141 protein-coding genes, 6 tRNA genes, 1 rRNA gene, 1 pseudogene and 1 other annotated feature (1 of these 150 cut by a window edge) are annotated in these 170,582 nt (G+C 57.4%); of the genes and pseudogenes, 46 read left to right on the plus strand and 103 right to left on the minus strand.

Annotated elements, in window-relative coordinates; genetic code table 11:
- Both DXX3274_RS20190 and DXX3274_RS20195 read right to left on the minus strand, forming a co-directional pair.
- On the minus strand, positions 1-666 hold the 5' portion of the coding sequence (locus DXX3274_RS20190) for an aspartate aminotransferase family protein (protein ID WP_042861333.1). The gene continues 558 nt to the left of window position 1, outside the view; 666 of the gene's 1,224 nt are visible here — the first part of the coding sequence; its start codon is at positions 664-666; its stop codon lies beyond the left edge, outside the window.
- 185 nt (positions 667-851) lie between these two features.
- Positions 852-1,426 (minus strand): annotated as a pseudogene (locus tag DXX3274_RS20195) (aminodeoxychorismate synthase component II).
- A 379-nt stretch (positions 1,427-1,805) separates the two neighbouring features.
- Between DXX3274_RS20195 and DXX3274_RS20200 the strand changes: the two are divergent.
- The gene (locus DXX3274_RS20200; protein WP_042861334.1) at positions 1,806-2,165 is read left to right on the plus strand and encodes a type II toxin-antitoxin system RelE/ParE family toxin; all 360 of its coding nucleotides are present in this window, start codon (positions 1,806-1,808) and stop codon (positions 2,163-2,165) included.
- Positions 2,149-2,472 carry a DNA-binding transcriptional regulator gene (locus tag DXX3274_RS20205; RefSeq protein WP_042861335.1) on the plus strand — a complete coding sequence of 108 codons (324 nt, stop codon included), beginning with the start codon at positions 2,149-2,151 and terminating at the stop codon, positions 2,470-2,472. The genes DXX3274_RS20200 and DXX3274_RS20205 overlap by 17 nt, the downstream gene beginning before the upstream one ends.
- Positions 2,473-2,639: 167 nt before the next feature.
- Here DXX3274_RS20205 and DXX3274_RS20210 read toward each other — a convergent pair whose 3' ends face one another.
- The 9 genes from DXX3274_RS20210 to DXX3274_RS20245 all read right to left on the minus strand — a co-directional run bounded on the left by DXX3274_RS20210 (position 2,640) and on the right by DXX3274_RS20245 (position 13,260).
- Positions 2,640-3,770 (minus strand): helix-turn-helix domain-containing protein, encoded by a 1,131-nt coding sequence (locus DXX3274_RS20210; protein ID WP_238556063.1) that lies wholly within the window; start codon positions 3,768-3,770, stop codon positions 2,640-2,642.
- A gap of 531 nt (positions 3,771-4,301) precedes the next feature.
- Positions 4,302-4,634, minus strand: coding sequence for a helix-turn-helix transcriptional regulator (locus DXX3274_RS20215; RefSeq protein WP_238556064.1), 333 nt, complete (start codon positions 4,632-4,634; stop codon positions 4,302-4,304).
- 250 nt (positions 4,635-4,884) lie between these two features.
- On the minus strand, positions 4,885-5,034 hold the full coding sequence (locus DXX3274_RS24055; RefSeq protein WP_022635150.1) for a hypothetical protein: 150 nt from the start codon (positions 5,032-5,034) through the stop codon (positions 4,885-4,887).
- 108 nt (positions 5,035-5,142) lie between these two features.
- On the minus strand, positions 5,143-7,107 hold the full coding sequence (locus DXX3274_RS20220; protein ID WP_042861337.1) for a PatA/PatG family cyanobactin maturation protease: 1,965 nt from the start codon (positions 7,105-7,107) through the stop codon (positions 5,143-5,145).
- A gap of 486 nt (positions 7,108-7,593) precedes the next feature.
- Positions 7,594-8,220, minus strand: coding sequence for a glycoside hydrolase family 19 protein (locus tag DXX3274_RS20225; RefSeq protein ID WP_038664968.1), 627 nt, complete (start codon positions 8,218-8,220; stop codon positions 7,594-7,596).
- 211 nt (positions 8,221-8,431) lie between these two features.
- Positions 8,432-9,574, minus strand: coding sequence for an MFS transporter (locus tag DXX3274_RS20230; protein WP_042861338.1), 1,143 nt, complete (start codon positions 9,572-9,574; stop codon positions 8,432-8,434).
- Entirely contained in the window at positions 9,571-10,860 is a 1,290-nt protein-coding gene (locus tag DXX3274_RS20235; RefSeq protein WP_042861339.1) for a PDC sensor domain-containing protein, read from the minus strand. Before DXX3274_RS20235 ends, DXX3274_RS20230 begins: the two co-directional genes overlap by 4 nt.
- Positions 10,857-11,888: a gamma-aminobutyric-acid receptor subunit beta gene (locus DXX3274_RS20240; protein ID WP_042861340.1), complete on the minus strand. Its 1,032-nt coding sequence runs from the start codon at positions 11,886-11,888 to the stop codon at positions 10,857-10,859. The genes DXX3274_RS20235 and DXX3274_RS20240 overlap by 4 nt, the downstream gene beginning before the upstream one ends.
- Before the next feature lies 1 nt (position 11,889).
- Positions 11,890-13,260 (minus strand): pyridoxal-dependent decarboxylase, encoded by a 1,371-nt coding sequence (locus DXX3274_RS20245; protein ID WP_042861341.1) that lies wholly within the window; start codon positions 13,258-13,260, stop codon positions 11,890-11,892.
- Positions 13,261-13,717: 457 nt separating this feature from the next.
- Here DXX3274_RS20245 and pelC point away from each other — a divergent pair, with 457 nt between their 5' ends.
- The 3 genes from pelC to pelZ all read left to right on the plus strand — a co-directional run bounded on the left by pelC (position 13,718) and on the right by pelZ (position 17,981).
- A complete protein-coding gene (gene pelC / locus DXX3274_RS20250) occupies positions 13,718-14,845 on the plus strand; it encodes a pectate lyase PelC (protein ID WP_042861342.1) in 1,128 nt (375 codons plus the stop codon).
- 580 nt (positions 14,846-15,425) lie between these two features.
- Entirely contained in the window at positions 15,426-16,550 is a 1,125-nt protein-coding gene (gene pelB / locus DXX3274_RS20255; RefSeq protein WP_042861343.1) for a pectate lyase PelB, read from the plus strand.
- 168 nt (positions 16,551-16,718) lie between these two features.
- Complete coding sequence (gene pelZ, locus DXX3274_RS20260) at positions 16,719-17,981, plus strand: pectate lyase PelZ (protein ID WP_042861344.1); 1,263 nt, start codon at positions 16,719-16,721, stop codon at positions 17,979-17,981.
- A gap of 250 nt (positions 17,982-18,231) precedes the next feature.
- On the opposite strand, the gene ppiA is transcribed toward pelZ, so the two are convergent.
- From ppiA to pilM, 14 genes are all read right to left on the minus strand, one after another.
- The gene (gene ppiA, locus DXX3274_RS20265; RefSeq protein WP_042861346.1) at positions 18,232-18,804 is read right to left on the minus strand and encodes a peptidylprolyl isomerase A; all 573 of its coding nucleotides are present in this window, start codon (positions 18,802-18,804) and stop codon (positions 18,232-18,234) included.
- Between the two features lie 242 nt (positions 18,805-19,046).
- The gene (locus DXX3274_RS20270) at positions 19,047-20,201 is read right to left on the minus strand and encodes a mandelate racemase family protein (protein ID WP_042861347.1); all 1,155 of its coding nucleotides are present in this window, start codon (positions 20,199-20,201) and stop codon (positions 19,047-19,049) included.
- A gap of 293 nt (positions 20,202-20,494) precedes the next feature.
- A complete protein-coding gene (gene trpS, locus DXX3274_RS20275) occupies positions 20,495-21,499 on the minus strand; it encodes a tryptophan--tRNA ligase (RefSeq protein WP_042861348.1) in 1,005 nt (334 codons plus the stop codon).
- A gap of 1 nt (position 21,500) precedes the next feature.
- Positions 21,501-22,199, minus strand: a complete 699-nt coding sequence (locus DXX3274_RS20280) for a phosphoglycolate phosphatase (protein ID WP_042861349.1) — start codon at positions 22,197-22,199, stop codon at positions 21,501-21,503.
- Complete coding sequence (gene rpe, locus DXX3274_RS20285; RefSeq protein ID WP_042861350.1) at positions 22,192-22,869, minus strand: ribulose-phosphate 3-epimerase; 678 nt, start codon at positions 22,867-22,869, stop codon at positions 22,192-22,194. The genes DXX3274_RS20280 and rpe overlap by 8 nt, the downstream gene beginning before the upstream one ends.
- Before the next feature lie 136 nt (positions 22,870-23,005).
- Positions 23,006-23,833 (minus strand): adenine-specific DNA-methyltransferase, encoded by an 828-nt coding sequence (gene dam / locus DXX3274_RS20290; protein ID WP_038664929.1) that lies wholly within the window; start codon positions 23,831-23,833, stop codon positions 23,006-23,008.
- A 76-nt stretch (positions 23,834-23,909) separates the two neighbouring features.
- Positions 23,910-24,962, minus strand: a complete 1,053-nt coding sequence (locus tag DXX3274_RS20295) for an SPOR domain-containing protein (protein ID WP_042861352.1) — start codon at positions 24,960-24,962, stop codon at positions 23,910-23,912.
- A 134-nt stretch (positions 24,963-25,096) separates the two neighbouring features.
- Positions 25,097-26,182, minus strand: a complete 1,086-nt coding sequence (gene aroB, locus DXX3274_RS20300) for a 3-dehydroquinate synthase (protein ID WP_042861353.1) — start codon at positions 26,180-26,182, stop codon at positions 25,097-25,099.
- Between the two features lie 53 nt (positions 26,183-26,235).
- Positions 26,236-26,757, minus strand: coding sequence for a shikimate kinase AroK (gene aroK / locus DXX3274_RS20305; protein WP_038669202.1), 522 nt, complete (start codon positions 26,755-26,757; stop codon positions 26,236-26,238).
- Between the two features lie 493 nt (positions 26,758-27,250).
- Positions 27,251-28,561: a DNA uptake porin HofQ gene (gene hofQ, locus DXX3274_RS20310; protein ID WP_050569912.1), complete on the minus strand. Its 1,311-nt coding sequence runs from the start codon at positions 28,559-28,561 to the stop codon at positions 27,251-27,253.
- A 3-nt stretch (positions 28,562-28,564) separates the two neighbouring features.
- Positions 28,565-28,921, minus strand: a complete 357-nt coding sequence (locus tag DXX3274_RS20315) for a HofP DNA utilization family protein (RefSeq protein ID WP_042861355.1) — start codon at positions 28,919-28,921, stop codon at positions 28,565-28,567.
- A complete protein-coding gene (locus DXX3274_RS20320) occupies positions 28,918-29,472 on the minus strand; it encodes a hypothetical protein (RefSeq protein WP_238556065.1) in 555 nt (184 codons plus the stop codon). Before DXX3274_RS20320 ends, DXX3274_RS20315 begins: the two co-directional genes overlap by 4 nt.
- On the minus strand, positions 29,469-30,029 hold the full coding sequence (locus DXX3274_RS20325; protein WP_042861356.1) for a PilN domain-containing protein: 561 nt from the start codon (positions 30,027-30,029) through the stop codon (positions 29,469-29,471). Before DXX3274_RS20325 ends, DXX3274_RS20320 begins: the two co-directional genes overlap by 4 nt.
- Positions 30,023-30,916, minus strand: a complete 894-nt coding sequence (gene pilM / locus DXX3274_RS20330) for a type IV pilus biogenesis protein PilM (RefSeq protein ID WP_042861357.1) — start codon at positions 30,914-30,916, stop codon at positions 30,023-30,025. Before pilM ends, DXX3274_RS20325 begins: the two co-directional genes overlap by 7 nt.
- 319 nt (positions 30,917-31,235) lie before the next feature.
- Between pilM and mrcA the strand changes: the two genes are divergently transcribed.
- Positions 31,236-33,794: a peptidoglycan glycosyltransferase/peptidoglycan DD-transpeptidase MrcA gene (gene mrcA / locus DXX3274_RS20335; protein ID WP_042861359.1), complete on the plus strand. Its 2,559-nt coding sequence runs from the start codon at positions 31,236-31,238 to the stop codon at positions 33,792-33,794.
- Positions 33,795-33,907: 113 nt separating this feature from the next.
- Here mrcA and nudE read toward each other — a convergent pair whose 3' ends face one another.
- Complete coding sequence (nudE, locus tag DXX3274_RS20340) at positions 33,908-34,459, minus strand: ADP compounds hydrolase NudE (protein WP_042861360.1); 552 nt, start codon at positions 34,457-34,459, stop codon at positions 33,908-33,910.
- A gap of 423 nt (positions 34,460-34,882) precedes the next feature.
- Between nudE and DXX3274_RS20345 the strand changes: the two genes are divergently transcribed.
- The 5 genes from DXX3274_RS20345 to pckA all read left to right on the plus strand — a co-directional run bounded on the left by DXX3274_RS20345 (position 34,883) and on the right by pckA (position 41,237).
- Complete coding sequence (locus DXX3274_RS20345; protein WP_042861362.1) at positions 34,883-37,012, plus strand: intracellular growth attenuator family protein; 2,130 nt, start codon at positions 34,883-34,885, stop codon at positions 37,010-37,012.
- Positions 37,013-37,190: 178 nt separating this feature from the next.
- On the plus strand, positions 37,191-37,895 hold the full coding sequence (gene yrfG / locus DXX3274_RS20350; protein ID WP_042861363.1) for a GMP/IMP nucleotidase: 705 nt from the start codon (positions 37,191-37,193) through the stop codon (positions 37,893-37,895).
- Entirely contained in the window at positions 37,892-38,305 is a 414-nt protein-coding gene (gene hslR / locus DXX3274_RS20355; RefSeq protein ID WP_042861366.1) for a ribosome-associated heat shock protein Hsp15, read from the plus strand. The genes yrfG and hslR overlap by 4 nt, the downstream gene beginning before the upstream one ends.
- A gap of 173 nt (positions 38,306-38,478) precedes the next feature.
- The gene (gene hslO / locus DXX3274_RS20360) at positions 38,479-39,351 is read left to right on the plus strand and encodes an Hsp33 family molecular chaperone HslO (protein ID WP_042861367.1); all 873 of its coding nucleotides are present in this window, start codon (positions 38,479-38,481) and stop codon (positions 39,349-39,351) included.
- Positions 39,352-39,617: 266 nt separating this feature from the next.
- A complete protein-coding gene (gene pckA, locus DXX3274_RS20365; RefSeq protein ID WP_042861368.1) occupies positions 39,618-41,237 on the plus strand; it encodes a phosphoenolpyruvate carboxykinase (ATP) in 1,620 nt (539 codons plus the stop codon).
- A gap of 132 nt (positions 41,238-41,369) precedes the next feature.
- Here the strand turns inward: pckA and envZ are convergent, their stop codons facing one another.
- Both envZ and ompR read right to left on the minus strand, forming a co-directional pair.
- Entirely contained in the window at positions 41,370-42,749 is a 1,380-nt protein-coding gene (envZ, locus tag DXX3274_RS20370) for a two-component system sensor histidine kinase EnvZ (RefSeq protein WP_042861370.1), read from the minus strand.
- A complete protein-coding gene (gene ompR / locus DXX3274_RS20375) occupies positions 42,746-43,465 on the minus strand; it encodes a two-component system response regulator OmpR (protein WP_005969424.1) in 720 nt (239 codons plus the stop codon). The genes envZ and ompR overlap by 4 nt, the downstream gene beginning before the upstream one ends.
- A gap of 270 nt (positions 43,466-43,735) precedes the next feature.
- On the opposite strand from ompR, the gene greB reads away from it, so the two are divergent.
- The 5 genes from greB (at position 43,736) to DXX3274_RS20400 (ending at position 49,559) form a co-directional block, all read left to right on the plus strand.
- The gene (gene greB / locus DXX3274_RS20380) at positions 43,736-44,218 is read left to right on the plus strand and encodes a transcription elongation factor GreB (RefSeq protein ID WP_038664885.1); all 483 of its coding nucleotides are present in this window, start codon (positions 43,736-43,738) and stop codon (positions 44,216-44,218) included.
- Between the two features lie 217 nt (positions 44,219-44,435).
- Positions 44,436-46,139, plus strand: coding sequence for a lysophospholipid acyltransferase family protein (locus DXX3274_RS20385; protein ID WP_042861372.1), 1,704 nt, complete (start codon positions 44,436-44,438; stop codon positions 46,137-46,139).
- A gap of 136 nt (positions 46,140-46,275) precedes the next feature.
- Entirely contained in the window at positions 46,276-48,615 is a 2,340-nt protein-coding gene (locus DXX3274_RS20390; protein ID WP_042861373.1) for a Tex family protein, read from the plus strand.
- A 157-nt stretch (positions 48,616-48,772) separates the two neighbouring features.
- On the plus strand, positions 48,773-49,234 hold the full coding sequence (locus DXX3274_RS20395; RefSeq protein WP_042861374.1) for an STM2901 family protein: 462 nt from the start codon (positions 48,773-48,775) through the stop codon (positions 49,232-49,234).
- The gene (locus DXX3274_RS20400; protein ID WP_042861376.1) at positions 49,224-49,559 is read left to right on the plus strand and encodes a DUF1493 family protein; all 336 of its coding nucleotides are present in this window, start codon (positions 49,224-49,226) and stop codon (positions 49,557-49,559) included. Before DXX3274_RS20395 ends, DXX3274_RS20400 begins: the two co-directional genes overlap by 11 nt.
- A 92-nt stretch (positions 49,560-49,651) precedes the next feature.
- On the opposite strand, the gene DXX3274_RS23155 is transcribed toward DXX3274_RS20400, so the two are convergent.
- The gene (locus DXX3274_RS23155) at positions 49,652-50,128 is read right to left on the minus strand and encodes an Hcp family type VI secretion system effector (RefSeq protein WP_071603997.1); all 477 of its coding nucleotides are present in this window, start codon (positions 50,126-50,128) and stop codon (positions 49,652-49,654) included.
- Between the two features lie 165 nt (positions 50,129-50,293).
- Positions 50,294-51,067: a pimeloyl-ACP methyl ester esterase BioH gene (bioH, locus tag DXX3274_RS20405; RefSeq protein ID WP_042861377.1), complete on the minus strand. Its 774-nt coding sequence runs from the start codon at positions 51,065-51,067 to the stop codon at positions 50,294-50,296.
- A gap of 78 nt (positions 51,068-51,145) precedes the next feature.
- Between bioH and gntX the strand changes: the two genes are divergently transcribed.
- Both gntX and nfuA read left to right on the plus strand, forming a co-directional pair.
- On the plus strand, positions 51,146-51,850 hold the full coding sequence (gene gntX, locus DXX3274_RS20410; protein WP_042861378.1) for a DNA utilization protein GntX: 705 nt from the start codon (positions 51,146-51,148) through the stop codon (positions 51,848-51,850).
- A gap of 56 nt (positions 51,851-51,906) precedes the next feature.
- Positions 51,907-52,482 (plus strand): Fe-S biogenesis protein NfuA, encoded by a 576-nt coding sequence (nfuA, locus tag DXX3274_RS20415; protein ID WP_042861380.1) that lies wholly within the window; start codon positions 51,907-51,909, stop codon positions 52,480-52,482.
- Positions 52,483-52,646: 164 nt separating this feature from the next.
- Here nfuA and malQ read toward each other — a convergent pair whose 3' ends face one another.
- The 4 genes from malQ to glpG all read right to left on the minus strand — a co-directional run bounded on the left by malQ (position 52,647) and on the right by glpG (position 59,043).
- On the minus strand, positions 52,647-54,842 hold the full coding sequence (gene malQ / locus DXX3274_RS20420; RefSeq protein WP_042861382.1) for a 4-alpha-glucanotransferase: 2,196 nt from the start codon (positions 54,840-54,842) through the stop codon (positions 52,647-52,649).
- A gap of 12 nt (positions 54,843-54,854) precedes the next feature.
- Positions 54,855-57,272, minus strand: coding sequence for a maltodextrin phosphorylase (gene malP / locus DXX3274_RS20425; protein WP_042861384.1), 2,418 nt, complete (start codon positions 57,270-57,272; stop codon positions 54,855-54,857).
- Between the two features lie 44 nt (positions 57,273-57,316).
- Positions 57,317-58,075, minus strand: a complete 759-nt coding sequence (locus DXX3274_RS20430; RefSeq protein ID WP_012768014.1) for a DeoR/GlpR family transcriptional regulator — start codon at positions 58,073-58,075, stop codon at positions 57,317-57,319.
- 143 nt (positions 58,076-58,218) lie between these two features.
- A complete protein-coding gene (glpG, locus tag DXX3274_RS20435) occupies positions 58,219-59,043 on the minus strand; it encodes a rhomboid family intramembrane serine protease GlpG (RefSeq protein WP_039692860.1) in 825 nt (274 codons plus the stop codon).
- Positions 59,044-59,540: 497 nt separating this feature from the next.
- Here glpG and DXX3274_RS20440 point away from each other — a divergent pair, with 497 nt between their 5' ends.
- From DXX3274_RS20440 to DXX3274_RS20450, 3 genes are all read left to right on the plus strand, one after another.
- On the plus strand, positions 59,541-60,242 hold the full coding sequence (locus DXX3274_RS20440; protein WP_238556066.1) for an EAL domain-containing protein: 702 nt from the start codon (positions 59,541-59,543) through the stop codon (positions 60,240-60,242).
- A 33-nt stretch (positions 60,243-60,275) separates the two neighbouring features.
- Complete coding sequence (locus DXX3274_RS20445) at positions 60,276-61,034, plus strand: EAL domain-containing protein (RefSeq protein ID WP_042861389.1); 759 nt, start codon at positions 60,276-60,278, stop codon at positions 61,032-61,034.
- A gap of 97 nt (positions 61,035-61,131) precedes the next feature.
- Positions 61,132-61,407: a hypothetical protein gene (locus DXX3274_RS20450; protein ID WP_042861392.1), complete on the plus strand. Its 276-nt coding sequence runs from the start codon at positions 61,132-61,134 to the stop codon at positions 61,405-61,407.
- 43 nt (positions 61,408-61,450) lie between these two features.
- Here the strand turns inward: DXX3274_RS20450 and glpE are convergent, their stop codons facing one another.
- Positions 61,451-61,771 (minus strand): thiosulfate sulfurtransferase GlpE, encoded by a 321-nt coding sequence (gene glpE / locus DXX3274_RS20455; RefSeq protein WP_038664846.1) that lies wholly within the window; start codon positions 61,769-61,771, stop codon positions 61,451-61,453.
- Between the two features lie 357 nt (positions 61,772-62,128).
- On the opposite strand from glpE, the gene glpD reads away from it, so the two are divergent.
- The gene (gene glpD / locus DXX3274_RS20460; protein WP_042861394.1) at positions 62,129-63,628 is read left to right on the plus strand and encodes a glycerol-3-phosphate dehydrogenase; all 1,500 of its coding nucleotides are present in this window, start codon (positions 62,129-62,131) and stop codon (positions 63,626-63,628) included.
- Positions 63,629-63,686: 58 nt separating this feature from the next.
- Here the strand turns inward: glpD and glgP are convergent, their stop codons facing one another.
- From glgP to glgB, 5 genes are all read right to left on the minus strand, one after another.
- Positions 63,687-66,134 carry a glycogen phosphorylase gene (gene glgP / locus DXX3274_RS20465; protein WP_042861396.1) on the minus strand — a complete coding sequence of 816 codons (2,448 nt, stop codon included), beginning with the start codon at positions 66,132-66,134 and terminating at the stop codon, positions 63,687-63,689.
- Between the two features lie 22 nt (positions 66,135-66,156).
- Complete coding sequence (glgA, locus tag DXX3274_RS20470; RefSeq protein ID WP_042861398.1) at positions 66,157-67,590, minus strand: glycogen synthase GlgA; 1,434 nt, start codon at positions 67,588-67,590, stop codon at positions 66,157-66,159.
- 75 nt (positions 67,591-67,665) lie between these two features.
- Positions 67,666-68,952 carry a glucose-1-phosphate adenylyltransferase gene (glgC, locus tag DXX3274_RS20475; RefSeq protein ID WP_042861400.1) on the minus strand — a complete coding sequence of 429 codons (1,287 nt, stop codon included), beginning with the start codon at positions 68,950-68,952 and terminating at the stop codon, positions 67,666-67,668.
- A 13-nt stretch (positions 68,953-68,965) separates the two neighbouring features.
- On the minus strand, positions 68,966-70,936 hold the full coding sequence (glgX, locus tag DXX3274_RS20480) for a glycogen debranching protein GlgX (RefSeq protein ID WP_042861402.1): 1,971 nt from the start codon (positions 70,934-70,936) through the stop codon (positions 68,966-68,968).
- Positions 70,936-73,119 carry a 1,4-alpha-glucan branching protein GlgB gene (gene glgB / locus DXX3274_RS20485; protein ID WP_042861404.1) on the minus strand — a complete coding sequence of 728 codons (2,184 nt, stop codon included), beginning with the start codon at positions 73,117-73,119 and terminating at the stop codon, positions 70,936-70,938. Before glgB ends, glgX begins: the two co-directional genes overlap by 1 nt.
- Before the next feature lie 381 nt (positions 73,120-73,500).
- On the opposite strand from glgB, the gene DXX3274_RS20490 reads away from it, so the two are divergent.
- On the plus strand, positions 73,501-75,186 hold the full coding sequence (locus tag DXX3274_RS20490; RefSeq protein WP_042861407.1) for a sensor histidine kinase: 1,686 nt from the start codon (positions 73,501-73,503) through the stop codon (positions 75,184-75,186).
- 374 nt (positions 75,187-75,560) lie between these two features.
- Here the strand turns inward: DXX3274_RS20490 and DXX3274_RS20495 are convergent, their stop codons facing one another.
- The 3 genes from DXX3274_RS20495 to asd form a co-directional block, all read right to left on the minus strand.
- On the minus strand, positions 75,561-75,773 hold the full coding sequence (locus tag DXX3274_RS20495; RefSeq protein ID WP_013319797.1) for a cold shock domain-containing protein: 213 nt from the start codon (positions 75,771-75,773) through the stop codon (positions 75,561-75,563).
- A 385-nt stretch (positions 75,774-76,158) separates the two neighbouring features.
- Entirely contained in the window at positions 76,159-76,596 is a 438-nt protein-coding gene (gene nikR / locus DXX3274_RS20500) for a nickel-responsive transcriptional regulator NikR (protein ID WP_042861411.1), read from the minus strand.
- Between the two features lie 199 nt (positions 76,597-76,795).
- Positions 76,796-77,896 (minus strand): aspartate-semialdehyde dehydrogenase, encoded by a 1,101-nt coding sequence (asd, locus tag DXX3274_RS20505; RefSeq protein ID WP_038664817.1) that lies wholly within the window; start codon positions 77,894-77,896, stop codon positions 76,796-76,798.
- Positions 77,897-78,095: 199 nt separating this feature from the next.
- Here asd and DXX3274_RS20510 point away from each other — a divergent pair, with 199 nt between their 5' ends.
- Complete coding sequence (locus DXX3274_RS20510) at positions 78,096-78,689, plus strand: YhgN family NAAT transporter (protein WP_012768001.1); 594 nt, start codon at positions 78,096-78,098, stop codon at positions 78,687-78,689.
- Between the two features lie 70 nt (positions 78,690-78,759).
- On the opposite strand, the gene gntT is transcribed toward DXX3274_RS20510, so the two are convergent.
- Positions 78,760-80,076, minus strand: coding sequence for a gluconate transporter (gntT, locus tag DXX3274_RS20515; RefSeq protein WP_042861413.1), 1,317 nt, complete (start codon positions 80,074-80,076; stop codon positions 78,760-78,762).
- Positions 80,077-80,324: 248 nt separating this feature from the next.
- On the opposite strand from gntT, the gene DXX3274_RS20520 reads away from it, so the two are divergent.
- On the plus strand, positions 80,325-80,843 hold the full coding sequence (locus DXX3274_RS20520; protein WP_033569420.1) for a gluconokinase: 519 nt from the start codon (positions 80,325-80,327) through the stop codon (positions 80,841-80,843).
- Positions 80,844-80,853: 10 nt separating this feature from the next.
- Here DXX3274_RS20520 and gntR read toward each other — a convergent pair whose 3' ends face one another.
- The gene (gntR, locus tag DXX3274_RS20525) at positions 80,854-81,852 is read right to left on the minus strand and encodes a gluconate operon transcriptional repressor GntR (RefSeq protein ID WP_071603999.1); all 999 of its coding nucleotides are present in this window, start codon (positions 81,850-81,852) and stop codon (positions 80,854-80,856) included.
- Between the two features lie 890 nt (positions 81,853-82,742).
- Here gntR and DXX3274_RS20530 point away from each other — a divergent pair.
- Positions 82,743-83,540, plus strand: a complete 798-nt coding sequence (locus DXX3274_RS20530) for a hypothetical protein (protein WP_152495286.1) — start codon at positions 82,743-82,745, stop codon at positions 83,538-83,540.
- Between the two features lie 156 nt (positions 83,541-83,696).
- Here the strand turns inward: DXX3274_RS20530 and DXX3274_RS20535 are convergent, their stop codons facing one another.
- The 4 genes from DXX3274_RS20535 to glpA all read right to left on the minus strand — a co-directional run bounded on the left by DXX3274_RS20535 (position 83,697) and on the right by glpA (position 89,065).
- Positions 83,697-84,395: a pirin family protein gene (locus tag DXX3274_RS20535; protein WP_038664801.1), complete on the minus strand. Its 699-nt coding sequence runs from the start codon at positions 84,393-84,395 to the stop codon at positions 83,697-83,699.
- 587 nt (positions 84,396-84,982) lie between these two features.
- The gene (glpC, locus tag DXX3274_RS20540) at positions 84,983-86,182 is read right to left on the minus strand and encodes an anaerobic glycerol-3-phosphate dehydrogenase subunit GlpC (RefSeq protein WP_042861415.1); all 1,200 of its coding nucleotides are present in this window, start codon (positions 86,180-86,182) and stop codon (positions 84,983-84,985) included.
- Positions 86,182-87,432: a glycerol-3-phosphate dehydrogenase subunit GlpB gene (gene glpB / locus DXX3274_RS20545; protein ID WP_042861416.1), complete on the minus strand. Its 1,251-nt coding sequence runs from the start codon at positions 87,430-87,432 to the stop codon at positions 86,182-86,184. The genes glpC and glpB overlap by 1 nt, the downstream gene beginning before the upstream one ends.
- Positions 87,422-89,065, minus strand: coding sequence for an anaerobic glycerol-3-phosphate dehydrogenase subunit A (gene glpA, locus DXX3274_RS20550; RefSeq protein WP_042861417.1), 1,644 nt, complete (start codon positions 89,063-89,065; stop codon positions 87,422-87,424). The genes glpB and glpA overlap by 11 nt, the downstream gene beginning before the upstream one ends.
- A gap of 300 nt (positions 89,066-89,365) precedes the next feature.
- Between glpA and glpT the strand changes: the two genes are divergently transcribed.
- Complete coding sequence (gene glpT, locus DXX3274_RS20555) at positions 89,366-90,715, plus strand: glycerol-3-phosphate transporter (protein WP_038664786.1); 1,350 nt, start codon at positions 89,366-89,368, stop codon at positions 90,713-90,715.
- 154 nt (positions 90,716-90,869) lie between these two features.
- The gene (gene glpQ / locus DXX3274_RS20560; RefSeq protein ID WP_042861418.1) at positions 90,870-91,952 is read left to right on the plus strand and encodes a glycerophosphodiester phosphodiesterase; all 1,083 of its coding nucleotides are present in this window, start codon (positions 90,870-90,872) and stop codon (positions 91,950-91,952) included.
- On the opposite strand, the gene yigL is transcribed toward glpQ, so the two are convergent.
- Together yigL and pldB are read right to left on the minus strand one after the other, a co-directional pair.
- Positions 91,943-92,740 carry a sugar/pyridoxal phosphate phosphatase YigL gene (gene yigL / locus DXX3274_RS20565; protein ID WP_042861419.1) on the minus strand — a complete coding sequence of 266 codons (798 nt, stop codon included), beginning with the start codon at positions 92,738-92,740 and terminating at the stop codon, positions 91,943-91,945. The genes glpQ and yigL overlap by 10 nt on opposite strands.
- A gap of 52 nt (positions 92,741-92,792) precedes the next feature.
- Entirely contained in the window at positions 92,793-93,785 is a 993-nt protein-coding gene (pldB, locus tag DXX3274_RS20570) for a lysophospholipase L2 (RefSeq protein WP_042861420.1), read from the minus strand.
- A gap of 113 nt (positions 93,786-93,898) precedes the next feature.
- On the opposite strand from pldB, the gene rhtB reads away from it, so the two are divergent.
- Positions 93,899-94,519, plus strand: a complete 621-nt coding sequence (rhtB, locus tag DXX3274_RS20575) for a homoserine/homoserine lactone efflux protein (RefSeq protein ID WP_038664774.1) — start codon at positions 93,899-93,901, stop codon at positions 94,517-94,519.
- 198 nt (positions 94,520-94,717) lie between these two features.
- Here the strand turns inward: rhtB and rhtC are convergent, their stop codons facing one another.
- The 3 genes from rhtC to pldA form a co-directional block, all read right to left on the minus strand.
- Positions 94,718-95,338: a threonine export protein RhtC gene (gene rhtC, locus DXX3274_RS20580; RefSeq protein WP_042861421.1), complete on the minus strand. Its 621-nt coding sequence runs from the start codon at positions 95,336-95,338 to the stop codon at positions 94,718-94,720.
- 61 nt (positions 95,339-95,399) lie between these two features.
- Positions 95,400-97,229 (minus strand): ATP-dependent DNA helicase RecQ, encoded by a 1,830-nt coding sequence (gene recQ, locus DXX3274_RS20585; protein ID WP_038664763.1) that lies wholly within the window; start codon positions 97,227-97,229, stop codon positions 95,400-95,402.
- 151 nt (positions 97,230-97,380) lie between these two features.
- Positions 97,381-98,250, minus strand: coding sequence for a phospholipase A (pldA, locus tag DXX3274_RS20590; RefSeq protein WP_042861424.1), 870 nt, complete (start codon positions 98,248-98,250; stop codon positions 97,381-97,383).
- Positions 98,251-98,473: 223 nt separating this feature from the next.
- On the opposite strand from pldA, the gene DXX3274_RS20595 reads away from it, so the two are divergent.
- Together DXX3274_RS20595 and rarD are read left to right on the plus strand one after the other, a co-directional pair.
- Positions 98,474-98,944: a thioesterase family protein gene (locus DXX3274_RS20595; protein WP_038920481.1), complete on the plus strand. Its 471-nt coding sequence runs from the start codon at positions 98,474-98,476 to the stop codon at positions 98,942-98,944.
- 102 nt (positions 98,945-99,046) lie between these two features.
- Complete coding sequence (rarD, locus tag DXX3274_RS20600; RefSeq protein WP_042861427.1) at positions 99,047-99,967, plus strand: EamA family transporter RarD; 921 nt, start codon at positions 99,047-99,049, stop codon at positions 99,965-99,967.
- Here rarD and DXX3274_RS20605 read toward each other — a convergent pair.
- From DXX3274_RS20605 to DXX3274_RS23170, 8 genes are all read right to left on the minus strand, one after another.
- Positions 99,926-100,984, minus strand: coding sequence for an AbrB family transcriptional regulator (locus DXX3274_RS20605; RefSeq protein WP_042861429.1), 1,059 nt, complete (start codon positions 100,982-100,984; stop codon positions 99,926-99,928). The two genes, rarD and DXX3274_RS20605, sit on opposite strands and share 42 nt — an antisense overlap.
- 175 nt (positions 100,985-101,159) lie before the next feature.
- On the minus strand, positions 101,160-102,110 hold the full coding sequence (corA, locus tag DXX3274_RS20610) for a magnesium/cobalt transporter CorA (protein WP_022635229.1): 951 nt from the start codon (positions 102,108-102,110) through the stop codon (positions 101,160-101,162).
- A gap of 369 nt (positions 102,111-102,479) precedes the next feature.
- Entirely contained in the window at positions 102,480-104,642 is a 2,163-nt protein-coding gene (gene uvrD, locus DXX3274_RS20615) for a DNA helicase II (RefSeq protein ID WP_042861431.1), read from the minus strand.
- A gap of 86 nt (positions 104,643-104,728) precedes the next feature.
- The gene (gene yigB, locus DXX3274_RS20620) at positions 104,729-105,445 is read right to left on the minus strand and encodes a 5-amino-6-(5-phospho-D-ribitylamino)uracil phosphatase YigB (RefSeq protein WP_042861432.1); all 717 of its coding nucleotides are present in this window, start codon (positions 105,443-105,445) and stop codon (positions 104,729-104,731) included.
- Complete coding sequence (xerC, locus tag DXX3274_RS20625; RefSeq protein ID WP_042861434.1) at positions 105,445-106,353, minus strand: tyrosine recombinase XerC; 909 nt, start codon at positions 106,351-106,353, stop codon at positions 105,445-105,447. The genes yigB and xerC overlap by 1 nt, the downstream gene beginning before the upstream one ends.
- Positions 106,350-107,051 carry a DUF484 domain-containing protein gene (locus DXX3274_RS20630; protein ID WP_042861435.1) on the minus strand — a complete coding sequence of 234 codons (702 nt, stop codon included), beginning with the start codon at positions 107,049-107,051 and terminating at the stop codon, positions 106,350-106,352. The genes xerC and DXX3274_RS20630 overlap by 4 nt, the downstream gene beginning before the upstream one ends.
- Positions 107,048-107,872: a diaminopimelate epimerase gene (dapF, locus tag DXX3274_RS20635; protein WP_042861437.1), complete on the minus strand. Its 825-nt coding sequence runs from the start codon at positions 107,870-107,872 to the stop codon at positions 107,048-107,050. The genes DXX3274_RS20630 and dapF overlap by 4 nt, the downstream gene beginning before the upstream one ends.
- A gap of 88 nt (positions 107,873-107,960) precedes the next feature.
- Positions 107,961-108,125, minus strand: coding sequence for a lipoprotein (locus tag DXX3274_RS23170; protein WP_303313299.1), 165 nt, complete (start codon positions 108,123-108,125; stop codon positions 107,961-107,963).
- A 77-nt stretch (positions 108,126-108,202) separates the two neighbouring features.
- On the opposite strand from DXX3274_RS23170, the gene cyaY reads away from it, so the two are divergent.
- Positions 108,203-108,523, plus strand: a complete 321-nt coding sequence (cyaY, locus tag DXX3274_RS20640) for an iron donor protein CyaY (protein ID WP_038664732.1) — start codon at positions 108,203-108,205, stop codon at positions 108,521-108,523.
- A 79-nt stretch (positions 108,524-108,602) separates the two neighbouring features.
- Here the strand turns inward: cyaY and DXX3274_RS20645 are convergent, their stop codons facing one another.
- Entirely contained in the window at positions 108,603-111,161 is a 2,559-nt protein-coding gene (locus DXX3274_RS20645; protein ID WP_042861439.1) for a class I adenylate cyclase, read from the minus strand.
- A gap of 326 nt (positions 111,162-111,487) precedes the next feature.
- Between DXX3274_RS20645 and hemC the strand changes: the two genes are divergently transcribed.
- The 4 genes from hemC (at position 111,488) to hemY (ending at position 115,604) form a co-directional block, all read left to right on the plus strand.
- Positions 111,488-112,429 carry a hydroxymethylbilane synthase gene (hemC, locus tag DXX3274_RS20650; RefSeq protein ID WP_042861441.1) on the plus strand — a complete coding sequence of 314 codons (942 nt, stop codon included), beginning with the start codon at positions 111,488-111,490 and terminating at the stop codon, positions 112,427-112,429.
- The gene (hemD, locus tag DXX3274_RS20655) at positions 112,426-113,166 is read left to right on the plus strand and encodes a uroporphyrinogen-III synthase (RefSeq protein WP_042861442.1); all 741 of its coding nucleotides are present in this window, start codon (positions 112,426-112,428) and stop codon (positions 113,164-113,166) included. The genes hemC and hemD overlap by 4 nt, the downstream gene beginning before the upstream one ends.
- 111 nt (positions 113,167-113,277) lie before the next feature.
- The gene (gene hemX / locus DXX3274_RS20660) at positions 113,278-114,405 is read left to right on the plus strand and encodes a uroporphyrinogen-III C-methyltransferase (RefSeq protein WP_042861444.1); all 1,128 of its coding nucleotides are present in this window, start codon (positions 113,278-113,280) and stop codon (positions 114,403-114,405) included.
- 2 nt (positions 114,406-114,407) lie between these two features.
- Entirely contained in the window at positions 114,408-115,604 is a 1,197-nt protein-coding gene (gene hemY / locus DXX3274_RS20665) for a protoheme IX biogenesis protein HemY (protein ID WP_042861445.1), read from the plus strand.
- Positions 115,605-116,237: 633 nt separating this feature from the next.
- Here the strand turns inward: hemY and DXX3274_RS20670 are convergent.
- From DXX3274_RS20670 to trxA, 24 genes are all read right to left on the minus strand, one after another.
- Positions 116,238-117,398 (minus strand): M20 peptidase aminoacylase family protein, encoded by a 1,161-nt coding sequence (locus DXX3274_RS20670; protein ID WP_042861448.1) that lies wholly within the window; start codon positions 117,396-117,398, stop codon positions 116,238-116,240.
- A gap of 80 nt (positions 117,399-117,478) precedes the next feature.
- Positions 117,479-118,240, minus strand: coding sequence for an amino acid ABC transporter ATP-binding protein (locus DXX3274_RS20675; RefSeq protein ID WP_042861450.1), 762 nt, complete (start codon positions 118,238-118,240; stop codon positions 117,479-117,481).
- Positions 118,241-118,249: 9 nt separating this feature from the next.
- Positions 118,250-118,921 carry an amino acid ABC transporter permease gene (locus tag DXX3274_RS20680; protein ID WP_024107639.1) on the minus strand — a complete coding sequence of 224 codons (672 nt, stop codon included), beginning with the start codon at positions 118,919-118,921 and terminating at the stop codon, positions 118,250-118,252.
- A 72-nt stretch (positions 118,922-118,993) separates the two neighbouring features.
- Entirely contained in the window at positions 118,994-119,773 is a 780-nt protein-coding gene (locus DXX3274_RS20685) for an amino acid ABC transporter substrate-binding protein (RefSeq protein ID WP_042861453.1), read from the minus strand.
- Between the two features lie 13 nt (positions 119,774-119,786).
- Positions 119,787-120,311, minus strand: coding sequence for a GNAT family N-acetyltransferase (locus DXX3274_RS20690; protein WP_042862250.1), 525 nt, complete (start codon positions 120,309-120,311; stop codon positions 119,787-119,789).
- 10 nt (positions 120,312-120,321) lie between these two features.
- Positions 120,322-121,686: an adenylosuccinate lyase gene (gene purB, locus DXX3274_RS20695; protein ID WP_042861454.1), complete on the minus strand. Its 1,365-nt coding sequence runs from the start codon at positions 121,684-121,686 to the stop codon at positions 120,322-120,324.
- Between the two features lie 357 nt (positions 121,687-122,043).
- Positions 122,044-122,379: a nuclear transport factor 2 family protein gene (locus DXX3274_RS20700; protein WP_038920502.1), complete on the minus strand. Its 336-nt coding sequence runs from the start codon at positions 122,377-122,379 to the stop codon at positions 122,044-122,046.
- Between the two features lie 143 nt (positions 122,380-122,522).
- Positions 122,523-122,599, minus strand: a tRNA-Pro gene (locus tag DXX3274_RS20705).
- A 40-nt stretch (positions 122,600-122,639) separates the two neighbouring features.
- Positions 122,640-122,725 (minus strand) — tRNA-Leu (locus DXX3274_RS20710).
- 20 nt (positions 122,726-122,745) lie between these two features.
- Positions 122,746-122,821 (minus strand) — tRNA-His (locus DXX3274_RS20715).
- Positions 122,822-122,903: 82 nt separating this feature from the next.
- A tRNA-Arg gene (locus DXX3274_RS20720) sits at positions 122,904-122,980 on the minus strand.
- Positions 122,981-123,126: 146 nt separating this feature from the next.
- Positions 123,127-124,521 carry an amino acid permease gene (locus DXX3274_RS20725; protein ID WP_042861455.1) on the minus strand — a complete coding sequence of 465 codons (1,395 nt, stop codon included), beginning with the start codon at positions 124,519-124,521 and terminating at the stop codon, positions 123,127-123,129.
- 311 nt (positions 124,522-124,832) lie between these two features.
- Positions 124,833-125,585, minus strand: coding sequence for a lipopolysaccharide N-acetylmannosaminouronosyltransferase (gene wecG / locus DXX3274_RS20730; RefSeq protein WP_042861456.1), 753 nt, complete (start codon positions 125,583-125,585; stop codon positions 124,833-124,835).
- Complete coding sequence (gene wzyE / locus DXX3274_RS20735) at positions 125,582-126,922, minus strand: ECA oligosaccharide polymerase (protein ID WP_042861457.1); 1,341 nt, start codon at positions 126,920-126,922, stop codon at positions 125,582-125,584. The genes wecG and wzyE overlap by 4 nt, the downstream gene beginning before the upstream one ends.
- Complete coding sequence (locus DXX3274_RS20740) at positions 126,915-128,000, minus strand: TDP-N-acetylfucosamine:lipid II N-acetylfucosaminyltransferase (RefSeq protein ID WP_042861458.1); 1,086 nt, start codon at positions 127,998-128,000, stop codon at positions 126,915-126,917. The genes wzyE and DXX3274_RS20740 overlap by 8 nt, the downstream gene beginning before the upstream one ends.
- Positions 127,997-129,247, minus strand: coding sequence for a lipid III flippase WzxE (wzxE, locus tag DXX3274_RS20745; RefSeq protein WP_042861459.1), 1,251 nt, complete (start codon positions 129,245-129,247; stop codon positions 127,997-127,999). The genes DXX3274_RS20740 and wzxE overlap by 4 nt, the downstream gene beginning before the upstream one ends.
- A complete protein-coding gene (gene rffA, locus DXX3274_RS20750) occupies positions 129,247-130,377 on the minus strand; it encodes a dTDP-4-amino-4,6-dideoxygalactose transaminase (RefSeq protein WP_042861460.1) in 1,131 nt (376 codons plus the stop codon). Before rffA ends, wzxE begins: the two co-directional genes overlap by 1 nt.
- Before the next feature lie 34 nt (positions 130,378-130,411).
- A complete protein-coding gene (gene rffC, locus DXX3274_RS20755) occupies positions 130,412-131,116 on the minus strand; it encodes a dTDP-4-amino-4,6-dideoxy-D-galactose acyltransferase (protein WP_042861462.1) in 705 nt (234 codons plus the stop codon).
- 47 nt (positions 131,117-131,163) lie between these two features.
- Positions 131,164-132,429, minus strand: coding sequence for a UDP-N-acetyl-D-mannosamine dehydrogenase (gene wecC / locus DXX3274_RS20760; protein ID WP_042861463.1), 1,266 nt, complete (start codon positions 132,427-132,429; stop codon positions 131,164-131,166).
- Complete coding sequence (gene wecB / locus DXX3274_RS20765) at positions 132,426-133,556, minus strand: non-hydrolyzing UDP-N-acetylglucosamine 2-epimerase (protein WP_042861464.1); 1,131 nt, start codon at positions 133,554-133,556, stop codon at positions 132,426-132,428. The genes wecC and wecB overlap by 4 nt, the downstream gene beginning before the upstream one ends.
- A 98-nt stretch (positions 133,557-133,654) precedes the next feature.
- Positions 133,655-134,686, minus strand: a complete 1,032-nt coding sequence (gene wzzE / locus DXX3274_RS20770; protein ID WP_042861465.1) for an ECA polysaccharide chain length modulation protein — start codon at positions 134,684-134,686, stop codon at positions 133,655-133,657.
- A gap of 84 nt (positions 134,687-134,770) precedes the next feature.
- Positions 134,771-135,844 (minus strand): UDP-N-acetylglucosamine--undecaprenyl-phosphate N-acetylglucosaminephosphotransferase, encoded by a 1,074-nt coding sequence (gene wecA, locus DXX3274_RS20775; RefSeq protein WP_042861466.1) that lies wholly within the window; start codon positions 135,842-135,844, stop codon positions 134,771-134,773.
- Between the two features lie 223 nt (positions 135,845-136,067).
- Positions 136,068-137,327: a transcription termination factor Rho gene (rho, locus tag DXX3274_RS20780; protein WP_012886501.1), complete on the minus strand. Its 1,260-nt coding sequence runs from the start codon at positions 137,325-137,327 to the stop codon at positions 136,068-136,070.
- A 420-nt stretch (positions 137,328-137,747) separates the two neighbouring features.
- Positions 137,748-138,074, minus strand: coding sequence for a thioredoxin TrxA (gene trxA, locus DXX3274_RS20785; RefSeq protein WP_013319859.1), 327 nt, complete (start codon positions 138,072-138,074; stop codon positions 137,748-137,750).
- A gap of 119 nt (positions 138,075-138,193) precedes the next feature.
- On the opposite strand from trxA, the gene rhlB reads away from it, so the two are divergent.
- The 4 genes from rhlB to DXX3274_RS20805 all read left to right on the plus strand — a co-directional run bounded on the left by rhlB (position 138,194) and on the right by DXX3274_RS20805 (position 145,359).
- Complete coding sequence (rhlB, locus tag DXX3274_RS20790) at positions 138,194-139,480, plus strand: ATP-dependent RNA helicase RhlB (protein ID WP_042861468.1); 1,287 nt, start codon at positions 138,194-138,196, stop codon at positions 139,478-139,480.
- Between the two features lie 7 nt (positions 139,481-139,487).
- Complete coding sequence (gppA, locus tag DXX3274_RS20795) at positions 139,488-140,984, plus strand: guanosine-5'-triphosphate,3'-diphosphate diphosphatase (protein WP_042862251.1); 1,497 nt, start codon at positions 139,488-139,490, stop codon at positions 140,982-140,984.
- Positions 140,985-141,362: 378 nt separating this feature from the next.
- Positions 141,363-143,189 carry a glycosyl hydrolase family 28 protein gene (locus DXX3274_RS20800; protein WP_042861469.1) on the plus strand — a complete coding sequence of 609 codons (1,827 nt, stop codon included), beginning with the start codon at positions 141,363-141,365 and terminating at the stop codon, positions 143,187-143,189.
- 361 nt (positions 143,190-143,550) lie between these two features.
- A complete protein-coding gene (locus tag DXX3274_RS20805) occupies positions 143,551-145,359 on the plus strand; it encodes a glycosyl hydrolase family 28 protein (protein WP_042861470.1) in 1,809 nt (602 codons plus the stop codon).
- A gap of 50 nt (positions 145,360-145,409) precedes the next feature.
- On the opposite strand, the gene rep is transcribed toward DXX3274_RS20805, so the two are convergent.
- On the minus strand, positions 145,410-147,434 hold the full coding sequence (rep, locus tag DXX3274_RS20810; RefSeq protein WP_042861472.1) for a DNA helicase Rep: 2,025 nt from the start codon (positions 147,432-147,434) through the stop codon (positions 145,410-145,412).
- A 166-nt stretch (positions 147,435-147,600) separates the two neighbouring features.
- Here rep and ppiC point away from each other — a divergent pair, with 166 nt between their 5' ends.
- Positions 147,601-147,900, plus strand: a complete 300-nt coding sequence (gene ppiC, locus DXX3274_RS20815; protein WP_071604003.1) for a peptidylprolyl isomerase PpiC — start codon at positions 147,601-147,603, stop codon at positions 147,898-147,900.
- Between the two features lie 31 nt (positions 147,901-147,931).
- On the opposite strand, the gene putA is transcribed toward ppiC, so the two are convergent.
- Positions 147,932-151,909 carry a trifunctional transcriptional regulator/proline dehydrogenase/L-glutamate gamma-semialdehyde dehydrogenase gene (putA, locus tag DXX3274_RS20820; RefSeq protein ID WP_042861475.1) on the minus strand — a complete coding sequence of 1,326 codons (3,978 nt, stop codon included), beginning with the start codon at positions 151,907-151,909 and terminating at the stop codon, positions 147,932-147,934.
- A 296-nt stretch (positions 151,910-152,205) separates the two neighbouring features.
- Between putA and putP the strand changes: the two genes are divergently transcribed.
- Complete coding sequence (putP, locus tag DXX3274_RS20825; RefSeq protein ID WP_042861476.1) at positions 152,206-153,705, plus strand: sodium/proline symporter PutP; 1,500 nt, start codon at positions 152,206-152,208, stop codon at positions 153,703-153,705.
- Positions 153,706-153,743: 38 nt separating this feature from the next.
- Here the strand turns inward: putP and DXX3274_RS20830 are convergent, their stop codons facing one another.
- Complete coding sequence (locus DXX3274_RS20830; RefSeq protein WP_238556067.1) at positions 153,744-154,145, minus strand: hypothetical protein; 402 nt, start codon at positions 154,143-154,145, stop codon at positions 153,744-153,746.
- A 103-nt stretch (positions 154,146-154,248) separates the two neighbouring features.
- Positions 154,249-155,727: a ketol-acid reductoisomerase gene (ilvC, locus tag DXX3274_RS20835; protein ID WP_038664620.1), complete on the minus strand. Its 1,479-nt coding sequence runs from the start codon at positions 155,725-155,727 to the stop codon at positions 154,249-154,251.
- 169 nt (positions 155,728-155,896) lie between these two features.
- Between ilvC and ilvY the strand changes: the two genes are divergently transcribed.
- Positions 155,897-156,784, plus strand: a complete 888-nt coding sequence (ilvY, locus tag DXX3274_RS20840; protein ID WP_038920518.1) for an HTH-type transcriptional activator IlvY — start codon at positions 155,897-155,899, stop codon at positions 156,782-156,784.
- Entirely contained in the window at positions 156,784-157,548 is a 765-nt protein-coding gene (locus tag DXX3274_RS20845) for a lysozyme inhibitor LprI family protein (RefSeq protein WP_042861478.1), read from the plus strand. The genes ilvY and DXX3274_RS20845 overlap by 1 nt, the downstream gene beginning before the upstream one ends.
- 3 nt (positions 157,549-157,551) lie before the next feature.
- On the opposite strand, the gene DXX3274_RS20850 is transcribed toward DXX3274_RS20845, so the two are convergent.
- The 8 genes from DXX3274_RS20850 to DXX3274_RS20880 all read right to left on the minus strand — a co-directional run bounded on the left by DXX3274_RS20850 (position 157,552) and on the right by DXX3274_RS20880 (position 166,339).
- Positions 157,552-158,292: a DUF2461 domain-containing protein gene (locus tag DXX3274_RS20850; protein ID WP_042861480.1), complete on the minus strand. Its 741-nt coding sequence runs from the start codon at positions 158,290-158,292 to the stop codon at positions 157,552-157,554.
- A gap of 112 nt (positions 158,293-158,404) precedes the next feature.
- Positions 158,405-159,949 carry a threonine ammonia-lyase, biosynthetic gene (gene ilvA, locus DXX3274_RS20855; RefSeq protein WP_042861481.1) on the minus strand — a complete coding sequence of 515 codons (1,545 nt, stop codon included), beginning with the start codon at positions 159,947-159,949 and terminating at the stop codon, positions 158,405-158,407.
- A 5-nt stretch (positions 159,950-159,954) separates the two neighbouring features.
- Positions 159,955-161,805, minus strand: coding sequence for a dihydroxy-acid dehydratase (ilvD, locus tag DXX3274_RS20860; protein WP_042861483.1), 1,851 nt, complete (start codon positions 161,803-161,805; stop codon positions 159,955-159,957).
- A 69-nt stretch (positions 161,806-161,874) separates the two neighbouring features.
- Positions 161,875-162,801 (minus strand): branched-chain amino acid transaminase, encoded by a 927-nt coding sequence (locus DXX3274_RS20865; protein ID WP_042861484.1) that lies wholly within the window; start codon positions 162,799-162,801, stop codon positions 161,875-161,877.
- A gap of 24 nt (positions 162,802-162,825) precedes the next feature.
- The gene (gene ilvM / locus DXX3274_RS20870) at positions 162,826-163,083 is read right to left on the minus strand and encodes an acetolactate synthase 2 small subunit (protein ID WP_038920524.1); all 258 of its coding nucleotides are present in this window, start codon (positions 163,081-163,083) and stop codon (positions 162,826-162,828) included.
- Positions 163,084-163,100: 17 nt separating this feature from the next.
- Positions 163,101-164,747, minus strand: a complete 1,647-nt coding sequence (gene ilvG, locus DXX3274_RS20875) for an acetolactate synthase 2 catalytic subunit (RefSeq protein ID WP_042861485.1) — start codon at positions 164,745-164,747, stop codon at positions 163,101-163,103.
- Positions 164,748-164,886: 139 nt separating this feature from the next.
- Positions 164,887-164,985, minus strand: coding sequence for an ilv operon leader peptide (gene ilvL, locus DXX3274_RS23175; RefSeq protein ID WP_071526243.1), 99 nt, complete (start codon positions 164,983-164,985; stop codon positions 164,887-164,889).
- 139 nt (positions 164,986-165,124) lie between these two features.
- Positions 165,125-166,339, minus strand: a complete 1,215-nt coding sequence (locus tag DXX3274_RS20880; protein ID WP_042861486.1) for an MFS transporter — start codon at positions 166,337-166,339, stop codon at positions 165,125-165,127.
- Between the two features lie 344 nt (positions 166,340-166,683).
- On the opposite strand from DXX3274_RS20880, the gene DXX3274_RS20885 reads away from it, so the two are divergent.
- Positions 166,684-168,210 carry a YifB family Mg chelatase-like AAA ATPase gene (locus DXX3274_RS20885; RefSeq protein ID WP_042861487.1) on the plus strand — a complete coding sequence of 509 codons (1,527 nt, stop codon included), beginning with the start codon at positions 166,684-166,686 and terminating at the stop codon, positions 168,208-168,210.
- Positions 168,211-168,272: 62 nt separating this feature from the next.
- Here DXX3274_RS20885 and DXX3274_RS20890 read toward each other — a convergent pair whose 3' ends face one another.
- On the minus strand, positions 168,273-168,611 hold the full coding sequence (locus DXX3274_RS20890) for a DUF413 domain-containing protein (RefSeq protein WP_042861488.1): 339 nt from the start codon (positions 168,609-168,611) through the stop codon (positions 168,273-168,275).
- Between the two features lie 119 nt (positions 168,612-168,730).
- Here DXX3274_RS20890 and hdfR point away from each other — a divergent pair, with 119 nt between their 5' ends.
- Complete coding sequence (hdfR, locus tag DXX3274_RS20895; protein WP_042861489.1) at positions 168,731-169,555, plus strand: HTH-type transcriptional regulator HdfR; 825 nt, start codon at positions 168,731-168,733, stop codon at positions 169,553-169,555.
- Between the two features lie 346 nt (positions 169,556-169,901).
- Here the strand turns inward: hdfR and DXX3274_RS20900 are convergent.
- The 3 genes from DXX3274_RS20900 to rrf all read right to left on the minus strand — a co-directional run bounded on the left by DXX3274_RS20900 (position 169,902) and on the right by rrf (position 170,244).
- Positions 169,902-169,977: transfer RNA gene (locus DXX3274_RS20900), tRNA-Trp, on the minus strand.
- Between the two features lie 8 nt (positions 169,978-169,985).
- Positions 169,986-170,062: transfer RNA gene (locus DXX3274_RS20905), tRNA-Asp, on the minus strand.
- A 66-nt stretch (positions 170,063-170,128) separates the two neighbouring features.
- A 5S ribosomal RNA gene (gene rrf, locus DXX3274_RS20910) occupies positions 170,129-170,244 on the minus strand.
- A 129-nt stretch (positions 170,245-170,373) separates the two neighbouring features.
- Positions 170,374-170,582 (minus strand) — a sequence feature (23S ribosomal RNA rRNA prediction is too short).

A 170,582-nucleotide genomic window follows, 5' to 3' on the forward strand; every position in this document is an offset into this window, starting at 1 on the left:
CAGCGCCTGATACTGGTCGCACAGCTCGCGGACCCCTTTGAGGAACGCCGGCGTGGCGGGCGTGATGCCGCCTTCACCCTGAATCGGCTCCAGCACCACCGCGCAGGTGTGGTCATCCATCACCGCTTTTACCGCGTCCAGATCGTTAAACGGCACGTGCACGATGTCCGCCGGTTTCGGGCCGAAACCATCGGCGTATTTCGGCTGGCCGCCGACAGAAACGGTGAACAGCGTACGGCCGTGGAACGACTGATAAAACGAAATGATCTTGGTTTTGTACGGACTGTGGCGGGTAATGGCGTAATGACGAGCCAGCTTGAATGCCGCTTCGTTGGCTTCCGCACCGGAGTTGGCGAAAAAGACGCGGTCGGCAAAGGTCGCATTAATCAGTTTGGTGGCCAAACGCAGCGCTGGCTCGTTGGTGAACACGTTGCTGGTGTGCCACAGGGTTTCGCCCTGCTCCTTCAACGCCGCCACCAGCGCCGGATGGCAGTGCCCCAGCGCCGTTACCGCGATGCCGCCGGAGAAATCGATATATTCCTTGCCCTGCTGATCCCAGACACGGCTCCCTTTGCCTTTTACCGGCACAAACTGCGCGGGTGCATAAACCGGAAGAATTACCTTATCGTAAGTATCCCGTGTTACTGCTGCTTTCTCTGTCGCCATTTGCTGCCCCGTTGTGATATCCGTGGTTTTCAAGTGAAAATATAGTCAGTAAATATGCATAAAAAATCAAAAATACGCAATCATTAATCCGACATACCCTAAATAGGAGGGGCCTGTAATAACGCCGACACACCTGCCACGTGAAGCATGACGGGTATAAAGCCGGATTTGCGCCCGCTATCCATCTATAAATCAAGGAAATTTTTCAGTAGCTGATGCCCCTGCTGGCTGAGAATGCTTTCCGGGTGGAACTGCACGCCTTCCAGCGGCAGCGAGCGGTGGCGCACCCCCATGATCTCGTCCATTCCGGCGTCGCTCTCGGTCCAGGCGGTCACTTCAAAACACTCAGGCAGCGAATCCTTTGCCAGAATCAGCGAGTGATAACGGGTGACGGTCAGCGGGTTTGCCAGCCCGGCGAACACGCCGCGGCCGGTGTGCCGCACCGGCGAGGTTTTGCCATGCATCACCTGACGGGCGCGCACCACTCGCGCGCCAAACGCCTGCCCCAGCGCCTGATGCCCCAGACACACCCCCAGAATCGGCAGCGCGCCGGCAAAATGGCGGATAGCCGCCAGCGAAATCCCGGCGTCATCCGGCGTACAGGGGCCGGGGGAAATCACCAGCCGTTGCGGCGATAACCGCTCGATGTCCGCCAAAGTCAGCGCGTCATTACGTCTGACCAGCACCTCCGCCCCCAATCGCAAAAATACTGGTACAGGTTGTAGGTAAAGGAGTCGTAGTTATCGATAAGTAGCAGCATAATCAAGTTAATCTATTGATACTTAATAATAAGTGATACAGAAACCACCCGTGATACCCGCAATTCTTTCTGATACCGGAGAGATGATTTGGGCCATTGTACTCGTATCTGATGGCAAGCGGGTGATATCAACATTAACGTCAGCCATGATCGGTATTAAGAGAGAATGTTCAGACGGACGCCTGAAACAGCGCGATTGCGGTAAGCACCGCGTCCAGTAGATGCTTGATATTCATCAAACATTGGTGACGGTTATCGACAGTGTGAAGCTGTAGCCAGAATTATGACGGCTTTTGGCTGATTTCAGGCGGTTCAAATATTCAGGGAAAAAGAGTAATCTAGCACCAGGTGCTATAGTTAAGGGCAGGATGCCAGCCTGATGCGAGTATTCAAAACCAAATGGTTCACTAAGGCAGCGAAGTCCCATGCCATCAGAGACAGTGAGTTATGTCAGGCCATTGAGGCGGTGACACAAGGGAAAGCTGACGATCTCGGCGGCGGCGTTTACAAGAAGCGCCTGAACCAAAACCGTGATCGCGCCATCATACTGGCGAAAGGTGGGGAGCATTGGTTTTACACGTTCCTGTATGCCAAGCAGGATATGACGAACATCGATGATCGTGAACTGGCCGGATTCCGCGAGCTGGCGAAGCACTATGCCAATCTTGCCGATGAAAAGATTACGGCACTGATTAAGCGTAAAGAACTGGTGGAGATTTGCCATGACTGCAAAAAGTAAATTCAAGAGTCCTGCACTTGAGGCCATCCACAGCGCGGCTTCTGGATTATTCAGCGTGGATGCTATCCCACAGGAAACCATGCGCAACTTTGACAAAGCGTGCATCAACAGCGTGGAGTCTATTCAACCACTTGAAATTAAAGCACTGCGCGAGAAACTGAACGTCAGCCAACCCGTGTTTGCCCGCTATCTAAACACCAGTGTTTCGACAGTGCAGAAATGGGAAAGCGGCGCAAAACGTCCTAGCGGGTTATCGCTGAAGCTGCTTACCGTGGTGCAAAAGCATGGGTTAAAGGTGTTGATGTAAGCCTTAGCCGAAGCATTTATTGAGCCGCAGTATTCTTATCATCGATTCTAAAAAAATAGATCGCGGGATTAATAACGTTAAAACAGGGTAAGGGACGCCAACACTGGCGGTCGTCGGAAAACCCGGCCATGCCATGACCGGGGACGTTTAAGAAAGGGCGTCGGCTGTCACCCGGTTTCATCACGCAGCACCACCGGGTTGAATTTTTTCCGAAACTCGATGGGCGTAACGCCGGTATAGCGTTTGAACATCTTCTCAAAATGACTCAGGTCGCCATAGCCGCAATCCAGGTAGAGATTGGTGATCCGGCTCATGGGATGGCACTCCAGCCGCTGGCAGGCATAGAAAATGCGGCTCTGATTCAGAATCTGCTTAAACGACAGCCTAAGGCTGTGCTTGAGCAGATAGGAGAGATGCGACGGGCTGATGTGGGAATTTTCCGCCAGCTCAATCAGCGTCACCTCCTGCTGGAAATGCTCGCCCAGATACAGCAGCGCCTTGATCACCGACGGGTGAAACTGTTGCAGGGCGTCCTGATCGCGGCTGAGCACCGCATCGCATAATGAACGGTTAATCCGCTGCCGCTCGCCTGACGGCGACTGCCCCGTTCGGGCCACGATTTGCGGCAGAATGCTGCTGGCCTGCGCCAGGTCGATCTCGGCGTCGTCGCTGAGCATCAACAGCCGGGCGACACTGTGCCACAGTTGTCGCACATTGCCGGGCCAGTCGTAATGATGCAGGTGAAACAGCACCTCAGGATGCAATGTCTGCCGGGCTGACTGACGGTACGCCTGCCAGGCGGCATGAACCAGTTCGGCGATATCCTGCGTTCTGCCTTTCAGGGCCGGTACCGACAGCGACTGACAGCCAAATGCCGACACCAGTTGTGCTGCGGGCTGCGCCGGCGACGCGCAGTGCTCTGCCGGCGTGGCAATCAGCCCGAACACCAGACGTAGCTCGCTCCGCCTGGCATGTTCCACCTGAAGCAACGCCAGAGCCTTCTGCTGCTGCTGTTCGGTCAGCGTATCAAAACCAGGAATGCACAAGGTCAGCCGACGATCGTCGGGAATGGCAGCGAGCGCCTCCTCCAGACGTTGCGTTGGGTTGCCCTCGCCGCTCAGTTCGACATAGCGCCCCTGCAACGCCTGAAGTCTGGCGCGAATATAGCCGGTAATCTCAGACAGGTCTGCGCCCGGCTCGCCAGAAAGCAGAATGGGTCTGCCGGATAACATCAACCGATCGATCCGGTCACGCAGTACCGAAGGCAAAAAGATAAATTCCGGGATATGTCGCCCCACCGAATAGCCCGTGAGGGGTATTTTTTCGGCAGGAATACTTTTTAATTTACCAGGTAGTATATTTTCTGTTTTCACGGGAAAATCCTTTATTCAACTCCTGCCAGTGCACATTTCACAATATCCCCGTCATGCTTCAAGCTGCAGGCGCGTTGGTTTTCCTGCAATCGAATTAGTTGAGGTAATAAAATGCACCCCTTCATAAGAAATGGCGTGATTTCTGCAACACGCCCTTCTCATTCAAACCGCTATTTCGACAATCAAAATGAATCCGTGGATTCTGTCGACAGACTCTCTGGAAAAACCCTGGTAAAAATAATGTAAATCCCTTTACTGATTTTTTACTCATTATCACCGTTGTATTGGGATAAAAATAAATGCATTCCCTGCCGGCATTAAACTCAGCCGAATAAATATTCAACGCGGTTGTATCGCTGAATAGGCCATCATTATTCTTATGCAATCACTTTCATCACAATGATAAAAATAATTTCATTCTTAAAACTATTAAAATATTATTTTCTATATCCACAATCAGATTTTATTCGCATCACGTAAAACCAGCATCTGATATAAATCAGCAAACAAAAATGCGATATATTTATACTCATCAGAATTAGAATCACAGGATGCGTGAACATGTGATTGCAACACGAGATTCTCCTCGGTGACATCAAAGAACTTTGCAAATTTATACAACGTTTGTCTGGAGATAGGCTTGCCTAACTCCGCTCTTTTTATTGTAGAGATAGAGATATAACACTTTGATTCAAGGCTTTGTTCTGACAGTTCCTCCTGACTTAATTTTTTTTTAACCTTGAGGTCTTTGATCACTGCTGTGTTCACCATAAATCCGTTGTTAGACATACATTCCCCTCTGCAATCAAAATCAATACACCTTTTCATGGTTTCATTTCCAAATACCAGACTACACTCTCGGCAGGTTGATATTTATGCACACCAACCACAATAAAGCATACCAATTAGTTATGATGTAAATTCACCTAACCTAATATCCCCTGATTTTGACAACACAATTAACACCAGACTACATTTAATTATTTATTTTTATTATAAATAAATGGTGCATGACCATTTGGTCATGCACCATGACTGATTAGCTCAGTACGCCGGACAGCGCGCCCTGGCCTGCTTTTTTCAGCAGATTCAGCGCCTGGCCCCAGAAGGCCGGGTTAACGCCGGACGCTTTGGCTTCGGCAACACGGTTAGCGCGATTAACATTCTGTGCTTGGGTTGGAAGTTTCATGGTTATTTCTCCTTGAGTGTATTTGCATTACGTTTTTGGGGATATCCCCAGGTTAATGCCACCGACTGGCGGCAAAGCTGAAAAACGGTATGGTTCGGCAGACCGACATTAATAGGCATGCCAGCTGCGCAGCGTGCCGATGGTGACCGGCATGACATCGCTGACGTCAATGGTGTAGCGATACAGTTTGCGTGCGGCGGTGAGGCGTTCTTTCGGGTTGAAGAATTCCAGCACCACGTCCCAGCAATCGGATTCCGGGCGGCTGACCGGGCTGCGTTCCGCGCCGATCTTGTTCAGGAATAACCCTTCGGCGAAAGCGTCGTCGAAGATTTCCTTCATCTGATAAGCGTTGGTGGCCGCATAGTTAATGGCGCGCTCATTCGACTCGTAACCCCGGTTACGCAGTTCGTAATAAATGCGGTTGATGAAGTTGACCAGTTCCTTGGATTTCGGCGTGCCGACGGCGCTTTCCCCCATCAGCATCTTGGAAATATCCTGGGATTCCCAGTTGAACATGCCGCGCAATACCGGGCTGATGGTGGGGATCACCTGGCCGTTGAACAAGCGGGTTTCGCCGCTGATAATCCCGGCGATGGAAACGCGCTCCACGCCTTTGGTTTCCTGTTCGTACAGGAACTCGACCAAACGGGCATATTCCAGCACCGCGAACTGTGCATCCGGTTTAATGGCATAAACCGGAATGCCGTCAATTTTCAGCGTCCAGATGAGCGCGTTGGATTGTTCCGCATTATCACCGGTATTCAAGTGCTCAGCCATTTGCACCGGGTCAAACGGATAGCCGCTCTTATTTCCCATCACCTGGGTAAAATAATCCAGCCGCGCTTCGGTACCGAAGTCATAGCCGACCTGGCCGATGACAAAGATCTTTTCCTGATCGCGGACCGTGCGCGCATCCAGCAGCGAGGATTGCGGCATAACCCGCCGGGCCGGCGCATGGACATAGTGATTGGCTGCCGGATCGCTGATTTTCGATAACGACAGGCCGGCGGCGCGCGACGGGGCGCTCGCTTCCGGGCTCAGGCTGGAAGGCGCCAGCACCTCATCGTCATCCAGCTCGACATCCTGAATGTCCTGTTGGGCGTCGATAATCGAGGGAACCAGCAGCTCCACGGCGGCGGGTTCAACCATTTTCTCTTCAGTTGACATGGTGGTGATCCTTTTTGGTGGTTGGTGATAGAATTCCTGTGCTATTTGCCGGAATAATTTCTGAATATTTAATCGGTATACAACAGACTCCCGATTACCTGCCGTTGACAACACGAGTGGGGTGGCCGTATTAAACAGCACGTCCCGAATCATTTTTGACGCACGACGATCGTTTGCTACATTCATCGCCCTCATGATTAATGCCGAGACCGCCGACACCACCGGGGCAGAAAAACTGCTACCAGATACAACAGACAGATCATAATTCGGCGTAGCAACAGGGATTGATACACCAGATGCCAGCAACATTTTCTTTCTCAGCTTCACCCCGTAATTATTAAATGAGGCGGGCAATCCCTCTTTATCACAAGCGCCGACGGCCAGAACAAAATCCATCGACGCCGGTAATGATTCACTATTACGGCCTTCATTACCGACAGCTGCGATAACCAATACGCCTTCTTTTTCACAATCGCCGACGGCTTTACGTAATTCATCCGTTCCCTGGCCATTAACCGATAATGACGCGCCGCTGACGTTGATAATATGGCACCCTTTTAAACGAGCATCACGAATGGCTTTTGCCAGCGTACGCTCAGAGCAGCCATGAATATTTCCCCACTCGTCTTCATGAAAGACGGGAATACTCAAAATGGTTGCCGCCGGTGCGATGCCAACGCCCTTTCCACCGATAATACTGCCCACAGCCGTACCGTGTGAGGTACTTTTATTTTCCTGCGTAGAAAGGCATTCAATATTTAAATGATTTAATATCGGATGCTGGCAATCAATGGCGCCATCAATAATACCGATTTTTATTCCTTCTCCATTTATCCCCAATTGCTGTAAATCAGAAAGTGGGTTATTCAATAATGCATTATGAGTGTTCGACGGGTGCATCATCATTCTCTTTCCTGAATATGGAATTTAAAATCCCCGGTGTTTGTATACCATTCCGTTTGCAAGAGAATAACAACCGTGATTATCGCACAAGTTATCAGCAATCATTCCGGTTATATTTTCTTTCACTCTGGAACTGGCGCAGAACATTCACACAGCAAATACGGCATTTCTCAATAAATGCTCGTCATCGTCTTATTGTTTAAAAACGTCCTGACAAGTTGATCATTTATCTTAGGCTAATAAATTCATAGTAGCCTTACTTAAAAAATATTTTGGTATCACTTTAGTATCAGTTTTATCAGTTCTATGTGGCTCAATAGGTTACATAGAACTGATAAATAAAATACTGAACGTTTATTGAATGACCCTCTCCTTTTTAAAACGGATAATTATTCGTCCCGGCGCGGCGAATACCTGTTCCTGATAAAACCGGAGCTGCCTGCAACCCCGGTATTTCCCGCTTATCAGGCTGGAACCGCCTGCCGCTTCTCAGCCAAAAGCGCGTTTGGCTTTCGCCAGATAGTCCTTACGGTCCGCCAGACCATTAAGGCCGCCATTAATCCGACGGGTAATGCCATTGACGTCATCCTGATCGGCCAGCGCGTTCAGCCCGTTCTTTTTCCAGAACCAGATCGCCGCCGCCACCGACACCGACGGGTTCTGACTGATCAAATCCGGGTTGGTCACCAAATCCTGGCCGATGGCGCTCCCGCAGGTGCGGTAATTGTCACGCCCCGTCAGCTGAATCAGCCCCCGGCCGCGGTACTTCCAGCCGTCTCCCGTTTCCGTCGCGCCATTGCCCAGCCGGTTGGCGTAAACAATGTTGGCGATCGACTCCGGTTTGCGTTCACACTGCGCGGCCATCTCATCGGTGGTGAAATAACGCCCAAACACCGAACGCAGCCCTTTGGCGCTGTAGTTCAGATTCTCCACCCGCGCACGCAGTTCATTACTTTCATGCGCGATCTGGGCGACAAAGTGCGCGAAACGTAGCGGGGTGTTGATCTCCGCCGCATTGCATTCCTGCTGCAACGCAGGCTGGAACAGCGCGAGGTCGTCCGCGCTGGCCGCCGTCATTACCTTTTTTAATTTTTCCTGGCTGATTTCGAGAGTCATCGGGTTTCCTCCTCAATTGCTTGACGCAGTCAGTTTGCAGAGGAAACACGCTCCCTCTCTTGGGCAAACATCGGCAAAAAACAGGGGAACATGCAGCAAACCCGGAGAAAATAAGGACATGATGAGCCAGCCCCCGGCAATACGCCGGGGACCGGGAAGAGAAACACCGCGGGTCATGCCCGTGCGGTGCAGGTACATTGAGAAGAAATGTTTATTGAAAAGGCGTCTGGTGTTCGACCAGTTCCCACACCAGATAGCAGAGAAACGCACAGCCTACCACTACCAGCACCATCGTCATGCCTTCCGGCCCCATACGGTCCATCATGAAGCCGATGCCAATCAGACCGACGATGCCGCCAAGGGAATCCATCATGGTGTAGCTCATGTTGGCGGACATCTGCTGCTGTGGGTGAAAACGATCGCCGATCAGCGACAGGCCGATGCTGTAAACGCCGCCCATACTACCGCCCCAGATATACAGCAGCACCAGCGTGGCGCCGTAATCGGCATATACCGCCAGCGCCAGAAATACCGCGCAAACCACCGAGCAGAAAATGCAGAACACCACGATCCACTGCCGGTTCACCCAGTCCGACAGCAGGCTGACCAGCATCCCGAGCGTGACGCTGCCCAGCATGAACATGGTCATCAGCAACGAGGCCCGCTCCTCCGTCAGCCCGTCGCTGATGCCATATAGCGTCAGGAAGTTGGGCAGGCCGTAGAAGCTGACGCCGCCGACCAGCGCGGACACCAGAATGGCGCGGGCATGACGGCAGACAAAGCGAAAACGCACCGCGGACACCGTCCCCGACAGTGGATTGATGTGGGCGATCCACACCAGCAGCAGCGCGCTCAGGCTAAGCAGCGCGGTCAGCCAGAACCGCTGCGACATGGAGACCTGCGTCAGTTGCAGCAATACCGGTCCCAGCGCCACCCCCAGCGACAGCGCGGCGGAAAACAATCCCATGATGATGCCGCGCCGTCGCAACGGCAGTTGATTCAGCCAGGTTTGCAACAGGATCAGCTGCATCCCGGTGCACAGACCGTATCCCAGAATGCTGACCAGCCAACCGGGGTAGAATTGCTGCCACGCCATACTGACGCACAGGCTGGCGCGCAATAGCACCAGCAGCAGCGTTGACCACATCAACCCCATCCGCTGGATGATGCGGCTTAAGCGCTGGTGGAACAGCAACACGCCGATGATTTCGCAGGCCATCGCCACGCCGATCCACAGATTATTATGGCCCTGCAGGTTCATCAGCACCGGAATGGTGACGTAATTGATGCCGGAAACCAGTTGGATCAGGAAGGTCTGCATGATTAACAGTATCGGTAGTAAACGCGACATCATAGCGCCTCCGGATATTTAGGCACCCGCCAGCTCAGCAACAACTGGCCGCGAGTCACCTGACGGATCGTCACCTGCGCGGATTCCGCCTCCGCCTGCCAGCGTAGAAAGCGCCGCCACCAGTCCGGCTCCTCAGCCCCAGCGCCGTCCGGCTCGCCGCATCGCGTCAGCCGGATATCCAGCACCCAATGCAGCAACGCCTCTTCCCTCTGGCTGACCTCGATCGTCAGCGGCTGCTGCGCCAGCTGCCGCCACAGTTGAAAGCTCTGCAGCCAGAAACGGTGGCAATAGTCTGGCGAAAAATGCGCCTCCAGCGCGTCGGTCGGCGCAATCGCCAACACCGAATCCGGGCAGGGAAGCAGCGACGGCGCCGCGTTTCGCCACCACTCGCTCAGGCTTGCCTGCTGTGCCTGATCGCCTCCCGATAGCCAAGGATCGGCAGCCGTTGCCGCCAGATACGCCGGCGGCCGATCATGGTCGCCGCCGCGCAGGAACAGCAACGGCAGCGGCCAGTCATACAACCGTTCCAGTTGCGAAGGCGACGTGGCGTGCAGCAGCGCGTTATAAGCCTGGTCGCGGCTTGCCAGTTGCACCCGTACCTGCTGGCTGCTGCGCCGCATCCACCACACCGCCAGCCCGCCGACCAGCCCGAGAAACAGAATGGTGCTGATCGCCTTGCGAAATACCTGATTGAGCGCCTCCAGCCGCTGATAAAAACTCGATAGCTCCAGATCCATCGCCAGTACGCCGCGAAACTCGCCTTGCTGATCATAAAAAGGCGCGTAGGCGCTGATGAATGAGCCCCACTCGTCCCGATACGGCTGGTCCGACACCGCGGCTTTGTGCTGCCGCAATGCGTCCACCAGTTCCGACGGCGCATTGTCATACACCTGCATCAACGCCGGAGGCAGGTCCGGCAGGCCGTCGCCATCGTTGTCATTCTGCGGGCTGGGGTTTACCACAAACCGCACCTTGTCCTGATCCAGCACCGTGGTATAGATGTAGCGCACATCCTGCGATGCCTGACGAATGCGTTCCAGTTGCACCGCCAGTTGCTGATAAACCGGATCATCGCGCCCGGTGCGCGCGGTAATGTCCTGATGCCGATCGCCGGACAGGGTGGAAGCCGCCGCCCGCACGTTCGACATCAACCCGATCTTGATCTCCTGTTCCAGCGCACTGATCGACTTGTGGTAGACCATGTAGGTAGAAAACCCCAGTAGTCCGATAAAGATCAGGCTGGCGAACAGCGCTTCCGCCAGCGCCGCCCGTGAAGGTGAAGCGCTCATAGCGTAATCCCCCGTATAATCAGCACGCCGCCAATCGCCAGGAACCCAAGAGGAAAGGCCAGGCGGCAGCGGTGTATCAACAGATCGTCCTCCACGCCGTTCGCCTGACGGTGGTGGGCGAAAATAATCAGCAGGATCGCCGCGAAAATGCTGCCATACCCGGCGATGATCATCTGATCGATGACCGTGGTGTAAGGCAGGCGCGGCAGAATATTGCTGGTGTAAAACGCATAGGCCACTACCGTCAGCATCAGGGTGAACGAGGTTTGCAGTCGCTCGGAGAAAGACTCCAGCCAGAACACGCTCCAGGACGCCGCAATAATCAGCCCCAGCGGCAGAATAAAACTCCACAGGTAGTACGATGGGTTGCGAACGGCGTCTATCTGTACCGTAATGCGGGAGAACTCGTTCTGATTGGGCTGTACGCTGCTCAGGTGGTCGTAACGAATATCGCTGATGTGGGTAGAGGCTTTGCCCCGGATCCACCATTCATCGATCTCTTCGTTATCAATATTTTCGGTGTAGACCTGTATATCGCTAAACCGCAGTTGCTGGTTGTTATAGGAAAAAGGCTCCAGCTCCAGCACGAACTGTTGACGATCAAACGGAAACAGCCGGAAGTCCATGTCATTGCTGAACGAGCCCAGAAAGCGGGCGTTATAAATAACCCGCCCGTCGGGAAACAGCATCAGGCGTTTATTGCCGGTGTCCGGGCTGCCTACCACGTTGATGAATTCCAGCGCCGGCACCCATAATCCGTTATTGATCCACCGCTCAATCTGGTTATTTTCGACAATCAATGGCTTATCGCCCGGCGTTTTGCGCGGTTTGCCGGTCCATTGCGCCACGATGTAGCCATCGACCTTGTAGGTCTGCTCCAGCGTGTTCACGCCATAGATCTTGTTGATAAAAATGCTCACACTCACATCCACCGGGCGGGCATCCGCCGCGCTATCCGCCGGCGCGGACCACGCCGGGCCCCCCAGCAGCAACAAAACAAGCCCGCAGCATGACCACAGAATCCGCATCTCACACCTCCCCGACCGACGGAAAAGCGCCTGACTGACCAAGCGCCCACAACAGGTTGTCCACCAGCGCCCGATGGCAATGCGGCAGCAGCACCAGATGGCAGAAGAGCGCAGGCTTTCCCTGTACTATCAGTTGTTCGCTGGACAACGAAAAACGCTCGATGATGGACGGACTGGGCGCGCTGAACTGCACCATCAGCGAGCCGCTGAGTAACGGTTGCAGAAACAATCGTTCCCGGCCCGGATCGAGCCGTTCAAATAGGTACCGGAGTTGCTGGTGAGCGTAGCGCTGTATGTCGTGACAGCGGCGGATCATCTCCCGCTGCCCCTGTTCGCCGAGGCGACACAGTTGATTCCACAACACCACCGCGGACAGGCCGGGGCGCGAACCGGATAAGGTCGAGTCTCCGCTGCCGATATAGTTCGGGCGACTGAGCGCCACCGCGCGATACGGCGCCGACAGCATCACGACGCCGCACGGCCACGGCATGCTCAGCCATTTGTACGGGCTGGCGCAGATGGAGTGCAGCGACGCCGCCTGCGCATCAATCGCCAGTTGGCGCCCTTCCGGTTCCGGCCAAAACGGCAGATAACTGGACGACAGCGCGCCATCCACATGTACCCAGTAACTGCGCTGCTGCGGCGTATTGGGCGGTAGCCGCTGGCGTAGTTGCGCCGTAATCTGCGGCCAGTCGTCGCAGGAACCGCTGAAGGTGGTGCCGCTGGTCAGGCAGACAATCACCGGCCGCCGGTAGCGATGAAAAAACATCACCAGTTGCAGCAGACTCTCCACATCGATTCGCCCGGCGTCGTCGCACGGCACCGCTCGCGGCCACACGCCGGCGTTGATTGGGCAACGCCCCAGCGGCGGCCCGGCTTCAGCGGGCGTCGCCAGTTGCAACACCCGGCAGGCTTTAGCCAACGAATAGTGGCTGCGTTCGGAATACAGCACCACCGGCGCGTAACGCGCATGCGTCATGGCCGGCCAGTGCGTGGTGGCCGCGCCACACAGAAAATCGCGCGCATTCCACAGCGCGAACAGGTTGCCTTCGGTCGACCCCATCGCGGTCAGATATCCCCAGTACGGCGACGGCAGGTTCCACAGCCGGGCGTAATAATCCAGCACCGCCCGTTCAAAACGCTTGCTGTTAACCTGATAGGCGCCGGGCTCCATGCTGTCTCCCAGATTCAGCAGATTCATGTCCAGCAACGGGCGCAATCCGGCGTCGAACTCTCCCTGTTGGTTAGTCTGAAACCCGGCGAAATGTCGCCGCTGCTCCTCCATGCGCGCGGTGTAGGTCCGCAAAATTCGCCTTCGCACCACATCGTGCATCCCTTCGGCCAAAATCGTTAATTCATCAATCGGTTGCATATCCTCTCCGTCTGCTCATTTCAGCGATAAAAGCAGGGTAAGGAATCGCCCGGTTAGCGAGCGCGGCTGTTCAGCGTGGAAATACGGCGAAATGCGGGAGAGAAGAAGCGGGCGTCAGCAACAAGGTCAACCGGCGAGCCATCCAGAGCGCCAGTGACCGATTTCACAGTTCACTCCAAACCAAAATCATGAGCATGGCTAAACAGTCATTCCCCCTTCCGTTATGAGAACACGTTAGCGTGAGCCTGCTCAAAACTATTAAAAGATCTCTTCGATCCAGATAATGAAATGGCATTTCAATTATTGAATTGTGCGATTTTTACACTAAAAATGAGTCTGGCGGCCGTCATACTTTGATTTTTCTTACCAGTGTATGCCGACTCCACCCTCAATACGGGCGAAGGGAATAACACATGCCCACAACATATTTATGGTTTAGAGAAAAGGAACACACGCTATGAAATCACTCATTACCCCGATTACCGCTGGACTGCTGCTGGCACTCAGTCAACCATTGCTGGCCGCCACCGACACCGGCGGTTACGCCGTTACAGCAGGCGGCAACACGACAGGCGCCGTCAGCAAAACGGCGACGTCGATGCAGGATATCGTCGATATCATCGCCGCGGCCCGTCTGGATGCTAACGGCAAAAAGGTGAAAGGCGGCGCGTACCCGCTGGTCATCACTTATACCGGTAACGAAGATTCGCTGATCAACGCCGCTGCCGCCAATATCTGCGGCCAGTGGAGCAAAGACGCCCGCGGTGTGGAAATCAAGGAGTTCACCAAAGGCATCACTATCATCGGCGCCAACGGCTCTTCCGCCAACTTCGGTATCTGGATTAAGAAATCCTCCGACGTGGTGGTGCAAAACATGCGTATCGGCTACCTGCCGGGCGGGGCCAAAGATGGCGACATGATCCGCGTTGACGATTCGCCGAACGTCTGGGTTGACCACAACGAGCTGTTCGCCGCCAACCATGAATGCGACGGCACGCCGGACGGCGACACCACCTTTGAGTCTGCGGTAGATATCAAGGGAGCGTCGGATTATGTCACCGTGTCCTACAACTACATCCACGGCGTGAAGAAAGTCGGTCTGGACGGTTCCAGCAGCAGCGACACCGGCCGCAACATCACCTATCACCATAACCGCTACAACGACGTCAACGCCCGCCTGCCGTTGCAGCGCGGCGGCCTGGTACACGCTTACAACAACCTGTACAGCAACGTAACCAGTTCCGGCCTGAACGTGCGCCAGAACGGTCAGGCGCTGATCGAAAGCAACTGGTTCGAAAACGCGGTGAACCCGGTGACGTCCCGTTATGACGGTAAGAACTTCGGCACCTGGGTGTTGAAAAACAACAACATCACCAAACCGGCCGACTTCGCTACCTACAGCATCACCTGGACGGCAGACACCAAGGCTTACGTCAACGCGGATAGCTGGACCTCCACCGGTACGTTCCCGACGGTGACCTACAGCTACAGCCCGGTCAGCGCACAGTGCGTGAAGGACAAACTGGCTAACTACGCCGGCGTGAGCAAAAACCTGGCGACGCTGACCAGCGCAGCCTGTAAATAATCCGACCGCGAAGGCCGGGCATGAAAAACGCCCGGCTGACGCCCATCACCGAGCGGGCCACACGCCCGCTCTTTTTCTTCTTCTTCGACTCGCAGACAGGCCGCTATCACACCTCGTCACCATGACTCCGATGCGGAATGCTACCGGCTATGCGAGTTGCCTTATGCCGCTTTTCACGCTAATTTGATAATTAACCATCTTTTAATTATCAAACGTTATAACTAAGTGGTCAGAACTCCGTCCGCCAAAAGTGACGCCTGTCAAAGTTTGCAAAAACATAATCACCACTAATAATGAACCGCTGTTCCAACTATTGAAATGTCCCCCTTTTGAGCTAAAACTGAGCACGGGTTGATTCGTGCGATTCGGTTTACTTATCTATCTCCTAAATAATTCGGGTTGCAGGCAGACGGCAACCGGCGAATCCCAGCGACAGAAACAAATGACTGGGGTGAGCGAGGGTCGTCAGCGCGTTCGTAACCTGAAACATGACCGGGATACCCCTGCCGCACCAACCCATAAAGGGCATGTGGAACGATAAATGCCCATCTCACATTTTTCAAAAACAGGAATACTACTCATGAAATCATTCATTGCCCCGATTGCCGCCGGTCTGCTGCTGGCCTTCAGTCAATCCAGTCTGGCTGCGACGGGCGGTTACGCCACCACTTCCGGGGGCGACGTGACAGGGGCTGTCAGCAAAACGGCAGCATCCATGCAGGACATCATCGATATCATCGATGCCGCCAAAGTCGATTCCAAAGGCAAAAAGGTGAAAGGCGGCGCGTACCCGCTGGTCATCACCTATACCGGTAACGAAGATTCGCTGATCAACGCCGCTGCCGCCAATATCTGCGGCCAGTGGAGCAAAGACGCCCGCGGCGTGGAAATCAAAGACTTCACCAAAGGCATCACCATCATCGGCGCCAACGGCTCTTCCGCCAACTTCGGTTTCTGGATCGTGAACTCCTCCGACGTAGTCGTACGCAACATGCGTATCGGCTACCTGCCGGGCGGCGCTCAGGACGGCGATATGTTCCGTATCGACAACTCGCCGAACGTCTGGCTGGACCACAACGAACTGTTTGCCGCCAACCACGAGTGTGATGGCACCAAAGACGGCGACACCACGTTCGAATCCGCCTTCGACATCAAGAAGGGCGCTACTTACGTCACCATTTCCTACAACTACATCCACGGCGTGAAGAAAGTGGGTCTGGCAGGGTTCAGCGCCTCTGACAGCGCCGAACGCAACATCACTTACCACCACAACATCTACAATGACGTCAACGCTCGTCTGCCGTTGCAGCGCGGCGGCAACGTACACGCCTACAACAACCTGTACACCAACATCACCAGCTCCGGTCTGAACGTACGTCAGAACGGCAAGGCGCTGATCGAAAGCAACTGGTTCGAAAACGCGGTGAACCCGGTGACCTCTCGTTACGACGGCAGCAATTTCGGCACCTGGGTGCTGAAAAACAACAACATCGCCAAACCAGCTGATTTCGCTACCTACAACATCACCTGGACCGCAGATACCAAAGCTTATAAAAACGCAGACAGCTGGACCTCCACCGGCACTTACCCGACTGTGACCTACAGCTACAGCCCGGTCAGCGCACAGTGCGTGAAGGACAAACTGGCTAACTACGCTGGTGTCGGTAAAAACCTGGCCGAGCTGACCAGCTCAGCCTGTAAATAATCGGTTCCCATCAGCCACGCTGATGCACGGAACCCCATCCGCCCGGCAAGCCCGGGCGGATAGCGGAGCCACTATGGAGCGGGGGAGCGACATTCGCTCGCCCGCTTTTTTTATCTAGCCGTGTCCCCCATCAGACAGGACACGGCCTGGCATACGGAGCAAGCCATTATGAAACATACCCTTCTGTTTGCTTTACTGTTCAGCACCAGCGTCCTGACCGTTCAGGCCGCCAGCACCGCCGCCCCCGACCTGAAAGGATTCGGAACCGAGACGGTAGCCGGCAGCGGCGGCAAAATCATCCGCGTGACTACGCTGGCCTCCGGCGGCGCCGGCTCGCTGCGCGAAGCGCTGGCCACCAAAGGCCCGCGCATTATCGTGTTTGAAGTGGGCGGCGTGATCGATCTGGACGAAAAAGACATCCGGCTCGCCGAGCCCTACGTCACCATTGCCGGCCAGACCGCACCGTCACCGGGCATCACGCTGGTCAAGGGCGGCATGATGATCACCACCCATGACGTACTGGTGCAACATATCCGTTTCCGCATCGGCGATAACGGCCACGCCAAGAAGAGCGGCTTTGAAAAAGATGTATCACTCTACGGGCCGAACGCCTACAACGTGGTGGTGGACCACTGTAGCTTTGCCTGGGGCACAGACGAAAACCTGTCGGTTTCCGGGCCGCGTTACGACGGCCAGTCCGGCACGGCTCATAACGTCACCTTCTCCAATAACATCATTGCGGAAGGCCTGTACGACTCCAGCCACTCCAAAGGCATTCACTCGATGGGCACGCTGGTGCACGATAACGTGACCAACGCGGCGATCATCGGCAACCTGTACGCCCACAACAACGAGCGTAACCCCTGGTTCAAGGGCGCGACTACCGGCGTGGTGGTCAACAACCTGATCTACAACCCTGGCATCTGGGGTATTCGTGTCGGTGCGGTGCAGAGCGAATGGGAAGGCCGCTCCCTGCCGGTGAACGCCAAAGTGGCGATCGCCGGTAACGTGATGTATCACGGCGCCAACACCAAGTCCGGTCTGTCGCTGGTCGGCAGCAACACCACCGGCGGCGATGTCTGGATGAGCGACAACCTGGCCTTCGACAAATCAGGCAAGGCCGTGGCGCAAACCTCCGGCACCGGCATCAACCTGTTGAAATCGGCGCCGGTATGGCCCACCGGGCTGACCGCGAGCAGTTCCTCGTCGGTGGTCAATCAGGTGACGCAGCACGCCGGCGCTCGCCCGAAAGATCGCGACGCGGTGGATAAACGCATCGTCAGCGATTTCCAGAAACGCAGCGGCACCTTCGTCAACAGCCAGAGCGAAGTGGGCGGCTACCCGACCGCAGCGGCGACCCAACGTACTCTGACAGTCCCGAGTAGCGGTGTGGACGCCTGGCTGCAGCAAATGGCCAAAGAGCTGGAATAACGCCGGCTTTTATCCGTTCATTGAAATAAAACCTTACCGACGAATGCCAGTCACGCTAAGTGGCTGGCATTTAACATTTTATTGATGGGGCAGCGTTGTCTGATAGCCAAAGAAGTCTCTTTATCAGCCTGCACTGATTAAAGACAGGAAGCGGGCGCTTAGCGCCGGTTGAAATAAAAAATCCCCTTACCGTTCAACGGCAAGGGGACAGCGTTAACCTCTCATCAGGACATGTCAGGTCAGTAAGTGATTATTTCTTAATGATTTTCGCTGACTGAATCACAATCGGTTTGGAAGGCACGTTCTGGTACGGCCCCACATTTTCTGTCTGGACCTGAGAAATCTTGTCAGCCACTTCCATGCCTTTCACTACTTTACCGAATACGGCGTAGCCAAAATCACGCTGGCCGTGATCCAGAAAAGCGTTGTCAGCGACGTTGATGAAAAACTGGCTGGTGGCGCTGTCTTTTTCGCTGGTGCGCGCCATAGAAATGGTGCCGCGCAGGTTACGCAGGCCATTGTCCGCTTCATTCTTGATCGGCGGATTGGTGGATTTCTGCTTCATATCGCTGCCGAAACCGCCGCCCTGCACCATGAATCCCGGAATTACCCGGTGGAAAATGGTGCCGTTGTAAAACCCGCTGTTGACATAATCAACAAAGTTTTTCACGGAAACCGGCGCTTTTTGGTCATCCAGAGCCAGTTCAATGTTACCCGCAGAGGTTGTCAGCAACACATGGGTAGAGGTGGTAGCGGCAAAAGCCGGTGAAAAAGCGGTCAGGGAGAGTACAGTGACTACCGCTGCCAATATACGTTTTGACATGAAGAATTCCTTTTGAGGATCAACGACAGAAAGCGTACCGATTTTAAATAGCCACACCTTTCTGCGCTACCCATTTACCTTTTTTTACGCGATCCCAGCCACCCATTGGCGATAAAAAGAGCACTATTTGTGCTCTTAAACCCCCACATGACACGCGATGGCGACAATCGCGCTCCCCCGGCGCCGGATTCCCGCTGCCGGGGGAGGTAAAAACCGTCAAAAGGAAGACGTGAAACGTCTTATCAGTGCTTGCTCAACGTATGGGCATCAATCCAGTCAAAATTAATGTCCTCGCCCAAACCGGGACGCTGCGACAAATGGACATACCCTTCTTCGTCCATCGGGTCGACCAGCGTATTCAGGTAGGCCGCCGGCTCATCGTAGTTCAGGAACGGATGCAGCAGGCCGCGTTCGTACCAGCGGCAGTTTTTAATCGCCCCCACCACCGCCAGATTCGGCGCGCCGTTGCCGTGAATTTCGCAATCCATGCCGAAGGCTTCCGCCAGATGCGCCACCTTAAGGCACGGCGAAATCCCGCCCACGCCCTGCACCCCGGCGCGCAGAATGTCGCAGGCGCCTTCTTTTACCCAGTCGGCGCGGCTGAAGTGTTTTCCGCCCAGGCTTTCCGGCCCGATGACGTCAATGTCCAGATTCTTGTTCAGCCAGCTGTAGGACGCCATGCTCTGCTCTTCCATCGGCTCTTCGAACCAGGTGAAGTTCAGTTTTTGCAGTTCACGGCCGATATACAGCGCCTCGCTGCGGCTGTACCAGTGGTAGCCGTCCAGCATCAGGCAGATATCCGGCCCCACCGCCTCGCGCACCGCCGCGCAGGCTTTGACGTCCATTTGCGGACTGGGCGCGAACGACACCGGCGGCATCCAGGTATGCAGCTTGATGGCTTTGTAACCGCGCTTCACCAGCTTTTCAGCGAACTGGCCGTACTCTTCCGGCGTGGACAGGCCGCCTGTCAGCTCGTCGCCGCACATGGTGCTGCCGTAGGCCGGCACTTTATCGCGGTAGCCGCCCAGCAGTTTGTACACCGGCAGGTTCAGCGCGCGCCCGGCCAGATCCCACAGCGCCTGCTCGGCGATCGCCAGCGCCCGGTCGGTCAGTTGGTTGGCGCTGCCGCGTTGCCAGTGCACCAGATCCTGCCACAGCCGCTCGCGATCAAACGGATCCTGCCCAATCAACACCTTGCGGAAAAAGCTGTTCACCACATACGGGCGGATCACTTCCGGCGGCGCAAACGCATAGCCTTTGTGGCCGCTGTCGGCGGTGATGGTCAGCATCGCCATACTGGCCTGATGCTCATCGCCCGGATGGGAATGTCCGGCGCTGTCGGAGACGCGACGAGTGGGATAAGTGAAGACGGTGACGTCGATCGATTCAATTTTCACGTTGATTACCTGCCTGAAGGTGAAGCGCCTGCCAGCACGGGCTCTTATAATCATAAGAAGAATGGAGAGAGAATAAAAACACAGTGCTGATTTAATAAAATTGCGTTTTATTTTTATCGATTATTGAGGAAGTCTGCCGTGAGGTCATTAGGCAATTTATAACATTTGTGAAAATTATCCACCCGATGATTATGCAATTGCCCTATTTACAAGTGTCTGTCCATCAGGGCATAAAAAAAGCGCCGTTCCTGATGGGAAACGGCGCTGTCTGAAGCGGTCTGGTGAAAATCAGATTACGGGCGAGCCACGAATCCAACCACGTCATACACCTTGCGCAGCGTTTCCTGCGCGCGGGCGCTGGCTTTCTGCGCGCCGTCACGCATCACCTGCTGCAGGAAGGCTTCATCATCGCGGAAGCGGTGATAACGCTCCTGCAACTCGATCAGCATGCCGGAGACGGCGTCCGCCACCGCGCCTTTCAGGTGACCATACATCTGGCCGTCAAACTCCTGCTCCAGTTCGGGAATGGATTTTCCCGTCACCCCGGAAAGGATATCCAGCAGGTTGGATACGCCGGCCTTGTTTTGCAGGTCGTAGCGCACCACCGGCGGCTCGTCGGAATCCGTTACCGCGCGTTTAATCTTCTTCACTACCGATTTCGGGTCTTCCAGCAGGCCGATGACGTTATTGCGGTTGTCATCCGACTTGGACATTTTCCTGGTCGGCTCCAGCAGCGACATCACTCGCGCGCCGGATTTAGGAATGAACGGCTCCGGAATACGGAACGTTTCGCCGTAAATAGTGTTGAAACGCTGAGCGATATCACGGCTCAGTTCCAGATGCTGTTTCTGGTCTTCCCCGACCGGCACCTGATTAGTCTGGTACAGCAGGATATCGGCCGCCATCAGCACCGGATAATCGAACAGACCCGCGTTGATGTTTTCTTCATAACGGGCGGACTTGTCCTTGAACTGGGTCATGCGGCTCAGTTCGCCGAAATAGGTGTAGCAGTTCAGCAGCCAGCCCAGTTGTGCGTGCTCCGGCACATGCGACTGAACGAAAATCGTGCTCTTCTGCGGGTCGATGCCGCAGGCCAGATAGAGCGCCAGCGTGTCCAGCGTCGCTTTACGCAATTGCTGCGGATCCTGGCGTACGGTGATCGCATGCTGATCCACGATGCAATAGACGCAGTCAAAATCATCCTGCATATTGACCCACTGACGTAACGCACCCATGTAGTTACCAATGGTCAACTCGCCTGACGGCTGTGCGCCGCTAAATACAATGGGCTTACTCATGTCATGCTTCCTGATCGTTTGAAAGGGGTAACCCGGCAAGGGTCAATAAATCTGCAAAGCGATCCAGCACCACGTCAGGGTGGCTCAGGGCGATCGCCTCGCCATAGTTATAACCGTACGTCATGCCGACGCACGGGCATCCGGCGGCCCGCGCCGCCTGTATATCATTGCGCGAATCGCCGACGAACAGCAACTCGTTCGCCCGCAGACCGAGCTTGCCCAGCACCATATACAGCGGTGCCGGATGCGGTTTCTTCTCGGTCACGTCATCGCCGCCCAGAATCAGCGAGAAATCGTTGCCGATCCCCAGCATCTCCAGCAACGGCGCGACAAACGGCGTCGGTTTATTGGTGACTACCGCCATGCGAAAACCGCGGGCGGCCAACTGCGCCAGCGTTTCCTGCACGCCCGGAAACAGCAGGCTACCGCTGTCCACCGTGCGGGCATAATACTTGTCGAACAGCGAACGGGCGTCATGAATCTGCCGTGCCGTCGGTTCCATACCAGCCCAGCGCAATGCGCGCTCTACCAGCACATCGGCGCCGTTGCCAATCCAGGTGGACACCAGCGCTTCGCCCGCGCGAGGCAGCGACAACGCACCCAGTGTCATATCGACCGCTTCGGCCAGCCCCGGCGCACTGTTGATCAGCGTGCCGTCAAGGTCGAACGCCAGCCCGCGAATCGCAGAGAAATCAGTCATGACGTGCCGTCTCCAGTTCCTGTCGCATACGCTCAATCACCGCCCGGTAATCCGGCTGGCCGAAAATCGCCGAACCGGCGACAAACATGTCCGCCCCGGCCGCCGCAATCTGCGCGATGTTCTCGACTTTAACGCCGCCATCCACTTCCAGGCGAATATCGTAGCCGCTTTCATCAATCCGCTTACGTACCTGACGCAGCTTATCCAGCGTGGACGGAATGAAAGACTGACCGCCAAAGCCCGGATTGACGGACATCAGCAGAATGATGTCCAGCTTATCCATCACGTAATCGAGATAACTCAGCGAAGTGGCGGGGTTAAACACCAGACCGGCCTTACAGCCGTGATCCTTGATCAATTGCAGGGTGCGGTCGACATGTTCGGACGCTTCAGGATGAAACGTGATGAAACTGGCGCCGGCTTCGGCAAAATCGGGGATCAGCCGATCCACCGGTTTTACCATCAGATGCACATCCACCGGTGCGGTGATGCCATAGTTGCGCAGAGATTTCAGCACCAGCGGACCGATAGTCAGATTGGGAACATAGTGATTGTCCATCACGTCAAAGTGGACCACATCCGCCCCGGCCGCCAGGGCTTGCGCCGTGTCCTCGCCAAGACGGGCAAAGTCAGCCGACAAAATAGACGGGGCGATTAAAAACGGTTTCATGCGTTTCTCCAAACCATCAAGTCTGCATTTCGCTGCCGGGCGCTATGGATTAATCTCACACCTGCGCAGCCACTCTGTAGGGGAACAACCCTTTACTTCCTCACATCGCCCATCCGCCCGCAGCGCGCTATCACGCTCAGAACGCCGCCTGACAATACAACGCCAGCAACTCATTGACCTTACTGCGGCCCGAAATATTGCGGCTGATGGTGCGACGCGCCTTGACCACATACAACGACGAAGCGTCACGGTACCATTCACGAGTCAGTACCGTATCGTGATTGGAAATCAGTACCGGGATCTGGCTTTGCGACGACAACTGCTGCGCCAGCTGCGCCAGATTCTGTTGGTCCCGATTATTAAAGTTGTTGGTGTGGTACGCCGTAAAATTGGCCGTAGCCGACAGCGGCGCGTAAGGCGGGTCGCAATACACCACCGAGCCTGGGGAGGCGTTAGTCAGCGTCTGCTGATAATGCTCGCACACGAACGTAGCGTTCTGCGCCTTTTCCGCAAACCAGTAAAGCTCTTCTTCCGGAAAATAGGGTTTCTTATAGCGCCCGAACGGCACATTGAACTCGCCACGCATGTTATAGCGGCACAGGCCGTTATAACAATGACGGTTCAGATACAGAAACAGCAGCGCCCGACGATAATCATCGGTACAGAGATTGAACTCCTCTCTCAACCGGTAAAAAACATCCGAGGTATTCACTTCATCGATAAACAGCTCGCGGGCATCACGGATGAAAGCATCGGTTTCGGTTTTGACAATTTTATAGAGATTAATCAGATCGCTGTTGATATCCGCCAGAATATAGCTGTCGTAGTCAGTATTGAGAAATACGGAACCCGCGCCCACGAAAGGCTCGATTAATCGCTCTCCCGCTGGCAGATATCGGCGAATCTCTTCCACCAGCGGATACTTCCCACCGGCCCATTTTAAGAACGCGCGGTTTTTCTTCATGCCGTCGTTAATTACTCACACAGTTCAGAGCCACGGATTGTACTCTGTTTAGACAGCACATCAGGGCCAATTGGTCTTACTTGGTCAAGTCCTGCTTCACCTGACGGATCGGCCTGACCCATGGTTTTTTCGCCTGAACATCAGCAGGCAAGGACGCAATGGCGCGTTTGGCATCCTCCGGCGAGGCGTAAACACCATTCACCAGAACATACCAGGGCCGCCCGTCACGTTTCGTTTCATATACCCAGTAATTCGCCAGCCGCTGTTCCCGGGCATACGCTTTGAGGGAATCCTCGCGGGAGGCGCTACTGAGTTGCAAAGTAAAGTGGCCGGCCGGGGCACTCTGGATAGACGTACCGCTCTGGCTTCCGGCTGACGTCGCCGGTTTGGCCGCCGCTGCCGGTTTGCTGGCCGGTGCGGGCGTCAAGGCCGTCGTGGGTGCCCGATGCGCATTCGCAGCAGGTTTGGCGCTCTCTTTCGCCTCAGCGGCGGTTTTATGAGATGCCGACGAGGGCTGTTTTTCCGCCTGAACATGGGAAGGCGATTTCTCCACAGGCTGAACACGTCCGCCTTTGGTTGTCGGCGCCAACACGGTCGCCGGTTCGGTCGGCAGCCCGGAAGACAGCGCGTTCACCCGGTCCTGTTGCTGGGGCTGAGACAGCGCATCGGTAATATTGCCAGGCAATTCAATACGCTGCTGGTTGCTATTCTGCGAAGGCAACGGCGCCTGCGTGGGCGTACCGGAAACAGGTTGACCGCTCAACGTCTGCGCAGAACCTGCGCCCGCACTCTGGGCGGCGACCGGTGCCGGAGAAGATAGTTGAGATGCCACCGGTGGCGTCGTTCCCGATTCCTGACTGGAAGACATGGACGATGACAGATCGATATTCCTGTCAGAGCCTGCTGGTTGCGACGGAGCCGAAGACTTATTCTGGCTGGGAGATTGCAGAGCAGAACCAATGCCGATGATCAGCAGCACCAGTACCACAATACCGATACCAATCATGGTGTGTTGTCTGGATAGCGAGACACTGGGGGCAGAGAAGCCTTTGCTTCGTCTCTGCTGGCGCGCAGGGCGTCGATCGCTGGTATCCGGCTTCAATTCTTCTTCCGGATTGAACTCATCCATTTATACCCTCCAACTGAAAGGCTAGCTTCCGCGGACATCTGACACTGCGAAAGTCTAAATCATAAGGCATTGTATTTTAAACGTAAACTACCGCGACTCCAGCTGCTGGCTATTCAGCCAGTCAGAGGATGCGTTCAGGGAAGGCAATCGGCAATGGATGCCAGCACCAGTTCGTGCGATACGCCAGCCCGGACTTCCGACTGACCTATCGCCGTGGGCAGAACCAGACGCAGTTCCCCCGCCAGAACCTTCTTGTCCCGCATCATGTGCGGCAGATACGCTTGCGGAGCCATTTCACGCGGCCCGGTGACAGGCAATCCGGCCCGCAGCAACAGCGCCCTGATGCGCTCGACATCGTCAGCGCTAAACTGCCCGAGACGGCGTGCGGCCTCGGCCGCCATGACCATGCCCGCCGCTACGGCTTCGCCATGCAGCCAGTTGCCGTAACCCATTTCCGCTTCAATGGCATGTCCATAAGTGTGGCCCAAATTCAGCAAGGCGCGCAGTCCGGATTCACGTTCATCCGCCGCTACCACTTCCGCCTTCAGTTCGCAACAACGGCGGATACAGTAAGCCAGCGGTTCATCCTGCAGGCTGCGCACAGCGTCAATATGCTCTTCCAGCCATTCGAAAAACGCGCGATCAAGGATGATGCCATACTTGATCACTTCGGCCAGACCGGAAGAGAGCTCACGTGCGGGCAGCGTTTTAAGGCAATCCAGATCGACCACCACCGAAGCAGGCTGGTAGAACGCGCCAATCATATTTTTGCCTAGCGGATGGTTGACGGCGGTTTTCCCGCCGACGGAAGAATCAACCTGCGCCAGCAGCGTAGTCGGAACCTGAATGAAGCGAACGCCGCGCTGATAACAGGCGGCGGCAAAGCCGGTCAGGTCGCCGATAACGCCGCCCCCCAACGCGACCAGCGTGGTGTCGCGCCCATGCGGCCGAGCCAGCAAGGCGGAAAACACCTGTTCCAGCACAGCTAAAGACTTGAACTGTTCGCCATCAGGCAGAATCACCTGATCAACCCGCACGCCGCTTTTCTCCAACAGATCACGCAACGCATCCAGATAAAGCGGCGCCAACGTCTCATTGGTCACCAGCATGACCTGATCGCCAGCCTTCAGCGGCATAAAAGAAGCCGCATCGTTGAAAAGACCGGCGGCGATCGTAATGGGGTAACTGCGTTCCCCGAGGGTTACGGTGACTCTTTCCATGCGCGTTCCATTGATCTGTCAGAAGCCTGCGGTGTGCAGGAGATTACACAAAATCAGTTGCTTTCCAGCATGCTGATGATCTGGTTGGCAACGACCTTGGCGCTTTGTTCATCAGTGCGAATCGTGACATCGGCGATTTCTTCATACAGCGGATTACGCTCTTTCGCCAATGCCTCCAGCACTTCGCGTGGTGGGGTTTCAACCTGAAGCAACGGACGTTTTTTATCTCGCTGAGTACGGGCCAACTGTTTTTCAATGGTGGTTTCCAGATACACCACCACGCCACGTGCGGACAGACGATTGCGGGTTTCGCGTGATTTCACCGAACCGCCGCCTGTTGCCAGTACAATGCCCTGCTTTTCCGTCAATTCATTAATGACTTTCTCTTCGCGATCGCGGAAGCCTTCCTCGCCTTCCACATCAAATACCCAGCCCACATCAGCCCCGGTACGTCGCTCAATTTCTTGATCGGAGTCGAAGAATTCCATATTGAGCTGCTGAGCTAACTGACGGCCAATAGTGCTTTTGCCGGCACCCATAGGCCCAACCAGAAAGATATTGCGTTTCTCTGCCATTTTTTTGGTATTACTAAGAAATTCGTTAATGATAACCCGCCCCGCCATGTAACCTGCGGCGGAACCTAAACTGAAACCTCATGAGCGATAGTGCGAGAATCAGACAAAAAATTATCTCAATACTCAGGGTAGTTTGGCAACCGAATAAAATGCCACACGAATCAGGCAGCGATAAACCGTGCGTTTTATCTATACCCGTCATACTTCAAGTTGCAGGTGCGTTGGCGTTATTACCCGGACATTCATGGGCCGCGCCCTTCCGGGCCGCAGCACGCCGCGTTAAACGCTACTCCCGGCAGCGCTGTTTAAAACGCGAGCGTTTTGCCCTGCAACTTGAATTATTTGGGGTGTGCGCCGCTGATGTAACACCACTTCCGTGCTCAAGCCGCTATCCTTGTATGCTAAAACGCGGGTATCGTCAAACGATGAAAGGCACTATTTTAACAAAGCGGACCCACAAGACAGGCGGCTCTGCTCGTCCGCCTGCCCGCCTTCAGGCCGCCGGAGTGCGTCTGGCCGACTGAATCAGCGTCGGGGTAATAAAGATGACCAGCTCGCGGCGCGTGTGCTGCTGATTACCGCTGCGGAACCATTGCCCTATACCCGGCAACGCGCCCAGCCCCGGAACCTGCCGCTCGCCCTGATTCTTCTGCTGCTGGAAAATGCCGCCCAGCACAATGGTTTCACCATCCTGAACCGTCACCTGTGTCTGGATTTCCTGTTTATCGATCGCCAGTATCTCTCCTCCCTCTCCCTGTTTGATGGCGCGTCCCGGCATATTCTGGCTAATCAACAGATTGAGCGTAATCTGCCCGCCATGCAGAATCCTGGGCGTGACTTCCATTCCCAGCACCGCTTCTTTGAACTCAATCGACGTTGAGCCACTGGCGCCGCTGGACACCTGATACGGAATCTCCGTGCCCTGCTTGATGCTGGCCGTCTGCTGATGTGCGGTAAACAGGCGCGGACTGGCGATGATCTCCACTTCATTTTCCTGTTCCAGCGCCATCAATTCCAGATCCAGCAGCCGCCCGTTCAGCTTCGCCAGATGAAACCCGGCGTTGACGGCGGGCGACTCCACCGGCAGGCTGACGCTGAAATTGTTCATTTGCAGCGCCTGCCCCGTCGTCGCGGCATCGCCCAGCCCCCAGTTGACGCCCAGCGCCTTAAGATGCTCGCTGCTGATGGTCACGATATGCGCCGCCAGTTGCACCTGCGCCAGCGGCTTGTCCAGTTCCCCAATCCAGGGGCGAATTTGCTCCAGCGCTGAAACTACATCCCTCACCAGCAGCGTATTGGTGCGCTTGTCCACCGTTACGCTGCCACGCTCGGTCAGTAAGGTGCCGCGCTGACTCTGCAGACTCGCTACCACGTCGGCGGCTTCCGCGTACTGCAAGGTGACGGACAGATTCTGCAACGGCAGTTGCTGGCGTTGTTTGGCCGCCAGCTCCTCCTGCTGCCGCTGCCGGTCTTTCATATAGGTATCGGGGTAGACCATCATGACGCTGTCCTGCCGCTCAATCGTCAACTGCCCCATGCGCAGAATGATATCAAGCGCCTGCTGCCAGGGAACCTGCTGCAAATTCAGGCTGACGTTGCCCGTCACACCCGGCGCCACCACCAGATTCAGCTGCTGGTGATCGGCCAGCGCCTGCAAGACGCGCTGAACCGGCACGTCATCGAACGCCAGCGAAACCGGCTCGTCGCCGCGGGCTTCGGCTAACACACAGCTAAACAACATCATCAGCCAGATCAGCCAGCCATACCGGGGTAACCGTCCGCCGGGAAAACATCCTGTCTTCATGCGTCATTCCTTTTTGTGATGAAAGGGCGAGCCCAGATGAACCTCCGCCACCCCACAGCGCGCCGTCTCGTCTGCCGGGCGCAACGTGGCGCCAGTGCGATCCAGCCGCGTAATCCGCCAGTCGCCGGGCGGGATAACGTCACCATCGCGGACTCGCAGCCAGCCGCTTGACGTCTGCGCCAGCCATCCGACCCATTGCGATGACGACCCCACCATTCCTTTCAGCCGCCATTCATCCGGTAACGTTCGGTTCCCGCACGATACGTCCAGCCGCGGTTGAAACGGATCGCGCATCGTCTCCGCCCCCGCCATTCCCGGCAGCCAAACGAGCCACAGTACGATGCTTCGCCATTCGCTCATCGCGCCGTCTCCACTGGCTGCGGCAACGACAGCCGCAGTTCGATGCGCAGCCCGGCCGGCGTTTTTCGGATCGTCAGATGATCAATGCGCAGCACCACCGGGAGCGTCCTGAAACGCGTCAGAAAATTCAGGGTCGCGGCATACTCCGCGCTGAAAACCAGCAGCCAGGCAGGCGATGTCGTGCTTATGTCTTCCGTCTGCACCGGACGCCACGTCACCAGATGTACGCCGCTATCTCGTAGCGGCGCTTCCAGCCACGATGCCACGCGATTCGACGACCAGTCCGCCGCCAAGGGCGGCTGGTCAGCCAGCCAGCGCTGAAGCGGGTGCAAGGCTGGCATCCGGGTAATTTTCTCCCGCCACTGCGCCATGACCAGTGCACTGTCCCGATGCTGCTGCTCAAGTTGCAACAGCAACTGCCGTTCTGCCGAAATCCATACCCCGCCGACAATAAGCGCCACCAGTATCACCAGCGCTGATGGCGCCAGTAACAACAGCCACAACGGCGTCGCCAGCCAGCGGGCAGTCATGGGGTAAAGCCACGCCATCATCCGTTGTCTCCCGTCTCAGCCAACGCCTGCCAATACAGGCGCAACGAGAAACTCAGCCTCGTACTATCCTGCGTGTCGCGCTGCGTCTGTTGTACGCTGGCGTGTTCTATCTGCGGTAACGTCGACATCGCCTTCGCCAGAGTAACGATAGCCGAATAGTGATTACCCACTCCGGATATCTGGAGATGCGCGCCGTTATCGCCGATTTCCGTCAGCCAGAGCGAATCGGGCACCAGCGTCGGCAGCTGTTCAAGCAGCGCCTGATAGCGCAGATTCTGCTGCCGTCCTCGTTCCTGCGCCGCCTGCTGCGCCAGTCGCGCTTTCCGCGCCTGCCAGGCATCCCGCGTCTGGCGGTAGAGCTGTTCATACTGCGATTGTTGCGACTGCGTTTGATCAAGGCGCAGCCGCAGTTCCGCCAGTTGTTGCTGCCAGTACCCGCCGACCACGGCCGCCGCGCAACCGATGCCAGACAGCGAGAAACCCAGCGCCAGCAGGCTCAACCGCATACGCCGATATAACAGGCGCTGGCGCCACGCCAGAAGATTAACCGTCAACATGGTGTATCCTCCGGGCGCATCGCCAGACCGCCGGCAATGGCAAAGGCGGCGGGAAACGCCGGCAACGGAGGTTGCTGCCGCTCAAACGCGCTCAGGGGGGACCAGGGGATCAACGTAGCGGGAAGCTGTTGCAGATACTCCGGCGCGGATGCGCTGAGATAGGCCTGAGGAGAAGCGTTATTTTGATAGCAAGTACTTACATACTTCAGTACATCAGCCGGCTTCGCAACGCTATCCGAACGGCTCGACATGTCATCTGAATGAATGTCGTCGGGATAAAAAGTACCGAATGCCAGCGGTTCCCTCAGCGGCGCAGCCCACAGCCAGTGATCGTCAAAGCGGTGCAGCAACAGGCGATCGGTCGCCAGCCCGGCCTGAGCGGCCATGCAACGCAAAGCGCAGGGCGTAATATCCACAGCGTCGGGCTGCAGGCCGGCATCGCGCAGGCAATGCAGCCAGATGTTCAATTCGGTTTGTCGCGCCGCGGTGACCAGCAGCGTATTCGGCGTTTGCGGGTCGGGACGATAATCCAGCGCCAGATCGTCGCCGCTGACCGGCAACGCCTTTGCCGCCATCTTTCCGATATATTCGCCGCGCCGCGGCTCACGCAAACGACGGTCAGGCAGCGCCAGCCGTTGCTGCAGTACCCGCGAGGCGGGAAATCCCAACCGCAATGAAACAAATCGTGGCAATTCCTGCCGCCATTGACGAAGAACCGTACAAAGCGCGGTGGGATGATGTAGACTACCGCCGCTTAATGTTCCGCCCGGCAACGGCAACTGCCACCAGTGGCGCAATTGCCAGCCATGCCTGCGGCGTTGTACGGCCAGAGCACGCATAAAACCGTCCTGGATATCCAGTCCAACCTGCCAGATGGGATAAGCCATGAGTGTTCGATCTCCTTATCGTTTCATAACAGAACAGATACCCGATGGATGTCGAGGTGCAGATAAGGCGGCCACCGACCGGGTGAATCCCCAGGAACTGAACCCGGTAGCGGCAGGGTGACCAATCTGCCGGGCTGATTCGGCCCCGGTTTACAGCGCCCCCAGGCGGGGCGAGGTCCAGAGAAGGGCCGGGTACAGAGGGCGGCCAACGCGTCTGTAACCTGAAAGATGACGGGTATATCCACCTTGCTGGCTTCCCTTTATACTAGCGCCCGTCTGTTTATAAACTATTCAATTGCTACTGAATGGAAAATCTCCGGTGAAGTTCGTAAAGTACCTATTCATCCTTGCAGTGAGTTGCATTCTGCTGGGAGCCGCTTCGCTCTATGGCCTCTATCGCTATATCGAGCCGCAGTTACCCGATGTCGCCACGCTGAAAGACGTTCGCCTGCAGACTCCGATGCAGGTTTACAGCGCCGACGGCGAACTGATCGCCCAGTTTGGCGAAAAGCGTCGTATCCCGCTGAAGCTGGATCAGATTCCCCCCACGCTGGTGAACGCGTTTATCGCCACGGAAGACAGCCGTTTCTTCGAACATCATGGCGTTGACCCGCAGGGGATTATCCGTGCGGCGGTGATCGCTCTGACGTCCGGCCACGCCTCGCAAGGGGCGAGTACCATCACCCAGCAGCTGGCGCGAAACTTCTTTCTGAGCCCCGAGCGCACGCTGTTGCGTAAAATCAAGGAAGTGTTTCTGGCGATTCGCATCGAGCAAACGCTGACCAAAGAAGAAATTCTTGAGCTGTACCTGAACAAGATCTATCTGGGTTACCGCGCCTATGGCGTCGGTGCGGCGGCGCAGGTCTATTTCGGCCGTCCGGTGGACCAGTTGACGCTGGCGCAGATGGCGATGATCGCCGGTCTGCCGAAAGCGCCGTCCACCTTCAACCCGCTCTACTCCTACGATCGCGCCGTCGCTCGCCGCAATGTGGTGCTGTCCCGTATGCTGGACGAAAACTACATTACGCAGACGCAATACGAGCAGGCCCGCAATGAAAAGCTGGTGGCGGATTATCACGCGCCGGAAATCGCCTTCTCCGCGCCTTATCTGGCCGAAATGGTTCGTCAGGAAATGGTGAAGCGTTATGGCGAAGATGCGTATAACGACGGTTATCAGGTCTACACCACCATCACCCGCAAGTTGCAGTTGGCGGCGGAAGACGCGGTGCATAACAACGTCATCGCTTATGACATGCGTCACGGCTACCGTGGGCCGGAGCAGGTGCTGTGGAAAGTCGGCACCCCGGCCCTGACGCAGGATAAAATCGTCGAGGCATTGAAAAAGCTGCCGGTTTACGGGCCACTGTTCCCGGCGGTGGTGATTGACGCCGGCGCCGACAAAGCCCATGCCATGATGGCCAACGGCGACAAAATCGAACTGCCGCTGGCAGGGGTGCGCTGGGCGCGCGCCTACCGTTCGGATGACCAGCAGGGCCCCACGCCGAAACGTGTGACGGACGTGCTGGAGGCCGGCCAGCAAATCTGGGTGCGTAAAGTCGATAACGACTGGTGGCTGGCGCAAGTGCCGGACGTCAACTCCGCGCTGGTGTCGCTCAATCCGAAAGACGGCGCCGTACTGGCGCTGGTAGGGGGTTTCGACTTCAACCAGAGCAAATTCAACCGCGCCACGCAGGCGCTGCGTCAGGTCGGCTCGAACATCAAACCGTTCCTGTATACCGCGGCGATGGACAAAGGGTTGACTCTGGCCACCATTCTCAACGACGCCCCGATTACGCGCTGGGATCCGGGTGCCGGTTCCGACTGGAGCCCGAAAAACTCGCCTCCGGTGTATGACGGCCCGATCCGTCTGCGTCAGGGGTTGGGGCAGTCGAAAAACGTGGTGATGGTACGCGCGATGCGCGCGATGGGCGTGGATTACGCCGCCGATTATCTGGAGCGCTTCGGCTTCCCGGAACAGAACATCGTGCATACCGAATCGCTGGCGCTGGGCTCGGCGTCCTTTACGCCGCTGCAGGTGGTGCGCGGTTACGCGGTGATGACCAACGGCGGTTATCTGGTCGACCCTTACTTCATCACCAAAATCGACAACGCCAGCGGTAGCACCGTATTCACCGCCACCCCGAAAGTGGTGTGCGATACCTGCAATCTGCCGGTGATCTACGGGGATACCCAACGTTCCGCCGTTCTGTCGGACGACAGCATGGAGAACGTGGCGACCTCGCAGGAAAACCCGGTGCAAGCCGCCCCGCAGGCTGACCCGGCCACGCCGTCGGAAGTCGCCAGACAAGCGGCGACGCAGCCTTATGCGCCGCATGTCATCAGCACGCCGCTGTCTTTCCTGATCAAGGATGCGCTGAACAGTAATGTGTTCGGCGAACCGGGCTGGATGGGAACGGGTTGGCGCGCGGGCAAGGTGTTGCAACGCCGCGATATCGGCGGTAAAACCGGTACCACCAACAACTCGAAAGATGCCTGGTTCTCGGGTTATGGCCCCAATATCGTCGCTTCCGTGTGGATTGGTTTTGACGATCACCGCCGTGACCTTGGCCGGTCATCGGCATCCGGCGTGATTCGCGACCAGATTTCCGGTTACGAAGGCGGCGCGAAGACTGCAGAACCTGCCTGGGATGACTTCATGAAGGTGGCGCTGGCGGGCGTACCGGAACAGAAAACCCCGCCGCCGCCAGGCATCGTGACCGTAACCATCGATCGCAGCAGCGGCAAGCTGTCGGATGGCGGCGCGAACAGCCGTCAGGAATACTTCATTGATGGCACGCAGCCGACCGAACGGGCAGTGCATGACGCCGGCACCACGCTGTTCAATACCAGCAGCGGTCAGGCGGAAGAGCTGTTCTGATCCCGGCGGCGATAGGTTTCTGATTGAGATAGTTTTCTAATTAAAATAGTAAAAAGGCGCGAATATCGCGCCTTTTTCTTTGGTTATCGGTCGTTCTGACAGGTCGCTGTCGGTTATTGCCGGCCCAGCCACTGTTGCGCCAGAAACAGCGCGCTGACGTTGCGCGCTTCGCGAAAATCCGGCTCTTTCAGCAGCGACATCATGTCCGCCAGCGGCCAGCGCACCAGTTGCAGCGGTTCCGGTTCGTCGCCCTGCAGGCGTTGCGGGTACAAGCCGTTCGCCACCACCACATTCATACTGCTGGAAAAATAGGACGGCGCCATCGTCAGGGTGGATAACAATTCAAACTGCTCCGCGCCAAACCCGGCCTCTTCCATCAGTTCACGGTTAGCCGCTTCAAACACCGTCTCACCCGGGTCTATCAGCCCCTTGGGAAACCCCAGTTCATACTGCTCAATCCCTACCGCGTACTCACGAATCAACAGCAACTCGTCGCCGCTCACCGGTACAATCATCACCGCTTCGCGGCCCGATGGACGCATACGCTCGTAAACGCGGCGCTCGCCGTTGCTAAATTCCAAATCAACGGATTCCACATTGAACAGACGTGAACGGGCTACGGTCTCAACCTTGAGGATTTTGGGTTTTTGCAGGTTATTATTCATCGTGGCCTCTATAAGGAAACATCAACAGGCTTTCCCTGTTCAGGCCAATGGTCGGCACGGAACAAAAAACCGGTAGAGCCACAGTTTCCTACAGAATATTCAGTGAGTCACATTGTGCGTTAACATTAACAGTTGCTGCAACTCTATCATGGCGACTTTACATATTAGCAACACCGCATACACATTAATTTTTTTTATACAAAAATCATGGCGTGCGCATGGCCGGTTATTGATGACTCATCAGAAAAAATTCAGACTTTCCTCATTTCGGCATTATCTCCCGCTTGCTAACATACGCTGTTAAACAACTAATAGTCGGTTAATTCAGTCATTAACCATGCGACGTGGGTTAACATTGTTCGTGTAGTTTTGTTACTATCCGGAAATAACAGAGGGAACCTTACGCTGTTGGCTGGAGATAATATGCGCACAATACTCATCATATTGGCTGTATTGTTTGCCTGTCTGATTGCGGTAGGGGGGATCATTGGCTATCTCATGTATCGTCGTCTTCTATTCGCCAAACGTTTGCCAGTTACACCGTCGGGACATCGTCAGCTGACGGCGTCGGAACGTATTGCCATCGAACGCTATCTGGCCATGTCCCATCTGGACGGCCCGGTTTCGTCGTCCGTTTCGGTCGCGTCGCCGCGTCTGCCTCGTCTGCTGCCGGGCAACCGGGTGTATCCCATTACTCATAGCATCACCCGCTATGGGCTGAGTACCGATGCGCCCAACAAATGGCGCTACTACATCGACACTCAGGAGATTCACCTGCCCGCGCGCTGGGAGCAATACATCACCCAGAACAATGAGATCGAGCTGATCAAAACCCGTTCGATTCCGCTGGTGGTCTCACTCAACGGTCATTCGCTGACGGAATTCGTCAATGAGATGGATTCCAGCACCGGCGCCGATATCTCCGGCGAACAGGCGTCGATTCGACCGGAAGTCCATGAACACACCGAGCTGGTGGCGATTCGCCGGGAAACACTGGAAGAGCACGCCGTGCACCGCTCACGCGGCCTGCGCGAAACCGGGGTGCTGAGCCTGGCGTTTTTGCTGCTGGTGTTCAGCCTGACCAGCCCGCTGGCGCTGTTGCCCTGGCTGGCCGGCGCCGCCTGCCTCATGGCCGCCTGGGGATGCTGGCAGTTGTTCCGCCCGCCCTCGCAGAAAGAGCTCCGCGAGGTGCATTGCCTGCACGGCACGCCACAATGCATGGGGCTGTTCAGCGACGCCAGTCAAAGCCAGATCGGCAATGTCTCTCTCGGCAATATTGATCTCATCTATCCCCCTCACTGGCAGCCTTATATCGGCTACGATCTCGGCAGAAAAACCGATGTGGATATCTACCTGACCCGTCAGGTGGTGCGTCAGGGTCACTACCTGTCATTACACAACGAAGTCAAATTTTTCCCGCTACAGCAATGGGGCAAAAACGCCGTACTGGCGGTTGGCGCGCTGTTAAGTCTGATCCTGCTGTTGACCTCGGTGCCGCTTGATCTGCCGTTGAAACTCAGTCTGGCCTGGATGCAGGGCGCAAGCAGCATCAAGGTGACTCAGGTAGAAGAACTGGAGCGCATGCCGCTGCACATCGGCGACAAACTGCAGATCCGCGGGACCGGCATGTGCTATGTGCCGCCGATCAACCTTAACCCGACTTCCTCGCGAGCCTCCGCTTTTGCGCCATTTGATTGCGCGGCCATTTACTGGAACAAGGCCGCGCCTTTGCCGTTGCCCGAGTCGGACACCATTGAGAAAACCGCCGCGCTGCAAAAGACGGTCAACGAGCAGTTGCACCCGGCCGCCAGCGACAATCAGGTCAGTTCGCAGTTGGCGGACGCCATCCAGAAATCCGGCATGATTCTGCTGAATAATTTCTCGGATATCGTGCTGAAAACCGATGCGCTGTGTGAAAAAGAAGAAGATTGCACCCGGCTCAAAAACGCGCTGATCAATCTGGGCAACGCCAAGAACTGGGATCTGCTGGTTAAGCGGGCGCGTTCCGGCGCACTGAAGGGCATGAGCGTGGTGCTGCGCCCGGTGAGCGCCGAGTCGCTGGATTCGCTGGTGAAAAACGCCACCGACGAGTTCTATAGCCGCGAAATCATCACGGCGTCCAATTCGCTGAACAGTCCGCCGCCGGGCGGTTTTCTGATTCGCAGCGACGAAGGCCGCCAGTTCGTCAATCATCAGATGCCCGCCACGCCGCTGCGCGATTTCCCGCCGCAGGAGCAATGGCAGGAACTGCAACGTTTGTCATCCCTGCTGCTGCACACGCCGTTTGAGTCCAACGGCGTGATTACTCAACTGAGCATCGATGCCAACGGCACCCGTCATATTTCGCTGCACAGCGAACCTGACGCGGTCACCATGTGGCGTTCGCTGGGCGCCTGCCTGCTGTTGCTGGCCTTCAGCGTCATTCTGATTCTGAATCTGGTGTTGCTGCTGGTGAAGCGTCGCCGCAGTCAGCAGCGTATCGCCAACATTCAGCAATACTACGCTCGCCATCTGGTGCCGGAAGCGCCCGCCGCTACCGCCATGTACGGATAATGCACTTCGCTTCCAGTTCAACGGACTCCCCCCAGATAAGGTAACCGGCCGGCACAATCGGCCGGTTACTGCAATCGACGAGTGCGATCGGCCGCGTTTAGCGGTTATGCTACGCTGATAACATCGACCGCCCCGCCTCCAGCCCAACCGGAAACGGGGCGTATGTCCCGGAGTATGCATGAATCCCGAACTGAACTGGAATGAGATCGATACCGTCCTGCTGGATATGGACGGCACGCTGCTCGACCTGGCGTTTGACAGCTATTTTTGGCTGCAACTGGTGCCGGAATCCCTGAGCCGCCAGCGCAATATCAGCCTGGATCAGGCTCAGCAATTGATCACGGCGGAATATCAGGCGGTGCGCCATACCCTGAACTGGTACTGCTTTGATTACTGGAGCGACCGGCTGGGGCTGGATATCTACCAGATGACCAGCGATATCGGCCACCGCGCCCGCCTGCGCGACGATACCACGCCGTTTCTGCATGCGCTGCGCGAAAGCGGCCGCCGGACTATTTTGCTGACCAACGCCCATCCGCACAGCCTGTCGGTCAAGATAGCCCACACCGGGCTCGATCGGCACCTTGATTTATTACTTTCCACCCATACTTATGGGTATCCCAAAGAGGATCAACGGTTATGGCGAGCCGTTCAGGCGGAAACCGGGTTTAATCCGGCGCGCACGCTGTTTGTGGATGACAGCGAACCCATACTGGATGCCGCCAGAACGTTTGGCATCCGTTATTGTCTGGGCGTCAGTAATCCTGACTCGACTTGCCGGCAGGAAAACCGCTTTCGGCAGCATCCGTCGATGAATGACTATCTGGCGTTGCTCCCGGGCATCCACCAGTCGGTTTCCGTCGGCAATCAGGAGTGTTCATGAGCAAAGACAGCCAGCATGACGATGACAATGCGGTCCGGTTGGACAAGTGGCTGTGGGCGGCGCGTTTTTACAAAACCCGCTCACTGGCGCGCGAGATGATCGACGGCGGCAAAGTGCACTATAACGGCCAGCGCAGCAAACCCGGCAAGCTGGTGGAACTGGATGCCGAAATCACGCTGCGTCAGGGCAACGACGCGCGCACGGTGATTGTCCGCGCCATCAGCGCTCAACGGCGCCCGGCGGCGCAAGCGCAGGTGCTGTATGAAGAAACGCCGCAGAGCATTGAAAAGCGGGAAAAACTGGCGCAGGCCAGAAAGCTCAACGCCCTGTCGATGCCGCATCCGGACCGGCGGCCGGATAAAAAAGAGCGCCGGGATTTAATCAAATTCAAATACAGTGACGCGGAATAAGAGCCTGGCCCATCAGGCGTTATTGGCGCAGCCAGTTTGGACACGGACAGCGCGGAAAAACCGGAGCGTACACCTAGTACGTGAGGATTTCGAGCACTGCCCAGGGCCAAAATGACAAGTAAAATAGCCCTGGTGGGCCAGGCTCTAAGCCGTCATCACCACGAGAGAACATTATGGCCAATCATGACCAATTGCATCGTTATCTGTTCGAAAATCATGCCGTTCGCGGCGAACTGGTAACAGTAAGCGACACCTTCCAGCAGATGCTGGCCAATCACGACTACCCCACGCCGGTAAAAAATCTGCTGGGTGAAATGCTGGTCGCCACCAGCCTGCTGACCGCTACGCTGAAATTCAGCGGCGATATCACCGTGCAGTTGCAGGGCGACGGCCCGCTGAAACTGGCGGTGATCAACGGCAACCACCAGCAGCAGATGCGCGGCGTCGCCCGCCTGCAAGGCGACATCGCCGCCGACAGCTCGCTGCACGACATGGTGGGCAACGGCTATCTGGTGATCACCATTACCCCGACCGAGGGCGAGCGCTATCAGGGCGTAGTGGGGCTGGACGGCGACAACGTGGCCGCCTGTCTGGAAAACTACTTCCAGCAGTCCGAGCAGTTGCCGACGCGCCTGTTCATCCGCACCGGCGAACATGATGGCCGCCAGTGCGCCGCCGGGATGCTGCTGCAGGTTCTGCCCGCACAGCACGGCAACCGCGAAGACTTCGACCACCTGACCCAGTTGACCGCCACCGTCAAGAGCGAAGAGCTGTTCGGTCTGCCAGCCGAAGAGGTGCTTTATCGTCTGTACCATCAGGAAAACGTCACGCTGTATGAACCGCAGCCGGTGGCGTTCCACTGCCACTGTTCGCGGGAACGCTGCGCTGACGCGCTGATGACCCTGTCGGCGGACGAGGTCAACGACATTCTGGCGCAGGACGGACAGATCGATATGCACTGCGACTACTGCGGCAGCCATTATCTGTTCAGCCCGCAGGATATTGCCGACCTCCGTCAGTCCGGCGCCGAGCCGACCCTGCACTGATTCCTCGTTTTAGCGGCCCGCCTGCGGGCCGTTTCTCCCGTTTCACAACCACCAAACCACTTTTACAGCGTTCGGACTACAAAAAACCGCCCGCGCTCTCACCCGGTTATTTCGCTTACACAACAACCCCTTGCTTACTTTTCATTCACATGTATAAGCAAAGTTATTAATGAATTTATTTAATTTTTTGATTGTTATCGCGGTTAAAATAAGCTCGCCTTCTAGACTTACTAACAGTACGACTATAACGATCTAGGAGTAGCAACATGCAGATAAAAGGCATTACGCCAGAAGCACTGACGGCTTATGGCATTCATGATGTCCGCGAAATTGTCTACAACCCAAGCTACGATTTACTTTTTACTGAAGAAACATCCCCTACCCTACAAGGCTATGAACGCGGTATCGAAACCCAGTTGGGCGCCGTTGCCGTTGATACCGGCATTTTCACCGGCCGCTCCCCGAAGGATAAGTACATCGTCCGCGACGATGTGACCCGCGACACCGTCTGGTGGTCCGATCAGGGCAAAGGCAAAAACGACAACCATCCGCTCAGCCAGGAAAACTGGCAACACCTGAAACAGCTGGTCACCAGCCAGTTATCAGGCAAACGCGTGTTTGTCGTTGATGCTTTCTGCGGCGCCAACGCCGACACGCGCCTTAAAGTTCGTTTCATCACCGAAGTCGCCTGGCAGGCTCACTTCGTGAAAAACATGTTTATCCGCCCCAGCGATGAGGAGTTGCAGGGTTTCGAGCCGGATTTCATCGTGATGAACGGCGCGAAATGCACCAACCCGCAGTGGCAGGAACAAGGGCTGAACTCGGAAAACTTCGTGGCCTTCAACCTGACTGAGCGCATCCAGCTCATCGGCGGCACCTGGTACGGCGGCGAAATGAAGAAAGGTCTGTTCTCCATCATGAACTACCTGTTGCCGCTCAAAGGCATCGCCTCCATGCACTGTTCGGCCAACGTGGGCGAAAAAGGTGATGTGGCGGTGTTCTTCGGCCTGTCCGGCACCGGCAAAACCACGCTGTCCACCGACCCGAAACGGCAGTTGATCGGCGATGACGAGCACGGCTGGGACGACGACGGCGTGTTCAACTTTGAAGGCGGTTGCTACGCGAAAACCATCAATCTGTCCGCTGCAGCGGAGCCGGATATTTATCACGCCATCCGCCGCGACGCGCTGTTGGAAAACGTGACCGTGCTGGCGGACGGCAGCGTGGATTTTAGCGACGGCTCAAAAACCGAAAACACCCGCGTGTCCTACCCGATCTATCACATCGATAACATCGTCAAGCCGGTATCCAAAGCCGGGCACGCCACCAAGGTGATTTTCCTGACCGCCGATGCCTTCGGCGTACTGCCGCCGGTTTCCCGCCTGACCGCGGACCAGACCCAGTACCACTTCCTGTCCGGCTTTACCGCCAAACTGGCAGGCACCGAGCGCGGCGTGACTGAACCGACGCCCACCTTCTCCGCCTGCTTTGGCGCGGCGTTCCTGGCGCTGCACCCGACGCAGTACGCCGAAGTGCTGGTGAAACGCATGCAGGCGGCGGGCGCCAAAGCCTATCTGGTGAACACCGGCTGGAACGGCACCGGCAAGCGAATCTCCATCAAGGACACCCGCGGCATTATCGACGCGATCCTCAATGGCAGCATCGACGACGCCGAAACCCAGACGCTGCCGATCTTCGATCTGTCGATCCCGACCGCGCTGCCGGGCGTGGATCCGGCGATTCTGGATCCGCGCGACACCTACGCCTCCCCGGCGCAGTGGGAGGAGAAGGCGCACGATCTGGCGCAGCGCTTTATCACCAATTTCGACAAGTACACCGACACCCCTGCCGGTGCGGCGCTGGTTTCCGCCGGGCCGAAGCAATAACGACGGTAACGCGCAGCCGTTACCCGGCAGCCACCGACAGCAAAAAGGCGCGTTCATCGCGCCTTTTTCTTTACCGTTTTCGTCGTTTTTCTGGCAGCGTACGCCGCTGCTTGTTCTATTTCTTTCTGCCGCTTACAGGGGCCGATGCCGCCGGTTGCCATCACGCGCCGGCGTGCCGCCGGATTGATTCGGGAAGGTTAACGGCAGATAGGCTCTCACCCGCAGTCCGCCGCGCTCACTGACGCCGACATCCAGCGATCCGTTGTGCGCATCAATGATACGCTGCACAATCGCCAACCCCAGACCAGTGCCGCTGGTGCTGCGGGCGCTATCGCCACGCACAAACGGCTGGAACAGGTGCGCAAGCTGCGACGGTTCGATGCCGGGGCCGTCGTCTTCCACCTGGAACCAGGCGCGCTGCAACTCACGGCCGCTGCTGACGCGAATCCAGCCGTTGCCGTAACGGGCCGCGTTCACCACCAGATTCGCCACCGCCCGCTTGATGGACAACGGGCTAACCTTCATTTGCAACTCGCCCAGAGCAAGTTCGCTGTCGATCTCGCGCTCGTAACCGCTTTCCGACGCCACCACTTCCCCCAGAATCGCGTTGAGGTCGGCCACCTCCATCTGCATTTCCTGACCGGTGCGCAGATAGTCGATGAACTGCTCAATGATGGCGTTGCACTCTTCGATATCCTTATTAATCGACTCCGCCAGATATTCATCTTCCTGGCCCATCATCTCCGTCGCCAGACGAATACGGGTCAGCGGCGTGCGCAGGTCGTGGCTGACGCCGGCCATCAGCAGCGTGCGGTCATCCGCCAGCAGCTTGACCCCGGACGCCATCTGATTGAAAGCGCGCGTCACCGAACGGACTTCCGACGCGCCGTACTCGCGCAGCGGCGGCGGAATAATGCCTTTCCCCACCTGAATGGCGGCGTGCTCCAGCTCCACTAGCGGTCGGTTCTGCACCCGGATAAATAGCCAGGCGCCGCCGATCACCAGCAGCATAATCGCCAGGGTATAACGGAACAGCGGCGAGAAATCGCCCTGATGGATTTCCGTCAGCGGCACCCGCACCCAGATATCCGGCGACAACCAGGTTTTCAGCCACACCACCGGGGTATTCTTGCTCACTTCCACCCGCACTTCGGTCGGCCCGCCCAGTTGCTGCGCCATCTGCTGACTCAGAAACTTGTAGTGTTGCGCCCAGCGCAGCCCGCTCTCCTCCGCCGCGGCGTTGGTGTAGAGCGAGATGCCCAGTTCGCGGTAAATCTCACGCCGGAACGCGGGGGGCACGTCCAGCGTGGAACCGTCTTCCAGTTGCAGCTTGTCGGTCATCAACATTCTGACCTCGTAGGCCAGAACCTTGTTGAACTGCTGCAGGCTGGGCAGAATCGCGAAGTTAAGCACCACCAGATAGGTGGTGACCAGACTGACGAACAGCAGAGTAACAATCAGCAACAGCGTACGGGCGAAGGCGCTGCGCGGAGAGAAGCGCCATCGAATCATGCTTTACTGCCGTCCGGCACAAACACGTAACCCAGCCCCCACACGGTCTGGATGTAACGCGGATGTGCCGGGTCTTCCTCTACCATGCGGCGCAGACGGGAAATCTGCACATCAATCGAGCGTTCCATGGCGCTGTACTCACGGCCGCGAGCCAGGTTCATCAGTTTATCGCGGGACAACGGCTCGCGCGGATGGCTGACCAGCGCCTTGAGTACGGCGAACTCGCCGCTGGTCAGCGGCATCGGCTCGTCGTCGCGGAACATTTCGCGCGTGCCCAGATTCAGTTTGAACTTGCCGAACGCGATAATCGCCTCTTCCTGCGACGGCGCGCCCGGCAATTCGTTGGCCTGACGGCGCAAAACCGCACGGATACGGGCCAGCAGTTCGCGCGGGTTAAACGGTTTGGGAATGTAGTCGTCCGCACCGATTTCCAGCCCCACGATCCGGTCCACTTCTTCGCCTTTCGCCGTCACCATAATGATCGGCATCGGGTTACTTTGGCTGCGCAGACGGCGACAGATGGACAGACCATCTTCCCCCGGCAACATCAGGTCCAGCACCATCAGATGGAAGGATTCGCGCGTCAGCAGGCGATCCATCTGTTCGGCGTTAGCGACGCTACGGACCTGAAAACCCTGTTCGGTCAGATAGCGTTCCAGCAACGCACGCAGGCGCATATCGTCATCCACAACCAGAATTTTATAATTCTCTTGCATCTCTCTTCTCCAAAGACGTGATAGCCGCCAGCGCTTGGCTTTATTACGAAACACCATCTGATATTGTTCAGAAACCGGCAATGAACTGACAGTCGTTTCTGGTATATATTCTAGGCAAAATTGTTACAAAGGGTATAAAAATACGTTGTAATCAAGCCGTTCCCATCACCGGGCACTGCAAATCACGCCACAAATGACGATTTATCCGCTATGTTATCTCACAGCCAACGATTATAACGATTTTATGATCCTCACATTTCAGAAAAGCGTATGAAAACCGATCTGATCACGCGCGAAGGCTATGAAGCCCTGCATCAGGAACTCAACTATCTGTGGAAGGAACGCCGCCCGGAAATCACGGAGAAGGTAGCCTGGGCCGCCAGCCTGGGCGATCGCAGCGAAAACGCCGATTACCTCTACAACAAACGCCTGTTGCGTGAAATCGACCGCCGGGTGCGCTATCTGCGCAAACGCCTGCAGGTCGTGCGCGTGGTGGATTACTCCCCCCAGCAAGACGGCAAGGTGTTTTTCGGCGCCTGGGTCGAGGTGGAAAACGAAGACGGCGACGTGAAACGCTTTCGGATCGTCGGGCCGGATGAAATTTACGGCCGCAAGGATTACATCTCAATTGACGCCCCAATGGCGCGCGCGCTGCTGAAAAAAGCGGTGGATGAAGAAGCGGTGGTTAATACGCCAACCGGCCCAAAGGTCTGGTACGTCAATAAAATCGACTATCGCAACCCTATCGACTGACCTGCCCGAACCCCGTCATTCCGGCGGGCGTTTTTCCGGCAGCGCCCGCCTTGTCCGCTGTTCCGGCACACAAATATCAAAATGCGTTGCTATTAGTCATTCTTATTCTTTTTTTTAGACATATTAAATCTTACCTTCACATATTTGTTCTCACTTTGACATAAAGATGTCATTTCCCTCCCTTACCGTGGCAACGGTGATTATGGAGGGCCCGTTTATGTTTAGCCTGGATAACCTATTACAAGAACTTGCTCCGCATCGTTCCACTCCAACCTGGCAGCGTTCACTGCTGCGTAGTCTGTTGTTCGAGAATGAATTCCAGCAATTTTCCCGGCGTTACCCCCACCTCAAAGGACTGGATTTGGTGGAACAGGTTCTGGATTACTTCAGCCTCAATTGTGAAATGGTGGAAGGCGATCTGGAAAACATCCCTAGTCATGGACCGGTGGTACTGGTCGCCAACCACCCGATCGGTTCGCTGGACGGCCTGGCGTTGCTACGTACCGTCGCCAGCGTGCGCCCGGATGTGCGTATCGTCGCCAGCCAATTACTTTCCTATATCGAACCCCTGAAAAACCTGTTTTTTTCGGTGGACAACTTTAGCAACCGCACCCGGCGCCACCAGCTCGCCGCCATCCAGGAACATCTGGCCGGCGATGGCGCGATCATTATATTCCCCGCCGGCGAAGTCTCCCGCATGAGCCTGAAAGGCATCCGGGACGGCCACTGGCATAGCGGCTTTATCCGCATGGCGGCCAAAGCGCGCGCGCCGATTGTGCCGATTCATATCAGCGGACGTAACAGCAATCTGTTCTACCTGTCGTCGCTGATTTATCGCCCGCTGTCCACCCTGTTGCTGGTGCGGGAAATGTTCCGCCAGCATGGCAACCGGCTGCGCTTTCGTATCGGCGCGCAGATCCCTCACTCAACCTGGAGTCAGGGCGAATGGCAGCCCAACGATCTGGCCGCCCGCTTCCGCCGCCATGTCTACCGGCTGGGGCAAGGCAAACCCGGCTGTTTTAACGGCGACAAGCCGATTGCGCTGCCGGAAGAACGCGCGTTGCTGAAACGGGCGCTGGAAACCTGCGAAGCACTCGGTACCACGCCGGACGGCAAAAAAATCTATCTCTATCGTCGCGGCAGCGAAGATTACGTGCCGATCCTGCGCGAGCTGGGCCGCCTACGCGAAATCGCCTTTCGCGCCGTCGGTTCCGGCACAGGTAAACGCCGGGATCTGGACCGCTTTGATGACGACTACCAACACCTGATTTTGTGGGATGACCGCGAGCTGGAAATTGTGGGAGCCTATCGTTTCATTCCCACCGCAGAACTCGTAGCGGAAAAAGGTCTTTCCGCCTTATTCAGCCACAGCCTTTTTCAGTATGGCGAAGAGATGAACCCAATTTTATCTCAGGGAATCGAGTTGGGCCGCAGCTTTATCCAGCCTAAATACTGGGGTAAGCGTGGTCTGGACTACCTGTGGCTTGGAATCGGCGCTTATCAGGCGCGTTATCCACACTGCCGTTACCTGTTCGGTATCGTCTCTTTCGGTACTATGCCTCTGACGGCGAAAGACTTGATGGTGGCATTCTACCGGCTGTATTTTTCGGCCCGACATCCCTTCGCTCACTCCCGACGACCTTATCCTACTTCCTTACCGGACGCGCTACGACAGTTTGACGGCAATGACTATCAGCAAGATCTGACCCGGCTAAAAAGTATGCTGGGCAACATGGGATGTTCCATTCCAACACTCTACAAGCAGTATTCTGAGCTATGCGAACCTGGCGGCGTGCAATTCATGGATTTCGGCATCGACCCGGATTTTGGCAACAGTGTAGACGGGCTGATACTGGTAGATATTCAACAGATGAAAGCCTCCCGCTATCAACGTTACTTTGCGCCCTTTCGCCAGAACTGACCAAGGCGGCTTGCCGCCAAAACCCTCCGTTTGTCTGACTGGCATTTTGCGCCGTCAATCCGTATAACTGTCCCCCAGTCGTTTATCCTTTCAACGTTCATTATCTCGCTAATAAAACTATCTTACTGATAACACTATGACGAATGCATTAAGCCAGATTATTGCCAGCGAACTGCAGGCACGAACCGAACAGGTCAGTGCGGCCATTCAACTGCTGGATGAAGGCAACACGGTTCCTTTTATCGCCCGTTACCGTAAAGAAGTCACCGGCGGGCTGGATGACACCCAACTGCGTCAGTTGGAAAGCCGCCTGTCTTACCTGCGCGAGCTGGAAGAACGCCGCCAGACCATCCTCAAATCCATTGAGGAACAAGGCAAGCTGACCGACGCGCTGGCGACGTCGATCAACACCACGCTCAGCAAGACCGAGCTGGAAGACCTCTACCTGCCTTACAAGCCCAAACGCCGCACGCGCGGGCAAATCGCCATCGAAGCCGGACTAGAGCCGCTGGCGGACAACCTGTGGAACGACCCGAGCCAGACGCCGGAACACGTGGCCGACGCTTACGTCAATGCCGATAACGGCGTGGCCGACGTCAAGGCCGCGCTGGACGGCGCGCGCTATATTCTGATGGAGCGTTTCGCCGAAGACGCCGCACTGCTGGCTAAGGTGCGTGATTACCTGTGGAAAAACGCCCATCTGGTGTCCCGCGTGGTGGAAGGCAAAGAGGAAGACGGCGCGAAATTCCGCGACTACTTCGACCATCACGAACCGCTGTCGCAGGTGCCGTCGCACCGGGCGCTGGCGATGTTCCGCGGCCGTAACGAAGGTGTGCTGCAACTGGCGCTTAACGCCGATCCGCAGTTTGACGAACCGCCGAAAGAGAGCCACTGCGAGCAAATCATCGTCGACCATCTGGGATTGCGTCTCGGCAACGCGCCGGCGGACGGCTGGCGGCGCGCGGTGGTGAACTGGACCTGGCGCATCAAGGTACTGCTGCACCTGGAAACCGAGCTGATGGGCAGCGTGCGTGAAAAAGCCGAAGACGAAGCCATCAACGTGTTTGCCCGCAACCTGCACGACCTGCTGATGGCGGCGCCCGCCGGCATGCGCGCGACGATGGGGCTGGACCCGGGCCTGCGCACCGGCGTGAAAGTGGCGGTGGTGGACGCCACCGGCAAACTGGTGGCGACCGACACCATCTATCCGCACACCGGTCAGGCCGCCAAAGCGGCTACCGTGGTAGCGGCGCTGTGCATCAAGCATCAGGTGGAGCTGGTCGCCATCGGCAACGGTACCGCCTCGCGCGAAACCGAGCGTTTCTTCCTCGATACCCAGAAACAGTTCCCGGACATCCGAGCTCAGAAGGTGATCGTCAGCGAAGCGGGCGCGTCGGTGTATTCCGCCTCCGAACTGGCGGCGCTGGAGTTCCCGGATCTGGACGTGTCGCTGCGCGGCGCGGTGTCCATCGCCCGCCGCCTGCAGGACCCGCTGTCCGAATTGGTCAAGATCGACCCCAAATCCATCGGCGTCGGCCAGTACCAGCATGACGTCAGCCAGACGCAACTGGCGAAGAAACTGGACGCGGTGGTGGAAGACTGTGTGAACGCCGTCGGCGTCGACCTCAACACCGCCTCGGTGCCGCTGCTGACCCGCGTGGCCGGCCTCACCCGGCTGATGGCGCAGAACATCGTCAGTTGGCGCGACGAAAACGGGCGCTTCAACAACCGCGACCAACTGCTGAAAGTCAGCCGTCTCGGTCCGAAAGCCTTTGAGCAGTGCGCCGGCTTCCTGCGTATCAACCACGGCGACAACCCGCTTGACGCCTCCACCGTCCACCCGGAAGCCTACCCGGTGGTGGAGCGTATTCTGGCCGCCACCGAGCAGAAACTGCAGGACCTGATGGGCAATTCCAGTGCGCTGCGCACCCTGAAACCGGCCAGCTTTACCGATGATCGCTTCGGGGTGCCTACCGTCACCGACATCATCAAAGAGCTGGAAAAACCGGGGCGCGATCCGCGGCCTGAATTCAAGACCGCCAGCTTTGCCGACGGGGTGGAAACCCTCAACGATCTGATGCCGGGCATGATTCTGGAAGGCGCCGTCACCAACGTCACCAACTTCGGCGCGTTTGTGGATATCGGCGTACACCAGGACGGGCTGGTGCACATCTCCTCACTGTCGGATCGCTTCGTGGAAGACCCGCATCAGGTGGTGAAAGCCGGCGACATCGTCAAGGTGAAGGTGCTGGAAGTGGACCTGCAACGCAAACGCATCGCGCTGACCATGCGGCTGGACGAACAGCCGGGCGAGGGCAACAGCCGTCGCGGCGGCGGCGGACGCGAGCGCGACAACGGCAATAATGCGCCGCGCCCGTCGCAAGCAGGGAACAAGGCCCGTCCGCGCCAGAGCAGCACGCCGGCAGGCAACAGCGCCATGAGCGACGCGCTGGCGGCAGCGTTTAAGAAACGGTGATATCTCTGCCAGGGTTCAGGCTATCGAGCCTGAACCCTTTATTCAGGAGCGGTGACGGGCGTATCATGCCCGAATGATATGCATATGCAAAAGACAACAATCCTCATCAGATTAACTACATAAAAATTATTTCAAGTGCCTCAAAAGGAAATTACACATGGATACAGTGGAAGAAATAGGTGGAACATACTTTTATAATGGGATGATAAATTTAAGCGCAGGTGAATTATTCTTCTGGGTTATGGTTGATGAAACCATGAAACACTTTGGCATTGATGATGCACTCGCGATGAGCATGATTCTTTTAGGGAGAAATGATCAAGACACAAGAAGAAAACCGTCCGGTGCAATAAAAGGAACGTCATTATCTAGCATATACTCAAGACGAATATTCAAAAAAACAAAAATCCCGCTGGGAATATCATTACCAACGATTATTGGCGGTCCAATCCAAGGATTAAAGATAAGGTTTGTCAGGAACCTAGGGACATTCGTTGGCAGAACAATACCTGTTTTAGGTTGGGCCATATTAATTTGCGATGTAAGCACCATATCCTATAATACTGTACGACACTACAATCAGATAGCCAGAGGAGAGGATAAATTATATGGAAATTAATAAGAAGAAAGTAATAGATCTGGTAGAGAGACACGCTGGAATTTCAATAACTCCATATCAAAAAGAAATAACAGAGGAAACTATAATAAACTCAGACTTTGATTTTGATGATGATGAAATACAGGCATTGATGTCTGATTTCTTTAAAGAACTAAATGTCACCCCAGATGGTTTTAATATAAAAAATTATTATTATGATTATTCAGAACATAGTTTTCTCTCTCTTTTAAACCCTTTTAAAAAGATAGAAAAACCAGAATTAAAAATATTATCTGTAGCGATGCTTATAGAATCTGCAAGATTAGGACGTTGGCTTTACGACTGACCTCCGAAGTGCATACTATACCCGTCACACATCAAATCTTAGTTTAGGGTATATACTTCGGAGGTTATTAAAAATAATAATTAATCTCTTCGTTATACTCCATCATGCCAGATACTATAACCAGAAGTGCCGGCAGCTTTATGCGACCAAGATATGCTTTTATATTTAAGCATAATCTCTTCATAAGGGATTGACTCTATATTATTTATAGAGTGCGGATACGATGAAGATACAGATACTACTCTGGCATCAGCCAATGTTAATTCATAAAAAACTTCCAACTTCCCAGCTGAATTCGTTCTATAGAAGAAAAAATTTGCCGTTAACTTTTCATTTGAAGTAATGGATACGCCTAACAGCGGAGAAGATTTATCGATAGGCTTTACTAACTGTATCGGATGATGAGCCACATTATCATCTCGTGTTATCGTATGGTTCAATCCTAATACCTGTATCTGATCTTCATGTCCAGACTGATAACGATTACCGATAGAATCTATAGTAGAACAGCCAGAAGAAATTAATCCCTGCTGATCGCCTTCCAAAGTTAGATAAATAAGATATGACATTTTTACATCCTTTTTTCTATTCAGTCATCCACGTGTGATACTTTCTTTTAAAACTGGCATTACAAAAATTACATCGAGCTGATTTAAATACAGCAACCGAATCGCAGAGATCCTTGTATCACAATCCTCGTATTTCGATAAACCATTCCCATTAATCTACTGCACCTATAGATTTTCCCCCACAAACCCCACCACATGCTCCACAAACGCTTCCGGATGGGAAATAAACGGCGCGTGGGCGGCTTTCGGCATCACTACGGAGGTGGAGTGCGGGTACTGTGCGTCCATCAGCGCGGCGACTTTGCGCGGCACCAACCCGTCCAGCGCGCCGTACAGACGCAGGAACGGCACGGTCAGTGTGGTCAGCGGTTCACGCAGATCGGCGTGGCGCAGGATCTCCAACCCGGCGTTCAGCACTTCGGTAGTAGGCGTCGGTTGACCGGACAGCGCCACTTTCAGCAAGCGGGCGTCTTTTCTGGCGCTTTCGGTACCCAGCGTCTGCAACGCCAGAAAGCGCTCGATGGTGCCGAAGAAATCTTCACTCAGCATTTGCTGGAAACCGGACAACACCTGTGGGCGGATGCCCGGCCAGTCGCCGCGCGCTTCAAAGCACGGGGACGACGCCAGCGTAATCAGCGCATTGACCCGTTCCGGCGCGCTCAGCGCCGCCTGACTGGCTACCAGCCCGCCCAGCGACCAGCCCAGCCATACCGCCCGCTCCGGCGCCTGCGCCAGCACCTGCTGCGCCATGTCGGCAAGCGACATCACCCCGAATCCCTGACTCTGACCATAACCCGGCAGGTCCACCCGATGCAGCCTGAAATGCGGGGCCAGTCGCATGACGATGTTGTTCCATACCTGCGAATTCATTCCCCAGCCATGCAGCATCACAAGTTCGCATGTTCCTTCCCCTTCCGTTTGCCAGTGCAGTGCTCCCATGGGTTATGTTGTCCTCCGTCAGAAATGGAATAATTCAGGCCACGCCGCCCGGCATGCCTGATGACTCAGGGAAATGCGATGTTGACGATCATGGCACAGTGCTGGCTCTGCCAGCAGCCGCTCTATCATAGTCATCACGGGATTTGCAGTCACTGTCGCCGTCATCTGCCGCTGCCGGTCACCAGCTGTCCGCGCTGCGGCCTGCCTTCGGCGTCCGACACGCTGCCGTGCGGACGGTGCCTGCAACAGCCGCCGCCGTGGCAGTCGTTGCTGTTTGTCAGCGATTATCGGCCGCCGCTGAGCACGCTGCTCAAACGCGTCAAATTTCAGGGGCGCACCGAGCTGGCGCCGGCGTTGGCGCGGCTGATGCTGCTGCAATGGTTGGCGCGCCGCCAGGACACCGCCCTGAGCCTGCCCGCCGCGTATCCGCGGCCTGACGCCATCGTCACCGTTCCTCTGCACCGACGGCGTCACTGGCGGCGCGGCTTCAACCAGACCGACCTGCTCGCGCGTCTGCTGGCGCGCTGGCTGGGCTGCGCGTATCACCCCGCCGCGCTGATCCGTGTGCGTTCTACCGTTCCCCAGCAGACGCTGGGCGCGCATTCCCGTCGCCGCAACCTGCGCGGCGCGTTCGAGTGTCGGCATGACGTCGACGGTAAACGGTTAGTGCTGCTGGACGATGTGGTGACCACCGGCAGCACCGCGGCGGAAGTCAGCCGGGTATTGCGCCATGCCGGCGCGCGGCAGGTTCAGGTGTGGTGTCTATGCCGCACCTTGTCGTAACCGCCGGGATGGGCGTATTATAACCAACTGGCGTAGTCAACTATTGAGTTAACATTATGATTCGTATTACCGACGCTGCTCAGGAGCACTTTGCCAAGCTGCTGGCCAAACAGGAGGAAGGCACCCAGATCCGTGTCTTCGTCATCAATCCCGGTACCCCGAACGCCGAGTGCGGGGTGTCCTACTGCCCGCCCGATGCCGTCGAGCCGAACGATACCGAGCTGAAATTTGAGAAACTGTCCGCCTACGTGGATGAACTCAGCACGCCGTATCTGGAAGACGCCGAAATCGACTTCGTGACCGACCAGTTAGGTTCCCAGCTGACGTTAAAAGCGCCGAACGCCAAGATGCGCAAAGTCGGCGACGATGCTCCGCTGATGGAGCGCGTGGAGTATGTGCTGCAATCCCAGATCAACCCGCAGTTGGCCGGTCACGGCGGCCGCGTCACGCTGATGGAAATTACTGGGGAAGGTTACGCCATTCTGCAGTTCGGCGGCGGCTGCAACGGCTGTTCCATGGTGGATTACACCCTGAAGGAAGGCATCGAAAAAGAGCTGTTGCAGAAATTCCCGGAACTGAAAGGGGTGCGTGACCTCACCGAGCATCAGCGCGGCGAACACTCCTACTATTGATAGGATGTCATTCTGACAGGATGTCGCTTGGGATAGTCATTCTTATCAGATGGATACGATGCAGTGCTGATCGGATGCGATGCTGACGACCGGCCCCATCGAGCCGGTTTTGATTATCACGGGCGGCCAGTCACCTGGCCGCCCGTCGTTTTTCCCGGCGCCGCTTACTCGCCGCCGCTCAGGCTTTTTTCGTTCTTTCTTTTTCGTTTCTTTCTTTTTTGTCTCTCCTTTTTTGTTTCTTCCTGCTGCTCGTTACCTGCCGGCTTCGCCGTCTTTCTGGTCCGCGACGGTACCGGTCCGCCACGACGCAAATCGATATCCCGAATCAACCGTTCCAGATAGCGGTCGGTAAAAATGGAATCCAGCGAACGGCTCAGCTTGCGCCGCCAGTTGGGGTATTCCTGATGGGTGCCCGGCACATTCACCGGCGTCGCCATATCCAACCAGTCTTCAAGCTGCAATCCCAGCAGCGCGCTGGCGCTGTCGGCCAGATAACGCTGCACTCCGCGGTTAAGCTGGGCGCTCATGGTCGTGAGCGATGCATTACGCCCAACCCGCTGCGGCAGCAGTCCCTGTTCATGCAGGGCGTCAAGCAGCCCCTGCTTGGCGCTTTCCCGCGCGTCGTGCTGCTGTTGCAGCAATGCGTCGGTGGGATACAGCCCGAGATCCTTGCCCAGCGTCAGATCGACGCCCTGCCAGTAGCCACGCAGCGTCGCCAGGTCGTGGGTGGTGATCGTGGCCATTGAGCGAGGCGGATACTCGTCCGGCGCGCGAAAACGATCGTGCTGATCCTTTTCAAAAAACAGTACCTTATAGGAATAGATGCTGTTGTCGCGCAGTTTGTTGACGATCTCATCCGGCACCGTCCCCAGATCTTCGCCGATCACCAGACAGCGATGACGATGGCTTTCCAGCGCCAGAATCCCCAGCAGATCATCCACCGGATAAAGCACATAAGCGCCGTGGGTTGCGGTGCTACCGCTCAGAATCCACCACAGCCGCAGCAGCCCCATCACATGGTCGATACGCAGCGCGCCGCTGTGCGCCATGTTGCTGCGCAACAAATCGATAAACGGCTGATAGCCGCGCTGGCGCAGCAGAATCGGGTGCATCGGCGTCAGGTTCCAGTTCTGTCCGCCCGGCCCCAGCGGATCCGGCGGCGCGCCAAGCGTCACCGACATGCAGTGCAATTGCTGATCGCCCCAGGTATCCACGCCGCCCTGCGCCACCCCCACCGCCAGATCGCGATACAGACCGATCGGCATGCCCAGTTGTTTGCTGTGGGAAAAACAGGTCGCCAGCTGTTCATGCGCCAGCCACTGCAGCCAGCAATAAAACTGCACATCATCGGCGTGTTCCTGTCGGAATCGCAGCGAGGCGTCGCTACGCGCGTCATGGTATTCCCGCGGCCACTGTAACCAATCGGCGGCCGGTTCGTCCTGCTTCTTCAGCCACGCCTGCAACGCGTCATAAGTCGCCTGCTGCAACAGGCTTTCATCGTGGGTTTTCAGAAATTGCTGGAAGGCGGTTTTGCGCGGGTCCAGCGCGTTGCGGCGATTGAAATGGTTGAACGCCAGCCGCAGCGCCGTCAGTTTCAGGCTGGTGACCGCGGCGTAATCCACCCATCGGCTGGCGCGGGCGGCCGTCAGCCGTCGCTGGACGTCATCCTGCTTCCACCACTCGCAGGCGGCGTCGCTCTGATGAAAATCATCCACCTGATTCACATCGATATAGATAATATTCAGCCAGTTGCGCGATGACGGGCTGTACGGGCTGGCGGCTTCCGGTTCGGCCGGATAAAGCGCGTGCAACGGATTAAGGCCGACAAAAGCGCCGCCCCGGCGCGCTACCTGCTCCACCAGCGTTTTCAGGTCGCCGAAATCGCCGATCCCCCAGTTATCCGACGAACGCAGGGTATAAAGCTGCACCGTGACGCCCCACCAGCGTTTTCCCTGCGTCAGCGCTTCCGGCTCATAACACCGCGCCGGCGCCACTATCACCCGGCATGACCACTGCTGCTCGCCCTGCGTCAGAATGAGTTGGTGGTAGCCGAGCGGCAGGTTGTCCGGCAACGCCAGCGCCGCCTGCCCGGCCGAACGCCCTTCGATAATGCCGCCTTTCTCATAGGTGAGCGTCCAGCCATACTCGCCTTCATCGCGCAGCGGCAACCTATGCTGTTGCCCCTGCCGGAATACGCACACCGAAGGCAACGGCGCTATCGTCGGAGCCGCCACATCAAGCAGTTGCAGCAGTTTCGCGCGGGTTTCCTGGTCTATCGCCTGTTCATTACCGTAAGCATCTTTATAGGTATCAGCGATCCCCGGATGTTGGGGTACAGATTTTTTTGCTTTCAACGCCATGGTATTGATTCCTTAATCACGCATCGTCCAGATGCGTTTCTGATAATCATGAATTGCCCGATCGGCACTGAACATCCCCATACGGGCGGTATTCAGAATGCAGCGACGCGTCCATTCATCAGGTTCACGATACAGCTCATCCACACGCTGTTGAGCCTGGCAGTAAGGTGCGAAATCGGCCAGCACCAGATAGGGGTCCCCCAGCTTCAGCAGGCTATCCAGCAGAGGGGCGAACGCCGTTTTATCCCCGTGACTGAAGGTTCCATCGGCCAGTTCGGCGAGGATTTCCTTGAGCAATGGATTCGCGGCAATGTAGCGAGCGGGTTTATAGCCGTCGGCGGTCAGCGCTTTCACCTGTTCGACGGTATGCCCAAAGATGAACAGATTCTCCGCGCCCACTTCCTGCGCCATCTCCACATTGGCGCCGTCCAGGGTGCCCACCGTCAGCGCGCCGTTCAACGCCAGCTTCATGTTGCCGGTGCCGGACGCCTCCTTGCCCGCCGTGGAAATCTGCTCCGATACGTCAGCGGCCGGGATAATCCGCTCCGCCAGCGAAACACGGTAATCCGGCAAAAAGACCACTTTCAGGCGATCATTCACCCGCTTGTCCCGGTTAATGTGCTCCGCCACGCAGTTGATGGCGTAAATAATGTTTTTTGCCAGCACGTACCCCGGCGCAGCCTTGGCGCCAAACAGAAAAAGGCGCGGCACGATATCCAATCCGGGGTCGGCAAGCAATCGCTTATACAGCGATAAAATGTGCAGCAGATTCAGATGCTGCCGTTTGTATTCGTGCAACCGTTTGATTTGCACATCAAACAACGAGGCCGGATCGATACGAATGCCGTATTCGCGCTGCAAAAATTGCGTCAGTTGCGTTTTGTTGTCCTGCTTGATGCGCCGGTAGCGCGCCCGGAACGCGCTGTCCTGCGCATAGGGCGCCAACCCGTCCAGCAGCGTCAGCCGGTTGCCCCATTCGGTACGCAGGGTATCGTCAATCAGCGAAGAGAGCGCCGGGTTGCACTGTTTCAGCCAGCGGCGCGGCGTAATGCCGTTGGTGACATTGTGAAACTTCGTCGGCCACAGCTGGTGATATTCCGGAAACAGGTCGCGCACCACCAGATCAGAGTGCATCTGCGCCACCCCATTGACCGCAAAGCAGGCCACTACGCACAGATTCGCCATTCTCACCTGACGGCGATGCACCACCGCCAGCCGCGCCCAGACGTGCCTGTCGCCCGGCCAGCGCGCCTCCACCTGCTGGCGCAGGCGCTCATTAATCGTTTTGATAATCGACAGATGACGCGGCAGCAGCCGGCCGAACAGCCGTTCGTCCCAGCACTCCAGCGCCTCCGGCATCAGGGTATGATTGGTGTAGGCAAACAGGCGCCCGGTAAGCTGCCAGGCCTGTTCCCACGGCATTTCGTGCTCGTCCAGCAACAGACGCAGGGTTTCGGGGATCGCCAGCGTCGGATGGGTATCGTTCAACTGCACCACTTCATAGTCGGGCAACGTCTCCAGAGACCTTCCTACGCGCTCATGCCGCCGGAAGATGTCCGCCACGGCGCAGGCGCACTGAAAATACTGCTGCATCAGGCGCAGTTTTTTACCTGCCGCGTGATTATCGTTCGGGTAAAGCACCTTGGTCAGACTGGCGGCGGCGATGCCCTGCTGCTCGGCTTTCAGGTAATGACCGGCGTTGAACTGCTCAAGATCAAACGGGTCGCTGTGAGTGGCCTGCCACAACCGCAGCGGTTGTACCCTGCCGTTGCGATAGCCGATAACCGGGATATCGGTGGCCTCGCCGACGATAACCTGCTCCGGTATCCAACGCTCGCTGCCATCCGCCTGTATCGCCAGTTCGCCGCCGAAGCCGACCTCCACCGCCAACTCCGGACGCGGACGCGCCCAGGGGTAGCTGTCGCGCAGCCAGTCGTCCGGCGTTTCCCGCTGAAAGCCCGCGTCAAAATGCTGGCGAAACAAACCGTACTGATAATGCAGACCATAGCCTGTCGCCGGCTGGCCGACCGTTGCCATCGCGTCCAGATAACAGGACGCCAGCCGTCCCAGCCCACCGTTGCCGAGCGCCGGGTCGGTTTCCTGTTCCAGCACATCGCTCAGCGCCAGCCCTTGTTGCGCCAGCACCTCCGCCACCGCGTCATACCAGCCCAGATTGAGCAGGTTGTTGCCGGTCAGGCGGCCGGGCAGGAACTCCATCGACAGGTAATTGACATGCCGCGCCGCCGCAGACGCGGCGTCGGGCGGGAGCAAGTCGGCAGACGTCAACACATCCAGTTGCTCCGTCAGCGCAGCGCTCACCAGTTGCCAGCACTGACGCAACGACAGCGCCTGCAAGGACGGTTGAGCGCACGCCTGCAACTGACGCTGCAGGGCGGCGGCGAACCGGGAAGGATTGAATGATGGTGACATCGTGCCTCTCTCCTCTATCAGTGATGGAAAAAGGCACGTCGGGATCAGCACAACTCCAACTGTACCTTATGTTGTTCGATGATTTTCAGCACACTGGGCGGTGGTAACTGATCGGTAAAAAGATAGTCGATCAAATCCATGTTACCCAAATTGACCATAGCGTTACGGCCGAACTTCGAATGGTCCGTCACCAGCATCACGCAGCGGGAGTTTTCGATAATCGCCCGCTTGGTGCGTACCTCGTGGTAATCAAACTCCAGCAACGAGCCGTCCATATCAATACCGCTGATTCCCAAAATGCCGAAATCGAGCCTGAATTGAGAGATGAAATCCAGCGTGGCCTCGCCGATGATGCCGCCGTCCCGGCTACGCACCTCGCCGCCCGCCAGAATCAGGCGGAAATCTTCTTTGGCGGTCAGCAGCGTTGCCACATTCAGGTTGTTGGTGACCACCCGCAAATCTTTATGGTTCATCAGCGCGTGGGCCACCGCTTCCGGCGTGGTACCGATATCAATAAAAAGCGTAGCACCATCCGGAATCTGGCTGGCGACCTGCCTCGCAATCCTGGCTTTTTCATCAGACCACATCATTTTGCGATCGTGATAGGCGGTATTGACCGAACTGGAGGGCAACGCCGCTCCGCCATGATGACGATGGATCTTGTTCTGTTCCGCCAGATCGTTCAGATCGCGGCGAATGGTCTGCGGGCTGACCGCAAAATGCTCCACCAGCTCCTCGGTACTGACGTATCCCTGCCGACGCACCAGGTCGATAATGGCGTCGTGCCGCTGTGTTTGCTTCACATTGATCCCCTCAAACACCGGCATGCCGTCATGCCGGCCAATTAACAAACCGCGCCTCGCAGGCAAAACAACGCACGGCCATGCAGTAGCCACTGCGTGCCTTTCTGCCACTCATTCGGATTTCGGTAAACGGTATGATGGCATTAGCGGTGTCTGTTGCGTGTATCCCACCATGCCATCAGCAAGCCGATGACCAGCCCCGCGACATGCGCCGCATTGGCGATCGACATGCCCAAAATATCGAAATAGCCCGCCACCAGCCACACCAGCGCAAACGCCATCAAACCACGCTGAAGATGCAGCGAGCCATCCGGCTCACGCTCGCCGCGCAGCCAGACGTACCCCATCAGGGCATACACCACGCCGGACAGGCCGCCGAAATAGACACCGCTGAACCAGGACTGCACCCAACCGCTGAGCGCGGATGACAATAACAGAATGACGCACAACCGCCGGGTGCCGAGCACGCGCTCCACCGGGCCGCCGAGATACCACCACCACATCAGGTTGAACAGGAGATGCAACAGCGAGAAATGCAGCAGCGCGTGACTGAACCAGCGCCAGAGCTGCAGGGTCTGCGTGCTGTCCGGAAAGGCTAACAGCACCATCATGCGCTCGACGCCGTAGGCCTGCATCAGCAGGTAGACGGCGATGGCGACCACCAGCACGGCCAGCGTCAACGGCCCCGCACGCTGGCGCAGCGTCTGCAGGTAGGAAAACGACGGATAACGCAGCCCGCTGTCGGTGGTGCCGTTCTGCCAGCTGGCCGCCTGATAGCGCTCATGCCAGGGCTCCTGCAGAAAGCGCGCCAGTTCCTGCTTCACCCGCTCCTGCTGGCTTTCATCCGGCAGCCAGATATCCACCTCGCTGCCGTTGATGCGGACAACCAGTCGCACCTGGTGCGTGTGCATATAGTCGACAAACGCCTGCGCCAGACGCGGATTGGATAACGCAACAATTCGGATCATGACAATAGCCCAACGCTTCCCGCCAATGAATTTATGTCTTCGATTCTAAAACATTTACTGCCCGGAGCGCAGCGCAATAACCGTTCATAACCCCTGCTATTTCCGTTTGGATGTGATGGCTTTCACATCTATGGACTGAGGGATATCTCCGCCAACGATTGTTGGTGGCGGCGACCAACCTCTTCTGCTGTACATCTTCTGCTGTACATCCCCCACGCGACGCCAGTTAGCTATGTTTTCGTGAAAGCGGGAAGCGGGACAAACATCAACCAATTGATTATTATTGAAATTATATTTACCACTATCGTATTGATGGCCGTGTAATTCATGTGGGTACATATTTTATATCACTTAAACAGATCAATTTTATTAAAATGATAGATTTTATAAATTGAAAGGTAGTGACCGATCGTTTTAAACGATTTTCATATTGGATGCACAGGCGTTAAATTAATCTGTAGAAAATAACAGCACTGATAGCGGTGATTATTCATGCGATGAATGAATTATTCGTGATACGCCTGATTCCGGTATTGACGAGAGAAAAAAGAATTTTTGCTTTTGACCTTTTATTAAACCAGGAAATACCTGTCAGCCCCGGCGCCAGGGGACACGCGAAAAACGCATCATGGCTGATGGATAAATTTCAGCTTTTTTCCATGAAACTGAATTATATTCGTACGGCTTCTTTATTTTCATCGTCGCCGGACCAAAAAATAACCATTGAACTGGACAGAGAACTGCTGGCTTTTATTTTAAACAACAAAGAAATAAAAGACACTATCGCCTTTATTAAAAACGTGCGGTTTATTGTTGATGCTAATATGGACATCATCAACAACCATGAAGATTATCGTTCATTAAAAGAGCTATCGGCAATATCGAAAATATGGATCAATAACTTCGGCACCGGTAATACCAGTTTAACGTCGTTAAAGAAAATGCCGTTTGAGCACATTAAAATCAACAAAGATTTTATGTTGCGATACGGAAACATGAACTTCTTTCGTAAAGTGCTGGATGATGTCAATACATGGAGCGATGGCGCAATACTCACCGGAATCGATAATTACGAGCTTCACAGTAAATTTTCAGCCGACATGTTTTACGGTATGCAGGGCGAATTGTGGAACACCATTATTCTGACCACGGACGATCATGCGCTGCGTCCTCCACGACCCGGCCTGACCCGTCCATGACCACGCCACAATCAGGGAGCATTCGCAGGCCACATGACTATCACCGCTGCCGAACTCGACGCGGCCATCAGGGAAAATAATGGGCTATCGCTCTGCTACCAGCCCATCCTCAACGTCAGGACAGGGCGAATAGACGGTGCCGAAGCCCTGCTGCGCTGGCATCATCGGGACTTCGGCCCGCTTTCCCCAACCCGTATTATTCCGCTGGCCGAGCAAGCCGGCCTGATCAATAAGCTGGGAATCTGGGTGCTCAGCGAAGTCTGTCGTCAGCATAAAGCAAACCCGGATTGCACCTTCTCAGTCAATATTTCCCCCCTGCAACTGGAGCAGGAAGGATTTGCTGACAGCGTGATAACCACGCTGAATAACGCCGGCTGCGACAGCGAAAAAATTGAAATCGAAATAACGGAAAATCATCGACTGAAGAATACCACTCACGCCAGAAAACATATTTATCAATTACGCGAACAGGGCATCACGGTGTCGTTGGATGACTTTGGGGCGGGCTACGCCGATATTCATTACCTTTACCAGTATGAATTCGATAAGGTGAAAATCGATAAAAGCCTTATTACACAGATTTGCACCAATAAGAAAAATGGCCTGCTGGTTGAGTCGTTAATTCGAACGATGCACGAAATGACTCTCTCCGTCACGGTGGAAGGGGTCGAAACCGAACAGCAACTTCGCACCCTGACGGCCTTGCAGTGCGACAGAATACAGGGGTTTCTGATTTCCAGACCGATTACGGCCGATCAATTGACCGCATTTATTCATACTTATCGACGGTAATATCGCCGCCAGCGCGACCACCGCATTCTAAAAATATCTTATCCACCATGCTGATGATTCAGCATGGCGCTATTTTATTTATCACACCGGGGAAAACATGCATACACCTGCGGATATGACACCGAAAGACGCCATCGATTTATTGCTGAGCGAAACGAATATCATCAACTACCTTCATCTGGTCGCCAGCATGAATCACTATCTGTATCAACAGAAGATACAGGCGTTAAGCTCACAGGAATTCGGTTTTTTAGCAACCCGGTTGAAGCGCATAAAAATCGACGTTAACCAACTGGCCGAACTGAGCGATCGCGACAAAACGCGCCTCCGGGAGGCCTGCCATGACATTATTCAGTTTATCGAAAACCGCTAACTGACCGTCGGTATGGCGCCTGACGCGCCATACCGGTTCACCGTCATTGCGCCGCCACATCCTGCGGAAAGCGCGTTTGCCAGGCGTCGAAACCGCCATCCACGCTATATACGGCCTCAAAACCGAGGCTGATCAGGTAATTCGCCGCGTTACGGCTGCTGATGCCGTGATAGCACATCACCATCACCGGCTGTTCGAAATCGGCGCCGCGCACAAAATCCGACAGGGTTTCGTTGGTCAGGTGGGTTGAGCCAGGCACGTGTGCGGCGCCAAAGCTCTGCGGATCGCGAATATCCACCAGCACATTGCCTTGCTGCCAGCGCTGATGCGCCTGCTCAATATCGATTGCCTCAAACTGCTCCATTGCCTGCCTCATGTTGCCTGATAAAGGGGGATGGTTACCAAATGGTATGCCTTGCATTGCGCGCATTGTAACCCACTCATCGCGCCGATAGACCGGACAAACTACAGGGATATCGTGAACAGTCGGGCGTGCGCTACGGGGAAAACACCCGGCTCACCCAGGCTGAACAGGTTATCTTTAATTAAATCAGGCGCGAAACTGTTAGCTACATCACGCGTAAATGTTTTTAATTGGTTAACGCTTGGCTAACATGTTTGTTTTCGATTAATATCGTGAGCGAAAACGAACATTGTTACTTTTAACGACATTATAGCTTTTAACGAATATGACGGCTTTTGACGTGGCGGAGGAGAAAACGTGGAAACCAAAGATCTGATCGTGATCGGCGGAGGCATTAACGGTACCGGCATCGCGGCGGATGCCGCCGGGCGCGGACTGTCCGTTCTGTTGCTGGAAGCGCAGGATCTGGCCTGCGCCACCTCTTCCGCCAGCTCAAAGCTGATTCATGGCGGCCTGCGCTATCTGGAACACTATGAGTTCCGGCTGGTGGGGGAAGCGCTGTCGGAACGCGAAGTGCTGCTGAAAATGGCGCCGCACATCATTTTCCCGATGCGTTTTCGCCTGCCGCACCAGCCGCACCTGCGTCCGGCCTGGATGATTCGCGCCGGTCTGTTCATGTACGACCATCTGGGCAAGCGCGTCAGCCTGCCGTCCAGCCACGGGCTGCGATTCGGCCGTGAATCGGTGCTGAAACCGGAACTGACGCGCGGTTTCGAATATTCCGACTGCTGGGTGGACGACGCCCGTCTGGTGGTGCTGAACGCGCAGGAAGTGGTACGTCGCGGCGGCGAGGTGAAAACGCGCATGACCGTCACCCGCGCCCGCCGCGAAAACGGCCTGTGGGTGGTGGAAGCCGAAGACGCGCTAAGCGGCGAGACGCATCGCTGGCAGGCGAAAGGCCTGGTCAATGCAACCGGCCCGTGGGTACGCCAGTTCTTTGACGATGGTCTGGCGCTGCCGTCGCCGTACGGCATCCGTCTGATTAAAGGCAGCCATATCGTCGTTCCGCGCGTGCATCAGGAAGAGCAGGCCTACATTCTGCAGAATAAAGACCACCGCATCGTGTTTGTGATCCCGTGGCAGGATGAGTTTTCCATCATCGGCACTACCGATGTGGAATACCACGGCGATCCGCATCAGGTGAAGATTGACGACAACGAAATTCGTTACCTGCTGGATGTATACAACGACCACTTCAAAAAACAGCTGACGCGCGACGACATCGTCTGGAGCTACTCGGGCGTGCGTCCGTTGTGCGACGACGAATCGGATTCTCCGCAGGCCATCACCCGCGATTACACGCTGTCAGTGGCGGATGAAAGCGGTAAGGCGCCGCTGCTGTCGGTGTTCGGCGGCAAGCTGACCACCTACCGGAAACTGGCGGAACACGCAATGGACAAGCTGGCGAAATACTACCCGCAGGCGGGCCAGGCGTGGACTAATCGCGCCATTCTGCCCGGCGGCGATATCAGCGGCAGCCGCGAAGACTACGCCGCCCTGCTGCGCCGCCGCTACAATCTGCCGGAAGCGCTGGCGCGTCGCTACAGCCGCACCTACGGCACCCAGAGCGAGAAAATACTCGGCAACGCGCAGGCGCTGAGCGATCTGGGTGAACATTTCGGCCATACCTTGTACGAAGCCGAGCTGCGTTATCTGGTGGAGCACGAATGGGTGGTGTCGCTGGAAGACGCCATCTGGCGCCGTACCAAACTGGGCATGTGGCTGGATGACGCCCAACAGCAGCGTATTAGTGAATGGCTGGCGGACTACCGCAGTCAGTTAGCGAAAGCAGGTTAACCGCGCATAAAAAACGGCTTCCGCCAGGGAAGCCGTTTACCCCTCTCAGAAAACCTACCTACAACCGTATCGGCTTGATATGCCAGATGTCGTCGGCGTATTCCTGAATGGTGCGATCGGCGGAGAAATAGCCCATATTGGCGATGTTGTGCAGGGTACGCCGCGTCCATTCGTCCTCGTCGCGGTACACATCGTCCACCTTGTCGTGGCTATCCACATAACTGCGGTAATCCGCCAGCAACTGGTAGTGATCGCCGAAATTGACCAACGAATCGAACAGGTCGGCATAGCGGCTCGGTTCATCCGGGCTGAACACGCCGGTGGCGATCTGCGTCAGCACCCGGTGCAACTCCTCGTCCTGATTGTAGAATTCACGCGGGTTGTAACCGTTGCGCCGCAGTTCTTCCACCTGTTCCGTGGTGTTGCCGAAAATGAAGATATTCTCGTCCCCCACCCGCTCACGCATTTCGACGTTGGCGCCGTCCAGCGTGCCGATGGTCAGCGCGCCGTTCAGGGCAAACTTCATGTTGCTGGTGCCGGAAGCCTCGGTGCCCGCCAGCGAAATCTGTTCCGACAGGTCGGCCGCCGGAATGATGATTTGCGCCAGGCTGACGCCGTAGTTGGGGATGAAAACGATCTTCAGTTTGTCTTTCACCTCCGGGTCGTTGTTCACCACGCTGGCCACATCGTTGATCAGGTGAATGATGTGTTTAGCCATGTAGTAGGCGGATGCCGCCTTGCCGGCAAAGATGGCGACGCGCGGTACGCGATCCAGATTCGGGTCATCCTTGATGCGGTTATAAAGCGTAATCAGGTGCAACACGTTGAGCAGCTGACGTTTGTACTCATGAATGCGCTTGATCTGCACATCAAACAACGCGCTGGGATCCACCACCACGTCCAGGTGCTGGGCGATGTAGATCGCCAGCCGCTTTTTGTTTTCCTGTTTGGCCTTGCGCACTTTCTGCAGGAAGGCCGGAAAATCAATGTGCGGCTTCAGATCCGCCAGTTGGCTCAGGTCGGTGCGCCAGGTTTTGCCGATGGTGTCATCCAGCACTTTCGATAGCGACGGGTTCGCCAACGCCAGCCAGCGGCGGGGAGTGACACCGTTGGTTTTATTACAGAAACGGTCCGGATAGAGCCGGGCGAAGTCGGCGAACAGCGACTGCACCATCAGGTCGGTATGCAGTTGGGACACCCCGTTCACCTGATGACTGCAGATCACCGCCAGCCATGCCATGCGCACTTTGCGTCCGTGGGTTTCATCCACGATCGACACCCGCGTCAGCAAATCGTTGTCGTTCGGGAAACGTTCCTGCACGTCGTCCAGAAAACGGTCGTTGATTTCGAAAATCAGTTGCAGATGGCGCGGCAGAATTTTGCCCATCATGTCGACCGGCCAGGTCTCCAGCGCCTCACCCATCAGGGTGTGGTTGGTGTAGGAGAATACCTTGGTGACCACTTCCCAGGCGGCGTCCCACTTGAACTTATGCTCGTCGATCAACAGGCGCATCAGTTCCGGAATCGCCAGCACCGGGTGGGTGTCGTTGAGGTGGATAGCGAATTTTTCCGCCAGATTGGCGTAGGTTTTGTGCATCATCCAGTGGCGGCTGAGGATATCCTGCACCGTGGCGGAGACCAGAAAGTACTCCTGACGTAAACGCAGCTCGCGGCCGGAATAGGTGGAATCGTCGGGATACAGCACGCGCGACACGTTTTCGGAGTGGTTTTTATCCTCCACCGCCGCGAAATAGTCGCCCTGATTGAATTTACCGAGGTTGATTTCGTTACTGGCCTGCGCCGCCCACAGCCGCAGGGTGTTGGTGGCGTCGGTATCAAAGCCGGGGATGATTTGATCATAGGCGCAAGCGATGATCTCCTCGGTTTCCAGCCAGCGGGTTTTATTGCCCTCATGCTGGATACGACCGCCGAAACGCACTTTGTAACGGGTGCTGTGGCGGACGAATTCCCACGGGTTGCCGTATTCCAGCCAGTAATCCGGCGACTCCGCCTGCCTGCCGTCGACGATGTTCTGCCGGAACATACCGTACTCGTAACGGATGCCATAACCGCGCCCCGGCAGCGCCATAGTGGCGAGCGAGTCGAGGAAGCAGGCCGCCAGCCGTCCGAGGCCGCCGTTGCCCAGCGCCGGATCGTCCTCTTCTTCCAGCAGTTCGTTCAGATCCAGGCCCATCGCTTCCAGCGCGTCCCTCAGATCGTCAAACATGCCCATCGCCAGCAGCGCGTTGGACAGCGTACGTCCCAGCAGGAATTCCATCGACAGGTAGTAAACCTGCCGGACATCCTGCGATAACTGCGCGCGATTGGAACGCAGCCAGCGCTCTACCATGCGATCCCGCACGGCCAACACCGCGGCATTTAGCCAGTCATGTTTACTGGCGATGCTGGGATCCTTGCCTACGGTAAACATCAACTTGTAAGCGATGGAGTGTTTCAGCGCGTCTACGCTAAGCGTAGGTGAGTTGTAGATAAACGGAGAGTTCATATGTCATTCCCACTGATGCGTACTACCACAGACGTTGATAAAGCGCACGATAGGCCTGGGCAGCAACCTGCCAACTAAAATCCATCGCCATTGCCTGACGCTGTACATAACGCCAGAGCGAAGGGCGTGACCACAACACAAAGACCCGACGAATCGCCCGCGACAGCGACGCTGTATTGCAATCGCTGAACACAAAACCGCTCGCCAGGCCATCGGCCAGATTTTCCAGCGAGCAATCTGCCACTGTATCCGCCAGCCCGCCGGTGCGCCTGACCAGCGGTAACGTGCCGTATTTCAGGCCGTACAGCTGAGTCAAACCACAGGGTTCGAACCGACTAGGAACCATAATCACATCCGCCCCGCCAATAATGCGGTGCGAGAACGCTTCGTGATAACCGATCTGCACGCCGACACGGCCGTGATACTCCGCCGCCGCCGCCAAAAAACCTTCCTGCAGGGTGGCGTCGCCCGCCCCCAGCACCACCAGTTGCCCGCCTTGCTCCAGCAAACCCGGCACGGCCTGCAACGCGATATCCAACCCCTTCTGGCTGGTAAGGCGGCTGACGATGGCGAACACCGGCACCCGGTCATCCACCTTCAACCCCATCGCCGTTTGCAGATGCCGTTTGTTGTCCGCCTTGCGCGCCAGCTCATCGCGGCTATAGGTGGCGGTCAGCAGCGAATCGTGCGCCGGGTTCCAGATCTCGTCATCCACGCCGTTGAGGATGCCGGACAGACGGCCGGCGTCCTCCCGCGACTTCAGCAACCCTTCCAGCCCGTAGCCGTATTCCGGCTGAGTGATCTCATGCGCATAGGTCGGGCTGACGGTGGTGATGTGATCCGCATAGTACAGCCCGGCCTTGAGGTACGAGATCTGACCGTAGAACTCCAGCCCGTACATGCTGAAGTACTCCGGCGGCAACCGCAGCTCCGACATGTGACGAGCATCAAATAATCCCTGATAAGCCAGATTATGGACGGTAAATACCGATTTTGCCGGTCGACCTTTCGCCGCCAGGTAAGCGCAGGCCAGCCCGGCGTGCCAGTCGTGGGCGTGCACGATGTCCGGCTGCCAGAACGGATCGACGCCGCTGGCCATTTCCGCCCCCATCCAGCCCAGCAGACCGAAGCGTAGAAAATTATCCGAATAGGCAAACAAAGAGGTGTCGTGATACGGGCTGCCCGCCCGCTCATACAGGTGGGGAACATCGATCAGGTAGATGCCCACGCCGTTGTAATGACCGTAGCGCAGCGTGACACGACCGCCAAACGTATCCAGCTCCCGCACCACCTGCGCATCCGGGATGCCTTTTTTCAGGTCGGGGAACGCCGGCAGCAGCACCCGCACATCCATCCCCGCGGCGATCTGCGCGCTGGGCAATGCCCCCACCACATCCGCCAGTCCCCCGGTTTTCAGCAGGGGGAACAGCTCTGAACACACATGTAATACCCGCATCTTGTCTCCCGTTCAGCCGCCTCGTCTCAGGCATGGCGGCATCAATCCCCCGGCGCCCTCGGCCGGGTATCACGGCTAAGGTTTGAGTTTGGCCAGCATGGCGCGCGTCACCAGCACAATCCCTTCTTCGGAACGATAAAAGCGACGGTTGTCATCCTCGGCGTTCTCGCCGATCACCATGCCTTCCGGAATTTCGCAGGCGCGATCGACAATGCAGCGATGCAGACGGCATGAGCGCCCCACTTTGACATCCGGCAGCAGCACCGACGAATCGATGCTGCAGAAGGAGTTGATGCGCACCCGCGGAAACAGCACCGAGTGCGTTACCACCGAGCCGGAGACGATGCACCCGCCGGAAACCAGCGAATTCATGGTCAGCCCGTGGCTGCCGGAGCGGTCCTGCACGAATTTGGCGGGCGGCAATGCCGCCATCGCCGAGCGAATCGGCCAGTTATGGTCGTACATGTCCAGCTCCGGCATGACCGAAGCCAGATCGAGGTTGGCGCGCCAGTAAGCCTCCAACGTTCCCACGTCCCGCCAGTAAGGCGGCGCGTTGTCCGAAGAGGTGACACAGGAGAGTGTGAAGGGGTGCGCCCAGGCATGTCCTTGCGCTACGATTTTCGGGATCAGGTCCTTGCCGAAATCGTGGCTGGAGTCCGAGGTGCACACGTCTTCTTCCAGCCGCCGGTAGAGATAGTCGGCGTTGAACACGTAGATCCCCATGCTGGCCAGCGCCATGTCCGGGTTATCCGGCATCGGCGTCGGTTTGGCGGGTTTTTCGTCAAAACTGATAATGCGGTTGTCTTTATCCACGCTCATCACGCCAAACGCGTGCGCTTCCCCGATGGGAACCGGAATACAGGCCACCGAGCACTCGGCGCCGTTCTCCACGTGGTCCAGCAGCATACGGGAATAATCCATCTTGTAGATGTGGTCGCCGGCCAGAATCACCACGTATTCCGCCCGATAGCGCCGGATAATATCCAGGTTATGGCACACGGCGTCGGCGGTGCCGCGATACCAGTGGTCGTTTTCATCGTGTCGTTGCTGCGCCGGCAGCAAATCGACAAATTCGTTCATTTCGGTATTCAGGAACGACCAGCCGCGCTGGATGTGCTGCACCAGCGTGTGCGACTGATACTGGGTGATAACGCCAATCCGGCGGATACCGGAATTCAGGCAGTTGGAAAGAGCAAAATCGATAATCCGGTACTTACCGCCAAAGTGTACGGCCGGCTTGGCGCGGTATGCGGTCAAATCTTTCAGTCGGGTACCTCGCCCGCCCGCCAGAATCAGCGCAACGGATTTCAGGGGCAATTGTCTGGCCAGCATCAGAGGATCGTGTTTGTCAGTACTCACCATGTCAGGCTCCTTATTATTGTTTTACCAGTACACACACTGCATTCGCCTGCCCGCGCCAGGCCCGCCCGTCGAGTGGATGGTCGGCCGCGCTAAACGGCGGCTCAACCCGCCATTCCCCTTCCGGCAGGGAGAAATCACATTCCTGCGGCGTGGCATTGATCAACAGTAGCCAGCGTTCGGAAAGCTGGATTTGCAACTGGTGTGCTCCCTGTTCCCATTCGTACGGCGTTAATGCCTCTCCCTGCGCATTCAGCCACCGCACGTCGTCCTCGCCGTCGCGCCACCAGCGCCCCCGCTGCAACGCAGGGATAGACCGGCGCAGACGGATCAGCCCGGAAGTAAAAGCGAGCAACGCGTCATCCGCCTGATCCCAATGCAGCCAGGCCAGCGCGTTGTCCTGACAGTAGGCGTTGTTGTTGCCCTGCTGGCTGTTGCCGAATTCATCGCCCGCCAGCAGCATCGGCGTGCCCAGCGACAGCAGCAGCGTGGTCAGCAACGCCTGCTGACTGACGCGCCGCCGCGCCTGCGTCGCCTCATCCGCCTCCAGCCCCTCGGTCCCGTGGTTGAAACTGAAATTGCTGTTGGTGCCGTCCCGGTTTTGCTCCCCGTTGGCGTCGTTGTGCTTGTGGTTGAAACACACCAGATCGCGCAGGGTGAAACCGTCATGAGAGGTCAGCATGTTGACCGACGCCCACGGCTGCCGGCTGCCGCGCTCAAACACCTCGCTGGAGGCGGCGAAACGGCGGGCCAGCACCCCGACGGGGAGATCGCCATGCAGCCAGAAACGGCGCATATCGTCGCGGAAACGGTCGTTCCATTCCGCGAACGGCGCCGGGAATTGCCCCAGTTGGTAACCGCCGGGGCCGATGTCCCAGGGTTCGGCAATCAGTTTGCAGTCGCGCAGCGAGCGGTGATTGCGCAGCGCCGTAAAGAACGGGGCGGTAGAGGAAAAATCCGGCAGGCGTCCCAGAATCGTCGCCAGATCAAAACGAAAACCATCCACATGGCAGACCTCGTGCCAGAACGTCAGGCACTCAATCACCCAATGCAGCACCGCCGGGTGCTCAAGCCGCAGCACGTTGCCGCACCCCGCCCAGTTGTGATAATCGCCACGCTCCGTCAGCCAGTAGTAGCTGACGTTATCAATACCGCGCAGCGTCAGGGTCGGGCCGTCCACATCCAGCTCCGCGCTATGGTTGAACACCACATCCAGAATCACCTCGATGCCGGCCTGATGCAACGCACGCACCGCGTCGCGGAACTCGTTGAGCGGGTCGTCGCTCGCCGCCAGGCTGCTGTCCACCGCAAACGGCAACAGCGTGTTGTAGCCCCAGTAATTACGCAGTCCCATTGATTGCAGACGCGGCTCGTCGGCATGCTGCTGGATAGGCATCAGCTCCAGCGCGGTCACGCCCAGTTGCGTCAGATAATCCAGCATCACCGGGTGAGCCAGCGCGGCATAGGTGCCGCGTATCGCCGCCGGAATGCCGGGGTGTCGCCGGGTCAAGCCGCGCACGTGGGCTTCGTACAGCACCGTTTGCCCCCAGGGGATGCGCGGCAACCGGTCGCCCTGCCAGTCGTAATCTTCGTCCACCACCACGCTGCGCGGCATCACCTCGGCGGTGTCGGAAAGGTCGGGCTGGTCGTAGCCGCCGTGCAACCGCTCGTCATCCACCACCCAGCCGTCCATCTGCCGGGCGCAAGGGTCAAGCAACAGCTTATTGGCGTTGAAACGCAGCCCGCGCTGAGGCTCGAACGCGCCATCGACGCGATAGCCGTAGCACAAGCCCGGCTGGGCGTCCGGCAGATAACCGTGCCAGATATCGCCAGTGCGGGCCGTCAGCGGCAAACGCTGCTCCCGCAGGCCGTCAAAAATACACAATTCCACCCGCGACGCCCCGGATGAGAACAAAGCGAAATTCACGCCTTCGCCATCGAAATGAGAGCCTAATGGTCGCGGGCGGCCCGCCAGCAGTTCAGCCATTACGCCTCCTTCACCAGATATAAGGTGGAGAGCGGCGGCAGCGTCAGCACCAGCGACTGCGGCCGGGAATGGCTACCCACCGTTTCGCTGCACACCAGTCCCTGATTGCCAAGGTTACTGCCGTGGTAATGCCAGGAGTCGGTATTAAGCACCTCGCGCCAGGACCCCGGCTGATTGATGCCGACGCGATATCCGTCCCGAGGCACCGGCGTAAAGTTGCTGATAATCAGCATTTCGTTGCCGTCGGCATCACGCCGGATAAAGGCGAACACCGAGTTTTCCCGGTCGTCCACCACCACCCATTCGAAGCCCTGATGCAGGTAGTCGCACTGATAGAGCGGCGGATGCTGGCGGTAACAGTGGTTGAGGTCGCGCACCAGTTGCTGCACCCCGGCGTGCCAGCCTTCCGTCTCATCCAGCAGATGCCAGTCCAGACTGGTGTCATGGTTCCACTCCCGCCCCTGCGCAAATTCACTGCCCATGAACAGCAGTTTCTTGCCGGGGTACGCCCACATGAAACCGTAGTAGGCGCGCAGGTTGGCGAACTTCTGCCAGGCGTCGCCGGGCATCCGGTCCAGCAGCGAACGCTTGCCGTGCACGACCTCGTCATGCGACAGCGGCAGCACGAAGTTTTCGCTATAGGCGTACAACATGCCGAAGGTCAACAGGTCGTGGTGGTATTTGCGGTGTACCGGGTCCAGTTGCATGTAGGCCAGCGAGTCATGCATCCAGCCCATGTTCCACTTGTAATGGAAACCCAGCCCGCCATGCTCCGGCGGCAGCGTCACCCCGGCGTAATCGGTGGATTCTTCGGCGATGGTGACCGCGCCGGCATGATGCTGCCCCAGCATCTGATTGGTGTAGCGCAGGAAGCCGATCGCCTCCAGATTCTCCTTGCCGCCGAAGTAGTTCGGCACCCATTCCCCGTCGCGGCGGCTGTAATCGCGGTAAATCATCGAGGCCACCGCGTCTACCCGCAGCCCGTCGACGCCAAAGCGTTCCGTCCAGTACAGCGCGTTGCCCGCCAGATAGTTGCGAACTTCGTGGCGATCAAAGTTATAAATCAGCGTGTTCCAGTCCTGGTGGTAGCCTTCTTTCGGGTCGGCGTATTCGTACAGCGCGGTGCCGTCAAAACGCGCCAGGCCGTAGCTGTCCGCCGGGAAATGGCCGGATACCCAGTCCAACAGCACATTGATGCCCGCCTCATGAAAGGCCGACACCAGATAACGGAAGTCGTCCGGCGAACCGAAACGACGGGTGGGCGCGTATAGCCCCAGCGGCTGGTAGCCCCAGCTGCCGTCAAACGGGTGCTCATGCACCGGCATCAGTTCAACGTGGGTAAATCCCATTTCTTTCACGTACGGCACCAGTTGGTCCGCCAGTTCGCGGTAGCTGAGCCAGAAATTATTGTCGGTGTGCCGCCGCCATGACCCTAAATGCACCTCGTAAATGGAAATCGGCGATTGCAGATCGTTGGCGTGTTGCCGCGCTTCATCCACCGGCAACGTGGGCGGCAGACGGCTGACCACCGACGCGGTATCCGGGCGCATCTGAGACTCGAACGCATAGGGGTCGGATTTCACCAGCACGTTGCCGTAACAGTCGATAATCTCGAACTTGTACAGCTGACCCGGCCCAACGCCCGGCACAAACAGCTCCCACACGCCGTTTTCACGCCGCAGACGCATCGGATGGCGGCGGCCGTCCCAGAAATTGAAATCGCCCACCACCGACACCCGCTGGGCATTCGGCGCCCAGACGGCAAAACAGGTGCCATCGACGCCATCCAGCGTAGCCGGATGCGCGCCCAGCGTTTCAAACGGCCGCAAATGGCGCCCTTCCGCCAGCAGCCAGATATCCAGCTCCTGCAACAGCGTGCCAAAACGATAAGGGTCATCGATAACCTGCGTATCCTGCTGCCAGGTCACCGCCAGCCGATAGCTGAACGGCTTTTTGCGGCGGGGCAGCACCGACGAGAAAAAACCGCGCGGGTCCCGGCATTGCAGGTCCGCCACTTTACGTCCGCTGTGTGCGTCCACCACGTGCACATCGCTGGCATCGGGAAGCAGCGCGCGCACTTCCAGCCCCGAGGCGGTGTCGTGCATACCCAATACCGCAAAAGGATCGGCGTAATGGCCGGAAAAAAGGAGATTAATAATGTTCTGATCAGAAAACCCTGACATGGCATCCATCCTCTGAATTAACCATCTGAATAAGTTAAGCATGTTAAAGAGACAGATCATTTCTTCGGCATTCTTGCGGATAAGGAAATGCCCTGCGTCAATAACAGAAAAGGAACCAGCCTGACCCCATAAAAAAGAAAACTCACCTGAACAGAAAATACCTCGCGGCACTCGCTGAGCCTGCGAAGCATTTTTCAGACAAACCTAAGATTCAGCTTAGTCAAGAAAAGAGAAAACATTTGAGATTATGGATAAATTTTTGCGCCAAAGACTTATAAGAAAAAATAATTAATCATAGTGTTAGCGAATGTTGATCCTGTCCGGAGATTGTTCGACCGCGACGGGTAAAATCGGATGCATCAACAGGGAGGTGTACTGCTTATGATAAGCCAAATCGATCTGATTCTGTCATTGCTGCAACAAACATGCGTCTATCTGGTCATTGCCTATCTATTGAGCAAAACTCCGCTGTTTATTCCGCTGACGCAGGTCACCATCCGCCTGCCGCATAAACTGATCTGCTACCTGACCTTCTCGATGTTCTGCATCCTCGGCACCTATTTTGGCCTGCATATCGACGACTCCATCGCCAATACCCGCGCCATCGGCGCGCTGCTGGGCGGCGTACTGGGCGGGCCGTCGGTGGGCGTGCTGGTCGGGTTGACCGGCGGTTTGCATCGCTATTCCCTCGGCGGCATGACCGCGCTGGCCTGTATGGTTTCCACCATCGCGGAAGGGCTGGCCGGCGGCCTGCTGCACCGCTACCTGACCCGCCGCCATCGCGTCGATCTGCTGTTCCAGCCGCTGGTCATCGCCGCCGTCACCCTGCTGGTGGAAGTGTTGCAGATGAGCATCATCCTGCTGTTGTCGCGGCCATTTGGCGACGCGCTGACGTTGGTCAAAAGCATCGCGCTGCCGATGATCATCACCAACAGCGTCGGAGCGGCGATGTTCATGCGCATTCTGCTGGACCGACGGGCAATGTTCGAGAAATACACGTCGGCGTTTTCCGCCCGAGCGTTGCAGATTGCCGCCCGCGCCGAAGGGGCGCTGCGGGAAGGGTTTAATCCGAGAACCAGCATGCGGGTGGCGCGCATACTGTATGAAGAGTTGGGCGTCGGCGCGGTCGCCATCACCGATCGGGAAAAATTGCTGGCGTTCGTCGGTACCGGCGACGATCACCACACGGCCGGTTCGCTGATCACCTCGCCGTTCACCCATCAGGCCATCGACCACAATCAGGTGGTGTACGCCGACGGCAACGAAGCGCCCTTCAACTGTTCCATCTCGCCGCACTGTAAGCTTGGGTCCACGCTGGTGATCCCGCTGCGCGGCGAAGAGCAGCGGGTGATCGGCACCATCAAGCTGTATGAACCGAAAAACAAGCTGTTCTCCAGCATCAACCGGACGCTGGGAGAAGGCATCGGTCACCTGCTGTCGGCCCAGATTTTTGCCGGCCGCTTCGAGCAACAGAAACAACTGCTCGCGCAGTCCGAAATCAAGCTGCTGCACGCGCAGGTCAACCCGCACTTCCTGTTCAACGCCCTTAATACCCTGTCGGCGATTATTCGCCGCAACCCGGATCAGGCGCGTCAGTTGGTGCTATCGCTATCCACCTTCTTTCGCAAAAACCTCAAGCGCAGCAGCGACGAAGTGGCTCTCAGCGATGAGCTGGAGCATGTCGGCGCCTACCTTGAAATCGAAAAGGCGCGTTTCGCCAACCTGCTGACGGTGGACATCGCCATTCCGCCGTCGCTCAGGGCCGCCAGGCTACCGGCCTTTTCCCTGCAACCATTGGTGGAAAACGCCATCAAGCATGGCATTTCCCAAATGCTGGACAACGGCCATCTGCGCATTAACGCTCGCACCCACGCCAACATGCTGGAGCTGACGGTGGAGGATAACGCCGGCACCTATCACCCGCGCAACGGCGGCGACGGTCTGGGTATGAATCTGGTGGATCGGCGCATCAAAGCGCGTTACGGCCATCACTACGGCATCACCGTCACCAGCGAGCCGGAACGCTTTACCCGCGTGCGGGTACGAGTGCCGCTGCGGGTGGGATAAATTCGCGACGAGTCGGGTTGTGGTCGCTATAGCGTAGCGGTTTATACCCTAAATAATTCGAGTTGCAGGAAGGCGGCAACCGAGTGAATCCCCAGGAGCTTACATAAGTAAGTGACAGGGGTGAGTGACAAATTGGCAAAGCCAATTTGAACGCTGCGAGCAGCGGCCCCGAAGGGGCGAGGTCCATGAATTGGCGAGGCCGATGTAATGCGCGCCAACGCACCTGCAACTTGAAGTATGACGGGTATAGGTGCCAATAAAAAACGGCTTCCCTTGTGGGGGAAGCCGCTCTCAGGCAAACCTGGGTATCACATCAACTTAACTGCTCCGGCTAACGCCATCCTCGCTATCGTAAGCGATGATTACCCGGGGAATTACAGCCCTACAACGTTTTCAGCGGAAGGACCTTTCGGGCCGTTGCCGATAACGAATTCAACTTTCTGGCCTTCGTACAGAGTCTTGAAGCTATCGCTCTGAATGGCGGAGAAGTGAACGAACACGTCTTTGCTGCCGTCAGCCGGAGTGATGAAGCCAAAACCTTTAGTTTCGTTAAACCATTTTACTGAACCAGTCATTTTATTAGACATTATATTACCTCGTAATTTTTTCCAGCCCGTTAGAGGGCAATATAGGTCTGCATTGCAGGAAATACTTATGAGCAAGAAAAAAAGAGATTCAGGGGAAGTGATATCGAGGATAACGCTTGGACTGAGGACTGCTTTAGTAAAATGCTTTGCATAAATAGGTCTGACTAACAAACCGTGGCGTCATTAACGCATTCATCCGGAACGAATGCAAGCGTTATGTATTATCGCGAGATGTAAATATTTTATATTTATTATAATTCATGAAGTTAATGAATCCCGATAGGTTATTTCTTCAGCGCCGCCGGCTTCAAGGCAGAAGCTAAAGCGCAGGATGTTCTGCCAACGCCACGCCACAACCTGCGGCTAAACCCCACCAGATCGCTGATTATTTGTGCTTTGCCGGTTCCGCCCCATTGGCGGCATTATCCATCGGAATCAGGTTCAATCGGCCGTGACGCACGCCGGTCTGGGCGATGACCGACGCGGCGAACTGTTCCACCCGCTCGGTCGGCCCGCGCAGAATCACGGTTTCCACGCACTCGTCATGGCTCAGGTGGGTATGCATGGTGGATACGGTGAGGTGATGATGTTCATGCTGCATGCCGGCCAGCCGGCTCGACAGTTGACGCTCATGATGGTCGTACACATAGCTCAGCACCGCCACACACTCCGCGTTTTTATCCTGCGCCACCGTCATTTCGCCCAGCTCACGCCGCAGCATGTCACGAAACGCTTCCGACCGGTTGGCATAGCCTTTACGCAGCATCAGCGCATCCAGCGCTTCGGCCAGCGGGTCATCCAGAGAAATCGTCAGTCGTTGCATGTCGGCCTCACAGAAAAGCGAAAAAAATCCCCGGCGACGGTGCCGCGCGGGTCGCCCTCATTATGCCGCGCGCCGCAACGGTGATCGTGACGCAGCGCAATATGGCGCATGAATCTACAGAGCGCAACGGGCGAGATGGTGGAGAAAAGCAGACGCCAAGGCGAGGCGCGCCGTGCTGGCGCGCCTCGTATGGCAATGATTACAGCAGGATGCGCAGCATGCGGCGCAGCGGTTCGGCAGCGCCCCACAACAGTTGGTCGCCGACGGTAAAGGCGGACAGGTACTGCGGGCCCATGTTCAGTTTGCGCAGACGGCCCACCGGCGTGGACAGCGTACCGGTCACGGCGGCCGGGGTCAGCTCGCGCATGGTGATCTCGCGGTCGTTCGGCACCACTTTCACCCAGTCATTGTGGGTTGCCAGCATCTGCTCGATTTCCGGAATCGACACATCTTTCTTCAGTTTCAGCGTGAAAGCCTGGCTGTGGCAGCGCAACGCGCCGATACGCACGCACAGACCGTCCACCGGAATAGTGCTGGCGGTGTTCAGAATCTTGTTGGTTTCCGCCTGACCTTTCCACTCTTCGCGGCTTTGGCCGTTTTCCAGCTGTTTGTCGATCCACGGAATCAGGCTGCCGGCCAGCGGCACGCCGAAGTTTTCCACATCCAGACCGCCGCGCGACAGCGCCGTCACTTTGCGCTCGATATCCAGAATGGCGGAAGCCGGGTCGCGCAGTTCAGCAGCCACTTCGGCGTTCAGTTGGCCCATCTGCACCAGCAGTTCGCGCATGTTGCGCGCGCCCGCGCCGGATGCCGCCTGATAAGTGGCGACAGACGCCCACTCCACCAGATCGTTGGCGAACAGGCCGCCCAGCGACATCAGCATCAGGCTGACGGTACAGTTGCCGCCGACGAAGGTTTTGATGCCTTTATCCAGACCGGACTTGATCACGCCGTGGTTGACCGGGTCCAGGATAATAATCGCGTCATCTTTCATTCGCAGAGACGATGCTGCGTCGATCCAGTATCCTTGCCAGCCACTTTCACGCAGCTTTGGATAGATTTCGTTGGTATAATCGCCGCCCTGACAGGTGATGATGATATCCAGCGCGCGCAGCGCTTCCAGATTGTAGGCATCCTGCAGGACACCCTGCTGGCCGCCCAGCGCCGGCGCCGGTTGGCCGTGCTGAGAGGTAGAGAAGAATACCGGGCGGATTAAATCAAAGTCGCGTTCTTCCACCATGCGCTGCATGAGTACCGAACCGACCATACCGCGCCAGCCAATAAAACCAACATTTTTCATGGTAACCGTCCTGCCTGGGGGTGACAAAAAGCAATCCGACTGCCGTTCAGGCAGGGAGCATAAGTTTAAAGTGATGACTGTCAACCTTACAAAATGTATCAGAAGTCGCAAGTGAATTTATTCGATGACTCAGGCGTTTTCAGCAACACGCCTAATGTGTCTGACAGAAGGCTGGGGATGAGAGGAGCTTACCGCCACCATGACTGAAATGATCTCGGCAACCGTACTGTTGCTGTTAATTATGGATCCGCTCGGCAATCTGCCGGTGTTCATGTCCGTATTGAAGCACCTGGATCCCAAACGGCGGCGCGTGGTGCTGATTAGGGAAATGATCATCGCGCTGGGGGTGATGCTGGTATTCCTGTTCGCCGGCGAGAAGATTCTGGCGATATTGAACCTGCGCACGGAAACCGTCTCCATTTCCGGCGGTATCGTGCTGTTTTTGATCGCCATCCGCATGATTTTCCCGACGCAGGAAGGCTTTACCAGCGGTCTGCCCGCCGGCGACGAGCCGTTTCTGGTGCCGCTGGCTATCCCGATGGTGGCCGGGCCGTCGATTCTGGCCGCGCTGATGCTGCTCTCGCACCAGTACCCGAATCAAATGCCGCACCTGACGCTGGCGCTGTTCATCGCCTGGGGTATCACGGTGGTCGTGCTGCTGCTGTCGAACCTGTTCCTGCGCCTGTTGGGCGACAAGGGCGTCAACGCGCTGGAACGGTTGATGGGATTGGTGCTGGTCATGCTTTCCACCCAAATGTTCCTTGATGGCATTCGGGCCTATCTGAAACTGTAACCGCAGATTCTCTCAGTCTCCCTGCCGAAGCGGAGACTGAGAGCAAACCGCTACATCCAACCTACGTTCATCACACCACGTAACTCAGCAACAGAGTGCCTACCAAACCGCACACCGCGATAATGGTTTCCAGCGCCGACCACGACTTGAGCGTTTCCGGAATGCTCAGGTTGAAATACTCTTTGAACAGCCAGAAACCGGGGTCGTTAACGTGGGAGAAAATCACGCTGCCGGAACCGACCGCGATCACCATCAGTTCCGGGCTGACGCCGCTGGTGGCAATAATCGGCGCCACAATCCCGCCCGCGGTCAGCGCGGCCACCGTAGCGGACCCCAGCGCCAGGCGCAGCACGGCGGCGATAAGCCAACCCAGCAGCAGCGGCGACACGCTGCTACCGTGCATCATCCCGGCGATGTATTTGTCTACGCCGCTGTCGACCAGCACCTGTTTAAACGCGCCGCCGCCGCCGAGGATCAGCAACATCATGGCGATGATTTTAATCGAGTCGGTAATGGTGCCCATCACCTCATCCATGCTGCGGCCACGGTTCAGGCCGAAGGTGAAAATAGCGATCAGCACCGCAATCAGGGTCGCCATCACCGGATCGCCGAAGAACTCGGCATACGGCAACAACGCGTGTCCCTTCGGTAATACCATTTCCGCCACGGCGCGCAGCGCCATCAGAATCACCGGCACCAGCGCGGTCATCACGCTGACGACAAAGCTCGGCATCTCCTGCTCGGTGAACTGCTTCGGGTTATACAGCCCTTCCGGAATCGGCTTGTCGATTTTCTTCAGGAAACGGGCGTAAACCGGACCGGCCAGAATCACCGTCGGGATCCCCAGCAGTGTGCCGTACAGCAGGGTTTTGCCCATGTCGGCGTGGAACAGCGAAGCAATCGCGGTCGGCCCCGGATGCGGCGGCAGGAAGCCGTGGGTGACGGACAACGCCGCCGCCATCGGCACGCCGGCATACAGCAGCGGAATACGGGCCGACGCCACGATGCTGAACACCAGCGGCAACAGCAGCACGAAACCCACTTCGTAGAACAGCGCGAAACCGACGGTAAAGCCGGTCAGCACAATCGCCCACTGGATATGCTTGCGACCGAAGCGATTAATCAGCGTGGTGGCGATACGCTGCGCGCCGCCGCAGTCCGCCAGCAGTTTCCCCAGCATAGCGCCAAAGCCCATGATCAAGGCCAGCGTGCCCAGCGTGCCGCCCACCCCGTTCTTGATGGACGTCATCACCTTCTGCACCGGCATTCCCTGCATGATGCCCACGGCCAGGGCAACCAGAATCAGTGCAATAAAGCCGTTCAGTTTAAAGCGGATCATCAGCACCAACAGCAGTGCGACACCCACAGCGACAATCACGAGTGGCATAACGATCTCCGGCAACCCCTGCCTGCGCGAGTCGGGCAACGACAGGGGGGATTTTCTTGTGTTTTGCGAATTCTCCCGGTGTTTCGGGCGTGCCTTCGCTACAGTAGAGTCAGGCGTTCGGGTAGCGCTTAACCCGTGTGATATACATCACAACGCACGATGTTACCGGTATCATGATACCGGTAACATGTTAAAGTCTGAAACCGGTACGAAGCATTTAATTTACAGTTTGGGATAGAGATCAAATTATGTCAGGACAAAGTATTATTCTGATGGGGGTTTCCGGCAGCGGGAAATCCAGCGTGGGCGCCCGGCTGGCACGGGAAATCAACGCCAAATTCATCGACGGCGACGATCTGCATCCCAGAGCCAACATCCAGAAAATGGCCAGCGGTCAGCCGCTCAACGACGACGACCGCGCCCCCTGGCTGGAGCGCCTGAACGACGCCGCCTACAGCCTGCTGCATAAAAATGAAACCGGCATTATCGTCTGTTCCGCGCTGAAAAAGCGCTACCGTGATCGGCTGCGCGAAGGCAACGACGGCATGGTGTTCCTGTATCTGAAAGGCAGTTTCGAGGTGATTCTGCAGCGTCATCAGGCGCGCGCCGGGCATTTTATGCCGACCGGATTGCTGCAAAGCCAGTTTGATGCGCTGGAAGAACCGGGCGAGACGGAAACCGATGTCATCACCGTCGATATCAACGGCCCGATGGATCAGGTCGTGGAGCGGTGCGCCGCGGCGTTACGCGCGCACCCATCACGCTGAAAGCACCGGCCTAGACGCTCTCTCCCACCTGCAGGGTAAAGCCGACGTCCACGCTGGCCGTCGGCAACGTTTCCCCATGCAGACGCGCCAGCAGCTGCGCGGCGCCGACTTCGCCAATGCGCTTACGCGGCGTCAGTACGCTGGTCAGCCGCGGCACCGTGGTCTGGCCGATATCGTGACCGTGGAAACCGGCGATGCCCATCTGTTCGGGAACGCGCACCCCTTGCCGCTGGCACTCGAACATGGCGCCGATAGCCAGGTCATCGTTGGTGCAGAACAGGCTGTCCACCTGCGGGTATTCCGCCTGCGCCCGGCGCAACAGCTCTCCGCCCAGCGTATAGGACGACGGGCTTTCGCTCATCACGCTGTAGCTGGCAAGGCCGGCTTCGGCCATCGCCTGCGCGTAACCTTGCTGTTTCATCAGCGTGCGCTCGTCCTGACGCGCGCCGAGATACACCACGTGGCGGCGGCCGCGCGCGATCATGTAGCGCGTCATCTGGCGCGCGGCGTCCACGTTATCGAACCCCACCGCCATATCGAGACAGGGCGACACGGAATCCATCAACTCCACTACCGGGATCCCGGCCACGGCGATCATCTGACGGGTCCGAGCGGTATGATTGCGCTCGGCAAGGATCAGCCCGTCAATGTTGTAGGCCAGCAGCGACATCAAACGTCGCTCTTCCATTTCCGGCTGATAGCCGTAATGCGCCAGCATGGTTTGATATCCTTGCGCTTCCGCCACTTTTTCGATGCCGCGCAACACCTCGGCGAACACCTGGTTGGTAAGCGACGGCAACAGCACGCCGATCGCCCGGCTGGTGGAATTGGCGAGAATGTGCGGCGTTCGGTTGGGAATGTACCCCAGTTCATCCAGTACGGCGGCGATTTTGCCTCTCAGCGCCGCGGACACCTGCTCGGGGTTGCGCAAATAGCGGCTGACCGTCATTTTGGTCACCCCGACCCGGTCGGCGACATCCTGAAGTACCGGCCTTTTTTTCTTTATCATCCGTTGACATCCCCGTGGCTGAAAACGCCGATTGTACTAAAGAAATGGTTAGCAGAATATGTACTTGAACACAGGTTATAAAATCGGGCACGGTGCGATCGCGTAAATAACACCCATCATATTATTTTGATTTTTATTGTTTGTTGGTTATTAATTACAAATAACAATGAATATATATACCCAAAACAGAGACCCATGAAATGGGCCGAGTAACGCAGCCAACGCACCTGCAACTTGAAGTATGATGGGTATATCGCTAATAAATGACGACTTCTATATTAATAAAAAACCGGCAATAAATGATTTTTTATTATAAATAGCCTCGCACATTAATGTTACATTCTTGTCCACGTCATAAAAGCAAGCTGGAAATGTTCCATAATTTCATGCAGAGACGGGCTATTTCAGAACCGTGCCTTCGGGACGGCGGGCTGAAAAGAGCGCAACACTCGTCTTCTGCGATAAAAGGTCTACCGTATTATTTCATTTATGGGTATATACCCTAAATAATTCGAGTTGCAGAAAGGCGGCAACCGAGTGAATCCCCAGGAGCTTACTCAAGCAAGTGACTGGGGTGAACGACAACTCTGCCGGGAGCAGAGTTGAACGCTGCTGGCAGCGGCCCCGAAGGGGCGAGGCCCAAGGATGGGCCGAGTAACGCAGCCAACGCACCGGCAACTTGAAGTATGACGGGTATAAAGAGAGAATTATCGGGCGGCACCGGCTCCTGATGCTTCACCTTCACATAGTAGTCAGCACTGTTTTTGAATTAGCGTCTTCAATTAATTAAACGTTCTACAAACCAAATACCTGTATATACCCAAAATAATTCGAGTTACAGGCAGACGTTGTTGCACAGCGCAAACGCCTGACGCACAGGAGCAAAGAGTATGAATAATATTCCTACAATTGGATCGTACACGGTGGCAGATCCACAATCAGGACAGAGTTGGCGGGTGACGCACAGCACGGCGGAACAACAGGTCGATAATAGCGGGGCTGTCGCGGACGAAGTAAAAATTGAACGTCAGGATGTCAATATCAGCGCAGAAGCCCTCAGTAAATATCAGGCATATATTGACGCGCGAAAATCGGGTGACGCGACGTCTAATCAGGTGACTATCTCGGAAGGAATCGCGCTTCAGGTGCCTGATGCGCTCAGCGAGGAAGAATATACCAAGTTGATGACGCCGACGGATACCTGGGCCGAGCGGATGAAAATAGTGGACCAGGCGACGCTCAACCTGCGTTCGGCGGCTGCTCAGATTGAGCCGACGTATATGTCTTTTCTGGAACAACTCGGCAAAGATAACCCGGATTTAAAGGGAGCCACTTTCGGTTTCAGCGTGAGTAAGTACAACAGGATCGTAGTGACCGGCGCACAAGGGCTGAACCAGGAACAGATTCAGCGGTTGGAACAGGCGCTTAATTCATCCCGTGAGCTGGTGGATCAGGCGAATAAACTGGCCGATGCCCAAATCGCGCTCTTCGAGGCTGAAAGTCCTAACGCCGTGATCTCCTTTAACCGGGACAACTACGCCCAAACCATCGATATCGGCGCAGAACTCCTGAGCAGAAATCGTGCCCGTTACGCCCCTCGTGACGGCTCGGCGAATGATGTCCATCAGAAAAACTGGGACAACAACTGGCGGCAACAGCTGGCGCGTAAGGGAACACCGATTAATTAACTATCAGGAGCATAAGGCCATCAGCAGATCGGGCTGCCTCAACCACAGGCGGTTTGGTCGCGGAGGCTGGGCCTCCGTTGTACTATGCGAGCTGGGGCGAATTGTGGCAAACCAAGGCGATCCGGCATGGGATCGCCTTGGTAAACGCCGCCGCCGTCATTTTACCGGCGGCAGGTCAAACAGCAGGATTTCGCTATCTTCGCTGGCGCGCACGGTGATGGAATCCTCATCCCAGATAGCCAGCGCGTCGCTGGCGTTGGCCAGTTGACCGTTGATCTCAATGGCGCCGCGCACTACCTGAATCCACAGGTGGCGCCCCTGCTGGGCCTGATAGCTCGACGCTTCCTGCGACTTCAGCGCCCAGCGCCACAGCGTCATGTCCTGAAACACCTTCAGCGACCCGTCGCGGGCATCCGGCGACAACACCAATTGGCGGCCCTGCGGCGCATCAAAACGGCGCTGCTCGTAACGCGGCGTCAGGCCGGTTTTTTCCGGGATCACCCAGATCTGGTACAGGTGCAGCAATTTGTCCTGACTGGCGTTGTACTCCGAGTGACGGATCCCGGTGCCGGCGCTCATGATCTGGAACTCGCCCGCCGGGATCTGCTCTTTGTTGCCCATGCTGTCCTGATGTTCCACCGTACCTTCCAGCACATAGGTGAGAATTTCCATATCCCGGTGCGGGTGGGTTCCAAAACCCTGGCCGCCCTCAATACGGTCTTCATTGATCACCCGCAGCGCGGAGAAGCCCATGAAATCAGGGTCGTAGTAATCAGCGAATGAAAAAGTATGCCAGCTGTCGAGCCAGCCGTGGTTAGCATGACCGCGATCTTGTGCTTTGCGTAAATAAATCATGTGACGTTCCTCCAACGTTTTTTTTCAGTCTAGCGGCCGCCGGAGAATAAGAAAGCCGAAAAAACTCACCGCTCTGTTCAAAAAATTTCCGGGAGAAATTTTTAACGTCGTGCAACGACGGCCCGAAGGGTGGCGGCCAGGGATGGCCCGCCATAAAAAATTTCCGGGAGAAATTTCAACGTCGCACAACGACAAAAAAATTGGAAACCAGGCTCCTAAAAATTCAGGATAAAAAAAAGCCAGCACCCGAGCTGGCTAAGTAATACTGGAAGCAATGTGAGCAATGTCGTGCCTTCACAGCAAAACCGCGATGAGTCACAAGGATGGATTCATTAGGCTTTCCCGGAACGCATGGCAATAATAATCATTATCATTTGCATCTGTAAAGCGTTTTTTTGTTCAACTCAAAGAAAAATCATGCCTGAGAAGGCCAGCCCGCCTGACATTCCGTGCATTTCACCACAGGCATACAAGATTATTTTTTCAGAATCAAATGGTTAACATTTAACCATGTGTAATGCGCGGGAATAGAAAAACGGCCGCCCTCTCCCGGAAAAAAACAGAGAGGGCGGACCCACTAGAACCATTTACGCCGGCAGCGCTTTAGCCAGTAAGCTGAAGGGATGTTCGCAGGGTTTGCCGGTGGACATTTCAATCTGCCATTTGCAGGTTTCGCAATCCGTGATCACCAGATCGGCGCCGCTCGCGTCAATCTGCCGGAACAACGGCGCGCCAATCCCCTGCGCGGTATCGTAGTTTTCCTTCTTGAAACCATAGGTCCCGGCGATGCCGCAACACTGGGAATCCAGCACCTGCAACTCCAGCCCTGGAATCCGCCGCAGCAGTTCGAGGGTATACGCGGTCCACCCCATACGCTCCAGATGGCAAGGGGTGTGATACACCACCCGCAGCGGCAAAGGCTGCAACGGCAGCGTCCGACCCTGCTCCAGCAAGCGATAAAGGTGACGGGTCGCCAGTTCGATGCCGTCGCGCACATGGTGATTGTCCAGCCCCAGCAGATGGGGATATTCATCGCGCAGCGTAAAAGTGCAACTGGACGAGGTGGCGATGACCGGCAGCCCCCGGCTGTTGATGGCGTCATCCAGCGAAGCCAGGTTGAAACGCGCCTGCTTGCGCGCCTTGTCGAGAAAACGGTTGGCGATCAGCGCCACGCCGCAGCACTTCTCTTTGGTCAGCAACTGCACCCCGACCCCCATCGCGTTAAACACACGAATCAGATCGCGCCCCAGCTGCGGGTGGTTGTAGTTGACGTAGCAGCCGTGGAAATAGGCTACCTGTTCGGCAAATTGCAACTGATGCGCCGCCTGCTGGCGATACCAGCGACGAAAAGTGCCGTGGGAATAGCGCGGCAACTGGCGGCGATGGTCGATTTTCAACGCCTTATCCAGCAGTTGGCGCATCGGTTTTAACCCGGTGAGGGTGTTCACCAGCGGTGCAAACGGCGTGGCGACGGAGCCCATCAGATCCGTGTGGCTGAGAATGGCGTCGCGCAGCGTCGGGCGATGCTGGCTATGGCTGGCTTTGGCGCGCTGGATGATGTCGCCGATGTGAACATCCGACGGGCAGGCCACCTCGCACCGCTTGCAGTTGGTGCAATACTTCAGCGCTTCATCAAACAACGCCGGGTCTTTACGCCGCAGCCGTTCGCCATCCGGTCCTGCCTGTTTCGGCCCCGGATAGAGCGGATTGACGCGCGCCACCGGGCAGGCGGTGGTGCAGACGGTGCATTTGATGCAGTTTTCGAAACTGGTGTCAGACCGGCTCATCACGAATTCTCCCTTACGATCATCTCGGCGGCGTACAACGCGGTCAGCAGCGACACCCCGCCGCCGCACCCCTGACGCAACGGGTCATACCCGCGTAATACCGAACCAATCGCGTACAAACGGGGCTGGACACGGCCGCTGATAGCCGGGTGCAGGCATTCATCCACGATTACCCCGAATTGCAGGTACGGCTGAGCGGCGAACAGATTCGGCCGGCTCCAGTCCTCATGCGCGGGCAGGAAATCCACGTCCAGCCCGAACACCGGTTCCACCACCCGATCGCGCTCGGCCACCAGACCGTTACTGAAAAAACTGCCGCTTGCCAGCACCACGTGACCGGCACGCAGCGGTATCTCGCCGTGGCTGCGGGTATACAGCGCCACGCCGTCTTCTTGCGGCTGTGCTGACAACACCCGGTCCCCCGGCATCACGGTGCCGCCGGTCTGACGAAAGCGGCCCAACAGCGCCTGATGCAACTGCATGCCCGGCAACGACGGCGGCAACGTCGCCAGCAGTCCCACCGGTTTACCCAGCGCGGCATTTAGCCGCGCCTGCGCGTCCGGCCCGATACAAGCGGGTAGTATCACCGCGTCATTACCGTTCGATCGCGTCAGCAGCTCTTCCGCCAGCGCCGCCACGCCCGCCGGGGTATCCAGCACCCGGGCAAGATTCAGCGAGCGAAACTCGCTGGGGTTTTGCCGCAACGTATCCAGCAACGGCAAGTGCAGATCGTCGGCGCGGGCGGCAATCCCCTGCGCTTGCAGTTCCCCGGCCACCAGCCGGGATTGAAAATCCATAAAACCGTCGATACCGGCGACCAGCGGCTGACGCCACGCCGGCGACCCCGGCAAGCCGCGCGTCACGCTATCCGACGGGCTCAGCCAGCATGGGTGCCATTTGCCCAACGGCGTAAGACGCTGATGATTGCCCTCACTTCCTCCCCGCAGCCACAGCCCGCAGCGCGCCAGCAGCGCTTCGGCGTCCGGCGCCAGCTGGCTTACGCGCGCCTTACCCATCAGGGTATAAGGATGATGCGGCGCCTGCGCCGCCAGCGCATCCAGCGCCGCCAACGGCTGGTCGACCGCCGTGCCGTCCGGCAGCGTCGCCAGCAGATCCAGCGCGCCGGACGCAAAGGTCAGCGCGCTTTGCCCGACGCTGACCACGGCGCAGCGTTTACCCTGCTCCTGCAGGCGAATGCCGCAGGCTAACCCGGCCAGCCCGCCGCCAATTATCACCACGTCATAACGCATCGCTATTCTCCTGCTCCCGGCTTTCGGTCAGCCCGCACAGCCCCTGATAAATCCAGCTGGTAAATTCGCTTTCCCGCAGCGTGTGCCCCCACGCGATGGGGCGCATGCCTTTCCAGCGCTCGTTGAGAAACTGGCTCAGTTGCGACACCGCCTGATGCGGCGTGGACTGTCCCAGCCGGCACAACAGACCGGCCGCGCGACAGGCGCACAGTTCCCCCTGACAGGTGCCCATGCCGACGCGGGTACGGCGGCGCAGGTCAGTCAGGTTGTTGACCTGCAGCGACTCCACCGCATAACGCACCTCGCCCGCCGTCACCGCTTCGCATTCGCACACCAGACTGCTGTCCACCCGCTGGCCGGACACCAGCGGCGCGGCGCGATGCCCGTGGCGATAAATCGCAGAACCGCGCAACGGCGCCGACAGCGTCGATGCGGCCTGCGGCGTGTCCGGATTCGGCGTTTCCGACCCCGGCAACGGCCGTGACGCGGTGGCGCATTCGGCCCGGTGGCCGAGCTTTTCGCATACTTTGTCCGTCACCCATTCCGCCATAAGCCGGTAGGTCATCAGCTTGCCGCCGGTGATGGTGACAAACCCTTCCAGCCCGTCCCGACTGGCGTGGTCCAGCAGCACAATGCCGCGGCTGACGCTGCGCCCGGACGGGTCGTTGTCGCTCGCCACCAGCGGCCGCACCCCGGCGTAGGCACGCAGAATGCGGGTTTGCGCCAGTTGCGGCGCCAGCAGGCTGCCTTCGCGGATCAGGGTATCGACTTCCGCCGGGGTAACGGTCATGTGGTCTATTTGGTCATAGTCGATGCGGGTCGAGGTGGTGCCAATCAGCGAAATGGTGTCGCCCGGCACCAGAATGTCGGCATCCGCCGGTTTACGGCAGCGGTTGATCACCCGGTTGTTGATACGGTGCCCCAGAATCAGCAGCGCACCCTTGGCTGGAAACATGCGCACAGTCAGATCGGCGTACTCAGCGATGCGCTGCCCCCAGATGCCGCCCGCGTTCACCACCACCTGCGCATAAATTTCGCTGGCGACATGGCGTTTGTGGTCGAAAACGCGCACGCCGGTGACACGATCGCCCTGGCGAATCAACCCGATCACTTCGTGGTAGGTCAGCACTTCCGCGCCATGTTCGCAGGCGTCGATCATATTGGCGGCGGTCAGCCGGAACGGATCCACGGTACCGTCCGGCACCTTGACTGCGCCGATCAAGGCCGGATTGGCGGCCGGCTCCAGCCGCAGCGCCTCCTGCGGATCGATCGCCTGCGCCGGGATCCCCGCCTGCCGGCAGGCGGCGACAAACCGCGCCTGATAGTCGAGGTCATCCTGCGGTAACGTCAGAAACAGGCCGTCGGTCGGCTCAATGCAGTGGCGGGCGATGCGTCGCAATATCTGGTTTTCTTCAATGCATTCACGAGCGGACTCCGCATCGGTGACCGCATAGCGCGCCCCGCTGTGCAACAACCCATGATTACGACCGGTGGCGCCGGTGGCGATGTCGTGCCGTTCCAGCAGCAGGCACCGCAAGCCGCGCAGCGCGCAGTCGCGGGCGGTCCCCGCGCCGGTGGCGCCGCCGCCGATAATCACCACATCCGTTTCACGCCGCAAACCGTTGTTTGCCATTACCGTCCCACCTCAATCCGGATCATGTCTGTGTGTAGTGGGACATAAACCGTCGCTGCAATGATTGATAAAGAACAAAAACACTCAAAAAACGAAAATTAATCACCGGTGAGACAGCGAATATGTGATTCAAATCACTCAGAAATGAAAAATGGTTATTTCATTTGTGTTACTCACCGCTCAAAATGACCCACCTCGTCATAAAAGTGTAACAATTGCGCGTTTACTCACACTGAACGCCACGCGCATTCGCTACGCTGGCGAGCGTTATAGAACATAACTATCGGGGATCGTTTATTTATGCTGAGTATTTTCAAGCCTGCGGCACATCGTCCGCGCGTAGAGGAACATCTGGTGGATCCGCTCTACCGCCGTCTGCGCTGGCAAATTTTTCTGGGGATCTTTTTCGGCTACGCCGCCTACTATCTGGTCAGAAAGAACTTCGCGCTGGCGATGCCTTATCTGGTCGAGCAGGGGTTCTCAAAGGGTGATCTGGGTTTCGCGCTATCCGGCATTTCCATCGCCTACGGGTTTTCCAAATTCATCATGGGTTCGGTGTCCGACCGTTCCAACCCGCGCGTCTTCCTGCCCGCCGGCCTGATTCTGGCGGCGGCGGTGATGCTGTTTATGGGCTTCGTGCCGTGGGCGACTTCCAGCATCATGGTGATGTTCGTGTTGCTGTTCATCTGCGGCTGGTTCCAGGGCATGGGCTGGCCGCCGTGCGGCCGTACCATGGTGCACTGGTGGTCGCAGAAAGAACGCGGCGGCATCGTCTCTGTCTGGAACTGTGCCCACAACGTGGGCGGCGGCATTCCGCCGCTGCTGTTCCTGCTGGGGATGGCCTGGTTCCATGACTGGAAAGCCGCTCTCTACATGCCGGCGTTCGCCGCCATTCTGGTGGCGCTGTTCGCCTTCGCCATGATGCGCGACACGCCGCAGTCCTGCGGTCTGCCGCCGATCGAAGAATACAAAAACGATTATCCGGTGGACTACAGCGATAAAGACGAACAGGAACTGACCGCCAAAGAAATCTTCATGCAGTACGTGTTCCCCAACAAACTGTTGTGGTACATCGCCTTTGCCAACGTGTTCGTTTACCTGCTGCGTTACGGAATTCTCGACTGGTCGCCGACCTATCTCAAAGAAGTGAAGCACTTTGCGCTGGATAAATCTTCGCTGGCCTATTTCCTGTATGAATACGCCGGTATTCCAGGCACGCTGCTGTGCGGCTGGATGTCCGACAAGGTGTTCAAAGGCAACCGCGGCGCCACCGGCGTGTTCTTCATGAGTCTGGTGACCATCGCCACTATCGTGTACTGGCTGAACCCGGCGGGCAACCCCGGCGTGGACATGCTCTGCATGATCGTCATCGGCTTTTTGATCTACGGCCCGGTGATGTTGATCGGCCTGCATGCGCTGGAACTGGCGCCGAAGAAAGCCGCCGGCACCGCCGCTGGCTTCACCGGCCTGTTCGGTTATCTGGGCGGCTCGGTGGCAGCCAGCGCCATCGTCGGCTACACCGTAGACTTCTTCGGCTGGAACGGCGGCTTCCTGGTGATGATCGGCGGTAGCGTACTGGCGGTACTGTTGCTGATCCTGACCATGATCAACGAGAAGAAACACAAGCAAGAACTGGCGCAACGCGCCTGATTCCGTCATCCAGCCGTGGTTTACTGACGACGAAACCATGCGCTTTATCCCCGCCGGACCGTGCCGGGCCGGCGGGGAGTTATCAACGTTACTGCCATTTTCAACGCATCGACTTACACAGCTTTTCTTTCTCCCACTGAAAAAGGACGCTGACATGAATCCTCTGTTCAAGCCTTTACTGGCCGGCATGACGCTGGCGATGTCCCTCTCCGTGCTGGCGCAGACCGGCGATAAAATCGTGATTGCCCACCGGGGCGCCAGCGGCTACCTGCCGGAACATACCCTGCCCGCCAAAGCGATGGCGTACGCGCAGGGCGCGGACTATCTGGAGCAGGATCTGGTCATGACCAAAGACAACGCACTGGTGGTGCTGCACGATCACTACCTTGACCGCGTCACCGACGTCGCCGAGCGTTTCCCCGGCCGGGCGCGGGCTGACGGCCGTTACTACGCCATCGACTTTACGCTTTCGGAAATCCGCTCGCTTAAATTCACCGAAGGGTTTGACCTGAAGGACGGCAAGCCGGTGCAGAGCTACCCGAATCGCTTCCCGATGGGCAAATCGGACTTTCGCATTCACACCTTTCAGGATGAAATCGAATTCATTCAGGGGCTGAACCACTCGACCGGCAAAAACATCGGCATTTACCCGGAAATCAAGGCGCCGTGGTTCCACCGTCAGGAGGGCAAAGATATTTCCCGCGCGGTGCTGGAGGTACTCAAACAGTACGGCTACAGCCAAAAAAGCGACCGCGTCTACCTGCAGTGCTTTGACGCCAACGAGCTACAACGCATCAAAACCGAACTGGAGCCGGCGCTGGGGATGAACCTGAAACTGGTGCAACTGATCGCCGAAACCCACTGGCAGGAAACCCAGCAGCAACAACCCGACGGCCGCTGGGTCAACTATGATTACGACTGGATGCTCAAACCGGGCGCGATGCAGAAAATCGCCCGCTACGCCGACGGCGTCGGCCCCGACTATCACATGCTGCTCAACGGCGAAGCGGGCAAGGTCGCCGTCAGTCCGCTGGTGAAAGAGGCGCACGCCAGCGGCATGGTGGTGCACCCCTACACGGTGCGGGCTGACCGGTTGCCGAAGTACGCCGCCGACGTGAACGCGCTCTATGCGCTGCTCTACCGTCAGGCCGATGTCGACGGCCTGTTCACCGACTTCCCCGACAAAGCCGTGACGTTCCTGCATTCACCGCAGGATTCCCGGCCGTCTCAGAGATAAAGACGACGCAGGTATTTTGGCACCGCCTGATCGATGTTGGTGCCAATCACCTCGTTGTCCGGCAGCATATCCTTCAGTCGCTGGTGGGCATTGCTCATGATGCAGCCTTTGCCCGCCATCGACAGCATTTCATAGTCGTTCATGCCGTCGCCGAAGGCGATGCAGTCTTTGATGGTATGACCGAGGATTTTGGCGACCTGCTCCAGCGCGTGGCCTTTGGATACGCCGCCCGCCATCACTTCCAGACAGCTCAGGGTGGAGAAACTGACGTTCACCCGGTCGCCCCAGCGCGCGTTGAGCGCGTCTTCCAGCGGCAGCAGCTTGTCGTGATCTTCACAGGTGAAAAACACTTTGCCGACGCCGTCCGTACCCAGCGTTTCCGGGTCGAACAGTTTGTAGCGGAACACCGTCTCGGTAAAAAAGCGCTCTTCCTCGGGGCGGGAGCGGCACAGGAACCACTCGTCGCCGCGATAAACGTGGGTCATGATTTCCGGGTGGTGATACACCATGCCGAACAGATCGTGGGCGATGTCACGGTCCAGATTGTGACTGAAAATCAGCTCGCCGTCGGTGTTATGCACCCGCGCGCCGTTAGACGTAATCATGTAGGCGCTGATCGCCAGATTATCGCGGATCTGCGCCACATCCATATGGTGACGCCCGGTGGCGAACACAAAATGGACGCCCTGTTCCGTCATCAGACGCAGGGTTTCTTTGGCATAGGGTGACAGGGTGTGATCGGGTGACAGCAGGGTGCCATCCAAATCGGAAGCAACAATCGGGTACATACGTTGAAATCCAACCTCCGCTGGTGCCGGGCGGCCTGGCCGCACAGACGTATTAATGATAATCGTTGAAGTGTCGCAAAATCCGCCCGAAGGCTTCGGCCCGCATCGCATCCTTTTCCGACAGAATGTCGTGGCGGGCGCCGCGAATGACGTAAGGACGACCATCCGCACACGGGTGACCGGCTGCCGCCAGCGCCTGACAAAAAGCGTCCTGACAGCCATTGTCCACCACCCGCTCCTCTTCCGCCTGCAGCAGCAGCAGCGGCGTCGTGATCGCCGGCGCCTGTTGCAGCAGTTGTGTTTCCACCTGTAGCGCCTCCCGCACCCAGTGATAGGTCGGGCCGCCGATGCGCAAATCCGGGTCGTCGGCATAAAAACGCACGTGGCGACGATAACGCGCATGGCTGTGGGTCAGCACATTGACCATAAACGGCAACGGACGCCACTGGCTGGTGCCGATGGCGTAATAGTCCCGTATCGCCGGGTAACGTTCGGCCCAGTCCAGAATACGCCAGGCCAGCCAGCGCGGCATCGGCAGCAGAATGCCGCACATCGGCGCACAGAGCGCGACCGCATCGAACGTCTGCGGCTGACGCGCCAGAAACTGCGCCATAATCGCGCCGCCCATCGAATGGGCCAGCGCGAACCGTTTGGTATAGTGTCCCGCCGCCGCCTGCTGTTGCCATAGCGTCGCCACGTCGTCCACATAATCGCCAAAGCGCTTAACATGCCCCCGATGGCTGTCTTTCAGCAATCGGCCGGAGCGCCCTTGCCCACGGTGGTCCATCATCAGCACATCGTAACCGCACTGAAACAGGTCGTAGGCCGCCTCGGCATATTTTACGTAACTGTCGGTGCGGCCGGGCAGCACCACCACCAGATGCGAGTGCGACGGTGAGGTAAAACGCACGAAACGAATCGGCACGTCGTCCACGCCGATGAACATCCCTTCCTGACGCTGTCGCCAGAAATCCAACAACGGCCCGGTAGCGAATGCGGCGTACTGCCATTCCCTTGTCAGCAGGCACTCCGGATACGGATTCATCAGGCTCTCCCGAGGTAAATCATGCCGAACGGATTGATTTTTGTGAGCTATGGCACAAAGACGGGCATTGGCGTATTGTGGCATAAAAAACCGCAATCAGGGAGCATTCAGCCATGACCCAGGACTGGTGGTTAACCTACCTCGTCACCACATTAATTCTAAGCCTGTCGCCCGGCTCCGGCGCCATCAACACCATGAGTACCAGCATCAGCCACGGTTACCGCGGCGCAATAGCCTCCATCGCCGGACTGCAACTGGGCCTGGCTATTCATATCGTACTGGTGGGGATCGGTCTGGGGGCGTTGTTATCTCAGTCGGTGCTGGCGTTTGATTTGCTGAAATGGTTCGGCGCCGCTTACCTGATCTGGCTTGGCATCCAGCAGTGGCGCAGCGCCGGTTCGCTGGATCTGCAAACGCTGGCGAACAGTATGCCGCGTCGCCGTTTGTTCAAACGGGCGATTCTGGTCAACCTGACCAACCCGAAAAGCATCGTGTTTCTGGCCGCGCTGTTCCCGCAGTTTATTATCCCGCATCAGCCCCAGGCGATGCAGTATCTGGTGCTGGGCGTCACCACCGTCGTGGTCGACATCATCGTGATGATTGGCTACGCCACGCTGGCGCGGCGCATCGCGCTGTGGCTGAAAGGTCCGCGCCAGCTCAAACAGCTGAACCGGACCTTCGGTTCGCTGTTCATGCTGGTCGGCGCGCTGCTGGCAACGGCCCGCAAAGCCTGAATTTGAGGATGTTACTGCTCGCGGCGGCACGGCGAGCGGTACCGATGGTTTTTTTCGACCGCAGTCTTACCACCTCCCCGCCGGAATATCTCACCGCACTGACTTCCCGCCGACCACTGACCGAATGCGGCCTGAACCCGGCAAGCTGACAAGCCGCCTGTGCGCGTGCCGTTTGCGCACAGGCGGGGTACCGTTCCGTTAACGCGAGATAATCAGGTGGATGCCGAACCCGGTGAACAACACGCCTGCCAGGCCGTCCACCCATTTTGCCAGCCGCTGATAACCGCGACGCATCACCGGCAACGCGAACACCAGCGCCACCAGGCTGAACCACAGCAACGTTTCCAGCGAAATCAGGGCAAACAGTCCCCAGCGCGCCGCCGCGCCCACATCGTCACCGACAAACAGCGAGAACACGCTGCCGAAATAGATCAACGCCTTGGGGTTCGACAGGTTAGTCAGAAAACCACGCATGAAGGTTTTGCCTCGCTGCGGCAACGCCACCGTCACGTCGCCTTCCTGCTGTTCACGCTTACGCAAAGCCGAACGCAGCATCTGCCAGCCCATCCAGCACAGATACAGACCGCCGCCGATCATAACCAGACGGTGCAGCCACGCCATGCGTTCCAGCAGCAGATGCAGCCCCATCAGCGCGATAGCGGCCCATACCAGCACGCCCAGCGTGATCCCCAGGACGCCCATCAGCGCTTCACGACGGGAACGGCTGGCCGCCGTCTGGGAGACGAAAAAGAAATCCGGCCCCGGACTCATCAGCGCAATCAGGTGTACCAGCGCTACCGTGAGAAACAACATCAACATATTCATTCCTTATTTTTACGTGCCAGAACAGGCGAAGACCCGGCCAGCAGACTAAGCCGTCTCAGTCGTCACCATTATCCAAATGATCGCGGATCAACGTCATAAAGGGGGCGCCAAATCGCTCCAGTTTCCGCTGGCCGACGCCATTGACCGCCAGCAACTCGCTGGCGGTGACCGGCAACAGTTCGGCCATTTCCAGCAGCGTGGCGTCGCTGAACACCACGTACGGCGGAATATTGTCTTCGTCAGCGATGGATTTACGCAGTTTGCGCAGTTTGGCGAACAGTTTACGGTCGTAATTGCCGCCGTAGGTTTTCTGGCTGGCGCGCGGCTTGCTCAGGCTGATGACGCGCGGCACCGCCAGTTGCAACGGCACTTCGCCGCGCAGCACCGGCCGTGCCGACTCGGTCAGTTGCAACGCGGAATGGTGGGCGATGTTCTGCGCCAGCAGCCCCAGGTGGATCAACTGACGCAGGATGCTGACCCACTGCTCCTGCGTTTTATCCTTACCCAGGCCGTATACCGGCAGTTTGTCGTGACCGAATTCGCGAATGCGCTGGTTATTGGCGCCGCGCAGCACTTCGGCGATGTAACCGATGCCGAACCGCTGCCCGACGCGGTAGACGCAGGACAGCGCTTTCTGCGCGTCCACCAGCCCATCGTAGCGTCGGGGCGGATCGAGGCAAACATCACAGTTGCCGCACGCTTGCTGACGGTTTTCGCCAAAGTAGTTGAGCAACACCAGACGGCGGCAGGTCTGCGCTTCGGCAAACGCCCCCATCGCATTCAGTTTGTGCCGCTCGATATCCAACTGCATACCGGCCGGTTTTTCTTCCAGACAGCGGCGCAGCCAGGCCATATCCGCCGGGTCGTAGAACAGCGCCGCTTCGGCGGGAAGGCCGTCGCGCCCGGCGCGGCCGGTTTCCTGATAGTAGGATTCGATGTTACGCGGAATGTCGAAATGCACCACAAAGCGCACGTTCGGTTTGTTGATGCCCATGCCGAACGCCACCGTGGCGACCACCACCTGCAGGTCGTCGCGCAGAAACGCCTCCTGCACCTGAGCGCGACGGTCGTTTTCCAGCCCGGCGTGATAAGCGCCGACGCTCAGCCCGCGGTTCTGCAACCGGGCGCACAGGTCTTCCACCTTGGCCCGGCTGTTGCAGTACACGATGCCGCTCTTGCCGCGCTGTCCTTGCACAAACAGCCACAGTTGATCGAGCGGTTTGAATTTTTCCACCAGCGTGTAGCGGATGTTGGGGCGGTCAAAACTGCTGATATTGATCAGCGGGTCGCGCAAATCCAGCAGACGGGCGATATCCTGACGAGTGGTTTCATCGGCGGTGGCGGTTAGCGCCACAATCGGCAGAGCGGGAAATTGCTGTTTGATCTGCCCCAGCGCGCGGTATTCCGGGCGAAAATCGTGCCCCCACTGGGAAATGCAGTGCGCTTCGTCGATGGCGATAAGCGTCGTATTCCAGTGCGTCAGTTGCTCCAGAAACCCGTCGGTGGTGAGGCGTTCCGGCGCGATGTACAGCAGCTTCAGTTCGCCGCGGCGGCAGGCGCTGAACACCTCCTGCTGCTGCTCACGGGTCTGGGTGGAATTGAGGCAGGCCGCCGCCACGCCATAAGCCTGCAACTGATCGACCTGATCCTTCATCAGGGAGATGAGCGGCGACACTACCAGCGTCAGCCCTTCCAGCACCAGCGCCGGGATCTGATAACACAGGGATTTGCCCCCGCCGGTCGGCATGATCACCAGGCAGTCGCGCCCGCTAATGACGGCATTGATAATTGCCTGCTGACCCGGCCGGAATTGCTGGTAACCGAAGGTTTCACGCAGCACCTGCATCGCCAGCGTTTCTTTATTCAATACTTCTGCCGTAGACACGCCTTCACCGATTTCACGTTATTCACTGCCCTGAAAAAGTTATTCACCGCTTTCGAAAAAAGCAAACAGCCGCTATTTTCAGCGCCGCCCGCCAAAACTGCAACGTCTGTCGCCGGGTTTTCTGCGACGGCCCGCAGTCCTGCGGCCAGTGCTAGAACATATCGTTAAGCGTCACGCCAATGCCGTAGCGGGTCTGGCGGTGATTGTAGTCAATCAGCGACTCGCCGTAACCGCTGAATACCTTGGTGTAAAAACGGACATGATCGCTGATCGGGTAACTCCATCCCAGCTCGCCGCCGCCGTAACCGGAATTCCAGTTATAACGTCCTTCGGCGCTGAAAATGCTGTCTCCCCAGTGGTAGCCGACCCGCACCCGATAGTGCCCCATATACCGGGTAATATCCGGATTGTCGTCATCGCTGTCGCTCAAACGAACCCAGGGTTTCACTTCTACCTGCCAGTTGCCGTTCTGCGCCATCAGACGGGCATAGACCCGGTTCCAGCTGCGCGAGGTCGGATCGGCGCGCCCGTTAGACTGATGATTGAATCCCATCTCCACATCGCGCAACGTCCAGCCGGCAAAACGGTAATCCGTCGCCCAGCCAAGAAAGAGCTGCGGTTCGTAGTTGGTTTCACGAAACGGAGTAGACTCGCTCTTGTTGGACATCTGCCACCAGGAGCGCTGGGTATAAGACGCGCCCAACAGCGAATTTTCCCCGGCAATGCCGCGCCACAGCGGAAAACCGAGGCTGATCTGGAAGTTCACTTCATCTTTGCGGGCATGTTCGGACCAGCTATAACTATCAATCGCCTGTTTATTGATATTGCTGCTGTAGGTGTAAAGCAGGTAATTGCTTTCATAGGGGTAGAGTATGAACGGCGTGTCATGTTTCTGCAGCAGCCCGGCGATAATACTGCCCGGTACGGCCGGAGCGTCATGGATTTCCTGAACGCGGGCTTCCTGCGCCTGGGCGGTCGCCGCCAGCATCAGCGCAACAACCATCCCACCTGATTTATACATGTGCGAATTCTCCCAAAGGGTCAAGATAGTTATGTGTATTGGATAACGAACTGAAATAATGGCGGATAGTGTACACAGGTCACCCGCTTCGCGCAGTTTTCCTGTTGTTATATCGACCAGCGGTAGCAAGAAAGCATAACGGCGCCTAAAATAACAACTCATTAACCTATAAACACATAAAAATTAACCACCTCCCCCTACAGGCGCGAAAAGAGGCTCACACATGCTTACGACACCGCTCACTCAGGACACGCTGCGTCAGCGCGTCAGCGATATTTTCATTTATCAGATGCCATTCAATCAGGAACTGGGACTCACGCTGGAGGCGTTCTCGCCGGATGCGGTCACGCTGAGTTTCCACCACCAGAACAAGCTGGTGGGCAATGCGTTGCAACAGATCCTGCACGGCGGCGTGATCGCCGCCGGTCTGGACGTGGCTGCCGGGCTGGTGTGCGTGGGCAGCGCGCTGCTGCGTCATGACACATTGAGCGAGCAGGAGCTTCACCAGCGGCTGTCGCGTATGGGCACCATCGACCTGCGGGTGGATTATCTGCGCCCCGGCCGCGGCGAACGCTTTATCCTGACCAGCCAACTGCTGCGCGGCGGCAATAAAATCGCCGTGGCGCGGGCCGAATTACACAACGAAAAACAGTCGCATATCGCCAGCGCCATCGCTACCTACATCGTCGGCTAAAGGGAACATCGAACGGGGATTTCTCGACACGCAGCGTCAAGACACCCGCGCCGTGGTCCGGTACACTGGATGCTCATCTGCGGTTTATCTGGTTTATTATCAATGAGTATGCCACAACACCGCCAGGGGGTACTGTTCGCCCTCGGCGCTTATATCATCTGGGGGATTGCCCCGGTTTATTTCAAACAACTCGTGCAGGTGCCGGCTGATGAAATTCTCAGCCACCGTATCATCTGGTCGTTCTTTTTCATGCTATTGCTGCTGAGCCTCAGCCGTAAATGGGGAGTGGTGCGCAACGCCTGCCGCCAGCCGCGCCAGCTATTGCTGCTGGCGATCACCGCCACGCTGGTGGCCTGTAACTGGCTGATTTACATCTGGGCGGTCAACCATAACCATATGCTGGAAGCCAGCCTGGGTTACTTCATCAACCCGCTGGTCAGCGTGCTGCTGGGGATGCTGTTTCTCGGGGAACGGTTCCGCCCGACGCAATGGCTGGCGATGCTGCTGGCGGTGTGCGGCGTACTGGTGCAGTTGTGGACGCTCGGCTCGTTGCCGGTCATCGCGCTCACGCTGGCCTTCAGTTTCGGATTTTACGGTCTGCTGCGTAAAAAGATCGCTATCGACGGCCAGACCGGCATGCTGTTCGAAACCCTGTGGCTGCTGCCCGCCGCGCTGGTCTATCTGGAATGGCTGGCCGATTCGCCCACCAGCCACCTCAGCCAAAACGCGATGTCGCTGAATGTGCTGCTGATGGCGGCAGGCATCGTCACCACGGTGCCGCTGCTGTTGTTTACCTCGGCCGCCATGCGTCTGCGGTTGTCTACGCTGGGCTTCTTTCAGTATCTGGCGCCGACGCTGACTTTCCTGCTGGCGGTGCTGGTGTACGGCGAAACCATCACGTCGGACCGATTAGTCACCTTCGCCTTCATCTGGCTGGCGCTGGCGGTGTTCACGCTCGACGCGCTCTATACCCAGCGACGGCTACGCCGCGCCAGCCACAGCGCGGCGCGAGATGTAACGTGACAAAATCGGGCTGAAAATCAGGGTGGAGAACAGGCGCAACGTCTGCATGGCGATGACGAACGCGATATCCACCCGACTACCAGCGGCGATAATAGCGATGGAGTCCAGCCCGCCGGGGCTGGTCGCCAGATAGGCGGTCAGGATATCCACCGACAGTAGATGCGTCAGCATTAGCGCCATTCCGCCGCACAGCAACATCAGCGTGACAATCGACATCATCATTTTCGGCAGGGTGCGCAGCGCCAGCAGAAAAACGGGGCGGGTAAACGACAGGCCGACGCTCCAGCCAATCAAGGCATAGGCCAGCGCCAGCAGCCATTCCGGCGTCTGTAATGCCAGCGTGCCGGTGGAATGAAGCATGGAACCGATGATCATCGGCCCCAGCAGTTGGCCGGAAGGAATGCGCAGCCGTCGTCCAATCCAGGCGCCGCTAAACGCCACCGCCAGCGTGGCCGGAAAACGCCAGTCCAGCGAGGGGAACCAGACCAGCAGCGCGCTATTGGCTTCCGCGCCTTGCCCGAGACTGGCACGCGCCACAAACGCCGCCGCCGCGGTCACCATCAGCACCCGCAGGTACTGCATGAACGCCACCAGTCGCACATCGGCGCCAAAATCCCCCGCCATCGCCACCATCGCCGACGCGCCGCCCGGAGACGCGCCCCAGGTGCCGGTCGTGCCCGGCAGCTCGCTGTAGCGCATCAGCAACCAGCCCGACAGCCCGCTGGCAACCAGCGTCGACAACAGGATAAACAGTACCAGCGGCCACTCTTTCACCAGCGGCGTCAGGATGGACAGGGAGAGACTTTGCGCCACCAGACAGCCCAGCACGGCATTACTGGCGAAAAACAGCGGACGGGGAATACGGATAGTGGCGCCGTTCAGGCCCATCACCACCCCTACCAACATCGGCCCCAGCAGCAGCGCCGCCGGAACATGGTAAATCTGCAGACCAAAACCCAACACCAACGAAACCGCCAGCAGCATGAACCATTGTGTCGACGCGGGAAACTTCTCCATGCACAGCACCTGTTACAACATCAAAGCAGAGAGGCGATTCTACCCCGGAAGCCCGTCAGACGGACATCTATCCGTGCGAAGTCTGTCCGTTATCAAAAATTGTCGGAGGAAATCGGGCAGGGACTCGTTGGCCTTACGGGCAACGAGTCGCCTGTCAGAGAGAAGGGCGCTGGCGTTACAGCCAGTTGCGGCGTTTGAAATACAGGTACGGGGCCAGACCGGCCAGCAGCATCAACAGCATCGCGCCCGGATAGCCGTAGGCCCATTTCAGTTCCGGCATGAATTCGAAGTTCATGCCATAGCTGGACGCCACCAGCGTCGGCGGCAGGAACACCACCGATACCACCGAGAAAATTTTGATAATGCGGTTCTGTTCGATGTTGATGAAACCCATCGCCGCCTGCATCAGGAAGTTAACCTTCTGGAACAGCGATTCGTTGTGCGGCAACAGGGATTCGATGTCGCGCAGGATCTCGCGCGCCTGTTCCAGTTGACTGCTCGGCAACCGGGCGCGACGCACCAGGAAGTTAAGCGCGCGCTGGGTATCCATCAGACACAGCCGCACTTTCCAGCCGATATCTTCCTGCTCCGCCAGCGTCGATAGCGCGTCGTCATATTCGTCGCCCTGACGGCCGTCCATGATCACCCGGCTTAAGGATTCCAGATCGCTATAGATGTTTTCGATTTCGTCCGCCAGTTGCTCGATTTTGGTTTCAAACAGATCGAGCAGCAGTTCGTAGGCGTTGCCGTCCACCAGCGTCTGAGCGCGGGCACGCATGCGGTAGAGACGGAAAGCCGGCAGTTCGCGCTCGCGCAACGTATACAAGCGGCCATCGCGAATGGTGAACGCCACCGTGGAGTTGCCGGCGTGGTCGTCCGCGTCTTCATAAAAGAAAAAGGAGTGAATGTGCAGGCCGTCTTCATCTTCGAAAAAACGGGCCGATGCCTCAATGTCTTCCAGTTCCGGTCGGGTCGCCAGGCTTTGCCCCAGCTGATTCTGCACCAAATCTCGCTCTTCGACGTCCGGCTCGACCAAATCCACCCATAGCGAGGTGGTCAGGTCGTTGCTTTCATCCAGTTCCAGGCGAGTTAAACGGCAGTTATCGAGTTTGAATGCGCTCAGCATAGGCCATGCTCCCAAAATGTAACAAAGAGGGACAAAACGCGATTGAAACACAGAAACAGGGTGGAAAAGTCACCATCAGGTTTCAGGCCGTGAGACGGTGCTGACTCGATGCGACAAACAATATCGCTGACAACCTCGAAGGCTATCAGCACAGGGAAGATAGCCTTAGAAGTGGTACCTAATCAGTAGGTTATTGAGCCAGTATCGACTGGGTGTGTCCAAGGCGTGGGTCCTCCGGGAATAATGATGCGCGCATGTTACGCCGAGATGAAAAAGGCTGTCAACAGACAAACAGATGATTAGTCTGTGTCCAACCGTAACATCCAGTGAACTCAGACTGAACACCGCTCCCATCACGGCATAATCGCGCTATACCGTATCCAGACGGGCATAAGCGGCCACCAGCCATTTGATGCCCTGACCGGCAAACGCCACCTGGATCCGACAGTGATCGCCGCTGCCTTCCACATTAACAATGGTGCCTTCGCCGAATTTGGCGTGGCGCACCCGTTGCCCCAGCTTATAACCGGTATCGCTCTGGCTTATTGGCGTACCCAGTCGCTGATGATTGACCGGGCGTGAGACGCTGGCGCGCAGCCGCACCTCTTCCACGCACTCCGGCGGTAGTTCGCCGATAAAACGCGACGGGCGGTGATAGGTTTCCTTACCGTACAGACGGCGGCTTTCGGCATAAGTCAGCGTCAGTTTCTGCATAGCGCGCGTCACGCCAACGTAGGCCAGCCGGCGTTCTTCTTCCAGACGGCCGCCTTCATCCAGCGACATCTGACTGGGGAACATCCCCTCTTCCATGCCGACGACGAATACCTGCGGGAACTCCAGCCCTTTGGCGGAGTGCAGTGTCATCAGTTGCACCGCGTCCTGATAGGCGTCCGCCTGCCCGTCGCCGGCTTCCAGCGCGGCATGAGACAAAAACGCCTGCAACGGCAGCAAGTCCTGATCTTCGTCCTGATAGCTGAACTGGCGGGTCGCCGTCACCAGTTCTTCCAGGTTTTCCACCCGCGCCTGACCCTTCTCGCCTTTTTCCTGCTCGTACATGCTCCACAATCCGGAATCGCGAATCACCCGGTCGGTCTGCACATGCAGCGGTAAATCGGCAGTATCGCTGGCGAGCGCATCCACCAGTTCCAGAAAACGTTGCAGCGCGGCGGCGGCGCGCCCAGCCAGTACTTTTTCCTGCAACAACGCGCGCGTGGCCTGCCACAGCGTCAACTGGCGGTCGCGCGCCGTCTGGCGCACCACATCCAGCGTGCGATCGCCGATGCCGCGCGTCGGCGTGTTGACCACACGCTCAAAAGCGGCGTCATCGTTGCGGTTGGCCATCAACCGCAGATAAGACAGCGCATCCTTGATTTCCTGCCGTTCGAAGAAGCGCATGCCGCCATAAATCCGGTACGGCAGGCTTTGCTGCAACAACGCCTCTTCCAGTACGCGCGACTGGGCGTTGCTGCGATAAAGAATGGCGCATTCGCTGAGCGCGCCGCCCGCTTCCTGCCACACCTTGATGCGGCTAACCACAAAGCGCGCTTCGTCCAGTTCGTTAAAGGCGCAATACAGCGAAATCGGTTCGCCCTCGATGCCGTCGGTCCACAGGTTTTTGCCCAGCCGATCGCCGTTGTGGGCAATCAGCGCGTTGGCGGCATTGAGGATATTGGCGGTGGAGCGGTAATTCTGCTCCAGACGGATGGTGGCTACATCGCTGAAATCGCGCAGGAAGTGCTGGATGTTCTCCACCTGCGCGCCACGCCAGCCGTAGATCGACTGGTCATCGTCGCCTACGATCATCACTTTGGCGCTGTCGCCGGCCAGCAGGCGAATCCAGGCGTACTGGATGCGGTTGGTATCCTGAAACTCGTCCACCAGAATGTTGTTAAAACGGTCGCGGTAATGCTGCAGGATATGCGGTTTGTTGAGCCACAATTCGTGGGCGCGCAGCAGCAGCTCGGCGAAATCCACCAGCCCGGCGCGATCGCACGCTTCCTGATAAGCCTGATAGATGCGCAGCCAGGTCTGCTCCACCGGGTTGCCGTAGCTGTCGATGTGCTGCGGCCGCAGCCCTTCGTCTTTCTTGCCGTTGATGTACCACATCGCCTGACGGGGCGGCCACTGCTTCTCATCCAGATTCAGCGCCTTGATCAGACGTTTGAGCAGCCGCAACTGATCTTCGCTGTCCAGAATCTGGAAATCCTGCGGCAAGCCGGCATCCAGATGGTGCGCGCGCAGCAGGCGATGCGCCAACCCGTGGAACGTGCCGATCCACATCCCGCCCTGACTGGTGCCGAGCAGTTGATCGATACGGTGGCGCATTTCCGCCGCCGCCTTGTTGGTGAAGGTCACCGCCATGATTGAATAAGGCGAACAGTTTTCCACCGTCAGCAACCAGGCGATGCGATGAACCAGCACGCGGGTTTTGCCGCTGCCTGCGCCAGCCAGTACCAGCATGTTGCTGCGCGCCGCCGCCACGGCGTCACGCTGTTTATCATTCAGACTGTCGAGCAGGTCAGATACGTCCATAGGCGTCGGTTATCCGTCAAAGAGGAACCCGGCCTCCGGATCGGAGACAAATTCCACTGGTTATCTATACAGTAAAAATAGCAGAATTATAGCAACGTGGTGAGCGATGCCAAGCTGAAAATTTCCACATGCGGCAGCAGCCGGGAATCGTGAATCTGCATCAGGTTGCCGTCACGCAGATTAATCCAGCAGGATTGTACGCCGCTGCGAATGGCGCCGGCCACGTCGGTGGTCAGATCATCCCCCACATGCAGCAGGTTGTGCAACGGTAAATTCAGCCGTTCGGCGGCCAGTTGATACATATCATGCCAGGGCTTTGAGCGGCCATCCGGGCCGGCGCGCAAAATAAACCGGAAATAATCGCCGAGGCCGCAGGCGTGCGGATCGGCGTTGCCGTTGGTGATCGCCACCAGCGGCCAGCGTTGCCCCAGCGCGCGCAATGTGTCGTGAGTTTCCTGCGGTATGGTGATGCGGCTACGCCAGCGGGCGAATTCCGCCATCACCGCATCCGCGCCGGCGGCTGCGTCGTCCGGCAACATCCCCACCCGAGTCATCGCCAGATGTACGGAACGCCAACGCCAGTGCGTGACGTCGTGATAAATCTCCGGCTCTTGCGTCAGCAGTTCCTGTCGTAGCTGGCGCAAACCTTCGCTGGTGAACGCCCGCAATCCAGGGTGATAGTTCTGTAAAAACCGCAACGACTCCAGCTCCGTTCGCCGGATAACCTCATAGTTGTCGTACAGGGTATCGTCCAAATCGAACGTGATGGCCTCAATCCGACCGAGCGGGCGATAAAAATACATCAGGATTTACCTCGTCTGGCGCGTGGGTGCGCGGCATCGTACACCGATGCCAGATGTTGAAAGTCCAGATGGGTATAGATCTGGGTGGTGGAGAGGTTAGCATGGCCCAGCAGTTCCTGCACCGCGCGCAGGTCGCCGCTGGACTCCAGCATGTGGGTGGCAAACGAGTGCCGCAACTTGTGCGGATGAACATGGCTGTTCACGCCCTGTTTGACGCCCCATTCGGCAAAGCGCTTCTGTACGTTGCGCATTGAAATGCGCTTGCCGAGGCTGGAGATGAATATCGCGTCGTCTTCCGGCGCGTAAATATCCCGCACCGCCAGCCAGTGCCGCAGCCAGGTAACGGCGGTCGCGCCGATCGGCAGCTTGCGCTCTTTACTGCCTTTCCCCATCACCCAGACTTCGCCGCTGTCCAGATCGACGTGACCGCAGTCCAGCCCGACCAGTTCCGCCAGACGCAGCCCGGCGCCGTACATCACTTCCAGCATGGCGCGATCGCGCACCGCCAGCGGATCGCCGAGGTCGATATCCAGCAGGCGGCTCATTTCATCCACATCCATGTTTTTGGGCAGATGTCGACCCGCTTTCGGCGCCGGCACGCCGCGGGCAGGGTTGGCCTTGAGCTCGCCACGGCCAACCAGCCAGTCAAGAAAGCTGCGTAACGCCGACAGACGCTGCGCCAGACTGGCGGCGTTCAACCCGTCGCGCTTGCTGCGCGCCACCACCGCTCGCACGCCGGCAGCATCCAGCGCCTGCCAGTCGGCAATGCCGGACGCCGACAACATGTCGATAATCACCTGTAACTGATGGGCATAGCTGCTTTGCGTCAGCGGACTCAGTTGCCGCTCAACCCGCAGGTAACGCAGAAAGGCTTCGGCCGGCGCCGACAGGGGGGAATCGGGGTTCATAGGCGTTCAATCCATCGCTCCAGCAATACCGGAATAATCGTCGCCAGATGTTGCAACAGATCGGTGCCCATGCCGTCCTGATAGTGGTGGCTGTCGCGGCTGCTGAAAATCAGCAATCCCAGATCGCCGTTTTTTCCCATCAGCGACAACGCCACCGAGCCGACATGGCGCGCCTGCGGCAACAATAGCAACAGTTCGGGGCCGTTCAGCGTCCCAAGATAATGATGCCGTTCGCCCAGCCGCTGGATACGCAGCGGCTCAAACACCGTACGGTTAAGCGCCAGATGGGTAAAATCGGAAGGCGCGCCGATGCGCCAGCGATCGGTAAACAGGCGGATAGCCGCGCCCGACAGCCCCAGTTTGCGCGCCCAGCGGTGCAGCCTGTCGAGCAGTTCCTGCAACGACGAGGCGGTAGAGAGCGCCATTTGCAATTGCAATAGCTGGCTGAACAGTTCCTCATTGCGGGTAGCCTGTTCCGTCAGCAAGGCGATCTCTTCTTCCAGATACTGAATGCGGTTGCGCTGGCGAGCGAGTTGCCACTCCACCAGCGACACGCTGCCACGCACCGGATGCGGAATACGCATGGTTTCGGTCTGGTGGGAATGGCGAATGAAAAAGTCAGGGTGCTGGCGCAGGTACTGCAACACCAGATCGTCAGTCAGCGCCTGACGTTCAGCCTGCTCTTCCACGTTCTTCATAGATGCATAAACCCATCATAAACATGCGTAGCCGGGCCGGTCATAAACAGCGGGTGACCGGGACCGTCCCAGTGAATCTCAAGTTCGCCGCCCGGCAGTTGTACTTTGACATCCGCCGCCAGCAGCCCCTGCTGAATCCCCACCGCCACCGCGCCGCAGGCGCCGCTGCCGCAGGCCTGGGTTTCACCCGCGCCGCGCTCGAACACCCGCAACCGGATCAGGCCGGAGTTAACCACCTGCATAAAACCGACATTGGCGCGTTCCGGAAAACGTTCGTGGCTTTCCAGCAGCGGCCCGAGCGTCTCTACCGGCGCAGTATCCACATCGTCCACCTGAATCACGCAATGCGGGTTGCCCATCGACACCACGCCGCACAGCACCGTGTGTTCGTCGGCACGAAAGATATAGGTTTTTTCCGGCTTAGTGGCGCGGAACGGCACCTGCTGCGGTTCGAAGTTAGGTTCGCCCATATTCACCCGCACCAGCTCGTCTTCCGTCACCGACAGCACCATACGGCCGTTATGGGTGCTGACGTTGATCTCACGCTTGTTGGTCAACCCTTTCAGGCGTACGAAACGGGCAAAGCAGCGAGCGCCATTACCACACTGTGCCACTTCGCTGCCGTCCGCATTGAAAATTCGGTAATGAAAATCCAGTTCGGGATCGTAGGGCGGTTCAACGATCAATAACTGATCGAACCCCACCCCGCAATGCCGGTCCGACAGGCGACGGATCAGCTCCGGTGAAAAGTAGACATTCTGCGTCACGGCATCGACAACCATGAAATCATTGCCCAGACCGTGCATTTTGGAGAACTGCATTTCCTGACCCCGCTGCGTTAAACGGGTGCGGCAGAGATCCTGTCGCGACCCGCGAGATTACCCTCAATCACCCTGCGTACCGCGGCGGCTACTGCCGGGCGGACGATGCTTGCGGAGCCTGGGTATTTTGCTGCTGCGTTTTTTTAACCGGAGCCGGTTGCTCTGGCGGAAAATAAAGCGGGCCTTTCAAACCACAACCAGCCAGTGACATCACCAGCAATGCCAGCGCGCCCTGACGAAAAAGTGTTTTCATTTCGTTAAAACCTGTCATTCAGATACCTATGCTCTCTATAATCGCAGGTGGATCATGAAAATCAATAGGAATCGAATATGAACGATAGCGAGTTTCATCAATTGGCCGACGCGCTGATGCTGAAGGTGGAAGAAACGCTGGATCGATTTGATGGCGATGCGGATATCGATTACGAAACCAATGGCGGCGTAATGACGCTGAGTTTTGAGAACGGCAGCAAGATCGTGATTAACCGGCAGGAGCCGATGCATCAGGTGTGGCTGGCGACTAAAGGCGGCGGCTATCACTTCGACTATCAGAATGGCCGCTGGATTTGCGACCGCAGCGGCAGCGATTTCATGGCGCTGTTGGCGCAGGCCTGCTCGGAACAGAGCGGCGAAGACGTTTATTTCGATTAAAACAGACTGGCATTTCGAATAAAGCAGATTGGGGCCGTTAGCCCCAACTGTCATTCATCCTGGATTTCCCGCTCTGGAATCAGAGCATCTGCAAGCGCTGGCTCAGCACCAGATTTTTCTTGTCTTCAGACGATGGCGTGACGCACAGATGAGACAGCGCGCTGCTGCGGAACGGGATTACCTGCGTGCGGCCGTCCAACTGAACAATCTGATAGAACTGCGGCAGATTGAAATTGATGAAGCTGGAGCCGTAGGTAAAGCGGTCGTGCGACGAGGAATAGAAGCGGCTGACGTCGCGCACCAGCTCTTCCTTGCTGCCTTCGCAATGGTGATAGACTTCCACCCGGTTCGACTCGTCCAGAATATAGATATTGAACCCCTGATTATCCTGTTGATCCTCAAAGAAGAACTGGATAATTCCCTCGCTGGCGACGCCGTCCACCACCGGAGGCAGATGGATATGGTTGGTTTCCACCTGAACCGGCAGCCCCTGCAGCTTGTTGTTGGAAATCGCGCCGTAGAACTCCACCGCATTTTCCAGTTTCTGGGCCGACACGCTCAGGCGTTCGAAGAATAATCCCCAGGTCTCGCCCGCGACTTTCACCGCCTTGAAGCGGCCGGGTTCCTGACGGGTGCTGGACAGACGCAGTTCAATACATTCGGATACCAGTTGCTGCACCCGGGTCCGGATCAACCCGCGCAGATGTTGGCTGTAGCAGAACACTTCCAGCGACTCCGGCAACGCGGCGTCCTGATGCATTTTGCCAAGAATGGTTTTCAGCGCTTCCAGCATCGCCTGCTCGCCGCTGAAATGCAGGGTACGCACTTCATTCCAGGAATTGCGGTACAACAAATCGATACTGCCGACCAGACACTGCTGCTGCTGGCCGAAGCTAAAGACGTCCAACTGACGGAAGTCAAAGTGCACAACCTGATTGCGGAACGTCGCCGTCGGGTCATGCTCCAGATTGACGATAATCGCCAGATGACGAATCTCGCACGGGCTATACAGCGCTTTCGGCGTCGGAGCCACCACCCGCAACGGGAAGTGGCTGGACACATCCGACACCAGTTCCTGCAGCCGGGCGATATCGCACAACTCATGCCCTTTGATATGCAGGCGGGTGGACGACGTCAGCAGGCCGTTGAAATAGGCCCAGGCCACCAGCTTGTTGAGATAGCGGTTATATTCCAGCGGTTGATGGCTGATGATGGCGTCCATCGACGGCGCCTGATTGTACAGATACCAGCCGGATCGATTAGCGCGTCCAGCCGGCACATAAATAAAGGTCAGATTAGTTTCTGACAGATCGGGCGAAATCTGCGGGTTAACCAACGTAACCTTGCCCGGCAACGCCTCGAAAGCGGCATACAGTTTGCGGGTCAGCACCCCGATATCCTGCGGGCTGGCGCTGACGCTCAGATTGTTGCGGCGAGCGAAACGGATCAGGTTGCGATAGCTCTGCATCATCGCATCCAGCAGCTCGTTATGCGCTTCGCGCACCTGCCCAATTTTCCAGTTGGCGCGGTTGTCCAGCATCACCAGCCGTTCATCGCTCCATCCCCACGACTGCACCAGCTGCGTCAGGATTTGGCGGCGCCAGGCGGTACAGGCGCGCTCGCGGGAGAGTTTTTCACACACTTTGAGGTAGAAACAGCGACGCACCAGATCCAGCCGGGTCTGGTCATTGATCGCGTTCAGATACTGGGTCACGCGCTCCAGCATCATGCAATAAGGGTCCAACCCGAAGGACACGATCTCGCCTTTATGCAGGCGCGCTTTGATCTCGCTCGACAGCAGGCGGGTATTGGGATATTCCCAGGAGTAGGCTTCCAGCAACAGGGTTTTCAGCACCGCCTTGTAGGGCGAGTCGATGCTTTTATATAGCTGCCACAGGCTGGCGCCAAAGTACTCTTCCGCCGACAGCGCGCTCAGACCGCCCAAATCCAGCCATTCGTTCGGCGCCAGCGCGCCGCGGGCATACAGAGAAAGCACGAATTCATCATAATTGGCTTCCTCTTCCACCGGCACCATGTTCCACAGAATGCGCTTGCCCGCCATGCGCACCGCGGTGCGGTAAAATTCGTCCAGCAACAGGATATGCTGAGTGGAGCCGCAATCCTCGCCGCCGAGGCTGCCGCTCTCGTTATGGCGGAAACGGTTTTCATCCATCAGGAAGAAACTGACGTCTACGCCTTGCCCGGCCGCCCATTTTTCCAACAGCGAGCATTTCTGCTGCAGCCGCTGGCGCTCTTCGCTGTCCAGCCAGGATTGGTGGCAGACCCAGATGTCGAGATCGGAACTGCAGCTCTGCCCGATGGACGAGGTGCTGCCCATGGAATAGACGCCGGTGATCGGCAGTTCGCCCTTGCGATCCGGCACAGACAGCTCGCCCCAGCGCAATTCCACGCCGTCGAGGTAGTGCTGTTGTTTTTCATCGGGGGAGAAAAGACAAATGCCGTGCGGAACCTTGCCTTCCAGATAGCCAGGCATCAGCGGGTGATGATGATGTAATAAAACTGGCAAAAGACTGTAAACCTGCTGAAAAGCGGGTTTCATTGCTTCCAGAGCACGATCCACACGCAGTTGGTTGATCGCATCCAGTCTTTGCTTCAGTGTCTCGATGTAGAAGTACAAGACGTTTCGCCTGCTTATCCCAGTGCCTATAAAGAAGCCGTTGTTTCCCCAATCTGTCCAGAATAGATATTAGAAGAATGGCGGGCAGATTATTGCTGGAAACGTGATCAATTTAACACCTTGCTGAAAGGGCGTAAAGAAACTAAAGAAAGTCAGATTTGTTTATTGATGCTTCAGCGTTGAACATATTATCGCCGCTTTTACCGCCCCCGGCTATCCCCCGACGGGGTTTTGTCGTTCCCTTCCCTCATCACGACGGCCGGGCAACTGACACCGGCTCGCCTTCAATGGTACGATGGAAAGAAAGGATCAGAACGGTATCAAGCATGGTAGACACTATTCTAAGAATTGCCACCCGACAGAGCCCGCTTGCGCTGTGGCAGGCCCATTTTGTTCAGCAACGACTCGAAGCCTGCCACCCCGGTTTGCGGGTGGAACTGGTACCGATGGTCACCCGCGGCGATGTGCTGCTGGATACGCCACTGGCCAAAGTGGGCGGCAAAGGATTGTTTGTCAAAGAACTGGAACTGGCGCTGCTGGAAAACCGTGCCGATATCGCGGTGCACTCAATGAAGGATGTACCGGTCGAATTCCCCGAAGGTCTGGGGCTGGTCACCATCTGCGAGCGCGACGACCCGCGCGATGCCTTTGTCTCCAATCATTACGCCACGCTGGATGAGCTGCCTGGAGGCGCCTGCGTTGGCACCTCCAGCCTGCGCCGCCAGTGCCAGTTGCGCGCCCACCGTCCGGATCTGGTGGTCCGCGATCTGCGCGGCAACGTCGGCACCCGCCTGTCCAAACTGGATAACGGCGACTACGACGCCATCATTCTGGCGGTCGCGGGGCTAAAACGCCTTGGTCTGGAAGATCGTATCCGTACCGCGCTTAGTCCGGAGCAATCGCTACCGGCGGTCGGTCAGGGCGCGGTCGGCGTGGAGTGCCGCCTGGACGATGCCCGAACCCGCGCGCTGCTGGCGCCGCTTAACCATGATGATACCGCAACACGCGTACTGGCCGAGCGCGCCATGAATACCCGGCTGGAAGGCGGTTGTCAGGTTCCTATCGGCAGCTACGCCGAACTGCAGGACGGCGACACGCTGTGGCTGCGGGCGCTGGTGGGCGCGCCGGACGGCAGCCGCATTATTTACGCGGAACGCCGTGGGCTGCGTCAGGATGCCGAACAGCTTGGCATCGCCCTGGCGGACGAACTGCTTGAACGCGGCGCACGCGACATTCTGCAATCCGTTTATGGAGAAGCCTCGTCATGACGATTCTGGTTACCCGTCCCTCTCCTGCGGGTGAGCAGTTGGTAGCCCGTCTCAGAATGGCAGGCCAGCAGGCCTACCACAGTCCATTAATCGAATTTTCTCCGGGCAGCGAGTTGCCGCAACTGCCCGCCATGCTGCAAGCGCTGCGCCCCGGCGATCTGGTATTCGCTCTGTCGCAGCAGGTTGTGGAATACGCAGATCCAGCGCTATCACGCGCCGGAACCGGTTGGCCCAAAACGCTCACCTATTTTGCGGTGGGGCGCTCTACCGGACTGGCGCTGCATACCGTCAGCGGTTTGCCAGTGCACTACCCGCCGGAACGCGCGACCAGCGAAACATTATTGCAGTCGCCGACGCTACAGCAGGTAGCGGGCAAACAGGCGTTGCTGTTGCGCGGCAACGGCGGCCGGGAACTGCTGGGCGATACCTTGCAGCAACGCGGCGCGCAGGTGCGTTACTGCGAATGCTATCAACGCAACCCAGTGGTTTACGACGGCGCGGAACAATGCCAGCGCTGGCAACATCTCGGCATCGATACGCTGGTGATCACCAGCGGAGAAATGCTGCAACAGTTCTATACTTTAGTGCCTGATTATTATCGAACTACCTGGCTACCGGGTTGCCGGGTCGTCGTCGTCAGCGAGCGTCTGGCCGAAATGGCCCGCGAGCTGGGCTGGCGTGATATTCGGATCGCCGATAATGCGGATAACGATGCGCTGATGCGGGCGCTGCGATAACGCAGCGGATGTCGTTACGCAACTGATACCGTTACACAACTAACCAGATAGTAAACTAACCAGATAGTCACCCGGACAATTACCATTACCCTGATCATAGGATGTACTCATATGACGGAACACATTACCTCCTCAACGCCCTCCGAAGAGGTGGTCGAACGGGCTGCACCCACGCCTCCGCAAAAATCGCCGCCCTCTTCCGGCGCGGCGCGCCACGGTCTTGTGCTGGGCGCCATCGCTATCGTGGTTTCGCTGGCGCTGAGCGGCGGCGTCTACTATTACGCCCACCAGCAGATGACGCGTCAGAGTACCGCCCTGGCCCAATTGCAGGAACAACTCGCTGCGCTGCAAAAACAGCAATCACAGGCGCAGCAGCAGTGGCAACAGACGCTGGACCAGCAGGCCAAAGCCCTGAGCGCCGATGAGCAACGGCTGGCGACCCTGACCCGTCAGGCTGGTGAAATGCAGGAAAAACTGGCTACGCTCGCCAACAGCGACTCCAAAACCTGGTTGCTGGCGCAGGCTGATTTTCTGGTAAAACAGGCCGGACGCAAGCTGTGGAGCGATAAAGACGTCACCACCGCCGGCGCCTTGCTCAAAAGCGCCGACGCCAGTCTGGCGGACATGAACGACCCCAGCCTGATCGACGTGCGCCGGGCCATCACCCACGATATCGGCATGCTGGCTGGCGTCAGTCAGATCGATTTCGACGGTATCATCCTTAAAGTGAACCAGTTGGCGGATCAGGTGGACAACCTGCGGCTGGCCGATACCGACACCGACGAAGCGCCGATGGAAGAAAGCGACTCGACGCTGTCGGCCTCACTGAGCGAATGGCGGCAGAACCTGAGCAAGAGCTGGCACAACTTCCTGTCGGATTTCATCACCATTCGTCGCCGCGACGACAGCGCAGAACCGCTGCTGGCGCCGAATCAGGATGTGTATCTGCGCGAAAACATCCGCTCGCGCCTGCTGGTCGCCGCGCAGGCGGTGCCGCGTCACCAGAACGAAACTTACCGGCAATCGCTGGAAACAGCGGCGACCTGGGTACGCGCCTACTTTGACGAAAGCGATCCGACCACCAAGGCGTTTCTGGACCAGTTGGACGCACTGAGCCAGCAGTCGGTAGCGATGGATGTACCGAATGAACTGCAAAGCCAGCCGCTGCTGGACAAACTGATGCAAACCCGAGTCCGCAACCTGCTGGCGCAGCCATCCGCCAAACCACAGGAGGGCTGAACATGCTGAAGGTATTTCTGCTGTTTGTGGTGCTGATCGCCGGCATTGTGGTGGGGCCGATGCTGGCCGGCCATCAGGGTTACGTGCTGATTCAGACCGACAATTACAACATTGAAACCAGCGTCACCGGGCTGGTGATCATGCTGGTGTTGTTTCTGCTGGCGTTTCTGGCAGTGGAATGGCTGCTACGGCGAGTGTTCCGCACCGGCGCCCGCACCCGCGGCTGGTTCATCGGCCGTAAACGCACCCGGGCGCGTCAGCAGACCAAAGCAGCGCTGTTGAAACTGACCGAAGGCGACTATCTGCAGGTAGAAAAACTGCTGACCCGCAATGCCGACCACGCGGAGCAGCCGGTGGTGAACTACCTGCTGGCGGCGGAAGCAGCCCAGCAGCGCGGCGACGAGTTCCGTACCCGGCAATATCTGGAGCGGGCGGCGGAAATCGCCGACACTCATCAACTGCCGGTGGATATCACCCGCGTGCGCATTCAACTGGCCCGTAACGAAGACCACGCCGCCCGCCACGGCGTAGACCGTTTGCTGGAAGTGGCGCCGCGCCACCCGGAAGTCCTGCGTCTGGCGGAACAGGCCTTCCTGCGTACCCACGCCTACAGTGCGTTGCTGGATATCCTGCCCGCCATGCGTAAAACCCGGCTGCATGACGAATCCCATCTGGATGAATTGCAACAGCGCGCCACCATCGGCCTGATGGATCAGGCGATGGCGGAAGGCGGTAGCGAAGGGTTGAAACAGTGGTGGAAAAATCAGCCGCGTAAAGTTCGTCAGGCGCTGCCGATGCAGGTGGCAATGGCCGAACGGCTGATTGTGTGCGACGACCACATCACCGCACAGGACATCATTGTCGACGGGCTGAAGCAGCAGTTTGACTACCGGCTGGTGCAGTTGATCCCCCGGCTCAATGCCGGTCAGCCGGAACCGCTGGAAAAACTGTTGCGTCAGCGTCTGAAACAGCACAGCGATGACGCGCTGCTGCACAGTACGCTGGGGCAGTTACTGGCTAAGCATGGCGAATGGCAACAGGCCAGCGATGCCTTCGCCGCCGCACTGGCGCTGCGACCAGACGCCTATGACTACGCCTGGTGCGCCGACGCGTTTGATCGGCTGAAGCGCCCCGAAGACGCGGCCCGCATGCGGCGTGATGGTTTGTTATTGACGCTGCAACCGCCCCACGACGCCTGACCGGTTCGGACCGGCGCGCTCCAGCGCCGGTCTTCCTCTCCCTGATGACACTATCTGATAACGCTATGATTTGGCTGGATAATGGCGAAAAAAAACGCTTGCCGACCAGCGACAAGCGTGCAATAAAAATCAGGTCTGAAAGACAACTTTAAGGTGCCCCACTCAACGTTACGTCCAACAGTGATGAAGCAGCACTTCATCAATAATCGGACGTTAGGCACCGTAAATGGCTCTGCGTCATTCCCAGGTTTATGAAGCCGAAGCAAACATAGAAGGTGGAATGAGCATCTACATCTCCAATAAAGCATGAATGATGCCAACTTCACAAAAAACCAGAAATAAAAATATTAACCATTGATAAATAAAGAATTAAACATAAAGCACCGTTTGATTCCGGCATAACTAACCTGCTGAAAAGTCAGGCATTCCTCACCGATACTGTCGCTAATCAGAGACGCCACCAACACCGCCATCTATATTCTTTAAAATTCAATTAGTTATATGTCTCTTTTTGACGACACAAATACCCCCGAACTGTCGCCGAAAAGCCACAAATCGCCTTTCGCTGACGATTCAAAGCAAACGGCCACGGATAACCGTGGCCGTTGTCATGGATAAGGTGCTGACGGGTAATCAGGCGGTCTGCGACAGCTGTTCCAGGCTCTGCTTCGCCAGCTGATACAGATAGTGCGCAGTGGGGAACAGCGCACTATCATCCACCCGGAATTTGGGGTGATGCAGCGCGTAAGGGCCGCCAGAACCCACCATCATAAAGGTGCCCGGCAGCTTCTGCTGGTAGAACGCAAAGTCTTCGCCGATGGGGCTGGCTTCGACGCGACGCGCCTCAAACCCTTCGTCATCAGCAACCTGCAGCGCGAAGTCCACCCAACGCGGCGTGTTCACTACCGATGGCGGCCCGGCGTGCCAGATAAACTCGATTTCCGCGCCAAAGGCGCCGGCGATACCGGCCACAATCTGACGGAAACGCTGTTCAATCAGGTCGCGCACCGCCTGACTGAAGGTACGCACCGTTCCTTCTACGTAGGCGGTATCCGGAATCACGTTCCAGGTGCTACCGCTGTGCACCTGGGTGATCGACACCACCGCATTGTTATCGGACGGCACGGTACGGCTAATAATGGTCTGCACCGCGGAAATCAACTGCCCCAGAATAATGATCGGATCATTGCCTTCGTGCGGCTTGGCGGCGTGACAGCCTTTGGCGGCAATCTTGATTTCGAAACGGTCCACCCCGGCGGTCAGCGCGCCGTCTTTGCCGCCAATCACGCCGACCGGCAGCGTTGGGTCGTTATGAATGCCAAAAATGGCGGTCGCACCGTCCAGCGCGCCGACTGCGATCACCTCCGGCGCGCCCAGCCCGGTCTCTTCAGCCGCCTGAAACAGAATACGCACGGTGCCTTTCAGTTCCGGTTCGATACGTTTGAGCAGAATCGCCGCGCCCAGCGCCGCCGAAGAATGGAAATCATGCCCGCAGGCGTGCATCACGCCGGCATTTTTCGAACTGAATTCGACGCCCGACTCTTCTTCAATCGGCAGAGCGTCGATGTCGGAACGCACCACCACCAGCGGGCCGTCCTGCAGACCGCCCACTTCCGCCACCAGACCGGTTTTCAGCGGCAGTTCAAGGATGCGAATCCCCTCTTTTTCCAGCACGGCGCGAATTTTCCGCGTGGTTTCAAATTCCTGATTAGACAGCTCGGGATGCTGATGCAGATCGTGCCGGAACGCCTGAATAAACTGCGCCAATGGCTCATGCTGGGCATGCACTTTCATGTAAGGTCACTCCTCTTTTTTTCAGCCCTGTCTGGCAGGGCGGCCCGACAAATCGAGCCTGCAGGTGAATACGTTATCGATCAGATATCGAACTCTGATGGTTCCTGAATGTTAGTCAGCTGTCGCAGGAAGCGGCGGGTCTGCGGGTTGTCGGAGAAACTGATCACTTTCTCCGCCGGCCCTTGTTCCACGATGTGTCCGTCGGCCATGAAGATCACCCGATCCGCCACTTCTTTGGCGAACTGCATCTCATGGGTCACGATCACCATGGTGGTGTTTTGCCCCGCCAGTTTCTGGATAACCTGCAGCACTTCATGCACGCGCTCCGGGTCAAGCGCCGAGGTCGGCTCATCAAACAGGATCGCCTTCGGATCCACCGCCAGCGCACGGGCGATACTGACGCGCTGCTGTTGGCCGCCGGACAACGTCACCGGGTACTGATGCGCCTGCGGCAGCAACCCCACCAGCTCCAGCAGCGACAGCCCAATCTCGTCCGCCTGCTTTTTCGGCATCTTCTTCACCACAATCAGGGCTTCGGTGATGTTTTCCAGCGCGGTCTTGTTCTTGAACAGGTTGTAATTCTGGAACACCATCGCCGTCTGACGTCTGAGCGCATACTCTTCCTTGCCGGTATAGCGGCTGGTATCCAGCGACTGATCGCCGATGGTAATGATGCCGGACTCTGGCCTTTCCAGCAGATTCAGGCAACGCAACAGGGTGGACTTGCCTGAGCCGGACGGCCCGATGATCGCCACCACCTCGCCCTGGGCGATATCCAGACTGATATTGTTCAGCACCACCTGGTCGCCAAAACGTTTAGTCAGATTTTTTACGCTAATCATGTCCGCTCCTTAACGCTGCCGTGAATGGCTCAGTTTCTTCTCCAGTTGCGACTGCAGCCAGGAGTAAACCATGATGAGCAGCCAGTAAATCAGCCCCACCACCAGGAAGGTTTCGAAGAAACGCAGCGATTCGGCGGCGATCATCTTGCCTTCGGCAAACAGTTCCGAGACGCCGAGCGCAAAGGCTACCGAGGTGTCTTTGATCAACGAAATAAAGGTGTTGCCGGTAGCAGGCAACGCATTGAGCATCGCCTGCGGCAACACGATGCGGCGGTAAATCTGCGCCTTGTTCATCCCTACCGACAGGCCGGCTTCCGTTTGCCCGAAATCCACCGACGCCAGCGCCGCGCGGAAAATCTCCGCCATATAAGCCGAGTTTTTCAGGCTGAAGCCGATAATCGCCGCCGTCATGGCGGACAGGCCGTTAAGCGACGGAAACAGCTGCGGCAATCCGAAATAGATGATGAACAACTGAACCAGCGACGGAATACCGCGAAACAGCGAGATGTAGAGTTCCACCAGTTTCGCCACCACAACGAACCGGCTCTCGCGGACCAGCGCCAGCATCAGTCCCAGCACGATGGCAAACAGCATCGACACCACCGCCAGCAACAGCGTGGTGGGCAAGTACATCAACACCTGGGGAAAAACTTTCAGCAGGTAGGAAAGATCGATATTCATGGGCCATACCATTAACACTGACGCCAGCCGCGAATCAGGCTGGCGTCACAGGAGTTGAGCGAGCAGGCAGGGTTATTTTCCCGCCGTGATGTCCTCGCCGAAATATTTGACGGACAGGGCTTTCAGTCGGCCATCACTGCGCATTTTGTTCAATTCGTCATCAAACTTCTTACGCAGTTCGTCGCCTTTCTGATCTTTATGGAACGGGAACCCAACCTGCTCCACCACCAGCGGCTCACCCACCAGCTTGAACGGCAGGTTGCGCTTGTTGATTTCCGCCAGCAGGATCGGACGGGAGTTGATGTAACCTTCAACGCGTTTGGCCAGCGCATCGCTCATGGCGCCATCGCGGGTTTCATAGGTACGAATGTTGACGCTGCCGTCGGCAAAGGCTTTTTTCAGGTTGTTGACGTGGTTGGAACCCAGCACGCCCGCCACGGTTTTGCCTTTCAGGTCATCCAGCGTATTGATGTTGGCGTTGTCTTTATGCGTGACGATCTGGCTGCCGTAGTAGCTGTACGGCTGGGAGAAACTGTATTTCTCCTGGCGCGCCGGGGTAATCGCCACCACGTTGGCGATGGTGTCCAGCTTGCTGGCTTCCAACTGCCCCATCAGGCCGCTGAAATCCGCCGTCACCCATTCGACTTTATAATTCAGATCTTTGGCGATGGTTTCCGCCACTTCCACATCAAACCCGACCAGCTTGTTGTCCTGCTTGAATGAACTCGGGTAGCTCTGCCCGGTGGCGCCGATGCGCAGCACCTTCTCACCGTTGTTCTGAGAATCGCAACCTGCCGCCAGAATGACCGCAGACAAAGCTAATACAGGGAGGATAATTTTTTTCATAGTCATCGAATAACGCCTCTTAGGGGTGTTTCTTTTCCCAGTGATGATAAAGGTCCTGATCCAGGACTTTTCGCATGTAAATAGTGAGATGTCCTTTCCCTAAATCCGCCTGGCCGACTTCCTGAAAGCCATATTTTCGGTACATATCCAGCAACCAGGGATGCTGTTTAGCGGTGCCCAGCGTCACGGCGGGCGCTTTTAGCTGCTCTTGCAGCACCGCCTGTTCCAGCCAGTCCAGCATCTGTTTGCCCAGACCCTGTTGTTTGAAGTCCGGATGGGTGGCGAACCAGCCGATGTGCGGTAACCCGTACGGACCGGGATTCGGCCCCCACGGATAACGAATGGTGACCGACGCGGCCAGACACCCGTCTTTCTCCATCACATACACGCCGTTGCTGCGCAGATGACGGCGCACCATGTCGATGTCGGCGTAGGCGGCGTCAAACTTGATGCCCAGCTCGCGCACCGGCGCATAAGCGGCCAGCGCCAGCGCCAGAAACGCTTCATCGTCCGCAGAGGTAGCCTGGCGAAATACGGTACTCATGGCGTCACCGTCACTCAGCCAGCAGGCCGGTGTCATCCGCGTACCGGATAACCTCATCGACTTTCTGCGGCGCGCTGCCGACGTAGTTCGCCGGATCCAGCCAGGCATCCAGCGCATCCGCCGTCAGGTGCTGCGTCAGAACCGGATGCTCCAGCAGCAACGCTTTGAACTCGCGGTTCTGCTCAAATGCCGCCATTGAGCACTCGTACACCAGGTGGTGGGCCGTCTGCTTGCCGAGCAGCTTGCCGATTTCAAACATCACCTTTTCCGACAGCAGCAGGCCGTTTTGCAAATCCAGATTGGCGCGCATCTGCTTTTCGTTCACCGACATGCCGCGCAGGATGCCAAGCGCGTTCTGCAACTGTGCCGACAGATAGATGTTGATTTCCGGCAGCGCGATCCACTCCGCACGCCAGCTCATGGCGTCACGCTCGTGTTCGACTTTCATCGATTCATGGATCAACGACGCACTCTTGAACAGCGGCGCCGTCAGGCTGGCCAGCCCTTCCAGCGCGGCCGGATTACGTTTGTGCGGCATGGTGGTGGAACCGATCTTCCCTTCGGAAAACGGTTCCTCGATTTCGTTGATTTCGGTACGCATCAGGTTGTACAGCTCGTTGCCGATTTTACCGAGCGTACCGCTGATCAGCACCGTCACCGACGCGTATTCCGAGAAACGGTCGCGGGCGGACTGCCAGCCGATATTCGGGGTATTCAGACCCAGACGGGTCAGGGTGTGGCGTTCGATTTCCGGCCCCAGCTCGCCAAAAGAGGCGTAGGTGCCGATGGCGCCGTTGATGTTGCCTACCAGCACCCGGTCGCGGATTTCATTCAGGCGTTGCAGGTGGCGCACGAACTCATCCAGCCATACCGCCAGCTTGAAACCAAAGGTGGTCGGTAACGCCTGCATGCCGTGGGTACGACCGGTCATCAGCGTATGCTGGTGTTTCTTCGCCAGTCGTTTCAGTTCGATAGCCACCAGACGGGTGTCGCGCACCACAATGTCGAATGCCTGACGCAGCTGCAATACCGTGGCGGTATCCACCACATCCTGCGTGGTCACGCCATAATGGATGTATTCGCCGGCTTCGCCGCACTGTTTCTGGATGGCGGCGATGGTCGGCATCAGGGAATGCTTCATGCGCACCGCATCCTGGGCGATCTCTTCAATATTCAGTGCGCTGGCGTTGGCGTGGGAAGCAATGGTGCTGGCCGCGTCCTGCGGGATGACACCCAGATCGCCTTCTGCCAGCGCCAACGCGATTTCCACGTCAACCTGGCGGGTCAGGCGATTCTGCTCTGACCATACGGTGCGCATTTCTGGTGTGCCAAAGTTATTTCCAATAAGAAGAAAATCAATCAGATGTGATGCCATAACTCACTCGTTTACATTGTAATAATGGGGGAAAGAGAGGCGGGTCAAGACGACGCTGTTGTTTGTTGGCGACTATATCACTGGCGATATTCCCGCCTATATACCCGATCGATCTAAGATATTCTTTATTGTTTTATGATTTCGCTCACAATTACTTCATCCGAAACGATGCAATCCGTCTAATTTCTGTCGGGTTACTATTTAGGCTGTCTTGTACCCAATGCAGATGTACAAACTGCGTCACTCGCATACGGCACGGTATAGGGCCGTGGTTCCGGCGGATGGCTACGGTAAAAAAGACCGCCTCAGCGGTCTGTTCTTTGTTTATACGCGGTCACCACCGCCGTATTCGCATAATTACGCAAAATAGAACCATGCCGTCGTAATCAATCCGTCTTTGACTTCAAACACCGCAATACTTTCGATCGGTTCGGGTTCAATGCCGTAAATCTTTTCATGATCAAAAACATGGTTGCCCAACACCGTGCGGGATACCAGTTCGGCACGCAACGCCGGGTTATTGAACCGATGGTCGCGATAGAAGGTTTCCAGCGCGGCTTTGCCCAGCATGGCCGGTGTTTCGGATGGCATGCGGTAAGCCCGGAAATCCTCATGGAAACAGGCGGCAAAGGCGTCCAGATCGTGGGCGTTGTAGGCGGCAAACTGTTTTTCAACCGGATCGATGACCGACATATTAAATCTCCATTTAAATGCAAATAAAACGAATAAAAATTCAATTAAGGAGATACACCAGTCGGGTGTAGAAAGCAAATCAGGCGGGAAAAGCCATAAAAAAAACGGCAGTCCATTTGGACTGCCGCTTCTTAAGAATAGGATGGTCGGCGAGAGAGGATTCGAACCTCCGACCCACTGGTCCCAAACCAGTTGCGCTACCAAGCTGCGCTACTCGCCGATCCCGATTTAGAACACGTACACAACTACCATTGTTTGTGTGGTGCGAAGAGAGGGACTTGAACCCTCACGTCCGAAGGACACTAACACCTGAAGCTAGCGCGTCTACCAATTCCGCCACCTTCGCATATCACAAACTTTAAAATTTGGGGTGGCTAATGGGACTCGAACCCACGACAACTGGAATCACAATCCAGGGCTCTACCAACTGAGCTATAGCCACCATATACCACTGCTTTACTACGTATTCCGGTACTCAATTTACGGGGTAATAAGTACCTCCGCAGCTCCCGCGCCCAATTTAATGGCGCGCCCGACAGGATTCGAACCTGAGACCTCTGCCTCCGGAGGGCAGCGCTCTATCCAGCTGAGCTACGGGCGCGTAGCGCCGTTGCGGGTGGGGATAGTACGGATTTAATATAGGCCTGTCCAGTGCTTTTTCACAGAAATGATGCGTTTGCTTATGCTTTGCTCATTTGCGGTCAAAACCCGGTTCAATCCGCCGTCACCACCCGCAGTTAGCCGCGATTACTCGGTTTCCGTTTGCATTTCCGGCTGTTTTTTACCTAGCCCCAGCACAACGTAAAACAGGCTGACCGCAGCCAGGAAAATACCGCCGACCACCAGCGACATGCGCGTGTCTTCGTTGATGTACATCCCGACCAGCACGCAGACCAGAAACGCCATCGTCAGGTAGTTCACCCACGGGAACAGGATCGACTTAAACGGATGACTGGCGAGCGCCGCCTGATGCTGCTGACGGAAACGCAGCTGGCTTATCAGCACCACAAACCAGGGAATCATACCCGGCAGTACGCTGGCGCTATACACGTACACGAACACTTTTTCCGGATTGGGGATAATGTAATTCAGCGCCGAACCGGCCACCAAACACAGGATGGACACCGTCACCCCAACAGCCGGCACGCCGCCCGCCGTCACCCGGCCCAGCGCCGCCGGCAACTGGCGGTTGTTGGCCAGCGAATAGAGCATACGCCCGCAGCTGTACATACCGCTGTTGCAACCAGACAGCGCCGCCGTCAGCACCACGAAGTTGATGATGCCCGCCGCCGCGGTAATGCCGATTTTGGCGAAAGTCAGCACGAACGGGCTGCCGGACGTACCAATCTCATTCCACGGGAAAATGGTCACAATCACGAAAATGGCGCCGACATAGAAAATCAGGATACGCCACAGGATGTTGTTGATCGCCCGTTTCAGCGTCACCTGCGGATTGCGGGCTTCACCGGCGGTAATGCCGACCAGCTCCACCCCCTGATAGGAGGCCACGACCAGACAGAGCGCAAACAGCAGCCCTTTCCAGCCGCCGGCCAGGAAACCGCCATGTTCGGTCAGGTTAACAAAACCGGTGGCCTGACCGTGGTTGCCGATGCCGAAGAAAATGATGCCGACGCCCACCACAATCATCACCACAATGGTGGTTATCTTGATCATCGAGAACCAGAACTCAATTTCACCATACAGCCGTACCGCCGCCAGATTGGCCGCCGCCACCAGCGCAACCGCGCCGATCGCCGGAATCCACTGCGGCAAGGTCGGGAACCAGTACTGCACATACACGCCGATGGCGGTAATTTCCGAAATGCCGACCGCCATCCACATGAACCAGTAACCCCACGCCGTGAGATAGCCGAAGAACGGACTCAGGTAATTGTGGGCGTAAACCGCGAACGAACCGGTCACCGGCTCCAAAAACAGCATTTCCCCCATCGACCGCATGATGAAGAACACAAAAATGCCTGCCACGATATAGGCCAGCAGCACGGACGGCCCGGCCCATTTCAGGGCGCTGGCCGCCCCCATGAACAAGCCCACGCCGATGGTGCCGCCCAGCGCGATAAGCTCGATATGTCGCGCTTCCAGCCCACGGTGGAGCTTGTCCTGTTTTTCTGTATTTGCCATATAACCTCTGTCTTCAATAGATCCTTTTTACGCCGGCATCAAAAGCGTTATTGTTTTATACCCGCCATGCTTCACATAGGTATACCGGCTCTCTCCCGGCAAGGCATTACCGTTCCCCGACCGGAAAAACGGCCGAGAAGATACCGCAATGCAAACCGGATTCCTACCCTTCCTGTACCCGGACATGATGAAATAAACAGCGCAGACAGACCTTGATCACAACGATAAAGCGATAAAAAAGTGGTACGACGAGCAGCAAGCGCGGGCCGAGCCGCCGCCGTCATGCGAGGTGACGCCGTGTTGAAACGCGTCTAGAGTCTGCCGCCGAAATGCCAGGCCAGATAGCGCAACAGTTTGAACTGACGGCGAAAACGGCTGGGCTGCGTCAACAAGCGGTACAACCATTCCACCCCGTAGCGCCGCCACGCCGGCGGAGCGCGTTTGACCTGTCCGGTAAACACATCGTACGTGCCGCCTACGCCCATGTAGAGCGCGGCGGGATACAGCCGGCGACAATCGCGCATCAATAATTCCTGCCGCGGCGACCCCAGCGCCACCGTCACCAGTTGCGCGCCGCTGTCGCGCACGCACTCCAATACCGCCTGACGCTGTTCCGGCGCAAAATAACCGTCCTGCGTGCCCACAATGTTGACCTGCCACTGTTCACGCAGCTTGCGTTCGGTCTCCGCCAGCACCGACGGCTTGCCGCCGAGCAGAAATACCGGCGTTCCCCGTTGCCCGGCGCGCTGCATCAGCGCCTCCCACAGATCGGCGCCGGCGATACGCTCCACCTGGGCGCCCGGATATTTGCGGCGAATGGAACACACCACGCTGATGCCATCGGCATAGTTGCAGTTGCCCTCCTGCAGCATCAGTTCACGCAGCGTCGCATCGCGATCGGCAGCCATCACCTTTTCGGCATTGATGGCAATCAGCGTTCCCGGATGCGGCGCGCCGCCCGCAAACAGCGCCGACACACACTGCTCCATATCCCGAAAACCCTGCACCGGGATGCCGCGAATACGGTACTGCGGAATAGGGTACTGCGGCCGTGCATCATTCATTCCGTTTCTCCTTGTGATGACGCGCGAACGGCAACCGCACCGGCGCGCAACAACAGCCAGTACAACAATTTGGCCGCCAGCAGGCAGGCAGCGAAAACCAGACAGAAAAACACCACCCGCGAGACAAACGCATCCAGCCCTTCACGCACCAGCACGATCAGGTTAAACACCGTGCCAAAGCAGAACGCCTGCAACACGGCGGACAGATAGCGGTTTTCCGCCTGCCGCCCGTAGCGGTAAAGGCCGTCAAACCCCTTGATGAGCAACCCGACCGCGACCGCGCCAGCCGGAATCAACAGCGGCCCGCCCATAATCAATAGCGAACCGAGCAAGGTCGGCGATATCGCCAGCCCGGCATGATAATTCAGCACTTCCCAGGTGAAATAGTTAGCGCTGTTCAGCACCAGCGCGGGTCGTTCCGGCCACAGCCAGGAAGGAATAAAGACATAAAAATCCCGCACGATGGGTGCCAGTCCCTGTAGCGTGATCTGGTCGAGATGTTGCCATAGCATGGCCAGATTTTCCCACGGCGAAAAGGTATCCCGCGTCAGGTACAAAAAGGTGTAGAACGCCTCTTCGCCCTTGACGTCCAGACCGTAGCGTTTGAGCGCCAGCCAGAACATCGCCACGATACCGGCGCAGCCTGCCGCCGCCAGCATCCACCAGGCGATCCAACCGCGTTGCAGGCCAATAAATAGAAACAGGGCGAAAGCGATAATGATATTGGCGCGGGTGCCGCCCACCAGCAGGTAGGTCAGCCCGCCAAACGCGACGGTCGTCAGCAAGAAAATCAGCCAGGCTCGCCGGGTCTGGTGCAGGAAATACCACATCAACATGGCGGGAATAAAGAAATAGAAGAAGCGCTTCAGGGCGACGCCGGCGACGTCGCGAGAGAAAATCTGGCTATAGGAACTGAGTTTGAACAGCAGCAGGCCATTGTTGGCGAAGAACACCGCTGCGGTCACCAGCGCCACCAGCGCCAGCAACCCACAGGTAAGAAGCGCTTCCAGCCGCGTCATGGTCAACGGCAACGAGCGCGGTACAGACGGCATAGACCGTAGCCGGGTTTTATAACTGACATAATAAATGACGTAAAACGCCGTGGCGGACAGCAGCGCCAGCAGCAGGTTCAGCGGCGAGGCCGTCTCCACCCCAAAGCGAAATGTCAGTAAGGCGGTCAACGGAAAGCCAAAATAGAATGTCAGCAGATACAGCAAGGAAAACAGCACGTTAAAGTTGAAACGCCACCGGCGGAACTCACGCCCGCTCAGCCACAACACCACGCCGCCGCCACCCAGCCAGACCAGCCACAACCCGAAAAACGCCCACTCAGTCATCGCCGTCTCCCGCCGCCAGTGACAACGCCTGCTGCCACCCTTGCTCATAACCGGGGCTGAAGAACGCTACCTGCTGGGTATCTATTCGCGCCAGTTGCTCGCGTGCGTCGCGCACCATCGCCTCGTTCAGCGTCTCCTCGCCAAGCAACACCGGCAGGCGCTGTTCCGCCAAATCCTGTCGGAACGGGTTATGACGACTGATAACGAACGGCACGCCCAGTTGAATCAACAAACACAGCGTGCCAATCCCCTGCTGGCGGTGAAACAGGAAGTAGCCGAGATCGCAGGTGCGCAACAACGCCAGATAGTCGTCGAACGCCAGTGACTCGCGCAAGACCCGGCAGCGCTCAGCGCCAAGCAACCCCAGCCCGTGCCGTGCCACCTGCTCAATGTAATCATGGTTGCCAGCCGGATAACCCATCGGCACGATCACCCGCACCTGCGCGCCAAACTGACGATGAATGGCGTCAAGCGCCGCCAGATGGCGGTTGCTGCGATCGCCGGAGTTGCCGACCAGAATGGTCAACGGCGCGTCCGGCGCTTTTTCATGCGGGCCCGCCGCGTGCGGGCTCATACGGGTGGGGAAATAGAGCAGCGACGTCGCCGCCGCCGGATAACGCCGCCGGAAATAGTCGATATCGCCGCGGGTGGCGAACACCCGCGCAACCCGTCGCTGCGCCAGTCGCCGCAGCCGGTAAAACCAGCGGTAGCGCCAGCCGCGGGCTTCCTCATACAAATCGGCCCCCCAGATGTGCCAGTAAGCCTGAGTCGTGCGGATACCGCCGCACAGCAACGCCAGCCACAGCCAGGGATTAAACTGGCCGTGAAAAAAGAAACGAGCCGACCGATCCTCACGCGCCAGCGCCACCACGGCGCGCGCCAGCGCTTTCTGGTCGGCAAAACACGCTATCTGCAACGCCGGATAGGTTTGCTCAACGAGATCAGCCGCCGAAACAACCATGAACCGCCGGACCTGATGCGGCGGCAGCGCCGGCGCCAGCGTATCGTTAAAAAAACGCAGCACCGTCTGGTTATGGTGGGGAATATCCGCCCCCAGGACATGAATAAGTGTGGTCATACTCGCCTGCAGTACAGAATGAAAACGCCGCAACACAACAGAAAATAGACCGCATAGGTTGCCAGATACGCCTGCGACGCGCCCAGCGCGCCATGCAATGGAATCAACCAACGGGCAAATCCGGTCAGCAGCAGGAACTGGCCGAGTTCAGCCAGCAAATAGAACCGCAGCGAGGCTCTGGCGACCACCAGATAACCAAAAACGTAAGCGCCTACTTTCAATACATCACCTGCCAACTGCCATGCAAACAGGTCACGCATCGCCGAAAACGCGCTGGAAAACAGTAAGTGAATCGCCACATCGCGCAACAGCCAGATAGCCACACCCGCCGCGGCAGCCACCGGCAACACAAACCGCAACGCGCTGAGAATCTCATGCCGGACCGCGCGTTTATCCTGCAGGCGCGCCAGCGCAGGCAACAAATAAACCGTGAATGACGCGGTAATGAACTGCAGCCAGGCATCGGAAATGGTGGTAACCCCCTGCCACACCCCCACTTCCTGCCAGGTGTAATGGGTCGCCAGTTGGTTTCGCATCATCACGTAGCCCACCGGCAGCGTGACGGCGGTGATCAACGTCATCAGACTGAAGCGGGTTAACTGACCAGCCAGCGGCCATGACCAGTCAGGTGTGAGCGCTCGCAAACCTAATGGCGTTCGTCGGAGCAACAGCACCAGCGCGGGTACGCACGCCAGCGCCGGCATCAGCGCCAATCCCACCAGCGCGCCGGTATACGCCCCAAGCCAAACGCTGACGCCATACGCCACGGCCCCCAGCAGACTGCCTGCCATGACGGCCAGCGCGTTGCCCCGCGCATCCTGATAACCTTTCAGGATCGCCAGCAGCAGGCTGGCGCCCGCAATGCCCAATTGCAGCCAGGCCAGCGCACGGATGGCAGGCTGGTAGGCGTCATCGCCAAACAGCAGGCGCGACAACGGCGCAGACAGCAGCCACAATGCCAGCGTCAGCAACAGCGAGCAGCCCATCGACAGCGATACCGCCGTCCCCAGCAACGGACTGGGACGGTCGGCATCCGGCGGCGCGGCGGCCACCGCACGGGTCACGCCGTTGGCGATGCCCGCTCCGGCCATCACGCCCAGCACGGTGATCAACTGGCGGTAGTTACCGGCCAGCCCGACGCCTTCCGGGCCGAACGTCACCGCCAGCAGTTTGATGACCGCCAGCCCCGCGCCGATTTTGACCAGCGTGGAAGCCGCCGTCCATAACGATGCACGCGCCAGCGACATCAGGAAAAGAAACTCAGCGCCGAATTGATTACGGTACGCTGGTTAAGGTCAGACAGGTTGTAGAACAGCGGCAGGCGTACCAAGCGCTCGCTTTCCCGCGTCGTGTGACGGTCTGCGCCGACAAAACGGCCAAATTGCCGGCCGGCCGGGCTGGAATGCAAAGGAATATAGTGGAACACCGTCAGGATCTCCGCTTCTTTCATATGGCGGATAAACGCCGAACGCTCCGCTTCATCCCGCAGGCGCAGGAAAAACAGGTGGCCGTTGTGACGGCAGTCCGCCGGAATCACCGGCAACGTCGCCCGGCCAGATGCCGCCAGCGGCGCGAACGCGCGCGCATAGTGTTGCCATAATTTCAGGCGCCGCTCATGAATACGCTGCGCCGCTTCCAGTTGTCCCCACAGGTAAGCCGCCTGAATATCCGCCATCAGATAACTGGAGCCGATGTCGCGCCAGGTGTACTTATCCGCCTGACCGCGAAAGAACTGGCTGCGGTTGGTGCCTTTCTCGCGGATAATCTCGGCTCTCTCCGCCAGTTCAGGGTCGTTGATCAGCGTAGCGCCGCCTTCGCCGCCCGCGGTGTAATTCTTGGTTTCGTGGAAACTGAAACAACCGATATGGCCGATTGCGCCCAGCGGCCGGTCCTGATAGTGCGACATCATCCCCTGCGCCGCATCTTCCACCACCAACAGCCCGTATTGCTGCGCCAGCGCCATGACCGCGTTCATATCGCAGCCCACCCCGGCGTAATGCACCACCACAATGGCGCGGGTCTTCCTGGTAATCGCGGCTTCGAGAAGATTTTCGTCAAGATTGAGGGTATCCGGCCGGATGTCGACAAACACGATGGTGGCGCCGCGCAGCACGAAGGCGTTGGCAGTGGAGACAAAGGTGTAACTCGGCATGATGACTTCGTCGCCGGGCTGGATGTTCAGCAACAACGCCGCCATTTCCAGCGACGCGGTGCAGGAAGGCGTCAGCAATACCTTGCAACTGCCCGAATAATGTTCCAGCCACTGCTGACAGCGACGGGTAAACGCGCCATCGCCGCTGAGCTTGCCGCTGCGCATCGCCGCCTGCATATACTCCAGTTCTGATCCCACCACCGGCGGCGAGTTAAAAGGAATCATGTCGTCACCTGCAGAAACATCATCGGTAGAACCATCATCGATAAAACCAGTAGGCGGTGCTCTCCACCCGTGCGCCGCTGCGCAGGTAGAGCCGTAATGCCGCCAGGTTGCTGGTCTGGGTCGCCACCGTCAGCCGACGAATGCCGCGCTGCTGACACCAGACCCGCGCCACCTGCATCAGCCGCTGACCAATCCCTTGCCCGGTCATGCCAGGCCAGGCGGACAACACGCCGATACGCGCGGTGCTGGGCGAAGTCTGGCGTAACGTCACGAACCCCTGCAACGGCGCGCCCTGACCGCCCATCACCAGACAGGCGTCGTCAAAGGTGCCATACACCGCTTTTTCCACCCACCGCGCATAGAAACGGCCGCAATCGTCCGGACCATACCACGGCGCCCGAAACCGGCTTAGTACAAAACTTTTTGTCGCCGCCGCGCGCAGCGCCGCAATATCCCCCGGCTCCGCCTCGCGCACGCCAACGGCGAACATGGCCCGGGCGGCAGGTACGACCGGCATACTGAAATCCACCTCGCCTTCCGCCAGCCGAAACCCCAGCGCCGACAACGCATCCGCCGTCGCCAGATCGCTGGCCGCCAGCTTGGCCTGGCATAACTCATAGCGATCCAGATCGGCGATGGTTAACGGCGGTGCGGTATCCTGGAAACTCAACCGTCCGCTGATACGCTGAAAAAAATCGCTTTCCCAGACCAGAGGTTCAATCTCAGCACAAACAGGCATAGGTCACTCCGGTTAACGCAGAATCCACAGCCGTCGCCACGCCGCCTTCACCGCCAGACGCCTTTGGTGTCCACCACCCAGCGTTGCGTCACCTGTTCAGGGGAAATCGCCCTGAACTGCCGGTGATCCACCAGCAGCACCAGGACATCCGCGTCGCTCAGCGCCCGCGTAATCTCCACCTGCTCGGCCTTTCCCTGCAAACCGGGCGGTAACTGCCGGATATGAGGCTCGACCACCCAGGTCGTCCCGGCATGCCATTCGGCTACCTGCCCGGCTATCGCCAGCGCCGGACTCTCGCGAAGGTCTTCCACATCGGGCTTGAACGCCAGCCCCAGACAGGCGATGCGCAAATCGCAGGCCCGTTTATTGCCCTGCGCCAGCGCATCCGCCACCATAATTTTCACCTGCTCCACCACCCAGCGGGGTTTATCGTCATTCACCTCGCGGGCGGTGCGAATCAGACGCGCCAGCTGCGGGTGCTGCGATACGATAAACCAGGGGTCGACCGCGATGCAGTGACCGCCCACGCCCGGCCCCGGTTGCAAAATATTGACGCGTGGATGGCGATTAGCCAGACGAATCAGCGCCCACACATCGATTTGCTGTTCGGCGCAAATCAACGACAACTCATTGGCGAACGCGATATTCACGTCCCTAAAGCTGTTTTCCGTCAGTTTGCACATTTCAGCGGTTCGCGAGTCCGTCATCGCACACCCGCCGTCAAGCAGGAAGAAGCGATACAGCTCGCTTGCCCGCGCCGCACAACGCGGCGTCATCCCGCCAATCACCCGCTCCTGGCTGAGCAATTCTTCCATGATGCGGCCGGGCAGTACCCGCTCCGGACAATAGGCAATGCGAATATCCGACGCCTCGCCGGCCTGCTGGGGAAAGCTCAGATCCGGCCGCGCCAGCGCCAGCCAGCCCGCCATCTGCTCCGTGGTGCCGACCGGCGACGTCGACTCCAGAATCACCAGATCCCCCGGTTTCAGCACCGGCGCCAGCGACAGAGCGGCGGCTTCCACCAACGAGACGTCAGGCTGATGGCCCGCCTTTAACGGGGTCGGCACCGCGATGAGAAAGGCCTCCGCCGACACCGGATGGCTGCCGGCCTGTAAATACCCTTGCGCCACCGCCGCCTGCACCGCCGGCGCCAATCCCGGCTCCGCAATATGAGTATGGCCCCGGTTGATGCTCTCCACCACGTGCGGGTTCACATCCACACCAAAAACAGACTGTTGCCGCGAGGCCAAAAGCGTAGCGGTCGGCAGGCCGATATACCCCAGGCCCAGCACACAAATGCGATTAAAACTCATGCGGTCACCCGGTGTTGTTTCAAAACGGAGAGAATTCGCTGGCTGGCTAACCCGTCGCCATAAGGGTTATGCGCATAGCTCATCGCCTGATAAACGGAAGCATCCGCCAGCAGTTGGGAGACTTCGCGGATAATCGTCGCGGTATCGGTTCCCACCAGCCGCACGGTGCCGGCGGCCAGCGCTTCCGGCCTTTCGGTCGTCTCCCGCATCACCAGCACGGGTTTTCCAAGCGAAGGCGCTTCTTCCTGAATCCCCCCCGAGTCCGTCAGGATCAGCCAGGCGCGGTTCATCAGATAGACGAAGGGCAAATAGTCCTGCGGCGTTATCAGAAACACGTTATCAATGCCGCTGAGAATACGCTGAACCGGCTCCAGTACGTTGGGATTGCGGTGTACCGGATAAACAATCTGAATATCCGGGTGATGGCGGGCAAGCGCCGCCAGCGCATTACAAATTCGCTCCATCCCGTCGCCAAAGCTTTCCCGCCGATGACTGGTGACCAGAATCATTTTTCGCTCCTGATCCAGAAAGGCATATTTTTCCTGCAACTGACCATGCAATACCGCATCGCGGGCGATCAAATCCCGAACCCAGAATAATGCGTCAATCACCGAATTGCCCGTCACCCAGATACGGGACGGCGGGACCTGCTCCCGCCGCAGGTTCTGTCGCGCATTGATCGTCGGCGCAAAATGATAGGTCGCCAGACGGCCGGTCAGCAGGCGATTCGCTTCCTCCGGCCAGGGCGCCGCCAGATTGCCGGTACGCAGGCCGGCTTCGACATGCGCTACCGGAATACGGTGGTAGAACGCCGCCAGACTGGTCATCAGGGTCGTGGTGGTATCACCGTGCACTAGCATCAGGTCAGGCCGGAACTGGCTCAGCACCGGCCCCAATCCAGAGAGGATACGGGCGGAAATCTCCACCAGCCCCTGATCCGGCTGCATCACATTGAGATCGTAGTCCGGCACAATCTCAAACAGACGCAGCACCTGATCAAGCATGTCACGGTGCTGCGCCGTCACACAGACTTTAGATTCGAAGAAAGCATCCTGAGCCATCGCCCGTATCACCGGCGCCATTTTTATCGCTTCAGGGCGAGTGCCAAAAACCGTCAAGACTTTCACTGATGACTCTCTTTCACTGATGACTCTCTTTATTCCGGTTTACCGCCACGGTAAAAAAACTTATTCATATCAATACAGTATGCGCCGTCATCGACCACTTAGCGGGAACGCCGCGCCAGCGCCACCCCGGCGCCGACCAACAGGCCGATGCTGCCCCACATCAGCAGCAGAAAACCGCGGCGCGGGCTGTCGCGCTGAACCGGCTCTTCCGGCGTATGCAGATAGCGGTAAGTCTGAAACCGGTCCGCCAGCGCAGGTCCGTTCTCAAGCATCGCCAGCGCCGCCCGCCGCGGCTCATAATCGGCGTCGAACGTCGGCCCGCTGGCCTTCAGCATGTCCAGACGCGCCTGCAACTGCGCGGTACCCTGTAAAAACCATTCCGAATCGGGCTGCAGCAGCGACGCCTCGCTTTTCGGCTGTACGATCCCCTGCTGGCGCGCAATAACGAGCGCCTGCGTCAAACGCTGAACTGTCCGGTCATAGACGGCTCGCGCCACCGTATCCTCGCGTTGCAGCCAGGCGCGCTCAAACCGGATGCGCGCCGCCCAGCTTCCGGCCAGACTCTGATTCAGATGAGTAACGGCCCGCTGGTTGGCGAACTGCACATATTGCCGCAACAGATTGCTGGCGTCTCGCGCGTTATCCGCGCCCAATTTGAGGGTATCGTTGGTTTTTTTGGCGTCATCGCGCGGCATAAACTGAATATCGTTGATCAGCGCGTCCAGCAGAACGGCATCCGCCTTGTCGTCGCCTTTCTGACGCTCGCGGTAATAAGGGGACTGCAACCAGAATTCACGCCGGGTATCGTAGGCGGCGGCCTGCATCGTGAATTCGGCATAGGCATCGGCCATGATGGCGTTGCCGTCCGGTACCATCGCCGCCGGCGCATCCAGCGAACGTAACCACTGCTGCTGCTCGAAGAACGTCGACAGCATAGCGGCCGTTGGTTTATCGGTCACCGCGGTGGTGCGCCATACCGGCTGCGCCAGCCAGGAATAAATCAACGCCAGCAGAGCAAACAGCGCCGCCGAACCGACAATCCAGATCTTGCCTTGCCACAGCGTCAGACAGAGCTGGCGAATATCCAGTTCATTATCCGGCGACGACTGAGGGGAGGTTTCCCGTTTCATTGCGCTCCCTGATTCGGTTTATTCACAATTCGATTTACCCACAACTCGATTTACCCACAACTCGGCTTACCCACACCACCCGGTTTACCCACAATAACGATGGCTGCGCCAATAACGCTGAATGCGCCGGACAACGCGCGCCACCCGCCACGCGCGTTTGATGCAGTAGCCGTAACCGCCGAACACCAGCAAAAACAGCGCCAGCATCACGTACTCAGGCACCGCCAGAAATTCGCCGGCTATCCCTATCGCCGCCAGCAGCGCGGCGACCAATGTAATCAGCAGACAAGCCTGGCGGGAAGTCAACCCTGCCCGCATGAGCAGATGATGGATATGCTGGCGATCCGGCGAGAACAGGCCTGTGCCTTTATGCAGCCGACGATAGACAATCGCCACCATATCCATCAGCGGAATAGCGATAACCCACAACGCCGTCACCGGCCTGATGGCATCAACCGGGCCCTGAGAGCTCTGCAACAGCAACCAGATCGCAGTAAAGCCGATCATGGTGCTGCCCGCATCCCCCATGAAGACTTTATAACGCCGCCCCATGAGCTCAAGATTCAACAGAATGTACGGCAAAATGGCGGCAATCATGGCGAAACTCCACAATGCCAGCGCCAGACTACCGTGGTGATACAGCAGGATGCCTAATCCGGCGAACAGCACGCAGGACAGCCCGCCCAGCAAACCATCAATGCCGTCCACCATGTTAAAGGCATTGATGGCCGTCCACACCACAAACAGCGTCATGAGATAACGCACCGGCCCCAGCCCGATATCCCAGAGCGGCCCGAAGATAAATCCCAGACGCTGTAGCATGAGGCCGGCCAGCGCCATCATCAGGATAGCCACGACCGCCTGTACCGCCGCCCGCACGCCAATGCTGATATCAAAGCGATCATCCAGCGCGCCAATCAGCACCAGCATACCCGAACACATCAGGTAAATCGGGAAATGGGGAATCGGTTCGGAAATGAGAACAGGCAGCAGACAGACGCCAATGTAAACAGAAATACCGCCAACCAGCGGTACCGCGCCATGATGATGTTTGCGATAGTTTGGCCGGTCAACCAGACCGGTTTTTCTCGCCACGTTGCGTGCCAGCAACAGAGAGAAGAAAGAGCACAAAAATACGGCGACCAATTGAGCACTCATCATGATTTATTCACGCTTAACAGTGCCTGAGAATACTACCGGGAATCACGCCAGCCGGTGTTAATTTACCAAATTTTTCAGAAAGTTCCTGCGCGTTCGGGTAACAAAACATGATGTTGTCCGGCCCCGACATCGCCAAAGATCGAAAGCGCAGGATACAACGCACAAAACAGAAACAAAAAACGCCACGATGTCGTGGCGTTTTCTTTAGAGACTCAACCGGTTACGACCGTTTCATCATATCGAAGAATTCGTCGTTGGTTTTGGTCATCGCCAGCTTGTTGATCAGGAACTCCATCGCATCGATCTCGCCCATCGGGTGGATGATTTTGCGTAGGATCCACATTTTCTGCAGTTCCTCGGAGGTGGTCAACAGCTCTTCCTTACGGGTACCGGAGCGGTTGTAGTCGATGGCCGGGAACACGCGCTTCTCGGCAATCTTACGAGACAGGTGCAGTTCCATGTTGCCGGTGCCCTTGAACTCTTCGTAAATCACTTCGTCCATCTTCGAACCGGTATCGATCAAGGCCGTGGCGATGATCGTCAGGCTGCCGCCTTCCTCAACGTTACGGGCCGCGCCGAAGAAGCGTTTCGGACGATGCAGGGCGTTGGCGTCGACACCACCGGTCAGCACCTTGCCGGAGGCCGGCACCACGGTGTTGTAAGCACGCGCCAGACGGGTGATGGAATCCAGCAGGATAATCACGTCTTTCTTGTGCTCGACCAGGCGCTTGGCTTTCTCGATCACCATTTCGGCGACCTGAACGTGACGGGAGGCCGGTTCGTCGAAGGTCGACGCCACCACTTCCCCTTTCACCAGACGCTGCATTTCCGTCACTTCTTCCGGACGTTCGTCAATCAGCAGCACCATCAGCACGCAGTCAGGATGGTTGTAAGCGATGCTCTGGGCGATGTTCTGCAGCAGCATGGTCTTACCGGCTTTCGGCGGCGCCACGATCAAGCCACGCTGACCACGGCCGATCGGCGAGGCCAGATCCAGTACCCGAGCCGTCAGGTCTTCGGTGGAACCGTTGCCGCGCTCCATACGCAGGCGCGAATTAGCGTGCAGCGGCGTCAGGTTTTCAAACAGAATTTTGCTGCGGGCGTTTTCCGGCTTGTCGTAGTTGACTTCGTTGACCTTCAACAGCGCGAAATAGCGTTCACCTTCTTTCGGCGGACGAATCTTACCGGAAATGGTGTCGCCAGTGCGGAGGTTGAAGCGTCGGATTTGGCTGGGAGAAACGTAGATGTCATCAGGGCCGGCGAGGTAGGAGCTGTCTGCGGAGCGGAGGAAACCAAAACCATCCTGCAATATTTCCAGCACGCCATCGCCAAAGATGTCTTCACCACTTTTCGCGTGCTGCTTGAGGATAGCGAAAATAATATCCTGTTTACGCATGCGAGCCAGATTCTCTAGCCCCATATTTTCGCCAAGAGTAATTAACTCAGACACTGGCGTATTTTTTAATTCGGTAAGATTCATAATGGTGGGTTCTTAAACTCGGGGTAAATCTCGAACTATTAACGTGAATGGTATGGCAGGAACATCCATGCCGCTTAACAGCCTTCAATCACCAGACATCCGTGTTGCTCAGGCTGAATCGCGCTGACTCTACGCATACACACGGCAAGAGATCGAAGACACCTTAAAACCAATTAATGTAAAACTATCAGATTGCCGGCCCGGAGACATACTAACGTGCTGTAGCGTAATGATTTCCGACCCTGACACGGGATAAAGCTTTAGATTCTAACTTCAGGCTCAAGCCTAAGGGCTCAAACTATAAGGTAAGTACGATATGCAGTATTGACGAATCTAGCACGCTTCCCGGTGGGCGTCCAGCGGTCAGAATGAGAAAATCTCATCGTCCGCTGTCGCCCGGGAACTCGAGTGTGTGACAGATTACAGATTGGCGTTCAGGAACTCTTTCAACTGGCCTTTGGACAGCGCGCCCACTTTGGTGGCGGCAACTTCGCCATTCTTGAACAACAGCAGAGTCGGGATACCGCGGATGCCGTATTTCGGCGCAGTAGCCGGGTTTTCATCAATGTTGAGCTTGGCGACCGTCAGCTTACCGTCGAACTCATCGGCGATCTCATCCAGAATCGGAGCAATCATTTTACAGGGACCACACCAGTCAGCCCAAAAATCAACCAGTGTCACATGTTCAGACTGCAATACGTCCGTCTCGAAACTGTCGTCTGTCAGATGAATAATTTTATCGCTCATGTTTTACTCCGCAGGATTATCTCTACCCAGTTGGTGTAGCATTAACCAACTATTAGGTTGACTTTATTTCACTGGATACGCTTTCGTAAAGCAATAGTTAACTGATATTCTACCACGCTATGAGCAAAACACACTTAACCGAACAGAAGTTTTCCGACTTCGCACTGCATCCGCAGGTTATTGAAGCTCTTGAAAATAAAGGCTTTCATAACTGTACGCCCATTCAGGCGCTGGCGTTGCCGCTGACGCTGTCAGGGCGTGACGTGGCGGGCCAGGCGCAAACAGGAACAGGCAAGACGCTGGCGTTTCTGGCGTCTACATTTCATTATTTGCTGACCCACCCCGCTCCTGCCGAACGTCAGACCAATCAACCTCGCGCCCTGATCATGGCGCCGACCCGTGAGCTGGCGGTGCAGATCCATACCGATGCCGAAGCGCTGGCGAAGGCGACCGGTCTGCGGCTGGGGTTGGCGTACGGTGGCGACGGCTACGATAAACAGCTGAAAGTGCTGGAAGACGGCGTCGATATTCTGATCGGCACCACCGGTCGTTTAATCGATTACACCAAGCAGAACCACGTTAATATGGGCGCCATTCAGGTGGTGGTGCTGGACGAAGCCGATCGCATGTACGATCTCGGCTTTATCAAGGACATCCGCTGGCTGTTCCGTCGTATGCCGCCGGCCAATCAGCGCCTGAACATGTTGTTCTCCGCCACCTTATCTTACCGCGTGCGTGAACTGGCGTTCGAACAGATGAACAACGCCGAATACGTCGAAGTGGAACCAGAGCAGAAAACCGGCCATCGCATCAAGGAAGAGCTGTTCTACCCTTCCAATGAAGAAAAGATGCGTCTGATGCAAACGCTTATCGAGGAAGAGTGGCCGGATCGCTGCATCATCTTCGCCAACACCAAGCACCGCTGTGAAGATATCTGGGGTCATCTGGCCGCAGACGGTCATCGCGTCGGCCTGCTGACCGGCGACGTGGCGCAGAAAAAACGGCTGCGCATTCTGGAAGATTTCACCCAGGGCAACCTGGACATTCTGGTGGCGACCGATGTGGCGGCGCGGGGTCTGCATATTCCGTCCGTAACCCACGTATTCAACTACGATCTGCCCGACGATTGCGAAGATTACGTACACCGTATCGGCCGTACCGGTCGCGCCGGCGCCAGCGGTTACTCCATCAGTCTGGCTTGTGAAGAGTACGCGCTGAATTTGCCGGCGATTGAAGACTATATCGGCCATCGTATCCCGGTGAGCAAATACAACAGTGAAGCGCTGTTGACCGACCTGCCGGAACCGAAGCGACTGAGTCGCCCACGTTCCGCCGGCGGCCCGCGTCGCCCTGGCGCGCCTCGCCGCAGCGGCGCGCCCCGTAACAACCGTAAACGACCGGGTTAAGTTGCTGATGCCGAGCTCTTCTTCTCTTTATGCCGCGATCGATTTAGGGTCTAACAGCTTTCACATGCTGGTCGTGCGTGAAGTGGCCGGCAGCGTACAGACGCTGGCGCGCATCAAGCGCAAAGTCCGGCTGGCGGCCGGGCTGGATGCCAGCAACCGCCTTTCGCCGGAAGCGATGCAGCGCGGCTGGCAATGTCTGGCGCTGTTTTCCGAACGATTGCAGGATATTCCGCCGCAGCAGGTACGCGTCGTCGCGACGGCAACGCTAAGGCTGGCGACCAACGCGGACGAATTCCTTGAACGGGCCCGGCAAATTCTGGGCCTGCCGATCCAGGTCATCAGCGGCGAAGAAGAAGCACGGCTTATCTATCAAGGCGTCGCCCATACCACCGGCGGGCCGGAGCAACGGCTGGTGGTGGATATCGGCGGCGGCAGCACCGAGCTGGCGACCGGCACCGGCGCCCACCATACCCAACTGTTCAGCCTGCCGATGGGTTGCGTCACCTGGCTGGAACGCTATTTTACCGACCGCGATCTGACCCAGGCGCATTTTGATCGGGCCGAACAGGCCGCCCGCGAAATGTTGCGCCCGGTGAAGGACATCCTGCGCCAGCAAGGCTGGCAGATTTGCGTCGGCGCATCCGGCACGGTGCAGGCGCTACAGGAAATCATGGTGGCGCAGGGGATGGATGAATACATCACCCTCGGCAAACTGCGCCAACTGCAACAACGCGCGATTCAGTGCAGCAAGCTGGAAGAGCTGGAAATCGAAGGGCTGACGCTGGAGCGGGCGCTGGTGTTTCCCAGCGGCCTGTCGATTCTGCTGGCTGTCTTTCAGGAACTGGAGATCGGTTCCATGACGCTGGCGGGCGGCGCGCTGCGGGAAGGGCTGGTCTACGGCATGCTGCATCTGCCGATTGAGCAGGACATTCGTTACCGCACGCTGCAAAACCTGCAACGCCGCTACCTGCTGGATAGCGAACAGGCTCAGCGGGTCAGGCTGCTGGCGGACAACTTTCTGCAACAGGTGGCGCGCGACTGGCAGTTGGATGGCCGATGTCGGGAGTTACTGGGCAGCGCCTGTCTGATCCATGAAATCGGCCTGAGCGTCGATTTTCGTCAGGCGCCGTTGCATGCGGCCTATCTGGTCCGCAACAGCGATCTTCCCGGCTTCACGCCCGCCCAGAAAAAGTTACTGGCGACACTCCTGCAAAACCAGAGCAACACTATCGACCCCATCCCGCTGACCCAACAAAACGCCCTGCCGGTCAATCTGGCGCAACGGCTTTGCCGCCTGCTGCGCCTGGCGATTATCTTTGCCAGCCGCCGCCGCGACGACACGCTGCCGGCAGTCAGGCTGCGGGTGGAAGGGGAAAGTCTGCGCGTCATTCTGCCCGCCGGCTGGCTTGACCAGCATCCTCTGAGAACCGAGACCCTGTCGCAGGAAAGCCTGTGGCAGAGCTATGTTCACTGGCCACTCATCATCGAAGAACATACTGTCTGAGCGCTGATCATAAAAATGGTATACCTGGCATACTTAAAATGGCAGGCGCATTAGCAGTTCTCACGTTCCAGCCGCTTACCCGGATTGGCTCAGTTGCCGCGTTGCAAGGCTCGTATGAGCCTTGTCCTGAAGGACCAACGCACTGCATTGTTCAAAACACCAATGTTTTGTCCTGAAACTCGAATTATTTTGGGCGTATAACGCAAAAAGGGGTAACAATTGCTTACCCCTGACCTTCGTTTCTGTGGCTATTTTTTGATCGATTCTGGGAAAAAGAAACGCATCCGCATTGTTATCAAACCGCATTTCTTAAAAAGACGTTTTCCCGGATGGACTACTCTCACCACAACCCGGTATCGATCACATTAAGGGAAACAGATGAAAAAGCTCAGATTTTCGCGGCGATACGCTCTGGCGTTACCGCTTTCAGCGTGCCTGATGATCGGCAAGGCTCCAGCAATGCCGGTAGCCAATCAATCCCCCCCGACCCTACAAGCAATTATACCTTCCAGCGACGATCACAGCGTAGTACTGGTGTGGGATGCGCCGGAAGAGACGTCCGCGATTTCCGATTATCAGGTTTATCAAAATGGTCAATCCATCGGGCTAGCCAGTGAAAATAACGCACAGAACTCACCAGCGACCCCCTATATCAACACGTTCTATAAAAACGATACCAGCAATTTTCATCACCGAATCGTGATACAAAGCGCGAAAATCAGCGGGCTTCAACCTAGCACCCATTACTCGTTTACGGTACGGGCCAACTATGTCGACGGTAGTACGTCAGCCGACAGCAACACCGTAAACGTGTCCACCACCGCGACGCCGCAGGTGATTGATATCACTCAGTACGGAGCCAAAGGGGATGGTACGACGTTGAACACCAGCGCTATCCAGCAAGCCATTAACGCCTGCCCGCCAGGCGGCAAAGTTGACGTGCCGGCCGGCGTCTTCAAAACCGGCGCGTTGTGGCTAAAGAGTGATATGACGCTGGATCTGGAACAGGGCGCCACGTTACTCGGCTCCGAAAATGCCGCGGATTATCCCGGCACCTACACCATTGGCAAAAACTCCACAGAAATGCGGCCAGCTTCACTGCTGAATGTCACTGATAAAACCAGTTCCAAAGCCGGAGCATTTGAAAACATCCGCATTGTCGGCAAAGGCATGATTGATGGCAACGGTTGGAAACGTGGCGCGGATACCAGTGATGAACTCGGCAACACGCTGCCGCAGTACATATATAGCGATAATACGAAAGTCAGTCAGGACGGCATTCTGGCGAAAAATCAGGTAGAGGCGGCGCTGGCAAAAGGTATCGACCGCAAAGCCGCCTACAGTCAGTATCGTTCCAGTTTGATCTCGCTACGCGACGCCAATAACGTCTATATCGCTGATATCACCATCCGCAACCCGGCAAACCACGGCATCGTGTTCATGAAAAGCCAGAATGTCACCGAGAACGGCGTCATTCACCAGACGTTTAACGCTGATAACGGCGATGGGGTGGAGTTCAGCAACAGTCAAAACATCATGGTGCTCAACAGCGTGTTCGATACTGGCGATGACTGCATCAACTTCGCGGCGGGCATCGGACAAGCAGCCAGTAAACAACAGCCGACCCAAAATGCCTGGCTGTTCAACAACTACTTCCGACATGGTCACGGCGCGGTTGTGATGGGCAGCCATACCGGTGCCGGCATTGCCAACGTCACGGCGGAAAACAACGTGATGAACCAGACCAATATCGGCCTGCGAGCCAAAAGTTCGCCAGATATCGGCGGCGGCGCGCACGACATCGTATTTCGGAATAACGCAATGGAAAACCTGGCGATACAGGCAATTATCGTCACGCTGAATTACGTGGACCCTAACAGCACGTCAACCTATACCCCAGCCAGCGAGCCTGCGCACTTTTACGGCTTTAACGTCAAAAACATTACGGTCAAAAATATCGACGGCGCCAGCACCAGTCCGTCAATTCAGATTGAGGGCAGCGACGCCAGGACGGTCTGGAACAGTCAATTTAATTTCTGCGATATGAAGCTTGACGGTGTTATGCCAACGGCGATCAGCTATCTGAAAGACAGTCAATTCAATAACCTGACCTTCAGCAACCTGCGTGCAGGGGATTCACCCTGGAAGTTCGGTGCGGTGGAAAACGTGACCGTAGATGGTCAGATCGTTACGCCAACGCCTTAATGCTAAAAAACGAAAATACGTCACGCCGGGTGAACAAGCCCGGCGTTTTTCTTTGACCGTTAACACGGGGTTGTCTTTTTAACGCCATACCTCCGTGTTCCCCCGCTATGGATGAAAACGTCCGCGACCACAATCCCCGACGCAGGCTATATACCCCGGCGGTATCGTAAAAAAACGCCATTGAGGTACGACACAGGTAACAATTGGTAACTTCGTTATCAAATTTCCTTTGCCAATATGTGATCGCTTCCGGGGAAAAAAAATACGACATGTATTTTTATAAAACACTGTTTCGAAAACAAACCGTATCTCGTCCGGATAAAACACATTAATCAATTTAAAAGAGAACTAAGGAACAAGGATGGAAGCCATCACATTTTCACGTCGATCTGTTCTGGCATCGATGGTAGCAGCATGTCTAATGAGTACATCTGCGCTGGCGGCAACGACGCAGGCGCCGCAAAAACTCCAGGTCCCCACGCTGTCTTATGACGACCATAGCGTAGCGCTGGTCTGGGACGCGCCGGAAGACACATCCGCCATCACCGATTACCAGATTTATCAGAACGGCCAGCTTGTCGGGCTCGCCAGCCAGAATAATGACAAGAACTCACCGGCCAAACCATACATCAGCGCGTTTTACAAAAATGACACCAGCAATTTTCACCACCGGATTGTCGTGCAAAACGCCAAAATCGACGGTCTGAAAGCCAAGACCGACTACCAGTTTACTGTCCGGGCGGTCTATGCCGATGGCACGACGTCAGCCGACAGCAACGCGGTTACCGTCACCACTACGGCTACACCGCAGGTGATCAACATCACCCAGTATGGCGCCAAAGGCGACGGCTCCACGCTCAATACCAACGCCATCCAGAAAGCCATTAACGCCTGCCAGGTCGGCTGCCGCATTGACGTTCCGGCGGGGGTATTCAAGACTGGCGCGCTGTGGCTGAAAAGCGACATGACGCTGAATCTGTTACAGGGTGCGACATTGCTCGGCTCCGACAATGCGGCGGATTACCCTGACGCCTACCAGATTTACAGCTATTCGTCTCAGATGCGCCCGGCCTCGTTGATCAACGCCATTGATAAAACCAACTCCGCCGTCGGGACGTTTAAAAACATCCGTATCGTCGGCAAAGGCACCATCGACGGTAACGGCTGGAAACGTAGCGCTGACGCCAAAGATGAACTGGGCAATAGCCTGCCGCAGTACGTGAAGAGCGATAATAGCAAAGTCAGCAAAGACGGCATTCTGGCGAAAAACCAGGTGGCGGCCGCCGTCGCCAACGGCATGGACACCAAAACCGCCTACAGCCAGCGCCGCTCCAGCCTGATCACCCTACGCGGCGTCCAAAACGTCTATGTCGCCGACGTCACCATCCGCAATCCGGCCAACCACGGCATCATGTTCCTGGAAAACCACAATGTGGTTGAAAACGGCGTCATCCATCAGACCTTTGACGCCAACAACGGCGACGGCGTCGAATTCGGCAACAGCCAGAACATCATGGTGTTTAACAGCGTGTTCGATACCGGGGACGACAGCATCAATTTTGCCGCCGGCATGGGGCAAGCGGCCCAGAATCAGGAACCGTCGCAAAACGCCTGGTTGTTCAATAACTACTTCCGCCATGGTCATGGCGCGGTGGTATTAGGCAGCCATACCGGCGCGGGTATCGTCGACGTGCTGGCTGAAAACAACGTGATAAGCCAGAACGACGTCGGCCTGCGCGCCAAGAGCGCCCCTGTCATCGGCGGCGGCGCGCATGGCATCGTTTTCCGCAACAGCGCGATAAAAAATCTGGCTAAACAGGCAGTGATCGTGACCTTAAGCTACACGGACAGCAACGGCACCATCGACTATACACCGGCCAAAGTGCCTGCCCGTTTCTATGACTTTACCGTCAAAAACGTCACCGTGCAGGACAGCACCGGCAAGAGCCCGTCTATTGAAATCACCGGTGACAGCAGCAAAGGGATCTGGCACAGCCAGTTTGCGTTCAGCAACATAAAACTCAGCGGCGTGATGCCCACCGCGATAAACGATCTGAGCGACAGCCAGTTCAACAACCTAACGTTCAGTAATCTGCGCAGCGGCTCCTCGCCGTGGAAATTCGGCACGGTGAAGAATGTCACCGTGGATGGCAAAATCGTTACGCCCTGACCAGTAGCGATCCTTACGCCGGGCCGCCGCGCCCGGCGTATTTTCCTTCCTCACTCTTTGTCTCTGGCCTTCGCCAACTGGGCGCGCAGGTTAGCCAGATGGTTCTGCCCTTTCTGCATCCGCTCCTGCGGGCTGGCGACCTTGCGTTCGCTTTCCCACATCACATCGTCCTGCGGCAACTCCAGCAGAAAACGGCTCGGCTCCGGGCGAATCAACTCACCGTACTGCCGCCGCTCGCGGCACAGGGTGAAGGTCAGCTCTTTCTGCGCGCGGGTAATGCCCACGTAAGCCAGACGCCGTTCCTCGTCGACATTATCCTCGTCGATGCTGGTCTGATGCGGCAGTAGCCCTTCCTCCATCCCCACCAGATACACATACGGGAACTCTAGCCCCTTGGAAGCGTGCAGCGTCATCAATTGCACCTGATCCAGCTCTTCTTCAGCTTCGTTGCGTTCCATCATGTCGCGCAGGGTAAACCGGGTCACCACCTGAGTCAGCGTCATCGGTTCGTCAAGGTCGCTGCCTTCCAGCATTTCCGTCATCCAGGTAAACAATGTATTGACGTTTTTCATGCGCATTTCCGCCGCTTTCGGGCTCGGCGAGGTTTCGTACAACCAGCTTTCGTAATCCAGACCGTGGATCAGATCGCGCACCGCCTTCACCGGCTCCTGCTCCGCCAGTCGGGCTATCTCGCCTATCCACTGGGTGAAACGCTGCAATGACTCCAGCCCGCGCCCGCTCAGGGTCTGGCTCAACCCCATGTCGAAGCTGGCGTTAAACAGGCTGCGATTACGCTGATTGGCCCATTCGCCCAGCTTCTGTAGCGTCGCCGGGCCGATTTCGCGCTTCGGCGTATTTACGATGCGCAAAAACGCGCTGTCGTCTTCCGGGTTGGTCAGCACGCGCAAATAAGCCAGCAAATCCTTGATTTCCGGTCGGGAGAAAAACGACGTACCGCCGGAAATGCGATAAGGAATGCGGTTTTGCATCAGCACTTTTTCAAACAACCGTGACTGATGGTTGCCGCGATAGAGAATAGCGTAGTCGCCGTACTGGGTTTTCCGGATGAAGTGATGGGCAATCAGTTCCCCCACCACCCGCTCGGCTTCGTGGTCTTCGTTATTGGCGGTGATGATTTTCAGCTCTTCGCCATAGCCCAGTTCGGAGTAAAGCCGCTTTTCGAACACGTGCGGGTTGTTGGCGATGAGGATATTGGCGGCCTTGAGAATACGGCCGGAAGAACGGTAATTCTGCTCCAGCTTAATGACCTGCAACTGCGGGAAATCCTGCTGCAACAGCGACAGGTTCTGCGGGCGGGCGCCGCGCCAGGAGTAAATCGACTGGTCGTCATCGCCCACCACGGTAAAACGCGCCCGGCTGCCCACCAGCAGCTTCACCAGCTCGTACTGACTGGTGTTGGTGTCCTGATACTCGTCCACCAGCAGATAGCGCAGGCGGTTCTGCCAGCGTTCACGCACCTCTTCATTACGTTTGAGCAGCAACGTCGGCAACAGGATCAGGTCATCAAAGTCCAGCACGTTGCAGGCGCGCAGATGCTCGTCATACAGGCGGTAGCAATGCGCGAACAAGCGGTCCCGTTCCGAGCGCGCCAGCGCCGCCGCCTGTGCCGGGTCAATCAGGTCGTTTTTCCAGTTGGACAGGGCGGATACCAGCTGTTGCAGCAAGTCTTTGTCATTCTGCAGCCATAGCTCGGTCAGTTCTTTCAGCAGCGCCATCTGATCCTGATCGTCAAACAGCGAAAAGTTGGATTTCATGCCCAGCGCGGCGTATTCGCGCTTGATGATCTCCAGCCCCAACGTATGGAAGGTGGCGATCAACAGACCGCGGGTTTCCTGACGCCCCAGCGTCTGCGCCACACGCTCCTTCATCTCCCGCGCGGCCTTGTTGGTAAAAGTCACCGCGGCGATATGGCGCGCCTGATAACCGCAGCCGCGGATCAGGTGCGCGATTTTCTGGGTAATCACCCGGGTTTTGCCGGATCCCGCCCCGGCCAGTACCAGACAGGGACCGGTCACAAATTCAACGGCGTGTTGTTGGCTGGGATTCATGCGCATGGTGTTTGGTGCTCGACGTTCAAACGGAAAGGGATGATAACAGAAGAGGATTGTAGCAAAAGTCAGGGCCAGGGCGAGGATCCGTTAGCCCGCTTCTGAACGCGCCACGCATTTCCTTTCCTGATGAGGGGGTGCTAGGCTGTGCCTTGTAACATCAGCTTTCCCTTTGCTCAAGGAGCGTACTATGGCAAATACCGCGGCAGCATTGCACATTCTGGTGGAGACTGAACAACAGGCCACCGATCTTCTGGCTCAACTGGAAAAGGGAGCGGATTTTCAGCAGTTGGCAAAAAAACATTCAACCTGCCCGTCAAAACGTAACGGCGGCGATTTGGGAGAATTCCGCAAAGGCGACATGGTGCCGGATTTTGATAAAGCGGTGTTTTCCTGCGAACTGCTCAAACCCTTCGGCCCGGTCAAAACCCAGTTCGGCTACCACATTATCAAGGTGCTATACCGTAACTGAGAAAAGGCGGCGAATGCCGCCTTTTTAGACATTATCCAATAGTCATCAGGCTGGCATTGCCGCCGGCCGCGGCGGTGTTGATGCTCAGCGATCGCTCGATCAGCAGCCGTTCCAGCGTAATACCGGTTTCCCCTCGCGCCAGCCCCTGAATACCGACAATCGTACCGTCGCGCTGCGCCAGTTGTTCGCTCAAATGACGCAACTGATCGGCATCGCCGTGAAAAATCGCGGCGTCAAACCGGCTGTCGTCCGTCGCCCCGTCACGGCAGAACGCCACTCGCGCCTGAACCTCGGCAGGCAATTGACGATGCAGCGACCGCCGTTCGGGCGTATCGATCCACAGCGCCCGGCTGCCTGCCGCCAGCACCGCCGCCAGTTGCACCAGCGCGTCATCGTCGTTATCCGCCACGCACAGCACCTGCTCACGCGGCAACAGCGTATAGGTATCACGCTCGCCGGTGGGACCGGGCAACACCCGCACAGTGCCGCTCTGCGTCAGCTCGGCATAACGCCGGCAGCATGAAACCAGCGCGTCACGCTGGGTTTGCCGCGCCCAGGCTTCCAGCGTCTGCAATCCCTTCAGCAGCGGCTGGCGCGCGGCGACATCCGCCGGGCGCTCGCTGTCCTGACGGGCCAGCGCCTGTATCGCCGCGTCATCCGGACGGTGCGACAGCAGCCGACAGAGATAGAGCGGCCCGCCCGCTTTCGGCCCGGTGCCGGACAGCCCTTCGCCGCCGAACGGCTGCACGCCGACCACCGCCCCGACCATATTACGGTTCACGTACAGATTGCCGACCTTCGCCTGGCTGGTTACCCGGTTAATCGTCTCGTCGATACGGGTATGCAGGCCGAGCGTGAGCCCATAACCGGCGGCGTTGATTTGCCCGATAAGCGCATCCAGCTGATTACGGGAGTAACGCACCACATGCAGCACTGGGCCGAACACTTCCTGCCGCAGCTCCTCCACGCTCTCCAGTTCGATCAACGTCGGCGGGATGAAATGCCCGCGCGTCCACTCCTGCTCGTCCTGGCCGTTCGGCCACGCCGCCTGAAACACCGGCCGCCCCTTCGCTCGCAGAGTCTGAATGTGGCGCTCAATCCGCTGTTTCGCCTCGGCGTCAATCAGCGGCCCGATGTCGGTGGAAAGCCGCTCCGGGTTGCCCATGCGGCACTCCGCCATCGCACCGCGCAACATCGTCAGCGTTTTCTCCGCCACCTCTTCCTGCACGCACAGCAGCCGCAGAGCGGAGCAGCGCTGACCGGCGCTGTCGAACGCCGAGGTCACCACATCCGTCACCACCTGCTCGGTGAGCGCTGAAGAATCGACAATCATCGCGTTCATGCCGCCGGTTTCGGCGATAAGCGGCGTGGTGCGCCCCTGCGGGTCGAGCCGACCGGCCAGCGTTCGCTGCAACTGTGCGGCAACGGCGGTAGACCCGGTAAACATCACGCCCCGCACCCGTTCGTCGCCGACCAGCGCCGCGCCCACGGTTTCGCCGGCGCCCGGCAGCAATTGCAGCGCGCCGACCGGCACCCCGGCATCGTGCAGAATCTGCACCGCCTGCGCGGCAATCAGCGGAGTTTGCTCCGCCGGTTTGGCCAGCACGCTGTTGCCGGCCGCCAGCGCCGCCGCTATCTGACCGGTAAAAATCGCCAGTGGGAAGTTCCACGGGCTGATGCACACCACCGGGCCCAGCGGGCGATAGTCATGATTGTTAAACGTCTCGCTGACCTGAGCCGCGTAGTAACGCAGGAAATCCACCGCTTCGCGCACCTCCGCCACCGCGTTCGCCAGCGTCTTACCCGCCTCGCGCATCAGCAACCCCAGCAGGTGCTGCTGCTGGCTTTCCAGCAGATCGGCGGCGCGCGACAGAATCGCCGCCCGCTCGGCCGCCGGCGTGGCGAACCAGATATCGCCGGCGCTGACCGCCTGCTCCAGCGCTAGCGCAATCGCCTGTGGTTGTGCCTCGCGCACATGCCCCACCACGTCGCGCGGTTCAGCCGGGTTGATCACCGGTCTGCTATCGCCGCCGGTATCATCGTCTACGGCCAGCATCGGTTGCGCCTGCCACGAGCGGGCGGCGCTGGTCAGTAGTGCGCTGGACAGCGACGCCAGCCGGTGCTCGCTGGACAAATCCAGCCCGCTGGCATTACGCCGCCCCTTGCCATACAACGCGCGCGGCAACGGAATGCGCGGATGCGGCTGTCCGACCCGCTCTTCACGCGCCGCCAGCGCTTCCGTTTCGCTTACCGGGTCGGCCACCAACGTTTCCAGCGCCACCGACGGATCGGCAATCCGATTGACAAACGAGGTGTTGGCGCCGTTTTCCAGCAAACGGCGCACCAGATAGGCCAGCAGCGTTTCATGGGTGCCGACCGGCGCATAAATCCGGCACGGGCGGTTCAGTTTACCGTCCGACACCTTGCCCACCACCTGCTCATACAGGGGTTCGCCCATGCCGTGCAGGCACTGAAATTCATACTGACCCGGATAGTAGTTGTTACCCGCCAGATGGTAGATAGCGCTGAGCGTATGGGCGTTGTGGGTGGCGAACTGCGGGTAGATCAGGTTCGGTGCCGCCAGCAGGCGGCGAGCGCAGGCCAGATAGGAAACATCGGTGTACAACTTGCGGGTGTACACCGGATAGCCTTCCAGCCCGTCCATCTGTGCGCGCTTGATTTCGCTGTCCCAGTAGGCGCCTTTAACCAGCCGAATCATCAACCGTCGCTGGCTGCGGCGCGCCAGATCGATCAGCGCGTCAATCACGAACGGACAGCGTTTCTGATAAGCCTGAATCACAAAACCGATGCCGTTCCATCCCGCCAATCGGGGTTCGAAACACAGACGTTCCAGTAAATCGAGGGACAGTTCCAGCCGGTCGGCCTCTTCGGCATCGATGTTGATGCCGATGTCGTATTGCCGCGCCAGCAGCGTCAGCGACAGCAGGCGCGGATAAAGCTCGTCCATCACCCGTTCGTACTGCGCCCGGCCGTAACGCGGATGCAGCGCCGACAGTTTGATGGAGATACCCGGCCCTTCATAAATTCCGCGCCCGCTGGCGGCTTTGCCGATGGCGTGAATCGCCTGCTGGTAGGAGGTTAAATACGCCTCGGCGTCATCGGCGGTCAGCGCCGCCTCGCCCAGCATATCGTAGGAATAGCGGAAACCACGCTCTTCCAGCTTGCGGGCATTCGCCAGCGCCTCGGCGATAGTTTCCCCGGTCACGAACTGCTCGCCCATCAGCCGCATCGCCATGTCCACGCCCTTGCGCACCAGCGGTTCGCCGCTTTTGCTGATGATACGGTTAAGCGCGCCGGACAGATGGGATTCGTTGTGAGTGGCAACCAGCTTACCGGTGACCAGCAACCCCCAGGCAGCGGCGTTGACGAACAACGAGGCGCTGCGCCCGACGTGCGACTGCCAGTTGCCGTTACTGATTTTGTCGCGAATCAACGCATCCCGCGTGGGTTTGTCCGGAATGCGCAGCAGCGCTTCCGCCAGACACATCAACGCCACCCCTTCCTGCGACGACAGCGAAAATTCCTGCAGCAGACTTTGCACCATGCCGGCGCGTCCGCCGCTGTTTTTCTGTCCGCGTAATTTTTCTGCCAGCCCGGCCGCCAGCGTGCTGGCGGCGTGCGACATGGCCTCCGGCATCCGCGCCTGTTCCAGCAGCATCGGCACCATTTCCGACTCCGGCCGTCGGTACGCGGCGGTGATCGCGGAGCGCAGCACCGACTGCGGCAACACCTGTTCAGCGAAGTCCAAAAACGGTTGATGGGTTTCTTCTTGCGGCGATTGCGGCATAATCTCTGCCGCCTCAATCGGGTCCAGTCCGATCGGGGAAGGAATTTCAGGGGTGTCCGCACCACTTTCAAGGCGGTCGAGATAGCTGAAAATGGCCTGTTTAATCAGCCAGTGCGGCGTGCGATCAATACGCTGCGCCGCGGCTTTGAGACGCTCGCGCGTGGCCTCATCGAGCTTGACGCCCATGGTGGTGGTGCCCATATCCGCTCCTGTTATAAGAAAGTTATGTTGGAAAGCAGGACCACTATCAGGCAGGTTGCAACTTTGTGCAACCTTGTTAAAAAATACGCTTTTCATCATATCGCAGCCCGTTTTTCTGATCGGATCGTCCGTTGTTCCGGCAAAACAGGTAAGGTTGATCCTTGCCGTTGCCCAACTGTCAGATGAAAGGTGCAACCTGTAGTTACTAAACCGAATCCGCAACCGCGCTGGCAGGCCGAATCGTTCCCGGCCACCGGTGCGCAGGACTGACGGATCTCATCACAATGGAGAACACAATGACGACGATGAGCACACCCTTGCTGGTCACCTTTCTGGTGTACATCTTCGGGATGGTGTTGATCGGCCTGATGGCCTATCGCGCCACCAACAACTTCGGCGACTATATTCTGGGTGGCCGCCGCATGGGGAGCGTGGTCACCGCGTTGTCCGCCGGCGCGTCCGACATGAGCGGCTGGCTGCTGATGGGGCTGCCGGGCGCGGTGTTTCTGTCCGGCATTTCTGAAAGCTGGATTGCTATCGGCCTGACCATCGGCGCCTACCTGAACTGGACCTGGGTAGCCGGGCGCCTGCGGGTGCACACCGAAGTGAACCATAACGCCCTGACGCTGCCGGACTATTTCAGCCATCGCTTTGAAGATAAAAGCAAATTGCTGCGGGTGATTTCAGCGCTGGTGATTCTGGTGTTTTTCACCATTTATTGCGCTTCCGGCATCGTGGCGGGCGCCCGCCTGTTCGAAAGCACCTTCGGCATGAGCTACGACACTGCGCTGTGGGCCGGCGCCGTGGCCACCATCGCCTACACCTTTATCGGCGGCTACCTGGCGGTCAGTTGGACCGACACCGTACAGGCCAGCCTGATGATTTTCGCGCTGATTCTCACGCCGGTGATCGTCATTCTGTCGGTGGGCGGCATCACGCCGTCGCTGGCGGTAATCGAAGGCAAGAACCCGGCCAATCTGGATATGTTCAAGGGGCTGGACACCGTCGCTATTCTGTCGCTGCTGGGCTGGGGGCTGGGCTACTTCGGTCAGCCGCATATTCTGGCGCGTTTCATGGCGGCGGACTCACACCACACTATCCGCAATGCCCGTCGTATCAGTATGACCTGGATGGTGCTCTGTCTGGCCGGCGCCGTCACCGTCGGTTTCTTCGGTATCGCCTACTTCACCGGTAATCCCGATCAGGCAGGCAATGTCAGCCAAAATGGCGAGCGGGTGTTTATCGAACTGGCGCGCCTGCTGTTCAATCCGTGGATCGCCGGCGTGCTGCTGTCGGCCATTTTGGCGGCGGTGATGAGCACGCTGAGCTGCCAGTTACTGGTCTGTTCCAGCGCCATCACCGAAGATCTGTACAAACCGTTCCTGCGCAAAAACGCCAGCCAGAAAGAGTTGGTGTGGGTCGGCCGCGCGATGGTGCTGCTGGTGTCGGTGATCGCCATTGCGCTGGCGGTGAACCCGGAAAATCGGGTACTGGGGCTGGTCAGCTACGCCTGGGCAGGATTTGGCGCCGCGTTCGGTCCGGTGATTCTGATTTCCCTGCTGTGGCCGCGTATGACCCGCAATGGCGCGCTGGTCGGTATGCTGGTCGGCGCCGCCACGGTCATCATCTGGAAACAGTACGGCTGGCTGAATCTGTATGAAATCATCCCCGGTTTCCTGCTGTCTTGCGCCGCGATTGTGGTCGTCAGCCTGCTGGGCCGCGCGCCGTCCGCCACGGTGACCGAGCGTTTCCATCAGGCCGAACGGGAATTTAAATCTGCGCCGGCGGATGCCTGATCCCCTGACGACAACACGGCCCGAACCATCGGGCCGTATTATCGGTGAGTCACGGTAATGCGGGTTTTCAATGTTTCGTAACCGCCGTGAAGCCGAATGCGGTTATCCAACCGATACACATCGCCGGTCACGTTAATCACCAGTACGCCATCCTGCATACGGATATCCGCGTCGCGGCTGTTAGTCTTGAGCACGTCCCTCGCTTCCCCGCCGTTCACGCTGACGGTATACCGATAGATAAACCCCACTGTCGCCCCGCCGCTGTCGAGCTGGAGAATATTTACCGTGACGTTATCTTCAAGCTGGTATTGCCGCACCAGACTGTAGTCATCATCCGACCAATAGAGAAAAGCCAAAAACACCACGATCAAAGCGGCGGCAGCGACCGTCAGCCGCGGCGACGAGAAAGAAAACGCCTTACTCACCTTTGTTGTTCGCATAACTCGCCTTTGACGTATGCGGCTGATTAACCGACGCTCGGATGCATAAAAAAACGGGGCGCCATCTGCGCCCCGTTCTGCTATGCGATAGGTGTTAATGGCCTTAGCCAGCCACCGCAATGCGTTTCATGTCGGTCATGTAGCCACGCAGTTTCTTACCGATGACTTCGATCGGGTGGTTGCGGATAGCGTCGTTCACGTCACGCAGCTGGGCGTTATCCACGCTGGTCGCGGCTACCGGTTTGCCCAGGTCGCCCGGCTGCAGGCTGTCCATGAACGCGCCTTTCAGCAACGGAACAGCAGCGTTGGCGAACAGGTAGTTACCGTATTCAGCGGTATCGGAGATCACCACGTTCATTTCATACAGACGCTTACGGGCGATGGTGTTGGCGATCAGCGGCAGTTCGTGCAGCGACTCGTAGTAAGCCGACTCTTCGATAATGCCGGAGCTAACCATGGTTTCGAACGCCAGTTCCACGCCGGCTTTTACCATCGCGATCATCAGTACGCCGTTGTCGAAGTATTCCTGCTCGCCGATTTTGCCGTCAAACTGCGGCGCGTTTTCAAACGCGGTTTTGCCGGTTTCTTCACGCCAGGTCAGCAGTTTCACGTCGTCGTTGGCCCAGTCGGCCATCATACCGCTGGAGAACGCGCCGGAAATGATGTCGTCCATGTGTTTCTGGAACAGCGGCGCCATGATGCCTTTCAGTTGTTCAGACAGGGCGAAAGCGCGCAGTTTAGCCGGGTTGGACAGACGGTCCATCATCAGGGTGATGCCGCCCTGCTTCAGCGCTTCGGTGATGGTTTCCCAGCCGAACTGAATCAGTTTTTCCGCGTAAGCCGGGTCAACGCCTTCTGCAACCAGCTTGTCGAAGCTCAGCAGCGAACCGGCCTGCAGCATGCCGCACAGAATGGTCTGCTCACCCATCAGGTCGGATTTCACTTCCGCCACGAAAGATGACTCCAGCACGCCCGCACGGTGACCACCGGTCGCAGCGGCCCAGGCTTTGGCGATCGCCATGCCTTCGCCTTTCGGGTCGTTTTCCGGGTGAACGGCGACAAGCGTCGGCACGCCGAAACCACGTTTGTACTCTTCACGCACTTCGGTGCCCGGGCACTTCGGCGCCACCATCACTACGGTGATGTCTTTACGAACCTGCTCGCCCACTTCGACGATGTTGAAGCCGTGGGAGTAACCCAGCGCCGCGCCCTGTTTCATCAGCGGCTGCACAGCCTGTACCACAGCGGAGTGCTGTTTGTCCGGCGTCAGGTTAACCACCAGGTCCGCCTGCGGAATCAGTTCTTCATAGGTGCCGACTTTAAAGCCGTTTTCGGTAGCCTTGCGCCATGACGCGCGTTTTTCGGCGATAGCTTCGGCACGCAGGGCGTAGGCGATATCCAGACCGGAATCGCGCATGTTCAGACCCTGGTTCAAACCCTGAGCGCCGCATCCCACGATGACCACTTTTTTGCCTTTCAGATAGCTGGCTTCATCGGCGAATTCATCGCGGCCCATGAAACGGCACTTGCCCAGTTGCGCCAGCTGCTGACGCAGGTTCAGTGTATTGAAGTAATTGGCCATGAGGCGTGCTCCATCTGATATTGTGTTTGTGTTTGCTTTATGTTCGGGACGGCGTTAACCACCGCCGTCAGAATGTCATTATGATATGACAGGAAATACATTGCTTAAATTGATATATTAACAACGTCATATTGCAAGAATTGCAACATTAAAACGAGACACGGCGCGCATGGACTTACGGGATCTGAAACTTTTTTTGCATCTGGTGGAGAGCCGCCACTTCGGCCGCACCGCCAAGGCGATGCATATCAGTCCCTCCACGCTGTCGCGCCAGATCCAACGGCTGGAGGAGGACATCGGACAGGCGCTGTTTTTGCGCGACAACCGCACCGTACGCCTGACCGACGCCGGCGAGCATCTCAAAACCTTCGCCCAGCAGACCCTGCTGCAATACCAGCAGTTACGCCTGATTCTGCAACAACGCGGCCAGTCGCTCTGCGGCGAGCTGCGGCTGTTCTGTTCGGTGACCGCCGCTTACAGCCACCTGCCGCCGATTCTGGATCGCTTCCGCGCGCGGTATCCGCTGGTGGAAATCAAGCTCACTACCGGCGACGCGGCTGATGCGGTGGACAAGGTGCAATCCAATGACGCCGATCTCGGCATCGCCGGACATCCGGAAACGCTGCCAGCCAGCGTGGACTTTATGCCGATCGGCAAGGTGCCGCTGGTGCTGATCATTCCGGCGCTGCCCTGCCCGGTGCAGGCGCAGGCATTGCTGCCGCATCCGGACTGGTCGCAGATTCCGTTCATCCTGCCGGAACACGGACCGGTGCGGAAAAGAATTGACGTCTGGTTCCGCCGTCAGCACATTACCAATCCTCCCATCTATGCCACGGTGTCCGGCCATGAAGCGATGGTCTCGATGGTGGCGTTGGGCTGCGGTATCGCTCTGATTCCTGACGTGGTACTTGAAAACAGTCCGGAACCGGTGCGTAATCGTGTGTCGATATTGGAAGCGCAAGCCATGGAACCGTTCGAGTTGGGCGTCTGCGTGCAGAAAAAGCGCCTGAACGACCCGTTGATAGCGGCATTTTGGGAAACCCTACAGGAAAAATGATGAAACGATCGCTTGCTACGTTACTGCTGCCACTGGCTGTGGGTTGCAGTGCGCTCCCGGCGCTGGCCGCCAGTTTTCCCTGCCAGCAGGCCGCCTCGGCGCAGGAGAAACTGATTTGCCAGACGCCGGCGCTCAGCCAACTGGATGACGAGCTGGCAAAAGAGTGGCAGAAATCACGTGCGTTTCTCACCGGCAACCCCGAACGCGTTGCGCAGGACAAAAATCTGACCCAGTTCCAGCGCAACTGGCTGTCCAGCCGCAATACCTGTCGGGATGAAGAGTGCCTGCGCCAGAGCTACCAGCAACAGCTTAACCGCTTGCGCTACCTGAACGATGTCACCCAGCACACGATGCCGGATCCGATAACCCGGCCACGCCGCGGCAGCTGCTTTGACGGCGACTACAGCTACGAGTATTACCTGCAGTTGTCCTCCCAGGAGTACGCCGAACTGAGCGATTACTTCAAGGAAATGTACGACCAGAAAGCGCCGTACCACCTGGTCAACCTGACGCTGAATACCGAAGACGGCGACATCACCGGCACCGGTTCGGTGGCGTTCCGCTATGCCAACAAGCTCGATGACATCACGCTCAGCGCCCGCCAGATGACCGACACTCAGGCCATCGGCCAGACGGAAAGCAGCTTCGGCGGGCAGAAAAAGCTGCTGTTGACCTGCGTTGATAACCGGCAGGTACAAATCACGGTGTTTGACGCCGCCGGTGAAAGCTATCTGTTTGATTATTTGATGGTGAAGGGCAAGTAACCCTCAGCGACTAAACCACTTCTCATCCAGAAAGGCGGGGCTGACTTTTTCTGGCTCCGCCGCTTTCTTCATCGCTTCAATCTTCATCAGATAGCGATACAACGGCTCCAGCCGGGTAAAGCCTTTCGCCAGCACCGACGCCAATTCACCGCTAAACAGAGGTTCCTGATCCTGACGGGTGGTCATGACCGCAAACGATTTACGGTTGTACCAGTGCGCCAGTTCTGGCTCCTGATCCTTAATCAGCGGCCGTTTATAACTCTCGCCCACCAGCTCAAACTCACGACCCAGACAGGCCGCGACGTCCAGAAAGCCCTGCGGATTATCGCGCAGCGTCTGCCGGAACAGCTCCATGGTAGTGCGGCTGGCGCTGTAGTACCCCAGCCCGTAGCTCCAGTCATACGGCGTCAGTTCGAAAAAGTAGACCGGCGCATCGGTCCAGTCTTTATGGGTACGTTTGAAGGTGAACCACATTTTGTCGCGATAGCGGGACTTGTCGTGAGAAAAGCGGGTGTCACGGTGAATGCGGGATAACGTTTTGCCCACCGCCGGCTTGGTTTCAAAATGGTCGTCAATCTGCAGCATGGCGATAGATAGCGACTCCACCAGCGCCCGAAAGGGGGTCAGCAGCCGGTCGTCATACTCCTGCCGGTGCTCTTCAAACCATTCTTTGCTGTCCTGCTGGCGTACCTGCTGCAAAAACGTCAGCGTCTGCGGCGAAAACCCGTTGAATCCCGTTGCCATGATGTGGTGTCCCTGACTGACTGGTGAGACGTCAAGCCTACCGCAGCACGCCATAAAATAAAATGCGCCCGGCGGCGTAAAACCGTCGGGCGCATTCGGAAAAGCTAACGGACTAGCCTTGCAGGAAGAAACGGAACGCGGGATTCTGCGTCTCATCGTGGCACTCATACCCCAGCGCCTGCAGATGCTGCTCGAACGCCGGGTCATGCTCTGTACGTTCAAAGGCCGCCAGCACGCGACCAAAGTCGGTACCGTGGCTGCGGTAATGGAACAACGAGATATTCCAGTACGTTCCCAGCGTATTGAGGAACTTCAGCAACGCGCCCGGCGACTCCGGGAATTCGAAGCTGTACAGCCGTTCCTTCAACGGCTTGGACGGCCGCCCGCCGACCATGTAACGCACATGCAGTTTCGCCATCTCGTCGTCGGACAGGTCCACCACCTGGTAACCGCCCGCCTGCAATTCCGTCAGAATCTCGTGGCGCTCGGCGTTGCCGCGCGTCAGTCGCACGCCGACAAAAATACAGGCGTTGTCGGCATCGGCGTAACGGTAGTTGAACTCGGTGACGGAACGCCCGCCCAGCAACTGGCAGAACTTGAGGAAACTACCCTTCTGTTCGGGAATGGTCACCGCCATCAGCGCTTCGCGCTGTTCGCCCAGTTCGCAGCGTTCGGACACGTAACGCAGCCCGTGGAAGTTGACGTTGGCGCCGGACAGAATATGCGCCAGCCGTTCGCCCTGGATATTGTGCTGCTGGATGTATTTCTTCATCCCGGCCAGCGCCAGCGCCCCGGACGGCTCGGCAATCGCGCGCACATCCTCGAACAGATCCTTGACCGCCGCGCAGATGGCATCGCTGTCGACGGTGATGACATCGTCCAGATACTCCCGGCACAGGCGGAAGGTTTCGTTACCGATGCGTTTCACCGCCACCCCTTCGGCGAACAGCCCGACGCGCGGCAAATCCACCGGCTGGCCGGCGTCCAGCGCCGCCCGCAGGCAGGCGGAGTCTTCCGCTTCCACGCCGATCACCTGAATCTGCGGCATCAGTTGCTTGATCAGCACCGCGACGCCAGACGCCAGACCGCCGCCGCCGACCGGCACGAACACGCGGTCCAGATGGGCGTCCTGCTGCAGCAGTTCCATCGCCAGCGTCCCCTGCCCGGCGATCACCGCCGGGTGGTCGAACGGCGGCACAAAGGTCATGTGCTGCTGTTGCGACAGTTCGATCGCCTTGGCTTTGGCTTCATCAAAGTTGGCGCCGTGCAGCAGTACTTCGCCGCCAAAATCACGCACCGCATCCACCTTGATGTCCGCCGTGGCGACCGGCATCACGATCAACGCGCGAATACCGAGACGGCTGGCGGACAGCGCCACGCCTTGCGCATGGTTGCCGGCCGAAGCCGTCACCACGCCGTGCGATTTCTGCTCGTCGCTGAGGCTCGCCATCATGGCGTAAGCGCCGCGCAGCTTGAAGCTGTGCACCGGCTGACGATCCTCGCGCTTCACCAGAATGACATTGCCAAGCCGTGAGGAAAGTTTATCCATCCGTTCCAGCGGCGTGACCTGCGCCACTTCGTATACCGGCGCGCGCAACACCGCGCGCAGGTACTCCGCTCCGCCGGGTTCGGCGGGAAGAGGTAGAGAAACAGCCATGGCGTTTAGCCTCCCAGCTTGCTCTTGTCTCGGACCGCGCCTTTGTCGGCGCTGGTAGCCAGGCTGGCGTAAGCGCGCAGCGCAAAAGAAACCTGACGGTTACGGTTTTTCGGCGTCCAGGCGGCATCGCCGCGCGCCAGTTCCTGCTCGCGGCGGCGAGCCAGCTCGTCGTCGCTCACTTCCAGCGCGATACCGCGTTTGGGAATGTCGATAGCAATCATGTCGCCGTCCTGCACCAGACCGATAGTGCCGCCGTTGGCCGCTTCCGGCGATGCGTGACCGATGGACAGGCCGGAGGTGCCGCCGGAGAAACGACCGTCGGTGATCAACGCGCAGGCTTTGCCCAAGCCCATCGATTTCAGGAAGCTGGTCGGATAGAGCATTTCCTGCATGCCGGGGCCGCCTTTCGGGCCTTCGTAGCGAATCACCACCACGTCGCCGGCCTGCACGCGACCGCCCAGAATCGCCTCTACCGCGTCATCCTGGCTTTCATACACTTTGGCCGGACCGCGGAACACCAGGCTGCCTTCGTCCACGCCGGCGGTTTTCACGATACAGCCGTCTTCGGCCAGATTGCCGTACAGCACCGCCAGACCGCCATCCTGACTGTAGGCGTGTTCGCGGGAACGGATACAGCCTTCCTGACGATCGGTATCCAGCGAGTCCCAGCGGCAGTCCTGCGAGAACGCCTGCGTGGTGCGGATGCCCGCCGGGCCGGCGGCAAACATTTTTTTCACCGCCTCATCCTGCGTCAACATGACGTCATAAGCGGACAGCGTTTCCGGCAGGGTCAGACCCAGCACGTTTTTCACGTTCTTATTCAGCAGCCCGGCGCGATCCAGCTCGCCCAGAATGCCGATAACGCCGCCGGCGCGATGCACGTCTTCCATGTGGTATTTCTGGGTGCTCGGCGCCACCTTGCACAGCTGCGGCACCTTACGCGACAGGCGATCGATGTCGTCCATGGTGAAGTCCACTTCCGCTTCCTGCGCCGACGCCAGCAGATGCAGTACGGTGTTGGTGGAACCGCCCATAGCGATGTCCAGCGTCATGGCGTTTTCAAACGCCGCCTTGGTGGCGATATTGCGCGGCAACGCGCTGACGTCATCCTGCTCGTAGTAACGCTTGGTCAGTTCAACGATGCGTTTGCCCGCGTTGAGGAACAGCTGTTTGCGGTCGGCGTGAGTCGCCAGCAACGAGCCGTTGCCCGGCTGAGACAGACCCAACGCTTCGGTCAGGCAGTTCATCGAATTGGCGGTGAACATGCCGGAACAGGATCCGCAGGTCGGACAGGCGGAACGCTCAATCTGATCGCTGTCAGCGTCGCTGACGTTGGGGTTGGCGCCCTGGATCATGGCGTCCACCAGATCCAGCTTGATCAACTGGTTGGAGAGTTTGGTTTTCCCGGCTTCCATCGGGCCGCCGGAGACGAAGATCACCGGAATGTTCAGGCGCAGCGAGGCCATCAGCATCCCCGGCGTGATTTTGTCGCAGTTGGAGATGCACACCATCGCATCCGCACAGTGGGCGTTGACCATGTACTCCACCGAGTCGGCGATCAACTCGCGGGAAGGCAGCGAGTAAAGCATACCGCCGTGCCCCATGGCGATACCGTCATCCACCGCGATGGTATTGAATTCTTTGGCGACGCCGCCGGCGGCTTCAATCTGCTCGGCGACCAGTTTGCCCAGATCGCGCAGGTGAACGTGTCCGGGTACGAATTGCGTGAACGAGTTCACCACGGCGATGATGGGCTTGCCGAAATCGGCGTCGGTCATCCCTGTGGCGCGCCACAGGGCTCGCGCTCCAGCCATATTACGACCATGCGTGGTGGTGGCTGAACGGTACTTAGGCATACTCTGATTACTCCAGTTTAAACAGGTAGCCGGCGGCGATTAACGCCACCGGAAAAAGTCTTTCTTCAATTAACGATTTACCGGGTCCAGCCAGCCCCATTTGTCTTCCGTCTCGCCGGTGAACAGGCCGAAAAACGCCTGTTGCAGCTGTTTGGTGACCGGGCCGCACTTGCCGATGCCGACCTGAATGCCGTCCACGCTGCGAACCGGGGTGATCTCCGCCGCCGTGCCGGACATGAACACTTCATCCGCCAGATACAGAGATTCGCGCGACAGCACCTGCTCACGCACCTCAAAACCTTTGTCTTTCGCCAGCTTGATGATGGCGTCGCGGGTGATGCCCGGCAGTGCGGCGGAAGTGAACGGCGGGGTGAAAATCACGCCGTCTTTTACTTCAAACAGGTTTTCGCCCGCGCCTTCGGATACGTAACCGTTCACATCCAGCGCGATCCCTTCCTGATAGCCATGACGGCGCGCTTCGCTGCCCACCAACAGGGAAGACAGATAGTTGCCGCCGGCTTTGGCCGCGGTCGGAATGGTATTGGCGGCGACGCGGTTCCAGGACGACACCATGGCGTCGATCCCCTGATCCAGCGCTTCTTCTCCCAGATACGCGCCCCACGGGAACGCCGCGATAATCACATCGGTGTTGTAGCCGGCCGGCGGGTTAACCCCCATGCCGACATCGCCAACGAATACCAGCGGGCGGATATACGCGCTGGTCAGTTTGTTCCGACGCAGCGTTTCACGGCAGGCTTCCATCAGTTCATCAACGCTGTAGGAAATCGGCATACGGTAAATTTTGGCTGAATCATGCAGGCGCTGCATGTGTTCACGATGACGGAACACCGCCGGCCCTTTGTGAGAACTATAGCACCGCACGCCCTCAAACACCGACGTGCCGTAATGCAGCGCGTGGGACATCACGTGAACTTTGGCATCCGCCCAGGGAATCATTTCGCCGTTGAACCAGATATAGTCTGCTTTTTTAGTCATTGTTGATTTTCCTTACCGATGCCGTCAGGCACGTATTTGTTGTGATGTGAGCGGCTGGATCTCCACACAGGCAATGTCCAGCAGTTTGCTTAATTGGGTTGACAATAAATCCACCGGTCTGTGGCTGGCAACGGTCATTTCAATCTGTACCTGATCGTCATTATTCGCCTGCGTCATGTTCATGGCGCAGACCTGAAAGCCGCGGTGACGGGTCACGCGCAACACGCGCTCCAGAACTTCCGGACGATAACGGGCCTGAATGGAAAGCTGATGATGTGTCATGGGAAAATCTCCTGCCATTATTCTGTTTTATCCAGCATCGTTTCATTACCGGCGCCAGGCGGCACCAGCGGCCAGACATTCTCATTCTCGTCGATGGAAACATGCAGCAGGTAAGGACCTTCGCTGTTCAGCAGCGCATCCAGGGCGGAATCAATCTGGTCTTTATGGGTGATTTGCTGGCCGGGAATGCCGAAGGCGCTGGCCAGCATCAGGAAATCGGGGTTATCGGAGAGGTTGGTTTCACTGTAGCGTTCGTCGAAAAACAGTTGTTGCCATTGTCGCACCATGCCCAGCCGCTGATTGTCCAGCAACACGATTTTCAGCGGCAGACGTTTTCGCTTGATGGTGCCGAGCTCCTGCACATTCATCATGAAAGAGCCGTCACCGGAAATACAGATCACGGTATCGTCGGGGCGCGCCACCTGAGCGCCGACCGCAGCCGGCACGCCGAATCCCATGGTGCCCAGACCGCTTGAGGTGATGAAATTTTCCGGGCGGGTGAAGCGCATATGTTGGGCGGCCCACATCTGATGCTGCCCGACATCGGTGGTGATCACTGTGTCGGCCGGCATGCGGTCCGCCAGAGTGCGGAGCAGCGCCGGGGCATAAATGGCCTCACCCGGATGATCATAGCGCCACTCGTATTCGGCCTTCATCATCGCCGCCTGCTGACGCCAGTCAGCGATGTCCAGCGGTTGTTGCAACGCTGGCAGCAGTTGATTCAGATCACCGCACAGCGCCACATGCGCCTGCCGCAGTTTATTCAGCTCCGCCGGGTCGATATCCATGTGGATCACGTTGGCATGCGGCGCAAACGCGCTCAGTTTACCGGTCACCCGGTCATCAAAGCGCGCGCCGACGGCGACCAGCAAGTCGCACTCTTGCACCAGCAGGTTAGCGGCGCGGGTGCCGTGCATGCCGATCATCCCGAGATAGTACGGGTAGTCTTTCTCCACCGCGCCCAACCCTTTCAGGGTCGCCACGGCGGGAATCCCGGACGTTTCGATAAATGCGCGCAGCGCCGGAACCGCCTGCGCCATGCCTACGCCGCCCCCCACATACAGCACCGGTTTTTTCGCCTTCGCCAGCATCGCCCGCGCTTCCGCGGCCTGATGGGTCGAGAAGGGCATAACGTCATCCACCGGCATGAAACACGGAGAGAAATCTCCTTCCGCCAATTGAATATCCTTAGGAATATCAATCAACACCGGGCCGGGGCGCCCACTACGGGCCACGGCGAAAGCTTCGGCCATGATTTCCGGCAACGACGCGATGGAGTCAACCAGAAAACTGTGCTTGGTGCAGGCCAGCGAGAGGCCGAGTACATCGATCTCCTGAAAGGCGTCGGTCCCGATCAGGGCTGAGCCAACCTGGCCGGTAATCGCCACAATCGGTACTGAATCCAGCAACGCATCCGCCAAACCGGTAATCAGATTGGTCGCACCGGGGCCGGACGTCGCAATACAAACCCCAACGTTGCCGGTAGAACGGGCATAACCGATGGCGGCCATGGCTGCCCCCTGCTCATGGCGGCAGAGCAGGTGTTCCACGCCGCCGTCGTACAACGCATCATAGACCGGCATAATCGCGCCACCTGGATAACCGAATACGGTCTCCACTCCCTGCGCCCGCAACGCTTGTACCACCCACTGCGCACCATTCATAGTTATTTCCCCGACTCTACCTGGGGGAAACAGGATTTTATGCTAATCGACATTGTCTGCTCCCTTGTTGCGATTGTCGGCCCATAAAAAAACCCCCGACCTTTCGGTGCGGGGGTTTTCTTGAATTCGGCCTTGATTTCTAAGCCATTCTTCGTCCAAGTGCAGCCCCGCACGGTGGGATAATAATCACCACCACGCTAATCACGACTAGGCTAATCACCAGGTTGAAGGCTTTCATTTCAGGTTGTTCATTAATCTACTGTCGAACGAATACCTACAGAGTTATCACAGCAAGCCCCGCTATGACAACTCTTTTTTTCCGCGACCATTGGGTTAACCAACCGATAAGCATCACAAAACGGCTTATTATTCATGCATTAACCCGCCGCATGCGACATTGTGCTTTTTGTCGCCCACTTTCGTTCGGAAAACGCCGCCAGCACGGCAATCATGATCGCCACCACTCCGGCGACCATCGCCATAGCGAGCGCATAGTTATGGTTGTGGGCTTCGGCAATGCTCGCCTGCAGCGTGGCATTAACCGATGCAATCAGGTTGCCGAGCTGGTAGACAAAACCGGGGAGCACCGCCCGCGTGTTGCTCGGCACCAGCTCATTCAGGAAGGTCGGAATCACGCCCCAGGCGCCCTGCACCATGAACTGCATCAAAAACGCGCCCAACCCCAGCGCCCAGGGGCCGTGCGAGAACGCCCACAGCGGGATCACCGGCAACGCCAGCAACGCGGCCGCCATAATCGCTTTCTTCCGACCAATGCGTTCCGACAGCGTACCGAAAAAGATGCCGCCGATGATCGAAGCAATATTGTAGCCGATGGCGATCATACTGACGGTTTTCGCGTCAAAACCATGCTGGATTTTCAGAAATGCCGGATACAGGTCCTGCGTGCCGTGGCTAAAGAAATTGAACGATGCCATCAGCACCACCAGATAAAGGCAAAGTTTCCAGTGCGTCTTTAACACCGGCAATAACGCCGTGCTTTCCTTGCGTACCCTGGCAGCCCGCCATACCGGCGATTCTTCTACACAAAAATAAATAAACGGCAGCAGCAAAATAGGAATCGCGCCAATGATAAACATGCCGCGCCAGCCGATCTGATCAAACAACAATCCATAAACCACCGCCGCCAGTAAGTAACCAAACGGATAACCGGCCTGAAAAATGCCTGACATCAACCCACGGGAACGGTCCGGAATGGTCTCCATCGCCAGCGAGGACGCCACACCCCAAATTCCCCCCATCGCCACGCCATACAGCACTCTCAACAGCAGGAATACCGTAATACTCGGCGCCGCGGCGGATAACAGCTCAAACACCGAGAACAGCACGATGTTCAGCATCAAAATCGGCTTGCGGCCAAACTTCTCCGCCAGCCGTCCCAACAGCAGCGCGCCGATAGGACGAACGGCCAGCGTCAGCAGAATGGCCAGCGTCACCTGTTCCATGCTGACAGAAAAGGCATGGGCGAGTTCGCTAAGCAGAAAAACCAGAATGAAAAAATCAAATGCATCCAGCGCCCAGCTCAAAAAGCTGGCAATCGCTGCATTACGTTGCAGGGCAGTCCAACCAAACATAATTTTTATCCTGATAGTGAGACAGCTTCACGTCATTAACAGGCTGAACGGCAAACGATGCCGCAGTCGATGAGGCGATGTGAAAATCGCAGATGATATTTTAAATATTTGTTAAATACGCTTCTCATGACAATCGGGCAATGCTGTGTTCGGTATGAATCTGTTGCGAATACGGCCACCTTGTAACTTTTTATTAACGACGGTAGGAAGCACGCACACAATTTTATGAATCCCGCCTGAAATAGCAGATTGTTTTATGGCGACGCCTCGCAAAGTGGTCATAACTACGATGTCACAAAGCGGCCGGACCGGCATGATGCCCGCCTCACAGGGAGGAACGAGCAATGACACTGGCTGTGACCTACACGCGAGCCACCATCGGTATGCAGGCACCGGAAGTTTCGATTGAAGTGCATATCAGTAATGGCCTGCCCGCACTGACACTGGTCGGTTTACCGGAAACCACGGTCAAGGAGGCTCGAGATCGGGTGCGCAGCGCTCTGATCAACTGTGGCTTCACCTTTCCCGCCAAGCGGATTACCGTCAATCTGGCGCCTGCGGACCTACCGAAAGAAGGGGGACGATATGATCTCCCCATCGCCCTAGCCATTCTGGCAGCCTCAGAACAGATTGCCGGCGAGAAACTTGCTCAGTATGAGTTCCTTGGCGAACTCGGGCTGTCAGGCAGCCTGAGAGGCGTTCATGGCGCTATTCCGGCGGCGATGGAGGCGCAAAAAGCAGGCCGGGGGCTGATTCTGCCGGAAGACAACAAAATGGAAATCACTCTGGTTCCACATGGCGATACGTTGCTGGCTAATCACCTGTTGCAGGTCTGCGCCTTTCTGCAAGGCGAAACGCCGCTGCTGCACGGCAATGATATTACGCCTGAAACGCCAGCCCATACGCCGATAGCGGACCTGAAGGACATCATCGGTCAGGAACAAGCCAAACGCGCGCTGGAAATTGCGGCGGCGGGAGGACATAACCTGCTGTTGCTCGGTCCGCCGGGCACCGGGAAAACCATGCTGGCCAGCCGTCTGCCTGGTTTGTTGCCGCCGCTTGATGACGAGGAGGCACTGGAAAGCGCCGCCATCAACAGCCTGATTGATATTCAGCCCAGCCTGTCGCAATGGCGTAGCCGGCCGTTTCGTTCGCCTCACCATACTGCATCCATTACTGCGCTGGTCGGTGGCGGCGTACTGCCCAAACCTGGTGAGATCTCATTGGCGCACAATGGTGTGTTGTTTCTGGATGAATTGCCGGAATTTGAACGACGGGTACTGGACTCGCTGCGGGAACCGCTGGAATCAGGCGAAATTGTAATTTCCCGTACTCGCGCCAAAGTCTGTTATCCTGCCCGTTTTCAGTTGGTGGCCGCCATGAACCCCAGCCCATCAGGCCACTATCAGGGCATCCACAATCGCATGCCGGCACAGCAAATTCTGCGTTACCTCAACCGGCTATCCGGCCCATTTCTGGATCGCTTTGATTTATCCATTGAGGTGCCATTGCTGCCCCCCGGTATTCTTCGCCAGCAAACACGCATTGGCGAAGACAGTGCAACCGTACGGGAGCGGGTATTTGAAGCCAGAAAGCGGCAGCTAGCCCGCATCGGCAGAATCAACGCACACATGAAATCGGATGACATCGCCTGTCACTGCCGATTGAAAAGCGAGGATGCGGCGTATCTGGAAGAGGTGATGAGCAAATTAGGACTGTCGGTCAGAGCCTGGCATCGGATACTGAAAGTCTCGCGTACGATTGCCGATCTGGGAGGAGAAGATCAGATTCATCGTACTCATTTGTCGGAAGCGCTCAGCTATCGTTGTATGGATCGCCTGCTAATTCAGTTGCACAAGAGTCTGGCATGAACCCAAGCCTGCATCAGTTAATCAGCAGCAGAAATAAAAATGGGGCCGGAGCCCCATTCAGATTAATCATCGCTTTCTGTGTACTCTTCCACGGTGTCCATTTGCGGCTTGCCGCCAGACAGCGTATGGAAACGTTTAGGACGACGAATACGGCTGACGTACTTCGCCCAGATTTTTTCCAATTCGGTCTGTGCTGCGCGCTCACCGCGGCATACAGCGACAAACTGGCTCTCTTCCTCTGTCACCGGATGACGTTTGCCCGAATCAAGTTCGTTAAATGCCTGTCCATGACGCTCCAGCAGTTGAGCTTCTTTAATCGTAAAGTCACCATGCCGGGAAAAACCACGTGGATAGAATTTGTTATCAAAAAAACGACTGGTTGTTGAGAAGCTTTCCGCCATCTTACACGCTCCTAATTCTCATATGGTCGTGCCGTTTATGGCGCGGAGTATTAGATAGGCTTGACTTCCTGTAAAACAAAACATTTAAATCATGACGACAAAAAATTTTGGAGGAAAGCATGGATACCGACTTACTGAAAACCTTTCTGGAAGTCAGCCGGACAAGACACTTCGGCCGGGCGGCCGAATCATTGTATCTGACGCAGTCAGCGGTGAGCTTTCGTATCAGGCAACTTGAAAATCAACTGGGCGCCAATTTGTTCACCCGGCACCGTAACAATATTCGACTGACGCCCGCCGGCGAACGTCTGCTGCCTTATGCGGAAAACCTGATCGGTACCTGGCAAATAGCCAAAAAAGAGGTCGCTCGTTCCCAGCAACACAGCCAGCTTTCCATAGGCGCTACGGCTTCGCTCTGGGAGGCGTTCCTGACACCCTGGTTAAATGAACTCTATCAGCAACGCCCACTGTTGCAGCTAGAGGCAAGAATCGCACTGCGACAAACGCTGATTAAGCAACTCCATGAACGTCAGTTGGATTTACTGATTACTACCGAATCGCCGAAGATGGACGAACTTTCTTGTCAGTTATTGGGCAATTTCTCTTTATCTCTGTTTACTACCGATAATGCATCAGCAGAGGAACGACCCTATATCAGGCTGGAATGGGGGGCAGATTTCCATCAGTACGAGAATCACTGGCTGCCGGGTGATCAGGTACCATCACTCACCACGTCTTCCGCACACCTGACGCGGCAGTTGATGTCAACCATCGGTGGCTGTGCATTTCTCCCCAGCGACTGGTCACAGCACTATCCTGAACTGCACCCGATTCCTGAGGCCAATATCGTGGTTCGACCCTGTTATGCTGTCTGGCTTGGAAACAGCGATCAACAGGAGCTGATTAAACAGTTACTGAAAACCCCACTGAATATAGCTTCTTAAACCATTATCAATGCACTATGCGATCTGCCTGAAAGTCCTACGGGCTTTCGGAAGATCGATAGACCTCATTAACCAGGCATTATTCTTCGCAGATATACCTGCCAGTGAAGGGCCGTTACACACTCCAGATTTTATTAAGACATGCGCCATCATGAATCATGAAGGATGACAGCGATTCTATTATTGCGGTGTAGACCCTCACGGGAGGCAAGCCAAACGCACATCCTTGTCGCAAGTAGGCGCTAAAGCACATCATCGGCATGCTTGTCAGAAGGGGAACATATGAGATGAAAACTAACGGACGAAAAAAAACCCTTCACGCTACCGTGAAGGGCTATTTTTGGTTTGGCAGGGGCGGAGAGGCTCGAACTCCCAACACCCGGTTTTGGAGACCGGTGCTCTACCAATTGAACTACGCCCCTAAATAGGGTGGCGGTGCGGACGGGACTCGAACCCGCGACCCCCGGCGTGACAGGCCGGTATTCTAACCGACTGAACTACCGCACCACCGATTCTGTACGTTATCAGAGGAGTCAATCCGATAACCGGTGTCTTCTTACACCACAATTTGATGCCTGGCAGTTCCCTACTCTCGCATGGGGAGACCCCACACTACCATCGGCGCTACGGCGTTTCACTTCTGAGTTCGGCATGGGGTCAGGTGGGACCACCGCGCTCTCGCCGCCAGGCAAATTCTTTTCATTCCAACCGTTATGCCCACACTTTCGCGTCGCACAACCATCGGAACCAATCCATCGAACAAGCTAAATTCGCGTCTCTCTCACCAAAACACCTTCGGTGTTGTAAGGTTAAGCCTCTCGGGTCATTAGTACTGGTTAGCTCAACGTATCGCTACGCTTACACACCCAGCCTATCAACGTCCTCGTCTCGAACGTCCCTTCAGGGGCCTCAAGGGCCCAGGGAAGACTCATCTCGGGGCAAGTTTCCCGCTTAGATGCTTTCAGCGGTTATCTCTTCCGCACTTAGCTACCGGGCAATGCAATTGGCATCACAACCCGAACACCAG

Origin of the sequence: Dickeya sp. NCPPB 3274 (assembly GCF_000406205.1) — a bacterium.
GTDB classification, from domain to species: domain Bacteria; phylum Pseudomonadota; class Gammaproteobacteria; order Enterobacterales; family Enterobacteriaceae; genus Dickeya; species Dickeya fangzhongdai.

What these genes read in the sequence shown, in the direction of transcription:
- DXX3274_RS20200 (WP_042861334.1), top strand. Translation starts at nt 1,806, where the DNA reads ATGCGAGTATTCAAAACCAAATGGTTCACTAAGGCAGCGAAGTCCCAT.
- DXX3274_RS20205 (WP_042861335.1), top strand. Translation starts at nt 2,149, where the DNA reads ATGACTGCAAAAAGTAAATTCAAGAGTCCTGCACTTGAGGCCATCCAC.
- DXX3274_RS20215 (WP_238556064.1), bottom strand. Translation starts at nt 4,634, where the DNA reads ATGTCTAACAACGGATTTATGGTGAACACAGCAGTGATCAAAGACCTC.
- DXX3274_RS24055 (WP_022635150.1), bottom strand. Translation starts at nt 5,034, where the DNA reads ATGAAACTTCCAACCCAAGCACAGAATGTTAATCGCGCTAACCGTGTT.
- DXX3274_RS20220 (WP_042861337.1), bottom strand. Translation starts at nt 7,107, where the DNA reads ATGATGATGCACCCGTCGAACACTCATAATGCATTATTGAATAACCCA.
- DXX3274_RS20225 (WP_038664968.1), bottom strand. Translation starts at nt 8,220, where the DNA reads ATGACTCTCGAAATCAGCCAGGAAAAATTAAAAAAGGTAATGACGGCG.
- DXX3274_RS20230 (WP_042861338.1), bottom strand. Translation starts at nt 9,574, where the DNA reads ATGATGTCGCGTTTACTACCGATACTGTTAATCATGCAGACCTTCCTG.
- DXX3274_RS20235 (WP_042861339.1), bottom strand. Translation starts at nt 10,860, where the DNA reads ATGAGCGCTTCACCTTCACGGGCGGCGCTGGCGGAAGCGCTGTTCGCC.
- DXX3274_RS20240 (WP_042861340.1), bottom strand. Translation starts at nt 11,888, where the DNA reads ATGCGGATTCTGTGGTCATGCTGCGGGCTTGTTTTGTTGCTGCTGGGG.
- DXX3274_RS20245 (WP_042861341.1), bottom strand. Translation starts at nt 13,260, where the DNA reads ATGCAACCGATTGATGAATTAACGATTTTGGCCGAAGGGATGCACGAT.
- pelC (WP_042861342.1), top strand. Translation starts at nt 13,718, where the DNA reads ATGAAATCACTCATTACCCCGATTACCGCTGGACTGCTGCTGGCACTC.
- pelB (WP_042861343.1), top strand. Translation starts at nt 15,426, where the DNA reads ATGAAATCATTCATTGCCCCGATTGCCGCCGGTCTGCTGCTGGCCTTC.
- pelZ (WP_042861344.1), top strand. Translation starts at nt 16,719, where the DNA reads ATGAAACATACCCTTCTGTTTGCTTTACTGTTCAGCACCAGCGTCCTG.
- ppiA (WP_042861346.1), bottom strand. Translation starts at nt 18,804, where the DNA reads ATGTCAAAACGTATATTGGCAGCGGTAGTCACTGTACTCTCCCTGACC.
- trpS (WP_042861348.1), bottom strand. Translation starts at nt 21,499, where the DNA reads ATGAGTAAGCCCATTGTATTTAGCGGCGCACAGCCGTCAGGCGAGTTG.
- DXX3274_RS20280 (WP_042861349.1), bottom strand. Translation starts at nt 22,199, where the DNA reads ATGACTGATTTCTCTGCGATTCGCGGGCTGGCGTTCGACCTTGACGGC.
- rpe (WP_042861350.1), bottom strand. Translation starts at nt 22,869, where the DNA reads ATGAAACCGTTTTTAATCGCCCCGTCTATTTTGTCGGCTGACTTTGCC.
- dam (WP_038664929.1), bottom strand. Translation starts at nt 23,833, where the DNA reads ATGAAGAAAAACCGCGCGTTCTTAAAATGGGCCGGTGGGAAGTATCCG.
- DXX3274_RS20295 (WP_042861352.1), bottom strand. Translation starts at nt 24,962, where the DNA reads ATGGATGAGTTCAATCCGGAAGAAGAATTGAAGCCGGATACCAGCGAT.
- aroB (WP_042861353.1), bottom strand. Translation starts at nt 26,182, where the DNA reads ATGGAAAGAGTCACCGTAACCCTCGGGGAACGCAGTTACCCCATTACG.
- aroK (WP_038669202.1), bottom strand. Translation starts at nt 26,757, where the DNA reads ATGGCAGAGAAACGCAATATCTTTCTGGTTGGGCCTATGGGTGCCGGC.
- hofQ (WP_050569912.1), bottom strand. Translation starts at nt 28,561, where the DNA reads ATGAAGACAGGATGTTTTCCCGGCGGACGGTTACCCCGGTATGGCTGG.
- DXX3274_RS20315 (WP_042861355.1), bottom strand. Translation starts at nt 28,921, where the DNA reads ATGAGCGAATGGCGAAGCATCGTACTGTGGCTCGTTTGGCTGCCGGGA.
- DXX3274_RS20320 (WP_238556065.1), bottom strand. Translation starts at nt 29,472, where the DNA reads ATGATGGCGTGGCTTTACCCCATGACTGCCCGCTGGCTGGCGACGCCG.
- DXX3274_RS20325 (WP_042861356.1), bottom strand. Translation starts at nt 30,029, where the DNA reads ATGTTGACGGTTAATCTTCTGGCGTGGCGCCAGCGCCTGTTATATCGG.
- pilM (WP_042861357.1), bottom strand. Translation starts at nt 30,916, where the DNA reads ATGGCTTATCCCATCTGGCAGGTTGGACTGGATATCCAGGACGGTTTT.
- nudE (WP_042861360.1), bottom strand. Translation starts at nt 34,459, where the DNA reads ATGAATAATAACCTGCAAAAACCCAAAATCCTCAAGGTTGAGACCGTA.
- DXX3274_RS20345 (WP_042861362.1), top strand. Translation starts at nt 34,883, where the DNA reads ATGCGCACAATACTCATCATATTGGCTGTATTGTTTGCCTGTCTGATT.
- yrfG (WP_042861363.1), top strand. Translation starts at nt 37,191, where the DNA reads ATGAATCCCGAACTGAACTGGAATGAGATCGATACCGTCCTGCTGGAT.
- hslR (WP_042861366.1), top strand. Translation starts at nt 37,892, where the DNA reads ATGAGCAAAGACAGCCAGCATGACGATGACAATGCGGTCCGGTTGGAC.
- hslO (WP_042861367.1), top strand. Translation starts at nt 38,479, where the DNA reads ATGGCCAATCATGACCAATTGCATCGTTATCTGTTCGAAAATCATGCC.
- pckA (WP_042861368.1), top strand. Translation starts at nt 39,618, where the DNA reads ATGCAGATAAAAGGCATTACGCCAGAAGCACTGACGGCTTATGGCATT.
- envZ (WP_042861370.1), bottom strand. Translation starts at nt 42,749, where the DNA reads ATGATTCGATGGCGCTTCTCTCCGCGCAGCGCCTTCGCCCGTACGCTG.
- ompR (WP_005969424.1), bottom strand. Translation starts at nt 43,465, where the DNA reads ATGCAAGAGAATTATAAAATTCTGGTTGTGGATGACGATATGCGCCTG.
- greB (WP_038664885.1), top strand. Translation starts at nt 43,736, where the DNA reads ATGAAAACCGATCTGATCACGCGCGAAGGCTATGAAGCCCTGCATCAG.
- DXX3274_RS20385 (WP_042861372.1), top strand. Translation starts at nt 44,436, where the DNA reads ATGTTTAGCCTGGATAACCTATTACAAGAACTTGCTCCGCATCGTTCC.
- DXX3274_RS20390 (WP_042861373.1), top strand. Translation starts at nt 46,276, where the DNA reads ATGACGAATGCATTAAGCCAGATTATTGCCAGCGAACTGCAGGCACGA.
- DXX3274_RS20395 (WP_042861374.1), top strand. Translation starts at nt 48,773, where the DNA reads ATGGATACAGTGGAAGAAATAGGTGGAACATACTTTTATAATGGGATG.
- DXX3274_RS20400 (WP_042861376.1), top strand. Translation starts at nt 49,224, where the DNA reads ATGGAAATTAATAAGAAGAAAGTAATAGATCTGGTAGAGAGACACGCT.
- DXX3274_RS23155 (WP_071603997.1), bottom strand. Translation starts at nt 50,128, where the DNA reads ATGTCATATCTTATTTATCTAACTTTGGAAGGCGATCAGCAGGGATTA.
- bioH (WP_042861377.1), bottom strand. Translation starts at nt 51,067, where the DNA reads ATGGGAGCACTGCACTGGCAAACGGAAGGGGAAGGAACATGCGAACTT.
- gntX (WP_042861378.1), top strand. Translation starts at nt 51,146, where the DNA reads ATGTTGACGATCATGGCACAGTGCTGGCTCTGCCAGCAGCCGCTCTAT.
- nfuA (WP_042861380.1), top strand. Translation starts at nt 51,907, where the DNA reads ATGATTCGTATTACCGACGCTGCTCAGGAGCACTTTGCCAAGCTGCTG.
- malQ (WP_042861382.1), bottom strand. Translation starts at nt 54,842, where the DNA reads ATGGCGTTGAAAGCAAAAAAATCTGTACCCCAACATCCGGGGATCGCT.
- malP (WP_042861384.1), bottom strand. Translation starts at nt 57,272, where the DNA reads ATGTCACCATCATTCAATCCTTCCCGGTTCGCCGCCGCCCTGCAGCGT.
- glpG (WP_039692860.1), bottom strand. Translation starts at nt 59,043, where the DNA reads ATGATCCGAATTGTTGCGTTATCCAATCCGCGTCTGGCGCAGGCGTTT.
- DXX3274_RS20440 (WP_238556066.1), top strand. Translation starts at nt 59,541, where the DNA reads ATGAATGAATTATTCGTGATACGCCTGATTCCGGTATTGACGAGAGAA.
- DXX3274_RS20445 (WP_042861389.1), top strand. Translation starts at nt 60,276, where the DNA reads ATGACTATCACCGCTGCCGAACTCGACGCGGCCATCAGGGAAAATAAT.
- DXX3274_RS20450 (WP_042861392.1), top strand. Translation starts at nt 61,132, where the DNA reads ATGCATACACCTGCGGATATGACACCGAAAGACGCCATCGATTTATTG.
- glpE (WP_038664846.1), bottom strand. Translation starts at nt 61,771, where the DNA reads ATGGAGCAGTTTGAGGCAATCGATATTGAGCAGGCGCATCAGCGCTGG.
- glgP (WP_042861396.1), bottom strand. Translation starts at nt 66,134, where the DNA reads ATGAACTCTCCGTTTATCTACAACTCACCTACGCTTAGCGTAGACGCG.
- glgA (WP_042861398.1), bottom strand. Translation starts at nt 67,590, where the DNA reads ATGCGGGTATTACATGTGTGTTCAGAGCTGTTCCCCCTGCTGAAAACC.
- glgC (WP_042861400.1), bottom strand. Translation starts at nt 68,952, where the DNA reads ATGGTGAGTACTGACAAACACGATCCTCTGATGCTGGCCAGACAATTG.
- glgX (WP_042861402.1), bottom strand. Translation starts at nt 70,936, where the DNA reads ATGGCTGAACTGCTGGCGGGCCGCCCGCGACCATTAGGCTCTCATTTC.
- glgB (WP_042861404.1), bottom strand. Translation starts at nt 73,119, where the DNA reads ATGTCAGGGTTTTCTGATCAGAACATTATTAATCTCCTTTTTTCCGGC.
- DXX3274_RS20490 (WP_042861407.1), top strand. Translation starts at nt 73,501, where the DNA reads ATGATAAGCCAAATCGATCTGATTCTGTCATTGCTGCAACAAACATGC.
- DXX3274_RS20495 (WP_013319797.1), bottom strand. Translation starts at nt 75,773, where the DNA reads ATGTCTAATAAAATGACTGGTTCAGTAAAATGGTTTAACGAAACTAAA.
- nikR (WP_042861411.1), bottom strand. Translation starts at nt 76,596, where the DNA reads ATGCAACGACTGACGATTTCTCTGGATGACCCGCTGGCCGAAGCGCTG.
- asd (WP_038664817.1), bottom strand. Translation starts at nt 77,896, where the DNA reads ATGAAAAATGTTGGTTTTATTGGCTGGCGCGGTATGGTCGGTTCGGTA.
- DXX3274_RS20510 (WP_012768001.1), top strand. Translation starts at nt 78,096, where the DNA reads ATGACTGAAATGATCTCGGCAACCGTACTGTTGCTGTTAATTATGGAT.
- gntT (WP_042861413.1), bottom strand. Translation starts at nt 80,076, where the DNA reads ATGCCACTCGTGATTGTCGCTGTGGGTGTCGCACTGCTGTTGGTGCTG.
- DXX3274_RS20520 (WP_033569420.1), top strand. Translation starts at nt 80,325, where the DNA reads ATGTCAGGACAAAGTATTATTCTGATGGGGGTTTCCGGCAGCGGGAAA.
- gntR (WP_071603999.1), bottom strand. Translation starts at nt 81,852, where the DNA reads ATGATAAAGAAAAAAAGGCCGGTACTTCAGGATGTCGCCGACCGGGTC.
- DXX3274_RS20530 (WP_152495286.1), top strand. Translation starts at nt 82,743, where the DNA reads ATGAATAATATTCCTACAATTGGATCGTACACGGTGGCAGATCCACAA.
- DXX3274_RS20535 (WP_038664801.1), bottom strand. Translation starts at nt 84,395, where the DNA reads ATGATTTATTTACGCAAAGCACAAGATCGCGGTCATGCTAACCACGGC.
- glpC (WP_042861415.1), bottom strand. Translation starts at nt 86,182, where the DNA reads ATGAGCCGGTCTGACACCAGTTTCGAAAACTGCATCAAATGCACCGTC.
- glpB (WP_042861416.1), bottom strand. Translation starts at nt 87,432, where the DNA reads ATGCGTTATGACGTGGTGATAATTGGCGGCGGGCTGGCCGGGTTAGCC.
- glpA (WP_042861417.1), bottom strand. Translation starts at nt 89,065, where the DNA reads ATGGCAAACAACGGTTTGCGGCGTGAAACGGATGTGGTGATTATCGGC.
- glpT (WP_038664786.1), top strand. Translation starts at nt 89,366, where the DNA reads ATGCTGAGTATTTTCAAGCCTGCGGCACATCGTCCGCGCGTAGAGGAA.
- glpQ (WP_042861418.1), top strand. Translation starts at nt 90,870, where the DNA reads ATGAATCCTCTGTTCAAGCCTTTACTGGCCGGCATGACGCTGGCGATG.
- yigL (WP_042861419.1), bottom strand. Translation starts at nt 92,740, where the DNA reads ATGTACCCGATTGTTGCTTCCGATTTGGATGGCACCCTGCTGTCACCC.
- pldB (WP_042861420.1), bottom strand. Translation starts at nt 93,785, where the DNA reads ATGAATCCGTATCCGGAGTGCCTGCTGACAAGGGAATGGCAGTACGCC.
- rhtB (WP_038664774.1), top strand. Translation starts at nt 93,899, where the DNA reads ATGACCCAGGACTGGTGGTTAACCTACCTCGTCACCACATTAATTCTA.
- rhtC (WP_042861421.1), bottom strand. Translation starts at nt 95,338, where the DNA reads ATGTTGATGTTGTTTCTCACGGTAGCGCTGGTACACCTGATTGCGCTG.
- pldA (WP_042861424.1), bottom strand. Translation starts at nt 98,250, where the DNA reads ATGTATAAATCAGGTGGGATGGTTGTTGCGCTGATGCTGGCGGCGACC.
- DXX3274_RS20595 (WP_038920481.1), top strand. Translation starts at nt 98,474, where the DNA reads ATGCTTACGACACCGCTCACTCAGGACACGCTGCGTCAGCGCGTCAGC.
- rarD (WP_042861427.1), top strand. Translation starts at nt 99,047, where the DNA reads ATGAGTATGCCACAACACCGCCAGGGGGTACTGTTCGCCCTCGGCGCT.
- DXX3274_RS20605 (WP_042861429.1), bottom strand. Translation starts at nt 100,984, where the DNA reads ATGGAGAAGTTTCCCGCGTCGACACAATGGTTCATGCTGCTGGCGGTT.
- corA (WP_022635229.1), bottom strand. Translation starts at nt 102,110, where the DNA reads ATGCTGAGCGCATTCAAACTCGATAACTGCCGTTTAACTCGCCTGGAA.
- uvrD (WP_042861431.1), bottom strand. Translation starts at nt 104,642, where the DNA reads ATGGACGTATCTGACCTGCTCGACAGTCTGAATGATAAACAGCGTGAC.
- yigB (WP_042861432.1), bottom strand. Translation starts at nt 105,445, where the DNA reads ATGTATTTTTATCGCCCGCTCGGTCGGATTGAGGCCATCACGTTCGAT.
- xerC (WP_042861434.1), bottom strand. Translation starts at nt 106,353, where the DNA reads ATGAACCCCGATTCCCCCCTGTCGGCGCCGGCCGAAGCCTTTCTGCGT.
- DXX3274_RS20630 (WP_042861435.1), bottom strand. Translation starts at nt 107,051, where the DNA reads ATGAAGAACGTGGAAGAGCAGGCTGAACGTCAGGCGCTGACTGACGAT.
- dapF (WP_042861437.1), bottom strand. Translation starts at nt 107,872, where the DNA reads ATGCAGTTCTCCAAAATGCACGGTCTGGGCAATGATTTCATGGTTGTC.
- DXX3274_RS23170 (WP_303313299.1), bottom strand. Translation starts at nt 108,125, where the DNA reads ATGAAAACACTTTTTCGTCAGGGCGCGCTGGCATTGCTGGTGATGTCA.
- cyaY (WP_038664732.1), top strand. Translation starts at nt 108,203, where the DNA reads ATGAACGATAGCGAGTTTCATCAATTGGCCGACGCGCTGATGCTGAAG.
- hemC (WP_042861441.1), top strand. Translation starts at nt 111,488, where the DNA reads ATGGTAGACACTATTCTAAGAATTGCCACCCGACAGAGCCCGCTTGCG.
- hemD (WP_042861442.1), top strand. Translation starts at nt 112,426, where the DNA reads ATGACGATTCTGGTTACCCGTCCCTCTCCTGCGGGTGAGCAGTTGGTA.
- hemX (WP_042861444.1), top strand. Translation starts at nt 113,278, where the DNA reads ATGACGGAACACATTACCTCCTCAACGCCCTCCGAAGAGGTGGTCGAA.
- hemY (WP_042861445.1), top strand. Translation starts at nt 114,408, where the DNA reads ATGCTGAAGGTATTTCTGCTGTTTGTGGTGCTGATCGCCGGCATTGTG.
- DXX3274_RS20670 (WP_042861448.1), bottom strand. Translation starts at nt 117,398, where the DNA reads ATGAAAGTGCATGCCCAGCATGAGCCATTGGCGCAGTTTATTCAGGCG.
- DXX3274_RS20675 (WP_042861450.1), bottom strand. Translation starts at nt 118,240, where the DNA reads ATGATTAGCGTAAAAAATCTGACTAAACGTTTTGGCGACCAGGTGGTG.
- DXX3274_RS20680 (WP_024107639.1), bottom strand. Translation starts at nt 118,921, where the DNA reads ATGAATATCGATCTTTCCTACCTGCTGAAAGTTTTTCCCCAGGTGTTG.
- DXX3274_RS20685 (WP_042861453.1), bottom strand. Translation starts at nt 119,773, where the DNA reads ATGACTATGAAAAAAATTATCCTCCCTGTATTAGCTTTGTCTGCGGTC.
- DXX3274_RS20690 (WP_042862250.1), bottom strand. Translation starts at nt 120,311, where the DNA reads ATGAGTACCGTATTTCGCCAGGCTACCTCTGCGGACGATGAAGCGTTT.
- purB (WP_042861454.1), bottom strand. Translation starts at nt 121,686, where the DNA reads ATGGCATCACATCTGATTGATTTTCTTCTTATTGGAAATAACTTTGGC.
- DXX3274_RS20700 (WP_038920502.1), bottom strand. Translation starts at nt 122,379, where the DNA reads ATGTCGGTCATCGATCCGGTTGAAAAACAGTTTGCCGCCTACAACGCC.
- DXX3274_RS20725 (WP_042861455.1), bottom strand. Translation starts at nt 124,521, where the DNA reads ATGGCAAATACAGAAAAACAGGACAAGCTCCACCGTGGGCTGGAAGCG.
- wecG (WP_042861456.1), bottom strand. Translation starts at nt 125,585, where the DNA reads ATGAATGATGCACGGCCGCAGTACCCTATTCCGCAGTACCGTATTCGC.
- wzyE (WP_042861457.1), bottom strand. Translation starts at nt 126,922, where the DNA reads ATGACTGAGTGGGCGTTTTTCGGGTTGTGGCTGGTCTGGCTGGGTGGC.
- DXX3274_RS20740 (WP_042861458.1), bottom strand. Translation starts at nt 128,000, where the DNA reads ATGACCACACTTATTCATGTCCTGGGGGCGGATATTCCCCACCATAAC.
- wzxE (WP_042861459.1), bottom strand. Translation starts at nt 129,247, where the DNA reads ATGTCGCTGGCGCGTGCATCGTTATGGACGGCGGCTTCCACGCTGGTC.
- rffA (WP_042861460.1), bottom strand. Translation starts at nt 130,377, where the DNA reads ATGATTCCTTTTAACTCGCCGCCGGTGGTGGGATCAGAACTGGAGTAT.
- rffC (WP_042861462.1), bottom strand. Translation starts at nt 131,116, where the DNA reads ATGCCTGTTTGTGCTGAGATTGAACCTCTGGTCTGGGAAAGCGATTTT.
- wecC (WP_042861463.1), bottom strand. Translation starts at nt 132,429, where the DNA reads ATGAGTTTTAATCGCATTTGTGTGCTGGGCCTGGGGTATATCGGCCTG.
- wzzE (WP_042861465.1), bottom strand. Translation starts at nt 134,686, where the DNA reads ATGAAACGGGAAACCTCCCCTCAGTCGTCGCCGGATAATGAACTGGAT.
- wecA (WP_042861466.1), bottom strand. Translation starts at nt 135,844, where the DNA reads ATGAGTGCTCAATTGGTCGCCGTATTTTTGTGCTCTTTCTTCTCTCTG.
- rho (WP_012886501.1), bottom strand. Translation starts at nt 137,327, where the DNA reads ATGAATCTTACCGAATTAAAAAATACGCCAGTGTCTGAGTTAATTACT.
- trxA (WP_013319859.1), bottom strand. Translation starts at nt 138,074, where the DNA reads ATGAGCGATAAAATTATTCATCTGACAGACGACAGTTTCGAGACGGAC.
- rhlB (WP_042861468.1), top strand. Translation starts at nt 138,194, where the DNA reads ATGAGCAAAACACACTTAACCGAACAGAAGTTTTCCGACTTCGCACTG.
- gppA (WP_042862251.1), top strand. Translation starts at nt 139,488, where the DNA reads ATGCCGAGCTCTTCTTCTCTTTATGCCGCGATCGATTTAGGGTCTAAC.
- DXX3274_RS20800 (WP_042861469.1), top strand. Translation starts at nt 141,363, where the DNA reads ATGAAAAAGCTCAGATTTTCGCGGCGATACGCTCTGGCGTTACCGCTT.
- DXX3274_RS20805 (WP_042861470.1), top strand. Translation starts at nt 143,551, where the DNA reads ATGGAAGCCATCACATTTTCACGTCGATCTGTTCTGGCATCGATGGTA.
- rep (WP_042861472.1), bottom strand. Translation starts at nt 147,434, where the DNA reads ATGCGCATGAATCCCAGCCAACAACACGCCGTTGAATTTGTGACCGGT.
- putA (WP_042861475.1), bottom strand. Translation starts at nt 151,909, where the DNA reads ATGGGCACCACCACCATGGGCGTCAAGCTCGATGAGGCCACGCGCGAG.
- putP (WP_042861476.1), top strand. Translation starts at nt 152,206, where the DNA reads ATGACGACGATGAGCACACCCTTGCTGGTCACCTTTCTGGTGTACATC.
- DXX3274_RS20830 (WP_238556067.1), bottom strand. Translation starts at nt 154,145, where the DNA reads ATGCGAACAACAAAGGTGAGTAAGGCGTTTTCTTTCTCGTCGCCGCGG.
- ilvC (WP_038664620.1), bottom strand. Translation starts at nt 155,727, where the DNA reads ATGGCCAATTACTTCAATACACTGAACCTGCGTCAGCAGCTGGCGCAA.
- ilvY (WP_038920518.1), top strand. Translation starts at nt 155,897, where the DNA reads ATGGACTTACGGGATCTGAAACTTTTTTTGCATCTGGTGGAGAGCCGC.
- DXX3274_RS20845 (WP_042861478.1), top strand. Translation starts at nt 156,784, where the DNA reads ATGAAACGATCGCTTGCTACGTTACTGCTGCCACTGGCTGTGGGTTGC.
- DXX3274_RS20850 (WP_042861480.1), bottom strand. Translation starts at nt 158,292, where the DNA reads ATGGCAACGGGATTCAACGGGTTTTCGCCGCAGACGCTGACGTTTTTG.
- ilvA (WP_042861481.1), bottom strand. Translation starts at nt 159,949, where the DNA reads ATGGCTGTTTCTCTACCTCTTCCCGCCGAACCCGGCGGAGCGGAGTAC.
- ilvD (WP_042861483.1), bottom strand. Translation starts at nt 161,805, where the DNA reads ATGCCTAAGTACCGTTCAGCCACCACCACGCATGGTCGTAATATGGCT.
- DXX3274_RS20865 (WP_042861484.1), bottom strand. Translation starts at nt 162,801, where the DNA reads ATGACTAAAAAAGCAGACTATATCTGGTTCAACGGCGAAATGATTCCC.
- ilvM (WP_038920524.1), bottom strand. Translation starts at nt 163,083, where the DNA reads ATGACACATCATCAGCTTTCCATTCAGGCCCGTTATCGTCCGGAAGTT.
- ilvG (WP_042861485.1), bottom strand. Translation starts at nt 164,747, where the DNA reads ATGAATGGTGCGCAGTGGGTGGTACAAGCGTTGCGGGCGCAGGGAGTG.
- ilvL (WP_071526243.1), bottom strand. Translation starts at nt 164,985, where the DNA reads ATGAAAGCCTTCAACCTGGTGATTAGCCTAGTCGTGATTAGCGTGGTG.
- DXX3274_RS20880 (WP_042861486.1), bottom strand. Translation starts at nt 166,339, where the DNA reads ATGTTTGGTTGGACTGCCCTGCAACGTAATGCAGCGATTGCCAGCTTT.
- DXX3274_RS20885 (WP_042861487.1), top strand. Translation starts at nt 166,684, where the DNA reads ATGACACTGGCTGTGACCTACACGCGAGCCACCATCGGTATGCAGGCA.
- DXX3274_RS20890 (WP_042861488.1), bottom strand. Translation starts at nt 168,611, where the DNA reads ATGGCGGAAAGCTTCTCAACAACCAGTCGTTTTTTTGATAACAAATTC.
- hdfR (WP_042861489.1), top strand. Translation starts at nt 168,731, where the DNA reads ATGGATACCGACTTACTGAAAACCTTTCTGGAAGTCAGCCGGACAAGA.